The organism is Zobellella sp. An-6 (genome assembly GCF_052487945.1).
In genome coordinates, this window is sequence record NZ_CP199259.1 from 3,307,501 (window position 1) to 3,534,694 (window position 227,194).

A 227,194-nucleotide genomic window follows, 5' to 3' on the forward strand; every position below is an offset into this window, starting at 1 on the left:
CCCGTTTGATTCGTCAAGCCTTAAAACCGAAGTTTTTAGCGCTTGTTGACCGTGGCGCGTTGCGCCGTGTCAGTGGATGCGCATTATAGGCAGCCGCGGTTTTTGCGCAAGGGCTTTTTTGCCAAAAAACACCGTTCGCACAGTTTTCAACCAAAAGTGACAATTTATTCTACTTTTACCTATTGAGGCCCGCCCTGGCCGTCATCCCCATTTTGGCGGATGCAGCCTTACCGGCCTTGGGGTAAGATAGCGCCCCTTTTTTATCCCCCTTCAGCTTGGAGACTTGAATGCCTTTTTCCCTCGGCCAGCGCTGGATTAGCGATACCGAAACCGATCTGGGACTGGGAACCATAGTCGCGATCGATGTCCGTATGGTAACCATGCTATTTCCCGCCTGCGGCGAAAACCGCATGTACGCCAAGGACGATGCCCCCGTGACCCGGGTCATGTTCAACCCCGGAGATACCATCAGCAGCCACGAAGACTGGGAGCTGGAAGTCGCGGACGTGACCGAGCAGGATGGCCTGCTCACCTATCACGGCACTCGTCTGGATACCGGAGAGCCGGCCTGCCTGAAGGAAACCTTTCTCAACCACTTTATCAAGCTGAACAAACCCCAGGAGCGGCTCTTTGCCGGCCAGATCGACAAGATAGGCCGCTTCAACCTGCGCTACCAGGCCCTGACCCACCAGTTCAACCAGCGGCGTTCCCCCCTGCGCGGCCTGGCCAGTGGTCGAGTCAGCCTGATCCCTCATCAATTGCATATCGCCCGGGAAGTGGGCAGCCGATATGCTCCGCGGGTGTTGCTGGCCGATGAGGTGGGCTTGGGCAAAACCATCGAAGCCGGCATGATCATTCAGCAACAGTGGCTGTCGGGGCGGGCCTCTCGTATCCTGATCCTGGTGCCCGATGCCCTGATCCACCAGTGGCTGGTGGAAATGTTGCGTCGTTTCAACCTGCATTTCGCCCTGTTCGACGAGGAGCGTTGCGTCGAGGCCTTTGCCGATGCCGCCAATCCCTTCGACACCGAGCAGTTGATCCTGTGCAGCCTCGACTTCATCACCAAGAAGCGCAAGCGCTTCGAGCAGTTGATGGACACCAGTTGGGACCTGCTGGTGGTGGACGAGGCCCATCATCTGGTGTGGGACGCGGAGCAACCCAGCCGGGCCTACGAAGTGGTGGAAGCCCTGGCCGAGCAGATCCCGGGCGTGCTGTTACTCACCGCCACCCCGGACCAGCAGGGCCATGAGAGCCATTTCGCCCGGCTGCGTCTGCTCGATCCCGAGCGCTTCTACGACTATGACGCCTTCCTCGCCGAGGAAGCCGCCTACCAGCCCCTGGCCCAGGCGGCGGAAGCCCTGCTGGGGGATGCCCCCCTGGACAGTACGGCCCTGGCACGTTTGGCTCCCTTTATGGAAGAGCAGGAAGCAGCCGATCTCGCCGATCCCGAGCAACGGCACGCCCTGCTGGCCCGCCTGCTCGATCGCCACGGCACCGGCCGACTGTTGTTCCGCAACACCCGCCATGCCATCAAGGGCTTTCCCTCCCGGCAACTGCACCTGCACCCCCTGCCCCTGCCCAGCCAGTACAAGACCGCTATCCGTGTGGCCGGCATGATGGGCAACCACCAGGATACCGCCGCCCGGGCCTTGCAGGCGCTCTACCCGGAAGAGATCTATCGTCAGTTCGAGGGGGGCGACAGCGCCTGGACCCAGTTCGACAGCCGGGTCGAATGGCTGCTGGAGTTCACCAGAGCCAAACGCAATGACAAGATACTGATCATCACCGCCAAGGCCGGTGTCGCCCTGGCGCTGGAAGAGGTGCTGCGCACCCGCGAAGGGATCCGGGGCACCGTCTTCCACGAAGGCATGTCGTTGCTGGAGCGGGACAAGGCCGCCGCCTACTTCGCCCAACAGGAAGGCGGAGCCCAGGTCATGATCTGCTCGGAAATCGGCTCGGAAGGACGCAACTTCCAGTTTGCCCACCAGTTGGTGCTGTTCGATCTGCCGCTCAACCCGGATCTGCTGGAGCAGCGCATCGGTCGCCTCGATCGCATCGGCCAGCGGCACAACATCGATATCCATGTGCCCTACCTGGAAGGCACCGCCCAGCAGGCGCTGACCCTCTGGTACCACCAGGGCATGGACGCCTTCAGCAGACCCAATGCCGTCGGCCAGCCGGTCTACCAACAGGTGGCCGAACGCCTGCTCGAACTGCTGGCCAACCACGGTCAGGATACGGACGCCCTGGCGCAGCTCGTCGCCGACACCGCCAGCCTGACCCGGGAGCTCAACAGCCAAATGGAGCTTGGTCGGGATCGGCTGCTGGAATTGAACTCCAGCGGCGTCATCCACAATCGCAACCTGGCCGCCCAGTTGGCCGAAACCGACCAGGATCCTACCCTGGCCATCTTCGCCATCAAGCTGTTCGACGAGGTCGGCGTCCATCAGGACGACAGGGGCGAAAACGCCATAGTCCTGCGGCCGACCGAGCAGATGCTGGTACCCCAGTTCCCGGGATTGCCGGAGGACGGCGCCAGCATCACCTTCGACCGGGACACCGCCCTGAGCCGGGACGACCTGCATTTCCTGAGCTGGGATCACCCCATGATCCGCGGCGGCATCGACCTGGTACTGGGCTCCGAGATCGGCACTACCTCGGTGGCCATCCTCAAGAACAAGGCGCTGCCGGTCGGCACTCAGTTCGTGGAGCTGGTGTTCGTGGCCGAATCGGCTCACCACGCCCAGTTGTACCGCTTCCTGCCACCGGCTCCCATCCGTCTGCTGCTCGACAAGCACGGCAACAACCTGGCGGGCAAGGTCAGCTTCGAATCCTTCGATAAGCAGCTCAGCGCCGTCAACCGCCATCTGGCCAGCAAGCTGGTCAACGCCTCCCAGACGGTGATCCACCAGTTGCTGCAGGCCTCCCAGCCTCAGGCCGAGCAACAGATGCAAGTCCTGGTGGAAGCAGCCCGGGCGAATATGCACGCCTCCATCGGCGAGGAGCTTTCCCGCCTGCAGCAACTGGCCAGGGTCAATCCCAACGTGCGGGAGAGCGAACTGAGCCACCTGCAAGAACTGAAAGACGAACTGGACGTCCTGCTCAGCCATACCCGCTTAAAACTGGACGCGATTCGGTTTATCGTGGTCAGCCATCAGTAAAGGACGAGTCGCCCATCATGGTTCTGCTGCGTTACGATCCGCCGACGGATCCCCAGTTCGAGGTGTTGTACCAGGACAACAGCCTGATCGTGCTGAACAAGCCGAGCGGTCTGCTGAGCGTGCCCGGGCGGGAGCTCATCCACAGAGACAGCCTGTCCCACCGAGTGGCTCGGGTCTACCCCGAGGTGCAGGTGGTGCACCGGCTGGACATGGCCACCTCGGGGGTCATCGTCATGGCGCTGCACCCCAAGGCGCACCGGGAGCTCAGCCGCCAGTTCCGGGAACGGGAAACCGCCAAGCGCTACTATGCCTGGGTGCACGGCCGCCTGGAGCAGGACGCCGGCAGCATAGACCTGCCCCTGTGCTGCGACTGGCCCAACCGGCCCCGCCACATGGTCAGCCTGGAGCACGGCAAGCCGGCCCTTACCCACTGGCGCTGCCTGCACCGGGAGCCGGACCGCAGCCTGGTGGAGCTGACGCCCATCACCGGCCGCTCCCACCAGTTGCGGGTGCATATGCTGAGCCTGGGCCATCCCATACTGGGTGACAACCTCTATGCCAACGGCGAGGCCCTGACCATGGCACCGCACCTGCAGCTGCACGCGGCCCTGCTGGAGTTCCGGCATCCCCGCAGCAAGGAATGGCTCTCCTTCAGCGCCCCGGCTCCCTTCCCCACGGAGCTGACATGAGCCGGGCCCGCTGGCTGGCCCTGCTGGCACTGCTGGCCACGCCGGTGATGGCGGGCAGGTTCGATTGGGCGCAGTTCGAGCAATATCGGTCCGAGTCCCGGCTGCTGCATTTCGATGCGGGTGCCGGCCAGACCGCCGGCACCCTGCTGATCTGGCCCGAGCTGGACCAGCCTCACTGGTGGCTGGCGATGGCAGAATACTGGCAGCAACGGGGCTGGGATTTTCTGCTGTTGTTGCCCGATCCTGGCCAACAGGCCTTCGATCCGGTCAGCGAGCAGCCATCTCAGGCGCAACAGGACTGGCTGGAGCAGCAGGCGCTACGCCTGAACGAGGCGCTGGCGGGGACGGAGTCCGAACCGCCCCTGGTGGTCATGGTGCAGGGCAGTGCCGCCCTCTGGTTCCAGCAGTTGATCGATGCCGGACGATCGCGGGCACCGGATGCCCTGGCCCTGCTCGACGCCCATCCCCGGGTGGCGGAGCAACAACGGATGCTGGCCATCAGCCTGGCCCGCAGCTCCTACCCGGTGCTGGATATCCATGGCCGGGCCGATGACGCCGCCACCAGCGCCAACCGGCAGCGCCGCCGTCAACAGGCGGCCCGCCAGGAAAAAACCGACTACGAAACGCAGCGCCTCAGCGCCCATGCCCTGCTGGAGCGACAGCTTGCCGGCTGGCTGATGCGCCGGGGCTGGCTGCCGCTGCCACCCAGTGCTCCCGACTACCTGAAAGGACAGACCCATGAAGCTGGTATTTCTCGATCGCAAGACCCTGGCGCCGGACATTGAGCTGCGCGCGCCCGGCTTTCCCCACCAGTGGCAGAGCCATGAGGAAACGGCGCCCGGCCAGGTGCTGGAGCGACTGCGGGAAGCGGACATCGCCATCGTTAACAAGGTCAGGCTCGATGCCGGCACCCTGGCCCGCCTGCCCGGGCTGAAGCTGGTCGCCATCGCCGCCACCGGCAGCGACAACGTGGATCTCGCCGCCTGTCGCCAGGCGGGCATCGCGGTCTGCAATATCCGCGACTATTCCAGAAATTCGGTACCCGAACACGCCCTGGCCCTGATCATGGCCCTGAACCGCAACCTCCACGCCTACCGGGCCTCCATCGCCGCCGGCCGCTGGCAACAGGCCGGGCAGTTCTGCTATTTCGACTATCCGGTGCGGGATCTGGCCGGACAGACTCTGGGGCTGGTCGGCTACGGCACCATAGCCCGGGATCTGGAGCGGCTGGCGACGGCACTGGGGATGAAGGTCCTGGTCGCGGCCCGCAAGGGCCAGCCAGCCGTCGAAGGCCGCCTGGCCTTCGACGAGGTACTGGCCCGGGCCGACGTGCTCAGCCTGCACTGCCCGCTGACCCCGGAGACCCGTCACCTGCTCGGCCCTCGTGAACTGGCGCTGATGAAGCCCGACGCCCTGCTGATCAACGTCGGCCGGGGTGGCCTGGTGGACGAGAGCGCCCTACTGGCGGCCCTGGAAAACGGGACCATCGGCGGCGCCGGCTTCGATGTGGTCACCGAGGAACCACCGGCGCCGGACAACCCGCTGCTGCAGGCCCTGCGCTATCCCAATTTTATCCTGACTCCCCACGTGGCCTGGGCCAGCCATTCGGCCATGCAGCGGTTGGCGGACCAGTTGATTGACAATATCGAGGCCTTTGTGGCCGGACGGGAACAGAACAGGCTGGTGTAAATGAGGTAGGGAAGCGTGAGGGGTGAGGGCAAAGCAGGCCACCGTTTGACGCCTCACGCTTCCCCCCTACGCCTTACTTCCATTCAACGAATATTGCGCGCCGCCCGGATGGTTTCCCAGGCTTGCTGGATGTCCTGAGCCTTCTCCTTGGCCAAGTCCATCATTTCCTTGGGCAGGCCCTGGGCTACCAGCTTGTCGGGGTGATGCTTGGACATCTGCCGGCGGTAGGCCTTCTTGACGGTAGCGTCGTCGGCACCGGCCTCCACTTCCAGGATACGGTAGGCATCGCGCAGCCTGTCCTCGGCCGGCCGCTGCTGGTGCCGCCCGCCCGCCTGCCCGTTGCGGAACATATGCAACTGGGCTTCGGCAAAGGCCAGCAGTTGCTCCAGTTCCCGCTTCGAAAACCCGAGCTCACCGGCGATGAGGTGCAACAACTGGCGCTCGTTCGGATGCAGTTCACCGTCGGCAAAAGCCAGTTGCAGTTGCACCTCCATAAAGAAGCGCAACAGGTTACGGCTGTCCCTGACCTGGGCACGAAACCGCCGCAGGGTCTCGGCCAGTGGGAAGTCGCTCTCCTTGCCATCACGGAACGCCTGCTGTGCCTGGGCTTTCTGCTCGCCTTGCAGCCGCATCTGGACCATCAGCTGTTCCGCCAGCCGGATCTCTTCGCTCGAGACCTGGCCGCTGGACTTGGCGATATGGCCCATGGTGGCGAAGGTGGCGTAAAGGAACTCGGCCTGGCTGTCCTTGTTGAACCGCCAGGCATGGGCCAGCTTGCGATCGACCAGGTGCCCCAGCCACAGGCCCAGCAGGGCGCCGGGGATATTGCCGATCAACAGACCGAACAGAAAACCGATCAATTTGCCTTTGATATGGGCCAACATTCAGCGCGCCTCCCCATCCGTGCTCGGGTGCCGGCCCGACAGGCGGGCTGGGACGGTTTTCATCGCGAGGAAAGGCCAGAGGCGGAGTGAAAAGGTCATCAAACAGATTCCGATATCGAGAAACAGGCGGTACAGGCGGGGCCGTAGTGCTGACTGCAAGAATGCATTATCATAGCCCGCTACCATAAAGTAATGACACCAAAAGCTCAACCAGCCCGAGCGCGGGGCCCGGGACGGTGTCGCCACGACCAGGAACGCGAGCGTCAACCCATGAGAACACGGATTATCGGCTTTCCCCTGCTGTTTGTTTCCAGCCTGGCGCAGGCCCAGACCGATGCCCTGACCAACGACCAAGACAGCCCCTTTTCGTTCAGTCGCTGCTTCAGCCATGTGCCACTGCGGGTCGCCCCGGGCGCGACCGACCCCAACGCCCCCATCACCGTGTCCGCCGAGGCGCTCAACGCCGCCCGGGATGGCAAAATCCTCTATCGGGGCGATGTTCAGGTGGTGCAGGGCCACCGCCAGTTTGGCGCCGACTACGTCGAGCTGGAGCAGCAGAGCCGGGATGTCAGAGCCGAAGGCAACATCCGCTTTACCGACGGGACCATCACGGTAGAAAGCGATCGTACTCTCACCGGCAACCTCAACACCAAGGACACCGAACTGGACCAGGCCCGCTACCAGTTGCACGGGGATCCCGGCCGTGGCCAGGCCCGCCTGGTGAGAATGACCGAGGACACCAATAAGGTCGACCTGAGCGGTGCCAGCTACACTACCTGTCCTCCCAACGAAGAAGCCTGGCAACTCAGGGCCAGTTCGGTCCGGGTGGAGCAGGATGAGGTGTTCGGTGAAGCCTGGAATGCGGTGCTCTGGCTGGGCGAGATGCCGGTATTTTACTTTCCCTATATCAAGTTCCCGGTCAAGGACGAACGCCAGAGCGGATTGCTCTATCCGTCCTTCGATATCAGCAGCGAGCACGGCACCGATATCCGGCTTCCCTACTACTGGAATATCGCCCCCAACTACGACGCCACCCTGACCCCGCGCTACATGGAAAAACGCGGTACCGCGGCCCAGCTCGAATTCCGCTACCTGCCCATGGCGGGCCAGCGCGGCACTCTCTATGGAGAATACCTCGACAGCGACAACAAGCTCGGCGATACGGAGTGGCGTGACCGGGCCCGCTGGCTGTTCAACTGGCGGCACAACGCCCGTTTCGACGCCGAAGGCCACTGGCGTGGCCGGGTCGACTACACCAAGGTGGCCGGATGGGACTACGCCTATGTGGACGATTTTTCGCCACCGGTGGGCATTCTGGTTGAAGACCAGCTGATGCAGTCCTTCCAGGGGGGCTACTATGATCGCCGCTGGCAGCTGACCGCCGAGATGCGCGACTACCAGATCCTCAAGCCCGAACGGCTCAGCCCTTTCCAGCTGGCTCCCAGCCTGGCCCTGACCAGCTATCAACGCCTGGGTGATGTCGAACTGGCCTTCGACTCCGAGCTGACCCAGTTCACCAACGATGGACAAAATATCTACGAGGCCACCCGCTTTCATGCCGAGCCCAGGCTGCTCTATGCCCTGGTCGACCGCCCCGGGGGGCAGCTCACCGCCGATGCGGGAGCCTACTACACCCATTATGAGCAAGACGTGCCGAACCAGCTGGACGCCCGACTCGGTTTCAATCCGGCTCAGCTGGAGGGCAGCGCCGATCGGCTGCTGCCCCGCCTTAGGGTGAACGGTAATCTGGTGTTCGATCGGGAGACGTCTTGGTTCGGGCTGCCCTTTACCCAGACCCTTGAGCCCCAGTTCCAGTACCTGTACGTGCCCTTCAAGGAGCAGGACCACATCGGCCTCTACGATACCACCGATATGCGTCAGGACTACTACAGCCTGTTCAGCGATCGCCGTTTCGCCGGCCTGGACAGGATCAGCGACGCCAACCAGCTGACCGGTGGTTTCACCAGCCGTATCTACGACCGGGAGGGCATAGAGCGGCTACGCCTGGCTCTGGCCCAGTCCTACAACTTCGTGTCTCCCCGGGTCCGGTTGTTTCCAACCGACACCCCCAGCGATACCAGGCGCTCCTTCCTCACCTTCGAGGGGGATCTCAACCTCGACGGCAATTGGTTCGTTCATACCGAAGCCCAGCAGGATACCCGTAACAGCCGGCTGGCCGCCGGCAATGTCACCCTGGAATATAACCGCCAGGGCAGGCTGGCCCAGCTGGGCTTTCGCCATCTGAATCAGGACTACTATCCGGATGCGAGGCTCGCCGGCGATCTCAACCAGTTGGGCGGCACTTTTTCCTGGCCCCTGGATCCCCAATGGCGGTTGATCGGCGGTTATTACCGGGATATTGAACTCAATCGCAATATCGACAGTCTCATAGGACTGCGCTACGACTCCTGCTGCTGGGCCGTCAGCCTGGTATGGGAGCAATGGCAGAAAGAGGATAAGCTAATCAACCCGACCAATACCCTGCAGGAAACCACCATAGGGTTGCGCTTCGAGTTGAAAGGATTGAGCTCGCTCGGTACCGGCAGCAGCGAATTCGTGCCGGGCACCAAGCTGTTGCCCTACTATCGCCCCTTTAACCTCAATAACTGACTTTTAGTGTGCACAGGACCTTTCATGAAGAAAAGATGTAAACAACTGCTTATCGCTGCCGGCCTGGGTCTGGTATCAGCCGCCAGCCAAGCGGTTGAACTGCTCGATAAGGTGGCCGCTGTCGTCAACCAGGACGTGGTGCTGGAAAGCCAGCTCAATGGCCTGGTCAACCAGGTCCGACAAAGCGCCCGGGCCGCCGGCCAACCACTGCCGGAAGAGCAGCAACTGCGCAAGCAGGCCCTGGAGCGCCTGATCCTCGAAAGCCTGCAACTGCAACTGGCCGACCGGCTGGGGCTGCGCATCACCGATACCCAACTGGAACAGGCCATAGCAAACATCGCCCGCAGCGAGGGCAAAACGGTCGAACAACTGCGTGCCGGGGTAGCCGCCGAGGGCCTGACCTACACCCAGTTCAGGGAGCAGGTACGCAATGAGATCCTGCTGAGCGAGCTGGCCCGCAACCAGGTGCGCCGCCGCATCAACATCTCCGATCAGGAAGTGAAACAGGTGGTTCAGATGATCAAGGAGCAGGGCCAGGGCAATACCCGCTACCGGGTCGGCAACATACTGTTGCCGTTGCCGTCCAACCCCAGCAGCGAGCAACTGCACCAGGCCAGCAGCATGGCCGAACAATTGATGGCCCAACTCAAACAGGGCGCGGACTTCCGCCAGCTGGCCATCGCCCACAGCGCCGGTCCCAAGGCCCTGGAAGGGGGCGACTGGGGCATGCTCGGCATCAATGAAATGCCCTCCCTGTTCAGCGAGGCCGTGAGAAATCACGCCGAGGGTGATATCATCGGGCCCATTCGCTCCGGTGCCGGCCTGCATATCCTGACCATCTTCGCTATGGAGGGGGGAAGCACCCAGACGGTGCAAGCGGTGGAGGTCAAGGCCCGCCACATCCTGATCAAGCCGTCCATCATCATGAGCGAGGAGAAGGCCCAGTCCATGCTGGCCGGTTTTGTCCGCTCCATCCGGGCCGGCGAGACCAGCATGAGCGAGCTGGCGGAACAATTCTCAGAGGATCCTGGCTCCGCCATCAACGGTGGCGATCTTGGCTGGGCCGCGCCGGAGATGTACGTCAGCAGTTTCCGTGATACCGTCAACCAGCTCGATGTAGGTCAACTGAGCGAGCCTTTCCGCTCCGAGCACGGCTGGCACCTGGTGCGCCTGGAAGACCGACGGGTGATGGACGCCACCGAGCAGGCCACCGAGCAGCGGGCTTATCAGCTCATTTTTAATCGTCGCTTTACCGAAGAAGTGCAGACCTGGCTGGATGAGCTGAGGGATGAAGCCTATATCCGTATTGTCGACCCCAATTTAGCCAACGGTGAATTGTGACTTGTAAACGCATAGCCATAACCCCCGGCGAGCCCGCCGGCATCGGTCCCGAGCTGATGCAGGCGCTGGCCGAGCACGACTGGCCGGTCGAGCTGGTGGTGATCGCCGATCCCGATCTGATCCAGAGCCGGGCCCAGGCCCTGGGCAAGCAGTTGACCCTGCTGCCCTACCACCCCGAGCAACCGCCCCAGCCCCAGCGGGCCGGCACCCTGACCATAGAGCCGGTTCGGCTCGCCCGGCCGGCGGTGCCCGGCGTACTGGACGAGGCCAACGGCCTCTATGTGCTGGAAACCCTGAAACGGGCCTCCGACGGCAACATGAACGGCGAATTCGACGCCGTGGTCACGGGCCCGGTCAACAAGGGCATCATCAACAAAGCCGGGGTGTCCTTCAGCGGCCATACCGAGTTCTTCGCCCAGCAGGCCAATGTGCCGGATGTGGTGATGCTGCTGGCCACCCCCGGCCTGCGGGTGGCCCAGGTGACCACCCATATTCCCCTGGCCTACGTGGCCCGCGCCATCACCCCCGATCGGCTCAGCAAGATCACCCGTATCCTGCATGCGGAGCTCAAGGCCAAGTTCGGCATTCCCAAGCCGCGCATCTATGTCTGCGGGCTCAATCCCCACGCGGGGGAAGACGGTCACCTGGGACGGGAAGAGTTGGACATCATCATCCCCACCCTCAACCAGCTCCGGGCCGAAGGCATGGATCTGGTGGGACCGCTCTCCTCGGACACCGTGTTCCAGCCCAAATACATGCAGGACGCCGACGCCTTCCTGGCCATGTATCACGATCAGGGACTGCCGGTGCTCAAGTACATCGGTTTCAGCAAGGCGGTGAACATCACCCTGGGGCTGCCCTTCATCCGTACCTCGGTGGACCACGGCACCGCCCTGGAGCTGGCAGGAACCGATAAAATCGATGCGGGCAGCATGCTGTGCGCCGTTAATCAAGCCATAGAGATGATAGAAAAACGCGATGAATAGTAAGGTTCACCAGGGCCACAAGGCCCGCAAGCGATTTGGTCAGAATTTTTTGCACGATGACTACATCATTGACCAGATTGTCAATGCTATTCATCCCAGCGATGACTTCACCATGGTCGAAATCGGCCCCGGCCTGGGCGCCCTCACCGGCCCGGTGTGCGATCACGTCAGCCGCCTCAACGTGGTGGAGCTGGATCGGGATCTGGCGGCCCGCCTGGCCAGCCACCCCTTCCTCAAGGACAAGCTCAGCATCCACCAGGCCGACGCCATGAAGTTCGACTTCGCCAGCCTGCTGGAGCCGGGCAAGAAGCTGAAGATCTTCGGCAACCTGCCCTACAACATATCCACCCAGCTGATGTTCCATCTGTTCGAGTTTGCCGCCCTGGTGGCGGACATGCATTTCATGCTGCAGAAGGAAGTGGTCAACCGGCTGGCCGCCGGCCCGGGCAGCAAGGCCTACGGCCGGCTGAGCGTCATGGCCCAGTATTACTGCCAGGTGGTGCCGGTGCTGGAAGTCGGTCCCGACGCCTTCAGGCCGGCGCCCAAGGTGGAGTCCGCCGTGGTCAAGCTGCTGCCCTACGCCACTCCGCCCCATCCGGTCCGGGACATCCACTGCCTGTCCCGGGTGACCGCCGATGCCTTCGGCCAGCGACGCAAGACCATCCGCAACAGCCTGCAGCACCTGTTCAGCGCCGAGCAGCTGTCGGCCCTGGGGCTGGATCCTTCCGCCCGTCCCGAGCAGCTGAGCCTGGCCCAGTATGTGACCCTGGCCAACGCCCTGGCCCAACAGAAGGAAGCCTGATGACTCCCGGAGCCATTCATATCACCACCCGGCCCCAATACCTGGCCGATCGTTCGGCCCCGGACGAGCAGCATTATGTGTTCGCCTATACCATCACCATCCGCAATGATGGCGACGAGCGAGTTCAACTCATGAGTCGCCGCTGGCTGATCACCGATGCCAACGGCAAGAAAGTCGAGGTGGAAGGTAGCGGCGTGGTGGGCGAGCAACCCCGAATCGCTCCGGGCGAAGAATACACCTATACCAGCGGCGTCAGCCTGGAAACCCCGGTGGGGGTGATGGAAGGCAGCTATACCATGGTGCTGGACGATGGCCGCGAGCTCCAGGCCCCCATCGCCGCCTTTCGCCTGGCCGTGCCGAACCTGATCAACTGATGGCTACCTATCTCGTCGGCGATCTGCAGGGCTGCCTGCACGAGCTGGAGCAGTTGCTGGCCGAGGTGGGCTTTTCGCCCTCCCGCGATCGGCTCTGGCTGACCGGTGACCTGGTCGCTCGTGGTCCCGATTCCCTCGGCTGCCTGCGGCGCATCGCCGCCCTGGGCAATGCCGCCGCCACAGTGCTCGGCAACCACGATCTGCACCTGCTGGCGGTGGCCAACGGTATCGGCCGGCCCAAGGCCGCCGATCGCATCGATGAGATACTGCAGGCCGCCGACGGACGCGATCTCTTGTACTGGCTGCGCCATCAACCGCTGCTGGCGGAGCACGAACACCACGGTTTTGTCATGACCCACGCCGGCATCCCGCCCCAGTGGAGCCTGGAGCAGGCGCGCCGGGCGGCGCGCCGGGCCGAGGCCGAGCTACAATCGCTCCAGTACCGGCAACGGCTGGCACAGATGTACGGCGACGAGCCCGGACGCTGGCGAGAGGATCTCGGTGAACTGGAGCAACTGCGCTACACCATCAACGCCTTTACCCGAATGCGCCTGTGTCACCCGGACGGCCGGCTCGACTTCGGCCACAAGGCGACCCTGGCCGAGGCCCCGCCGGCGCTGCGCCCCTGGTACGAGCTGCGTGGCCAGTACCAGGATCCGCCCCTGGTATTCGGCCACTGGGCGGCGCTGGAAGGCCGATGCGACATCGCCGGCATTCATGCGCTGGACACCGGCTGTGTCTGGGGAGGCAGCCTGACCCTGCTGTGTTGGGAGAGCGGCGAACGGCTCTCGACCCCCTGCCCGGCCTATGCGTGAAGCGGCATTATCAATAACAACAGCCCGGCATTAAGCCGGGCTTGTTGGATAATTCAGCGCCGCTCCAGTACCTGAAAGCGGCAGTCGTAGGGATTGCGCTCGTCCGCCGGCCTGAACTCTTCCGAGACCAGCCGCCACTCCTCCCCCACTTCCGGAAAACGGGTATCCCCTTCCAGGCTGGCATCGATACGGGTCAGGTAGAGCCGGCTCGCCAGAGGCAGAAAAGCGGCATAGAGCTGGCCGCCGCCGATGATCATCACCTCTTCCGTCTCCGCCAGCAGTTCGAGCACCGCCGCCGGCGAGCCGACCAGTTCGGTACCCGCCGGCGCTTCGCTCAGCGAGCGGCTGAGGATCAGATTGCGCCGCCCGGGCAGGGGGCGGCCGATGGACTCGAAGGTGTTCCTTCCCATCACGACCGGCTTGCCCAGGGTGGTCCGCTTGAAGTAGGCCAGATCCGCCGGCAGGTGCCAGGGCATGCCGTTGTCCTTGCCGATGACCCCTTCCCGGGTCATGGCGACGATCAGTGACAGCCGCATGCCTTACTCCCGGGTATAGATGACGTGGCCGTCGTCTTCTTCGTCATCCCAGTCGTCATCGTCCTCTTCCTCGACCTCTGTCAGCGCCGCCTGGTGGTACTCGTCCCACTTGAAGCTGACCGGCTCACGGGCCGCCTCCAGCTCCTCCTGGGAGCGCGGATGCTCGTCGAGGAAGCCCATCAGCGCCTGGGTCAGCTCGCGAGTGCCTTCCTTGCTGATGGCACTGATGCGGAAGATGGGCCCCTGCCAATCCAGCAGCTCCACCACCCGCTCGATGATGGCCTCGGCTTCCTCTTCCAACACCAGATCCAGCTTGTTGAACACCAGCCAGCGCGGCTTGGCGGCCAGCTCTTCGCTGTATTGTGCCAGCTCGTTGACGATGATGTCGGCATTGTCGGCCGGATCCGAGCCATCCACCGGCAGCACATCGATCATGTGCAGCAGTACCCGGCAACGCTCCAGGTGCTTGAGGAAGCGGATCCCCAGGCCGGCTCCCTCGGCTGCCCCTTCGATGAGGCCGGGGATATCCGCCACCACGAAGCTCTTCTGGCCGTCGCAGCGCACCACCCCCAGGTTGGGCACCAGGGTGGTAAAGGGATAGTCGGCGACCTTGGGCTTGGCCGCAGACACCGAGCGGATAAAGGTGGACTTGCCGGCGTTGGGCAGGCCCAGCAGGCCGACATCGGCCAGCAGCAGCAATTCCAGCAACAGGCTGCGCTCCTCGCCCGGGGTACCGTTGGTTTTCTGCCGCGGTGCCCGGTTGACCGAACTCTTGAAGCGGGCATTGCCCAGGCCGTGGAAGCCGCCCTTGGCCACCAGCAGCTTCTGGCCGTGACGGGTCAGATCGCCGAGGATCTCGCCGGTCATCTCGTCCTTGGCCCGGGTGCCCACCGGCACCTTCAGTACCAGATCCTTGCCCCGCTTGCCGGTGCAGTTGCCGCCCCGGCCGTTTTCACCACGCTCGGCCCGGTGGAAACGCTCGAAATGGTAGTCGATCAGGGTATTGAGGTTCTCGTCGGCCAGCAGGTAGAGGTCACCGCCGTCACCGCCGTCACCGCCATCCGGCCCACCCATGGGTACATACTTCTCCCGGCGGAAGCTGACACAGCCGTTACCGCCGTCGCCCGCCTCAACCCGGATCTCCGCTTCGTCGACAAACTTCATTGCATTGCTCTCCCATTCGCTTGCTGAGCCCAGTATATCCGGCCCAAACGCCGAATGTGACTTTCATAAAGCAAAAAGCCCCGCCGGGTGGCGGGGCTTTTCAAGTCCGGCTTGTAACTTATTCGGTTACAATGCTGACAAATTTACGGTTCTGCGGACCCTTCACCTCGAATTTCACCTTGCCGTCGGCTTTGGCGAACAGGGTGTGATCCTTGCCCAGACCTACGTTGTCGCCGGCGTGGAACTTGGTGCCACGCTGACGGACGATGATGTTGCCCGCCAGGACAGACTCACCGCCAAAACGCTTAACGCCCAGACGTTTGCTTTCTGAATCGCGACCGTTACGAGTTGAGCCGCCTGCTTTTTTGTGTGCCATGGAACTTAACTCCTCTCTTAGGCGCTGATACCAGTGATCTTCACTTCAGTGAACCACTGACGGTGACCCTGCTGTTTGCGAGAGTGCTTACGACGACGGAACTTGACGATCTTGACCTTCTTGCCACGACCGTGGGCAACTACTTCTGCAATTACCTTGCTGCCGTCTACGTAGGGTACACCTACTTTAACGTCTTCACCTTGGGCAACCATCAGCACCTTGTCGAACTCGACAGAGGCGCCGGTTTCAACGTCCAGCTTCTCCAGACGAACGACCTGGCCTTCGGCTACACGGTGCTGTTTTCCGCCGCTTTGGATTACCGCGTACATGTCTATAACTCCGAATATGGCACTTTTACCCTCTTCGGGCCGTGCACTAAAACTGTTCTACAATGGCCGCGCATTGTACGTAAAATGATCCCCTTAGACAAGGGCCGAACAGCAAAAAAATCTCCCCTTCCCGGTTTCTGGCCTAACCCCAGCCGGGCGGGTTTATCCCTTTGACAAATCGTGTAAAATCCTACCACCAATGGCTTTAGACTGCACCGTCCGGCTCAAAATTTTATGGTAGATATCAACAGGGTAAAAACACTGACCGCGCAGGATATGCAGGCGGTCAACGACCTTATCATGTCGCGGCTGCAATCGGAGGTGGCGCTGATCAACCAGCTCGGCTTCTACATCGTCAGCGCCGGCGGCAAACGCATGCGGCCCATGCTGACCGTACTGGCCGCCCGGGCCCTGGGCTTCGAAGGCGAGGAACACATCAAGCTCGCCGCCATCATCGAGTTCATTCACACCGCCACCCTGCTGCACGACGACGTGGTGGACGAATCGGATCTGCGCCGGGGTCGCGACACCGCCAACGCCCTGTTCGGCAACGCCGCCAGCGTACTGGTGGGGGATTTCCTCTACACCCGCGCCTTCCAGATGATGACCGAACTCGGCAACATGAAGATCATGAACATACTGAGCGACGCCACCAACATCATCGCCGAAGGCGAGGTGCTGCAGCTGATGAACTGCAACGATCCGGACACCACCGAAGACAGCTACATGCAGGTGATCTACTGCAAGACCGCCAAGCTGTTCGAGGCCGCCACCCGTCTGGCCGCGGTGTTGACCCACCAGTCCCCGGCCGTGGAGCAGGCCATGCTCGACTACGGCAAGTACCTGGGCACCGCCTTCCAGCTGGTCGACGACATCATGGACTACAGCTCGGCGGCCTGCGACATGGGCAAGAACGTGGGCGACGACCTGGCCGAAGGCAAACCCACCCTGCCGCTGCTGCGCGCCATGGCAGTCGGTAACCCGGCCCAGCGCGAGCGGATCCGCGACGCCATCGCCAACCGAACCGGCATGGATCACCTGGAAGAGATCATGGCCATACTGGCCGAGACCCGCGCCCTGGAGTACAGCCGCGGACGGGCCCAGCAGGAAGCCGAGAAGGCCATCGCCAGCCTGGATCCATTGCCCGACGGCGAGCACAAGGCGGCGTTGATCGATCTGGCCCACCTGGCGGTGGAGCGCACCCGCTGATTCCGTGAGGGGTGAGATCCCCGCCACTTCACCACCCTGAACAAAAACGCCAGCCCTGGGGCTGGCGTTTTAGCGGTGCGACCCTGAAGCTCAGGCTTCGAAGGGGTGGCGCAGTATCATGGTCTCGGCACGATCCGGGCCCGTGGAGATGATGTCCACCGGCACGCCGGTGATCTCCTCGATCCGCCGGATATAATCGCGGGCTGCCTGAGGCAGGCCTTCCACGGTAGTGACACCAAAGGTCGTCTCATCCCAACCGGGCATGGACTCGTAAACGGGGGTCACCGTCTCGTAGCCTTCGGCCGCCATCGGCGGGACATCACGTACCGAGCCGTCGGGCATCCGGTAACCCACACAGATCTTCACTTCCTTCAGGCCGTCGAGCACGTCCAGCTTGGTCAGGCAGAAGCCGGAGATGGAATTGATCTGGATGGCACGCTTCATGGCCACCGCATCGAACCAGCCGGTACGGCGTTTGCGGCCGGTGGTGGCGCCGAATTCGTGGCCTTTCACGCCCAGGTACTCGCCCACCTCGTCAAACAGCTCGGTGGGGAAGGGACCAGAGCCAACGCGGGTGGTATAGGCCTTGACGATGCCCAGCACATAGTCCACGTAGCGCGGGCCGAAGCCGGAGCCGGTGGCCACCCCACCGGCGGTGGTGTTGGACGAGGTCACATAGGGATAGGTGCCGTGGTCGATATCCAGCAGGGTGCCCTGGGCGCCTTCAAACATGATCTTGTCGCCGTTCAGGCGGGCCTTGTCGAGCAGGTCGGTGACGTCCACCACCATGCTGGTCAGCAGCTCGGCATAACCCCGGGCCTGCTCAAGAACTGCCTCGTAAGAGACCTCTTCTGCCCCATAGAAGCCGGTCAGCTGGAAGTTGTAATAAGCCATGACTTCCTTGAGCTTGTCGGCGAAGGCGGTCATGTCGAACAGATCGCCCACCCGCAGGCCGCGGCGCGCCACCTTGTCCTCGTAGGCCGGGCCTATGCCGCGTCCCGTGGTACCGATGGCCTTGGCGCCGCGGGCCTTCTCCCGCGCCAGATCCATGGCGACATGGTAGGGCAGGATCAGCGGGCAGGCTTCGCTCAGCACCAGACGCTCGCGCACCGGAATGCCGCTCTCTTCCAGGCCGTGCATTTCCTTGAGCAGGGCTTCGGGAGACAGCACCACGCCGTTGCCGATCACACAGGTGCAGTTGTCACGCAGAATACCGGAGGGAATCAGATGGAGGACGGTTTTCTTACCGTCGATGACCAGGGTGTGGCCGGCATTGTGGCCGCCCTGATAACGCACAACATAACGGGCTTTGTCAGTCAGCAGGTCGACGACCTTACCCTTGCCTTCGTCACCCCATTGGGTGCCTAGTACAACAACGTTTTGTCCCATTTTCACTAACTGTTGAGTTGTTAAAAATGGAGTCTAACAAATTTTGACCAAGGTCGGAATAATAGGATCGAGACTTTTGACGGAAAAATCGCACAGAAAAAAGCCCGGTTGCCCGGGCTTGTGTCGGTTACTGAACGGTGCCTGAAGGATCCTTCAGGAAACGGAAGAAATCCCCGTCCGGCTTCAGGATCATCATGTCACCGCCCTGCTCGAAGCTCTTGCGATAAGCCTCGAGACTGCGGATAAAGCTGAAGAACTCCGGATCCGCCGCATAGGCCTCGGCGTAGATGCGCGCCGCCTGGGCGTCCCCTTCACCGCGCAGGGTGCGGGAGTTGCGCTGGGCTTCGGCGATCATCACCGTCACCCGGCGATCCGCCTCAGCCTTGATGATCTCGGCCTGCTCGCGCCCTTCGGATCTGTGCTCCCGGGCCACCGCGGTCCGTTCGGCACGCATCCGCTGGTAGATGGAGTTGGACACCTCGGTCGGCAGGTTGATCTGCTTGATCCGTACATCCAGCACTTCGATCCCCAGCTCGGAGGACGACTCCAGCAGGCCGCGCAGGGCACTTTCCATCACGTCGCCCCGCTCGCCGGACACGATGTCGCGAATGGTCCTGCTACCGATCTCGGAACGCAGGCTGTTGTTGATCCGCCGGCGCAGCAGGTTCTCGGCCTGCAGCCGGTTGCCGCCACCGGTGGCCAGGTAGTACTGGGCGAAGTTATCGATGCGCCACTTGACGTAGGAATCGATGATCAGGTCTTTCTTCTCCGAGGTCACGAAACGATCCACCTGATCGTCCAGCGTCTGGACACGGGCATCGAGTTTGCGCACCTGATCGATCAGCGGCACCTTGAAATGCAGGCCCGGCTGGTAGACGGTGGGCAGGTCGGAGCCCTGCTCCCGTTTCACCTTGCCGAATTGCAGCACTATGCCCCTTTCGCCTTCTCCGACCACGAATACCGAGGAATAGAGCACGACGGCGAACAGGCCAAGAACAACGAGTAATACTCTTTTCATCGCTTAGTTTCTCCCTGTCGGACGAATAGCGCTACGGTCCGAACCCGGTCGTAGCTGACCGCCGTCCTGGCTCGCGGGGGCATTACCGTTCAGGTAATCGGAAGTGATGACATTGGGGTCGACCCGGCTGGCCCGGCCCGCCTGCTGTTCCATCATCTTGTCCAGCGGCAGGTAGAGCAGGCTGTTGTTGCCTTCCGGGGTGTCCACAATCACCTTATTGACCTTGCTGTAGATCTCTTCCATGGTTTCCAGGTAGATACGCTGACGGGCCAGCTCCGGCTGCAACCGATACTGGGGCAGCAGCTCCCGGAAACGGGCCACCTCACCTTCGGCACGGAAGGACACCTGCTCCTTGTAGGCTTCGGCCTCCTGCAGCAGACGCTCGGCCTGACCACGGGCCTTGGGCTCTATCTCCCGGGCATAGGCTTCGGCTTCACGGATAAAACGCTGCTCGTCTTCCTGGGCGGCGATGGCATCGTCGAAGGCGTCTTTGACTTCTTCCGGCGGACGGGCCGGCAGGAAGTTCAGATCCAGCACCATCAGACCCAGCTGGTAGGGTTCGATGATCTCTTCCAGCAGGGCACGGGTTTCCTGGCGCACCCGCTCACGACCCACGGTGAGCACGTCGTCCATGGTGCTGTGGCCCACCACGTAGCGCAGGGCACTGTCGAGCGCCTGGTGCAGACTGTCGTCGGCATTGGTTACGTTGAACAGGTAGTCGCGGGGATCGAGCACCCGATACTGCACGTCCATCTCCACGCGCACCAGGTTTTCATCCCGGGTCAGCATGAAGCCGGAGGCCGGCTGGGAACGCACGGTTTCCACGTCCACCGGGTAGACCCGGTCGATGAAGGTCGCTTTCCAGCTCAGACCGGGTTCCACCGTCTGGTAGAATTTGCCGAAGCGCAGCACCACGCCACGCTGGGCTTCGCCGATGGTGTAGAAACCGCTGACCACCCACACCACCAGGGCGATGACCAGGCCCACGACGATACCAAAGGAGCCGATACCGCCACCTCCACCGGTGCCACGGTTGCCCAGCAGCCCACCCAGTTTGTTGCTCAGGTTGCGAATCACCTGATCCAGATCTGGCGGGCCCTGATGTTTGCCGTTGTTCCCCCAGGGGTCACGGTCCTTACCACCATTTCCAGGCTCATTCCAAGCCATTTGTATCTCCGTCTTTCTGGTTTATGAAAGTAACTTTACCAAGCAATCAATCGCTTATAAAGCGCTCTAGCTGTTCGCCTTCCTGTTTGAGCAGTCGATGCCAGTCGGCTTGCTGCAGCCGGATCTCGACCACATACTCCCCCTGCTCCCCGAAAGACTCGTTCACGACCCCGTTCAGGGCATAGAGCCGGCTGCGCAGCCTGGCCGCCGACGGCGGCAGGGTCAACTGGTGCTCGACCAGCACGCCGGCCAGCAGCCGGTTCAGCGCCTCTAAGAGACCGTCGATACCCAAGGCTTCTTGCGCCGATACCCAAACGGCACAGGGCCGGCCTTCTTCATCGACTTCGATGCGGGGGCTGGGCGACTCCAGCTTGTCTATCTTGTTGAACACCATCAGCACCGGCACCTCGTCCGCCTCGATCTGCTCGAGCACCGAGTTCACCTCGTGGATGTTCTCCCGCATCTGCTCGTCGGCGCAGTCCACCACGTGCAGCAGCAGATCCGCATCGCGGGTTTCCTGCAGGGTGGCCTTGAAGGCGGCGATGAGATCATGGGGCAGATGGCGAATAAAGCCGACGGTGTCGGCCAGGATGGCGGGCCCGGCGTCGGGCAGCTCTATCTTGCGCAGGGTGGGATCCAGGGTAGCGAACAGCTGATCCGCCGTATAGACGCCGGCCTGGGTCAGGCGGTTGAACAGGGTCGACTTGCCGGCGTTGGTGTAGCCCACCAGGGACAGGGTCGGGATTTCGTTGCGCTGCCGCGCCCGGCGCCCCTGCTCCCGCTGGCGGGAAACCTTCTCCAGCCGCTTCTGGATATACTTGATCCGCTCCCGCAGCAGCCGGCGGTCGGTTTCGAGCTGGGTTTCCCCGGGACCGCGCAGGCCGATACCGCCCTTCTGCCGCTCCAGGTGGGTCCACCCTCTTACCAGCCGGGTAGACAGGTGCCGCAGCTGGGCCAGTTCGACCTGCAGTTTGCCTTCGTGGGTCCGCGCCCGCTGGGCGAAGATATCCAGGATAAGGCCGGTACGATCCAGCACCCGGCATTTGACTTCCCGCTCCAGGTTACGCTCCTGAGCCGGGCTCAGGCTGTGGTTGAAGATGACCACATCGGCCTGGTGCATCTGCACCAGCACCGCCAGCTCTTCCACCTTGCCGGTGCCGATAAAAAACTTGGACTGGGGCGCGCCCCGGCTGGCGGTGACCACGGCGCAGGTGGTCACTCCGGCGGAGTCGGCCAGCAGCTCCAGTTCGTCCAGTGCTTCCCGTTCGTTGTCGTCGGCAAAATTAATGTGAACCAAAATGGCGGACTCGCCACCTTGATAACGCTCAAACAAGGTGCTTCCTCCGTCGTTCAGACACAGCGCACATCGCGGCGCTGCCACACCGCCCTACAGGCTTGCTCGTCAGTATCAATCTTGATCCTGCTCGGTATCGCCCTGCTCCGAGCCAGCCGATGACGGCGCCTGGTGGTGCACCGGTCGGGCCGGCACCACGGTCGAGATAGCGTGCTTGTACACCATTTGGCTGACGGTGTTTTTCAGCAGAATGACGAATTGATCGAAGGATTCAATCTGCCCTTGCAGCTTGATGCCATTCACCAAATAAATAGAGACGGGGATCCGTTCACGTCGCAGCGCATTCAGAAACGGATCCTGCAGAGATTGTCCCTTAGCCATCTTGTTGTCCTTATCTTTTGTAATTGTGGAAAATTGTTATTGTTGTCTGTCATCAAGTGCCAGCTTCACCCGTTCAATCAGGAGAGGTCCGGCTTCTTTATTATCGGTATCCAGCCACTGCAGATCAGGCCAGCTCCTGAGCCAGGTCAGCTGTCGCTTGGCCAGTTGCCGGGTGGCCGCAATCCCCCGTGCTACCATTTCATCATAGCCGACAACACCATCCAGGTAATCCCACATTTGGCGGTAACCGACGCAACGGATGGACGGCAGTTCCGGATGCAGATCACCCCGCTGGTAGAGGGCTCGTACTTCCTGCTCGAACCCCTGCTCCAGCATCAGCCGGAAACGTTCGGCGATACGCCGGTGCAGTTCGGCCCGCTGGGCGGGCGCAATCGCGAACTGTAACACTTTGTAAGGCAGGGGATCACCCTTGCGTTGCGTTAATTCTGTGAGCGTTTTACCGGAAACGCGAAAAACCTCCAGGGCCCGGGACAGGCGTTGGGGGTCGTTCGGGTGGATACGGGCGGCGGCCACCGGGTCGATCTCGGCCAGCTGGCGATGCAACCGGGCCCAGCCCAGGCGGGCCGCCTCGTCCTCGATCTCGGCCCTGACCGCCGCATCGGCACCGGGCAGGGGAGACAGGCCTTCGAGCAACGCCTTGAAATACAGCATGGTCCCCCCCACCAGCAGCGGGATGCGCCCGGCTTTGGTGATCTCCGCCATGGCAGCCAGGGCATCGCGGCGGAAGTCGGCGGCCGAATAAGTCTCGGATGGATCCCGAAGATCGATGAGTCGGTGGGGGGCCTGGGCCTGCTCTTGCGCCGTCGGCTTGGCGGTACCGATGTCCATGCCCCGGTAGACCAGGGCCGAGTCGACGCTGACAAGCTCGCAAGGCAGCTCCCGGCACAGGGCCATGGCCAGATTGGTCTTGCCCGAGGCCGTGGGGCCCATCAAAAATACCGCGAGGGGTTCAGTCCCCATCCATCCACCTGTCAAGTTGTTGCTCTATTGCCACCGGCCGCAAAAAGGGCAGCGCCTCCGGGTCGGCGGGTAAACCGGGTTGCAGCCGCTGCCACAGCGCCACGGCCTCGGCCAGGGTCCAGGCGGCTCTGGCCTGCCCCTGGCTGGCCAGCCAGCCACACAGGGACTGCGGTTGCGCCAGCGTCTCATCGTCCAGCCGGGCCAGCAGTGCCGGAAACAGCCGGGCCAGATCCGCATGGCGCAGGGGCTGTGGCACCCGGGTCAGGATAATGGAGCCTTTGCTGCCGGTTTTCAACTCCAGCCCCAGTTTCTGCAATACCGGACGATGCCGCTCCAGCGCCGCCAATTGTGCCTCACTCAATGGAATGCTGATGGGCAACAGCAGGGGCTGTGGCGTCAGCCCCTCTCGCCACACCGCCAGCAGCGCCAGGCCATTTTCATGAGCGCAGGCCCCCGCCAGCTCACACAGCCAGAGCCGCTCCTGGTACAGCAGCACCAGGAAGCGCTCCCGCACCAGCAGCAGCGGCTGGCCCTGCCCACAGTCCGGCAAGGAATCAGGCGCCGGCGTGGCCGGCTGGGGCCGGGACGGGGCCAAGGTGGTCAGCAGGCCGCTCATGCCCTGCCACTCCCGCCGGCTCACGCCACCCTGAGGCCTTTCCCGCCCGCCACCATAACCGTGGTTCGGAGCCTGAAAGGACACCGGTTCCCGAGCAGGTGACGGGGCCGGCTCGTATTCCGGCACGGGCTCTCCGGCCTCGAGGGCCGCCTGGCGCGGAGGCTGCTGTTCCAGCGCCTGGGCCAGCACCTGATAGATGAAGTCGTGTACCAGCCGGGCCTGGTGGAAGCGCACCTCGTGCTTGGCCGGATGCACATTCACATCCACCTCCCGTGCATCCAGCTCCAGATACAGTACGAAAGCCCCATGGCCGTCGGCGGGCAGGCGCTCGCCGTAGGCCTGGCGTACCGCATGATTGAGCAGTTTGTCGCGCATCATGCGGCCGTTGACATAGGTGTATTGCAGATCCGGCTGAACCCTGGCCGCTTCCGGCGGCGCCAGCCAGCCCCACAAACGCAACCCGTGGTGTTCGCTGTCGAAGCGCAGCGCCGAGGCGATGAAGGCCGGGCCGCACACCGCCGCCAGCCGCTTGTCCTGCTGGGACGGCAGGGTGCCGGCCCGATACTGGCGCACCGGCTTGCCGTTATGGCGCAGGGTCAGGTTGATGTCGAAGCGGCTGAGCGCGATGCGCCGGATCACTTCGTCGATATGGCCGAACTCGGTCTTCTCGGTGCGCAGGAACTTGCGCCGGGCCGGGGTATTGAAGAACAGATCGCTCACCTCCACGGTCGTGCCCGTAGGGTGGGAGGCGGGTTGTACCCGGACCTCCATCTCCCGCCCTTCCGTCATCGCCTGCCAGGCCTGTGCCTGCGCCTCCGGCCTGGAGGTGAGCACCAGGCGGGACACCGAGCTGATCGAGGCCAGCGCCTCGCCCCTGAACCCCAGGCTCAGGATCTGCTCCAGATCCTCCAGGGTACTGACCTTGGAGGTGGCGTGACGGGACAGGGCCAGGGTCAGCTCTTCACGGGCGATGCCGCTGCCGTTGTCGCGGATGCGGATAAGCTTGGTGCCGCCCTTTTCAATGTCGACCTCGATGCGGGTGGCTCCGGCATCCAGGCTGTTCTCCACCAGCTCCTTGACCACGGAGGCGGGCCGCTCCACCACCTCACCGGCGGCGATCTGGTTGGCCAGGCGGGCCGGCAGTATCTGGATAGGCATCTCAGCTTCCCGGTATATCCAGCACCTGGCCGATGCGGACCACGTCGGACTGCAGCTGGTTGTGCCCCTTCAGGCGGCCGACGCTGATGCCGTAGCGCTGGGCGATGAGCGACAGGCTCTCTCCGGAGCGGACCGTATGCCGGCGTGTCCCCCCCTGGGTCGGCTGACTGGCCATCATGGTGCCGTTGGGCGGATTCTGCCGGTAATAGGACTTCACCCCGTTGAGCACCGCCAGGGCCACTTTCTGTTGGTGATCGGCGGTGAGCAGCAACTGTTCCTCCTGCGGGTTGGAGATAAAGCCCGCCTCGATCAGGATGGAGGGAATATCCGGCGACTTGAGCACCGCCAGGCTGGCGTGCTCGGGCTTGCGCTTATGCAGCCGCACCACCTTGCTCATGGCGGAGAGGATGTGCTCGCTGATGGCGTAACTGTCGGCCCTGGACTTGTCCATCGACAGGTCGAGGAAGGTACGGGTCAGGTAAGGGTTACCGTCGGTTTGGGAGATCACCTCCCCCACCCCGCCGAGCAGCTCCGACTGACGCTCTTGCTTCTCCAGCCAACTGGCCATTTCCCGGTTGGCCCTGTTGGAGGACAGCACCCACACGGAGGCGCCACGCGGCCCCTGGTTGGCGACGCTGTCGGCATGGATGGACAGCAGCAGGTCGGCCCGGGCCTTGCGGGCGATTTCGGAGCGCTGGTTGAGGTTGACGAAATAGTCGCCGGTACGGGTCAGCACAGCCCGCATCCCCGGCTCTTTATTGATCAGATCGGCCAGACGCCGGGAGATGGACAGGGTGATGTGTTTTTCCCGGTTCTTGCGCGGCCCTATGGCCCCCGGATCCTCCCCGCCGTGACCGGGGTCGATGGCGACGATCAGTTCGCGCTGCCCCTGGGGCGGTGCCTGCCGGACCACCGGCTGGGGCGCCCGGCTCTGATCCTGGTAGGGCAGGTCGATCACCAGCCGGTGGCCATATTCCCCCGCCGGGGTCAGGGGAAAGACGCTGGGCTTGACGCCGGCCTTGAGTTCGAACACCAGCCGGTAGCTGCCGGGAGACGGCGGCTTGCTGTCGCGGACTCGGGTAACCAGTTCGCTGTTGTTGTCGATGCTGGCGAAATTGACCCTGTTCTGGGTCTGGCGCAGATCCACCACCAGCCGGTGAGGATCGTTGAGCATAAAGTAGTCGTAGGCAGGCGCCGACCCCATGTCCAGCACGATGCGGGTGTTGTCCGGGGAAGGCCAGACACGGATGCTCTCCAGCTGATTGGACCAGGCCGAGACACTGAACAGCAGACAGAAAACAACGACTATCGACTTCACGCTTTTACTTTCTCCAGCAACGCCACGCCCGCCGGGGAGCAGGCCTCCAGTAACGCCCTACGCTGCATGCCTTGGTAGCTGAGCGTGATCTCCAGATCCGGCGGCGGCAAGATGCCGAAACCACGCTCCGGCCACTCCACCAGACATAAGCTGTCATCAGTAAAATAATCGCGGATGCCCATATATTCCAATTCTTCCGGATCCGCCAGGCGATAAAGATCGAAATGATAAACCTGCCAGGGTGGCAGCTGATAGGGCTCGACCAGGGTATAGGTCGGGCTCTTTACCTTGCCCGCATGACCCAGCGCCCTGATAAAACCGCGGCTGAGGGTGGTCTTGCCCGCCCCCAGATCACCGTGCAGAAAGATCACCGCCGGACCGCCGCAGCCCTGCGCCAGTTTTTCCCCCAGGGCCAGGGTTTCGCCCTCATCGGCCAGCAACCGGGTCCACGTCTTGATTGTCATGTTCATCTTTTTGATTGATAAGGGTTCTTAGTGGAGATAACAAATCCGATGCCAGAAGACCGAGCATCCCCCCGGCTCCGGCCGCCTTGTCGCCCGCCAGGGCGTGCAGGGGCACCGCCAGGGTCGCCGCCCGGGCAGGGGCCAGCCCCTGGGCCATAAAGGCGCCGATTATACCAGATAGCAGGTCGCCCATCCCCCCCGACGCCATGCCGGGGTTGCCATAATGACACAAACTGACCTGCTGCTCATCCGCGATCAGACTGCCGGCCCCCTTGAGCACCGCCACGCCGCCGTATTGGCGCTGGATGGCGCGCACCGCCGCCGGCCGATCCGCTTCCACCTCCGCCACCGAACAGCCGAGCAGCATGGCCGCCTCGCCCGGGTGGGGCGTCAGCACCCAGGGCCGCTCGGCGGGCAGTACCGCCTGGCGACGGCACAGCCAGTAGAGGCCGTCGGCGTCGATCACCATGGGGCCCGGGAAGGACAACGCCGCCTCGAACAGCGCCTGGGCCCAGGGGTCCCGGCCCAACCCCGGCCCCAGCACCAGGGCCTGGGGCCACTGCCAGCCGTCGAATTCCGGAAAACTCGCCGTCATCAGCTCGGGCCGGCTCAGATTAAGCCAGGACGCATGGGACGGATGGCTGAGCAGCCGTACCAGGCCGGTGCCGAGGCGCAGCGCCGCTTCCCCGGCCAGCCTGACGGCGCCGCTCATGCCCTCATTGCCGCCGGCGATCAGCAAGCGGCCGGCCTCGCCCTTGTGGGCGCCCCGCCGCCGTCCGGGCAAGTCCCGCCGCTCCTGCTGCCAATGCAGCAGGCGGCCGGCCGGGGCCGCGCGCAGGCGGGGCTGGATGCCCAGATCCGCCAGCCAGACCCGGCCGCACACATCGGGCCCGCGCCCGGTGAGCAGGCCGGGCTTGAGCCCGACGAAGCTCAGGGTGAGAGAGGCCCGCACCGCCGTCCCCAGCAGCCGGCCGGTGTCGGCGCAGAGTCCGGAGGGCAGATCCACCGCCAGCACGGGGACGGCCGTGTCGTTGATGCGCCGGATATGCTGCCGGGCCGCTTCCCTCACCTCGCCCTTAAGGCCGGTGCCGAGCAGGGCGTCGACGATGAGATCCGGGCTGTCCTGCAGGGCTTCCAGGCTTTCGATGGCGCCGCCGTCGGCCCGGTAGTGATCCCGGGCCAGGGCGGCGTCGCCGGTCAGGGCGTCGGCATCCCCCAGCTGCACCAGTTGCACCCGAATGCCCGCCGCCCGGGCCAGCCGCGCCACCACATAGCCGTCGCCGCCGTTGTTGCCGCCGCCGCAGAACACCCACCAGTGCCGGGCATCGGGCCATTCCTTACGGGCCAGCTCGAACAGCGCCAGGCCGGCCCGGGACATCAGTTCGAACAGGTTGATGCCGGCCGAGGCCGCCGCCTGCCTTTCCCCCTCCCGGATCTGCTCCGAGTACCAGAACGACTGTGTTAGACTGTGGGGCTTTTCCAGACCGACGATGCTCATGACCACTCCCGACTTTGCCGCTTTGGCTCACGATATCAAGCTCTGGGCAGCAGAGCTAGGCTTCGACCAGGTGGGCATCACCGACACGGATCTGGCCGCCCACGAGCCCCTGCTCGCCGACTGGCTGGACCAGGGCTACCACGGCGAAATGGACTACATGGCCCGCCACGGCATGATGCGTGCCCGCCCCCAGGAGCTGCTGCCGGGCACCTTGCGGGTGATTTCGGTACGCATGAACTACCTGCCGGAGCAGGCCGCCATCGCCCGGGTGCTGAGCGACCCGGACAAGGGCTATATCAGCCGCTACGCCCTGGGCCGGGATTACCACAAGGTGTTACGCAACCGGCTGAAGAAGCTGGCCGACCGGATAGCGGAACGGGCCCAAGGGCTGGTCGCCCGCCCCTTCGTCGACTCGGCCCCCATACTGGAGCGGCCGCTGGCGGCCAAGGCCGGCATCGGCTGGGTGGGCAAGCACTCGCTGCTGCTCAACCGGGAGCAGGGCTCCTTCTTCTTTCTGGGCGAACTCTTGGTCAACCTGCCGCTGCCGGTGGACGGCCCGGTGGAAGAAGGCTGCGGCAAATGCGTGGCCTGCATCACCATCTGCCCCACCGGTGCCATCGTCGCCCCCTACGTGGTGGACGCCAGGCGCTGCATCTCCTACCTCACCATCGAACTCGACGGCCCCATCCCGGAGGAGTTCCGCCCGCTGATGGGCAACCGCATCTACGGCTGCGACGACTGCCAGCTGATCTGCCCCTGGAACCGCTTCGCCGGGGCCAGCCGGGAGCCGGATTTCGCCGCCCGGGACGACCTGCACGCCCCCGAGCTGCTGGCCCTGTTCGCCTGGAGCGAGGAGCACTTCCTGAAGATGACCGAAGGCAGCCCCATCCGCCGCATCGGCCATCGCCGCTGGCTGCGCAATATCGCCGTGGCCCTGGGCAACGCCCCCGCCTCCGAGCAGGTCATCCAGGCCCTGGAGCAGAAACGGGACGAGGTGGACGAACTGGTGCGGGAGCATATCGACTGGGCCCTGGCGCGGCAACGGGCCGGACTGGCCCGGCCGGAGCGCAAGACCGAACGGCTGATCCGCGCCGTGGACAAGGGCATGCCGGAGCATGCCCGGTGAGCCCGAGCTCCCCGTTTGGGGGATCCCCCGTTGTGTTTTTTCAATACGCTCAATGAATGTGCCAGTGAATAGTGGTGCGTCTATGCCATTGTCCGCAAATGGACCTGACGGCGTCATTCGGTGACATCGAGATGTGAACGTTTAGGAGTGCTTAATGAAAGGCCTTTTCGTACGTAAAGCCGCCATCCTGGGTGCCGGGGCCATGGGGCACGGATTGCGGCCCACCTGGCCAGTGCCAATGTGCCGGTCGTGCTTTTCGATCTTCCCGCACGGGAAGGCGATAAGAGCGGCATCGTGAAAAAGCCTTCGATGGCCCGAAAAAAGCTTCATACAACTCCATTGACCAGCAAGGACAGGCTGCTCACCGTCGAGCGCCGGTTGTTCGTGGAGATGCTGATGCCCCCGAAACCCAGGCCCGCATCAAGCACGTGCTGGAAGCCGGCAAAGCACTGCGCGACTGAGCCGGCCGAGGCCCCCTCTCCGGTCAGCCATGTGAGCCATCGCGTTTCAAAACGAGTTATCCGTCTTAATCAGCTCAACCAAATACAGCGGGAGTACGACAGGCGCCGCTTTCTCACCCGCACGAGGTGTTGGAGGACACCTTGGCCATGCCCAACTGCCGTTGAGCCAGCACCGGCACATAGTCGTCTCCTTGGCGGTTGCTTAAGCGCTCAATCATGGAATGTGCAGGCCCCTCTGCAAGGAACATGAAAATCTGGTATCGTTTGCCTTCGGTCAATGTTGCCAGCTCATGCGAGTACAGCTTTGATGTTGGCGATGTGAGGTACCCACTATCTGCAGTTGGCTCCCCCCATCGTTCAGCCCGAGTATGGCGCTTACTTTCTCGGGTTCTCCGAACCAGCCAGATCCGAACACATATTGCGAAACAGCCTACATATGACTAATGATGCCAACGCCAAGCCAGTCAACCACCGAACGCAGGTCGGCAGACAAAGGCGCGAACGTACCAGACAGAAGATACTGGAGGCGGCTCTGCGGGTATTCGCGCGAATGGGTACAGACGCCCCCTTGGTCGAAGATTTCGTCGCGGAAGCGGGGATCTCTCGTGGTACTTTTTACAATTACTTCAGCGCCACCGACGAATTACTCAAAGCCACGATAGAATGGTTGAGCTCCGACATCATTGAATCGATCGAGGGCGAGATTAGCAACCAGCCCGACCCTTTGCTGCGCTTGAGCACCGGTCTTCGCTTCTGGCTCGATAAAGCCGAACACGATTTGAGCTGGGCTTCTTTCGTGGCTCGCCCTGATTTCATCAAAGACTTGCCGTTTGAACCGCTCAGGCGTGATTTGCATGAGGGCCGCCAAGCGGGCCTGTTTCAGTTTCCAAATGAACGTGTGGCCTTTGACCTCGTTGCCGGTACGCTGATTCTGGCCATGCGCAGTTATGTACAGGGCAAGGTACCGGCGGATTACACCGCGGATATCGTCCGTATCGTGCTACAGGGGCTGGGGGTAGAGCCGGGGCGGATCGAAACGGCGCTCGCCCATCCCTTGCCCAGAATGCGTCGAACACCGTTGTCACTCCCCTCGGGCTGACAGTGTCCCGGCCCCTACAACAGGGGCACAATCAGTCTGTCCCGACTATGTCATAGTACAAACTGAAGCCCGCCATGGCCTCGCTTACCGCCTCGGCAATGCGTTCAAATGTCGGCAACGGCGCGCTCAGCTCGATTCTTACCTGCATACCGTGCACCGGGTGAGGGCCCACGCTGACCTGCCAGCCCGATGCCTCGGTCATGCAGGGTGCCAGCAAGGTACGCAAGGTACGCTCGGTCGCGTCATAGCGCAGTTGAGGCTTGAACAGCTTGCCGACCGCCGTCAGCGGCAGGCTGCCGACCACGTAGATCTCGCCCGGCACCGCCGCGCGTTCCGGAATGGCGCCACGCGCATAGTCGTTCAGTTCGTCCGGACCGACATCCTGGCCTTCGTGCAACATGACATAGGCCACGGGCAGCTCGCCGGCGTAGCGATCAGGCTTGCCGACGGCGGCAGCCAGTTGCACGGCCGGGTGACGCATCAGCGCCTCCTCGATCAGCGCCGGATCGATATTGTGACCACCGCGGATAATCAGCTCCTTCTGTCGCCCTGTCAGCCACAGGTAGCCGTCGGCGTCCCGCCGCGCCAGGTCGCCGGTATTGAGCCAGTCGCCATCGATCCACAGCTTGCGATTGGCCTCTTCCTGCTTGTAGCCGGTGAATACGTTCGGACCGCGGATCGCCAGCACGCCGATCTCGTCCACCGCGCAGTCGCGCAGGTAGCTGCCCTGTTCATCCAATATGACCGGCTTGATTTGCTGATACGGGATGCGCAGGCCGATCGAGCCGGGCCGCCGCTCGCCGTCGCGCGGGTTGAGCGCACTGATGCAGGTGCCCTCGGTCAGGCCATAGCCCTCGAGGATGCGGATGCCGGTGGCCTGCTCGAATTGCCGGATCAGCGCCGCCGGCATCGGCGCCGCGCCGCAGATGCCGAAACGCAGCGACGACAGATCGGCCTCACCGCGCGGCACTGTCATCAAGGCGGAATACACGGTCGGCACGGCCGAGAAGGCGGTAATCCGAAAACGTTCCACCAGCGACCAGAACTGCTCCAGCATGGCGCGGTTGCGATAGCCCATCGGGCCGGCCAGCACCACCTGGGCGCCGGCCATAAAGGCGGTCAGGCCGGTGACGATCACGCCGTTGACATGAAACAGCGGCAAGCCGCACAGCAAGGGGTCGCCTGGACCGAGATCGATGATGACGGTGCCGCACCAGGCGTTCACCAGCTGGTTGCCGTGGCGGTGCTGGGCGATCTTGGGCGTGCCGGTGGTGCCACCGGTATGGAAATAGGCACAGATGTCGTCACGCTGGATGCGCCGGCCACTGAGCAGCCGGTCCGCCGGTTGTTTGGCCAATTCGGCCTCGAACGACAGCGTGCCCTCTGCCGGTGTCGGCTCCTGCACCAGCAGCACGGCCTGCAGTGATGGTACCCGCTCACGCAACGCCGCCACTTTGCGCCACAGTTCCGGCCCCCCATTGGGCCCGAGCGTCACCAACACCTTGCAGGAGACTTCATTCAGCAACGCGGCGATCTGCTCGCTTTCCAGCAGCGGGTTGACGGCATTGACGACACCCGCCGCCTGCCCACCCCACAGGGTGTAATGGGTCTGCGGCAGGTTGGGCAACAGATAGGACACCACGTCGCACGGGCCGACCCCGAGCGAGTGGAACAGGTTGGCAGCACGCGTGATATTGGCGAACAGTTCGCTGTAGCTGACGTTCAACGCCGGGTCGTCGGCCAGGCCACGCGGCAGGAAACTGAGCGCCGTGGCATCCGGCCACTGTTCGGCCGCCCGTTGGAACACGTCGTAGCTGGAATCGAGGCCTTCCAGGCGCTGCGCGAACGGCACGCTTTCCAGCTGCTCGATATCGGCCAGGGTTCGAATCGCATGGTTAGGCATGATGCAGCTCCAAGGTAGACGAAGAGAAAACCTCCTGCGGTGCGCTCGGGTTCGAGTCCAGCCGGATCACACCCAGATAGAGGCTTTCCGACAGTTTGGTCTCGCGTGAAGCCCGGCCGAACACGGCATGCTCTATATCGAGCCGGTAACGACCGCTGTTGCGTGCCAGGTTGTCGAACTTGAAGTCCCCGAATCCGTCGGTCAGAACCTGTTGCAACCTCTCCCCGTCATGGCTCAGCGTCACCGTGGCACCAGATACACATTCGCTCGCCTCACCGATGCCGTAGGCCACGCTGCCGCCGATGAAGCACCGGCTGTGCCGGTACAGGTTGCGATAATAGACGCGCGGCCGGGTGTTCAGCGCGTCCTGCAACACCTCCAGTCCCTCGGTCTTGGCTCGTATCCGCATCTCTTCGTCGCTCATCTTCACCGCCTGCAGCGCGCCGGTCGGACAGACCTGACTGCAACGCGGCTCCTTCCAGCCCTGATCGAGCAGGTGCGCATCGAAGATCCAGATCTGCGGCACATCCAGTTCCTCGTTCCAATGCATGGCCCCGTACGGGCAAGTCGTAAGCAGGTCCTTGCGCCCCTTGGCCAGCAGCGGGTCGACGATAACGATGCCGTCGGCACGCTTCTTCACCGCGCCGCCGCCGGCGACGACGCAGGGCGCATTATCGCAATGGTTGCACAGGGTGGGCAGGTGGGCGGCATCCACCATGGGCGGCGTGCCGCGTGCCACTGTCTCGATGCGGATCCAGGCACCGCCCTGATGCGGCTGCGGAGCCGCATAACCGGGATAATTGTTATCGACGTGCTCATCCTGGTTGGCCAGCACGCAGTTGCCGCAGTTATGGCAACGCTCGACGTCGACAATCAGATTCCACTTTTTCATCGCGGCTCCCCCTAAGCTTGCACAATCCGATGGTGCTGTTCACCGAGATCGAGCAGGCCGTCATCGGTACGGATCGACGCCACCATCTCGTCGCCGGGTTGCAGATAGCGTGTATTTTTCGCTTGCGCCTTGAAGTAGAGTGCCCATTTACGCCGCTCCGACACCAGCGTCTTGAGCGCCCACAACAGGATCTTGCTCTTCGGTGCCACCGCCGCACAGCCGGCCGGAGTACCGGTGGCGAGCAGGTCGCCCGGCGCCAGGTCGTGCAGGCCGGACAGTTCGGTCAGGGTCTGCGCCGGCCGGTAGATCATGTCTCTGGCGTAGCCGTCCTGGCGCGTCTCACCGTTCACCGTCAGACGCAGGTGCAGTTCGCCAAGCTTGCGCCACTCCTCCGGTGTCGGCACCACCAGATAGGGACCGACCGGACCGAAGCCACGATAGCTCTTGCCCTTGTAGAACTGGGTTTGCGGCAACTGGATATCGCGCGCGCTGATGTCGTTGACCACGGTCAGCGCCGCCGCATACTCATGCAGGTTGCTGTCATCGATGCGTACCGGACCCTCGATGCGACGTCCCAACACCACGCCCAGCTCCAGCTCGTAGTCGAGCAAGCGCACATGACTCGGCCGCACGATATCGCCGCGCGCCGTGGTGATCGATGACGGTGCCTTGGTAAACAGGGTGTTAAACGATACATGATCCGGGTTTATGCCCGACTCGCGCAAATGGCAGCGGTAGTTGAGTCCCTGGCAGAGAAACTGCTGGTTGGCGGTGACCGGCGCCAGCAGCTTGAGTTCCGCGAGCGGCAGGGACGCATCCGCCGCTTGCTGCGCACGCGCCTCCTCCAGCCCATGCTCGATCAGATCGCCGGTGGTGGAATAGTCACCGCTCAGCGGTGCCACCTTGTCGCCGAACAGCCCCCCCCACTGTGGCGCGCCATCCCCACGGCTAAAACGTATTACAGTCAGTGCCATCGTTTTCTCCTTATTTCATCCAAGGCCGGGCCGGTGCGGACAGCGCGGCGACCATCAATTTAAGCCGGGCGAAATTCAGTTTGCCCTTAAATATCAGACGCAAAGCACGCCACAGGACACCCGGGCTGGGTTTGGGCAGCATGTGCGGCGGTACGTCGTCGCCCCACATCCATACGCCGGCGCTGTTCATCGGGCTGTAACGCGGGGCGTAATCGGCGGTAAACAGGTCGCCGTCGGCGTAATGCTCGTGCTCGGCGCCGTAGGGGTCGAACCAGTAGTCGAACAACTGGCTGCCGAGTGAATGACGGCCGATCCCCCAAGCGTGCTTCCAGCCTTTGGAACGCAAAAACTGGCTGCTCTGCCCCAGTGCATCCAGGTCCTGCACCTCGTAGGCGCTGTGCTCGTAACTGTCGGCCAGGCCGCCGGCAATCACCACGCTGTGGTGGTCGGCCGGCCGCTCACCGCGGTCGAAGCGGAAGAAGATCAGATTGGGCGAACCATCGGGCAGGAACAGCACGTCGGTCGGCAGCAGGCCGAAATGGCGCATATACCAGTGGGTCAGGCCGGCGAAGTCGGTGGTCTGGAACACCACGTGGCCGAGCTTGGCCACCCTGGCCGGCCCAAACGCGGGCCGAACGGTGGCATTGACCCGCGGCGAGGCGCCCGGCGTGTTGGCTGGCAGCCGCGCTTCCAGTTCGATTTCGGCCTCGCCGTGCTCGCGGCCGGCCAGCGCCCATACCTCATGCCCGAGGGGGTCTTTCAACAGCACCGCCTGGCCACCGCCCGGAATCTCCACTTTACTTATACGCCGGGCGCCGGCCTGCTGTTCCAGGCGGTCCAGGTCGGCGCCATCGCGCAGCTCGAAGCCAAGGCCGACAAAGCGCGCCTGGCTACCGCGGCGCACCACATAGCAGCAGGCCTGGCTGGCGCCGGCACGCAGGTACAGCGCATCGGCCTCGCGCCGGATCAGTTGCAGGCCGAAGTCGAGCAGGAAACGTTCGCTGCGTTCGAGATCGGGCCGCTCGAAGATCAGGAAGGCCAGGGCATCGGCTTTCACCATGGCCTCCGGCCGCCGTATCGGTTGTACAAAGTCGGGGCGCTCGCTCTCGGGCCACTCGGGCAGAACGGACGGGAAGCTCTCCTCCCCAGGTACGGACGTCACGTTTTTCAGGCTGGACATGCTGAGGTCTCCATCCATTTTTCTATCTCCACCAGACAGTTGCTGGACGCCATACCGGAACTGCCCTTGACGATGGGGCGCGGCGACGTCAGCAGGTTGACACAACCGCCACGGTCGATAACGCTGCCGTTGCGGTCGGGAATGGGGTCGTACACGGCGCTGGATTCGAACGACTTCAATACCCCGGGCGCGATCAGCGGTGTGATCTCGGCGGCACACAGCACCGCGCCGCGCTCGTTGAACACGCGTACCAGGTCGTGCTGGGCGATGCCGCGCGCAGCGGCGTCCTGCGGGCTGATCTGCAGCACCCAGTAGTAATACCCGTCTTTCAGGATGCGGTGCGCCTTGAGATCGTTGATGAAGCTGCTCTTACCGTCGCTGTAGGTGTGGAAGCTGTAGCGCGGATGGGAGGACAGCAATTGCAATGGGTAGCGTTCGAAACGCTCGGCGTCGGCCGGTCCTTCCGGTGACGGCATATAGCGGTTGAGCGCCGGACGCTCAGGGTTGTCCGGGCAGGCGCGCTGCAGCGTTTGCGACACGAACTCAATCTTGCCGGAGGGCGTCTGCAGCCCCTTGCCGAAGGATTCGGCATATTGCGACGGCAGCGGCAGCGGCTCCGGCACGTCCTTATGACGATCCTCGGCAAACCAGCGCATATAGGCCGGCTCGCGCTGCGCCTCGGACGGCGCCGGCACCACGAAATAGCCCTTCTCGAGGAACTCCTTCCAGCTGATGTATCGGGGCAGGTCCGATGAATCGAATACGCGCTTGCACCAGTCCAGCTCGCTGCAGCCTTCCGTAAACACCGCGCCGAGGCCGAGCCGCTCGAGAGTTTCCTGGAAGATCTGGTAGTCCGACTTCGACTCGCCCAGCGGCTCGATGCACTTGTGCTGCATCACGATCATGCGGTGGTTGAGCTGCTCCTGGATGTGGTGACCATAGGCGCCGGCGCCGGCCCATTCGCCGATATCCCAGCGCTCCAGCATGGTGCAGGCCGGCAGAATGATGTCGGCGAACCGGGCTTCACCTTCGTGCCAGATGGACTGATTGACCACGAATTCGAGCGACTCGTGCCGGTAGGCCTCGACCATGCGCTGCGAGTTGGCCATGGTGCCAAACGACGAACCGCCGTAGCGGTACAGCATGTGCACGCGGGAATGGCCCGGCAGCGGATATTCGAACGGTGCGAACTGCGCTTCCAGCGAGGTGCCGTCCCAGCTATAGCCGGTGCTGCGTCCCTCGATGATGGCATCGGCCAGCTTCTGGCGCGGGATCATCTGCTTGACCGGATTCATGCTCAGCACATGCGGCATGCGGTTGTAATTACTGATCGCCGATGCGGTCCAGAGCAGATCGCCGGAGATGCCGCCCTCGGCATAGCCGGGGAAGTAGAAGGTCATGTCGAGGGGGGTGGCCGCCTGCAGATTGCCGAAGTTGATGCCTGGCTTGCCCCAGCCCTGCATCGCCATCAGCAGGATCATCGAACGCGCCCACTGGGTGCCGGTTGAATTACGTCCTGCCCCGCCCAGGCCCTGGCCGCCGCCGCCGGCGGCGAGATAGGTCTTGCGCTTGGCCCACAGGCGCGCCAGCGCGCGCACGTCCTTGGCCGGTACGCCGGTTTCCGCTTCCTGCCACTCCGGCGTCTTGGCCACACCGTCGCTCTCACCGAGCAGATAGGCGCGCCATTCGTCGAAACCGGTGGTCCTGGTTTCCACATAGTCGCGGTCGTACAGGTCCTCGGTGACCCAGACATACATGATGGCCTGAGCCAGGGCCGCATCGCTGCCCGGCCGCAGTGGGACCCAGCGCCCGCCGAGCAGTTGCGCGGTGGGGTTGAAGTGCGGGTCGATATGGATGAAGTCGATACCCAGCTCCTTGGCCCAGAGCCGGCGCTCGGTGCCTTCGGAACCGGCATAGCAGCCGCTGGTGGTTTCCGGATCGCTGGACCAGAACACGATCTGCTCGCATTCCTGCAGGCAGTCCTCCACCAGGCCATAACCGCCCGGGTTGCCCAGCCGCATGCTGTTGCCGAAATGGTGCTGCGCGCCCCAGTACCAGCCCTCCCAGCTGTCCGGGTTCAGGTGCACCCGGGTGAAGCCGATCAGGTTGCCGAAGCGCTGCAGCGCGGAGAGGTAGTAGCCGACGTTGCCCCACTGGTGATGCGAGCTGTGGGCGATCGCCACCGCGCCCGGGCCGTGCTCGCGCTTCATGCGGTTGATCTCACCGGCCACTATGTCGAGCGCCTCGTCCCAACTGATCCGCTCGTAGCCGGAGATGCCGCGGTTCTGCGGATTGCGTTCGCCGTTGGGGTCGAAGTCGACCCGCTTCATCGGATACAGCAGCCGGTTCTCGGAATACACCGTGGAGCGCAGGGCCAGCGCATGGGGGCTGACCGTGGCACGTCGCCGCGGGGTGAAGCCGCGCCCGCGCGCATGAATGGTCCAGCTGGCGGCATCATTTTTGTCCAGGTCAATAGGCGTGGTTCGTACAATGCGCCCGTCCTTGACATAGACGAACAGGGGGCCGCCGTTGGTGGTGGTGGTGTAGCGCACCGTGCCGTCGCGCTGTGGCGAGCCCATCTTGAGCGTGGCGCTCTGCAACTGATTGAGCAACTGCATGAACCACACCACCAGTCGATCCTGGCCCGCCACCGTCACCTTGAAGTGCTTGGCTGCGTGCACGATCTTGGCCTGGTCGAGCGGTGGCTTCATGAACTCGAGCGCGGTGGCCACATCGTGGAAGGAGATGGTCACGTCCGGCGCCGGGTGCAGGCCGGCGACCGAACTTATCTTGCCGCCGCGCAGGCGGTAATAGCGCCCGATGCTGCCATCCTTGAGGCGGATTTGCGCGACCAGGTTGCGCTCTTTCAACTGTTTGCGGAAAGCCGGACTGCGGGCGGCGGTGACCCGCATGGCCGCCGTGAGCCCGAAAAAGATGCCCTTCAAAAGCACGCGCTTCATGTTAAACCTCGCTTTGACCCTGCCTTACGACCTTGCCATATGAATTTACATAAAATAAACACTAGCGTCATAATGACATACATGTTTAATTTGTAAGTGCGATTTTTAACTGACGTAAACAAATATCAATCAACGCAACGTAAGGATGGCCTTAATGAAAAAGGGAATTATCGCGCTGAACTTGATGCTGGCCGCCACCACAGCCGGACTGGCGCAGTCCGCCAGGGGGGCTGGGTATCAGTTCGATGTACAAAGCGTCAGGGCGCAAGGCAGTTCCAATGCTGGTTCGGCCGAAGCGGCCGACCCGTCCACGATTTTCTACAACCCGGCCGGACTGACACAACTCGACGGCACCCAGTCAATGTTTGGATTCACGGGGGTAGACCCTCACTCCAATTTCAGTTACAGCGAGGCCACCAACGGCAGAGGACAAGCCGTATCACCGGCCGGCAGCGGCGGCCACTATGCCAAGCAGGCGGTCATACCTCATGGCTATTTTTCGCGCAGGCTCAACGATAACCTGGTGGTAGGGCTGGGGGTGTTTGTCCCTTTCGGGTCCAAAATAGAATATGACGACGACTTTGCCGGCCGCTATTACGGGAGCAGCATCGACTTCAAGTCGATAACCATCAACCCGTCACTCGGCTACGCGCTGAACGAGCACCACAACATCGGCTTAGGCGTCAGCGCCCAGTATCTGGACGTAAAACTGGATACGAAGATACACACTGCCTCAGTGGCCTATGCCAGCTGCTTGGCCGGAGGGGGGGCTGAGGCTGACTGTACGACGGCCGCCGCCGGCTACGACGGGCAGCCGGACGCCATGGCACGCAATGCGGTGACGGATTGGGATTACGGGTTCAACCTGGGCTATCTGTTCACCCCAAGCGATGACACGCGTATTGGCTTGGCTTACCGTTCTTTCATCGAGCATGAGCTGACCGGCCCGACCACATTCACCATTCCGGATTCATTACCCGGTGGCTCATCGAATCCAATCAACATCGGCATCGCTACTGCACTGGCCAACAGCGACACCCTGGTCAATCTCACGACACCGGAAACCGTCTCGCTCAGCGCCTACCATCAGCTGGATCTACAGTGGGCGATCATGGGCGATATTACCTGGAGCCGGCACAGCCGGCTGCAAAAAATCGAAATCGAAATGCCCACCGAACAGTTGCCGGACCGCAAGGCCAGTCACAAGACGGTGTTTAACAACAGCTGGCGCGCCTCAGTCGGGGCCAGCTACCAGCTCGACAAGCGATGGACCTTGCGCGGTGGCTACATGTATGAGCAGACGCCAGTGTCCGACTCGAGCTATGCACTCACGGTACTGCCAGATGCCAGCCGCCAGATGTATTCACTGGGCCTCAGCTATCGCATTGACGCACGCAGCACCCTCGATTTCGCCTACAGCTATTTGCAACTCAAGGAAGCCGCTGTTAATCGAACCGATGATGACTACGACAGCAGCAACGGTAGCCCGGGCACACTGAGAGGTAGCTACCGCACCCAGGTAAACCTGTTCGGACTTGGTTATTCGTACAAGTTCTAGCTTCAGCAATGGGCGGCAGAACAAGCTCGCTGTCAACGCCGCCCGTTCCTCACCAGGTAACCGGGAGCCCCCTTGCCCCGATGACTGAACGAAGGGAGAACGGCGATGCAAACGCAGAGATCCATACCTCTACCCCCAATAGCTCCGTCCTCAATGTTCCGGCTCGACTCGTCCCTGGCGGTTGCCGGTGAAATCAGCTCCGTGGAACGAAAGGGATCTGCGCTCGTCCGCACCAAGACCCGAGTGCCCAGGAACTGCGGCGACGTCCTTCGCAGGGGCCGGCTGGAAGAACTCGGCCACAAAATCCGACAGCGGCTGCTCACGCTCGTGACCGCGCCCCCCGGTTGCGGCAAGACAACGCTCGCCTGCCAGTGGGCCGACCAGTTCGTCGGTGAAGGCGTCGGTGTCGCCTGGTTTTCGCTCGATACCGAAGACAACGATCCGCTGCGCTTTCTGCTGTACCTGCATCAAGCCTTAACGGATGCCGGGTTCGGTCCCTCGGCCACGAGGGGGACCAACGTCACCCGGGCGGCAGATTTCCCCACCGTCGACGACGCCCGCTCAGCCCTTATCAATCGAATCGACGAGGTTGGCGACGACCTGGTCATGGTGCTCGACAACTATTCCTGGATCACGAATGCAAGAATTCACGGCGAAATGTCCTATATTCTCGACAACGCCCCGTGCAATCTGCATCTCATCATCCTGTCGAGCGCCCCTCCGCCACTGCAAATAGGCCGCTTGAGGGCACAGAACCGGCTGCTGGAGCTGAACAGTGGCGCGATCCGCTTCAACAGGTCTGAAACGCTCACCCTCCTCCAACAAGCCGCGGGGCCGCTTGTTCCTTCGGCACAGCTGCACGAACTTTACAGAGTGACTCAAGGATGGGCCGCGGCCGTCCGGATCGCCGCCTTGACCATTCAGAACCGGGATCAGGCCCTCTTTCGAGAAACCCTGGACGGCAGAATCCTGGACGACGTCGACGAATATCTTGATGATCTCTTCCTGCCTGTTCCCGACGATGTAATGGCAATGATGATCGACACCGCCCTGGTCGACACTCTCTCGTTGCCATTGTGTCGAGCCCTCACCGAACGGGACGAGACGGAAATGTTGTTCTGCCAACTCAAGCAGCAGCAGCTACTGCTTTCGCTTGACCCGGACCGGGGCACTTTCGCATACCCTGAGCTCGTGCGCCGCTACCTTCACCACAAGCTGGTCGGCAAGAGCCAGCACCACCTGTCAAGGCTTCATCGGCGGGCTCAGAGCTGGTATGCACAACGCGGCCAATGGGAGCGGGCGGTCGACCATGCGCTGGCCGCAGGAGACAGGGAACTTGCCCTCCGCTGGATGGAGCCCCATGCCATGTCCATTCTCAAGGCCGGCAACAGTGCCACTGTTATCCGCTGGCACCACGAGACCGGCCCGCTGTCCGCTGCGATTTACCAACGGATCCAACTGGCCTTCGCCTGGGCCTATGCCTTGTCGCACAGCCAGGAAACGGCATTCGAGCTGCTGGCGATGATCGAAGCGCCCCCCGCTGCACTCGGCCCACTCTCCCCCGCCGTTCAGGCCGAATGCGCCGCGATCCGCGCGGCGAGCCATGCCCTGGCGGATCAGGTTGAACGAGCCTGCGAATATTCCACACGCTGTTCCGGCTACCGATTCTTGGACGGCTGGATCGGTAGCGTGGTTGCCAACGTCGAGCTTTACTGCCAATTCCGTACCGGCCGGTGGACGGCTTTCTTCTCCGAACCGACGGTGCTCAACACCCATGCCGAGGAAGAAATCAATAGCCACATCCTGCGCCTGAGCATTCTGGGACTGGCCGGACTCCTGCGCGGGCAACTCGAACTTGCAGAACAATACTGTGTAGATGCGATTCGGCTCTCGCCCCCCGAGAGAGACAAGGACATCCAGCGTTTCTCCGCCTGGCCCGCCGGTCTGCTTGCCAGCATCTACTATGAGGCCGGCCGCCTCGATGAGCTGGAAGCCCTCCTGAGTGATCGATTGAAAGAGATCGCCGCCAACGGCTACCTGGACTGCACCATGGAAGCTTTCCTGTGCGCGGCCAGAGCCGCCGCCTGGAGAGGAGAACCGGCGGAGGCATTCAGGCTTCTGGAGCAAGCTGAAGCCGTCGCCATCCAGCGCAAATGGGATCGGTTTGAGGCTGCCATCCTGCTCGAACGCATGCGCCTCTTGCTCGATGGCGATCGACTGGATGAGGCACGTGGATGCCTGCAACGCCTCACCCAGGTCCCTCTCGGCGAGGTGGCAGCCGAACACGCCTCTCCGGTATGCGGCCCCCGCCAGGCCATCGCGATCGCAAGGGCCTGCTTGGCCATCCACTCGGGTCACGCCGAGGCGGCGATCGGCCCCTTGCAGACACTGTCAACTCAGTTTTCGCGCAACGGCAACGAGCTCGCCGGCGTCCGCCTGGGCACCCTCCTGTCGATCGCGTACCGGCGATCGGGGCATGACGAGGCGGCGAAGCGCACCTTCAGGGAAACCATCGAAAAGGCGGCGAGAGGAGGTTTTGTCAGCGCCGTCATCGACCAGGGAGCCGAGGCCGGGCAACTATTGTCCGAATTGTGGACGCGCCTTCGGCAAGGTGAGGAAAACAAGGGCCTGCGCGAGCATTGTGAACGCCTGCTGTGCGACGCCAGGCTTTATGTCGGCCGGTCAACAGCGAGTTTCGAAAAGACCGACACCAGGGACGGTACCGGCTGCACTCTAACCCCGAAGGAGCACGAAGTCCTGACACTCATTGCGTGCGGCCAATCGAACAAGGAGATCGCACGTAACCTGGGCGTGACACCCGAGACAATCAAGACGCATCTTAAAAACATTTTTTGCAAGCTGTCCGTCGACCGCAGGATCAAGGCCGTGGCCAGGGGTAGGGAACTGGGACTGCTGGCTCGCGAATCCGTTTAGCCAGTTTAAGGGCGGCTGACGTTTTACATGGGTATTAATCCGGCGGCAAAATACATCGATTATGCCGCATAAGCGATGTGCTCCGATCGGAAGTAACTTTTCACCCGCTCCGACCTGCGCTGCAACTTCCGCATAGAGGAGCGGGTTCGCTTCTTGAGTTCTTCCACACTGCGAATCGCCGGCCCACTGTGCACCATGCCTTTCAGGTCACCATTGAGATACTCATCCGGATTCAGTTCCGGTGAGTAGGCGGGCAGGAAAAAGACCTCCAGAAAACGCTTTACCGTCCCTTTTTCCAGCCAGCGTTTGACCTTTTTGGCATGATGAACCCGCAGGTTATCCAGGATCAGAAATACTTTTCCCGGGGTGGAGGCAATCAGCCCGCGCATGAACTTGATCAACACGTCTGCCGTCATGGTGGATTCATACAGCATGAAGCGGACCGTACCTTGGTTGGTGATGGCCGACACCATGTTCAGGGAAACCCGCTTGGCCGGCAGGGCTTGTACCGGCGTCTTGCCAACCGGGGCATAGCTGCGCCCATGTTGGACCGTGTTCTTGATGCCGGTTTCGTCGCCCCAGAAGATCTGGGCCTTTTCAGCCTTGGCACGGGCCTTGATACGTGGATACTCCTCGTTCAGCCAGGCTTCGACACGAGCCGGGCTCTGCTCCCATGCCTTTTTCAAGGGCTTCTGGGGTGTAAATCCCCAGCGCTTGAGGTAGTCCCCCATGGTGCGAACCGGAATGTGGATGCCCCAAAATTGCTTGATCAGTTCAGCAATGGAGCGCCGGGTCCACAGGGCAAACCCCAGCTTGTACTGATCGGGCATATGGTCGCGGATAGCCTCGATCACCTTCTGCTGTTGCACGGCGTTCAGGCGGCCGGGCTTGTTTTTTGGACCCCGTTTCTGGACGGCGAGAGCCGCTTTGCCGCCGGCCTCGTAGCGCTTGAACCAACGGCCCACGGTATCCGGATGAACATTCAGTAATCGGCCGATCTCGCGGAAGGTCTTATTTTCCAGTCGAAGTCGGATGGCCTGCTGCCTCAGCAGCTCTTGTTGCTCGGTGGTGAGCTTGCGTGCATCTGTTTTCATTCGCACAGTATATCAGACCTAAACTGCCGCCGGGTTAATAACCAGAGGAGCCCGCTGGCCATGGCTACCATGCTTTCGTATCTTGGCTAAGCAGACAGCATCTTGGTGTGTCGCACCTTGGCGATGGCCTACCAGACCCGAGAGCGTCGCCAGGTATGCTGTTTCACTTGCCGCGCACCTGCAGTTCCCAACTCGGCGCATCCTTGTCATCCGGCTCGAGCGGCGTAACTCGCTGGATGCGTCCTTCCTTCACGTAGACGAACAGCGGCCTCACAGGCCGGGGAAGGACGGCCCCCACTGGAGCAGGGTGTCGCGGCCGAACGGGTAGCACAGCGTCGGTGAATCCTGGTTGACGAGATCCCCATCGGAGTAGTGCTCCACATGGAAGCCGGCGGGATCGGTCCAGTAGTCGAAGATCTGGCTGCCGTGGAAGTGGCGACCGATGCCCCAACGGTGCTGGTATTCCTTGTCCTTCATGATCATGTGCCCCATGCCGACATCGTCGAAATCACGGCATTCGAAGGAGGCATGGTCCAGACCCGGCGCCGCCGCCCCGACGATCGCCAGGCTGTGGTGGTCGGTCCATTCCGCCCCCTTGTCAAGGTGCATGAAGGCGGCCAGAACATTGGCCTCGTTGCCGTCGTGGATCAGCTCGGACGGTTTCATGCCGAGGTGCTCGCCGTACCACTCGATCATCTGCTGAGGCGCCGGGGAGAAAACCGCCAGGTGGCCGAGACGCTGGATGTGCGAAGGGGCATACTCGGGACGCTGGTAGCCGCCGAGCCGGTTCTTCGCGTGCGCATCGTTCCACGCGATCGGCGCGCCGCCGCAAGGCACGGGCTGCAGGCGCTGGGCGCCGAAAACGAACTCCAGCCGACGGCCGTCCGGATCGGTCGTATGGCAATACTTGCCGCCGCCGGGATGCGAGCAATCCTCGATGTCGGCGCCGAAACGGGCGGCGAGTTGCGCCAGGCCCTCCTCGCTGGCGATGCGAAAGCCCATGCCGACGAAGGCAGCCTCGCCCTGCGTGGTCACATAGGAAAACGGCGCATCGCCATAGGAGCGCAGATAGAGGGAATCCCCCTCCTGCCCGGCATCCAGCAGGCCGAAATCGATCATGAACTCGCGGATCGCGGAAAGATCCGGATGGCTGAAGATTACGTATTCGACATCGACGATAAGCATTTGTTTCTCCTATAAAATTAGTCTTCTCAAAACAGTGTGGCACCGTCGGGGCACTTTCGTTATTGGTAGTGGATCATCAAACCAGCTGAAACCTGTCGACCGCCTCTCGCAGCTCGGCGGCCAGGTCTTTCAGGCGCGACGCCGATTCCGCACATTTATGGATCCCGTCGCCGTTAGTCCGGCTCATGCTTGCAATCTGATCGACGGTTTCGGCGACTCGGGAATTGGCTTGCCGCTGTTCATTCAGTGTTGTAGAGATATCGTTGACCGTGGCGATCAGGCGAACCGTTTCCCGGTTGATCGACTCCACCTCAGCGCCGGCGTCTTGGGCCAGTTGCGCGCCCCGTGTCACCTTTTCAACCTGCGTTTCCATGTCCTTCACGACCACTTCGGTCGCGGCGACGATCCGGCGAATAGTGTCTGCGATCTGCTGCGTCGAGCTCGCGGTACGCTCCGCCAGAGCACGGACCTCGCCCGCGACGACGGCAAATCCCCTGCCGCTCTCGCCGGCCCGAGCCGCCTCGATGGCTGCATTCAATGCCAGCAGGTTGGTCTGGTCGGCAATACCACTGATGACCGTGACGATGGAGGCGATTTCCCGGGTATAAGCGCCCAGCTCCTTGACCTTGCTGGCACTGGTGATGACGGCGTCTGAGATGGCATTCATTTCATGCGTCAGCTCTTTAATGACCCGCTCTCCGTGCATGCTGGTTTTACCTGCATGCGCCGCCATTTTGCTCGCACTGTTGGCGTGATTGGCGATCTGTTCCATGCTGTCCGCCGTAATCTGGATCAAGCCGGCCATATCCGTCGTCGACGCTACCTGGTGGTGCGTTGCCACGGAGATCAGCTCTGTCGTGCTCGAAAACTGGACGCAGGTACTGCCTATGTCGTTGCTGTGCTCGCGGATCACGCCGACGATATTGCGCAGTTGGGTCTGCATCAAAGCCAGGGACTTGAGCATCGAGGCCATCTCGTCCCGACTGCGGATTTCGATAGAGATGCCGAGCTTGCCCTCGGCGATATTCGACGCCGCATCGATCGCCGTTTGAATCGGACGCGTGACGGCGCGCCTGATCACGAACCCAAAGATGAGCAAGGTGCCAAAGGCAACACCGGTGATCACCATCACGGCCATACTCGCCCGCTTGGAGTCCTGCAACGCGGCCTGAAATGCGGCCTCGGCATGTTCAGCACTCTTGTCGAGCACTGCCGTGAGGCTGTTTTTGGTCTTGAGGAACAGGGGCTTGGCCACGCTATAGGCCAGGTAGTACTCCTGAAACAGGCCTATCTGCTCGTCCGGATCCTGATTAACGGCCAGCCGCTGCACGATCTCGATCAGCTTGTGGTCGTTTTCCCGCCAGACCTGCCAATCCCCCATCGCCGTTTGCCAACGCGCCTTTTCCTCATCGTCGAGTGCCAGTTTCTGGTTACCCTCTGCCGCTATGTCGATCCGCTTCCAGACTTCACGATGCAGAGCCACAAATTGCGCGAATTTCCTTTGGGCCTCGGGATCGGCCTCGTACATGAACACCCCGACCTGGATAGCCTGGAGTTCCGTCATCGCCGCGTTCATCTCCTGGAGATACATGACCGAGGCCATGCGGACCTGGGTGATTTCGTTAAGCGCGGCCTGGCCACGCTGCATCCCCCAGTACCCGGACGACGCCGACAGGAGCAGCAAGCCCAGCGCCAGGCCGACGAACAAATTCAGCCGGGCACGGATGCTGAGGCCGCCGAACATTTGTCTGAGTCTCTTAGCGCCGGTCATAGAATCACTCCTCGACTTTCATCGCCAATACGCCGGCCGGACGAGCGATCAACCCCGTTGAGCAGGAAATGGGATAGCGCGGGAATGAGGACCAGTGCTCCGACCATATTCCAGAGGAACATGAAGGTGAGCAGGATCCCCATGTCCGCCTGAAACTTGATCGGCGACATCACCCAGGTCACGACACCGATACCCAGGGTAATACCGACCATGCCCACGACCTTGCCGACGAAATGGATTGAATGCCGGTAGGATGCCGCCAGCGAATAGCCTTCTCGCTGCCGCTGCAACTGGACGCTGAGGAGGTAAAGCGCATAGTCGACGCCGATGCCGACGCCGAGGGCGATCACCGGCAGCGTGGCAACCTTGACGCCGATGCCCAGTATCACCATCAGGGCTTCGCAGAGGATGGAGGTAATGATCAGCGGCACGACGGCGACAACGACCGCCCGCCAACTTCTGAACGTGACCAGGCACAGCACGATGACCGCCAGGTACACATAGATCAGCATGGTGTGGTTGGCATCGCGGACCACCTCGTTGGTCGCCGCCTCGATACCGGCGGTGCCGGCCGCCAGCAGAAACTGAACGTCGCTATCGCTGTGTTCCCGGGCGAATGCCGACGCCGCCTTGACGACCCGATCCAATGTATCGGCCTTATGGTCGGCCAGGAACGCCACCACCGGCATCACCGAGCAATTGGTATTGAACAAATCCCGGTTATTGACCGACGCCTGCTGCGCGCCGTAGTTGAGAATCTCCTGGCTGTGAATCAAGGAGGCCCATTTGGGATTTCCATCGAAGGTGCCGGCGGTGATCTGCCGAATCGCGTCCGGCAGGGCTATGGTGGCCTGCACTCCTTCGACCTGCTGCAGCGTCCATTCGAGCTGGTCCGCCAGCGTCAGCGCCTTGTAGGTCAGGCAGCCTTCGACCGGGGTCTTGACGATAACCGCGAACTGGTCGCTGGAAAGGGAATAGTGGCTGGTGATATAGGCGTTATCCTGATTGTAGCGCGATGTCTGACGCAACTCCGGCGCGCCGGGCTCGAGGTCGCCGATCTGAAGCCACTGGCTGATGGTGAGTGCGACGACCATCAGGCCGGCCGCAACCAGGAGTGCACCGGTCGCCCAGCGGCGTTCGGTAAAGCGATTCAGAAACTCCCAGATGAACCCCAGCCCTCTGCTCCGCGACACCTTGCCTTCTTCCTTCAGCGTGCGGCGAGCAGCCTTCTCGCTGACCCCTGTATAGGAGAGAAGGACCGGCAGCAGAACCAAATTGGTCCAACCCAACCCCCAGACGCCGACCGCGGCGCTGATTGCCAACTCCTTGATCACCGGGATGTCGATCACCATGAGTACGCCAAAGCCGACCGCATCGGCGATCAATGCGGTCAGGCCAGCCAGGAACAGGCGGCGGAAGGTATAGCGTGCCGCCACCAATTTATGGGTGCCGCGTCCGATATCCTGCATGATGCCGTTCATCTTCTGGGCGCCATGGCTGACCCCGATGGCAAACACGAGGAACGGCACCAGGACCGAGTAGGGATCAACCTGCATCCCCAGCGCGCTGACGATGCCCAGCTGCCAGACCACCGCGATCAGCGAACAGGAGATCACCAGCGCCGTGCTTCTGATGCATCGCGTCGCGTAGTAGATATTCGCGGCGGCGATCGCAACCGCAACGCCGAAGTACACCATGACCTGGAAAATACCTTCGATCAGGTCGCCGACCAGCTTGGCGAAACCGACGACATGGATCTTGATCTTGTCGGTCTCCTGGATCCTGACGCTGGTCTCGATGTTCTCGGACAGCTCATACTTGTCGCGAATGCTCTCCTCCAGGATCCGCGACAACGTCAGGTAGTCGATCTGCTCGCCTGCGTCCAGCCCCCCGTCGAGCAGGGGGACGAAGATCATACTCGACCGCAGGTCGTTGGCGACCAGGTTGCCGATGATCCCCGAGCGAGCCAGATTGTCTTTCAACGCCTCGATGGCGCGCGGCGAGCCGTCGTAATTGGGCGGCATGACCGCGCCGCCGGAAAACCCCTCCTCGGTGACTTCGGTCCAGCGCACGGCGGGCGACCACAGGGATTTGACCCAGGCGCGATCGACGCCCGGCATGAGGAAGAGTTCGTCGTTGACCTTGCGCAGGACGTCCAGATACTCCGGATCGAAGATATCCCCCTGGGTGTTCTCGACCACGACCCGCAGGGAGTTGCCGAGGCCCCGCAAATCACCCTTGTTGTCGAAGTAGTTCTGGATGAAGGGATGATGGTGCGGAATCATCCTCTCGAACGCGGCATTCATCTCCATGCGCAGGGCGAACACCGACAGTACCAGGGTAATGAACGCGAATAGTGCCAGGACGAACTTCCGGTGATTGAAATAGAAGCGCTCGAGCACGTTACCGCTGGATTGATTGAATGCCTTAAGATCCCGGACGACGGGCATAGCATCGCCGATGTTGCAAGCTTCGGTCATGGCTTCCTCACTATTATTGTTCTATCAAGGGGACAACCGCTGCCCCGTTATTGCCGACCAAAGCCAACGATTTCGTCGCCGGAACGAAGGCCACACCAGCAAACAGCATGCCGCGCGTGGCGGTCAGGTTCTCAAACCGGCCCGAGCTCAGCTTCCCTATCAGAATGTCGCCGGCAGTGCTGACCAGGGCCAGACGGTTTCGGTCCAACATCGCCGCTCCCGTCAGGCCGCCAAGGACACCGGTATCCAGCTTCTGCCAATTCGCGCCGTTCTCGTCGAAGCGGAAAGCATTGCCCCGCATGCCATGCACGACCGCACCGCTAGCGACCGGCAAGACGCCGAAGAAGCTCCCGGTATAGGGCACGGGGATCGCCTGGAAGTACTGGGTGTCCCTATCCAGGACGGCGACCAGCCCCAGTTCGCCGGCGATGTAAACCTGCTCTCCCTGCCCCCGGATCGAATAGAGATGCAGGCGCAGGGGGTTATCGATGCGGTCGAACCACGGCGTCCAACTCTTCCCGCCGTTGTCGGTCCGCAAGATCATATTGAAGGCCCCGACGACAAAACCCACCTCGTCGTTCGCGAACCACAGATCCAAAAAGGGCTTATCGGCACCGGATGAAAAATACAGCTCAATGTCGGGGAGCAGCGCAGCCGCCTGGGCGTCGCCCTGCCGTGCTTTCTTGCCGTAGTAGTCCTTGATCAGTGTGTCGGCCCGATGGCCGTCCAACTGCAACTGCCAGCTCTGCCCGGCATCATCGGAGTGCAGCACCACGCCATCATGCCCGACCGCCCAGCCTGAACGTTCCGAACTGAAAAAGACCGCGGTCAGGTCGGAACTGACCGGCACGGCGGCCTGCTCCCATGAATTGCCATGGTCATCGGAGTAAACGATGTGGCCCCGCAGCCCCACCGCAACCAGCCGTGCGCCCGCCGCCGCCACGGCGTTGAGCGGCCGCTGCGCCGCGAGATGCGTCTGCGTTGCGGGCGTATCGAGAACGCCCTTGAATTCGGCCTGCGCCGGGAAGGCAGCGAAAATTGCCAGGACAAGCGCTAGGCATGTAGATTTTCGTACAAAATGCATGTTGCTTCCGATTATCTGGTTACGTCGACCTGGGAACAGCGACTTGATGTGCGGTCTTCGCTGTTGCGGCACTTGTCGGTTCAGCGAATACCTGAGCCGGCCAGTGAGCCGGGTGCCCAATCCCTGTCCGCAAAAAGCGCGTCGGAATACTTCACTCCCCCGACCTCGGCCGGGTGCAGCGAAAGCGAGTACATGCCGGCGATGAAATCGTAGGAAACGAACGTATCGGCATATGGCGCGGACACGTCGTAGCTGGGTGTCATATACGCGAACTGCCCCCGGTACAGCTGGCCACGGGCGTCGTACGCATCCGACGCAAGGGCAACCCAGGAATCTTCATCGATATAGAAGACGCGCTTGGCGTAGACGTGACGCGCCCCCGGCTTCAAGGTCGCTTCCACCACCCAAACCCGGTGCAACTCCCAGCGTTCTACATCCGGGTTGATATGATCAGCCTGCAACACCGTGTCGGCCTTGTTTTGATAGACCAGCTGGTACACGTTGTAGGGGACAAACATCTCCTGCTTGCCGACCAGCTTGAAATCGAAACGGTCCATGGCGCCGTTGAAGAGGAAGGTGTCGTCGTAGGTCGTCGCGCCCGAGGTACCCGGGTTGGGCGCGTCATAAGCGATGTCCGGCGCAAGTTTTACGCGCCTCTGCCCCGGCAGATATTGCCAGGCGCGCCGCCCCTGCTCCAGCGGGTTGATGTTGTCATGCAGCATCAGCGACTCGCCCACCCGCCGGGCCGGGCCGGTATAGTCGGTACGCAGGCGGAAGAAGATGCCGCTGTCGGTGCGGCCCTCGCCACCGTAATAGGGATAATCCACGGTGAGCACGCCGGATGTGGCCAGCGTCGGACTACCGGTCGAGTCGACGTTGTAGGACTTGTATTTCAGGCGATACGCCACTCCCACATATCTGGCCAAGTGATTCCACATCACTTCGTAGCCGTCCTTGGGGATCGGGAATGGATAACCGCCGACGGCGCCGTCAAGCACACGGCCTTCGCTGGAGGTCTTCGCCTGGGTTGCGTTGCTGAAGGTATTGTCGGTGACCGCCTTGGGCAAAGCCACCGTGCGATGGGTCGGATAGACGTCGATACGATAGGAGGCGTTGCGAGTCAGGAGTTCCTTGGCCCCTGCGGTCAGCTTGTCCGCATACTGCGCCAGGTTGGCGGCAGTGATCGAGAGGCTGGGCTTTTCGCCGGCAAAGGGATCCGGACGGAGGCTGTCTCCCTGGGCAAACCCGGCCGGCAGGGTCGTCAGCCCGCCGTTGTAAGCTGGAATGGAGCCATCCTTGTTGCCGGCCATCTCTGCACCGACCGGCGTCAAGGTTGTACCGAGAGCCTTCGCCTCATCGGGCGTGACTGCGGCAAAACTCGTAGTGCAAGCCAATGCAGCGGCAAACATCACCAGCGATTGCTTGAAATTCATCATCTTCGTCTCCTGTCGTAATCAAAAGGTCGTCTTGAAGTTAAACACCAACATCCCACGGTCCCTGAGATAGGCCAGAGGATCATTCGCGACGACATCAGAGGGATTGGTAGCGTCCAGCTTGCCGAAGAAATCGACATACTTGAGATCGAAGCGATATTGGTTACGCACGTCGGCGGCGATGCCGACGCTATAGCTGCCGGCGTCCTCGCTTCCACCTGTCGCCACTGCCGAGGTTCCGGACAAGCCGGTGCTGTAAGTGATGGGTAGTATCAAGTCGACGCTGGGGAACACTTGGTACCACTTCGGCTCCGCAACCAACGTAAGACCCCAGGCATCCTTGGTGACGCGATCTAAGCCGGTGTAACCGCTACGCCCCTTGAAGAGCTCTTCGTTGCTGGTGACCTTACGCCAGGAGCTCCAGGTCAATTCGGCCTTCCAGTCGAGAGAGTCGAATAGCGGCGTGTTCGCGACCTGGCCGAGCATATTGAAGACTGCGTGCAGGGTATCGCCGCGGGCAGCCCCGGTATCGCCGCCATTCGGCAGTGAAGTCCGCGCATTCTCGAAGCCCGGCACGTTCTCTACCGTAAAGGGACTGGCCACGAGCACAGCATCACTGACCAGCGGCATGTTTTGGCGATAGGAGAGTTCGGCACCGACACTTACCCCGCCGATATTCTTAGCCAGACTGACACCAAAGAGATCGACGTCGTCGCCGTAGGACAGACGGTAGCCGACAGGGTCACCCGCCGTACCGCCGATCGCCTGAGCCCCGCGGGCGTCGACGACAACCTGGGGATTCCTGTCGGTGAAGTGACGGTAATACACCCCGAGGGTGCCATCCAGCCACTGCGGGCTCCAGCGCGCCGAAAGGCCGATGTCACCCTGATTATCCGGCTCGATGTCATCCAGCCGCGACAGCTGACCCAACGGCGAATAAAGGGATTCCCCACCTTCCATGATGACATCGGAAAAGCCGAGGTAACTCCCCGATTCCGGGTACCTGGAAGGCTTCCAGTCGAAGAAGTACTGTGCGGAGACCGAAAGCGTGTCGATCGCCTGGAGATTGACGGAAAGGTTGTTCAGCGGCCGGAACAGTTCTTTCGCCTCAGCGCCCGGGATGGAAAGTCCCTTGGCGATATCCAGCGGAGACTGTGCATAGGCGATGCCATTGGTCACGCCGCCGAGAAACAGACTCTCGCCCCAGTACATCGTATGCTGGCCGAGCTTCAGATAGAGCGGGGCGTCACCGATATCCAGCCGGGTGAAGGCAAACACATCCAGCCACTCTCCCGAAACACCGCGGTTGTAGCGTTGGGTCGTGCGACTGAGCCCGGCAGCAGGTTGCCCAGCATCCAGATGATTGGATCCGGTAGCCGAATCGTTGTCGATATGATTGTACGCATCGTCGCCCCACGCCGCGGCACTGATGCGAAAACCATGATCCCGGTTATAGATGAAGTCGAATTCACTCAGCAGATCGAGCCGATTGCTGACTATCGAATTCTTGTCGAAGTTACGATCGCCATCATTGTTGTTCAGCGAACCCGTAATAGTGTCATCCTGTCCATCGACTCTCTGAGCGAGGTTGTAGCGAACGGTGTTGTCCCAGCGGATCTGGATATCGTCGTTTCCGCTCGCGATTTCGACAGCCTGAACCTGACCTGCCGTGACAACTGCAGCACCACATGCTATTGCACCCAGCCTCAACGTCAGGCAAACAGCACGCCACCCTTTTTGCCTTCTCATCGATATCTCCTGTTATTGTTATTTCATCCTCGATCGATGTGGCGACCGAATGACCTCCATGTGAGTCTTGCTCCAATGATAGGCTGCAACGATAAGCACAGGTCATCCCCCGCTTGGGGGAATCCCGGCACCAGATGATGAATAACGTGTAACGCGGGACACAGGATGTTGCCCGGACCACCGCCGGTGCAGGGCCCGCGTCAAAGGGAGGAGGCACGGGCGTAGTCCCGCCCCTTCCGGGCCAGAGGCAGGCTGTCGGCCGGCTTTGCCCTGCCCATGGATCGTGCGATAATGTCCGGCCTGCCGGACAGACGACATCGGACGCCGAGACCTTGAATATGCCAGAAATACCGGCTCCATCGAGCCCGCTACACGTCCGCTTTGGCGAATTCGAGGTCGATGAGCCAAACGCCCTGCTGCTTCGCAATGGCAGTGCCATCGCACTGTCGCCGACACCGTTCGGGCTACTGTGCGCCCTGCTGCGCCAACCCGGTTCCCTGCTGACCAAGCATGTCCTGCTCGATCAGGTTTGGGGCCACAGCTTCGTCAGCGATTCCGTGCTGAAAGGGGCCATCAGCGATGTCCGCAGCGTGCTGGGCGACGACCCGCGCCAGCCCCGTTACATCGAGACGGTGCCGCGCCGCGGCTATCGGTTCATCGCAACCCCCGAGCCGTTGAGCGAGGCCGTTAAGCCAGTCGCTCAGGCGACCGATGCGCCGCAACCTGCCCCGCCGCAAACAGACTCACTAGAATCCAAAACAGAGTCAGCGCCCCTGTTCGTCGGTCGCGCGGCGGAGCTGGCTCGGCTTCGGCGTGTCTGGGATCGCGTGGTACGCGGCGGCAGGGCCATCACCTGGGTCGCCGGGGAGCCGGGCATCGGCAAGACGACCCTGATCGAGCACTTCGCTTCGGGACTCGGCGACATCGCCCGCGCTCACGGCCAGTGCGTGCAACACCACGGGCCGGGCGAGCCCTATCTGCCAGTGCTCGAGGCGCTTGCGGAGCTTTGTCGCCACGATCCTGAAGCGACAGTCCTCCTGCGTACCGTGGCGCCGACCTGGCTGCTGCAGATGCCCTGGCTCAGCACCGCGGAGCAGCGGGAAGCGCTGTTGCACGAACTGGTCGGCGCCAACCCCCAGCGGATGCTGCGCGAGATGGGCGAGTTCATGGACCGCTATACCGAACGCCAGCCGCTGCTGCTGATCACCGAGGACCTGCAGTGGGCCGATCGCTCGACCATCCAGCTCATCGACTACGTGGCCCGGCGACGCGGCAGCTGCCGCCTGATGTGGCTTTCGACCTTCAGGCTCACCGAGATCATTGCCCTCGATCATCCGCTCAACGCGCTGCGCCACGAGCTTCGCCCGCAGGGGCTGTGCGACGAGATCGTAGTCGACTCGTTTTCCGAGACGGAAGTGGCGACGTTCGTGGCGGGGCGGGCGCCGGAGATGGCCGACGACGAGCGCTTCGTGCGGGCCTTGCACGAACGCACCGGAGGCGTGCCGCTGTTCGTCGCCGCCATCGCCAGCGAGGTGATTGAGCAGGCCAGGTGCAGCGGGTCCGTCGAGGCGGCGCGCCTGGCGAGCACGACGGTGCCCGAGAGTCTGAGCGCGCTGGTCGATCACTACGTGGCCAGGCTCGCGGGGGAGCGGCGCGCGCTGCTCTCCGCCGCCGCCGTCTGCGGCATGGAGCTTCGCATCGATACGCTGTCGCGCGTCCTTGGATGCGACGCCGTGCAGATTGCGCAAACCTGTGATGAGCTGGCGCGCGAGCGCCTCTGGCTCGCGGCCACCCCGCCGACCGGGCACGGCGACGGGACCGAGGGGTCCTACGCGTTTCGCCACGCCCTGTTCCGCCAGCGTCTCTACGACGGCATGGCGTCACCCGCCCGTGCCGAGCTGCACCGCAAGGTCGGCGCCGCGCTCGAAGACGAGCGCGCTGCAGGTCTCGGCGTCACCGCCGCCGAGCTCGCGACGCACTTCGATCGCGGCCGCTTGCCGATGACGGCCTTGCACTATTACGCCGAGGCCACGCAGGCGGCGCTGTTACACCTGAGTCCTGCCGAGGGCCTGAGCCTGACCGAACGGGCGCTGGCCTTGGCGGACCAGGCGCCTGCGGATGCGGAACGCCGCTCGCTTGAAATCACCCTCGCAACGCTGCGGGGCGTCGCCGCTTTCCACACGCTCGGCGCCGGCGACGAAGCCAAAAACGCCTACCTGCGCGCGTCCGCGCTGCTCGCCGAGGTTTCGCAACATCCGATGGCGGGCTTGGCGCTGCATGGGCTCGGTTTCCTGCTCTACCTGAGGGCGGAGTATCCCGAGGCGCTGGCGACGGCCGAGCGTGCCCAGGCGCTCGCCGCCCAGAGCGACGATCCCCTGCTGACGCTCGCCGCCTTCACCGTTAAGGGACAGGTGCTCATGATACAGGGCGACCACCTGGCGGCCCGCGAAGCGCTCGAGCGGGCACTGCCGGCACTCGAGCGGGCGAGCGCGACGGCCGAGCAAAGCTTTATCGGCTTCATCGTCGATCCAAGGGTGACGGTGCTGACCATGCTGAGCCTGCCGCTCGCACAGCTGGGGCTCTTCAATCAGGCCCGCGAGCGCCTGCAGCAGGCCTATGCACGCGCCCGGCAGCTCGCGCAGCCGATGGCGCTGATGCTGACGATCTGGTGCGATGCGCTGTGCGGGATCCGACGCGGCGACACGGCTCGTGTGGGCGCGCTGGCCGCCGAACTGCAGTCCCTCGCCGATGAATTCGCCCTCGCCCAGGGCAAGACGGCCTGCCGCTGGTTCCGGGGGTGGGCGGACGCCCACGGCGGAAAGCCGCGGGAAGGATTTCGCCGGATTCGCGAGGCGTATGAGGAAAACCGCGCACTGGGGATGATCTCGGGTGGCAGCGAAACGCTCGGATATGCCGCCGAGGCGCTCGTCCTCCAGGACGATTGGGCAGGTGCGCAAGAGCAACTGGATCAGGCGCTCGACATCGTGAACACCTATGGGGAGCGGATCTTTCTTCCGCAACTGCTGCTCATTCAGGCGGCGATCGCGCGTTCGCGTGGCGAACCTGCGGCCGCCGAAGCATCGATCCGGCATGCAATCATGGAGGCTCGTACACAAGGCGCCTCCTGGCTGGAGTTGCTGGCGTTCACCGAGCTCTTCGAACGCGCGGAGCCGTCCTCCAAGGACCGACGGGCGCTCGCAGCCCTCGTCGTTCAGCTCGGCGAAGCGGACGATACGAGCCTGCTCGCACGAGCGCGCAATCTTATCCAGAACGAGCGGCAAGAGTAAAGCGATGCAGGCCGCTAGGGCGTTCCGGTCTCGATCCCGGCCGCAGAGGGCATCAGAGTCCGGGCGGACTTGAAATAGCAGACGAGCGTCTTGCGCAACGCGTCCTCGTTTGCCACCGCCCTGACAACCACTTCTCGCTTGGCCGCTTCGTGGCGCAGGCGCAGTCCCAACCGTAGTTTCCCCTCCTCGACTGGCCCGCGCCGAGTCGTCGTCAGCCCGCAGGCGGGTGTCGAGCTGAACGATTTTAGCCCTGCCTGGAGTTGGGCATTGTCCCTTTGACGCTCTTGCCGCGTGCAGCGCGACACCGGGCGGTATCAAGACGGACTCAGTACAGGTGTCTCTATTCCGACCAAACGGCGACGGTTCGCTGACCACTCGGCACCCGGTTGCGCCTATATTTCGGGCAATCATGGATACCAACGGATGCAATGCGATGATCTTCAGAGCCGACTCCAAATACCCCATCCACCGCGCCTACGTCGTGAAGCTGAGCAGCGACGCCACACCCGATGCACTGTGCGGACGTCTTGAGAACCTCGTCTCGGGCAAACAGGGCGACTTCGCATCGGCGCACGAGCTGTTCGAGTTGATGACGGCCGATCTCGGGTCCGGCGAACGCGCCTCGCCGGAGGAACCCTGATCCCCGGTCCGTACGCAGGCCGGGGATGAGCATCCCCGCCCCACCCTCGGGGGCCAGCCGGCGACGGTGTTCACGACTGGGACACTCACCTATTTCCGACGGAAACCCGACGCTTCCCTGACCATTTGCGGAGACAGCGCAGGTACGCTGACCGCCAAATCGACTCAACAGACGACGCGAGTATACGATGCCTCCAACAATCTCCATCACCCCGATATCGTGCCCGGCAGGAACACGCCTCCTTGCCGCAACGATCTCCCTATCCCTGGCGCTCGCCCTGACCGGCTGTGCGACACCGCGGCTGCAGTCCAGGGTCGAGGTGCCTGCCCAGTTCACCTCTGCCCAAGCGACGCTGACCGAGCCGGAGGTCGCCTGGTGGGAAAGCTATGGCGACCCGGTGCTGACCGAGCTGGTCAAGCGTGCCGCACGTGAGAACCGCGATATCCGGATCGCCGCTGAGCGCGTGCGCGCCGCGCGCGCCGGGGAAACCATCAGTCGTTCCGCACTGCTGCCCAACGTAGGAGCGGTCGCCAACGCCAGCAGCACCGATAACGGCTACGGCGCCAGTGCGCGGCAAGGCGCGCCCGAGACGAAAGGCGCGTCCGCCGGGCTAAGCGTTTCCTGGGAGCTCGATCTGACCGGCCGCCTGCGGGCCGGCGCCGCCGCCGCCGCTGCCGACGCACAGGCGAGCGCAGAGCAGGCGCGCGGCGTGCGCCTGCTGGTGTTGGCCGACGTCGCCAGCAACTACTTCACGCTGACCGGTGCGATGCGCCAGCTCGACACCGTGAAAGCGATCGCGACGGCCCAGGAGGAGACACTGCGCCTGGTGACCGCGCGTCAACACGTGGGGCTCGCCTCCCCGTTCGACGTGGAACGCGCGCGCACCGAGGCGTCTCGGGCGCAGGCGGCGATACCGCCGCTGGAAACGCTCATCGCCGTCTCGCGCCATCGCCTGGCCGTGCTGATCGGCTCGCAACCGGCGGATGCTGCGGCACTGGCCCCCTCCACCAGGGGCGTCGGGATTCCGGAGGTGCGGCCGGGGCAACCCGCCGCCTTGCTCGAACGCCGTCCGGACCTGCTCATGGCTCGCGCCCAACTCGACGCCGCGAACTGGCGCCGCCAACAAGCCAAGGCGGAATGGTTTCCGCGCCTCTTCGTCAGCGCACTGTTCGGTCGCGAGAATCTGGAGGTGAACGGCATGGATCTCGGCTCGGCGCGTTTCGGCAATGTCGCCGGTCTGCTGGCGATGCCGCTTCTCGACTGGGGCCGCACCCGTTCGATCAACGAGATAGCCGAGAGCGCCCAATCCGAAGCGCTGCTGCGCTACGAAGACGCCATCGTCCGCGCGCTCGAAGACGTCGAGAACGGGCTGGTGGCACTGCGCGACGAGCGCGACCGGTCGCAGGTCCTGAATAACGCCGCCGACTCGGCGGAAGCGGCACTCAACCATGCCCAGTCCCTCTATCAGCGGGGACAGATCGATCTGCTGCCGCTGCTCGATGCGCAGCGCGCCCGCCTGGCCATCCAGATCAGTGCCAATGACAGTCAAACCCAATTGCAGCTCAACAGCATACAGCTGTTCAAGGCGCTCGGCGGCGGCTGGCAGGCCTTCGAGCCGACCTCCACCGACGCCCCTCTCGGCTCAGCAACCCCGACCTTAATATCCACCAACGAGGAATAGCCATGAAAGGCTTCATCGCTACGGCTACTGCCGCCACCATCGCCACCCTGCTCTGCGCCTGTACACCATCCGATCCACCGGTCGTGACGCTGAGGCCCGTGAACACGGTCGAGCTGCACTACGACAACGTGCGTGACGCCAATCGCTATTTCGCCACCGTGGCCTCGCGCTACGCAGTCGATCAGGCCTTTCGCGTCGGTGGCAAGGTGCTCGAACGCCGGATCGACGTCGGCCAGAGCGTGAAGGCGGGCGATGTGCTCGCCCGGCTCGACGATGTCGACTACCGGCTCGCCGAGGAAGCCGCCCGCAAACGGTTGGACGCCGCACAGGCGCGGGCGCGGCAGGCCAAATCGGATTGGCAGCGCCTGCAGGCGCTGAAGCGGGACGGCTCCGTCAGCGCGTCCGCCGAGGAACAGGCGCACAGCAAGCTGCTGACCGCGAGGGCGGCAGCCGAAGCCGAGGCGCGCCAGCTCGAGCTGGCGCGCAACCAGGTGCACTACACCGTGCTGCGCGCGCCGATCAGCGGCGTGGTCACCAGCCTGCGCTTCGAGAGCGGCCAGGTCGTCGCCGCGGGGCAGCCGGTCATAGTGATCGCGAATGAGGGCGAGCCGGAAATCATCGTCGACGTGCCCGAAAATCACCTGGAAGCGTTCAAGAACGCACGCTACAAGGCGTCACTCGCCAGCGCGCCAGACGAGGTCTTTGACGTCGTCCTGCGCGAGCTGTCGGCGCAAGCCGCCGAGCAGACGCGGACCTACCGCGCCCGCCTGAAACCGGCCGTGCCGCGACCACTGCCGCTGGGCGCGACCGCGACCCTGGTTACCGAACGTACATCGGAGGATGTGACGGCCGCGGTCCTCCCGGCCGCAGCGATCACCCAGAGCGAGGGGCAGCCTGCCGTGTGGGTGGTGAAAGCCGACGCTAGTGAGTCGAGCGGAACCGTTGAGCTGAGCCAGGTCGTCGTCCATGGCTACCGGAGCAACGAGGTACTGGTGTCGGGCCCGCCCGCCGGCACCCTTGTGGTCACCGCCGGCGTACAGAAGATGGCCCCGGGCCTGCGCGTCGCACTGCCCGGCGCAGCCAAGTCCTTCAACGTCAGCGCGGAGGTAGCTCAATGAAATCCTTCAACCTCACGGAATGGGCGCTGAACCACCGCTCCGTGGTGCTGTTCCTGATCCTGGTCGTCTCGATGGCGGGCGTTCTCGGCTTCGGCAAGCTCGGCCAGCTCGAGGACCCGAACTTCTCAGTGCCGTCGATGACGGCGATGGTGGCCTGGCCCGGTGCGACGGCGCAACAGGTCCAGGACCAGGTACTCAACCGCATGGAGAAGAAGTTCGAGCAACTCGATCACTTCGAGAAGGTGGTGACCTTTGCACGCCAGGGCTTTGGTGGCATGACGATCACCGTCAAGGGCGGCACCACCGAGGCCGACCAGCAGGAAGCCTGGTACCAGGCACGCAAGAAGTTCAGCGATCTCGAGCTTGAGCTGCCGGAAGGTGTCATAGGCCCGATATTCAACGACGAATTCGGCGACGTGTACAGCCTGATGTACGCCGTCAAGGGCGACGGTGTCGGCCTGGACAAGCTGGCCGATCAGTCGGAGGACATCAAGCGCCGCCTGCTCAAGGTGCCGATGGTCAAGAAGGTGGATCTGATCGGCAAGCAGGCGGAGCGTATTTACATCGAGTTTTCCCATGCGCGGCTGGCCGCGTTGGGCATCCAGCCCCTGCAGATCGTCGAAAGCCTGAAGAGCCAGAATGCCGTGCTTCCCGCCGGTTCCATCGACACTCGCAGCGACCGCTTGTACGTGCGCGTCAGCGGACAGTTCGGCAGTGTCGACGATATCCGCAATCTGCCCATCGCCGCCGGCGGCCGCGTAATCAAGCTGGGCGATTTCGCGACCGTGTCCCGCGGCTTCGAGGATCCGCAGACCTACACGGTGCGCCACAACGGCCAGCAGGTTCTGATGCTGGGCGTGGTGATGACCAATGACGGCAACGTGGTGCGTCTGGGCGAAGCCATCGAGGCCGCGGTCGCCGACATTCAGGGCGAGCTGCCCTATGGCGTGGAACTGGAACTGGTTTCCGACCAGCCCACCACCGTCAAGGAGGCCGTCTGGGACTTCGAGCGCGCGCTGGTCGAGGCTCTGGTTATCGTCGTGCTGGTGAGCCTGGTCAGCCTCGGCTGGCGCACCGGCATTGTGGTCGCCCTGTCGGTGCCCCTGGTGCTGAGCATGGTTGCGATTCTCATGCTGGCCATGGGCTGGAACCTGGAGCGCATTTCATTGGGCTCGCTGATCATCGCGCTGGGCCTGCTGGTGGACGACGCCATCATCGCCCTGGAAATGATGGTGGTGAAAATGGAAGCCGGCTGGGACAAGGCCACGGCGGCCGCTTATTCCTATAAGGCCACCGCCATGCCGCGCCTCAGCGGCGCGCTGATCACGGTCGCCGCTTTCATGCCCGTGGGTTTTTCCCAGTCAACCACCGGCGAATACGCCGGCGGCATCTTCTGGATCGTAGGCGCGGCCGTGCTGTTTTCCTGGATCTGCTCGGGACTGTTCACGCCCTACCTCGCCGTCAAGATGCTGCCCAATAAGCTGAACCATAGCCACGGCGACACCAACCCCTACGACACGCCTTTCTTTCGCAGGTTGCGTCGTTGGATAGAGAAAACCATCGAACATCGCTGGCTGGTCATCGGCGCGACTGCCGCCCTGCTGGTGCTTTCCATAATGGGCATGAAGCTGGTGCCGCAGCAGTTTTTCCCGAACAGCACCAGGGCTGAGCTGGTCGTCGATCTGCGTGTCAAGGAAGGTGCCGCCTTCGGCGCGACCACCGAGCAGGTAAAGCGCATGGAAGCCATTCTGGCCGAGGACGAGGACGTGCGCTTCTTCACCGCCTACACCGGCGCCGGCGCACCGCGCTTCTATCTGTCGCTCAACCCCGAGCTGCCGAACCCCGGCTATGCCCAGTTCGTGGTGATGACGCAGGATCTGGAGGCGCGTGAGCGCGTACGCTCGCGGCTGATGGCCATGGCCGACGAGCAGTTCCCGCAGACCTGGATACGGGTCACCCGTCTGGAGCTGGGCCCGCCGGTCGGTTTTCCGGTGCAGTTCCGCATCGTCGGTCCCGACACCCAGGTGGTACGCTCAATAGCACGCGAGGTGGAACACGCCGTGGCCAGCCATCCGCAAACGCGCGACGTCCAGCTCGACTGGAACGATCCTGTGCGCACGCTGCGTGTGGAGCTCGACCAGGAAAAGGCGCGTGCACTGGGCCTGTCCCCTGCCGACGTGGCCTTTGCTACCCAGTCACTGATGAATGGCACCACGTTGTCGCAGCTGCGTGAGGACGAGGAGCTGGTCGACATCGTCGCCCGTGCCGTGCCCGAAGAGCGACTCGACGTCGAAACGTTCAAGGACATCAACCTGTACACGCGCCAGGGTACCGTGGTACCGCTGTCGCAGATTGCGCAGGTCCGCAATGAGCTGGAGGAGCCGGTGCTGTGGCGACGCAACCGCGACATGGCGATCACCGTCCGTGCCGACGTCCAGGATGGTGCACAGGGCGTATCGGTCACCCAGCAGATCCAGCCCTTGCTCAAGGATATCCAGGCCCGGCTGCCATCGGGCTACCGCATCGACGTGGGCGGCGCGGTAGAGGAAAGCGACAAGGCCAACAAGGCGCTGGTCGCCGTGGCGCCGGTGATGCTGGTGGCCATACTGCTGATCCTGATGCTGCAGCTGCAGAGCTTTTCGCTGATGACCATGGTCTTTTTGACCGCACCGCTGGGCTTGATCGGTGTCGTCGCGGCCCTGTTGCTGTTCCAGGCGCCGCTGGGCTTTGTCGCCATCCTGGGCATCGTCGCCCTGTCGGGAATGATCATGCGCAACGCGGTGATCCTGATCGACCAGGTACAGGCCGAGACCGCAAACGGGCTCGATCCCTGGAATGCCGTGGTTGAGGCCGCGGTCATGCGCGCCAGGCCGGTGGTACTGACGGCGGCGGCGACGGTGCTGGCGATGATCCCGCTGACCGGCAGCGTGTTCTGGGGGCCGATGGCCATCGCCATCATGGGCGGCCTCACCGTCGCGACCTTACTGACGATTTTCTTCGTGCCGGCGCTGTACGCAGCCTGGTTCCGGATAGCCCCGAACCCCGCTGCGCAAACGGATCGGACGGCAGCCCCCCCGGCGCTCAAATCTTGAAACGGGAAGAGCTGATCGTGAACAAGAAAGCCATAGGACTGATGCTGCTCGGATACTGGACGGTGCACGGCGTGACCGAAGCCAGCGAGGGTGCGCTGACACTCACCCTGGAAAACGACACCTTCACCCACTCCGACAACAACTACACCAACGGTGTCGGCATCGCCTGGGTGTCAGGCGCTGTCGACGCCGATGACGATGGCTTCCTCGGCCGGTGGACCCGGCTCTGGTCGTCCCTGCCCTTCGTTGCCGACGAAGGCTACATGACCTACGCCTCCTGGTCCCTGGCACAGGAAATGAACACGCCGGATGACATCCGGGAGCCGAACCCGAGCGCCGACGACCAGCCCTACTCCGGCATTCTGTACGTCGACAGTACCCTGTATGCGCGCAAAGGGGACTGGACGCACGCCTGGCAGCTCAAGCTGGGCGTCGTCGGGCCGGCCTCACAGGCCGACGAGGTGCAGCGGGAGTTTCACCAACTGATCGGCGCCGACCAGCCCCGGGGCTGGGACACGCAGCTCCCGAACGAGCCCGTTGTCAACCTCGGCTATACCGCGGCACACCTCGCCGCTGCGGGGTCCGTGGGCGGTTCGGCACAGTGGAGACTGGTGCCGGTCGCAACGGCCGGGCTCGGTAACTACTTCACCGGCGCCGGGCTCGGCGTCTATGGCGAAGTCGGCTGGAATTTGGTGGAGGCCCTGGGCATGACCGCACTGCGTTCAGGGCTCAATGCGGCATCGACGGTCGGGGTAGGACCGCGGAATCACTGGTCCGTCTCGTTCTTCACCGGCGCCGGCGCCTACGGTGTTATCCACTACCTGCCGCTCGACGGCACGCTGTTCCGCGACAGCCGGTCGGTCGATTCGGAGCCCGTCGTCGGCATGGGCTCCTACGGCTTCAGCCTGCGGCGGGATAAGTTTGCCCTCAGTTTCTCGCGGACGCTTTTCAGCGAGTCCTTCGAAACTCAACGGCAAGACACGGACTTCGGCACAGTGGGCATATCGTGGCTCTTCTAACGGCCAGGGCCGATCGCTCCAAGCTCCCGTCGTCCCTGCGCCGGCAATGACGGGCGCTCTGGATTCTGGGCTGTGCCGCCACACCGTCTCAGAATGTGACAGGGCGGCACCGTAAATACATGATCTTAAGGAGGTAGAGAAATGAAAGTTTGCATTCTTGGCGCGACCGGGAATACCGGACGGCGACTGGTGGCACGTGCACTGAATGAAGGACATGACGTGACGGCAGCGGTCCGTGACACGAGTCGTGCAACCGGCTTCCAGCACGAGAATCTAACCCTGAGCGAGGTCGACTTTGACGATGCCACGGCACTGTGCGACCTGATGACAGGCCAGGACGTCGTGATCAATACGGCCGGCTATCTCGCTGACAGCGAAAATTTTTCGCCTCTCGTTCAGCGTATCATCAGAGCGGCCGAAGCCGCTCTCGGCCCAGGAGGCCGATTCTGGATGTTCGCAGGCGCCGCTCTCCTCGACGTGCCCGGCACGACCATAACGACGCTGGATCTTCCGGCCATTCCAAAGGTGTTCGAGGCTCACCGCACTAACTATAAGGAGCTGCGTGGCACCCAGCTCGATTGGTCAATTCTTTGCCCTGGACCGATGATTGACTCTCCCGACGGCTTGGCGACGGAAGGACTCGTTGTTTCTGAGACCGTTTGGCCGGTGAAGCGGCCAGCCTACACAAGAGTGTTGCCCCGTTTTGGCTCGACCCTGGCATTCAAGCTGGCCCTGCCGCGGCTCACCATTTACTACGAAGATGCCGCCAAGGTGGTACTCGATAACCTGGCAGCCAATGGCCGCTTTTCTCGTCGCCGTGTCGGTGTCGCACTGCCCGAAGGTCAAGCGCGACACAAGACGGACGGAACTAAACCGCAGGTAACGGACGACCGTCATGGCCTGCACGGATCTCAAAAAGGCAGGCCATAGAGGCTTGTGCCCCGAGGTTGATTCTTCGGATTTGGAGCGGGAAACGAGACTCGAACTCGCGAGGCTGCGCGCCCCGGACTACGCGTCCCGCCGCAACCTCGGCAAGGTTGTGCCGTGTCACCCGACATGATTTCCGGGCAATAAAAAACCGACCCTGAGGTCGGTTTTTAGGGGTTTGGAGCGGGAAACGAGACTCGAACTCGCGAGGCTGCGCGCCCCGGACTACGCGTCCCGCCGCAACCTCGGCAAGGTTGTGCCGTGTCATCCGGCATGATTTCCGGGCAATAAAAAACCGACCCTGAGGTCGGTTTTTAGGGGTTTGGAGCGGGAAACGAGACTCGAACTCGCGACCCCAACCTTGGCAAGGTTGTGCTCTACCAACTGAGCTATTCCCGCAGATTTTCACTTTCTTCGAACACCGGCTTGGTGGCCCGAGCTCTTCAATTTGGAGCGGGAAACGAGACTCGAACTCGCGACCCCAACCTTGGCAAGGTTGTGCTCTACCAACTGAGCTATTCCCGCATAATACTTCTGGCTTGTGCATGGGGCCGCGGCACGACCCTCATCAACTTCAGCAAGGTCAAGCTCAATCAACTGAGCTATTCCCGCAGATTTTTACTTGCTTCGAACACCGGCTTGGTGACCCATGTTCTTTAATTTGGAGCGGGAAACGAGACTCGAACTCGCGACCCCAACCTTGGCAAGGTTGTGCTCTACCAACTGAGCTATTCCCGCAAAACACTTTTTACTTTCAATGCCGCCTTGGTGAGCCGCATCGTTGCAATTTGGAGCGGGAAACGAGACTCGAACTCGCGACCCCAACCTTGGCAAGGTTGTGCTCTACCAACTGAGCTATTCCCGCAAAACATTTCAACTTGTGCATGAGGCCGCGGCGCGACCCTCATCAACTTCAGCAAGGTCAAGCTCCATCGACTGAGCTATTCCCGCAATTTGTTACGTAGGCAGCGTCTTGCTTCGCAATTCCGTCTGGCTACGGGAGGCGAATTATACGAGCGGCTTAAGTGAATGCAAGCCTTTTTTCGCCCCCCGAGATCGTTTGCCGAATTTACCAGCAGCGGTGCCCGGACGGCTCAGATCTTGAACACATTCTCCCGGTAAAACTGCAGCTCGGCGATGGATTCGCGAATATCCTCCAGGGCCTGGTGGCTGCCCTTCTTGGTGAACTGCTCCAGCAGCGCCGGCTGCCAGCGGCGCACCAGCTCCTTAACGGTGCTGACGTCGATATTGCGGTAATGGAAGAAGGCTTCCAGCTCCGGCATGTGGCGGGCCAGAAAACGGCGGTCCTGGCCGATGGAGTTGCCGCACAGGGGTGAGGTCTTTTCCGGCACCCACTGGCGCAGAAACGCCAGCGTCTGCGCCACCGCCTCCGCCTCGGTCACGGCGCTTGCCTGCACCCGTGCCACCAGGCCCGAGCCGGTGTGGGTGCGCACATTCCACTCGTCCATCTTGGCCAGTTCCGCCTCCGGCTGATGGATGGCCAGCACCGGTCCCTCGGCCAGCACCTTCAGTTCCTTGTCGGTGACGATGCTGGCAATCTCGATAATCCTGTGTTCGTCCGGCTCCAGGCCGGTCATCTCCAGATCGATCCAGACCAGGTTTTCTGCATTTTGGCTCATGTTGGGTCTCTAGCTGAGTGGCAATGGGGACAAGTTCGAGCGGGAAAGTGTATCATAGCCGGCAGTGAAAACGGGTTCGAGGACGTCGTGACCAAGAAAAAACAGCTCAGCAAAGGCCAGAAGCGCCGGGTAAGCGATAACCACAGCCGGCGGCTCAAGCGCCAGCAGGTGGACATCATAGACGACAGCCTGCTGGGTCCACCCCAGGAAGGGCTGGTGATCAGCCGCTTCGGCCAGCATGCCGACATCGAAGACGACGCCGGCCGGATCCACCGCTGCAACCTGCGCCGGACCCTGAGCTCCCTGGTCACCGGCGATCGGGTGGTCTGGCGCCCGGGCGTGGAGACCATGCAGGGCATCAGCGGCGTGGTGGAGGCAGTGCATCCCCGCCAGACCGAGCTCACCCGTCCCGACTACTACGACGGCATCAAGCCGGTGGCCGCCAACATCGACCAGATAGTGGTGGTGTCGGCGGTGCTGCCCGAGCTCAGCTGCCACATCATCGACCGCTACCTGGTGGCGGCCGAAGACGTCGAGATGCCCCCCATGATAGTGCTGAACAAGGCCGATCTGCTCACCGACGGCCAGCGCCGGGAGGCGGAGCAGGCCCTGCAGCGCTATCGGGATATCGGCTACCAGGTGCTGCTGGTCAGCTGCGACACCGGCGAGGGGCTGGATCAGCTCCAGCTAGCATTAAAGGATCACACCAGCATCTTCGTGGGCCAGTCGGGGGTGGGCAAGTCGTCCCTGGTCAATGCGGTCATGCCCCATGTGGAGGCGACCACCGGTGCCGTGTCCGACAACTCCGGCCTGGGCCAGCACACCACCACCACCGCCCGGCTCTACCATTTCCCGTCCGGCGGCTCCCTGATCGACTCGCCGGGCATCCGCGAATTCTCCCTCTGGCACCTGCCCCCGGAGCGGGTGGCCTGGTGCTTCCGCGAGTTCCGCCACTACCTCGGCGGCTGCCGCTTCCGCGACTGCAAGCACGGCACCGATCCGGGCTGCCTGCTGCAGCAGGCGCGGACGGATGGCGACATCCATCCCGAGCGGCTCGAGAGCTACCACCGAATCATGGATGCCATGGCCGACAAACCCAGTCGCCATCATCCCAAGTCCTGATCCCTTTTCCCCGTCATTGTTCGGACTCCCTATGATCGACAACCTGAAAATTCTGCTGCAATACCTGCTTCCCAAACACCTGATTTCCCGCCTGGTCGGCCGCCTGGCCGCCATGGAGGCTGGCCGGCTCACCCAGTGGCTGATCCGCCGCTTTATCCAGCGCTACCGGGTGGACATGAGCGAGGCCCAGTATCCGGATCCGGGCCATTACCGGAGCTTCAACGACTTCTTTACCCGTCCGCTGCAAGACGGCGTCCGTCCGCTGGTGCAGGGAGAGGAACTCCTCGCCATGCCGGTGGACGGCGCCATCAGTCAGCTGGCCCCCATCCAGCAGGGCCGCATCATCCAGGCCAAGGGCCACGACTTCAGCGCCCGGGCCCTGCTCGGCGGCGACAAGGCCCTGGCCGAACCCTTCATGGGCGGCGACTTCGCCACCATCTACCTGGCACCCAGGGACTATCATCGCATCCACATGCCGCTGGACGGGGTGCTCAGGACCATGATCTACGTGCCCGGCGAGCTGTTCTCGGTCAATCCGCTCACCGCCGAGCGGGTGCCCGAGCTCTTTGCCCGCAACGAGCGGGTGGTATGCATTTTCGATACCGCCGCCGGGCCCATGGCCCTGGTGCTGGTGGGCGCCACCATAGTGGCCAGCATCGAAACCGTCTGGGCCGGCACCATCACCCCGCCCGTGGGCCGGCGCGTGCAGCGCTGGGACTACGATCCGGCCACGGCGCCGCGCCTGGCCAAGGGCGAGGAGATGGGCCGCTTCAAGCTGGGCAGCACAGTGGTGTGCCTCTTTGCCCCCGGCCGGGTCGCGTTGTCCGACAGCCTCCGGCCCGGCACCCCCACCCGCATGGGCACCGAATTCGGGCGCCTGAACCGGGGCTGAACCGCCGCCGGTTTTAATCCTTAACATCGGGAGTCAGCCGTGTTTGCCCCCATACTGCTGTTTTTTGCCCTGCTGTTGCTGCCGGCCCCGGTGCCGGCGGATCAGAGCGTCGCCGACATCGAGGCCTTGCTGGCCGAAATCCCCGAGGGCGACAGGCCCGAGCTGCAAAAATTGCGCGACAGCTACAACCAGGCGCTGCAGCAAGTGCGCGAAGGCGAGCGCTACCGCAAGCAGGCCCAGGCCCTGCGACGGTTCATGGATGACTACCCGGCCGAGCTCCGGCAACTGGAACGCGAACGGGCCGGGCTCAAGCCCACCGACACCGCCGGCGTCCCCCGGCTGGACGAAGAGGCGGTGCAACAGGCCCTGGTCGATGCCCAGGCCCGACGGCTGGAGCTCAGACGCCAGCGGGACGACCTCGCCAATACCCTCAACCTGCAGGAGCTGGGGGCGGGGGATCAGCACAGCCTGCTGGACGATCTGCGCCAGCAGTTGCGCCGCACCCAGCAAAGCCTGGACGAGCTGCAGTTCTCGGACAGCCAGAGCCGGCAGCAGACCGCCAACCGCGTGCTGGCCCTGGTGCGCGAGCAGAGCCTGCAGAGCCGCATCCAGGTGCTGGAGCTGGAGCAGCTGTCCGCCGGCAACAGGAACAACCTCGACCGGCTGAAGCTGGACATCCTCCAGGCCCGGCTGCAGGATCTGGACGCCTACATAGAGGCGCTGCAGAGCCGCCAGAACGAGCTGCGCCGGGCCACCACCGAGGCCACCATCGCCGAAAGCGAGCGCCTGCTGGATCAGGTCGAGGCCGACGCGCCCCTGCTGGCAGAGCAGCAGGCCGTCAACCAGCGGCTGTCCACCCAGTTAGGGGAAAAAAGCCGGGAGGTGGAGGCCTTGCAGCTGGAATACCAGGCGGCGGAGCGGGCCGCCTCCGAGCTGGCCACCATGAAGGACCATCTCAAGGAGCAGTTGGAGTGGTTGCAGGTCAGCCGGGGCTTCGGCGAGAACCTGCGCAACCGCCTGAACGACTTGCCGCCCCCCTATTCCCTGCCCCAGCTGGAAGCCCGCATCGTGCAGAGCCGGGTGGACAAGTACGGCTACCAGGAGTCCCTCGACAGCCTGCGCACCGGTAATTATCGAACCGAGCTGCTGCTGAGCGAGCAGGCCACCGTCCTGACCGACGCCCAGCTGGAGCAGTTGGACGAGCTGCTGGCCACCCAGCGCCGGCTGCTGGAGCAGTTGATCGGCGCCACCGACAACCAGATACACGAACAGACCCGGCTCAAGGTCGCCTACAGCCGGCAGAACAGCCAGTTGGAGGAAATCCGGACCCTCACCGACGAGCGGCTGTTCTGGCTGCCGGATCTGCGCCCCATCGGCGGCCAGTTCCCGCAGGCCCTGATGGAAACCCTGGGTTGGCTGCTCACCGCCAGCACCTGGACCGCCCTGCCCCAGTCCCTGCTGCTGCAGGGCGGCGCCAGCCTCACCCTGTACGGTGTCAGCTCGCTGATGGTGCTCTACCTCTGGCTACTGAGCCGACGCAGCCTGCGCGACTACCTGGAAAAAATCAGTGCGCGCATCGGCAACGTCACCCAGGACAAGTACGACTACACCTTCAATACCCTGCTGCTCAGCCTGCTCACCGCCCTGCCGCTGCCGGCACTGCTGTCGCTGCTGTCCAACGCCATCGACTCGCCCTGGGCGCCGCCGGTGGTGCTGGCCCTGTCCCATGCCCTGGGCGAGCTGATGCTGCCGGTATTCATCCTGATGTTGATCGGCAACCTGATGATGAACAGGGGCCTGCTGGTGGTGCACTTCAACCTGCCCCGGGAGCGGGTGCGCCGGGTCTGGCGCCAGTTCCAGACCCTGATGCTGACCATGTTGCCGGCCCTGCTGCTGTTCTACACCGCCCAGGAATACCGGGACTTCTCCCTCTACGACACCCTGGGCCGGCTCGGCTTCATGTTCATCTGCCTGCTGCTCAGCCTGTTCTCCTGGCGCCTGTACCGGGCGGATCTGCCGCTGCTGCTGTCCAGCCCCCGCCGGGAGCACCTGACCCTGGTCAACCACCTGCTGTGGGGCCTGCTGATCCTGGCGCCGCTGCTGGCCCTGGCCGCCACCGCCATGGGCTATCTGTTCACCGCCCATACCCTGCTGCGCCAGCTGGAGATCTCGGTACTGGTGGGGCTGGGATTCCTGATGGCCTACTTTCTGGTGCGGCGCTGGATGCTGATCCAGCGCCGGCGGCTGGCGTTCGAGCGGGCCAAGGCCCGACGGGCGGAAATCCTGGCCCAGCGCAAGGAAAAGGAGAAGGAAGAGGCGACCGAAGCCCCGCCCAGCCCGGAGGCGGAAGCCGCCGCCGTGGCCGAGGTGGATCTGGACACCATCAGCGCCCAGTCGTTGGGGCTGCTGCGCTCGGTGCTGATGCTGGGCTACATCCTCAGCCTGATGCTGCTGTGGTCGGAGATCAACACCGCCTTCAGCTTCCTCGACAGCATCCAGGTCTGGCAGGTTTCCACCAGCCTGGCCGGGGAAGACACCCTGGTACCCATCTCGCTCAAGGATCTGGTGATCGCCCTGTTCGTGGTGGTGCTCACCTGGATCACCGCCCGCAACCTGCCCGGCCTGATGGAGCTCAGCCTACTGCAGCACCTCAACCTGTCGCCCGGCACCGGCTTCGCCATCACCACCATCTCCAAGTACCTGGTGCTGATGGTCGGCGCCTTCACCACCTTCGCCATGCTCGGCATCGACTGGTCCAAGACCCAGTGGCTGGTGGCCGCCCTGTCGGTAGGCCTGGGCTTCGGTCTGCAGGAGATCTTCGCCAACTTCGTGTCCGGCCTGATCATCCTGTTCGAGAAGCCGATCCGTATCGGCGACACCGTCACCATCCGCGAGCTCACCGGCACCATCTCCAAGATCAAGACCCGGGCCACCACCATAGTGGACTGGGACCGCCGCGAGATCATCGTGCCCAACAAGGCCTTTATCACCGAGCAGTTCGTCAACTGGTCCCTGTCCGACGCCATCACCCGGGTCAAGCTGCTGGTGCGGGTGCGGCTGGATGCGGACATCGAGCTGGTGCAGCGGTTGACCCACGAGGCGATACAGGAGTGCGGCCTGATCCTGGACAACCCCATCCCCGAGGTGTTCCTGATAGAGTTGACCGACTCGGCCCTGGTGTACGAGGTGAGGGTCTATGTGGAGGACATGAGCCATCGCATGCCCATGACCCACGAGCTGCACAACCTGCTGCTGGCCCGGCTGCGCCGGCACCGGATCCAGATCCCGCACCAGCAGGTGGATATCCGCCTGATCAGCGAGCAGCCCATCAACGCGCCCGTGCGAGGTCATGATGCCAAACCGGCTTAAACTACCGATCGCCCTGCTGCTGCCCCTGCTGGTACTGAACCTGCCGGCCGAGCTGCTGCCGCTGCCGGATCCCAGCCTGGTCGAGCAACGGCTGCTGGCCATCTTCCTGCTCGCCGCCCTGCTGTGGGTGCTGGAACCGGTGCCGGTGTTCGCTACCTCCCTGCTGATCATCGGCCTGCTGCTGGTCACGGTATCGGATCAGGCCGCCGTCTGGTTTCTGCGGGAAGACGCCGGCCAGCCCCTGGGCGAGCTGCTGCCCTACCAGGCCATCATGGGCAGCTTCGCCTCCCCCATCATCATCCTCTTCCTGGGCGGCTTCGCCCTGGCCCTGGGGGCGGCCAAGTACCGGCTCGACACCAACCTGGCCAACTATCTGCTGCGCCCCTTCATGGCCAGCCACGACCGGCTGATGCTGGGCGTCATGCTGATCACGGCGCTGTTCTCCATGTTCATGTCCAACACCGCCACCACCCTGATGATGCTCACCATCATGGGGCCGGTGTTCGCCAGCCTGGGACTGCAGGCGCCGTCCACCCGCGGCCTGCTGCTGGCCATTCCCGTCGCCGCCAACCTGGGCGGCATCGGTACCCCCATCGGCACCCCGCCCAACGCCATCGCCCTGCAGTACATGGCCGATCCCATCGACTTCCTGACCTGGATGGCCTTCGCCGTGCCGCTGGTGCTGGTGATGCTGGTCGCCGCCTGGCGCCTGTTGCTCCGACTCTACCCCGCCACCGGACTGGGCCTGTGCCTGACCCTGAGCAGCCAGTTCGTGCGCAGTCCCCGGGCTTACCTGCTCTACGCCACCTTCGCCCTGACCATAGTGCTGTGGCTCAGCTCCTTCTGGCACGGCATGAACAGCTATGTGGTGGCCATGATCCCCCTGGTGGTGTTCAGCCTGACCGGCATCATCACCCCGGCGGATCTGCAGAAGATCAACTGGGACGTACTCTGGCTGGTGGCGGGGGGCATCGCCCTGGGGCTGGCGCTGGAACAGTCGGGGCTGGCCCGCAAGCTGGCCCTGTCGCTGCCGCTTGAGCAGCTGCCCGGCGCCGCCATACTGCTCAGCCTGCTGCTGGTGTGCTTTCTGTTGGCCAACGTCATGTCCAACACCGCCACCGCCAACCTGATACTGCCGATCACCGCCGCCGTGGCCACCGGCTACCAGGGCATGGCCGACTACGGCCTGGACAGCGCCCTGGTGCTGGTGGCCCTGTCCTGCTCGCTGGGCATGATACTGCCGGTGAGCACCCCGCCCAACGCCCTGGCCTACGCCACCGGCCTCATCACCACCAGGGACATGCTGCGCACCGGCCTGGCGGTGGGCGCCTTCGGCCTGGTGCTGCTGTTCGCCATCATGCTGGCATTGGGCGCCCTGGGATGAACTTTACCCTCAAGCAGCTGCGGCTGTTCGTGAGCGTGGCGGAAAACGGCAGCCTGAGCCGGGCCGCCGAGCAGCTGGCCATGACCCAGTCGGCGGCCACCATGTCGCTGCAGGAGCTGGAGCGCCAGCTCAACCACCCCCTGTTCGACCGGGTCGGCCGCCGGCTCAGCCTCAACGCCTGGGGCCAGTGGCTGCTGCCCCGGGCCCAGAAGATGCTGGCCGAGAGCTACCTTATCGAACAGGGCTTCAAGGGCCAGAGCCCCATCGCCGGCCGGCTGCGCCTGGGCGCCAGCCGCACCATAGCGGATCACTGGCTGCCGGAGCTGGTCGAGCGGCTCGCCCGCCGCTATCCCCAGCTCGACCTCGGCCTGGCGGTGGACAACACCCACAGCCTGCTGCAGCAGCTGTATCAGGGACGGCTGGAGATGGCGCTGATCGAAGCCCACGCCCAGGAAAAATGGCTCCGGCTCGAGCCCTGGTGCCGGGATGAGCTGGTGATCGTGTGCCAGCACGAGCATCCTCTGGCCCGGGAGCCCGAGGTGAGCCTGGAACAACTGGCCGAGTGCGACTGGATACTGCGTGAATCCGGCTCCGGTACCCGGGACACCTTCGAACAGGCCCTGGCCGGCCGGCTGGGCCCCTTGCGGATCCGCCAGGAATACCCGCACCTGCCCACCATCAAGCGGCTGCTGCAATCCCGCCCCTGGCTCAGCTGCGTGTCGCGCCTGAGCGTGGCCGACGAGCTGGCCGCGGGCAGCCTGGTGGCGTTGCCGGTGCCCGCGCTCTCCCTCAGCCGCTTCTTCTATTTCGCCTGGCACAAGGACAGGGGCGATCATCCCGCGCGCATGGCGCTGATCGAGCTGGCCAGGGACATCCTGCCGTGAGAAATACCCTCATGACGGCCATGGCTGCTTGCATTTTTCTCCTCCTGGCCGGGTCTAATTAATAATCCCCCGGCCGGAGATCGCCCATGCTACGCCTACTGCTTGTTGCCCTGCTGTTGAGCGGCTGCGCCGCGCCCTACGACTACGCCGAAGGCACCGATTTCAACCGTTTCACCACCGTCGCCCTGGCGCCCACGGCGGACAGCCAGTCGCTGGACGGCGCCCGCATCACCGCCTCGGCCCAGGCTTTGCTGCCGGGGCGCGGACTGCGCCTGGTGGAGCCCGAGCAGGCTTCGCTCTGGCTGAACTATCAGTTGTTGGAAGAAACCCGGCTGCTGACCACCATGCCCCACATGTTCAGCCGTCACGACGCCTTCTGGCACGACGAGGAGCGGGTCTACGGCGCCGTGCGCGAACTCAAGCTCAAGCTGTGGCTGGAGCAGCCCGGCGGAAAGATGCTGTGGAGCAGCAAGCATCCGCGCGCTTTTCCCGCCGAGCGCATAAAAGGCGCCGAACGCAGCCGGCGCATCGAGCAGCAGGTGGCAGAGCTGCTGGCCAACTATCCGCCCCGGGACTGACTCAGGCGCGGGTGACCGGAAAGGCGAGCACCTGCTCCAGCCGCGAAGCCCCCAGCGCCAGCATGATCAGCCGGTCCACCCCCAGGGCGACCCCGGCGCAGTCGGGCAGGCCGGCCTGCAGGGCGGCGAGCAGGTATTCGTCCACCGGCCGCTCGGGCAGCCCGCGGCCGCGGCGCAGCCGGTTGTCCTGCTCGAAACGGCGCCGCTGTTCGGCGGCATCGCTCAGCTCATGAAAACCGTTGGCCAGTTCGATGCCCTTGAAATAGACCTCGAATCGCTCCGCCACCCGCGGATCTTGCGGGCTGATGCGCGCCAGGGCCGCCTGGCTGGCGGGGAAGTGGTAGACGAAACAGGGCACCACTTGGCCGATGCGCGGCTCCACTCCGAGGGCGAACAGCAACTGCAGCAGGGTGTCCCTGTCCTCCTCCCGGGCGATGAGATCGTCGGCGCCGAGATCCTGGCCGGCCCGGCGCAGCTCGTCGAGGGAAGCGCTCAGCGGGCAGACCCCCAGGGTGGCCAAAAAGGCCTGCCGGTAGCTCAGTCGTTCGGGAACGCCGCAATCCAGCACCAGCTGCAGCAGGGCCGCCATTTCGTCCATCAACCCATGGTGATCGAAACCGGGCCGGTACCATTCCAGCATGGTGAACTCGGGATTGTGCAGACGACCGGATTCCTCGTTGCGGTAGGCCTTGCAGATCTGGTAGATGGGGCCGCTGCCCGCCGCCAGCAACCGCTTCATATGGAATTCCGGCGAGGTCTGCAGGTAGAGATCCAGTCCCCGGGCCATGCCGGGGCCGACGAAGCGGGTGACGAAGTTGTCCAGGTGCACATCGGTCACGCCGGCGCTGGCCAGGGTGGGCGTATCCACCTCCAGCACCTCCCGCTCGGCAAAGAAGCGGCGGATGGCGGCCAGCAATCGGGCCCGTTGTTGCAGAAAAGCGAGGGAAGCCGTGGGCGGCCAGGGGATGCTAGTCATGGGTTCGGTGCCAAAAATGGGCATTTTACCGCTAACGGCGGCGCTTGCCAGCCTAGACGGGCCCTTTCAGCTCGACCTGGTTGCCCTCGGGATCGAACACATAGACCGAAGGCCCCTCGCCCTCGGCCCCGTAGCGCAGTTGCGGCTCTTCGCAGATCACCCCGTTGCACTCCAGGTAGAGCCGCAGGGCATCGGGCTCGAAGGGACTGATCCGCAGGCAGAAGTGATCCATGTTGGCCTTGCACTGATCCGCCGCTTCCCCGTCGCCCCCCAGGGGACCCCGGATGTCCACCAAATCGATCAGTTGGGCACCGGCGCGCAACTGGTAGAGGCCGATGTCGATTTTTTCCCGCTCCAGGGTACAGCCCAGGACCCGGCAGTAGAAATCCAGCATCCGCTCCGGCTGCCGCACCCGCAGCACCAGATGATCCAGCCCCAGTATCTCGAACATGAGCAGCGCCTCCCCGTCAGGATGCTAACAGCATGGCGTAATTTTGAGCAAAATAAAAGGACGCCGCAGCGCCCTCGAGTCGTTATTCCCGCTCAGTCTTCGCCCATCACGGGGTCGTCCCGCTTCACTGCGCCGAAAAAAGCGTACCAGGCGAACAACAGCGCCATCACCAGGTAGCCCAGTACGTAGTCCGGCGCCGCATAGAAGCCGAGTTTGGGCGCGTGCATCAGCCCGACGAAGGAGAAGCCGGCGCTGCACAGGGCGAAGGCCATGGCCCGCTTGAAGGCGCCATCGATCACGCAGACGGTGATGGCACCCAGCATCATGGCGGTGAACATGGCGCCCTGGCCCAGGGGCACTATGCCGTCGGAAATACGGCTGACCACCTCGCCGGCGGCGTTGTTGAAACGGGTCATCACGTAGTTGGCGAAGTAGGGCAGCATGGCCAGGGCCACCGCCGGATAGTATTTCCTGGCGTTGGTCTGGAAGGCGGTGGACACCATGGACATGCCCACGAACACCAGTATGGGGGCCACCACCGCCACGGGGATCAGCGCCGAGATCACCGCGATCAGGCCGAACATGGCCGCCAGCAGGTAGACGACCCCGTTGAGGATGCTGTAGCCACGGCCGGCCTTCATCCACTTGGCGCCGACGGTGGCGATATAGACGGTGGTCGGGAACAGGCCGCCGAACAGGGCGCCGATCATGGTCCCCACGCCGTCCACCGCCTGGCACTCGCGCACATCGTACTTGTCGCCGGCCGCTTCCATCGCCTCCACGTTGTTCATGGTCTCGATGGCGTTGTAGAGGGTGATGGGCAGCACCACGGTGAGGATGCCGATCATGGAGCCCAAGAGGTAGCCGATGCCGTCGAAGGCCGCCATGCTGGGCAGCACGGGATAGAAGCCGAAGTGTGACAGCCCCTCGGCAATCTTGGCGCTGTCGCTTTCCCCCAGCAGATAGGCCAGCAGGGTACCGAACAGGATGGCGAACAGGGAGGCGGGCATGCGGAAGGGCAGCACCACCCGGCCGACGATGCCGATGATGATCACCGCCAGCACGAACAGGCCGACCACCGGCATCTCCAGGGTCTTGAACATCATCTCGCCGGCGATAAAGGTCAGGGCCACCCCGGCCACCGCCCCCAGCATGGCCGCCCGGGGCAGGTTGCGCTGCACCCAGCGGCCCACCAGGCTGACCAGCACCTCCAGCAGGCCGCTGAGGAAGCAGGCGCCCACCGCGATCTTCCAGGCCAGAACAGGATCCCCGGTCATGGTCTTGGCCGGCAGCAGCACCCCGAACAGGAACACGAACATCACCGGCGTACTGATGCCATAGGACAGGGCGGTCACATCGGTGCGCCGCTCGCGGTGGGCCAGGCGGTTGGCGGTGTAGGCATAATAGAAATTGCCCACCAGTACGGCGATGGCGGCGCCCGGTATCACCTGCCCGAACACCAGCTCCCGGGGGAAGCCCATGCCCAGCATGGTGATGGTGATGATCACGAAGTTGGCGACATTGTTCTGGAACAGGGCGAAAAAGGCGTCGGTGTCTTCTTTCTTGTACCAGGGATAATGGAAGCGGGGCTCGGCCACTGCTGGTTTCTCCTTTAATGATGAACGTCGGGTGACGCCGGGCAAACGATTGCGTGTGTGGATGCCGTCTTCTGGAGGACGGCTGGAAGTGGCTGATTATAGGAAAAAAACGGTGTCGGCAAAGCCATTTTGTACCAAAAAGTCAGTTTTTCGGGTCAAGAACGGGAGTGGAACATTAATCTTCAAATGAAATTAATTGTTGAATTCTGGGTCAGGATAGTTGCAAAAAAAATAACCCGGACTAGAATGCTGAAAACCGGGGGCCTAAAAAACCCCCGGTTTTTTTGTGCCTGTCACTTATCGAGGTTACACCATGCGTATCGAAGAAGACTTGAAACTGGGCTTTAGGGATGTGCTGTTTCGCCCCAAGCGCTCCACCCTCAACAGCCGTTCCCAGGTCGAACTGAACCGGGAATTCACCTTTAAGCATTCGGGTCGGCGCTGGTCCGGGGTGCCGGTCATCGCCGCCAACATGGATACCGTCGGCACCTTCGCCATGGCCCGGGCCCTGGCCCGCCACGATATGCTGACGGCGGTCCACAAGCATTACTCGGTCGACGAGTGGCGGGCCTTCGTGGCGGAGACCGGCGCCGATCTGCTCAGGCACGTCATCGTCTCCACCGGCACCTCCGACAAGGACTTCGAGAAGCTGCAGCAGATCCTGGCCCTGTCCGGCGAGCTCGGCTTTATCTGCATCGACGTGGCCAACGGTTACAGCGAGCACTTCACCTCCTTCGTCAGCCGGGTGCGCAGCCAGTGCCCGGGCCACACCATCATCGCCGGCAACGTGGTCACCGGTGAAATGGTGGAGGAGCTGATCCTCTCCGGCGCCGACATCGTCAAGGTGGGCATAGGGCCGGGTTCGGTGTGCACCACCCGGGTCAAGACCGGGGTCGGTTATCCCCAGCTGTCGGCCATCATCGAGTGCGCCGACGCCGCCCACGGCCTGGGTGGCCAGATCATCGGCGACGGCGGCTGCACCTGCCCGGGCGACGTGGCCAAGGCCTTCGGCGGCGGCGCCGACTTCGTGATGCTGGGCGGCATGCTGGCGGCCCACGAGGAGTGCGGCGGCGAGATCATCGAGCGGGACGGCCGGGCCTTCATGACGTTCTACGGCATGAGTTCTTCCAGCGCCATGGAAAAGCACGCCGGCGGCGTGGCCAAGTACCGGGCGGCGGAAGGCAAAACGGTGGAACTGCCCTACCGCGGGCCGGTGGAGGAGACGGTGCAGGACATCCTCGGCGGCGTGCGCTCCACCTGCACCTATGTGGGCGCCCAGCGGCTGAAGGAGCTGACCAAGCGCACCACCTTTATCCGGGTGCGGGAGCAGGAAAACAACGTCTACGGCAAGGAATAAACAAAAACGGCGCCCCCGGGGCGCCGTTTTTACATCGGGAACAAAGCTTACTTCACCCGGGACACGTACTCGCCGGAGCGGGTGTCGACCTTCAGCACTTCGCCGATCTGGATGAACAGGGGCACCCGCACCACGGCGCCGGTGCTCAGGGTGGCGGGCTTGCCGCCGGTGCCGGCGGTGTCGCCCTTCAGGCCCGGATCGGTTTCCACCACTTCCAGCTCCACGAAGTTGGGCGGGGTCACGGAGATGGGGGAGCCGTTCCACAGGGTCAGGATGCAGACGTCCTGCTCCTTCAGCCACAGCTTGGCATCACCCACCGCCTTGTCGTCGGCGGCCAGCTGCTCGAAGGTGTCGTTGTTCATGAAGTGGTAGAACTCGCCGTCGTTGTACAGATAGGCCAGCTCCATGTCCATGACGTCGGCCGCTTCCACGCTGTCGCCGGACTTGAAGGTCTTTTCCAGCACCTTGCCGTTCAGCAGGCGGCGGATTTTAACGCGGTTGAAGGCCTGGCCCTTGCCGGGCTTGACGAATTCGTTCTCGATAATGGCGCAAGGCTCGCCGTCCAGCATAATCTTTAGGCCGGAGCGGAATTCGTTGGTACTATAAGAGGCCATTTTACCCTCGTGAATTTGACAGAGTTGCAGAAAATGCCGGCAATGATACCCCTAAACGGGGGCGATTTACATATTAACTGGCAAAAAGAACTTGCCCGGGCCTTTACCTCGCCCGAACAGCTGCTCGATTACCTGGGGATAGACCCGGAGCCCTGGCAAGCCGGCTTTCCGGCCCGCCGGCTGTTCCCGATGCGCGTCCCCCGCCCCTTCGCCGACAAGATGCGCCCGGGCGATCCCCGGGATCCCCTGCTGCGCCAGGTGTTGCCCCTGGGCGAGGAGTTCGCCGAGGTGCCCGGCTTCGTCGCCGATCCGCTCGACGAGCACGATAGCGCCCTGCCCGGCCTGCTGCACAAGTATCGCTCCCGGGTGCTGCTGGTGCTGCGTGGCGGCTGCGCGATCAATTGCCGCTACTGCTTTCGCCGCCATTTTCCCTATGCCGATAACAGCCCGGGGCGGGAAGGCTGGCGCGAGGCGCTGGACTATGTCGCCGCCGATCCCGGCATCAACGAGGTGATCCTCTCCGGCGGCGATCCGCTGATGGCCAAGGACGAGCAGCTCGCCACCCTGCTCGACGCCCTGGAGGCCATCCCCCACTTGCGGCGGCTGCGCATTCACAGCCGGCTGCCGGTGGTGATCCCGGCCCGCCTGACCGAATCCCTTAAAGCCCGTCTCGCCCGCAGCCGGCTGCAGGCGGTGCTGGTACTGCACGTCAACCACGCCAACGAGGTGGACGACATCCTGGCCGACGCCCTGCAGGACTGGCGCCGGGCCGGCATTACCCTGCTCAACCAGAGCGTGCTGCTGGCCGGGGTCAACGACGATGCCGACCGCCTCGAGGCGCTTTCGGAACGGCTGTTCGAGGCCGGCGTCCTGCCCTATTACCTGCACCAGCTCGACAGGGTACAGGGCGCGGCCCACTTCGCGGTCGGCGACGAGCGGGCCAGGGCACTCATGGCCCAGCTGCTGGCCCGGCTGCCCGGCTTCCTGGTGCCCCGGCTGGTGCGGGAAGTCGGCGGCGAAACCAGCAAAACCCCGTTAGATCTCGGTCTTGAACCCTGTTAAGGAACCCCGATGCACGACTCCGTCACCGCCAAGCTGCACGACACCCTCAAAGAGCTCTACCACCAGGCCATCGACGCCGACAAGAAACTGGCCGAGCTGCGCACCCGCGGCCAGGCCAAGTTCAGCGCCGTACTGCGCGAAGACAGCCAGTTCACCACCCATGCGGACCACTTCATGCCCTATGTGGCGGAGCTGGCGGAAGAGCTGGAGCTGCTGGAGATGAGTGCGGACGAAGAATACCAGGCGCTGCTGGGACGCATGGTGCACAAGATCCATGTGCTGGCCGATACCCTGGGACAGTTCCTCCGTCTGTCCTGAGAAGAGGCGTCGCCGGCCCTCAGGGCTGGCGACGCTTGAGCCAGCCCGGAACCTCGACCGCCGCCAGCGGCGCCCCGACCCAGTCGCCCTGCACCAGCAATTCCCCTTCCATGCCGCGGAGCACCCTGAGCTCCGCCTCCTGATCCACGCCGCAGCAAATCAAGGGGCGTTGCAACAACCGTCCCAGACCAAACAGGATTTCCAGCTGCTGGCGGGCCTCGCCCGGCCGCTCTATGCCGCTGCAGAAGGTCGGATCCAGCTTGAGCCAGCTGACCGGCATCCGCGACAGGGAGCCCCAGGACGAGCAGCCGCTGCCGAAGTCGGCCAGGGTCATGCGAATACCGGCCGCATGTAGCGCCTCCATGACAGAAAGGGCCTCAAAAGGATCCTTCATTACCATGTTTTCATCGAGATCCAGCACCAGGCTGTCGGCCTCCAGACCATGCTGCTCCAGCACCGGCAGGATACGCCGTTCCAGACCGGCCCCAAACAGGGAGGGAGGGACACTCAGGCTGACGAAGAGGTGCGGCTCGTCCAGTTCCTGCCAGCGCCGCAGATGGCCGCAGGCATTTTTCAGCGCCCACAGGAACACCCGCTCCGACAGCTGGAATTGTTCGGTGACCCGCAGCAATTCGGCGGACGATATCATGCCGAAGCCCGGGTGGTGCCAATGCAGCAGGGTTTGCAGGCCGAGGCAGTCTCCGCTGCGGAGCTCGGCCAGCGGCTGGAAGCTGGGCCCCAGGCTGTTGCTCTCCAGGGCCGCCGGCAGATCCCGTGCCAGCCGTTGCCGGCGCGACATTTCCTTCAGCAGGGAAGGATCGAAGATCACATAGGGCAACCGGTCCCGCTTGCACAACTCCAGCGCCAGTTCGCCGCGTGCCAGCAGCTCTACCAGGTTATCCCCATCCGCCGGATAGAGCACCACGCCGATCACCGGCACCATGTAGAAGTCATGAGCATCAATTGACTCTCTATCCATCAATACCTGACGGAAACGGGACAGCTGGGCCCTGACCTCTTCCAGCTCCACCACGCCCCGGGCCAGCACCACCACCCCTTCCCGCCCGAACTGGGCGATAAACTCATGAGGCTGCAAACTCTGCTGCAGGCGCTGGCTGAACGCCTGCAGCAGACGATCGGCCACTTCGAAGCCGAATCGGTGGTGGTGCTGGGTAAAGTCTTCCAGCTCCAGCACGGTCACGCTGAAGGGGGTGCCCTGCTCGATCATGGGTGCCATTCGCCGCTGCAGGGCGAAACGGTTGGGCAAACCGGTCAGCGGGTCCCGCAATTGCTGGGCCCGGTACCGCCACAGCTCCCGCAGCAGCAGTAACAACAACAGGGTGGCGGTGATAAAGAGGCCGACGATCTGGATATAGAGTCGCTTCCCCATCAGCCGGTAGGCCTGGTCATATTCGGCGTAGAAACGCACATTGCCGTGCATGGTGGCAGTGACGGTGCGGGACAGGGGCTCCAGGTAGGGGCTCAGCTCTGCCAGGATCGACTGGTAGTCGGGCGCGCCGGGAGCCAGGGCCTGCACCTGCTGCTCCAATCCTCGCACCCGGGACTCTATCTGCTGGATCAGCAGCCACAGATCGGGCCGCTCGCTGAGGGTGTCTTTGAACTGGCTGCTGAGCAGCACCGGCGTACGGCTCCAGAGCAGGTCGTAACGCAGCATCAGTTCGTCACGGCGGATGGCGCCGGCATGCAGCAGGCGCACGGCGTCCAGAAAACGGCCCATTTCCAGCTGCAGCTGCATCAGCGACCAGGGTACCTCGTAGGTGCGTTGCTCCAGCAGGGTATTGTGCTGGCGAATGCCGATCAGGGTGTGGGTGGCGCCGCCGGCGAAGCTGAGCATGGCGACCAGCAGCAGCAGGGCGGCGGCCACCTTGAAGGGGTGAACCCGGCCGTATTCGGTCTCAGCGCCGACGTAGGGCAGCAAGGGATGACTCACCTGGGCTCTGTGTGTACGCGGATCTGCCGCAATTGCCAGGCCATGAAGTGCAGAAAGTCCGCCTGCTGCAGCTCGGGCACCTGGTCGAAGGGCAGCATCAGCCACAGGGGGCCCTTGTCCCGCCGGCTCATCGCCTTGTCGTTCTCTTGCCAGGCCAGGATGGGATAAAAGGGCGCCACTTTCTGCCAGTCGACGGCGACGCTGAACCCGTTGAGCGCTTCCAGGTAGAGGGTACTGACCCTGACATGTGCGAACAGCCTCTCCAGCAGCAGTACCAGATCCGGTCCCCGGTAGGTACGCGGCTCCTGCACCCAGGGATGGACGGTGGTGATATCGGCCTGAGGCAGGGCCTGCAGCTCGCTCAGGGTATAATCCAGCCGTTCATGCTGCTGTCCGTCGAGCTGGATATTACCGACGATGGTCAGCACCACCGGCTCCGCCGCCTTCCCTTGCCAGGACATCAACAGCATCAGTACCAAGCCTATGAGTTTCATTACCGCTCCTCCCTAAGCCCAGGGGACTGGCCACTGCGGCGCTACCGCAGGGCGGGTCCGTACCAGAGCCATAAAGACTCAAAAGGACCCAAAAAAGACAAGGAAACATAATACCCAAATCTACTTGTCAATCTGAAGTGTAATTTGGCTCTGGAGACAAGAAACCGATATTTCCCGGTACCGGAAATAAAAACCGGGCCACAGGGGCCCGGTCGCTTTCGATGACAGAGGGTCAGGCGTGTCGGGTAGCAGCAGCGCATTACTGCACCGCCGCCCCCTAAGAACCGTACGTGCGAGTTTCCCCGCATACGGCTCAAGCCTTTATAAGCCCCTGTTCAGACAGGAGCCAGCGACTTGTCACCTTTGCCATGATGCAGTTGCATATGACAGTTGATATGCAACATCACCAGGTTCCCGATGTTGTCCCCGCCACCGTCTGTTTTCCGGATAACATGATGGATATCCCAGTCATCCTTATCCTTGAACAGCTGCTTGCAGACGAGACATCGGTAGCTTTGGCGCTCCCAAATCCTGCGAACCTTGTCGAGCGTAAACTTGTTCTCCTTCCAGCGCTTGACCAGCCGCTGTTCGAAGTACAGCTCGAAGTCGCGATCATAGGGATTGGCCTCCGCCTTGATCTTGATGTGCCGCTTGATCGGAATGTCTTTGCTTTTGAACAGCCGTACCGGCCTGCCCTCGGCATCAACACTCTGGAACACCCAGCGCTGCCCGCCCACCGTGTGAAGGTACCTGCCTATCACCCAGCGTTTGTAGCGGTTTTTGTGCCTGCGACGGCACCAGCGCCAGAGCAGTTTCCAGACTCGGTAGTCCACATAGCCGAAGGTTTCCTTGGCGACCACATGGCGGTGATAGTTGGCCCAGCCCCGGAGTACCGGGTTGAGCTGACGTATCAGGTTGCCCTGTTCAGCCGTCAGGTTGCCTCTGACGATGTGTCTGAACTTCTGTAGGTGAGCGCGCAAGTTCTTCTTGCTCGGCTTGATTAACAGCTTGCCGTGATACTTGCGCAGATTCTGCCCCAGAAAATCGAACCCGTCCGTGATATGCGTGATCACCGTTTTTTCCGGTGACAGCGTTAACCCCCGCTCCGCCATAAAGGCTTCGACCAGAGGCTTGACCTCGCTTTCCAGCAGCTCTTGCGAGATACCGGTGATCACGAAGTCGTCCGCATAGCGCACGTAGTTGACCTTGGTCTTGTAACTGGCCTTGGTGTTCTTCTTCCCGAACCGGGATTCGAGCACCGCCTCCAGTCCATCCAGCGCCATGTTGGCCAACACCGGCGAGATGATCCCCCCTTGCGGGGTTCCTGCCTCGGTCGGATACAGACGGTTGGACTCCATAAAGCCCGCTTTCAGCCATTTCCCGAGTACCTGTTTGTCCAACGGTATGTTGGCAAGCAACCAGTCATGACTGATGTTGTCAAAGCAGCCCTTGATGTCTCCTTCCAGCACCCACTGCGCGGAATTGCCACGACTGAGATTGACGAACAATTGCTCAATCGCGTCCGCCGTTGAACGCATCGGTCGGAAGCCATAGCTGTTGCGGTCGGCCGTCGTTTCCGACACCGGTTCCAGAGCCAGCAGATATAGCGCCTGCATGGCCCGGTCCAGCATGGTCGGTATTCCCAGCGGCCGGCGTTTGCCATTCGCTTTGGGAATATAGATTCGACGCAGCGGTTTCGGACGATACCCAGTCCTGACCAACCGGCCGATGGCCTTCCACTTTGCCTCGGGCGTACTCCACAACTCGCCATCAACACCGGGCGTTTTCTTGCCCCGGTTTTCGGTGACTCGCCTGACGGCCAATGCCTTGGCCGCAAACGAGCGAGTCAGCATCCGTTGCAGGACTTTCACCCTGCGCCAGCGCTGCTCTTTTGTCGCCTTCGCGATTCGTACCTGTAGCCCCCTCACCTGTCTGTGCACGGCATACCAGTCAATGGTGTGCCAGCTTTCAGCCGGGTGGGAAAATGCAGGTACATGAACTTCAGTACTCATCTTGCTATTCTCCTCAGTGCTTTGTTTATGAAAGCCCCGAGCGAGAAACAGATGGATCAATCCCTTGCGGGAGTGAAATCTGCTCCCGCAAGGGTTCAGGCGAAGTCGGTTCTAGGCCGCTTCGCCACCTTTCATGTCACTGTGGGCGCTTTACACGCCTTCACACGATTAAAGACCTGTCGGACGTGGGCTCCCGTTTCCGGTGGAGGAACCTTTAACCCCCTATCCGCTCCATTACAGAACGGCCTTCGCTTTTTCCGACCTCCCAAACCCGCACCTCCAACAGCGTCGATTGCTCTTCGCCTGCCCCTCGTCGTTAAACCGGGGCGAAAATACGGGGTTTCCGAGTTCCGTGCCGATGACACGAGTCACTTAGGTCCTGCCAATACACCGAAGGCTTGATGGCAACGTATCCCCAGATGTAAGAGGGATAGCCAGCCTTGTACCTTTTGGTCAGAGCGCGTCAGTAGCTTGCGCTCATTGCGGCTGACGGTGCTTGTTAGCAGTTCACGTATGTTGACCATATGACCCAGCCTAGCCTCTCATCCGCCTGCTACTGGCGAAATCTCCGGCACACCTCGCGATGTAAACCGAACCCTTGCGGGGAGTACATTGTCAGGAAGCTTCGCACCCCACCGTTACCAGTGACGCACTATCCCTAGGCTACTGTTGGTTGCACAACAGGTTCCGCTCACCCACCGGCCAAGTTACTTTTGACCGAGTATCGCGTGGAACAATCATCGAACACAGCTTCACACCGGCAGGTGCTTAGCTTTTGATAGACACGGATATTCCCGTTACCTCACAACCTCAAACTTCGAGACTGCTTCAACGTGTATCATTCGCGTAATGCGGGGATACAGGCTCATCACCCATACCTGAATTCGGAACTCCTTACGGAGTACCGATATTCGGGCCTGGAAACAAGCCCGAATATCGGGTTTTCTCAAATGCTATTTTCTGCTGGAAAGGGTGGTGACCACCACTTAAAAGTTAGTGGTCACTACGGGTGTAACCCAGCCAGGCTAGCTACCTGCGCGACTCTCGTCGCATTACATCATGCCGCCCATGCCACCCATGCCGCCCATGTCCGGCATGGCCGGAGCGGCGTCTTTCGGCAGCTCGGTCACCATGGCTTCGGTGGTGATCATCAGGCCGGCCACGGAGGCGGCGAACTGCAGGGCGGAGCGGGTCACCTTGGTCGGATCCAGGATACCCATCTCCAGCATGTCGCCGTAGGTGTCGTTGCCGGCGTTGTAACCGAAGTTGCCTTCGCTGGCCTTGATCTTGGACACCACCACGGACGCTTCTTCGCCGGCGTTGCTGACGATCTGGCGCAGCGGGGCTTCCATGGCGCGCAGGGCGACCTTGATACCCACGTTCTGGTCTTCGTTGTCACCGGTCAGGCCACCCAGTTTGGCGGCGGCACGCACCAGGGCCACACCGCCACCGGGCACCACGCCTTCTTCCACCGCGGCACGGGTCGCGTGCAGGGCGTCGTCGACGCGGGCCTTCTTCTCTTTCATTTCCACTTCGGTGGCGGCACCCACCTTGATCACGGCCACGCCGCCGGCCAGCTTGGCCACCCGCTCCTGCAGCTTCTCTTTGTCGTAGTCGGAGCTGGACTCTTCGATCTGCTGACGGATCTGCGCCACACGGGCGTTGATGGCCTCGACTTCGCCCACGCCATCGATGATGGTGGTGTTGTCCTTGGTGATCACCACGCGCTTGGCGCGGCCCAGGTCTTCCAGGGTGGCTTTTTCCAGCTCCAGGCCCACCTCTTCGGAGATCACGGTACCGCCGGTGAGGATGGCGATGTCCTGCAGCATGGCCTTGCGGCGGTCGCCGAAGCCCGGGGCCTTGACGCCGGCCACTTTCACGATGCCGCGCATGTTGTTCACCACCAGGGTGGCCAGGGCTTCGCCTTCCACGTCCTCGGCCACGATCAGCAGGGGCTTGGATTGCTTGGCCACGCCTTCCAGCACCGGCAGCAATTCACGGATGTTGGAGATCTTCTTGTCGACCAGCAGGATGAAGGGGTCGTCCAGCTCGACGGTGCCGGTTTCCTGCTTGTTGATGAAGTAGGGAGACAGGTAGCCGCGGTCGAACTGCATGCCTTCCACCACGTCCAGCTCGTCTTCCAGGCCCTGGCCTTCTTCCACGGTGATGACACCGTCGGTGCCCACTTTTTCCATGGCTTCGGCGATCAGCTGGCCGACCTTCTCATCGGAGTTGGCGGAGATGGTACCCACCTGGGCGATGGCCTTGGTGTCCTTGCAGGGCACGGACAGGGCCTTCAGCTCTTCCACCGCCTTGATCACGGCCTTGTCGATGCCGCGCTTCAGATCCATGGGGTTCATGCCGGCGGCCACGGCCTTCAGGCCTTCGTTGACGATGGACTGGGCCAGCACGGTGGCGGTGGTGGTGCCGTCACCGGCCTCGTCGTTGGCCTTGGAGGCCACTTCCTTCACCATCTGGGCGCCCATGTTCTCGAACTTGTCTTCCAGCTCGATTTCCTTGGCCACGGACACGCCGTCCTTGGTGATGTTGGGGGCGCCGAAGGACTTGTCCAGCACCACGTTGCGGCCTTTCGGGCCCAGGGTCACCTTGACGGCATCGGCCAGGATGTTCACGCCTTTCAGCATTTTTACGCGGGCGTCGTTACCAAATTTTACGTCTTTAGCTGCCATTGTTTATCTTCCTTAAAAAGTTGATGAACCGGATTATTCTTCGACGATAGCCAGAATGTCGTTTTCGGACAGGATCAGGACTTCCTGGCCATCCAGCTTCTCGGTTTTCACACCAAAACCTTCGTTGAAGATCACCTTGTCACCGACCTTGACGGACATGGCCTTCACTTCACCGTTGTCCAGTACGCGGCCATTACCAACGGCCAGCACTTCGCCACGAGTGGATTTCTCGGCGGCAGAGCCGGTCAGAACAATACCGCCGGCAGATTTTGACTCGGCTTCAATACGTTTGATAATGACGCGATCGTGCAATGGACGAATGTTCATCGATAACTCTCCCAATGAGTGTTGTTACCTTAGTTAGATAAACGGCCGAGGCCGCAAACTGTTCCGTTGACCTTCTATATGGGAGCGGTTTTTCGGCCTTCAAGGGCAAAACACAAAAATTTTTTAAAGAAAGCGCCCGGGCGTTATCATGGCCACCGCTGCCGGCGACGCCGGCTCCCCAGATCAAGAGATGCTCAGTGGCAAGACACAACTCCCTGCTCACCGCCCCCATAGGCCCGCAACTGGTCAGGATGACGGGCCCGATGGCACTCGGCATCGTCGCCATCCAGGCCTTCAACCTGGTGGACACCTTCTTCATCGGCCTGCTGGGCACCGACGCCCTGGCGGCGGTGAGCTTCACCTTTCCGGTGACCTTCATGGTGATCTCCCTGGCCATGGGGCTGGGTGCCGGCCTGTCGGCCAGCCTGGGCCAGGCCCTGGGCGCCGGCAACCAGGGCCTGGCCGCCCAGTTCACCAGCCACGGCCTGCTGCTGGCCCTGCTGCTGGTCAGCCTGCTGGCGATCCTGGGCGCCGCCACCATCACCCCCCTGTTCCGCTGGCTCGGTGCCGGCGACGAGCTGTTGCCGCTGATCCGCGACTACATGCTGATCTGGTACCTGACGGTGCCCCTGCTGGTGCTGCCCATGGTCGGCAACGCCGCCATCCGCGCCACCGGCGATACCCACACCCCCAGCCTGGTGATGACGGTGGCCGGCCTGGTCAACGGCCTGCTCGATCCCCTGCTGATCTTCGGCCTGGGCCCCTTCCCGGCGCTGGGCATCCGGGGGGCCGCCATCGCCTCGGCCTGCTCCTGGCTGATGGCCATGGTAGTGGGGCTTTACCTGCTGCGCCGGCGCGAGCGGCTGCTGGTGTGGCCCCTGACCGCCCTGCGCCAGTTGCCGGGACATTGGCGCCAGTTGCTGCATGTGGCCATTCCCGCCTCCTTTACCAATATGCTCAATCCCGTCGCCACCGCCCTGCTGCTCACCATACTGGCGGGGCTGGGGACCCAAGTGGTGGCCGCCTATGGCGCCGCCTCCCGCATCGAAGCCCTGGTGATGATAGTGATGATGGCGCTGAGCTCGGTGCTGGCGCCCTTTATCTCCCAGAACACCGGCGCCGGCCTGCATGAGCGCAGCCGCCAGGCCCTGCTGCTGGCGATGCGCTTCGCGGTGGGGTTTCAATTGCTGGTGTTCGGGGTTCTGTGGCTGCTGGCGCCGCTGGCGGCCCGGCTGTTCACCGACAGCCCCGAGGTCGCCCGGCACCTGGAGTTCTACCTGCGGCTGGTGCCTTTGGGCTACGGGTTGCAGGGCTGCTTCATGCTGCTGGCCTCGGCCCTGAACGGCCTGCGGGTCTCCGCCATTTCCCTGCTGCTGAACGGCATCCGCCTGTTCGGGCTGCTGCTGCCCCTGGCCTGGCTGGGCGCGGGCTGGGCCGGGGAAGCGGGACTGTTTGCCGGCATGCTGCTGGCCAACATCCTGGCCGGACTGCTGGCCTGCCTGTTCGCCTGGCAGCGCTTCCCCTGGCGGATCAACCATCCGCTGGCGGAGAAGAGCCCCAAGCTGGGCTGACGGAGACGGCCAGGCGGGCGCCGGCGGGAGGACTACTTGTTGTCGTCCTTGCGCTCGTATTCGCCGTCGAAGGTGCTGCCGGGGCTGTGGTCCCGCAGCCGCTCCTCGGGCCGGCGGACCTCGCTGTGATAATGATACTCGGCACTGAAGGTATGACCCTTGTGGCCGCGCACATGGGCCCGGCTCAGGAAGCGCTCCGCCAGGGCCACCCTGACCGGGGGCAGCAGCAGCAGCAGGCCGGCCAGATCCGACACGAAGCCCGGCAGCAGCAGCAGCACGCCGCTCAGCGCCAGCATCATGCCCGACACCATCTCCCGCGCCGGCGGCTCGCCCCGGTTGATCTTGTGCTGGGCCTCCATCAGGGTCTGGATGCCCTGAATGCGGACCAGGCCGATGCCGACCACGGCGGTGAGCACGATCAGCGCCAGGGTGCTCCAGGCGCCGATGGCCGAGCCCACCTCGATAAACACGAAAATCTCCAGCAAGATGGCGCCGACCAATAGCAAGAATACTTTACCCACTGTTACCTCTGCTCGCGCCGTTTGGGCGTTGTTACGGGTCAAACCTAGCATATGGGGACGACGATGCCCGTTTTCAAACGTCCCGCAGCGGTGACCTTACCCCAGCAGGACGTTATAGTGAAAGCCTCGGACCCGGCCCCGACCGCCGATTCATGACCCAGGTCAAGCGACCGGGGGCGGTTCCGGCTATGATGGCCCCGACGGGCCGGCTCCGGCCCCTTCAACAAGGAACACCATGTTGCTGCGTATCCCTGCACTGCTGCTGGCCTTTACCCTGCCCCTGGCGCCGGCCCAGGCCGGCCTGCTCGAACGGCTGGGCCTGACCAAAGCCGCCCCCGCCGCTCCCTCCTTTCTGCCGGTGGAGCAGGCCTTTGTCGTCAGTCACCGGCAGGCGGACGGGCGGCTGACGCTGACGGTAGACATCGCCCCCGGCTACTACCTCTACCGCCACCGCCTGGCGCTGTCGGCGGAGCAGGCCGAGCTCGGCGACTGGACCCTGCCCGAGGGCAGGCCGCACCAGGACGAGTACTTCGGCCAGAGCCAGGTCTACCACCAGGAGTTGCGGCTGCAGGTGCCGCTGCGTTCGACGGGCGACGTCGGCCGGGTCGAGTTCCGTTACCAGGGCTGCACCACCGGCCTCTGCTACCCCCCGCAGGTGCTGACCATCGCCCTGGACGCGACGACAGCCGACTGAATCACTCCAGCAGGTATTCGACACTGGTCACCACCCGCACCTGCTTGATCTCCGGGGTGTAGGGATCCAGGTCCGCCACCGAGAAGTAACCCTGCTGGGCCGAACGGATGGCGCCGACCCGGGCATTCGCATCCTTGGCAAACTGCAGGGCGGCCTCCCGGGCATTGGCGGTGGCGTCGGCGATCATCTGCGGCTTGATGTCGTTCAGGCCGGTAAACACATAGCGGGTCTTGTGTTCGTAATGCTGGGTCAGCAGCACCCCCTGGCTGACCAGGGTGGCGGTGGCCGGCTGGGCCTGCTTGACCAGCTCCACCTGCCGGCTGCGCACCAGCAGCACCGCATCGGCCCGGTAGCGCTGGGGCGGACGCTGGTCACCGTACTGATGGGCCCAGAGATCCTGCACCACCGGGGCGGCAAAGTTCAGCTCTCCCTCCCCGAACCCCGCCTGCCGCAGGAAGGCGGTGATCTTGGTGCTGTCCGCATCGATGGCGCCGTACAATTCGGCCAGGCTGTCGGCCGACACCGAGAAGCTCAGTGGCCACAGCGCCAGATCGGCCGGCACTTCCCGCTCCGCCAGCCCCTTGACCGCCACCACCCGGTCCGCCTGTTTCCAGATGTATACCGCGTCCTTCAGATAACTGCCGCCCCATACCAGCCCGAGGGCAATCAGGCCGCCGAGCAGCAAGGCCGCGCCGCTGTCGTTCCTATTCATGGGTAACCCCGCTATGATCCCGTTTTGTTGTCATTGACCGGCTAATTGTAATGGATGAAATCGAGACCGCCCCGGGATCCGGCGCCGACACCTGGTTTGTTTACCTGCTGCGCTGCCGGGATCACAGCCTCTATGCCGGCATCACCCTGGATCCCGAGCGCCGGTGCCGGGAGCATAACCGGCAGCGGAGTCAGGCCTCCCGCTATGTCTGGGCCCGCCGGCCGGCCATGCTGGCCTGGCAGCTGGCGGTGGCCGACAAGAACACCGCCCTGAAGCTGGAATACCGACTCAAGCGACTGACCAGAAAACAAAAAGAGCAACTGCTGCAAGACCCGGAGGGCTGGCGGCAGTTGCTCTGTTGAACCGAGCGCCCGGGGGCGCCGGGAGATTATTCCTGGGTCTCGGCCTCGGGCTTTTCGTCCCGCTCGATATCCAGCAGCTCGACTTCGAAGATCAGCACGGCATTGCCGGGAATGGTGCCGGCACCGGACTCGCCGTAGGCCAGCTCGGACGGGATGAACAGCTTGTACTTGGCGCCCACCGGCATCAGTTGCACGCCCTCGGTCCAGCCCGGGATCACCTGGTTGAGCGGGAAGCTCGCCGGCTCGCCCCGATCGATGGAACTGTCGAACTGGGTGCCGTCCACCAGGGTACCCACATAGTGCACGGTGACCACGTCTTCCGCCACCGGCTTGTCGCCGTCTCCTTCGTTCAGCACCTCATACTGCAGGCCGGACTCGGTCACCTGCACGCCTTCGCGCTTGGCGTTTTCTTCCAGGAAGCTCTTGCCTTCTTCCAGGGTGGCCGCCGCCTGTTCCTTGGACTGGGTTTCGATGAGTTCGTTGATATGCTCGTCGTAGGCCATCAGCGCGCTCTGGACTTCCTCGTCGGTCATGCTTCCCTGGTCGGTAAAGCCGTCCTTCACCCCTTGCAGTATGATGTCGTTGTTCAGGTTGACGCCCAGCTCCTGCTGCTTTTCCAGGGTGGAGCCGATGTAGCGGCCCATCGACAAGCCGATGGCATAAGCGGATTTATCCTCGAAGCTGGTCAGGGCCGGCGCCGACTCGGCCGCCGGGGCGGGTGCCGTCGCCTGCTCTTCCTTACAACCACTCAGACCCACCATGACGGCGGAGGCCAGCAAGCTGACTTGCAACAGTTTTTTCATTATTGACTCCAGAACAGGGGAAAAACCCCATGGAAAATGAGATGCTTATAACTCAAGACCTATACTAACGTTTCAACTTGCCGATGCGAAAGCCCAAGCCGACAAAAATGCCGATAAGCCTGCTGACCGCCATGCTGTGCGTCACGCTTCTGCTGCTGAGCGGTTGCGAGGGCGGGGATACCCCCCTGCACCAGAGCCGTTATGCCGAAGGCACAGTGCTGGCGGCGGAAACCAGCACCGACGGCCGCTTTACCCTGATCTCCACCGGTCCCAGTCCGGTACAGGTATGGCAACAAGGCGATGCGGAGCCGCTCTACCACTGGTATCAGGGCGCTTCGCCCCAGGATATAGTGCTGCTTGCCATCTCATCCGACGGTCGAGCCGCGGCCACCGCCACCGAAGACACAGTGGCCCTGTGGTCACTGCAAAACGGCCGCAACCTGGGCTTTTACCAACTCAACCACACCCTGCGCAGCCTGGCCCTGGCGGACGCGGGCCGTAGTCTGCTGCTCGGCTACCAGAGCGGCGAGGTGGAATACGTCGACCTGCACAGCGGCCGTCGGCTGCTGTTTATGGGCCATGAGGACAGGATCAATGCGGTGGATCTGTCCGCCAACGGCCGTTACGCCCTGAGCGCCAGCCACGACGGCCAGGTGCTGCTCTGGCAAACCGAGGATGCCGCCATCCTCAGCCGCTGGCAGCATCCCCACAGCGTCAGCCTGGCGCGCCTGGACCGGGAAGGCCGCCACGCCTTCAGCGCCGATACCCAGGGCGGCGGCATCGTGCGCCGGCTGCCCTCCGGCGAGCCCCTGGCCAGCCTGCAGGTGCCTCACCGGGGGCAGACCTTCGTCAGTGCCCACCTGGATCCGGAGCACAACCGCCTGCTCACCGGCGGCACCGCCCGCCGCCTGGATCTGTGGCAGCTGGACGACGGCCGTCTACTGCAGAGCTGGCGGGTGGGACTGCACACCCGGCTCAGGCCGGCCAGTGCCCTGGTGTACGGCGTGGCCTTCGCCGACCAGGAGCGTGTCTACAGCATCAGCTCCGCCGGCCTGGGAGAAACCTGGGCCCTCAGTACAGAGAGAACCAGACAATGAATGAAGAATACTGCCACCGCCTGGAACAGCTGGAAACCCGGCTGGCTTTCCAGGACGACACCATCGACCAGCTCAACCAGGAGATCACCGCCCAGGGCGCCGAAATCGCCCGGCTCAAGACCCAGCTCAGCCTGCTGGTGAAGAAGTTCAAGGAGCTGCAGCCCAGCCAGATCGCCAGTCAGGCGGAAGAGACGCCGCCGCCCCATTACTGAGGTGAGGGATGAGGGCAGCAAAAAAGGCGCCGCAGCGCCTTTTTGATGCCGAACCCGGCTCAGTGATGGTGGCCGCAGCAGCCGCCGTCATGCTCGTGGTGATCGTGGTGATGGTCGTGCTCGCCATGCACATGGCCGTGGGCCAGCTCTTCCTCGGTGGCGGCGCGCACTTCGCGCACCACGCCCTTGAAACTCAGGGTCATGCCGGCCAGCGGATGGTTGCCGTCCACCTTCACATACTCTTCCGCCACCTCGACGATGGTCACCGGACGATGGCCGTCATCGGTCTCGGCCACGAAGGTATCGCCTTCGGACACTTCCATGCCGTCGAACAGCTCGCCGGGCACGGACTGCACCAGGGCCTCGTCGTAATCGCCGTAAGCCTGATCCGGCGTCAGGGTCACCTCGAAATCTTCGCCAACCACCTTGTCGGTCAGCACCGCTTCCAGCCCGGCCACCAGGTAGCCGGTGCCGTGCAGGTACTGCAGCGGCTGCTTGCCTTCGGTAGAGTCGAGAATGTCACCGTTGGCATTGGTAACGGTAAAATCCAGCGTCACCACAGTGTCTTGGGATACTTTCATGGGAATGGCCCTGTTCGTGAATGTCGCCATAGCATACATGATGGCGGATACGCTGGAAATGCGGCGCGGGCAGAATGAAGATGGCCCCGGAGGGGCCATGGCTGGCAGAATTCAAGATAGCACAGGGAATAAAACACTTGTTCCGCCGATGCCAGTCTAGCCCAGAGGAGGTAAAGCTGGGAAGAGCTGTTTCGTACGACTGCGTAAAGTACGCGCAACTGGCGTGGTTTTATCGCCTTACTCCGGCTTGAACACTCCGATCAGCTCGCCGCTGCCTGCCGCCTTCACCTCTTCGCCGGCCTGGCTCTGGTGATGGCCACAACGGACACACTCGACTTTCTCGACACCGTGCTCCATATACAGCATCATGGTGTCCATCGACTGACACTGGGGGCAGACGGCACCGGCGATAAAACGCTTTTTGCGACGGGTTTCCACGACCGAACTCCTCGTTACCACTCTGTCCCGGATTCTCCGCCAAAATCGAACCGACTACAATGCTCACCGCCACCTATTACAGTATCCATCACCAGTTGCACCCTCATTCCCATCTGCTGCCGGGCAAGCGCCAGCGCCACCTCAAGGGCCAGTTGCTGCTGGTGCACCAGGGCTGTGGCCTGATCCAACTGGGCCGCCACTATTATCCGCTGGCGACCGGCGAGGCCGCCTTTCTCGCCGCCGACACCCTCTTCGCCTGGCATGGCTTCGCCGCCAGCCGGCTGAGCCGGGTGGCGCTGTCCCCCCGCCTGGCACAGCCCGGGGGCAGCGGCCGGCTCACCCCTTCCCCCCTGCTGCTGGCCATCGCCGACAAGCTGGCCGGCTGGCAGGGCGAGCGGGACTGGCAGGGCGCCCAGGGCCGGCTGTGCCGGTCGCTGTACGACGAGTTGCTGCCCCACGACCTGCTGCCCTTCGACGCCCAGCCGCCCCTGCACCAGAAGATGGCCGCGGACCCGACCGGTTTCCTGCTGACCGACGAGGAAGAAACCGCCTTTCGCCGGCGTTTCGGCTGCGATGCCGACAGCTGGCGCCGCCAGGCCGCCCTGTTGTTCATCCTGCGGGATCTGCCCAAGAGCGCGGACTGGGAAGGCCTGCTGGCCCGGTACGGCTTCGCCTCCCTGCCGCAGTTCGAGCAGGATTGCCGCCATTGGCTGGGCGCCCCCTGTCATCCGGGTGGCAAAACCGGCTAAAATACGCTTTTTGTTGGATGCCGGGCCACCATGATCACCCTCTGCCAGATTGAATTGCTCCGGGGCGGCCGCCCCCTGTTGAAAGATGCCAGCGCCACCATCCACGGCGGCCAGAAGGTCGGCCTGGTGGGCAAGAACGGCTGCGGCAAGTCCAGCCTGTTCGCCCTGTTCAAGGGCGAGCTCGGCATCGACAGCGGCCAGTTTGCCCTGCCCGCCGACTGGCAGCTGGCCAGCGTGGCCCAGGAAACCCCGGCCCTGGGCTGCTCGGCGCTCGACTACGTGATCGACGGCGACCTGGAATACCGCCGGCTGTGCCGGGAGCTGGAACAGGCCGAGGCCCGCCACGACGGCATTGCCATCGCCGAGCTGCACGGCCGGCTCGAGACCCACGGCGGCTACCATATCCACGCCCGCGCCGCCGGCCTGCTGCACGGCCTGGGCTTTGACAACGCCGCCCAGTCCCGCCCGGTGAGCGCCTTTTCCGGCGGCTGGCGCATGCGCCTAAACCTGGCCCAGGCGCTGATCTGCCGCTCCGACCTGCTGCTGCTGGACGAACCCACCAACCACCTGGACCTGGACGCGGTGATCTGGCTGGAGCGCTGGCTGAAAAGCTACCCCGGCACCCTGATCCTGATCTCCCACGACCGGGACTTTCTCGACGCCGTGGTCGGCCGCATCATCCATATCGAGAACAACCGGCTCAACGAATACACCGGCAACTACTCGGACTTCGAGCGCATGCGCGCCGAGCAGCTGGCACTGCAGCAGTCCATGTTTGAAAAACAGCAGCGCGCACTCAGCCACATGCAGAGCTACGTGGATCGCTTCCGCTACAAGGCGAGCAAGGCCAAACAGGCCCAGAGCCGGCTCAAGGCCATGGAGCGGATGGAGCGCATCCTGCCCGCCCACGTGGACTCGCCGTTCAGCTTCCACTTCCGTCCGCCGGCCAGCCTGCCGGTGCCGCTGATCGCCATGGAAAAGCTGGCCGCCGGCTACGGCGGCCAGGCGGTGCTGTCGGCGATCAAGCTCAACCTGGTACCCGGCTCGCGCATCGGCCTGCTGGGGCGCAACGGCGCCGGCAAGTCCACCTTTATCAAGCTGCTGGCGGGCGAGCTGACCCCGCTCTCGGGCAAGCTGGAAGCGAGCAGGGGCGTGGCGCTGGGCTACTTTGCCCAGCACCAGCTGGAGAGCCTGCACCCGGAGGAATCGCCGCTCACCCACCTGGCCCGGCTCGATCCCAAGGCCAGCGAGCAGAGCCTGCGCGACTACCTGGGCGGCTTCGACTTTCGCGGCGACAAGGTGAAGGAGCCGGTCGGCCCCTTCTCCGGCGGCGAAAAGGCCCGGCTGGTGCTGGCGCTGATCGTCTACCAGAAGCCCAACCTGCTGCTGCTGGACGAGCCCACCAACCACCTGGATCTGGACATGCGCGAGGCGCTCACCCTGGCGCTGCAGGAATTCGAAGGCGCCATGGTGATCGTGTCCCACGACCGCCACCTGCTGCGCGCCACCACCGACGAGTTCTACCTGGTGGACGGCGGCCGGGTACAACCCTTCGACGGCGACCTGGACGACTACCACCAGTGGCTGGTGGAGCAGGACAAGGCCGAGCAGCCGGAGCAACAGGCCCCGGCCGGCGACAACTCCGCCCAGGGGCGCAAGGCGGAAAAGCGCCGCCAGGCCGAGCTGCGCCAGCAGACCCAGCCCCTGCGCAAGGCCATCACCAGGCTGGAAAGCCAAATGGAACGCTGCCAGCAGCAACTGGCCGACATCGAGCGGCAACTGGCCGAGCCGGACATCTACCAGGCCGAGCACAAGGCCCGGCTGCAGCAACTGCTGAAGGAGCAAAGCCCCCTTCAGCAACAGCTGGCGGACGCCGAGGCCGAATGGCTGGCGTTGCAGGAGCAACTGGAGGAGCTGGAGCAGTCATGATCGGCGCCGACGAGCTGTGGCAATTCAGCGAACAACACTACGGCCGTCCCGGCGTGGCCCAGGCCTGCCTGCAGTTGCAGGAGGAGCACGGTGCCAACGTCAATCTGCTGTTGCTGCTGTTGCTGCTGGAAGAACTGGGGCTGGCCACGGATCCGGCCCTGTTCCTGCCACTGCTCGAGGCCCGTCGGGGCCTGTTCGGCCAGTGGCGGCAACTGCGCCGATGGCTGAAGGAACGGCTCGACGAAGACGACTACGGTCAGCTGTTGCAGCACGAGCTGGAGCTGGAGCGCTGGCAGCAGCAGGAGCTGCTGCAGGTGCTGGAGCGGCACCCGCCCGCGCCCGGCAGCGGTGCCCTGCTCGATTACCTCACCCGGTTGCAGGTGGCCGATGCGCCCCTGTGGCAACTGAAACTCGCAGGCTAGGACCCATTTCATGCTGAGCTATCGCCATGCCTTTCACGCCGGCAACCATGCCGACGTGCTGAAACACGCCGTCCAGTCCCTGATCCTCGAGGCCCTCTGTGCCAAGGACAAGGGCTTTTGCTATATCGACACCCACGCCGGCGCCGGCGGCTACGCCCTGGCTCACGAATGGACCCAGAAAAAGGCGGAATATCTGGGCGGCATTGCCCCCCTGTGGCAGCAGCGGGAGCAATGGCCGGCGCTGGCCGGCTACTTCGCCGCCATCCAGGCCATGAACGACGGCGACAGGCTCGACTATTACCCGGGCTCGCCCAAGGTGGCGGAACATTTTCAGCGTCCGCAGGACCGGCTGGTGCTGATGGAACTGCACAACAACGAGGTGGACAACCTGCGCCAGAACCTGCGCCGGGACGGGGTCGCCATCCACCACCGCGACGGCTTCGAGGGCCTGGTCGGGCTGCTGCCGCCCACCCCCCGACGCGGCCTGGTGCTGATCGACCCGCCCTACGAGCTGAAGGAAGACTACCACCGGGTGGCCGACACCCTGGCCAAGGCGCACAAGCGCTGGCCCATCGGCATCTATGCGGTCTGGTATCCGCTGCTGGCGAAGCAGGTGGATCGCAGCACCGGCCTCAAGCAGGCCCTGGCCCGCTGCGGCTTCGAGCAGGTGCTGTGCGCCGAACTCGGTGTCGGCCGGCAGGCCGACGACTTCGGCATGCACGGCTCCGGCATGGTGGTGCTCAATCCGCCCTGGAAGCTGGAGCAGCAACTGAGTCAGTTACTGCCGCGACTGACGGCGGCGCTGGCCCTGGATCCCCAGGCGAGCTGGAAACTGGAATGGCTTAACGGGTAACCCGAGCGCCCAGGGTGGCGGCCGTGAAACGCGGCATGGCGAGCCGCGCCCCTGTCGTCCTTACAGCTGCTCGCCCAACCAGCCGGCGAAGCCGGGCAAGGCGCCCAGATGGGGCAACAGGGTGATGGTGACGGACGGATACTGTTTGCGCTTTTGCTCCAGCACCGAAGGCAGGTCTTTGACCACGTGCTTGCCCTGGGCCAGGAAATAGGGAAACAGCCGGATGTCGCGGGCGCCGGCCGCCACCTGGCTGTCGATGGCCTGCTCCAGGCTAGGCTCGGCCAGCTCCCAGAAGCCATGGCCGACAAGCGCAAACTTGTCGCTCATAACTTCGGCGAGGGCATGGGAGAAAGCGGCAATTTCGTCGTTGGCGGCCGCCCGCCGACTGCCGTGGGCAACCAGGATAAACCCCTTCATATCACTCCTGTTTACGCTGTACCAGGGGCGCCTGGGCCGCCAGTACATCCACACAAAAATCCCAACTGGAAATACGGTAATGCTGGATATCCTCGTCCAGGTGAGTGCCGTGGGTCTGCTGGTGAAACCAGGTTAAGAATCGGGACGGGGTGATAAGCTGCACCTGGGCATCGATATCCTGCTCATCATCATCGATAAAGTCCAGTACATCGCTCCCCTCCAGTACCCGGTAGCCGAACAGATGCTCGAATACCAGCCGGTAGACAACCCGAGGCGGCGTGTCGATGTCGGTGGGCATGCCCATCGACAGCATCAGGCTGCCATTCCATACATCCTGATGCAGCTCGGTCAGCATCAGCCCCGTGGCCAGCCCCCGGGCACCGGCCCACGGGGTTGCCACCTGTCGAATCGCATTAACTTCCATAACAGCCTCCCTGAAACGGGAACAGACTTGGTTCAGTTATAACAACCGGACAATCAAAGGAGCAAGTGAAGGCGAAAAAAAACCCGGCTCCGCCGGGTTTGGGAACCGTTATTTGACGGCGTCTTTCAGGGCTTTACCGGCCACGAAACTGGGCACGTTGGCCGCCGCAATCTCGATTTCCTTACCGGTTTGCGGGTTGCGACCGGTACGGGCGGCGCGATGATTTACCTTGAAAGTGCCGAAGCCGACCAGCTGTACCGGATCACCTTCCTTCAGGCTTTGGGTGATACCGCTGAGTACTTCTTCCAGTGCTGCCTTGGCCTGAGCCTTGCTCAAGTCCGCCTTGGCGGCGATTGCATCGACAAGCTGAGTCTTATTCATAGGGGATCCTTTCTCACTTGGCATTAAGCGGTTGCCCACTCTATTCAAATTTCGGGCTCAAGCAAAGCCTTTGTCTTGAAGCCAAATATCAAGTGCCGTTGTTTTGTTCGGAAACTGCGGAAAACATCACATAACCGCATGGGAAAATGCCCGTGGCGACTGGCCTGGGGACGAACTCAGCATAGCCGACCCGCCCCACGACTGCCAAGTCCCGGCGCCCCGCCACAGGCAAAATCTGCCGCGTTACCGGGCCTCCCCTGGCAGGGGACGGCCCGGCTCAGGTTGTCAGGACTCCAGATCCTTGATCACCACGGTGGAGTCGCAGCGGCCGAAGCCCTCGGCCAGCAGCTTCTCGTAGACCTGGTACACATGCTCGGTGAGCGGCAGCTTGAGTCCCTGGTGCTTGGCTTCCTCCAGGCAGATCCCCAAATCCTTGTGCATCCACTGGGCGGCGAAGCCGAAATCGAACTTGCCCTCCGCCATGGTCTGGGCCCGGTTCTGCAACTGCCAGCTCTGGGCCGCGCCGCCGGCCAGCACCTCGATCAGGGTGGGGATATCGAGCCCGGCCTTCTTGGCGATCATCAGCCCCTCGGCAATGCCCTGCACCGCCCCGATCACACAGATCTGGTTGACCATCTTGCAACGCTGACCGGCACCCACCGGGCCCAGCCGGGTCACCTTCTTGCCGTAGGCGGCCAGCACCGGCGCCGCCTCGGCCACGTCCGCCTCGTCACCGCCGATCATCACGGTGAGAGTGCCGTTTTCCGCCCCCAGCTGGCCGCCGGAGACGGGGGCGTCGATAAAGCGCGCGCCGACCGCGGCGGCCTGGCGGGCCAGCTCTTCCGCCAGCTCCGCCGAGGTGGTGGTGTGATCGATGAGCAGGGCGCCGGCCTGGATACCGGCCAGCACCCCCTCCTCGCCGCAGACCACGGCGCGCACGTCGTCATCGTTGCCCACGCAGACCATCACCATGTCGGCGCCCCGGGCCGCCTCCGCGGGCGTGGCCGCACTGGTGCCGCCATGGCGCGCCACCCAGTCGCCCGCCTTCTGCGGGTTGCGATTGTAGACACAGACCTCATGGCCCGCCTGTTGCAAATGCCCGGCCATGGGAAAGCCCATGACCCCCAGTCCGATAAATGCCAGTTTCATCTCTCGTGCTCCCTCGTTGATATGCGGATAACCGTTGTGACTTTAACGGGCCATGGGCTTTTTTTGCAACATGCGTTGTAAGGTACGCCTGTGCATCCCCAGGGCCCGGGACGCCGCCGAAATATTGCCGCCGTGCTGCTGCAGCACAAACTGCACATATTCCCAGGACTGCTTGCGCACCGAAGGCTGAAAGGCGACCAGCTCCTCTGCGGCCGCCGCCGGTTGCCCGGGCTCGTTGAAGGCCGCGAGGATGGTCTCCACATCCGCCGGCTTCGGCAGATACTGGGTGGCGCCCAGCTTGACGGCGGCAACGGCGGTACTGATGCTGGCGTAACCGGTCAACACCACGATGGGGATCCGGGGAAATTGCCGGCGCAGGGCAGGCAACAGCTGCAGGCCGCTTTCTCCTTCCAGGTTCAGGTCGAGGATAATGCCGTCGGACCCAGGCGCGCGGGCCAGGGCGGCCGTGCCGTCTGCGGCCCAGGACAAGGTCAGGCCACGGCGACCGAAGCTTTTTTTGAGCAAGGCGGCGAAGGTCGGGTTGTCATCCACCAGCAGAAAATGCCGCATGCGCGCCTCCCGCGTTGATGGCCGAACACTCGCCGGCGCCGTCCTCTCCGGCCAGCCGTAACGGCATGCGGATACGGGCATAGACGCCGCCCTCGGCATGATTGCGCAAGGTCAGGCTGCCATTCAGCCGGGAAAAGGTGGCATGGGCCAGCCACACGCCCATGCCCAGCCCCGTTGGCTTGGCCGAGTCCTGCTGGTTCAGCCCGGCACGCCGCAGCTGCTCGTCGCTCAGATGGCCCTGACGATTATGAATGCCGATGTCCAGCAGGCCACCGTCGATCACGGTGGTGTAGAGTTCAACCCAGTTTTCGCCCGCGTCCGCGGCATTGTCCAGGATATTGAACAAGGCCGCCCAGAAGGGCTCCTCCAGCCACACCAGATAATCCCCTGCCAGTGCTTCATCGTACCATCGGCAACGCACATCGGGCCTCAGGTTGGCCCAGCGCGCCAGGTAACCGCGCAGGCTGTCGAACAGCCACACCGGCCCGGACAACGGCTCGGCCCTGTGCCTGAGCTGCCAGAGCACATCCCGGCAGAGCAGCAGTTGCCGGTTGAGGGTATCCAGTTGCTTCCGGCCCTCCTCCGACAACGCCGACTCCTGCTCCAGCTCCTCGGCCAGGAGAAACAGGTTGCTGAGCGGGGTCGACAGCTGATGGGCCACCGAAGCGGATTCCATGCCCAGCAGCAGGAAGCGCTCCTGTTGTTGCTGGTTCTGGTAGGCCTGCTGCAACTGGCTTTCCTTGTCGGCCAGGCGGCGGATCAGCCAGGACACCGCCGCCGTGATCAAGACCGCCGACAGGCCGAAGGTCAACCACATGCCGAGCAGGTGCAGATTGAACAGGGGCTCCGCCGGCAGGCCGTGATGCTCATGGCCGGCGATGGCCAGCGGCCGGTACCAGTGGAACAGCGACAGGTAGCAGGCGGTGGCGATGGCCACCAGCAACCAGGCGAAGGCAGCGGCACAGGTCAGGGCCGCGATCAGCAACGGAAACAGGTAAAGGGAAGCCACCGGGTTCATCACTCCGCCGCTGAAGGCCACCACCAGGGTCAGCACCAGGATATCGAGCAACAGGCCCGCCTCCCTGAGCCCCGCCCATCCGGGAGCGCGCCGGCACAGCAGGCTGCCGGCGCCGTTGGTCAGGCCGAGTGCCAGCAGCACCAGCCACAACTCGGGGCCGAGCACCGGCAGCAGGAGGTGGTCGGTCAGCCACAGGGAGGCGGTCAGCGCCAGCCAGAACAGCCAGCGCATGGTCTGCACGAAGGGCAACTGGCTGAACAGGGGGCCGCCCTGCCCGCTGGCCTTGTCGGGTTCCATCACATTCCCTCGAAATGGGGCATTGTGCCACCGTCGCCCCGCACGGCCATTGACGGACATCAAGCCCGCGCCTGCGACAATATGCCGCATTGTCGCCCTTCCGCCCTGGCCGTAGAGTCTGGGCCATGGCCGCGCCCTTGCTTGCTCAGTTGCGGCCATGGCTGCAGCCAGTGCTTGCCTGGCTGCAGTCCTCCTTTTTAACGCCGCAACCAGGCCATCCACCAAGAAGCTAACGGCAATCTCCATGAAACATCACTATCTCTTTCCCCTCGCCCTGCCCCTGCTCACGTTGAACAGTGCCCAGGGGCAGGATGTCGCCGAAGACCAGCCATCGCTCAGCACCGCCACCAGCATCATCGTTACCGCCTCGCCGCTGGTCAGCCCCAACCTGTTGAGCCTGGATCCCCAGTCGCCGGTGCAGCCGATCCCGGCCGCCGACGGCGCCGGCCTGCTGAAAACGGTGCCCAACATGAGCATCACCCGCAAGGGCGGCATGGCGGGCGATCCGCTGTTTCGCGGCCTGGGCGGCTCCCGGCTCGCCATTACCAGCGACAACAGCTATGTACTCGGCGGCTGCGGCGGGCGCATGGATCCGCCCACCGCCTATCTGTTCCCCCGAGCCTATGACGAGGTGGTGATCACCAAGGGGCCGCAGACGGTCACCCAGGGCCCCGGCCTGGTGGCCGGCTCGGTGCAGTTTCTGCGCCATCCCCGCTATTACGGCGAAGGGGAGCTCAACCTGGACGCCGGCCTGACCACCGGCAGCGCCGACCGTCTGGATGCCTTCGCGGATCTCGATGCGGGTAATGAGCTCGGCTACCTGCGCCTCAACGCCAACCACAACCAGGCCGACGACTACCGGGACGGCGACGGCGACCGGGTGCATTCGGCCTACGACAAGCGCAGCCAGAGCCTGCAGCTGGGGCTGACCCCGGACGAACTGAGCCTGCTGGAAGTGTCCTACGACCGCAGCCGGGGCGAGGCCGCCTACGCCGACCGGGCGATGGACGGCAGCCAGTTCGACCGGGACGCCTGGGGCATCCGGCTCGAACGCCAGGCCCTCACTCCCTGGCTCGGCAAGCTGCAGCTGCAATACGGCCACAGCCTGATCGACCACGTGATGGACAACTACAGCCTGCGCCCGGTCAGCGGCATGTACAAGGCGATGAACCCCGAGCGAACCACCGACACCGCCCGGCTGCTGGCCGAGTTCAACCTGGGCCACCACCAGACCCAGCTGGGGGTGGACTGGATGCAGGACGACCACCGCTCGCGCATGGGAATGGGCATGACGGCGGCGGCCGCCGACGACTATCAGTCCAAGCCTTACCTGGATACCCAGTCATTCGAAAACCACGGCGTTTTCGTGGAAAACAACTGGCAACTGAACGAAAGGCAGCAACTGATCGGCGGCCTGCGCCTCGATCATACCCGGGCCCGCTTCGAGCAGCTCACCATCGATAACCCCCTCAAGCAGCAGGATTACCGGTTGCACGCGGGCTTTGTGCGCCTCGAGCACCGGCAGCAGGCCTGGACCTGGTACGCCGGCTACGGCCAGGCCGAGCGGGCACCGGACTTCTGGGAGCGCAACCGCAACGGCGCCCTGGCCACCGAGACCAACCACCAGCTGGATGCCGGCCTGCTGTACCGGAATGGCCGGCTGAGCGGCTCGTTGTCGCTGTTTGCCGGCCATGTGGATGATTTCATCCTGGTCGACAACCTGGATCCCGCCAAGGCCCGCAATATCGATGCCCGCCGCCTGGGCGGCGAGGCGGAAATCCGCTGGCAATTCAGCTCCGATTGGTCGCTCGGCTCCAGCCTGGCCTACACCCATGGCCAGAACACCAGCGACGATCGCCCCCTCGGCCAGACCCCGCCGCTCGAGCTCAACACCGCCCTCGGCTTCGATAACGGAGAGCACGAGCTGGCCCTGCTGATGCGCAACGTCGCCGGCCAGCATCGCTTTGCCGAAGGCCAGGGCAACATCATCGGCCAGGATCTGGGGCCTTCTTCCGGCTTTACCGTGTTTTCGGTGAACGCTGGCTGGCGGCTCAACTCCCGGGTGAAACTGGCAACGGGCATCGACAACCTGTTCGACAAGGGCTACAGCGAGTTCATCAACAAGCAGGAAAACGACTTCGTCGGGATCAATCCGCAGACCGACCGGATCTCGGAGCCGGGACGCCAGTGGTGGGCCGAAGTACAGCTCAGTTTCTGATAAAAAAAGCAGGGATGGCGCCGTGGCGCCATCCCTGTGAAGGTATCGGCAATCAGTTACCGAAAGGGCACTTCTTGTTGTGGGCAAGCGGCGGGGAGTCCGGCTCCCCGCTGTTATCCATTGACGTTGGTACTTTCGAAGATCTTGTCCGCCGAGGCGGCGACGAAGCCGGTGTAGAGCTTGCCGTCGGGCTGGGCATAGCGCAGGGCGAACTCGTAGAAGCAGCTCGGCAGCTCGGCCTTGCCGTCGCTGAACTCGACGATGGCGGTGTCGGCCATGGTGGAGGACTGCTCCAGCAGCACCTCGGGCGAGCCCTTGATCTCGCCGCCCGCGGTGTTGAGCCGGAAGCCCGCGTTCTTGAGCGCGCTGTTCACCGCCTCCAGGCTGTCGAAGCCGTCCAGCTCGTTGACGCTGACGGTGAAGTGGTTGGCCCTAAAGCCGTAGGCCGCCAGCCAGGCCGCGTATTCGCTCTCTTCCAGCAGGGTCTTGTAGTCTTCATAAGAGACCTTCCAGGGCGCGCCGGAATAGAGAAAACCGGTCTGGGCGGGCAGGCCCTCGTCCACCTGGTCGATCAGGCCGGCGACGATGCGCTGCAGCCCGGGGGAGCACTGCTCCAGCAGCAGTTCGCTGATAAACACCTTGGGCGCGGTGGCATCGAGGGGATGCTCGTAGTGGCGGGCGTAGAGCTTCTTGGCCTCGAAATGGTACTCGCCCTTCTGCTCGTAGCCCAGCGCCAGGAAGTGGGCGGCCAGCTTCTCCAGCCCCAGCTTGGGATGGCGGAAGGTGCGAAACGCCACGTGGTCGTTGATGATGGCCTTGCCGCCGCCCAGCAGCTCGTGGATCTCCAGGGCGCTGGGGGTCATCTTCAGATAGTCCTGCCACAGGGCGTTGAACAGTTCATTCACCGAAGTGTGCATGCTCTTTTTTCCTTGTTGTGGGGTCATCCCTATTTCACGCAATCCGAGCGGCCGGGCATCTTGTCCGGCCGGTCAGTACCTTGTTGCCACCCGGCTGAGAACGCAAGGCGGCCTTGTCTCCTCCCCCACCCCGGCCAAGGCCGGGGCCCGAGTGCCGGCAGCGAACGGCGCTGGTGGCCCGTCCGCCATCGGCCCGCAACCCGTATTTTCTTGCCGCCGCCCCCGCTATCTTGTCGTCTCCCCCGCCAAGGCGGGGGTCCATGGCGTTGAGGCAACGCCGGTCAGCACTGTGCCCATGGCCCTGGATGCCCGCCTGCGCGGGCATGACGACGACAGCGGCCGTCGACCGTTAAAACTGCAGCCCGGGCGACAGGCTGGCCGGCATGGTCACCCTGTCGTCTTCCACCGAGGCCACCGGGTAGGCGCAGTAGTCCGCCGCATAGTAGGCGCTGGCCCTGTGGTTGCCGCTCTCGCCGATGCCGCCGAAGGGGGCGGCGCTGGAGGCGCCGGTGATCGGCTTGTTCCAGTTGACGATGCCGGCGCGGATGCGGCGGAAGAAATAGTCCCAGTCTTCCTGATGGTCCGACAGCAGGCCGGCCGACAGCCCGTAGCGGGTGTGGTTGGCGATGGCCAGGGCCTCGGGCAGCTCGCCGTAGCGGATCACCTGCAGCAGCGGGCCGAAGTATTCCTCGTCGGGCAGATCATGGATGGCGGTAACGTCGATGATGCCCGGCGACACCAGGCCGGTGCCGGCCTGCAGGTGCTTGAGCATCAGCAGCGACTCGCCGCCCAGGGCCAGCAGATGGGCCTGGGCCGCCACCATGGCCTTGGCCGCCTTTTCGGAGATCATCGAGCCCATGAAGGGCTGGGGATCCGCGTCGTACCGGCCGACCCGGATGGCCTTGGTCACCGCCACCAGCCGCGCCAGGATGCGGTCACCGGCCTCGCCTTGCGGCAGCAGCAGGCGGCGCGAGCAGGTGCAGCGCTGGCCGGAGGTAATGAAGGCGGACTGGATAATGGTGTGCACGGCGGCGTCCACGTCTTCCACCCGGGTCACCACCAGGGGGTTGTTGCCGCCCATCTCCAGCGCCAGGATCTTGCCCGGCTGGCCGGAGAACTGGCTGTGCAGCAGGTTGCCGGTGCGGGAGGAGCCGGTGAAAAACAGGCCGTCGATGCCCGGATGGGCCGCCAGCGCCTTGCCGGTGGCCACCTCGCCCTGCACCAGGTTGAGCACCCCGGCGGGCAGGCCGGCCTGCGCCCACAGCCTGACCATCTCCTGGGCCACCATGGGGGTCAGCTCGGAAGGCTTGAACACCACGGTATTGCCGGCGATCAGCGCCGGCACTATGTGGCCGTTGGGCAGGTGGCCGGGGAAGTTGTAGGGGCCGAACACCGCCACCACGCCGTGGGGCTTGTGGCGCACGAAGGCGCGGGCGCCGGGCATGGGGTTTTCCACCGTGCCGGTGCGCTCGAAGTAGGCCTTTTCGGAGATGCCGACCTTGCCGACCATGGCCGCCACCTCGGTGAGGGTTTCCCACTGGGGCTTGCCGGTTTCCCGGGCGATCACCCGGGCCAGCTCTTCCTTGTGCTCGTTGAGCAGCTCGGCATAGCGCTTGGCGATGGCCAGCCGCTCCTCGACCGGACGCTCGGCCCAGGCCAGGGACGCCTCGCGGGCGGCGGCGATGGCGGCGGCCACCTGCTCGGGGCCGGCGGCCGCGCCGTGCCAGATCACTTCATTCTTGGCCGGATCCAGGGAGGCGAAGGGTTCGCCCTCCCCCGCCAGCCATTGACCATTGATATATTGCACTGCTTCAGTCATTGCCTTACATCTCCACTACCCGGACGCTGTCGCCGTCTTCCACCTTGAGCAAGCGGGCCATCTCGGGGGACAGCACCGCCTGGGCTTTTTCTTCATTGACTGCCATATCGCCGATCAGGGCCCGGAAACCATCGAAGCGGGTGTTGCTGATCAGGAACTTGCCGGCGTGTACCGGCTGGCCGGTTTGCACCGTCAGCCGCCGGCTGTTGCGCACGGTGCGGATGTGCTTGAGATCGCATTCCACACTGGGGCCGGCGTCGAAGATGTCCACATAGCCGCGCCAGGCGAAGCCTTCTTCCTCCAGCAGGCGCAGGGCCGGCCGGGTCTTGTCGTGGGTCTTGCCGATCACCGCCCGCGCCTGCTGGGACAGCAGGTTGACGTAGATCGGGTACTTGGGCATCAGGTCGGCGATAAAGCCCTTCTGGCCGATGCCGGTGAGGTAATCCACGGTGGGGAAGTCCATGGAGAAAAAGTGCTCCTGCAGCCAGCTCCAGAACGGGCTGTTGCCCCGCTCGTCGGACACGCCGCGCATTTCGGCCAGGATGCGATGGTCGAACAGCTCGGAAAACTCGGCCAGGAACAGAAAACGGCACTTGGACAACAGCCGGCTGTTCAGCCCTTCCCGCGCCTTTTCGCGCAGGAACAGGGTGCACAGCTCGCTGACCCCGGTGTAGTCGTTGGTCAGAGTCAGGGTCTCGACCACGTTGTAGATGCCGAGCTTGCGCGAGCTGTGTACCTGCTTGCCCAGCAGGTAGGTATAGAAGGGGGAAGACAGGCCCACGGCCGCGTCCAGGGCGGTGGTGCCCAGCACCTCGCCGGTGTCGCTGTCTTCCGCCACAAAGAAATAGAGGCACTCGCCCTTGCCCGCCGGCCGGCTGGCGAAGGAGGCCATGGAATGATCGATCTTGTTTTGCAACAGCTCATCGTTGACCGGCAGCGAGGTAAAACCGTGGCCGGATTCAATGGCGATCTGCTTGAGGGTGGGGAAATCTCTCTGCTCGATGGGGCGAATCACCAACATGCAGAACTCCTTATTACAAAGTTGGCGACCAGGACGAGGCAACCCTGCCCCGCCCTGATGGCTGTCGCCGGGATGACTTAGCCGTTCACAACCTTGGCCACGGCGCGCTCGAAGCGGGCCAGGCCTTCGGCCACTTCTTCCTTGGTGATCACCAGGGAAGGGGCGAAACGCACCACGTTGGCACCGGCGATCAGCACCATCAGCTGCTCTTCCATGGCCGCCAGCAGGAAGTCGCGGGCCCGGCCCTGGAACTGCTCGTTCATCACGCAGCCGAGCAGCAGGCCCTTGCCGCGCACTTCCTTGAAGCAGCCGTACTTGGTGTTGATGGCGTCCAGCCCTTCACGGTACCAGGCCTCGCGCTCCTTCACGCCCTTCAGCACCGATTCGGTGTTGACGGTGTCGAAGGCCGCCTCGGCCACCGCACAGGCCAGGGGGTTGCCGCCGTAGGTAGAGCCGTGGGTGCCCACCTTGAAGGCCGCGGCGATCTTGCTGGTGGTGAGCATGGCGCCGATGGGGAAACCGCCGCCCAGGGCCTTGGCGCTGGTGAGGATATCGGGGGTCACGCCCAGATCCATATAGGCATAGAGGGCGCCGGTGCGGCCCACGCCGGTTTGGACTTCATCGAACACCAGCAGGGCGTTGTGCTGGTCGCACAGCTCGCGCACCGCCTGCACGAAGGCCGGCTCCGGGCTGATGATGCCGCCCTCGCCCTGCAGCGGCTCCATCACCACGGCACAGGTGCGATCGGAGATCAGCGCCTTGAGCGCGGCCAGATCGTTGTAGGGCACGTGGTCGATGTCGGCCGGCTTGGGACCGAAACCGTCGGAATAGACGGCCTGGCCACCCACCGACACGGTGAAGAAGGTGCGGCCGTGGAAACCCTGGGTAAAGGCGATGATCTGGGTCTTTTCCGGGCCGAAGTTGTCGATGGCGTAACGGCGGGCCAGCTTGAGGGCCGCCTCGTTGGCCTCGGCGCCGGAGTTGCAGAAGTACACCTTCTCGGCGAAGGTGGCGTCCACCAGTTTCTTGGCCAGGCGCAGCGCCGGCTCGTTGGTCAACACGTTGCTCAGGTGCCAGAGCTTCTCGCCCTGCTCCTTGAGCGCGGACACCAGCGCCGGGTGGCAGTGGCCGAGACAGTTGACCGCAATACCGCCGGCGAAGTCGATGTATTCCCGACCCTGCTGGTCCCACAGCCGGGCACCCTGGCCGCGCACCGGGATCACCTGGGCGGGGGCGTAGTTGGGTACCATAACCTGGTCGAACAATTCGCGGGTGACTGCCATATCAGACATGCTTATCTCCTCCAGATACCGCAGCTTGCTCTGCGATAAAAGTTAAATCCATGTAAACACGCGAGCATTATTGCAAAACAATGGTGACTTGTCTCTACAACCACCGAAAATATTAGTCACTTATTCTGATAAAAGGAAAAATATAGTCATTTATATTGCATAAGCTCGCATCAAAACCGCCGATCCGGGCCCCGGCCCAGCGGCCGGGCTGCATAAAAGGGCAGCCGAAAAAATTTTTGACGCGGCCGGCCCGACAGGCGGAAACCGCATTATTCCCGCTCCGGGCGTGGCTGACGAACGAAAAACACTGATAGCCCCGATAAGTAAAACTAATAGTCGGGGCCGGCAACAGGATTTCTAATGGCCCGCGGACGGCGCCAGGGAAGGACTCAGATAAGTTCGAGGAAGTTCTGCAGCAGGCGGTGGCCGCCCTGGGTGAGGATGCTCTCGGGGTGGAACTGCACGCTGTACAGCGGCAGGCGGCGATGCTGCATGGCCATGATCTCGTCCACCCGCCCCTCGCCGGTTTCGGTCCAGGCGGTGAGTTCGAAGCCATCGGGCAGGCTCTCGGGCTCCACCACCAGGGAATGGTAACGGGTGACGGTGAGCGGATCCGGCAGACCCTTGAACAGGCCCCGGCCGGTATGGCGGATGGGGGAAGTTTTGCCGTGCATCACCCGGCGGGCGCGCACCACCCGCCCGCCGAAGGCCTGGGCGATGGCCTGGTGCCCCAGGCAGACGCCGAGGATGGGGATGACGCCGGCAAACCGGCTGATGGCCGCCAGCGACACCCCCGCCTCGTTGGGCGTGCAGGGCCCGGGCGAGATCACCAGCCCCCGCGGCGCCAGCGCGGCGATCTCGTCCAGGGCGATCTCGTCGTTGCGGCGCACCACCACCTCCTGCCCCAGCTCACCGAAGTACTGCACCAGGTTCCAGGTAAAGGAGTCGTAGTTGTCGATCATCAACAGCATATTTAGCTTATCTATTTGATTTAAATGAATAAAAACAGTCAATTATCGCTTTGCCGGCCGTAATTTCATTTACCCCCAAACCCGGGACCGCAACGGCACGCACGAAGAAACCGTATTCTCGCATCTATCCACCCGGTGTCCAACCTCACCCGGCTCCTGCTTTAAATAACTGTTCCGGATGGTAGCTCACGACCGGCAGCGACAGGGGTCCGCTAAGCAGACCCTCCGCGCCAAGGATGGCGCGGCGGAGCCCCCAGGGATGGGTTCACGGCGAGTCTGCGTGCGGGATCCGGTCGATGTAGCACTATTAGGATCAGCTATTTAACCAAATGCTCCTGGAGCACCCTATGGTTTGCAACCGGGATGGCGCCTGCCGGCAGCGTTTCGTTCAAAAATACACCACTCGGGCGTTTTGCACGGCCTTTATGCCTTTTTGCAATTGCCCCATTCCCGTCCAGTGTACAGAATGGTTTCTGTATGGAAACCGTGGTGGCAGGGAATGATGGCCTGGAACATCAGGGCGGTAGCGTGGCCGTACCGCCGCAATCCGAGCTTTTGCCGGATCGGCTCAATAAAACCGAGCGGCTCCATACGACCACAAACACTGTATTTACACACAGTTATAATGGGCAGCCACCACTGACCCGGCACGCTTTCACTCGTCGGACGTCTTGATTGGCAGCAGAAAAAGAAAATATTATTTTTATTATTCAACAGGTTACGATTAACTCTCGAAAGCACTCATGCCCAGAATAAGCGGTTATCGAGAAGGCTTGTTTTATCCTTTCAAGAAAACGCGATTTCCGGTAAATGTTCAGTAAAATCATAGCGTTATTGGCAATTTCTTGAATTGGGTAAATGAGGGTTATCGAGCTAGGTCAATATACAATTGTCAGCTTATCGGTGTAAGGTGATCCATTATGGAAGTACTAATAGTTCTTATTTTAATGGTTGTGGCGCTATCACTTCTTACAACCTACGAAGTGATTGCCTTAAAAAAATTTGATTTCGATATTATTGCACATTTAAAAGGCTCCTGGGATTCTGGCAATAAAGCGAAGTTCGCTTTTGAAGCTTTTGGTGTTGTCGCTTTCATCCTCATACAGCCAGTAATTTTAACCGCAACTGTAGTTTGGGCATTTGGTGAAGTATCTGAAGTCATGCGATTAGCTACAGAATTAAAAAGCGCTATATTGGGAATTCAATAATTAAAGCTAACAAAGCCAAGCAGCACCGCGTGGACCTCGCTACGCTCGGCCGCTGTTGGCAGCGTTAACTCCTCCAAAATCAGTAATCAGTTACTTAGGTGAAGAATGTCTAGCTGGAAAAAACTCGAAGAAGAAGTAAAACAATACGCTCAGTATATTTGGAGTAGGAAAGCAGAACCTGATCGATTGGCAGGAGTAAATTTTGACTGTGTTCTCACCCTAAGCGAAATTGAAAAGGTAGTAGTAGAGGTCACAGAGAATAACTCCTTAGATAAAATAAGGGGCGATATTGCAAGAATACAAGTAATAAGAACAAAGATGATGGCTAACAATATAATGGTGAGACCTTATATTGTTTGTGATTTCCAGCCTACTCAAGGAATGAAGGACGCTGGAAAAGAAAACTACATCGAAGTTCTCTCTTTTTCCGACTTCAGAAAAAAATTCTTCGATTTCGATACATATAAACATGTTAGATCCAACAAAACTTTTGGTAGTGCTGTAGATCCTATTACAGGCGAAAATGACGAAGCTGTATATACGCCAGTGGGCTATGAAATTATAAACTCCGCTGAAGCAAATGCCGAGGAAATTGCTCAACGAATTATAGATGGTAAAAAAGTAATTCTTTTGGGGGATTATGGTACTGGAAAAAGCCGCTGTTTCCGCGAGGTTTTCAATATTTTGGCACGAAGGGTTGATGAAACATTGCTATACCCTATTGCTATTGATCTTAAAGAAACTTGGGGCCTTGAGAATTCAGTGGAAATAATTAGACGGCACTTTAATCACTTGGGTATTGGCGAAAGTGAAACTGATAGTGTCGTAAAGGCTTTTAATGGAAAAAGGATCTGCTTTCTTCTAGATGGGTTTGATGAGCTAGGATCCCGGCCTTGGAGTGAAGACAAGAAAAAGCTTGAAAGCATCAGAAGGCACGCGCTTCAGGGCGTAAAAGACTTACTATCCAACTCAGGCGCTGGCTTTTTGGTGTCGGGAAGAGAACATTACTTTAATAGTAACAAAGAAATGATGACTGCGTTGGGGGTAAGAGAGGATCAGTCCGTAATCGCAAGATGTAAAACTGAATTCAGTTATGAGGAGTTTCATAAGTATCTAGAGTTAAATGATATAAATGTCAACCTTCCAAGCTGGCTTCCAAGAAAGCCTCTAATCCTAAAAACAATTGCCTCTCTAGATAATGATAAAATATCTGATTTATTTAATTCTTCAAATGGCGATGAAATAGAGTTTTGGTATAATTTTATAGACGCAATGTGTGAAAGGGATTCCAGAATTCACCCGATTTTAGATCCTGATACCGTGAAGAACGTCCTATTGAGACTGGCCAGTCTTGCGCGAGAAAGAGCACAGAATGTTGGCCCTATAACCGAATCAGAGGTCGTTGATATATTTTTCGACGTTACTGGAAGTTATCCGAATGAGCAATCAATAGTGATGCTGCAACGGCTTCCTGGGCTTGGGAGAGTTAGTTCTGAGACCGGGGATAGGAATTTCGTCGACGACTTTGTTCTTGATGGTTTGCGAGCATTAGATCTGGTTAATAGAATTAGTTCTTCAGATCGAAGTCTTTCTAACCTAAAATGGTTAAATCCACTCCGAAAACTCGGTGTATCTATTCTGTCTCGTGAGATAGAAAAGAAAAATCTAACAAGCTTGTTTATAACATATGCACAGCAGTCAATGCAGAGAAACAAGCCTAACAAAGTGTCTATTTCTGATGTTTTGTCAGCATTAAATCAAATAGAAATTGATGAGATTGATTTTGAAGGATTCGAATTCGTGGAACCCCATTTCGGGGACCTAAATTTTGAGCGTGCCAATCTTAGGAATATCAAGTTTTTGGACGGAATTTTCGAATCAATAACCCTCGGAAAAATAGATCCAGAGAGTGTTTTGATAAAGAACTCTTGCATTGATAGGCTGTTAGGTGTTTCTTCAAACGGCGGTGTTCCAGCTTGGATTGAAAATTGCGAAGTATTAAACTATGAATCAATAGATACGCTCACAGCTATAAAAAAATCTGGGTTGACTGATGAACAAACTATGCTGGTTTCCATATTGATTAAAGTTTACAGGCAAGCTGGTAATGGTCGTTTGGAACACACACTGACAAAAGGCTTGGCTGGCGTAAACAAAAAAAGCCTCAGGAAAATCATTCAACACATGATTGCAAATGATTTTCTAGTGACCAGTAAAGACAATGGAGAGATTATATACAAGCCAGTGAGGAAGCACCAAGGACGTATTGAGAAAATATTGAATGAGTTAGACCGCTCTAAAGATGAAATTTGGCAGTACGTGACAATGCTGTCGGCAAAGAGTTAATCGGGTAGCCGAGGGTTTCTACCCCTCAGCCCCCACAACACCCTGCATGCGGGTCCGCACAGGGCGTTTCACTTGGAATGGTGAAGCTTGATCCATCCATCACGCAACGCATACAAACCCTGGCTTTCAGGTAGGCGTTGTTCAGCGCTTCCTGTATTCCCGGTGTCTTTGAACTGCGCCATGGGCCTTTGCTGGTGATGCCACACGCCACCGCCGACTGTACGCGTACGCCGAGTTTCACCAGTTGCCGTACCTTGGTACGTGGCTTGCGCCACTGACGCCAGTACGCCATCCGTACCCGACGCCGGATCCAGTTATCCAGATCGACGCAGAGCTGATAGCAGTTGGCGATGCCAAAATAGTTTATCCAGCCCCGCAGGTACTGGCTGACGTTGAACAACCGATAACGCATCGATACGCCCCAGTTGCGGTTCGTTAACCGTCGAACCTGCTGCTTGAACTTCAGCAGGGTTTTTGGGTGCCACTGAATGCGTCCGGCCCGGAAGGTAAACCCCAGGAACTGGCTTTCAGTGATGTTAACGACACGGCTTTTGGTTGGGTTGACCACCAGTTTCAGACGGTGTTGCAGGAAGTGACCGATACTGCGCAGCACCCGCTCGCCGGCACGCCGGCTCTTCACCAGAATGGTAACGTCGTCGGCATAGCGGGCGAACCGGTGGCCGCGTTTCTCCAGCTCTTTGTCCAGCGGATCGAGCATGATGTTGGCCAGCAGGGGAGACAGTGGTCCACCCTGTGGCACCCCTTCTCGACTCTCGTGATGGCGCTGGTTGTCGGCAACTCCGGCTCGCAGGTAGCGGCCAATCAGATCCAGTACACGTTTATCCTGGATCTTGCGGCCAAGACAGGACATCAGTAGGTCGTGATTGACCCGGTCGAAGAACGTCGACAGGTCAACATCCACGGCGAAGCGCCGTCCTTCCTTGATGATGCCCTGCACCTGCTTCACCGCCTGCTGCCCATTGCGACCCGGGCGGAATCCAAAGCTGTGCTCCGAGAAGCCGGGATCGAAAATGGGCGTGAGAACCTGGGCGATGGCCTGCTGGATCACGCGGTCGATAACGGTGGGGATCCCCAGTTGGCGTTTGCCGCCATCCGGTTTGTCGATCTCCACCCGTCGAACCGGAGACGGTCGATACCGACCGGTTTCCAGTTCGGTGACCCCGCTTTTCCAGTGACCGGATTTGGCCTGTCAACAACACCCCAGTTTGACCGCTTTTCATCAACATAGATTGTCCGGTTTTCATCAGTGTTCAGTGTCCGGTTGTTGAGCTTCGGTATCGTCAGTATCCTCCTGTCGTGGGAGTGTTCCGGGAACGAGACCGGCCTTACGTTTGTCTTTAAGCCGGTAGCTTTCCCCCTTGATGTTCAGCGTCGTTGAGTGGTGCAGGAGTCGGTCGAGGATCGCCGTGGCGATGACCTGATCTCCGAACACCTCGCCCCAGTCCATAAAGCTCTTGTTCGACGTCAGGATGGTGCTGGCCCGCTCATAGCGCCGATTGATCAACCGGAAGAACAGGCTGGCTTCCTCCCGGGTCATCGGCAGGTAGCCTATCTCGTCGAGCACCAGTACCTTCGGGTAAGTCAGTTGCTGGAGTTGCCGGTCCAGTCGGTTTTCCTGCCGGGCTTTGACCAGGGTGCTCACCAAGCGATCCAATGTCATGAACAGCACGCGGTGGCCTGCTTCGGCGGCCTTGACGCCAAGGGCGACCGCCAAGTGGGTTTTACCCACCCCCGGTGGTCCCAGCAGGATCACGTTCTCATTGCGTTCCACGAACCCCAGGCCGGAGAGTTCCCGCACCAGTTTGCGGTCAATGCTCGGCTGGAAGCTGAAGTCGAACTGCTCCAGGGTTTTGATCCAAGGGAGGCGGGCCTGCTTGAGGCGCGTATCCAGGCCTTTTTGGTGACGGCCACCCCATTCCTGGGCCAAGGCCTGCTCCAGGAATTCCCGGTAGTTCAGCTCCTTCTTGCTGGCGTGTTCACACAGGGAGTCCAGGGAGGCTTGCAGGTGCTCCATCTTGAGCCGGTCGAGCAGTTGGGCCAGGTTCATCTCAGCACCTCCTCATACACGGCCAGGCTCCGCTGTTGCACGGGCATCACCTCCTGCCACAGCGGTTCGTGATGCTCGGCCACCGTTTGCCAACCCTGTTTCCGATCGCTCATCCGGTGGCGGGCGACCTCTTGTCCCCGGATATCGTAGATGGTGAGTTCACCGTCCAGGCTGATGCGGATGGTCACCCGTTGGCCGCAACACTCGGCCGGCACGCTGTAGCGATTGCCACGCACGTCGATGTAGGCATCCCAGCCGACATGGCGGATGTCGTAATAACGGGTATCGAAGTCCGTTGCCGGTCGAGGCTTGAGTGAGTGGCGTTCCTCTGCGAAACGCTGGGCCGGAGACTGCTGGAACTGGCGCAGTATCCGCTGGCTGGCATAGCTGTTCAGCCACTGCTCCAGCAGTTGATTCAGATGAGCGTAGCTGTCGAAACGGCGATAGCGTTGGAAGAAGTGGTGCTTCACATAGCCCACCATCCGTTCGGTCTTGCCCTTGGTTCGAGGCCGCTGTGGCCGGCATGCCCTGGCGGTAAAGCCATAATGGTTCGCCAGCGCCAGGAAGCCTGGATTGAAGGTCACCCGGCCGCCACTGTCATGTCGAAGCACGGCGGCCTTCTGGTTGTCGACCAGCACACGGTTGGGCACTCCCCCGAAGTACCGGAAGGCCTGAACCAGGGACTCGTAGGTGTGCTCCGCGTCCTGGCTGGGTCCGGCCCAGACGTGGAAGTGGCGGGAATAGCCAAGGACATTGACCGCGAAGTTGACCGTGCAGAGTCGGCCCGCCATTTCGGTGCGGAGCTGCCCCCAGTCATGCTGGAGCTGCTCTCCCGGAATGGTTTCATAGCGCACCGTTTGCTTGCAGGCCCGAAGGCTGCGCCTGGGTTGGATGTAACGGCGGATCAGGGTGATACAGCCATCATATCCCCGTTCCAGCAGCAACTGACGGATGACCTCTGCATTCCAGATGTCCTGGCCCAGCAGCGCATCGATGTACGGCTTGAAGGGATCGAGCTTGCTGCCCCGAGGGGTCCGCGGTTTAGCGGTGGGTGGTGCCGGCAAGGCCAGGTAACGGCGCACGGTCCGCTCGGAACAGCCAATCCGGTGAGCGATGTCCACAATGTGTGCCCCCTGAGCACGAAGTTGCTTTATCATGTGAAAGTCCTCTCGGCTTTGCATGATGCTTTTCCTTTCAGGTTTCGTCACCTTCAAGAAAAGGTCATGCGGGTCGGGGGGACAATCTACGTTGCTGATTTAGAGACTTTTAGCAGTACTGTCGACACGCCCAGGCGGGGAACGCCTCGATGGTCATGCCATCGATACCCGGCGCCCCCTTGTTGGCTCGAACGCGGGCCCATGCAGTTTGCAGGTTTGCCCGCTGCAAGACGCGCTCGAACAGATCGTGGCTAAAGGCTGGCTTCGGGTCATGACGCTGAGTCACGTCATTGCCGGGCGGCATTCGTGTATTCAAGTCTGACAAGGCTCCTCCTTGCCAATGCGCTTGGCGATGGCACTGATCTGCTCAGGGCTCCATTGCCGGCTCAGCAGCAGTTCAACGAGCTGCTGAGTATCGCTATCAACCTGATACTTCCTGGCCTTGGCCCGTCGTATCAATGTCTGCTGATGTGCCTGCGCCGGCACATAGTCACCCCGATGGCGGTTTCTCCTGAGCTCTCGGGAGATGGTCGAGCGATGTACGCCAACCCGCTGAGCAATCCTGGAGTGTGAAAGTCCTTCTACAAGGAGCACGGAAATCTGGTATCGTTGGCCTTCAGTCAACTGTTGGTAGCTCATGGTAGTACTGCTTTGATTTTGGCGATGAGAAGCATACCACTACCAGCAGTTGGCTACCTCCCGCCGTTCACCCATGAGTGTTGCACTTATTATCTGAATTCCCGAAGTACTCGGGCAGTAAGGAGATTTAGTGAAAAAGATGTTTTTAGCTTCATCTTTCGTGGATGTAGCAGATTTATTCGTGAAGTTCGCCGAGGAAAAATGTGCAGGAAAAACTGTTACATTCATACCAACGGCGAGCCTTGTCGAAGAGGTGAAGTTTTATGTAGATGCTGGAAAAAAGGCCCTTGAGAAACGCGGGCTAATTGTTGACGAGCTTGAAATTTCAACGGCAACAAAAGAAGAAATAGAAAGCACGATTCAAAAAAATGATTACATCTATGTTACTGGCGGCAACACTTTCTTTTTGCTTCAAGAGCTGAAAAGAACAGGTGCAGATAAAATAATATCAGAACACATAAACTCAGGAAAAATATATATTGGAGAGTCTGCCGGCTCCATTGTGCTTTCATGCAATATTGAGTATGTAAAAGACATGGATGATTTCACTGCCGCGCCGAACATTGGTACGTTTTCATCATTAGACATGATTGATTTTTATCCGGTTCCTCATCATACAAACTTTCCATTCAAAGAGTCAGTTGAGAGCATCATCTCTAGTTATGAAGGGGAAATAGATCTTTGTCCAATTAGCAACACTCAAGCAATTGTCGTACGTGACAATAAATTTGAAGTATGGGATGCCGAAACTTCGCAAGTTACTGCACCGGAAAAATAATTTGCTGGCGCTTGCTATTTCCCGGTGAGTAGAGTGTTAGGCGGCTGCAAGGAGGATAACTTGAAAATACTAGCCATCTCGGGTAGTACACGCGAAGCGTCCACAAATACTGCTTTGCTAAGAGTGATGAAAAACCTTACTCCTACAGGCACTGAATTGTTGATTTTCCACAGACTAAATGCGTTGCCAGTTTTCTCGCCTGACTCTGAAGGAGAAGCGACGCCAACAGAGGTGCAAGAATTCATAGAGATGGTCTCTACCTGCGACGGTATACTTATCTCAAGCCCTGAATATGTCAGATCCATTCCTGGTGGCCTAAAAAATGCTATCGACTGGATGGTTTCTCGTTTCGAAATTATCGGAAAACCCATCGCTTTGGCACATGCATCCCCTCGGGGAGATGATATGCTGGTTTCGCTCAGGCTGGTTCTTTCGACAGTAAGCAACAATTTTCTTGAACATCTGTTTTTGCGTATACCCCTCATCGGCAAGTCTCCGAAAGAAATTGAAGCGCTGCTACGTTTGCCTGAGCATGAGTCACAAATTAAGTCATTTCTGCTTAATTTCGCAAAGGAAATTCGTCAAAGCAATGAGTGTGAGCCTAATAAAGTATTGTACCGGACAAACCGGTGAATGCGGCTTTATACGCAAAAATGGAGGACTGAATGTCGAAAGAGTTATTTTTCCCAATTATTGAAACCGAGCGATTATCACTTAAGCCTTTATCAATTAATGACTCGGATAGCCTGTTCGAAATTTTCTCTGATCCTGAGGTCATGCGGTATTGGAATACTGCACCTTGGGCAACAATTCAGGACTCTCTTGACTTCATTAATGAGGCTAACGGTGCGATGCAGCGTCAAGAGTCGCTTGTACTCGGCGTGTATCTGAAGTCTACAGGCGAGCTGGCTGGAAAGTGTATGTTGTTTAGCTACGACAAAGAATCAAAACGTGCCGAGATCGGCTTTGGTTTGGGTCGTTCTTGTTGGGGAAGGGGTTACATTCGCGAGGCGGGAGAGGCGTTGATTCAGTACGGATTCAATTCATTAGGACTTCGGCGAATTGAAGCAGAGATCGACCCAGACAACCAATCTTCAGCGAAAGCGCTAGAGAAACTAGGGTTTTCCCGAGAGGGTCTGCTAAGGCAGCGCTGGGAAGTCAACGGCATCGTCTCTGACTCGGCACTGTATGGGCGACTGGTAAGTGACCGTCCAGTACAGCATAACCAAGCAACAAGCGCGTGATTGCGGCGTGGATCTCACCCGCTTTCACGGACACACCTAAATAAGTGATCCTAATAGTGCTACACCGACCGGGTCCCGCACGCAGACACGCCGTAAACCCATCCCTGGGGGCTCCGCCGCGCCATCCCTGGCGCAGAGGGTCTGCTTAGCGGAACCCCGTCGCTGCCGGCAGTGATCTACCATTCGGAACAGTTATTTAGATATTAACCCGGCGGCAATTTCGATCAGTCCTCAGCCCAGTAACCATGCGGCTTTCGGGGCTGTCCTGGCAGATGTAAACTGCCACCAGGTTAATAACCTAGAGAGGTGAGAACATGACGGTTCAACTGCCCATTGTCGACTTTTCCCAAGAACAACGCGAACTGTGGGAACACGTGACTGACCTCTGGGTATTAGCGCAGAGAAGAGATGAGGGCCGAATCCGCTCCACACTCCATCCTGAATATGTAGGCTGGGATATGACCGCCTTGCTTCCGCATGACCGAGATGCAGCAGTTCTCTCGATATCCGGTGATTCTCCTGAATTGCGTGAGTACGAACTCCATCCTCTGAGTGTTCAAGTTTATGAGGGGAAAGTCGGCATCGTTCACTATTCCTACTCCGCTATGGTCGTTCCTCAAGGCGCGGAGCCTATCAACGTCACTGGCAGATGGAGTGAGGTCTATCTCAAGCAGGATGGCACATGGACAATGATCTCCGTCAGTGGCAGACCCGATGTATCGGAAGGAGGCGATCGTGCGGAATCGGCCTAACCACAGTGTCAATTCGGACGCCCAACTGCGCTGCGCTCAGTTGGGCGCCGGTTACGCTGATCGTTATATTTTGTAGGTAAGTTATGCGTATAACGAACAGGAAGATACAACAGGCTGTGGTCTAGCATGTCTCTCTGCAATGCTAGAGCTTGATTATCAAGCAGTTAAAAGAAAAGCATCAGATCTTCTTTGTTGGTCGGCTAGGAAACGTGTCTTTAGGACACAACCAGAGCAATTAGTTAAACTGCTAAGCCATTATGGAATTGAATCATTTGTGACCACTTTTGACGATCTAGACTTGTCATCTACTGCATCATTATTAGGTGTTAATTTGGAATCTAATGGTAATTTTCATTGGGTTGTTTATATTCCTTGCAGCAGTGGATGCTTCATTTTTGATCCTGAAACCGCAGCGGTTTATCAGAGTAAACTCTGGCTAAATAAAGATGACGGTTACCAAATAGATAAACATTCCAGTAGAGTTGCCAGCACGAGCATTAAAGTTCGCGAAATAAGAATACAATAATGCATTTAAGAGTAACTTGCCGTTGCTTTGAGCATCAAGTTAATAAAACCAATACTAAACACCATCTATTTCTCAACGAAATATACCACCATCAGGAGTGAAACCATGAAAGCAAGAATGCTTTTTTCCCTGGCTGCGGCAACGGCCGTACATTTCAATGTTCTTGCTAAGGATAGCTATTCTGGCGGCGTTCCCGAAGCATTGATTGAGCAGCAACGTTCAAACCTCGCGAAAAACACCGAAGGAAAAGGTTTTGGTCCTCAATCACCACGCGATATTGATTCAGCCACTGGCAGCAACACTGTTGCATTCGGGACCGCGCCGGCTTACACCCAGATGAATCTTTGCAATATTCACTTTCATAAAAATGCGGAACACCGGGGCGGGGAATTCACGAAATACGCGGGCGATGGTGATGGCCACGGTTATCTCACTGGATTCACTTATTCTGGAAAACTGAGTAGTTCTGAGTTGGCACCGATTGATCAGGAGGTTTGCCCGAGTGAACATGGCAGCCTGCATCCTGGCGACACCATTGAGATTCACTACGTTCACTCATCTGCCCAAATTCTACCGGGTCCAACCTTAGGTGCATGCCTTAGCGAAGAAATCAAAAACCCTCAACTGCGCGTGGAAGCACAAGTATATGTTCTTGTGAATGACTCTGACGCACTGGATTTTGGTGAACTAACAGCATACGGCGAGAAAGATGGCTTTCAGCAGGCACTAAACATTCCTGGCAACACAGGCAAACCTATTCAGTACCGTGGCTCTACAACTGGCCCAGGTTACAACGAACAGGGCTCTCCATTTCAGGTAACGTGGAGCGTTCGCCCTAAGGTCGCCAAGGTCAACATCGCAACGGTAGGCGAATGGTGCAAAGGCAATGTATTCAATGAAGATCATGCGCATGGTGTAAGAAATCTCATCAAAAACCCCAAGCTCCTATCGCAAATAAAGTGAAAGGAACACGCAACGAGAAAGATCGCTAAAACAGGGCTACAGTGGCCTGTGGACCTCACCCACTTTCACGGACACACCTCGATAAATGCAACTACTTAGAGAAGCCGCTGCTCGTCAAGCAACTCTAATCAACAGAGAATTGAGATGGACGAACCAAAACCACTAGACAGCCTGTTCAAGGAAAAGCTGTTTCGTATCCCCGACTACCAGCGCGGGTACGCCTGGGGCCGCGAGCAATTGGACGCCTTCTGGGAAGATCTGATCAACCTGCCCGTTGGGCGCTCCCACTACACCGGCGTACTGACTCTGAAGGAGATTCCGTCCACCGACATTCAGGAGAAAGACAAGGAGTTTTGGCTGGTCGACGATCATTCGTACAAGCTGTACCACATCGTCGATGGTCAACAGCGGCTGACAACCTTTACGCTGTTTCTGCAAGTCTTCATCGAGTTGCTCCGGGGCTTGCCAGAGAACAAAGGGCTGGCGGACGACGCGATCTACCTGACCGACACACTCAGCATCGCCGCTGTCGAAAGAAAATTCCTTTTCGAGGTGAAACCGGCTAGCAACGCGTTTCGCACCTACAAGTTCGGCTACACGGTCGACAATCCCAGTTACGAGTATATGCGCTACCGCATTCTAGGCGAAGACGGCAGCGGCACGGTGCTTGAGACGTTCTACACGCTGAACCTCAGCAATGGAAAACGGTACTTCAAAGAGCAGCTCCGGGCATATCACGAGGAGGAAGGGATCAATGGCCTTCAGAACTTGTACCGCACGCTGACCAAGCGATTCCTGTTCAACGAGTACATTATCAAGGACGAGTTCGACGTGTTTGTCGCCTTCGAGACGATGAACAACCGCGGCAAGACGCTGTCGGACTTGGAACTGCTCAAGAACCGATTGATCTACCTCACAACCCTATATACAGATGCGGAACTGGACCCCGCAGAACGCCGAGATCTCAGAGACCTAATCAACGATGCCTGGAAAGAGGTCTACTTCCAGTTGGGGCGCAATAAGTCAAAGCCGCTCAATGATGACGACTTTCTAAGGGCTCACTGGATGATGTACTTCAAGTTCTCGCGGCAAACAGGGCGAGACTACATCAAGTTCCTGCTAGAGGAGCAGTTCACACCGCAGCGCATTCACCGGAAGATCGTCCAGCTGGTGGAACTGGAGGATGCCGAGGAACAAACATCAGAGGCGGATCTGGAAGCGGACGACGAGAATGGGCTGGACGAGGTCGATACAGTCGAGTCGATGATAGTGGCCGAGTTGAGCCCGAGTGAGATTCGCGACTACGTCAAGAGCCTTAAGGCATCTTCGGTTCACTGGTTCCGCACATTCTACCCAGACATGTCTAGCGGCCTGACACGGGAAGAGATCGAGTGGATTCAGCGCCTAAATCGGCTGGGCATGGCATATTTCCGCCCGTTACTGATGGCAATTCTGAAGAAATGTGATGATCCCAACCAGCGTATCGGCATCTTCAAGGAGATCGAGCGGTTTTTATTCGTCGTGTTCCGGCTGACCCAAACCCGTTCAAATTATCGCAGCTCAGAATTCAGTAATGCTGTCCGCGCAATCGACCGTGGCGACATGGATCTGACGGAGCTGCAGGAACGCCTGCGGAATCGGATGAGCTTTACGTTCACGGACATGGGCCATTTTGCGACAGACGATTTTTATCTGTTGTTAAAGAAGAGATTCGAGAACGGCTTAGGCTACTATGGCTGGCCCGGATTGCGGTATTTTCTCTACGAGTACGAATTGGGACTGCTATCCAACAGCCGGCAGAAGAAGGTCGACTGGACGGATTTGCTCAAGACGCCGAAAGACAAAATCTCCATAGAGCATATTTATCCGCAATCCGAGACGGAGTTATGGAATCCGGCCTTCAAAAGCATTCGTAAGCGAGATCGAGATGCGTATCGGAATAGCCTCGGGAACTTATTGCTTCTCTCCTCTGCAATCAACTCTTCGCTGCAGAACGACGCCTTCGCTGAAAAGAAGAAGCCCAAGTACAACAACGATGGCACCAAGCTCCGCAACGGCTATGCGGACGGCTCGCACTCAGAAATCGAGGTATCCCATTGTGAGGACTGGGGTCCCGATGAGATACGCGAGCGAGGGATTCGGTTGCTGAAATTCATGGAGAAGCGCTGGGATATTCGTTTCTCGGATGACCAAACCCGGGAGGAACTGCTGTTTGTCGGAACCATCGGTGACGAAGATCCGGATGAAGGAGAGATGGAGTGAGCTCCCAAAACAAGACGACGAAGTACATCGCACGTGCTGCCCCCACAACACCGGCATGCAGGTCCCACGGGGCGTTTCACTTGGCATGGTGAAGCCTGCTCCCTCCATCACGCAATGCATATAAGCCCCGGGCTTTCAGGCAGGCGTTGTTCAACGCTTCCTGTGTTTTCCCGGTGTCGTTGAGCCGCGCCATGAGCCTTGGCCGGCGATGCCAGCCGCCACTGCCGGCGGCCCAACCGGCCTCAGCCCCCGAACCGGGCCAGCTGCATTTCCCGCAGCCGGCTCAGGGTGCGGCGGAAGGGAAAGGCCAGGGCGCCGTCCCGGTAAAGTTCCTCCGGCGGCACTTCGGCCTCCAGCCAGAGTGGTATGCCCCTGTCGTAGCATTCGTCCACCAGGGCGATAAAGCGGCGCGCGCCGTCGTCCTGGCGGGACAGGGGCGGCAGTTGGCGCTCGCCGGCGGCGACCTGGGTCGCGCCGTCCTCGGTGCCGCGGGCAATGGCGCCTTGCCGCCGGCCGCCGCTCAGGCGGGGCACCCCGCCCAGCAGGATATGGCGGAAGCGGTCGCACAGCTCGATAAAGTCCGGCGCCGCCAGCGGCTGTTCGCACAGGTCCGCATAGCGGCACCAGAGCACGGCCTCGCTCCGCCCCTGCACCGCTATCTGCCGGTGGCCCAGCGGCAAGGAGTCGCGGCCGCCGCCCGCCGGCGCCAGCTCGGCGAACAGGGTCGCCAGGGCCTGGGGGTCGTTCACCCAGTAGCGTTGCCTGGGCGCCCCCGGGTGCAGCCGGTGATCCTCGCCGCCGTCCACCGCCACCACCCGCATCCGCTCTGCCATGGCCGCCACCGCCGGCAGGAAGCGATCCCGGTTGAAGCCCTCGGCGTAGAGCCCTTCGGGCGGCTGGTTGGAGGTGGTCACCAGCACCAGCCCTTCGGCGAACAGCTGTTGCAGCAGGCGGCCGAGCAGCATGGCGTCGCCGATGTCGCTCACGAACAGCTCGTCCAGGCACAGCACCCTCACCTCGGCGGCCAGCTCCGCCGCCAGTTGCGCCAGCGGATCCTCGGTGCCGGTCAGCTGGAACAGCCGCCGGTGCACCCAGCGCATAAAGTGATGAAAGTGCAGGCGCCGGGCCGGCACCGACAGGCCGCGATGGAACAGGTCCATCAGCCAGGTCTTGCCCCGCCCCACCGGCCCCCACAGGTAAACGCCGCCGATATCCCGCTCGCCGGCATGCAGCCGGCGCTGGCACTGCTCCAGCCATTCGGCGGCCCGGCGCTGGGCGGCATCGTCCTTAAAGCCCGCGTCCAGGGCGGCGAGGTAGGCGGCGTAGGGGGAAAGGGTCATAACGGGGCCGGGATCTGCGAAACGGAAGGGCATTAAGCCACAGCGCCCGCCGCCGGACAAGGCCGGCCCCTAGCGCCGGGCCGCGTGGCGCATGATCTCCGCCGGTATCCGCTCGAGCGACACCACCCGCTCCACCGCCCCCAGGGCGATGGCCTCCCTGGGCATGCCGAACACCACGCAGGAGGCCTCGTCCTGGGCCAGGGTCTCGGCCCCGGCCTGGGCCATCTCCTTCAGTCCCCGGGCGCCATCGTCGCCCATGCCGGTCATGATGATGCCGGTGGCGTTTTTACCGGCAAACTTGGCCACCGAGCGGAACAGCACGTCCACCGAGGGCTTGTGCCGGTTCACCGGCGGTCCGTCCAGCACCTCCACCTGGTAGTAGGCGCCGCTGCGCCTGAGCTGCATGTGCCGGCCGCCGGGGGCGATCAGCGCCAGCCCCGGCAGCACCCGGTCCTGGTGGCGGGCTTCCCGCACCTCCAGCCGGCACAGCTGGTTCAGGCGGGCGGCGAACGAGGCGGTGAACTTCTCCGGCATGTGCTGCACTATCACCAGCCCCGGGCACACCCGGGGCAGCGCCGTCAGCACCCGCTCCAGAGCCTGGGTGCCGCCGGTGGAGGTGCCGATGGCCACGATGCGCTCCGTGGTCTGCACCATGGCCTGGCTGCCCGGCGGCTCCGCCATGGCATCCGCCCCCAGCCTGGGCGGCACCGGCAAGGGGGCGCGCGCCGTCAGCCGGCCGACCCTGGCCTGGGCCGCGGCGCGCACCGCCCCGACCAGGGCGGCGGACGAGTCCTGCAGAAACTGCTTCAGCCCCACCCTGGGCTTGGTGATGATCTCCACGGCGCCGGCGGCCAGGGCCTGCAACGTGGTTTCGGCCCCCTGCTCGGTCAGGGACGAGCAGATCACCACCGGGGTGGGCCGCTCGGCCATGATCTTCTTCAGGAAGGTGATGCCGTCCATGCGCGGCATCTCCACATCCAGCACTATCACGTCGGGCCAGTCCCGCGCCATCTTGTCCAGGGCGAAGAGCGGATCCGAGGCCGTGCCCAGCACCTGCATGTCCGGCTCCCGCTCCAGCAGCGCCACCAGCACCTGGCGCATCACCGCCGAGTCGTCTACCAGCAATACCTTGATTTTTTTCATCTTATCCTTGTTCCTCCGCTCCCTTCAGGGGACTGTGGCTCACCCAGACCACCCCGCTCCACACCTCGAACACCACCTTGCGGTGGCCGCTGCGGCCCAGGCTCTGGGCCACCAGCCGCAGGCGGTGCTCGCGCACCAGCCGGAGGGCCGCCGCCACGTTCTGCCGGGCCACGTCGAGGCGGGCGGGCGCCGGCGCGCCGAACATGTTGCCACCGCCGAACAGCTTGCACTGATACTCCTCCAGCCCGGTGCCGTACTGCCGGGCCGCCGCCCGGAACAGGGCCATGGCGTCCTCGCCGTAACGGCCGTCGGGCCGGCTTCCCTCCCGGCCCCCCGCCGGCAGCAGGTAGTGGCACATGCCCCCGATCCGCCGGCGGGGGTGCCACAACACCATGGCGACGCAGGAGCCGAGCAGGGTGCGGATGCGGGTGGCCGGGCCGCCGAAATGGAACTGGCCGGGCTGCAGTAGCACCTCCTCGACCTCGCCCGCTGTCATGGCTTGCGGTAGATGGACGGCTGCACCAGCCGGAGCGCCTCGGACACCCCGTTCAGGCTCTCCGCATGGCTGACGATAAAGTAGCCGCCCGGCCTCAGCCGGGGCAGGAGCCGCTCCACCACCTGGCGTTTGGTGTCGAGATCGAAGTAGATCATCACGTTGCGCAGGAAGATAACATCGAAATCGCCGATCTCGGGCAGGCGCTGGTTGAGGTTGATCTGCATAAAGCGGATCCGCTGCCGCAGCCGCCGCTCGACCAGGAAACTGCCCTCCTGCTCCCCCACCCCTTTCAGGCAGTATTTGTGCAGCAGGCGGGTATCGATGTGTTGCGCCCGGCTCAGGGGATACTGGCCGCGTCCGGCCTGCGCCAGCACCCGGCTGCTGATGTCGGAGGCGACGAGCTCCCAGGGCCCGGCCCCCAGCGCCTCGGCCAGGGTCATGGCCAGGCTGTAGGGCTCTTCCCCGGACGAGCAGGCCGCGCTCCACAGCCTAACCGCGCGGCCCCTGCCGAGCGCGGGCAGCACCTGCTGGCGCAGAAAGTCGAAGTGCCGGGGCTCCCGGAAGAAATAGGTTTCGTTGGTGGTCAGCAGGTCCAGCGCCGTCTGCAGCTCGCCCCCGCTCCGCTCCGCCATGATCAGCCGGAAGTAGTCGCCGTAGCTGCCCAGGCCGTGGTGGCGCAGCCGCTTGCCCAGCCGCCCCGCCACCAGCGCCTTCTTGCCGGGGGACAGGTTGATCCCGGCGCTGCGGTACAGCCAGCGCCGGAACAGCTGGAACTCCTCATCCTGCAACGACGGTATCTGCATGGGTCAAGCTCCCTCGGCCCGGAATCAAACGAAACCGGGCTCGGCCTTGTCATCGAAGGCGCCCGCTCTTCGCCCGGCCGCGACCGGCGTACCGGTGGCGGCGGCCAGGGTGAAGAAGCCCATCGCCTGCTGCAGCTGCTCCGCCTGGCTGCTCATCTCCTCCGCCGTCGCCGCCAGCTCCTCGCTGCTGGCCGCGTTCTGCTGGGTCACCTGGCTCAGCTGGCTCATGGCGGTGTTGATCTGCGCCGCCCCCGTGGCCTGTTCGCTCGAGGCCGCGCTGATCTCCTGCACCAGATCCGAGGTCTTGCCGATGGCCGGCACCATCTCCTCCAGCAGCCGCCCCGCCTTCTCCGCCAGGGCCACGCTGCCGTCGGACAGCTCCCCGATCTCCCGGGCCGCCACCTGGCTGCGTTCCGCCAGCTTGCGCACCTCGGTCGCCACCACCGCGAAGCCCTTGCCGTGCTCCCCGGCCCGCGCCGCCTCGATGGCCGCGTTCAGCGCCAGCAGGTTGGTCTGGTAGGCGATGTCGTCGATGATGCCGATGCGCTGGGCTATCTGCTGCATCGCCGCCACCGTCTGCTGCACCGCCTCGCCGCCCTCGGCCGCCTCCCGCGCCGCCTTGCTGGCCATGCCGTCGGTGATCCGGGCGTTGTCGGTGTTCTGGTTGATGCTGGCACTCATCTGCTCGATGGAGGCGCCGGTCTCTTCCACCCCCGCCGCCTGCTCGCTGGCCGCCTGGCTCATGGACTGGGCGGTGGCGCTCACCTCCTCGGCGGCGCTGGCCAGGTTGTCGGCGGCGCCGCGCACCTCGCCGATGATCCGGGTCAGCCGGTCCTGCATCCGGCCCATGGCCGCCAGCAGCAGGCCCACCTCGTCCCGGGAGCGGATCCGGATGGGCCGGCTCAGATCCCCCTCCGCCAGCCGCTCGGCCGCCTGCACCGCCACGGCCAGGGAGCCGGCCAGGCGGCGGTACACGAACCAGAGCACCAGCCCCAGTACCAGCAAGGTACCGGCCATGCTGCTCAGCACCCAGGAAAAGGCCCTGTCCTTGTCGGCCAGGGCCGTCGCCACCAGGCTGGCGGTGCGGTTTTCCATCAGCACGAAGAAGTCGTCGATGGAGCGCTGGATATTGGCCTTTTCCCGGTGGTAGGCCGCATCGTGCAGCATCCGCCGGGCCTGCTCGGGGCTCACCGCCCCGAGGGCGCCGCCGGCATGATCCTTCACCGCCTGCATGGCCACCGCCTCCGTCTCCACCAGGGCGGCGGACTTGGCGTTGGCGTCGGCCAGCAGGTCGAATTCCTGCTCGGTGAAGCCGGCCCGGCGCATCAGCTCGGCGAGCGGCACCGCCGGGGTGTCCGGCCGGGGCCTGGCGTCTCCCGCCGCCACAAAGTCCCAGTAAATCCGGTGGTAGGCCTCCGGCCTGGGTTGTTCGCCGTTGCGGATGGCCACCACCTGCCAGTACTGCTGCTCGAAGCGGCTGTCGCCGGTGACCACATAGGTCCGGGCCAAACGGGTCAGATCGTCCGAACTTTGCCGCAGCTCATCGGCCAGCAGGTAGGACTGGTACTGCCGATCCTTGGCCTCGGCCACCCGCTCCACCGCCGCCTGATAGCGGTTGACCGCCGCCAGGGTCAGCAGCAGCATGCCGAGCGAGGCGAGGGTCAGGCCCATGAACAGGGTTTTTATCCGTAATTGAAACATAGGGTTTCCTTGTGCCGCCGGGGCTCTCCGCCGGAACGACGGCGCCGCTTCCCGGGCACGGCGTCGGGCCGTGCCGGGCGGCGCCCTCCGGGAGCGTGCCCGCCGTTATTGTTATTGGTTTGGGTGTTGGCAGTGCCGAGCCATGTGGGGTGATGATTACTGGACGAATTCTCCCTCCCTGACCGGGGCCCGGCCGTCGCCGGCCTGGGACAGCTGCGCCATCTCCTCCACCGACAGCACCCGCTCGACGCTGAGCACTATCACGAAACGGCCGTCCACCTTGGCCATGCCGCCGATGAAATCCGCCCGGATGCCGCCCCCGAAGCTCGGGGCCGGCTCGATGTCGGCCGCCGCTATGCTGAGCACCGCCGACACCGCGTCCACCAGCACGCCGATGTCCTGCACGCCCTCCTCGCCATGGACTTCTAGGATGACGATGCAGCTGCGCTTGTTGACCGGGGTGGACGGCCGGCCGAAGCGCACCGCCAGATCCACCACCGGCACCACGGCCCCCCTCAGGTTGATGACGCCGCGCACGAAGGCGGGCATCATGGGTACCGTGGTAAGGTTGCCATACTCGATGATCTCCTTGATGCCGAGGATGTCCATGGCGAACATCTCGCCTCCCAACACGAAGGTCAGGTACTGGGCCTCGCCGTCGACCTTGGGCTCTGTCGCCACTAATGCATTCATTGGTTTTCCTCCTGCACCAGGGCCCTCTTCGGGGCCCTGCCACTGTGTTCCCCGATGCCGGGCGCCGGGGCGCCCGGCCCGTGCCTAGAAGCGGGTGAAGCCGGGCTCCAGTTCGCCCTCGTCCAGATCCGGCTCCGGCTGGGGCGGCCTGGCCGCTTTCCCCTTGACGGCCGCCACCCGGCTCTCCCGTTTGACGGCGGCCCCGGCGACCAGGGTGAAGAAGCTCATCGCCTGCTGCAGCTGCTCCGCCTGGCTGCTCATCTCCTCCGCCGTCGCCGCCAGCTCTTCGCTGCTGGAGGCGCTCTGCTGGGTCACCTGGCTCAGCTGGCTCATGGCGGTGTTGATCTGCGCCGCCCCCGTGGCCTGCTCGCTCGAGGCCGCGCTGATCTCCTGCACCAGATCCGAGGTCTTGTCGATGGCCGGCACCATCTCCTCCAGCAGCCGCCCCGCCTTCTCCGCCAGGGCCACGCTGCTGTCGGACAGCTCGCCGATCTCCTGGGCCGCCACCTGGCTGCGTTCCGCCAGCTTGCGCACCTCGGTCGCCACCACCGCGAAGCCCTTGCCGTGCTCCCCGGCCCGCGCCGCCTCGATGGCCGCGTTCAGCGCCAGCAGGTTGGTCTGGTAGGCGATGTCGTCGATGATGCCGATGCGCTGGGCTATCTGCTTCATCGCCGCCACCGTCTGCTGCACCGCCTCGCCGCCCTCGGCCGCTTCCCGCGCCGCCTTGCTGGCCATGCCGTCGGTGACCCGGGCGTTGTCGGTGTTCTGGTTGATGCTGGCGCTCATCTGCTCGACGGAGGCGCTGGTCTGCTCCACTCCCGCCGCCTGCTCGCTGGCCCCCTGGCTCATGGACTGGGCGGTGGCGCTCACCTCCTCGGAGGCGCTGGCCAGGTTGTCGGCGGCGGTGCGCACCTCGCCGATGATCTGGGACAGTCTATCCACCATGTCCTTCATCACGGCCAGCAGGCTGGTGCTGTCGCCCCGGCGCAGGGCGATGTCCACCGACAGATCCCCCTGGGCGATCCGGCCGGCGACGGCGGCGGCATAATCCGGCTCGCCGCCCAGCTGGCGCAGCAGGTTGCGGGTGATCAGCCAGCCGGCCAGCAGCGCGGCCAGCAAGGCGGCGCCCGCGGACAGCAGCATCAGCAGCCGGGCCTGCTCGTAGGTCCGGTGGGCCTCGCGACCGGAGGCCTCGAGCAGATCGCCCTGGTACTCGATCAGGGCGACCACGCTGTCCTGGTAACCGCGGAGCACGGGGCGCAGTTCGTTCTGCAGGTAGCGCTGGGCCGCGCCCGGGTTGTCCCCCTCGATCAGCTCAAGCAACCGCTCCTGGCCGGCGATATAGCGCTGCCGCTGCTCACCCAGCACCCGCAGCAGTTCGATGCCCTGCTCGGAATGGATACTTTGCTGCAAGCTATCGAGATCGGCGGCGATCTGCCGGCGAAACTCCAGGATCTGCTCGTGCTGCTGCTGCCGTTCCCGCAGATCCAGGGTCAGCATCATGTTGCGCAGGGCGATGGCGATGGCGTTGGCCTTGTCGATCACATCGTTGGCCCGCTTGGTCTTGGGCCAGAGATCCTCGACGATCAGTTGCTGGGCCTGGTTGAGCTGCTGCATCCGGCTGATGCCGACCAGGGACACCAGCAGCAGCATGGCGATCACCAGGCCGAAGCCCAGGGCCAGCTTGGTGGCGACTCTCATTCCTTTAAACATGGCGCACTCCTTAAGTATGGATACTGACGGATGAATTCCGCCCCGGCGTCTAGGCGGACAGGGCCCGCCCCTCCCGGGAAATCATTGCTTGCACAAAGGTTGATACGTCGAGGATCAGGGCCACGGAGCCGTCGCCCAGTATGGTCGAGCCGCCGATGCCCCGCAGGGCGCCGAACAGCTTGCCCAGGGGCTTGATCACCGTCTGGTGTTCCCCCAGCAGTTCGTCCACCACCAGCCCCGCCTTCTGCCCGGCGCACTGCACCACCACCACGTTTTCGCGCCGTCCCTTCGCCGCCGCCAGGCCGAAGTGCTCGCCGAGCTTGATCAGCGGCAGCACCTCGCCGCGCAGGTTGAGGTAGCTGTGTTCCCGGGCCAGCCGGCGATCCGCCTCGCTCAGTTCGATGCACTCCTGCACCGTGTCCAGCGGCACCACGTAGCGCTCGCCGCCCACGCCCACCAGGAAGCCGTCGATGATCGCCAGGGTCAGCGGCAGGCGGATGCGGACCCGGGTGCCCTGGCCCGGCCGGCTGTCCAGATCGATGCGCCCCCGCAACGCCAGTATGTTGCGGCGGACCACGTCCATGCCCACGCCCCGGCCCGACAGGTTGGTCACCGTGTCGGCGGTGGAAAAGCCGGGCTCGAAGATGAGCTGGTAGATGTCCTGCTCGCTCAGGCTGGTCCCCGGCGGGACCAGTTCCCGCTCCATGGCTTTTTGCAGGATACGATCCCGGTCGAGGCCGGCCCCGTCGTCGGCGATCTCGATGACGATGCTGCCGGCGTCGTGGAAGGCATTGAGCCGGAGGTTGCCGGTGGCCGGCTTGCCCGCCGCCAGCCGTGCCGCCGGCGTCTCTATGCCGTGGTCCATGGCGTTGCGCAGCAGGTGCATCAGGGGATCGCCTATCTTCTCGATCACCGTCTTGTCCAGCTCGGTGTCGGCGCCGCTGATGTGCAGGGCGATGTCCTTGCCCAGCTCCTGGCTGACGTCGTGCACCACCCGCTGGAAACGGTTGAAGGTATCGCCGATCGGCACCATGCGCAGGCGCAGGGCCCCGTCGCGGATCTCCTCCATCAGCTCGGACACCAGCGAGGCCGCCTCCTGCAGGGCGGTGTTCTGGGCGCGCTGGGCCAGCAGCTTGACCCCGGCGCCGGCGATCACCAGCTCGCCCACCAGGTTGATCAGTTCGTCCAGCTTGTCGGCCTGGACCCGGATGTAGCGGCTTTCCTTTTTCTTCTGCTCCCGGCCCTGGCTCTGCTTCTCCAGGGCGGCCTGCACCAGCACCGGCGCCACCGCCTGCTGCCCCACCAGCACTTCCCCCAGCCGGGGGGCCGGCGCCGCCTCGGCGGCGGCCTGCTCCGCCAGTCCCTGCTCCAGCTCCTGCCGGGTCAGGGCCCCGCTCGCCACCAGTATCTCCCCCAGCAGGGCGTCGTCCTCCGGCAGCGACTGGATCAGCGCGATATACTCGGACACCTTGCCGTGGTGCGGCAGTATCTGCAGCTCGCAGTCGTCGCGGACGAAGTCGAACACCTCGGCGATGGCCGCCTTGTCCGCCTCCGACTGGAAGTCGAGCTCGAACCCCAGATAGCAGGATTCGGGATCCATCTCCGCCGCCGCCGGCATGGCGTCGCTCAGGGTGGTCAGCGAGAGGATGCGCCCCATGGTGCCCAGGTAGCGCAGGAAAGACAGGGGATCCATGCCGTTGCGCAGCACCTCGGGGCCGAAGCGCAGGGACAGGTGCCAGAGGTTCGCCGCCGCCTCGCTCCCTTCCTCGCAAGGCTGGCGGGACACCGGGCCGTCCGTCGCCACCGGCGCCGGAACGCCGCCGCGGAAGGCCTGCAACCGTGCCAGCAGGGCCCGACCCCGCTCCAGGGTATCGTCGGCCGGCGGTTCGCCCCGCGCCACCCCGTCCACCAGCTGCTCGATATGATCCCGCCCGGCCAGCAACAACGTCACCAGCCCGGCGTCGGCGGCCAGCCTGCCCTCCCGCAGCCGGTCCAGCACGTCCTCCACCACGTGGGTGAAGTCGACGATGGGGTCGAGGCCGAACAGCCCGGCCGAGCCCTTGATGGTGTGGGCGGCGCGGAAGATGGCGTCCAGCACCTCGGCGCCGGCCTCCTGCTCCAGCCCCAGCAGGCCGCTCTCCATCTCTTGCAGCAGCTCCCTGGCCTCGTCGATAAAGGTGTGCAGTACCTGATCAAGGTTGATGCTCATCTGTAATTCCTTCTCCTTGCCATAAGGGGCTCAGGCGCTCGGATCACCCGGCAGCCACTGGGGATCGCCGAAGTGGGCGTTCAGCCGGCACAGCTCCAGCGCCTCCAGCACCGCCTGGCTGTGCCAGAGCAGGGACAGGGCCCCGCCCTGGCGGTCGAGCTCCCGCTTGGCCAGCAGCAGCAGTTGCAAACCGGCGCTGTCCAGCTCGCTGACCCCCGCCAGATCCAGGCCCAGCTGTTGTGGCCCGGCCAGATAGGGCGCCAGCTGCGACTTGACGGCGGCGGCGGTGTAAATGGTCAGCTCCCCCTCCAGTCGCAACAGCACTCCCTGCTCCCGGGTTTCGGCCATTAACTGCATCTGTCTTCCTCCCTAGGGCATGACCAGCTTGGCGACCGCCGCCAGCATCTGCTGGGGCTGGAACGGCTTGACCACCCAGGCCTTGGCCCCCGCCGCCTGGCCCTCGGCCTTCTTCTCCGCCTGGGACTCGGTGGTGAGCATGATCACCGGGGTGAACTTGTAGCCGGGGTGGCGCTTGACTTCCTTCAGAAAGCTGATGCCGTCCATGTTGGGCATGTTGACGTCGCTGATGATGAGGTGCACCTTGCCGCCATTGAGCTTGGCCAGGGCGTCCCGGCCGTCGCAGGCTTCGATGGTGTCGTAACCGGCCCCCTTGAGGGCGATGCTGACCACCTGCCGCAAGGAGGCGGAGTCGTCGACGATCATGATGGTCTTGGCCATGAGTGTACTCCCCTAGAAGAAGGTAATGTCCGACTGGCCCTGGCGCTCGGCGGCCTGGCCCTGGTGATTGAGGTGCTGCTCCAGCATGGCGTAGCTGCGGGTCATGCGCGCCAGCCAGGCATCCACGTCGATGGGCTCCCCCACCTGCATCAGGGTCCGCCCGAATTCCTCCAGGTTGTCGCACACCTGGCGCAGTATCTGGCTGGTCCTGTCCTGGAACTGCAGCGACACCAGCATCTGCTCTATCTCGCCCCGCACCTCTTCGCCTTCGGTACGGGTGCTGTCCACCGCCCGGGTCAGGCCCTCGGCGGTGCCGCCAAACAGGCTCAAGACGGCACGCAGGGCGGCTTCCGTCTGGGCCAGCTCCCTGTCGTCCTCGGCGCTGGCCTGCTCGCTGTCGCTGAAGGTATCGAGGATGGCCTGGTTGATGACGTTGACCTTGTCGGCCATGCTCTTGCTGGTGGCGCTGGAGCGGATGGACAGGCTGCGCACCTCGTCGGCCACCACCGCGAAGCCCCGGCCGGCGTCCCCCGCCCGGGCCGCCTCTATGGCGGCATTGAGCGCCAGCAGGTTGGTCTGGCCGGCGATGGCGTCCACCTCCGCCGCCATCTTCTGCAGCTCTTCGGTATAGCCGGTCAGCACCCGAACCTCGTCGAGCATGGCCCTGTGCCGCTGCTGGGCGGCGCGCAGGGAAGATACTATCTCCGCCAGGGCCTGCTCGCTGGACCGGGTCACCGCCTTCATGTCGTCCTCGCCCCGGGCGATGGAGTCGCCGGAGGTTCCCACCAGCAGGGTGAGCCGCTGGACCAGGGAGGAAAACTGGCCGGTCAGCTCGGCGATGGCCTCTTCGGTCTGGCCGCGGGCGGTCTCGATATGCCGCCCCAGTATCGGCAGCACCGCCTGGGCCAGGGCCGGGCCATCGGCCGGCTCCGGGGGAGGCGGCGCCACCGCCTCGGCCCGGCCGTCGGCCCGCCTGGCCAGGCTGAGTTTGCAGTAATGCCCCAGCCCGGCCGATGCCAGACACAACAGCACGGACACCAGCAGGGCGGGAGTGGAGAAGTCGGTGAGCCACAGCAGCGGCAAGCCGGCGGCCACCGCCACCAAGACGGGCGCCAGGGCGACAAGATACAGCACCGTCGTCGCCTCGCGCGCGCCCGGCACTATTTCAGCTTCAGCATTTTTCATCTCTGCCTCCCGGACATGCTTTCCCCCGACCGCCTAAAAAAGCGTGCAGGAGCCCACCGGCAAAAAAGCCGGAAAAAACAAAAACTGTGGCCTGTTAATTAAACCCGGGCACCCGAAATGCGAGAAAATAATTCCCTGCCAGGCCCATGGAATTGGCGATGGCATAGAGTGCCGAGTCAATATAAAAGGAATAAGTGTGGGTGTTAGGTGCCCCCTGAAAAATCATCCTTGCAATATTTTTCTTATCGTTAAGATCGGCCTCCAGTAAAAGGTAACGCCGATCCACAGTGCGTATTAACAATTAGCATAAAAAAAAGATAAGTGTCAGCTTACACATGAAAAATCACTATTTTTTTTGCATGGCATCACACTCGATGCCGGGCAGCCTGGAATGCCTCTTTCATTCCGTAGCAGAACCGTAATTTTTTGCCCATATTGATAGTCGGGATGGAAAGTGCCAAAAACAATTCCTGTCATTTTTCCGCCGACGAATGGATAAAAACCGACAAGGCGACCAGGATTACCCAATAAGGGATAACCCTGATAAAAACATGGTCGTATTGTTTGGACATGATTTAAATAACTGATCCTAATAGTGCTACATCGACCGGGCCCCGCACGCAGACACGCCGTGAACCCATCCCTGGGGGCTCCGCCGCGCCATCCCTGGCGCGGAGGGTCTGCTTAGCGGAACCCGGTCGTTGCCGACAGTGATCTACTATTCGGAACAGCTATTTAAATAACCGATCCTAATAGTGCTACATCGACCGGGGGCCGCGGGTGGGGGCACTCGCCAGGAGGCTCACCGCGTCGTACCGCCACGCCGAGCCCGTGTGCTTTAAGTGCAAAATGTTTTTATTTCACCTTGCAGGGGTTGCCAAAGCGTTAAAAAGGGATTTTGGGTACAGTCGCCGGCCTCGATTGCATGGTCGCAATCCCCAACCGGAGACGATGTCCGTGAAGAAACTCAATACCGCAACCGCATCCTGGCAGGGCGGGCCGCAACTGGGCGGCATGCAGCTGATGCCCTTCGCCCAGATCTCGGCCCGCCGCTACCTGGAATACCTGGAGTCGGAAGAGCGGCTGCAGATCCGCCTGCACTACGGCAGCCGGGGCCGGCCCGAGCGGATCTACCACAAGAGCGGCCAGGGGTGACCGGCCGGAAAAAGAAAAGGGCCCAAATAGGGCCCTTCAGCTTGATGACAAAGTCCAGCTCCTGTTTTTCGCCAGATATTTCCCTTTCTCGCAGCCGTTTTAACCCTGGTCATCTCCGCGAAGGCGGAGATCCATGGCATAGTGCACTGGACTCCCGCCTTCGCGGGAGTGACCACAGAGTAATACGAAGGTTTGTCAGCAGCCTGCTTCTTGTTCAAGGAAGAAAATAAGGGTCCTCAGGCCAGGGCCTTGACCAGCTCCAGCACGTCGAGCTCGACGCCGTCCAGCTCCTCGTCCCAGTTGGGTCCGATGCGCACGCCGTCTTCGGACAGGTCTTCCACCCAGATCTCCAGGAATTCGGCCAGGCTGATTTCGAAGGGCTCGTAGTCGGCCCATTCCTCCAGGCACTGGGCCCTGGCCTCGTCCTCGGTGGACCAGACCGGCATCACCTCGGTGTCTTCGAACTCGGTGGAGTCGCAGACCACCCACTCGTCCCCGAAGCGCAGCCCCCACATCACCCGGTTGGCTTTCACTTCATCGATAAAACGCTGGTAGTTTTGCTGGTGGCTGTCGCTCATCTTGTTCACCTTTGGCTGATAATGGGGGGAGAGCCCCCGGATGGGGCGATACTGAACCAAATCACCTTTAGACTCAATCAAAACAATATTAACAGAGTGCTACACCGGCCCCCTCGGGCCCATACTTAACCATAGGAGGTGGAGCATGAAATTACCCGCCAAACACCGCGTCGCCAGCCTGGACGTCGACGCCCAGTACACCTTTACCCCGGCCTGCCCGGACGAGCTGCCGGTGCCCGAGGGCGACCAGATCGCCGACGAGCTCAACCGCCAGGCCGCCTTCGCAGGCTACCGCCTCGGCTCCAAGGACGCCCACTCGCCCCGGGCCCGGTGGCTCGCTACCGAGCAGGCACCGCCCTTCACTCCGATAGAAGGCGCCAGGAACATGGATATCCGCTGGCCCCGCCACGCGGTGCCCGGCACCCGCGGCTTCGAACTGCTGGCCGGCCTGCCTCACCCCGCCGACTACGATTTCTTCGTGTGGAAGGGGGTGGAGCCGGACATGCATCCCTACGGCGCCTGCTACCATGACCTGGCCGAGCGTCAGAGCACCGGCCTGGTCGAGTTTCTGCGCTGCAACGAGGTGAGCACCGTGCTGGTGGGGGGCCTGGCCACCGACTACTGCGTGCGCAAGACGGTGCTACAGCTGCTGGCCGCCGGCTTCACCGTGGTGGTCAACCGCTCCGCCATCCGCGGCGTGGCCGACGAGAGCAGCCGCCACGCCATCGCCGAGATGATCCAGCTGGGCGCCCATTTCGTGCACGATGCCGGCCAGTTGGAGCAGGCCGATGACTGAGCCCGTGATCCGCTCCCTGCTCGACACCGACCTGTACAAATACACCATGATGCAGGCGGTGCTGCATCAGCATCCGGCGGCGCCGGTGGAATACCGCTTCCGCTGCCGCACCCCGGGCATCGACTTCAGCGGCTGCCTCGATGCGATAGACGCCGAGATCGATCACCTGTGCCGGCTCCGGCTCGACGAGGAAGAACTCGGCTACCTGGCCGGGCTCGACTACATCAAGCCCGACTTCATCCACTTCCTCCGCCTGTTCCGGCTGGATCGGCGCTTTATCGAGCTGGGCTGCGAGCGGGGCAGGCTCGAGCTGCATATCAAGGGCCCCTGGCTGCACACCATACTGTTCGAAGTGCCGCTCTTGGCCATCATCTGCGAAGTCTATTGCCGCCGGCACTATCCCGCCCCCGACTGGCACCAGGCCCGGGAACGGCTGCAGCAGAAGATAGCCCTGGCGGCCGCGGCCCCCGCCAGCTTCCGTTTCTCCGATTTCGGCACCCGGCGCCGCTTCTCCCGCCGCTGGCAGGAGGAAGTGGTGAGCCGGCTCGGCCAACAGCTGCCGGTGCAGTTCGCCGGCACCAGCAACCTGGATCTGGCCCGCCGCCTGGGCCTCCGGCCGGTGGGCACCATGGCCCACGAGTTCCTGCAGGCCTTTCAGGCCCTGGGGCCACGGCTTATCGACAGCCAGAAGGCGGCGCTGGAAGCCTGGGTGCACGAATACCGCGGCCGCCTGGGTTACGCCCTGACCGACGTGGTGGGCATGGACGCCTTCCTGCGCGACTTCGATCTCTACTTCGCCAAGCTGTTCGACGGCCTGCGCCAGGACTCGGGCGATCCCATGCTCTGGACCGAGAAGGCCTTGGCCCACTACCGCCGCATGAAGATAGATCCGCGCGGCAAGACCCTGGTCTACAGCGACAGCCTGACCATGGCCCGGGCGCTGGAGATCCATCACCGCTTCCGGGACGACTGCGCCATGGCCTTCGGCATCGGCACCCACCTGACCAACGACGTGACGGATCCGGTGCCGCTCAATATCGTGATCAAGATGACCGCCTGTAACGGCCAGCCGGTGGCCAAGCTGTCCGACAGCCCGGGCAAGGCCATGTGCGAGGACGCCGGCTACCTGGCCTACCTGGCCCAGGTGTTCCAGGTCCGGCTGGCCGGGGTGGATGTGACCGGTTGATGTAAACTTATTGTTACAGGAGTACTGAACCCAAGGCAGAACCGCCGCTTCTAAATAATGAGCGGGCTCTCTAGATTAGAAAGCCGACACCGCTTGAGGAGGGAGCAAGATGAAAGCGACCCAATATGTGGCCCGGGAGCCGGGGCCGGACGGCATCATCCATTACAGTACCGAAGAAAATGCCATCTGGCAGACCCTGATCGAACGCCAGCTGGCCTGCGTGGCCGGCCGCGCCTGCGACGAATACATGGACGGCCTGGCCCGGCTGGAACTGCCCCGGGACCGCATCCCCCAGCTCGACGACATCAACCGGATACTGGAGCCCGCCACCGGCTGGCAGGTGAGCCGGGTGCCGGCGCTGATCTCCTTCGACCGCTTCTTCGCGCTGCTGGCCAGCAAACAGTTTCCGGTGGCCACCTTTATCCGCAGCCGGCAGGAGCTGGACTACCTGCAGGAGCCGGACATCTTCCACGAGATCTTCGGCCACTGCGCCCTGCTCACCAACCCGGCCTTCGCCCGCTTTACCCATACCTACGGCCAGCTGGGGCGGGAAGCCAGCCCCCAGGACAGGGGTTTCCTGGCCCGGCTGTACTGGTTTACCGTGGAGTTCGGCCTGCTCAACACCCCGGCAGGACGGCGCATCTACGGCGGCGGCATCCTCTCCTCCCCCGGCGAGACCCGCTATGCCTTCGAGTCCCCGGTGCCGGAGTTCCGCCCCTTCGATATCCTGGATGTGCTGCGCACCCCCTATCGCATCGACATAATGCAGCCCATCTACTACGTGATCGACTCCATCGACGAGCTGTTCCATATCGCCGAGATGGACATCATGGCCAGGGTGAACGAGGCCAAGGCCCTGGGGCTGTTCGCCCCCACCTTTCCGCCCAAACAACAACAAGCCAGTTAAGGAGTGAACATGACCGCACTTGCCCAACAACACTGCGAAGCCTGCCGCGCCGATGCCCCCAGGGTCAGCGACGAAGAGCTGGCGGCCCTGATGAAGGACATTCCCGACTGGACGCCGGTGGCGCGGGAAGGGGTGCTGCAGCTGGAGCGGGAATACAAATTCAAGAACTTCAAGCTGGCCTGGGCCTTCGCCGACAAGGTGGCGGAGCTGGCCGAGAGCGAATTCCACCACCCCACCATCACCCTGGAATGGGGCAAGGTCACCGTCACCTGGTGGACCCACGCCATCAACGGCCTGCACCGCAACGACTTTATCATGGCCGCCAGGACCGATACCCTGCTGGAAGGCTGAAAGCCGGGAGCTGGAAGCTGGAAGCTGGATGCTGGATGCTGGATGCTGGAAGAGATAAAGGAGTAGGAGTCGGGGTCAATTTTTAAAATTGACCCCGACTCCTTTTGATATTTACCGGGCGGTCAGGGTGCGGCCGTCCTCGGCATGGATCACCAGCTCGCCAGCCGGATTGAACTCGATGCGCCGGCCGTTGCCGAGGATATCCAGCATGGCCTGCTCCCGCTCCATCTGTGCCGGTGTGCACATCATCATGGTGCTGGCCATGCCGGTGGTCTCGAGTTGGTCGCCCTTGAGCCGGTAGCCGCCATGGAAACCGTTGCAGAAGGCACGGCCATAAAGCCGGCCGTCGTCGCCGAAGTTGAGGGTGCCGACGGCCTGGCCGATGCTGCCGGGCAGCTCGCCGCTTACGTCCATGCCGTTCAGATCCCGCACCTGCCACTCGGTGCCGGTCAGGGTCTGTTGCGGGTTGTCCGGCCCGGCGCAGCCGCTCAGGGCAACCAGGGACAGGGATGACAGCAGGGTAAGGGAAGTCAGTCGATTCATCTATAGCCTCACAGGATAAGAAAAAGCCGTCCCGGCTCAGGGCAGGCGCATCCCGGTTGCGACCATGAGTTGAGTAATAACTCTAACACTATACCCGATGATGGCGGAAAGACCCACTCCCTGACCCAAAACCGGCACCGTGGGTGGGATGGCCCTCTGAAGTGGACCCTACAACAGGCCCGGCGTAGCCGGCGGCAAGGGTCGAATTTATTCGACCAAAACCGGCACCGGTTCGGCATGGTCCATTGAATGGACAGAAGCAGCACGCCAGGTGGACCTCCGCCTGTGCGGAGGTGACCACCATTAAACAAAGGAGGGAGCCCCTTTCTTCCCGCTTCAGGCTTCCGGCTCCGGTCACACCCCCAGCTTGTCGCGCAGGCTGTAGTAGACGGCGCCCATGGCGGTAAAGGGCACCTGGAAGCGGCGGCCGCCGAAGAAGGGCAGGTGCGGCAGGCGGGCGAAGGCGTCGAAGCGCTCGGCCTGGCCCTTGAGCACCTCGGACAGCAGCCGTCCCGCCAGGTGGGTGCAGGTCACGCCGTGGCCGCTGTAGCCCTGCATATAGTAGACGTTCGACTCCAGCCGCCCGAACTGAGGCAGGCGCGACAGGGTCAGCAGGAAGTTGCCGCTCCAGCGGTAGTCTACCTTCACCCCCTTGAGCTGGGGGAAGGTCTTCAGCAGTTTGGGCATGACCAGTCGCTCGATATCGTCCGGATCCCGGGCGCCGTAGACCACGCCGCCGCCGTACAGCAGCCGGTTGTCACCGGTGAGGCGGTAATAATCCAGCAGGTAGTTGCAGTCCTCCACGCAGTAGTGGCGGGGGATCAGGCTCGCCGCCTGCTCCTCGCTCAGGGGCTCTGTGGTCACTATCTGGGTGCCGCAGGGCATGGCCTTGGCCGCCAGCTTGGGCTCCAGATTGCCGAGATAGGCGTTGCCGGCCAGCACCAGGAAATTGGCGGTCACGCTGCCGCCCGCCGTTTTGGCCACCGCCGGATCGCCATACTGGATCTGGGTCACCGCCGACTGCTCGAAGATGCGCCCGCCCAGTTTGCGGATGGCTTCGGCCTCGCCCAGGGCCAGGTTGAGCGGGTGGATATGGCCGCCCCTATGGTCGAGCAGGGCGCCCACGTAGGCCTCGGTGCCGATCTCCTCCCGTACCCGCCGTTCGTCCAGCAGCTCGAGCTGCCGGTGGCCGTAGCGCTCCCAGTTGGCCTTCTGGCTTTCCAGCTCGTGCAACTGGCGCGGGTTGAGGGCGGCGAAGATGCCGCCGGGGCGGAAGTCGCAGTCGATGCCGTACTGCTCGATGCGGCTGCGGATGATGTCGCCCCCCTCGAACATCATGCTGCCCAGCATGCGGGCGGTGTCCTGGCCGTAGCGGGCCTCGATCACGTCGATGTCCCGGCTGTAGGAGTTGACTATCTGGCCGCCGTTGCGGCCGCTGGCGCCGAAGCCGATGCGGCTGGCTTCCAGCAGCACCACGTCGAAGCCCGCCTCGACGAGGAAGAGGGCGGTAGAGAGGCCGGTGTAGCCGCCGCCCACCACGCAGACGTCGCAGCGGATGTCTTCGGTCAGTTGCGGCCAGGGCTCGTGCCGGTTGGCCGAGGCGGCGTAGTAGCTGTTTACATGTTCCATTTAAAACCTCTCCCTTAATCCAGCGCCAGCCAGGTGGTCTTGAGTTCGGTGAATTTTTCCAGGGCGTGCAGGGACTTGTCCCGGCCGTTGCCGCTCTGCTTGACGCCGCCGAAGGGCACCGTCATGTCGCCGTCGTTGTAGTTGTTGATAAACACCGAGCCGGCCCTGAGTTTGCGCGCCAGCCGGTGGGCCCGGCCCAGATCCGAGGTCCAGACCCCGGCCCCCAGGCCGTACTTGCTGTCGTTGGCCAGCCGCACCGCTTCTTCCTCGCTGTCGAAGCTGGTTACCGCCAGCACCGGGCCGAAGATTTCCTCCCTGGCCACCGTCATGTGCGGGCTCACCTGCTCCAGCACCGTCGGCCCCATGAAGTTGCCCGCCTGCTCCCGGCCGTCCAGGCCGAGTACGGCGCCTTCCTCCAACCCTTCGGCGATGTAGCGACACACGCTGCCGTGGTGATCGCTGTCGATAAGTGTCCCCATGGTGGACTCGGGATCCAGCGGATCCATCGGCTTGAACGCTTCGGCGGCTTTCTTCAGCTCGGCCAGGAAGGCGTCCTTGATGCTCGCCTCCACCAGCAGCCGGGTACCGGCGATGCACACCTGGCCCTGGTTGTAGAAAATGCCGGCGGCGGAGGCCCGGGCCGCCTTGGCCAGATCCGGGCAGTCGGCAAACACCAGGTTGGCGCTCTTGCCGCCCGCCTCCAGCCACACCCGCTTCATGTTGGAGCGGCCGGCGTATTCCATCAGCAGCCGGCCCACCCCGGTGGAGCCGGTGAAGGTGAGGCAGTCCACGTCCTGGTGCAGAGCCAGGGCCTTGCCCGCCTCGTGGCCGAAGCCGGGCAATACGTTGAGCACCCCGTCGGGCAGGCCCGCCTCCCTGGCCAGGGCTCCGAGGCGGATGGCGCTGAGCGGCGACTTCTCCGACGGCTTGAGGATCACGGAGTTGCCCGCCGCCAGCGCCGGCCCCAGCTTCCAGCAGGCCAGCAGCAGCGGGAAGTTCCAGGGCACTATGGCCGCCACCACCCCGATGGGCTCGCGGCTGATCAGCGCCAGCGCCTCGGGCCCGGTGGGGGCGATTTCGCCGTACACCTTGTCCACCGCCTCGGCATACCACCGGATGGCGCGGATGGCGCCGGGGATGTCATCCCGCAGGCTGTGGCGGATCGGCTTGCCGGTATCCAGGGTCTCGAGCAACGCCAGCTCTTCCCGGTGGACCTCCATCAAGTCGGCCAGGCGCAGCAGCACCCGCTTGCGCTCGGCCGGCGCCGCCTCGGCCCAGACGCCGGATTCGAAGCTGGTGCGGGCCACCGCCACCGCCGTGTTGACGTCCCGCTCCTGGGCCCGGCTGGCCTCGACCAGGACCCGGTCGGTGGCCGGGTTGATCACCTCGAAGCGCTCGCCCCCTTCCGCTTCCCGGTATTCGCCGGCGATAAAGAGCCGGGATTCGATGCGCAGTTGTGCCGCCTTGGCCTGCCAATGGGCCTTGTCTTTGTAGTCCATGATGTTCTCCGCGTTCCTTACAGGTTGGGTGGGGTGTGTGCGCTGATGATGCGGCACTCCCGATCCGAAACATTGGTAAAAGTATGGGGCAGGCCGGTGTCGATCACGTAGCTCTGTCCGGCCCGGAGCCGGTGGCATTCGCCGTCCACCGTCAGCTCTATCTCCCCTTCGAGCACGGTGCCGACCTCTTCCCCCTGGTGCTTGAGGTGGCCGCCGGTGCTGGCGCCGGGGGCGTAGGTTTCGATCAGAAAGCCCAGGGCCCGCTTGCGGTTGCCGTTGTGCACCAATTTGAAGGACACGCCCCGGCTGCCGATCTCGATCAGCTCCTCGGGCTCGATCACCACCTTGTTGCGCTTGGCGGGCACCGGCTCGGCGAAAAACTCCGACAGCGACATGCCGTACACCTTGAGCAGCTTCTGCAGGCTGCTCACCGCCGGGCTGACCTTGTCCTGCTCTATGGTGCAGATGGCGCCGTGGGTCAGGCCGGACAGCTCCGCCACCTTGCGCTGGCTCAGGCCCAGCCGCTGGCGGATGGCCGCCAGCCGGCTGCCCGGGGCCAGGTCGGTATTGCGCGCCTCGCTCATCCCGCCTCCCTCGCCGCCCGGTAGTGGCGGCAGGCCTCGGCAAAGCCGTCGAACAGGGCGCGGGACAGGGCGTTGTCCCGGCTCAGCCACTCCGGATGCCACTGCACCCCCAGGGCGAAAGGCTGATCAGTCAGGCTGATGGCCTCTATGAGTCCGTCCGGCGCCCGCGCCTCGACCCGCGCCGCCGCGCCCAGCGCCTTCACCCCCTGCATGTGCAGGGAGTTCACCGGCTGGCGGCCGGGGCCGGCCAGCCGGGCCAGCAGGCCACCCGCTTCGGGAAGGATGTCGTGGGCCGGGGCGTACTGCCGCGCCAGGGGCTGCTGCTTGTCTTCCCGGTGTTCGTCGAACAGGCCGGTGTCGTGCAGGCGCCGGTGCAGGGTGCCGCCGCTGGCCACCACCATCTCCTGGAAGCCGCGGCAGATGCCGAACAGGGGCAGTCGGCGCTCACCCGCGGCGGCGATGAGCCGCAGGCTCAGGCGATCCCGCCCCGGATCGTTGAGCGGCTCTTCCCCGCTTTCGCCGTAGTGATGGGGCTCCATGTTGCTGTAGCTGCCGGTCAGCAGCAGGCCGTCGAGCATGGCCAGGGCCTGCTCCAGGCCCTGTTCGTCGTCGCCCAGCCCCTGGGCCAGGGGAAAGGGCAGCAGGCCCGCGGCCTGCACGGCGTTGAGGTATTTCTCCTGCAGCGTCATCGCCGGATGCGGCCCCAGCTGTTGCCGGCACATGATGATGCCGACCACAGGCTTGTTAAATATATGCACCATCCGTGTTTCCTCACTCATGCTCTAAATCCTGAACAAAAAACCATTGGTGGGCTACTTTTGTCAAATATATAGTTAAAACCTAGCACACGGAGATTTACCACTCAATAATATTTAACACTTGAAAAACAAAATAAACGAATTTATGTTTCTCATGGTAAGTATTTTTAACGGTCACATGGCGGTGCAATCATGCAAGCAGAGATGGAAATGTTAAACCCCCTGGCCCAGGTCGAACCCCTGGCGCCGAGCGACTTCGAGCGGGAGGTGGCCGACTACCTGGCCCGCTATCCCGATACCCAGTATGTGGACGTGCTGCTCACCGACCTCAACGGCATCTTCCGCGGAAAGCGGCTGCCGGTGAGCGCCCTGGACAAGCTGGAAGCGGGCTGCTTCTTCCCGGGCTCGGTGTTCGCCATGGACTTTCGCGGCAACGTGGTGGAGGAAACCGGCATCGGCCAGGACATCGGCGAGCCGGATCTGCCCTGCTTCCCCATCGCCGATACCCTGGTGCCCTCGGCCTGCGATCCGGATACCGTGGCCCAGCTACTGCTGACCATGGTCACCGAGGACGAGCAGCCCTTCCCGCTCGAGCCGCGCAACGTGCTGGCCCGGGTGTGGGAAAAGGTCAAGGCCCGGGGCCTGCGGCCGGTGGTGGCGCTGGAGCTGGAGTTCTACCTGGTGGACCGGGAACGGGACGAGAGCGGCCGGCTGCAGCCGCCCTGCTCGCCGCTCACCCAGAAGCGGGACACCTACAGCCAGGTGTACTCGGTGGACAACCTCAACAACTTCGCCGAGATCCTGGCCGACATCGACAACCTGGCCATCCGGCAGGGGCTGCCCGCCGACGGCGCCGTGGCCGAGGCGGCGCCGGGCCAGTTCGAGATCAACCTCAATCATACCGACGACGTGCTCGCTGCCTGCGACCAGGCCCTGGCGCTGAAGCGGCTGATCAAGCTGGTGGCGGAGCAGCACGAGATGGACGCCACCTTTATGGCCAAACCCTACGAGGAGCATGCGGGCAGCGGCCTGCACGTGCACATCAGCGTGGTCGACGACCAGGGCGACAACCTGTTCGTGGACGAAGAGGGCGAAGACTCGGCCCTGCTGCATCTGGCCCTGTCCGGCATGTTGGATCTGATGCCCGACAGCATGGCGTTGCTGGCCCCCAACATGAACTCCTTCCGCCGCTTCCAGCCCGGCATGTACGTGCCCACCCAGGCCTCCTGGGGCCACAACAACAGGACGGTGGCCCTGCGCATCCCCTGCGGCGACGACGACGCCCGCCGCATCGAGTACCGGGTGGCCGGGTCCGACGCCAACCCCTACCTGGTGGTGGCGGTCATCCTCGCCGGCCTGCTGCACGGCCTGGACAACACCCTGCCGCTGCCGGCGCCGGTGGTGGGCAACGGCCTGGAGCAGGAAGGGCTGCCCTTCCCCACCCGCCAGAGCGAGGCGCTGCAGGTGCTGGCCGAAAGCCAGCCGCTCAAGCGCTACCTGGGGGAGGAGTTCATCGAGGTCTACCGCATCTGCAAGAACGACGAGCTGCTGGAGTTCGAGCGGCGCATCTCCGATATCGAACTGGAGTGGATGCTTAAAAACGCCTGAGTCGGCATCACCGCGATTTTCCGGCGGCATGACGCCCGGCTTCGACCGGGTGGCGATGGCGCCGGATTTTGGGAAGGCGGCCGCGGCCGCCGTAGGAAAACCATAGGGACATGACCGGCGCCATCGCCGGCCCCTCGACCAAGGACAATACCGATGCAACGAGACGATACCCTGGTACTCGAACCCTCCGAAAAATGGCCGCCGCTGTGGCGTGGACTGGCGGTGGCCCTGGCGGCGGCGCTGGGCTTTGCCTGGCTCGGCTTCACCCACGAGGCCGGCAGCGACTACGGCGTGCTCAGCCTGCTGCCGGCCGCCCTGGTGATCACCATGGCGGTGCTCACCCGCAAGACGGTGGAATCCCTGCTGGCGGGCGCCCTGCTCGGGCTGCTGCTGATCGATCCCACCGACCTGGTGACGCCGCTGGCGGACGTCACCCTGGCGGTGATGATGGACGAGACCATCGCCTGGCTGATCCTGGTGTGCGGCATGATGGGCGGGCTCATCAACCTGCTGGCCCGGGGCGGCGGCGTGCACAGCTTCGGCAACTTCATGACCCGGCTGATCAAGTCTCCCCGCGGCGCCATGTTCGGCACCGTCGGCCTGGGGCTGGTGGTGTTTATCGACGACTACCTCAACTCCCTCGCCGTCTCCTCCTCCATGAAGAAGATCACCGACAGCTACCAGATCTCCCGGGAGAAGCTGGCCTATATAGTGGACTCCACCGCCGCGCCCATCTGTATCCTGGTGCCGGTCTCGACCTGGGCGGTGTTCTTCGCCTCCCTGCTGGAGGACTCCGGCGCCGCCGAAGGTGGCCGGGGCATGTCGCTCTATATCGACAGCATTCCCTACATGCTCTACGGCTGGGCCGCGCTGCTGGTGGTGGTGCTGGTGGCCGGCAACCGGCTGCCGGATCTGGGCGCCATGAAGCAGGCGGAAGCCCGCGCCCGCGCCGGCCAGCCGGTGCCGACCGGCTGGGAAGACCAGGAAGAAAGCCAGCCGCCCCGCAGCACTCCCGCCTGGCTCGGCCTGCTCAACTTCCTGCTGCCCATGGGGGTGCTGGTGTTCGCCAGCGTCTGGTACGAAATCGACCTGCTGAAAGGGGTGCTGGTGGCGCTGGGCTGCACCATGCTGCTCTACTCGGTGCAGCGGCTGCTGTCGTTCCAGCAGCAGGTGGAGGCCACCCTCGACGGCTTCAAGGTAATGCTGTACCCGCTCGCCACCGTCTGCGCCGGCTTTATCCTGAAGGAAGTGAACGATCAGCTGGGCATGACCCAGTACATCATCGACACCGTCACCCCCCTGCTCACCCCGGCGCTGCTGCCCGCGGTGGTGTTCCTGGTGATGGCGCTGGTGGTGTTCAGTACCGCCTCCAGCTGGGGGGTGTTCGTGATCTCGCTGCCGATAGTGGTACCCCTGGCCCAGGCCATGAACGTGCCCATGCCGCTGGTGGTGGGGGCCCTGCTTTCGGCCTCGGCCTTCGGCAGCCACGCCTGCTTCTTCAGCGACTCCACCGTGCTGTCCGCCCAGGGCGCCGGCTGTGACACCATGGATCACGCACTGACCCAGCTGCCCTATGCGCTGTTCGGTGGCGCCCTCACCCTGGCGGCGCTGCTCGCCGCCGGCTTCTGGCTGGCATAAGCCCCCCCGGACCGGCGCCGGGGCCATTGCCCGGCTCCGGTCCGGGCTCGCTCAGTCCGCACCGCCGGCATGGTGCTGGCGATAGTAGGCGATAAAGGCTTCGGGTTTCAGCGGCGGCGAATACCAGTAGCCCTGTACCATCATGCACCCCATCTCCCGCAGCAACTCGATATGCTCGGGCCGCTCCACCCCTTCCGCCACCGTGGCGCACCCCAGGTTGCGGGCCAGGTGGATCACGGTCTCCGCCAGGCGCCGGTCCTGGCTGTCGGTGTCCATCTGGTTGACGAAGGCCTGATCTATCTTCAACACCGACACCGGCATCGACTTGAGGTAGGCCAGGGAGGAATAACCGGTGCCGAAGTCGTCGATGGCGATGCTGATGCCCTGGGCGGCCAACTGGCGCAACTGGGTCAGGGCCAGCTCCACGTTCCGCATCAGTCCCGACTCGGTCACCTCCACCTCGAGCGCCCCGCGCGGCAGGCGGCTCTGCCGTAACCGGGTGATCAGCCGATCGGCAAAGCCCGGCTGCATCAGCTGCAGGGTGGCCACGTTCACCGCCAAGCGGAAGTCCGGCGCCACCAGCTCCTGCGCCAGCCATCGTTCGAGCTGGCGGATGGCGGCGTCGATCACCCAGTCGCCCAGGCGCAGTATCTCGCCGCTGGCCTCGGCGATGGGAATGAAATCCGCCGGCGAGATAAAGCCGAGTTCGGGATTGATCCAGCGCAGCAGGGCTTCGGCTCCCACGATCCGGCCGCCGCGCAGCTCCACCTTGGGCTGGTACACCAGGAACAGCTCCCGGTGGTCGGCGGCGGCCCGCAGGGCCTGGCGGTAACGGTTCAGGGTCAGCAGTTGCTGCTCCAGTTCCGGCCGGTAGCACTGCCAGCCGTTGTTTTCCGCCGGCAGCGCCATCGAGGCCAGCCGGACCAGGCGCTCCGCCGAGCCGTACTCGAAACCGGTATGGCTCACCCCTACCCGTCCGCCCAGGTGCAGCAGCAGTTGCTCCACCTCGAAGCCCCGGGTGATCAGCTCCACCAGGGCGGCGGCCCGGCCGGCAAAGCCGCCGGGGACACCGAACTCCAGCACCAGCCACTCGTTGCTGCTCCAGACCCCGAACACGGCGCCGCTCCGGCCGAGATACTGCTGCAGCCGCTCTCCCACCGCCCGGCTCAGGGCTTCGGCCACGCCGTAGCCGTGCAGCCGGGCGATATCGTCCATCCCTTCCAGGGCGATAAAGTACAGAGTGCCCTGCCCGGCCTGTGCCACCTGCTGCTGCAGCCGCTCCAGCAGCGCCCGGCGGTTGGGCCGCTCGGTGACCGGATCGGTCAGGGACAGCCGATGCAGCTGGGCGGTGCGCTGGTCCACCAGCTCTTCCAGCAGCGCGGCCCGGCTGCTGCGCTGGCGCAGCAGAAAGTGAACCTCCAGCACGTTGTGGATGCGCTGCAGCACCTCGAACTGGTCGAAGGGCTTGGTAAGAAAGTCCCGGGCCCCGAGGTGCAACGCCCGCAGCCGGGTATCGGCATCGCTCTGGGCACTCAGCACTATCACCGGTGGCGCCTGGGCCGGCCAGCGCGCCTTCAGCAGCTCCAGCACCCGGTAGCCGTCCAGGTGGGGCATGCGGATATCGAGCAGCAGCAGATCGGGCAGGCGGGCATGGAGCAATGTCTCCAGCCGGCGCGAGTCGGTTTCACCACGCACCCGATGATAACCATGGTCCTCGAGCAGGCTGACCAGCAGCTCCACATTGACCGGGTTGTCATCCAGCACCAGGATGTCGGCGTCGTGATAGGTCGGGCTCGTCTCCGGCATCAGCGTTGCGACTCCATCAGCCGCGCCAGCAGCACCGGCCACTGCCGGGCCTCGAGGGGCGGGACCAGACAGTCGCTGAACCCCGCCCTCACGGCCTGCTCGGCCTCTTCCTGCGAGGTCCCGTCCGACAGGGCCACCAGCGGAATGGCGCTGGTGAGCGGATGCCGGCCGAACAGGCGGGCCGCCGCCAGGCTGCCCATGCCGGGCAGCCCGAGATCCATCAGGATCAGATCCGGAGGCGAGGAGCAGGCCAGCTCGAAGGCCAGTTCGGCCGAGGGCAGGCACAGCAGCTGCGTGCCGTCCAGCTCCCCCAGCTGCTCCTGCATCCGCTGCTGCCCCGCCGGAGACGCCGCCACATAGAGCAGGGTGCGCATCCGCCCGGCGGTGGCCGGGCCCGTCGGCGGCGTCGCCCAGGGCAGGCGGAACCAGAACTCACAACCGTCGCCCGGGCTGTTGTCGAGGCCGATGTTTCCTCCCATCTGTTCCACTATGCTCTTGGTCAGCGCCAGGCCCACACCGGTACCCTCGATGGCCCCCTGCTCGGCACCCAGCCGGTTAAAAGGCTGGAACAGCTGATCCAGATGGTGCGGCGCTATGCCGAAGCCGGAGTCGCGCACCAGGATGCACAGGGCATCCGGCTCGGGGCGGCATCCGACCCACACCCGCCCGCGCGGCCGGTTGTACTTGATGGCGTTGGAGACCAGGTTGATCAGCACCTGCTTGAGCCGGGTGTAATCGGCCCGCACCGGCCCGGCCGAGTCCAGCTCCGGCGCCACGTCGAGGCTGCTGATGCCCTGCTGCTGGGCCAGCGGCGCCAGTATGGCGCAGGCCTCGTGCACCGCCTCGCCGGGATGGACGGCCTCGAGCGACATCCGCAGCCGCCCCGTCTCTATGCTGGCCAGATCCAGTACTTCGTCGATCAGCGTGAGCAGATGGCCGCCGCTCTTGTAGATCTGCTCTACCTGCCGCCGCTGCCGCTCGCCGAGCGGCATGCGCGTATTGCTCTGCAGCAGCTGGGCAAAGCCCATGATGGCGTTGAGCGGGGTGCGCAGTTCATGGCTCATGGAAGAAAGAAACTCGGTCTTGGCCCGGCTGGCCCGTTCGGCCTGGGCCCGGGCCTGGCGCTCGCGCTGCTCCGCCTGATGGATCTCGGTCAGATCGGTAAGAATGCCGATAAACTCCCGCCGCCCCGCCCCTCCGGTGTCCGCCACTTCGCTCACCGCCAGGTGCACCGGCACCTGGTGCCCGGCCTTGTGCCGGGCCGCCACCTTGCGCCCCGTGCCGATCACCCTGGCATCGCCGCCGCGGAGATAGTCGCGGATATAACCGTCGTGGTGGCGGGCCCAGCGGGCCGGCATCATGCAGCTGACATTGCGGCCCAGCAATTCGTCCCGCCGGTAACCGAGCAGGGCCAGGGCATAGTCGTTGATCTCCTGGATGAGGCCGCGGCCATCGATGCGCACTATGCCGGCGGCGGCTCCCTGGGTGATGGCCTGGTAGCGGGCCAGCCGATCATCGCTGAGCCGGCGCTGCTCGGCCAGCAGCAGCAGTTGCTCCGCCTGCTGGCCGAGCAACTGGAGCCGGCGACGACCGGCCTCATCCAGCCTTCTGGACGCCGAGTCGAACACGCAGAGGCTGCCGAGGAACCGCCCCGGCTCAAGGCTCAGGGGCACGGCGGCCACGAAGCGGATCCCCGGCTCGCCGCAAACCAGGGGGTGGCCGGCCAGGCAAGCCTCCTCGCGGGCATCCGCCAGCGCCAGCCACCGCCCTTCGGCCGCGAGCAACGCACAGAGTGACAGGGCCTCGGCGCACGGCGGGGCGCCGCTCCATCCCCAGGGAGGCTCCCCCACCGGCGGACAGATCACCACCTGCGACACGTCCAGCAGCTGGGCCGCCAGCTCGGCGAGGGAGGTGAAACCCGCCGAGGCCCGAAGGCAGGAATCATGCTGGGGGAAGAGGGCGGAAACATCGGGAAGGGGCTGCTCGATCATGGTTGTCCGTTGGCTGTGGGGGCTCGTTATCGTCCTCGGCCGCCGGCGGATGGGCGGGCCTCGACAAGGGGTTGTCGGCAGCCCGGCCCGGGACTTTAACGCCGGTACGGAAACCGCCGACGCCGATAAAAAAGAACAAGGCTTCCGCAGAAGCCTTGTCATTCAGATCCCCAGCGCCAGCTTGATCACCAGGCCGAGCAGGGTCAGGGTGAGCACCCCGCCCAGGTAAAGGCCGGCGAACCACAGCCAGCCGCTCTTGCCGCCCATCAGTAACCCTCCTCGAAATCCTCGACCTTGCCGGAGAAGATGCGGTAGCCCCAGAGGGTGTAGGCGCAGATCAGCGGCAGGAAGATAAAGATGCCCGGCAGCAGGAACAGCAGGCTGGAATCCGGCGCCCGGGCGTCCCACAGGGTCAGCTGGTGCGGGATAAGATAGGGGAAGAGCCCCACCACCAGGCCGATAAAGCCCAGGAGGAACAGCCCCACCGCCAGCCAGAAGGGCCGGGTCTCGTGGGGCTGGCCGTCCAGATCCCGGTACAGCAGCCAGCCGAACAGGGCGCTCAGCAACGGCAGGGGCAGCAGCAACAGGAAGTTGAGGCCGTCGAACCAGCGTGTGCGCACCTCGGTATTGGCCAGCACCGTCCACAGGCTCACCACCACCAGTATCGCCATGATCGCCAGCACCAGTTGGCGGCCGAGGTGGGCGGCGCGGGCCATGATGTCATCCCGGCTCTTCATCACCAGGTAGCAGCAGGCCAGCAGGGCATAGGCCACCATCAGCGCGAAGCCGGTGAAGATGCTGAACGGCGACAGCCACTCCAGCGCGCCCAGTTCGCCGGGGCCGGCCTCCACCCCCTGCACCACGGCGCCGAGGATGGCGCCCTGGCAGAAGGTGGCGACGGTGGAGCCGAGGAAGAAGGACAGATCCCACCAGGGCTTGGAGCGGTGCGACTTGAACCGGTACTCGAAGGCCACGCCGCGGAAGATGAGCCCGATCAGCATGATGATGATGGGCGTGTACAGGGTCGCCAGTATGCCCGCGTAGGCGGCGGGAAAGGCGGCGAACAGCACCACGCCGCCGAACACCAGCCAGGTTTCGTTGCCGTCCCACACGTGGGAGATGGAGCGCATCATGTGATCCCGCTCCGCCACGCTCCGAAACCAGGGATAGAGGATGCCGAGGCCGAGATCGAAGCCGTCGAGCACCACGTACATCAGTACCGCAAAGCCCAGCAGCAGGTAGTAGAACAATGCCAGATCCATCTTATGCCTCCGCCTTGTCGTGTTTCAGTTGCTTCACCCAGGCCAGGGCGTAGCCGGGGGCGTCGATGCCGATCAGGTGCTGCTCCAGGTGCGCCATGTCCGGCGGCCCCTTGCGCACCAGCTTGGCCATGAAATACAGATAAACGCAGAACAGCAGGCCGTAGGTCGCCACGAACAGGGTGAGCGAGAACAGCACCCGCTCCGCCGGCAGCGGCGACACCACCTCCATGGTGCGTACCAGCCCCTGCACCAGCCAGGGCTGGCGGCCGATCTCCACCACGTACCAGCCGGCCAGGGTGGCCAGCACCCCCGAGGGGATCATCAGGTTCATCAGGGCGAGGAAGGGCCGGTGTTGATAGAGCCGTCCGCCCCGGCGCAGCCAGAGGCCCCACAGGGCTATACCTATCATCAGCACGCCCAGGCCCACCATCAGCCGGAACGAATAGAACACCAGTGGCACGTTGGGTCGTTCATCGGCGGGCACCGACTTGAGCCCCTGCAGCTCGCCGTCCCACTCGTGGGTGAGGATCAGTGACGCCAGCTTGGGAATGGCGATTTCGAAGCGGTTGGTCTCGTTTTCCATGTCCGGTACCGCGAACAGCAGCAGCGGTGCGCCGGCCTCCCGCTCGGGCCAGATGCCCTCCATCGCCGCCAGCTTGACGGGCTGGTGCTCCTTGACATTGAGGCCGTGGAAATCGCCCACCAGCGCCTGCACCGGCGCCAGGATCAGTGCCGCCCACAACGCCATCGACAGGCCCTTGCGGGCGAAGGCCGGCTCCCGGTTGTTGCGCAGGTACCAGGCGCTGACGCCGCCGATCACGAAGGTGGCGCTGAGCATGGCCGCCAGCAGCATGTGCACCAGCCGGTAGGGCATGGAGGGGTTGAACACCACCTCCAGCCAGCTGGCCACCTCGAAGCGGCCGTCCACTATCTCGTAGCCGCTTGGGGTCTGCATCCAGGAGTTGGCCACGATGATCCAGAAGGCGGAAATCCAGGTGCCCACCGCCACCACGCAGGTGGCGAAAAAGTGCAGCTTCTCGCTCACCCGCTGCCAGCCGAACAGCATGACCCCGAGAAAACCCGCCTCCAGGAAGAAGGCGGTCAGTACCTCGTAGGCCATCAGCGGACCCAGCACCGGGCCGGTGAGCTCCGAGAAGCGGGAGAAGTTGGTGCCGAACTCGTAGGACAGCACTATGCCGCTGACCACCCCCATGCCGAAGGTGATGGCGAAGGGCTTGATCCAGAACTTGGCCAGCTGGAAATACAACGGGTTGCGGGTCTTCAGCCAGAGTCCTTCCCAGATGGCGATGGCGGTGGCCAGGCCGATGGTGATGGCCGGGAAGATGATGTGGAAACTGACGGTAAACGCGAACTGAATCCGCGACAGCAGGGCGGCATCGAGCTCCATGAGTCCTCCTTAACGGCGATAGCGGTTGATGGCGGCCGGCAGGGTCGCTAACAGCAGGACAATAAAAATAGCGGAGAATTCAATCAGTAAGGCGGTCATGTTCATTATTGTTGCTCACTCGCTGGGTTGATATTCCCATAAAGCAGAAACCGTGCCAGCACGCCCAACACCTTGAGCTGCCTTGTGCTGGATCAAAAAACCGGCAAAAACTTGCCCAAACCGACAACAAGGTTTACAGTCTTTCGCCGGTAAACTGTAAACCTTTTTTACACCCGGGAGCCCGCCGATGTCGCCGGATGTCGCCTTCGAAGTGATGATGATCCTCACCAGCGGCTGTGCCCTGCTGGTGTCCGCCTGGCTGTACTGGCGCGCCCGCCGCCGGCGCAGCATGAAGGCGCTGGCGGGCTTCGGCGTGATGATGGCGCTCTGGTGCGCCGGCCACGTGGCGGTGTTCCACGGCTGGGAGCGGCTCGGCATCGCCCTGATCCTGGCCAACCCGCTGATGCCCACCTTCTTCCTCGACTTCGCCGTCGGCTTCGTCAACCAGGGCGCGGGCCGCCGCCCCTGGCTCGATCGCCTGGCCCGCGGCCGGAGCCTGCTCTACCTGGCCGCCCTGGCGGTGATGCTGGCCAGCCTCTGGCTGGAAGGCGGCGGCGTCATCGCCTTCGGCCCCTTCGCCCACTACTTCGTGTTCCTGGACATCGGCTGGTTCAACATCGCCTACACCATCGTCATCGGGGTGCTGGCCCATGCCCTGTTGCTGTGGGGACTGCGCATCCACAGCGGCAACCGCCGCCGCTCCATCGCCGCCATGTTCGCCGCCGGCGCCTGGGGCCTACTGCTGGCCACCAGCTTTATCTTTCCCTCCCTCGGCCTCTACTGGTATCCCTGGCCCATGCTGCTGCTGCCCAGCTACGTGGTGCTGCTGGTCTACGGCGTGGTGCGCTACCAGATGCTGGAAGTCAATGCCTGGGCCAACCGGGCCCTGCTGTGGACCCTGATGACGGCGCTGGTGATGGGGCTGATCGCCCTGCTCAGCGCCATGGCCGGCCAGTTCGGCATGCAGGCCCTGGCCAACGTGCCCAAGTGGCAACTGTGGCTCTATTCCATGCTGCTGCTGATGCTGGCCCTGGCCCTGTACCAGCCGGTGAGCAAACTGGTGGAGCGGCTGATCTACCCGGGCAGCCGGCTCGACGAGCAGTTGCTCGCCACCTGGCAACGTCGCCTGGGCGAAGCCAGCAGCTGGCACGGACTCACCACGGCGGCGGCGGGGCTGATTTCGCGCCAGATGGGCCAGCCGGTGGTCATTCATCTTGCGCCGGAAGGCGAGCAGGCCGACGCCTTGCCCGCCGATCCCTGTATCCACTGCCGGCACCAGCCCCAGGGCTGGCAGGCGCGGCTGCAGGGCTTCGAGGACGTGACCCCGGGCCTGCGCCTGGCGGCGGAGGTGTTCGCCTCCCTGCTGGCCACCCGCTGCGGCCTGCTGGAGCGCTCCCTGCAGCTGGCGGAAGCCGAGCGCCGGCGGCTGTCGGAGCAACACCTGGTGGAGCTGGGCGGCCTGTCGGCGGCCATGGCCCATGAGCTGCGCAACCCGCTCAACATCATTTCCATGGCCACCGCCGGCCTGGACGCCAGCCGCAAGGAGATGATCCAGGCCCAGCTGAAACGCGCCGATCGGCTGATCTCGGACATGCTGGCCTATTCCGGCCGAATCCAGGTGCAGTGCCAGGCCATTCCCCTCGCCGCCCTGCTCGACAGCCTCAGGCCCCAGTTCGACTGGCAGGGCACCACCTTCGAGCACCGGCTTCCCGCCGACTACCGGCTGTGGGCCGACCCTTACCGCTTGCAGCAGGTGGTGGTCAACCTGGTGGACAACGCCCTGGCCTTCGTGCGTAACCGGCCCGGCGGGCACATCCTCGTCGAGGCGGGGGACGGGCCCGGCCTGGTACGGGTGCACAATAACGGTCCCCTGATCGATCCCGAGCTCGGCGAGCGGCTGTTCCGCCCCTTCGTCGGCAAGCGCAGCGGCGGCAGCGGCCTGGGGCTGGCCATCGTCCAGCGCATCATGGACGCCCACGGCGGCCAGATCCGCCACCGCCAGGATCTGGGCTGGCCGGTGACCTTCGAACTGTATTTTCCCGAGGAGAAGCGCTCATGACCCCGCGCATCCTGCTGGTCGACGACGAACCCGCCTTCCGCACCCTCTGCGCCCAGTGGCTGGAGGCCGAGGGTTACCAGTTGGAAACCGGCGCCGATCTCAACGAACTACGCGGTAAACTGCAGCAGTTCGACGCCGATCTCATCCTGCTCGATCTGTCGCTGCCGCCCCGTTTCGATCCCCGCCATACCCTGGCGGCCCTGCCCCAGTTTATCGACCGGCCGGTGATCATCCTCACCGGCCACGGCGAACGGGAGCTGGCACTGGAAGCCCTGAGTCAGGGCGCCTGGGACTTTCTGGCCAAGCCCATCGATCCGGACATGCTGGCGGTGGTGGTGCGCCGGGCCCTCACCAAGCATCAACTGGTGCGCGAGCTGAACAGCCTGAGGCAGAGCCGCAAACCGCCGCTCGCCAGCCTGATCGGCGCCTCCCCTTCCATGGAGAATATCCGCGCCCTGGTGCAACGCATCGCTCCCACCGATGTGCGGGTGCTGGTGACCGGCCCCTCGGGCACCGGCAAGGAGGTGATCTCCCGCGCCATCCACGATCTCAGCCAGCGCGCCCAGGGGCCCTTCATTTCGGTGCACTGCGGCGCCATTCCCGCCGAGCTGCTCGAAAGCGAGCTGTTCGGCCACACCAGGGGCGCCTTCACCGGCGCCGACAAGGCCCGGGACGGCCTGCTCAAGCTGGCCGACGGCGGCACCCTCTTCCTCGACGAAATCGGCGAAATGCCGCTGGCGATGCAGGTCAAGCTGCTGCGGGTGCTGCAGGAAGGCAGTTTCTACCCGGTGGGCGGGCGCAGCCTGGAAACCATCGACGTGCGGGTGGTCTCCGCCACCAATGCGAGCCTGCCGGACAAGGTGAGCCGGGGCGAGTTCCGCGAGGATCTCTACTACCGCATCAAGGGGGTGACCATAGAGACCCGGCCCCTGGACGAGCGCCCGGAGGACATCCCGCTGCTGGTCGGCCACTTCCTCGAACTGCAGGCCCGGGGCCAGCCGCCGCTGCGGCCGGACACCGAGGCCTTCAACTGGTTTATCCACCGCAGTTGGCCGGGCAATGTGCGCGAGCTGAAAAGCGCGCTGGACAGCGTGGCCGCCATCGCCCGGGGCGGCGTCATCCGCCTGGAGGACATCGCCCTGCTCTACCCGGACGCCAAACCCGGCCCGGCCCCGGCCGCCGCCGGCGACAGCCTGGAGGCCCAGGTGCGGGCCCTGGAGATAGCGCTGATCACCGAGGCCCTGGCCCGCCACGACAACAACCGCACCCATGCCGCCCAGGCCCTGGGGCTGTCGCGCCAGGGCCTGCTGAAAAAGATCGAGCGGTACGGGTTGTAAGCTGGAAGCTGGAAGCGGGAAGCGGGAAGCGGGAAGCTTGTTGACAAAGTATACCCTCTGTTTTTCGCCGGATGTTCCTCTTTATCGATGCAGTTTAACTATCGTCATCTCCGCGAAGGCGGAGATCCATGACATATTGCACTGGACTCCCGCCTTCGCGGGAGTGACAACAGAGAAAGAAAAAGCTTGCTCAGCAGCCTGAATGACTACTCCCCCATCAGCTCCTTCAGGGTCAGCTCCAGGGCGCTGGCGGCGATGCCGGTGGTGCGGCTGCGGTGGTTGTGCACCCGCTGCAGGGCATGGCGGATGCGCTCGGACACGTCCCGGAAGATGGCCTCGTCGGAGATCTCCTGCTCGGTCTCCATCAGGAAGGCGAAGGCCCGGGCCATGCCGCAGTTGCCGATGAAATCCGGGATCACACTGAGCCGCTCGTCCGCCTGCTGGTAGACGGGGCCGTAGAAGATCTCCTGATCCCTGAAGGGCACGTTGGCGCCGCAGGCGATGAGCTCCACGCCGTTGTCCGCCAGGGCCGCCAGGTGCTCGGCACTGACCAGGCGGGAGGCGGCGCAGGGCAGGAACACCTCGGCCCCGAGCTGCCAGAAGGCGGCCTGGGCCTGCTCGAAACCGACCACCCCGGGGCCCGCCAGCCGGTTGTCCTGGCGGCCCAGGTAAAGCGCCGTCACCTGCTCGAAGGACAGCCCCTCGGGCGCCACCACGCCACCGCCGGCATCCATGATGCCGACGATGCGGGCCCCTTCCTGGGCCAGGTAGTAGGCCGCCGCCGCCCCCACGTTGCCGAAGCCCTGTACCATGACCCGCTTGCCGGCGAGTTGCCCGCCGTAGAGGCCGTAGTAGTGGCGCACCGACTCGGCCAGGCCCCAGCCGGTGATGAGGTCCGCCACCTTGTACTTGCGCTGCGGCTCCGGGCTGTAGCGGCCGTCCTCCACCACCTTGGCCACGCCCAGGCGCAGCTGGCCCAGCTTCTGGATTTGCTCGCTCACCGAGGGGGTGAAATGGCCGTTGACCACCCCCTCCTGGGGATGCCAGATGCCGTGGCGCTCGGTCAGGGGCACCACGTCCTTCACCTCGCACACGTTGAGATCGCCGCCGGTGCCGTAATAGCTTTTCAACAACGGCGCCACCGCCCGGAACCAGCGCGCCAGCACCCCGTCCCGGCGCGGGTCGGCCGGATCGAAGTCGATGCCCGACTTGGCGCCGCCGATGGCCGGGCCCGACACCGCGAACTTCACCTCCATGGTCTTGGCCAGGGATTCCACCTCGTGGCGATCCAGTCCCTTGCGCATGCGGGTGCCGCCGCCGGCCGCCCCGCCGCGCAGGGAGTTGATCACCACCCAGCCCTTGGCCTCGGTCTCGCTGTCGTGCCACTCGAACACGATTTCCGGGTTTTTCCGCTCGAATTGGGTAAGCAGTGCTTTCATCCGTTGATTACTCCGTTTTACAGGCAATAGGGATCCCTGACCGGCAAAGGCCATCAATCAGCATCAGGGAGAAGTCAAGTAATGTGCATACCGGCCGGGCACCGTACGCAGCCTCGCCGTAAGGAAAGAGGCTCTGCTTAACGGTACCCGCCCGCTATCTCATGGCTTCGGTCGAAGCCCGCAAGGTCAGAACAGGTTGAAGTAGAAGATCACCAGCACGCCGATGGGGGTGACGTAGCGCACCACCCCATGCCAGAGGGCATGCCACTGGCCGCCCAGCTCGTCCCGGGAATGTTCCGGTTTCATCACCCAGCCCACGAAGATGGCGGTCAGCAGGGCGCCGAGCGGCATCATGATGTTGGCGGTGAGGTAGTCGTAGAGATCGAACAGGGTCTTGCCCTCGAAGCGTTCGAACATGGCCAGGGGGGCGAAGTCGGCCCACAGGTTCAGCGACAGCACGGTGGTGATGCCCACCAGCCAGGCCGCCAGGCCGCCGCCCACCGCCGCCTTGACCCGCCCTATGCCCTTCTCTTCCAGGAAGCGCACCAGGGATTCCAGCATGGAGATGGAGGAGGTCCAGGCCGCGAACAGCAGCAGCACGAAGAACAGGGTGGCGAAGAAGCCGCCGCCCGGCATCTGGCCGAAGGCCACCGGCAGGGTCACGAAGATAAGCCCCGGGCCCTCGCCCGGCTGCAGGCCGTGGGCGAACACCACCGGGAAGATGGCCAGTCCCGCCAGCAACGCCACCCCCGTATCCAGAATGGCCACGGTGAAGCTGGTGCGGGCGATGGACACCTCCTTGTTGAGGTAGGCGCCGTAGGCCATCATGGCACCGCTGGCCAGGCTCAGGGTGAAGAAGGCATGGCCCAGGGCCACCAGAATGGATTCGGCGGTCAGGCTGGAGAAGTCGGGCTTGAACAGGAAGGATACCGCCGCGCCGAAGTGACCGGTGGTCATGGCGTAGCCCACCAGGATCAGCAGCAGCACGAACAGCGCCGGCATCAGCTTGGTGACCGCCCGCTCCAGGCCATGACGCACGCCGCCGGCGGACACCAGCACCGTCAGCCCCATGAATACCGTGTGCCACAGCAGCAACTGGCCCGGCGAGGCCAGCAGGCCGCCGAACAGGGCGCCGGAGTCCTCCGCCGCTATGCCGGCAAAGCCGCCCTTGGCCGCCTCCACGATATAGGGCATGGTCCAACCGGCGATGACGCTGTAGAAGGAGAGGATCAAAAAGGCCGCCAGGGTGGCCATGATGCCGATACCGGCCCAGCTCCGGCTACGCCCTTCGGCCGCCGCCACCGCGCCCATGGTGCCGATGGGGCTCTTGCCGCCGCGCCGGCCCAGCATGACTTCCGCCATCATGATGGGGATGCCGATGATGGCGATGCAGAGCAGATACACCAGCACGAAGGCACCGCCACCGTTTTCACCGGTGATATAGGGGAATTTCCAGATATTGCCCAGCCCCACCGCCGAGCCCACCGCCGCCATGATAAAGGCAAAACGGCTGGACCACAGCGCCGGGGTCACCCCGGCGCGCTCTTTACCCTGAACATTGGTTGCCACCACAGACACAGCTTCTCCTCCTTTAGCTGTTAGGACAACGCCAGCCACCCCAGCTAAAGGTGTAAAGTTTGGCTGACAGTATGTCCTGCTATTTTGCCACCATCTTCCCGATTGAAAAAATGGCTGTGGTAAAAAAATGTAGATTATTCGGCCTTCAGCACACCGCGACGGATCTGATCCTCCTCAATGGATTCAAACAATGCCTGGAAATTGCCCTCGCCGAAGCCTTCATTGCCCTTGCGCTGGATAATTTCGAAGAAGATCGGGCCGATCACGGTGTCGGTGAAGATCTGCAGCAGGAGTCCCTGGCCCTGGGTGGGGGCGCCGTCCATCAGGATATGGTCCCTGCGCAGCCGGGCCACGTCCTCGCCATGACCGGGCAGGCGGGCGTCCAGCTTCTCGTAGTAGGTGTCGGGGGTGGTCATGAAGCTCATGCCACCGTCACGCAGGGTTTCCACCGTGCGGTAGATGTCGTCGGTGCCCAGGGCGATATGCTGGATGCCCTCGCCCTTGTACTGGTGCAGGAATTCCTCGATCTGGCTCTTCTCGTCGGACGACTCGTTGATCGGGATGCGGATCTTGCCGCAGGGGCTGGTCATGGCCCGGGACTTGAGCCCGGTGAGCTTGCCCTCGATGTCGAAGTAGCGGATCTCGCGGAAGTTGAAGTGCTTCTCGTAGAAACCGGCCCAGAGGTTCATGTTGCCCATGGCCACGTTGTGGGTGAGGTGGTCGATGTAGGTCAGGCCCACCCCCTTGGGGTGCTGATCCACACCCGGGATGGGGCGGAAGTCCACGTCGTAGATGCTCTGCTCGCCGTAGCGGTCCACCAGGTAGATGAGGGAGCCACCGATGCCCTCGATGGCCGGGATCTGCAGCTCCATGGGACCGGCGCCGGAGGCCACCACCCTGGCGCCGTTGGCGGCCAGCTGCTTGATGGCCCGGGCCGCGTCCTTCACCCGGAACGCCATGGCGTTGGCGCAGGGACCGTGGACGCGGGCGAACTGCTCCGCCTGGCTGTTGGGCTCGGCGTTGAGGATGAAGTTGATGTCCCCCTGACGGTAGAGGGTCACGTTCTTGCTGCGGTGACGGGCGACGGCGACAAAGCCCAGCCGCTCGAACAGTTGCGCCAGCTGTTCCGGCTCGCTGGAGGCGTACTCCACGAACTCGAAGCCGTCGGTGCCCAGGGGGTTGTCCCACAAAGAGGATTTTCCCGGTGAAATCGCTTCAGACATCATGATTATTCTCCTTAATCGCCTTGTTCCATTGATTCATGCTTAAATGCAATGGAAACAGCATAAGGCAATGCCCACACATTTTGTTTGCAACTTGTTACATTAAAGTTTAGTTTTTTGCGTGAATGTTGCATCAAAGAAGGGATCACCGTGAGAAAGGCGCACGAAATCGAACTGGACCGCCAGGACGCCCGCCTGCTGCAGGCGCTGCAGGAGAATGGCCGGCTGAGCAACGTGGAGCTGTCGGAACTCATCCACCTCTCCCCGTCCCAGTGCCAGCGCCGGCGGCAGAAGCTGGAAGAGCTGGGGGTGGTGCAGAAATACGTGGCCCAGGTGGACCCGGAGAAGATAGGGCTGCACGTGACCGCGCTGATCAGCGTGACCCTGGGCAAGCACGGCGAGCGCATCGCCGACGAATTCCACCAGGCCATCCAGCACTTTCCCCAGGTGCTGGAATGCTGGAGCGTCACCGGCGACGCCGACTACATGCTGAAGGTGGTGGCCACCGATCTCAAGAGCCTGTCCGACTTTATGATGCACCAGCTGCTCAACCTGAAGACGGTGTCCAACATCCGCTCCAATATCCTGCTCGACAAACTCAAGCACACCACGGTGTTGCCGCTGGGCTGACAGGCTCGAAATAAAGCCGGCCCGGCGGCCACAAGCCGCAGGGCCGATTTCAATCGACCGCTTCACCAGCCGGGGTTCCGGCTCAGCCCAGGCTGAGGGGATGGTGGCAGGCCACCTGCTGGGTGGCGCTGAACTCCCGCGCCGCCGGGGCGGCCTGCCTGCACTGCTCGGTGGCGAAGCGGCAGCGCGGGTGGAAGGCGCAACCCGAAGGAGGCGAAATCGGGTTGGGCACCTCGCCGGTGACCGGGGTCCGCTCCTTGTGGATCACCTCCATGCTGGGAATGGCGTCCATCAGCATGCGGGTATAGGGATGGCGGGGCCGGTTGAACACCTCCTCCACCGTGCCCACCTCCACCAGCCGGCCCAGGTACATGATGCCGACCCGGTCGGAGAAGTGGGACACCACCGACATGTCGTGGCTGATAAAGAGGTAGGTCAGGCCCAGCTCCTGCTGCAGATCCTTCATCAGGTTGAGCACCTGGGCCTGCACCGACACGTCCAGGGCCGAGGTGGGCTCGTCGCAGATCAGAAACTCGGGCTCACCGGCCAGGGCCCGGGCGATGGAGATGCGCTGGCGCTGGCCGCCGGAGAACTCGTGGGGGAACTTGTCCATGTCCGAGGCCGCCAGCCCCACCTGCTCCAGCAGTTGCCCCACCCGGTGCCGGCCTTGCTCCCGGCCGTTGATCATGCCGAACAGCACCAGCGGCTCGGCCACGATGCGCTCCACCTTCCAGCGCGGATTGAGGCTGGCGAAGGGATCCTGGAAGATCATCTGGCAGCGGCGGCGGATATACTGGCGCTGCTCGCGGCTGGCCGTCGCCAGCCGGGTGCCCTGGTAGCTGATGTCGCCCTCGGTCGGCCGGTACAGGCCCGACAGCAGCCGGGCCACCGTCGACTTGCCACAGCCGGACTCCCCCACCAGGCTGAAGGTTTCGCCCCTGCGGATCTGGAAGTCGATGCCGCGCACCGCGTGCACATAGGTTTTTTCCGCCCGGTTCAGCAGGCGATGGATAAAGGGCCTGGAAATATCGAACTTGATATGCAGGTTGCGTACCTCTACCAGCTCGGTCCCGGTGATCATCTCGCTCATCATGCCAGCTCCTCTTGCTTGACTTTCAAACAGGCGACCCGGGAGTCCCCCACTTTTTCCAGCACCGGCGCCTGCTGCCGGCATTCGGCCCCGCTGTGCGGGCAGCGCGGATTGAAGGCGCAGCCCGGGGGGATGGCGTTGAGCCGGGGCATGGCGCCGGGGATCTGGGACAGCCTGGGCTCGCGCACCCCGATGCGGGGGATGGAGGCCATCAGCCCGGCGGTATAGGGGTGGTACGGCGCCTTGAGCACCGCCTCGACCGGGCCGATTTCCACCAACCGGCCGGCGTACATCACCGCCACCCGATCGCAGATCTCGGCGATCACCCCCATGTCGTGGGTCACCAGCATCACCGAGGCCCGGTGCTGCTTGCACAGCCGCCTAAGCAGCTGCAGCACCTGGGCCTGCACCGACACGTCCAGGGCCGTGGTCGGCTCGTCGGCGATGATCACCCTGGGCTCGACGCACAGCGCCAGGGCGATCACGATGCGCTGGCGCATGCCGCCGGAAAACTGGTGCGGATACTGATCGATGCGCTGCTCCGCCGCCGGTATGCCCACTTCCTGCATCAGCTTCAGCGCCTTGTCCCGCGCCGCCTGGTAGGACAAAGGCAGGTGGGTCTGGATGGTCTCGATCAGCTGCTTGCCCACCGTCATCACCGGGTTCAGGCTGGTCAGGGGATCCTGGAAGATGGCCCCGATCTCCTTGCCGCGCAGCAGCCGGCGCCGCTCCTCGTCCAGATCGTCGATGCGCTGGCCGTAGAGACGGATCTGCCCCGAGGCGATCCGTCCCGGCGGCTCGAGCAGGCCGGTGATGGCCGAGCCGGTGAGGGACTTGCCGGCCCCCGACTCGCCCACCACCCCGAGGATTTCGCCCGCCCGCATCTCGAAGGACACCTGCTGGATCGCCTTGAGGTTGCCCTTGCGATGGCTGAATTCGATGCACAGATCCTCGACCTGCAGCACCACCTCGCCACTGTTGTTGCTTCCATTCGCCATGTTGTGCTCCTTAACGCAGCTTGGGGTTGAGGGCGTCGCGCAGCCAGTCGCCCACCAGGTTGACCGACAGCGCCAGCACCACCAGCACCAGGGAGGGGAACACCACCACCCACCACTGGCCGGAGAACAGGTACTTGTTGCCCTCGTTGATCAGGGTGCCGAGGGACGGCTGGTTGGGCGGCATGCCCACCCCGAGGAAGGACAGGGTGGCCTCGGTGAGCACCGCCAGCGCCAGGTGCAGGGTGGCCAGCACCAGCACCGGGCTCAGCACGTTCGGCAGTATGTGCAGGAACATGATGCGCAGGTTGCCGCTGCCCATGACCTTGGCGGCCTGCACGTATTCCTTGTGGCCTTCCAGCAGGGTGCAGCCGCGCACGGTGCGGGCGTACTGCATCCAGCCGGTGAGGGTGATGGAGATGACGATGATGTACACCGCCATCTGCTCGTGCATCTCCTGGGGCAGCAGGCCCCGGGCCGCGCCGCTCACCAACAGGGCGAACATGATGGTGGGAAAGCTCAGCATGGCGTCCGCCAGGCGCATGATCAGGGCGTCGACGGTGCCGCCGAAATAGCCGCTGACCACCCCCAGGGTCACGCCCAGGGCCATAGCGCAGAGCACGCTGATAAAGCCGACGATCAGGGACACCCGCAGGCCGTAGAGGATCAGCGAGTAGACGTCCCGCCCCTGGATGTCGGTGCCCAGCCAGAAGCGGGCCTCGCCGCTTTCCACCCAGGCCGGGGGCAGCTCCGAGTCCATCAGATCGAAGGCGGCCATGTCGAAGGGGTTGTAGTGGGACAGCAAAGGCGCGCAGATGCCGGCGAACAGCAGCAGCGCCAGCACCGCCGTGGCCACCACCGTCAGCCGGGAAGTGCGGAAGTTGTAGCACAGATCGCTGTCCACGAAGGCCAGCCAGCACTGCCACAGGCGCGTCACATAGCCGGGCCGGGACGCCTTGCCCTCGGCGGCCGGTGCCGGTTTGGAGACGGTATCGATATCCATGGGTTACCTCGTCCTTAATGGTTGCTGGATTTCATGCGCGGATCTATCACCCGGTAGAGGATGTCGACCAGGGTGTTGATGCAGATGAAGATCAGGGAGATGAACACCAGATAGGCGGAAATCACCGGTATATCCACGTAGTTCACCGCCTGGATAAACAACAGCCCCATGCCCGGCCACTGGAACACCGTCTCGGTGACCACGGCGAAGGCGATCAGCCCCCCGATCTGCAGGCCGACGATGGTGATCACCGGCAGCAGGGAGTTGCGCAGGGCATGGCCGTAGTTGATGCTGCGCCGGCGGATGCCGCGGGCCTTGGCGAACTTGATGTAGTCGGTGCGCAGCACTTCCTTCATCTCGCTGCGCACCAGGCGCATGATCATGGTGATCATGAACAGCGCCAGGGACAGGGCCGGCAGTATGATGGAGGCCCAGCCCGACTTGCTGAACAATCCGGTGCTCCACCAGCCGAGATCCATCACCTCGCCCCGGCCGTGGGACGGCAGCCAGCCCAGCCAGACGGAGAAGATGATGATAAGGGCGATGCCGGCGATAAAGCTGGGCAGCGACACCCCGACCAGGGAAATGGTCTGCACCAGGCTGGTGAGCCACTTGTTGCGCGACAGCGAGACCCAGACCCCCGCCGGCAATCCCACCGCCAGGGAGATGATCACGGCGACGAACACCAGCTCCAGGGTGGCGGGCAGCCGCTCGGTGATCAGGTTGAGCACTTCCATCTTGTTGTAGTAGGAAATGCCGAAATCGCCCTGGGCGATGTTGCCCACGAAGCGGGCGTACTGGGTAATGACGGAATCGTTAAGCCCCAGCTTTTCCCGCAGCTCTTCCCGCTCCAGTTGGGTGGCGCTCTCGGGCAGCATGTTGTCGACCGGATCGCCGACGAACTGGAACATCACGAAGGCGATCAGGGCCACCGACAGCATCAGCCCGCAGGCCTGGATCAGGCGCTGGATAATAAAAGCCAACATAGTTCACTCCTTTGATGGGAAACGAGGGCCCGCGGGCCCCCTTGTCCTAGTTCAGGCTGGCGTACCAGAGCCGTACCACGTTGTCCGGGTTCTGGGTGATCGACAGCTTGTCGGAGGTCGCCCAGGCCACCGGCTCGAAATGCAGGGGCAGGAAAGGCAGTTCCTGCTGGGCCAGCGCCAGCACCTCACCCATCAGATCGGTCCGGACCTGCTGATCCAGCTCGGTGTTGGACTGCTCGATCAGCCGGTCTATGGTGTCGTTCTTGAAGCGGGGGATATTGAAGGCGCCGTAGATGCCGCCGTCGCGGGAGTGGAGCAGTTGCTGGTTGATGCTGTAGGCATCGTACAGGGGCAGGTTGGCCCACCCCAGTACCGCCACGTCGGTACGGCCGTTGTCGCGGATCTGGGAATAGACGCTGCGCGGATGCACATTGAGGCTGCTGTCGATGCCGATCCGCGCCCAGTAGCGCTGCACCGCCTGGCACCATTGCTCCGCATTGAGGTAGTAGCCCTGCTCACAGTCGAAGGCCAGCTTGAAGCCCTTCGGGTAGCCGGCCTCGGCCAGCAGCGCCTTGGCCCGCTCGGGATCGTAGCCGAGTCCGACCCCGCGTTCGGCGTCGAAGCCGGCGATGGCCGGGGCCACGAAGGTGTTGGCCACGTCGGTCATGCCGCGCATGATCTTCTTGACGATCGCCTCCCGGTCGATCGCCATGTGCATGGCCTCCCGCACCCGCCGGTCCTGGAGCGGGTTCTTGCCGTCCACATTGCCCGCGTTCAGCTCATCGGCCATGTTCAGGGACAGGAAGATCACCCGCAGCGAGGGCCGGACCATGACCTCCACGCGCTTTTCCTTCTCCAGCCGGGGCAGGTCCTGCAGGGGGACGTCGCTCACCAGATCGAACTCCCCGGCCAGGATGCCGGCCAGGCGGGTAGCGTCGGATGACACCGGCTTGTAGATGATGCGATCGATATTGTGCTGCGCCTGGTCGCCGTTCCACCAGTCCGCATGCTTCACCAGCACCATCTCGGCGTCACGCCGGCGGCTTTCCAGCCGGAAGGGGCCGGTGCCGTTGGTGTTGTTGGTGGCGTAGCCTTCGGTGCCCTTGCTCATGCTGGTGGGCTCCAGCGCCCGGTGCTCTTCCATCCATTCCTTGTCCATCATCAGGATGCCGCTCAGCTCGTTGAGGGCGATGGGAGATTTGGAGCTCAGCCGGATATCGACGGTGTACTCGTCCACCTTCACCGCCTCCTTGATGGAAGAGGCGTTGCCGCGGATGCCGGAGTCCGGGTGGGTGACCCGGGCGATGGAGGCGACCACGTCGTCGGCATTGAAGTCGTTACCGTTGTGGAAGCGGACCCCTTCACGCAGGTAGAAGCGCAGGGTGGTGTCGTCCCGTTGCTCCCAACGGGTGGCCAGGGCCCCTTCCATCTCCAGTTGCTCGTTCCATTGCACCAGGCCTTCATAGATATGGTTCTGGAACGCCAGGGCCGGGGTCGAGGCGAAGGCGTAAGGGTCCAGGGTGGGGATATCCGACTGCTGGGCCCAGCGCACCACCTTTTCCGCCATCGCCGGTTGTGCCATCAGGCTGCACGAAGCCGCCATCAGGCAGGCTGCTACCGTCTTGAGTTTCATCATCTACTACCTTCCCTGTGAGTGAAAAACACCGGCTTGGCCGGCCTGGCAGTCCGGGGGCCGCACTGGCCACACCGGACTTTGTCTGTACGTTAGCTTTGCACCTATTAACAAATCAATATAAAATTGCTAACAATTTACACACCATGTGATATCAATCAAAAAACACAAAGTTACCACTCGGTAAGATGAGTCCAGTCCCGGGCAGCGGATCGCTGCCCTCACTCAAACACAAGGGGTCCGCCTTCGATAGGACCAACAGGGAGCAACCATGACGACCACCCTCATCCGGCAGGTACGCCTCAACGGCCAACAGCAAAGCCGGGACTTGCTGATCGAGCAGGGCCGCATCGGCCGTATCGAACCCCATATCACGCCGCCGCCCGGTGCCCAAGTGGTCGAAGGCGGCCACCGCCTGGCCCTGCCCGGCTTTATCGACGGCCACGCCCATATCGACAAATCCCTGTGGGGCATGGACTGGTATGTCAACGAAGTGCCCCGGGAGTTGCCCGCCATCATCGATAACGAGCGTCGCTTCCGGCGTGAACAGGCGTTCGACAGCCGGCGCCAGTCCGAGCGCATCGCCCGCCAGGCGATTCGCCTGGGCACCACCCATATCCGCACCCATATCGACGTGGACACGGAAATCGGCCTGCGCCATATGGAAGGGGTGCTGGCCACCCGGGACGCCCTGGCCGAGCAGATTTACATAGAGACGGTCTGCTTTCCCCAGAGCGGCCTGCTGGGCCGGCCCGGTACCCGGGCATTGATGGAAGAGGCGATCAAACTGGGCGCCGATTATGTGGGCGGCATCGATCCGTCCAGCTTCGAGCGCAATCCGGTGGCCCATCTCGACGCCGTGTTCGATCTCGCCGCCAAATACGGCAAGGGGGTGGATCTGCACCTGCACGAGCCGGGGGAGCTGGGCGCCTTCTCGGTGGAGCTGATGACAGAGCGCACCCGCGCCCTGGGCATGCAGGGCAAGGTCACCATCAGCCACGCCTTCTGCCTGGGCGAGGTGGATCCCGGCTACCAGGATCGGCTGATCGCCGGGCTGGCCGAGGCGGACATCGCCATCGCCACCACGGCCCCCGCCAATCGCCAGGTGCCACCCTATGAAAAACTGCGCGCCTCCGGGGTCAGGGTCACCGCCGGCAACGACGGCATCCGCGACACCTGGAGCCCCTATGGCAACGGCGACATGCTGCAGCGGGCCATGCTGATGGGGCTGAAATACCGCTGGCGCCAGGACCGGGAGCTGGCTCAGGCGTTGCACGCCATCACCCGGGGCGGTGCCGAGGTGATGGGGCTGACGGACTACGGCCTGGAAGTGGGCTGCCGGGCGGATCTGGTGCTGCTGGCAGGACAGGCGGTGGCCGAGGTGATCGCCGAGCCGCCGCGGGAGCGCACCGTGTTCAAGGCCGGCCGGCTGGTGGCCGACCGGGGCGAATGCCTGTTCTGACCACTTAAATAACTGATCCAAATAGCGCTACATCGACCGGGCACCGCACGCAGACACGCCGTAAGTCGTGATACTCGCAGCTTCGGCCTGCTGCGAGCATTCACTGGATGCTCGGTCAGGCCGAAACTGCTCATCACGGCGAGCAAGCTCGCCCCCTGGGGGCTCCGTCGCGCCATCCCTGGCACGAAGGGTCTGCTTAGCAGCCCCCGGTCGCTGTCGGCAGTGATCTACTATTCGGAACAGCTAGTTAACACTATATACCGACGGAGTTTAACCCCATGAAAACCATCAAAATGACCGCCCGCTACGTGATCGGCTTCAAGGACGGTGGCCACCATATCTACGAGCAGGGCGAGCTGGTCTACCGCGGCGACAGCGTGCTGTTCGTCGGCCATGGCTACCAGGGCCAGGTCGACGAGACCCAGGACATGGGCAATGCCCTGCTCGGCCCCGGCTTTATCGACCTGGACGCGGTGGCCGACCTGGACTCCACCGTACTGGCCTTCGATCACCAGCCGGGCTGGCAGAAGGGCCGGCTGCCCGCCGGCGACTGGCAGCGACGCGAGACCTACAGCGACGCCGAACTCGACTTCAACAAGCGCTACGCCTTCAGCCAGTTGCTGCTGAACGGCATCACCACCATCGCTCCCATCACTTCCATCCTGTACCGGGAGTGGGCCGAAACCGCCGACGAGTTCCGCCGCGCCGCCGACATCGCCGAGAGCCTGGGCGTGCGCGCCTACCTGGGGCCGGCCTATATGTCGGGCTACGGCGTGGTCAACCCGGACGGCAGCCTCGACATGCGTTTCGACGAACAACGGGGGTTGCAGGGACTGGAGCAGGCGGTGCGCTACGTGGAAGAACTGCAGGGCCGCCACGGCGACACCATCAGGGGCATGCTGGCGCCGGACCGGATAGAGGGCTGCACCCCGGAGCTGCTGCGCCAGACCGCCAGCGCCATGCGTGCACTGGACTGCCCGGTACGGTTGCACAGCTGTCAGGGGCAATTTGAGCTGGACATGGTGCATGAGCTGCACAATGGCATGTCGTCGGTGGAATTGATGGCCGAAAACGGCCTGCTGGATCACCGCCTGCTGCTGCCCCATCTGCAATACCTGGGCGGCAAGCACAGCACACCGGAAAAGGTGGAGCGGGAGCTGGCACTGCTGGGGCAGGCCGGAGCCAATGCGGTGATCTGCCCCATAGTGGCCGGTCGCCACAGCAAGTATTTCCATGGCGTGCGCCAGTTCCGGCAGGCCGGCATCAACCTCAGTCTGGGCACGGATACCTTTCCGCCGGACATGATCCAGAACATGCATATCGGCGCCATCCTGAGCCGGGTGGAAAGCAACGACATCACCGCCGCCTCCTCCGCCGATTACTACAACATGGCCACCCTGGGCGGCGCCCGGGCCCTGGGGCGGGAGGACATCGGCCGGCTCTGCCCGGGCTCCAGGGCCGATATCATGGTGTTCGACTTCGACCGCATCCACACCGGTCAGGTGTTCGATCCCATCACCACCATGGTGATCAACGGTAACGGCCGGGATATCAAGGGAGTAATCGTCAACGGCGACAAGGTGGTATGGGACGGCCAACTGGTCAAGGCCGGGCTGGATGTGCAGGAACTGCACCACCAGGCCCAGCGCCAGTTCGAGCGGTTCATGACCAGCTACCCGGAGCGCTGCCACCGCCATCCGCCGCTGGCGGAGATCTTCCCGCCCAGCTTTCCGCTGAGCCGGCCATAGGCAACACGCCGGCCAGGCTGGCCGGCGTATCCAGTGAAGCCGGATCCTGAAGCACCATTCAGTTTAAAAAAACAGCCGGCTCGATGCCCCTTGTGTCGCCGCACCTTTAGGTATTCAAACCCGTACCGATGGGCATAAGGTTACCGAATGGAGCGCGGGCAGCCCGCCCGCACTCCACCAGCAAGGAACTCAACTGCAAGCATCAGCATTTGCCTGCCGACTAAAGCGGATCATGTCTAACATGACTGATTTTTAAAATATTATTGTGTCAAAGGACAGGCCAGAAGTAATGGCAAGTTGGAAATGGGGGTATTAAGGAGGAAATGGACCAAGCCCCCCGCACCGGCTCAGCGCGGGCCGGCTTCCGCCTCGGTTTGCAGTTCGGCGAACAGCGCCGCCAGATCCAGGCCTTGCTCTTCTTCCTCGGTCAGCTCCAGGCTGGCCTCCAGGTGTTCCAGGTGGCGGCGCATGGACAGGGCGGCCGTGTCGGCCTCCCCCGCCGCCACCAGATCCAGCAGCCTGCCGTGCTCTTCACAATGGCAGTGGTGGGCGTTTCTGTCCTTCTGATACATGCTGACGATAAGCGAGGTCTTGGCGATCATCCGTTCCAGCACCTCCACCAGCAGGCGGTTGCCGCCGAGCCTGGCCAGCTCCACGTGAAAGCGGGCGGCGCAGTCCACCGCCGCCGGCCGCCGGCCCTCCTCGACCGCCCGCCGCTCTTCTTCTATCAGCGCCCTGAGCGGGGCCAGCTCACCCCGCCGCTCGCCCCGGGCGGCCAGGGCCACCGCTTCTTCTTCCAGGATGCGGCGCATGGCGAACACCTCGGCCGCCTCCTGCTGGCTGGGACAGGCCACGGTGGCCCCCCGGTTGGCGGCGATGGCCACCAGCCCCTGATGGCTGAGCTCCAGCAGGGCGGCGCGCACATGGTTGCGGTTGGCGCCCAGCGCCTCGGACAGCCGGGTTTCCACCAGCCGGGTGCCCGGCGCCAGCCGCTGCTCCAGGATGGCGCGGGAAATGATACCGACGATACGCTGGATTTCCCTTCGTTTGATACTGGGCACTTTCCCTCCCGGAATGCATAAATTTTCATGTAAAAAAGATTAACAAAACCGCCGGACCGGCTCCAGCCTCTTGTTGCCCTAGCCCCAGCGGCTGACGCCGGGGTAGCCGCCGTCGAGCAGCTCCTTGACGAACACCGAGGGGATCTGCCGGTCGGCCAGCAGGAACACCTGATCCCGGGCCCGGGTCAGCCCCACATAGAACAACCGGCGCTCCTCGGCATGGGGGAAGGCTTCCTCCTCCGGCAGCAGCAGCTCCAGCAGGCTGGGGCCGCTCTTGTCGGGGGGAAAGCCGTAACGTCCCCGCACCAGGCCCAGCAGGATCACGCAGTCCGCCTCCTTGCCCTTGGCGCCGTGCAGGGTCTGGGCCTCCAGCCGGAGATCCGGGAAACGCCGGCGCCAGCCCGCCAGCTGGGACTCGTCCGGCAGGCTGAAACGGAAGCGGGCCAGCAGGTAGACGGAGGCGTCCGGCCGCTGGGCCGCGATCTGCCCCAGCAGCCGGGTCACCGCGTCCATCTGGCTGTCGTGCGCCACCGGCAGCACGTGCACGCAGGGTCCCTCGCTGCGTTTGTGGGTACCCAGGGTTTTGGGCAACTGGCCGGGGTTGCGGGTCACGAAGCGGCTGGCCACCTGCTCGATACGGTTGTTGAAGCGGAAGGTCTGGTCCAGGACGGTGATCCGGCTGGCGCCGAAGTGGTCCGCAAAGCGGGTGGTCAGCGACACATCGGCGCCGCTGAAGCGGTAGATGGCCTGCCAGTCGTCCCCCACGCAGAACAGGGAAAGTCCGGGTGCCGCGTCGCGCAGGGCCTTGAGCAGTTCGGCCCGGGGCACGGAAATGTCCTGGAACTCGTCCACCAGCACATGGCGCCAGGGCACCTCGAACCGGCCCTGGCGCACATAATCGCTGGCCTTTTCGATCATGTCGTCGAAGTCGATGTCGCCCCGCTCGCGCAGCTGCGCCTGGTAACGGTGCAGCAGCGGCCGCACCAGGGCCAGTTGTTCGTCCTGCTCCGGGGTCAGTTCGAAGGGATCCGGCTCGCCATAGAGCTTAAGCGCCGCCACCAGCGGTGCCCACTCCCGCGCCAGCCGCATGAAATCCGGCCGGGGCACCACCTGGAAGCGGTGGCGGCGCAGCCAGTCGAGCAGCCGCTCGCCGTAGGCCGGATCCTCCTGCCCGAACTGCTCCAGCCAGGCGGCGAAGGCGCCCTGGCGGGCCCGCTCGTCCTGGGCCAGCGGGCTCAGGGGCGGGGTGCGCCCCTCCACCCGGGACAGTATCATCAGCCCCAGGGCATGAAAGGTGCTGACCTTGACCGGAATGGTCTCGGGCCGGCGCGCCAGCCGCTCGGCCATTTCCGCCGCCGCCTCGTTGCCGAAGGCCAGCAGCAGCAGTTCGTCGGCCCGGGCCTGGCACGACGCCAGCAGAAAGGCGGCCCGCGCCGCCATCACGCTGGTCTTGCCGCAGCCGGCCCCGGCCAGCACCAGGTTGTGGTCTTCGTCCACCACGCAGGCCAGGCGCTGGGCCGGGGTCAGCGGATGGGCTTCCAGGCCGTCGAACAGGGCGCCGTGCTCGGCCAGGGCCTGCCGGCAATAATCCTGGCAGCACTGCTCCCACCAGGCCTCGTCCGCCGCCTGCAGCGTGGCCACCAGCTCGAACGCCGCCCGGCCCCGGTCGTCCAGCGACGCGGGCGGCGGACAGGCGGACCAGTCCACCGCCTCCCCGGCCACCAGCGCCTTCAGCCGCCGCCAGCGGGAATGGCGCAGGTAGCCGGCTTCCAGCAGTCCCAGGCATTGCTCCGCCAGGGGCAGTACCCGGTTCGCATGATATCGGTACCAGCCCAGGGTGACCGCCTCGGCCAGGGGCTCGGCCACCGCCCGGGGCAGCCAGCCCAGCTCGATGTCGCCCTGGGTGCAGAACAGCCGCAGCCGGTACAGGCGGCGGGCCTCCTCCAGCCGGGGCGGCGCGCTCAGCTCGTGCCAGCCGAGCCCGTGGCGCTCGCGCTTCAGGTGCAGCACCAGGCCGTCCGCGGTCAGCTCGGTGGCCAGGAAGGGATGGTTGAACCAGGGCGCCAGCCAGTGGGCCTTGTATATCTGCATGCTCACCCCAGGTTGTTGATAAGCTCGGACAAGATCATGTGGGTTTTCACCGTTTTGATATTGGGCATGTTCTCGATCTGGCCGCGCACCTCGTCCAGCCGGGCCATGGAGGCCGCCTCCACATACACCAGCATGTCGGTCTCGCCGCTGATGGTGTAGCACAGCTTCACCTCGGGAATGGCGCGCAGCAGGGCGGCGTACTGCTCGCAGCGGTGTACCTGGTAATGCAGCTCGAAATAGGCGCGCACGGCACCGCCGCCCCCGCCGATGCGGGCGTGATAGCCGCGGATGATGCCCCGCTCCTCCAGCTGGCGGATGCGCTCGGACACCGCCGAGCGGGACAAGCTCACCTCGCGGGCGATGCTCGCCACCGCCATGCGGGCATTGGCCGCCAGCAGGGCCACTATCTGTCGATCGAATTTGTCCACCCGAGGCCTTTCTCCCACCGCCGGCGAAACGGCGGCACAAAGCGACGAACTGCCGCCGGCAAACGGCGTTTTGCAGCGTCGGAATCTGATGCGTGGGCGCTAATATATCAGAATTCTCAGGCACGGAATCGAAACTAAAATGGCACGTTTGAACAAGGAACTGGGGCTGGCCCATGGCACCGGCATGATGGCCACCTCATTGCTCGGCACCGGCATCTTCGTGGTGCCGGCGGTGGCCGCCAGCATCGCCGGCCCGGGCTCGCTGTGGGCCTGGCTGGGGCTGATACTGCTAGTGCTGCCGGTGGCATTCAGCTTCGCCCGCCTGGGCCAGTGCTTTCCCCACGCCGGCGGCGCGCCGCACCTGATCGGCCGGGGCCTGGGCGCGCCCATGGAAAAACTGGCCGCCTTCCTGTTCCTGGCGGTGTTGCCGGTCGGCCTTCCCGCCGCCCTCACCCTCACCGCCGGCTTCTGGCACGCCCTGTTCGACCTTTCCGCCGGCGGCGATCTGCTGGTGCAGCTCGGCACCCTGGGGCTCATCCTGCTGCTCGGCAGCCGCAAGGCCCGGGCCTCGGGCCTGGTACAGGTGCTGATCGCCCTGAGCATAGTGTTGCTGTTGCTGGCCATCTGGTGGGCCGGCGGCCTGCTGGCGGCCCCGCCCGTCCTGCCGCCCCTCGCCCAGGTGCAATGGGGCCTGCTGCCCGCCGCCCTGGGAGTGATGTTCTGGTGCTTCGTGGGGCTGGAAGCCTTTACTCATATGGGGGAAGAATTCAAAAATCCCCGGCGGGACTTTCCCCTGGCGCTGCTGTTCGGGGTGCTGCTGGCCGGGCTGGTGTACCTGGGCTGTGCCCTGGCGGTGCTCCGCTTCGGGGTATTCGGTGATGAGCTGGCCAACACCACCTCCATCCCCACCCTGATGGCCCGGCTGTTCGGCGAGGGCGGGCGCTGGGCGGCGGCGCTGGTGGGCTACCTGGCCTGCTTCGCCAGCATCAATATCTATATCCAGGGCTTCGCCCGGCTGCTGTGGAGCCTGGCGGACGAGGGCAAGCTGCCCGCGAGCCTCGCCCGCCTCAACCGCAACGGCGCACCGCTGCGCGCCCTGGCCTGGGTGATCGGCGTCTGCGCCCTCTGCGTGCTGGCCGCCTGGCTGTTCCGGCTGCCGCTGGATACCCTGATCCGCTACGCCAACGGCAACTTCATCCTGGTCTACCTGCTCGCCATGGTGGCGGGAGTCAGGCTGCTCACCGGCCCCTGGCGCGCCCTGGCGGCCCTGGCCAGCCTGCTCTGCCTGGGGGTGCTGCTCTCGCTCGGGCCGGAGGCGGGCTACGCCCTGGCCCTGGGCACCGGCTTTGTGGCCTGGCGCGCCCGGCACCGGAAAAAGCCGCGCCAGCCACTGCCCCCGGAAACCATGGCCTGAGGCCTGTCGATTGACGTGACTGCGTGGCCGAGCCCCTGATAAACCCGATACAAGTCATGGCAATATCACCCGGAGCGGGGTAATATCGGCGCCCTCGCTCAGGGCTCAGCCCTGCCATGGACACAGGCAGCGCCACTCATGTTCGATCCCGCTCGCTCGCGCCTTCCCCGCGCCCTTCCCCCCCTGGCCGTACCGGTGTTGGCAGCCGTACTGGTCGCCGCCCTCTGGTTTGCCCTGCTGCTCGAGCAGGACCGCAATCGTGTCGCGGTGAAACGCGACGCCCGCAACGAGGCGGCCAACCTGGCCCGCACCTTCGAGGAGCATGTGGTGCGCACCTTTCATGATGTCGATGCCGTCCTGTTGCTGCTGCGACAGGCCTGGCGCCAGGGGCGGCCCCACTTCGACGCCATGGTCCCCATCATTCAGTCCATCTACGATAAAGCCCTGCTGGTGCAGATCGCGGTGATCGGGGCCGACGGCCTGCTCGCCTATTCCAGCCTGGACCCCGGTGCCCCGAGGATGGATCTCGGCGATCGCGAGCATTTCCAGGTCCATCGCGACGGCCGGGAGGACAGCCTGTTTATCAGCAAACCGATACTGGGCCGGGTGTCGGGCCACTACAGCATCCAGATGACCCGCCCGCTCCTGGCCGGCGCCGACGGTTTCGAAGGCGTGCTGGTCATTTCCCTGAGCACGGATTACTTTTCCCGTTTTTTCAGCTCGGTCGATCTGGGCCGAAACGGCTCCATCTCCCTGGTCGGTACCGATGGGGTCTTCCGGGCCCGGGGCAGCGACTTCAAACTGGATACCGGCACCATCGGCACCCGGGTGCCGCCCGACCGGCCCTTCCTTCAGCCCGGCGCCCCGGCCGCCGGCCTCTACCAGGCCGACAGCGCCGTGGACGGCATCACCAGATTCGTCAGCTACCGCCGGTTGCCCGGCTATCCCATGGTGGTGGCGGTGACCAAGGCTGTCGAGGAGGTGTTCGCCGACCATGAGCGGCGCTGGCTCCGCTATCGCCTGGGGGCCGGGCTGGTCTCGCTGCTGCTGCTGGCGGGGGCGGGCTGGCTGGCCCGCTCGCTGCAACTGCAGCGCCAGTTCAAACACCGGCTGCTGGAGCAGCAGCGGCGGCTGCGGTATGTCAACGACAGCCTGCGGATCCTGAACGACATCGCCACCCGGCAGGACGAAACGCTTTCCACCCGGCTGCATCGGGCGTTGGAGCTCGGCTGCCGTCACCTGGGGGTGGAGTTCGGCATCGTCAGCCAGGTGTCCGGTGACCGCTACAGGGTCGAGTGCTGCTGCGTGCCGCCGGCGGCGACACTGAAGGACGGGGATGAATTCGTGCTGGCCCAGACCTATTGTTCGATCACGCTCGGGACCAGGGATCTGGTGACCATAGAGCACATGAGCGACTCCGAATATGCCGGCCATCCCTGCTTCGACAGTTTCCGGCTGGAAGCCTATTTCGGCATCCCTATCAGGGTCAACGGCGCCGTCTACGGCACCCTGAATTTCTCCTCGGCACGGCCCCACTCCCGTCCCTTCGACCGCAGCGACAAGGAGTTCCTGCGCCTGCTGGCCCGCTGGGTGGGAACTGTGATTGCCGAAGAGCGCACGCGCAACGAGCTGAAAACCCTGGCGACGACGGACTCCCTGACCGGGGCCATGAACCGGGGCTGCTTCGTGACCGAGGCCCAGCAGGAGCTCGGCCGGGCCCGGCGCTACCAGCAGCCACTGTCGGTGCTGCTGCTCGATCTCGATAACTTCAAGCGTGTCAACGACAATTACGGCCACGGTGCGGGCGATGAGGTGCTTAAAGCCGTGGCCGAGATCAGCCGGGAGACCTTGCGCACCAGCGATCTGTTCGCCCGGCTCGGCGGCGAGGAGTTCGCCGCCCTGCTTCCCAATACCCCCGCGGCCGAGGCGATGGAAGTGGGCGAACGATTACGACTGCGGATTGCGGCCACCCCAGTCCCGACAGCAGGACAGCGGGTCTCGGTCACCATCAGCGCCGGCGTCACCGAACTGGTCGACGGGGATGACTTCAATACCCTCTACAACAGGGCCGATGCCGCCCTCTACCGGGCCAAGCACCGGGGCAGGAACCGTATTGCGGGCAGCCTCGCATCATCCCCCGGCCTGATTCCGCCAGCCGCCGAAAAAGCAACGACCGGTTAACACCCCAAGCGCCATCATGCCGACGGTCCCGCCCACAAAAATAAGCCGCACAGGCTGACCCATGGTGATAAAGTGGGCCCAGTTCCATTTACATCCTACCATGGATGATAACCCAGCCCGATCACGGGCAAGGCGGGCCAGGGATAGGGCCATCCGGTTGCGCGAGGCGATCCCTCGCATGTCGCGGGGAAGACGCGGCCGCCGGATCCAGTCATGAGGTATGTTGATGAGCAATTTTCGGACCCTGGGCAAGGCCGATACACTGCTGGACAAACTCGGTGCCAGGCAATGGCTGGACACCGGGAACATGGTGCACAGCCTGCTGCTCGGCGGTAGCTGGCTGGTGTTGTGGCGCCTCGCCGTCCTGATGGAGTATGCCCCCCATGCCAGCATCTGGTTTCCTCCCGCCGGCCTGAGCTTCGCCGCCTTCCTGGTCATGGGCCTGCACGCCCTGCCCGTCATAGCGCTGTGCGGCTTCGTCGCCACCTTCTGGGTGGATGCCATGTACGGCACTCAGCAACCCTGGCTGCAGCTGGCCTACTCGGGGCTGCTGTTCGCCCTGGCCCACAGCCTCTCCTACTGGGGCGGCGCCGCCCTGCTCAGACGGATGTTCAAGAACACCACCGCCGATGCCCTCCCCAGGTTCATCCTGGGTTTTCTGCTCCTCGGTTCGCTGTCGGCGTTGCTCGCCGCCCTGCTCGGCACCCAGGTGCTTGCCATCACCGGCCTGATCACGGCCGACGAAGCCTCGGGCATCTGGTTGCCTTGGTGGATAGGCGACATGGCCGGGGTCATAGTGTTAACCCCGCTGTTCATCGGCCTGCTCTGCTGGCGCTACCCCTCCCTGGAAACCCGGCTGGGCGGCCTGGATTTCCGTCGCTCGGGCCGGGGCCGTTACGCCTACCTGCTCAAACTGCTGCTCAGCGCCTCGCTGCTCAGCCTGACGCTGCTGCTGGCCGACAGGTTCCGCGAGCCCGAGGTCGCCTTCGCGATCTTTTTCCTGATCATTCCGCAGATGTGGATCGTCTATACCGAAAGCGCCTTTCGCACCGCCCTGAGTCTGGCCATCTTCAGTGCCCTGACGGCCATCGGGGTCGCGCTACTGGGGCTGATGGAGCCGGCCCTGGTGTACCAGTTTGCCATTTGCGTGATCGCCGCCAGCGCCTATTTCGGCCTGGCGGTGCCCGTGCTAGCCGCCCACAACAGGCAACTGAAGGCATGGGCCCACCAGGACGGCTTGACCGGCATCAGCAGCAGGCTGTACTTCTTCGAATGCGGAGAGCAAAAACGGGAACAGGCCCGGCGTTACCACCAGCCCGTTTCGCTCCTGGTGTTTGACATCGATCATTTCAAACAGATCAACGATCGATATGGCCATACGATGGGGGATACCACCCTGGCAACGATTGCCGACAGTATCCGGCCGGTACTGAGGCAGTCCGATTTGTTCGGCCGTTTCGGCGGCGACGAGTTCATGCTGCTGTTGCCGGGTATCGCGCTCGACCAGGCGCTCGACACCTCGGAACGGTTGCGCCGGTTGCTGCAGGAGCAGTACCTGGCCAACATCGAACAGCGGTTGTCCGCCAGCTTCGGGGTGGTGGAGATACAGCCGGAGGAAAGCCTGATGGACGCCTTTGAACGGGCCGATGAAAACCTGTTCAAGGCCAAACGAGGCGGCCGCAACAGGGTATGCGCGGAGCCACCCGCCAGGCAGCCCCGGGCAGGTAGCCCCGGGAACCACGACGCCCACCGGCCAGGAGCAACGGAGTGAGCCGCCCTGTTCCGGCTCTTTATGCACCGGGGACAGGGATAACTAGCGGCCGGCCAGATGGCGGGCGTGGAAGCGCAGGTGCTCCTCGATAAAACTGGCGATGAAGTAGTAGCTGTGATCGTAGCCCGGTTGCAGTCGCAGGCTGAGATCGGCGCCGGCCGTATCGGCGGCGGCCTGCAGGGCCTCGGGTTTGAGCTGCTCGGCGAGGAAGTTGTCCGCCTCGCCCTGATCCACCAGCATCGGCAGCGGGCAGCCTTTTTCCCTGAGCAGCAGGCTGGCGTCGTACTGTGCCCAGGCGCTTTCATCCCCGCCCAGGTAGGCGGTGAAGGCTTTCCGTCCCCAGGGACAGTCCACCGGGTTGCTGATGGGCGCGAAGGCCGACACCGAGACGAAGCGCGCCGGATGGCGCAGGGCCAGCACCAGGGCACCGTGGCCGCCCATGGAGTGGCCGCTGATGGCGCGCCGGCCGTCGACCGGCAACTCGGCCTCCACCAGCGCCGGCAGCTCGTTCAGCACATAGTCGTACATGCGGTAGTGCCGGCTCCAGGGCGCCTGGGTGGCATTCACATAGAAGCCGGCGCCCAGGCCCAGATCGTAGGCGCCGTCGCCGTCGTCCGGCACCCCTTCGCCGCGCGGGCTGGTGTCGGGGATGATCAGCGCCAGCCCGAGCTCGGCGGCCACCCGCTGGGCACCGGCCTTGGTGGCAAAGTTCTCGTCGGTGCAGGTGAGGCCCGACAGCCAGTACAATGCCGGCACCGGCCCCTGCTCCGCCTGGGGCGGCAGGAACACGGAAAACTGCATGCTGCAGTTGAGGCTTTGGGCGTCATGCCGGTAGCGGATTTGGCGACCGCCGAAGCATTTTTGTTCTTGTACGAGTTGCATGGTCAATCCTTGGTTGTTCGTCTGATTGCTCCCGTGCGGAGCCTGACAACGAGAAAGCCCGGGGCTGCCAGCCCTGGATTCCCGCCTTCGCGGGAATGGCGGGGCAGATCGGGCTGCAAGGGCCACTTCATTGGACCAGTCAGCCGCGGAGCCCTATCCGGTCGAATCAATTCGACCCTACAAGTCGGTCCGGTTTTTCCCGCCGCCCCCGCGAAGGCGGGGCCCATGCCACTGCACGGCGCCGATGACATGGATTCCCGCCGGAACGGATGAGCAGGGCCCGTTTCAACGGCCGCCAACACCGAGGTTGAAGGCGGTCGAATAAATTCAGCCCTACAGGCCCGCCATCCCCTTATTTGTTGTACAGGATCACCGAGCGGATGGACTTGCCTTCGTGCATCAGATCGAAGGCGTGGTTGATGTCGTCCAGGCCCATAGTGTGGGTGATGAAGGTGTCCAGCTCGAACTCGCCGTTCAGGTACTGCTCGACGATGCCGGGCAGCTGGGAGCGTCCCTTCACGCCGCCGAAGGCGCTGCCGCGCCAGACCCGGCCGGTCACCAGCTGGAAGGGACGGGTGGAAATCTCGGCGCCCGCCGGAGCCACGCCGATGATCACCGACTCGCCCCAGCCCTTGTGGCAGCACTCCAGGGCCGAGCGCATCACCTTGACGTTGCCGATGCATTCGAAGGAGAAGTCCACGCCGCCATCGGTCATGTCGACGATCACGTCCTGGATCGGCTTGTCGAACTTGCTGGGGTTGACGCAGTCGGTGGCACCCAGCTTTTTGGCGATCTCGAACTTGTCTTCGTTGATGTCGACGGCGATGATGCGCCCGGCCTTGGCCTGCACGGCGCCGATGATCACCGCCAGGCCGATGCCGCCCAGGCCGAACACGGCGACGGTGTCACCCGGCTGCACCTTGGCGGTGTTCTTCACCGCACCCATGCCGGTGGTCACGCCGCAGCCCAGCAGGCACACCTTTTCCAGCGGGGCTTCCGGGCTGATCTTGGCCAGGGAGATCTCCGGCACCACGGTATATTCGGAGAAGGTGGAGCAGCCCATGTAGTGGTAGATGGGCTGGCCGTCCTTGGAGAAACGGGTGGTTCCGTCGGGCATCAGGCCCTTGCCCTGGGTGGCGCGCACCGCCTGGCACAGGTTGGTCTTGCCGGATTTGCAGAACTTGCACTCGCCGCATTCGGCGGTGTACAGCGGGATCACGTGGTCGCCCACGGCCAGGCTGGTCACGCCCTCGCCCACCGCTTCCACTATGCCCGCACCCTCGTGGCCGAGGATGGCCGGGAACACCCCTTCGGCGTCGTCGCCGGACAGGGTGTAGGCGTCGGTGTGGCAGACGCCGGTGGCGACGATGCGCACCAGCACCTCGCCCTTCTGGGGTGGCATCAGATCCACTTCTTCGATGCTGAGCGGCTTGCCCGGCTCCCAGGCCACGGCGGCGCGGGTCTTGATCATGTCCATGCTTGGCTCCTTTTGGATAAAACGGGCGCTGCCCCTCGGGCCCATGTCAATGGGCCATCAGCCGGTCGACTGAAGTCGACCCTACAACTCTGCCGGTGTTTCCCGCTCCCTGGCGGGGGCGAGAACGCGCCAACACTTTCCTGATTGTATTACACCGCCGAGTCGTGATAATGACCTTCAGAGCAAATGATTTTTACAGCTGAGTAATAATGACCACCTGGGACGGTATCAACGAATTCATCTGCGTGGTGGAAACCGACAGTTTCACCGCCGCCGCCCGGCGGCTGGAGGTGTCGGTGGCCCATGTCAGCCGGCGCATCAGCCAGCTGGAAGACCGGCTGGGCGCCAAGCTGCTGTATCGCACCACTCGCAAGCTGCGGCTCACCGAGGTGGGCCAGCTCTACTACCGCCATACCCGCAAGGTGCTGGACGAACTGGCCGAGGCCGAGCGCATGGTGACGGCGATGGAAGGCCGGCCGGTGGGCCGGCTGCGCATCACGGCCCCGGTCTATTACGGTGAGCGCTTCCTAGCTCCCCTGGTCAACGACTTCCTGCTGCTGCACCCGGCGCTGGAACTGGACCTGGTGCTCACCAACCAGACGGTGGATCTGGTGCAGGAAGGTTTCGACCTGGCCATCCGCCTGGGCCGGCTCGATTCCTCGACCCTGATGTGCCGCAAACTGGCCCGGCGCACCCAGTATCTGTGCGCCTCCCCCGCCTATCTCGCCAGCCAGGGCACTCCCGTCACCCTGGCCGACCTGAGCCGGCACAGATGCCTGGCCGGCACCGTGGATCACTGGCGTTTCGTCGAGCAGGGCCAGCCCAGGGCCTTCCGCCTGGGCAGCGGTTGGCACTGCAACTCGGGACTGGCGCTGAAGGACGCCGCCCTCAAGGGCCTCGGCATAGCACAGCTGCCCGATTACTATGTGCAGGAAGAACTGGCCCGGGGCGAGCTGGTCAGCCTGCTGGACCAGTACCGGCTGCCGGACGACGGCATCTGGGTGCTCTATCCCCACAACCGCCATCTTTCTCCCAAGGTACGCTTGCTGGTGGACTTTCTGGTGGAAAGGTTGGGATAGCGCTGGGCACGTGCCGCAGCCGCCATGCCCCCGGTACCATGGAGCCCGGGCGGCTTCGGGTGTACAATTGGTGCCGTTATCAACGCCGACCGCCCTCCAACCGCGAAGGAAAGTCCCATGCCTGCTTTTAAACCTTTTGAAATCATGGCATTACCCACGGAAATGGCCCAGCACCAGCATCACTACAACCAGATAGTGATAGGCCTGAACGGCCGGACCGAGTTCGAGCTCGGCGGCAACGGCAGCCTGATGGGGCCGGGCCAGGGCTGCCTGGTGTCTTCCGAGCTGGATCATGCCTTCGGCGGCCTGGGCTCCAACAGGATACTGGTGATCAACCTGTCGCTCAGCCCCACGCCGGCCCTGCCGGCGCAGCAGGAGCGGATGCACGGCCTGTTCGAACGTCCCCGTTACTTTCAGCTGCATCCCCAGGCCCAGCAACTGGTGTCGGTGCTGAGCGAGGAGATGCGCGCCAACCCGGACGATCACCTGCTCGGCCAGGCCTGCGCCCACACCCTGATGTGCGCCCTGCACCGGCACATGGCGTTTCCACGGGTGCAGCCCCGCGCCAAGCGCCTCAACCTGGAAGTGATCGACGCCTATATCGCCCAGCACCTGGGCCGCAAGATCACCGTGGCCCAGCTGGCCGGCTGCGCCTTCCTCGGGGAAAGCCAGTTCCACCTGTTGTTCAAGGAGCAGACCGGGCTGTCCCCCTACCAGTATGTGCTGGAAAAGCGGCTGAGCGAGGCCAAGAAGATGCTGGCCTTCAGCCAGCACAGCCTGGCCTATATCGCCCAGCACTGCGGCTTTTCCAGCCAGAGCCTGTTCACCCAGGTGTTCTCGAGCCGTTTCGACCTTTCTCCTTCCCGCTACCGCAAGCTGCACCGCTGATCACCCTTTCGGCAGCGGCGGAGTTTTCCTAAAAAATAACGCAGAAAAGCAAAAGACCCGGGCTGTCGTTCCCCCTACTATCCTTGTTAAGTAACAAAAGCTTAACCATGGCGGCCCAGCCCCATGGCCAATCCCACACTGCAATGTAACAGAAAGAACAGGAATCCATCCTGGAGGAACAGGGAATGATTGAATCCAACTTTGCCATCACCGGCACCTTTATCGTGTACCTTATCGGCATGATGGCCATCGGCTATTACGCCTACAAGCGCACGGCCAATTCGGCCGACTACTTCCTCGGTGGCCGTTCCCTGGGGCCCTGGCCTTCCGCCATTTCCGCCGGCGCCTCCGACATGAGCGGCTGGCTGCTGCTGGGCCTGCCCGGCTACGCCTACGCCGCCGGCATCGAGTCCCTGTGGCTGGCCGGCGGCCTGCTGCTGGGCACCTGGGCCAACTGGCTGTTCTGTGCCAAGCGGCTGCGTACCTACACCATAGAAACCGACAACGCCCTCACCATTCCCGAGTACCTGTCCCGCCGCTTCGAGGACAACTCCAAGCTGCTGCAGAGCATCTCGGCGTTCTTCATCCTGCTGTTCTTCCTGTTCTATACCAGCTCCGGCCTGGTGGCCGGCGGCAAGCTGTTCGAGACCGTGTTCGGCCTGGACTACAGCATCGCGGTGGTCGTCGGCACCCTGTGCATCGTCTCCTATACCCTGTTCGGCGGCTTCCTGGCCGTGTCCTGGACCGATCTGGTGCAAGGCCTGCTGATGGCCGCCGCCCTGCTGTTCGTGCCCATCGCCGCCATGGAAGGGGGCTTCGGCCAGCTGGGCAGCGACCTGCACAACCTCAACCCCGAGCTGCTGACCCTGTGGAACGACGTGAAGGGCGAGCCGCTGTCGGCCATCGCCATCATCTCGCTGGCCGCCTGGGGCCTGGGCTACTTCGGCCAGCCCCATATCCTGGCGCGCTTCAAGGCCACCCGCAGCAACAAGGACATCACCACCGCCCGCCGCATCGCCGTGACCTGGAGCTTCCTGTCCATGGCCGGTGCCGTGATGGTGGGCCTGGTCGGCCTGCTGTTTGTGCAAAACGCCCAGGGCGGCGAGCTGGCCGATCCGGAAACCATCTTCATGGTGCTGGTCAACACCATCTTCCACCCGGTGATCGCCGGTATCCTGCTGGCCGCCATCCTCGCCGCCATCATGAGCACCGCCGACTCCCAGCTGCTGGTGTCCTCCTCCGCCCTGGCGGAAGACTTCTACAAGCGGGTGTTCAACCCCAACGCCAGCTCCGAGAGCATCGTCAACGTGGGCCGCTTCGCGGTGATCGCCCTGTCCATCGTCGCCCTGGTGCTGGCCTTCAACCCGGACAGCACAGTGCTGGGCCTGGTGTCCTACGCCTGGGCCGGCTTCGGCGCCGCCTTCGGCCCCGCCCTGCTGTTCAGCCTGTACTGGCGCGACATGAACCGCAACGGCGCCCTGGCCGGGGTGCTGGTGGGCGGCATCACAGTGGTGGTGTGGAAGCAGATCTCCGGCGGCATCTTCGATCTCTACGAAATCGTCCCCGGTTTCATCTTCGCCTCCATCGCCATCGTACTGGTGAGCAAGCTGACCGGCGGCCCCGCCGCCTCGGTGACCAAGACCTTCGACAGCTACCAGAAGAGCCTCGAGACCCTGGACTGAAACACCGCTCCGTTCTCTTTCCCAAGCCCGGCTGCCGCCGGGCTTTTTTGAGCCCATCGGCTAAGCTTGTGGCAATCATCATCGCCATCAGGGCCAGCACCATGACCAGTTCTCAACTCCCGCTCGGCGGCACCCGGGAAGGGCAAGCCATCTCCCTGCACCTCCCCATGGCCAACCGCCACGGGCTGATCACCGGTGCCACCGGCACCGGCAAGACGGTTACCCTGCAGACCCTGGCGGAGGGGTTTTCCCGCGCCGGCACCCCGGTGTTCATGGCCGACGTCAAGGGCGATTTGTCCGGCCTGGCCGCCTCCGCCGACCCCGGCGGCAAGATTGCCGAGCGGCTGGCGCAGTTGGGGGTGGCGGACTACCAGCCCCGCCCCTGCCCCACCCTGTTCTGGGATCTGTTCGGCGCGGCCGGGCACCCGCTGCGCGCCACCATCTCGGAGCTGGGGCCGCTGTTGCTGGCCAATATCATGGAACTCAACGACACCCAGACCGGGGTGCTCTACGGCTGCTTCCGTATTGCCGACGACGAGGGCCTGCTGCTGCTCGATCTCAAGGATCTGCGCGCCCTGCTCGGTTGGGTGGCGGCAAACGGCAAGCGCCTGAGCCGGGACTACGGCAACCTCTCCAGCGCCAGCCTGGGTGCCATCCAGCGCCGTTTGCTGGTACTGGAGCAGGAAGGTGCCGAACATTTCTTCGGCGAGCCGTCGCTCAACCTGCGGGACCTGATGCAGAGGGACTTTTCCGGCCAGGGGGTGGTCAGCATTCTCGACGCCACCCGGCTGATGCAGACCCCCCGGCTCTACGCCACCTTCCTGCTCTGGCTGCTGAGCGAGTTGTTTGAAAACCTGCCGGAGGTCGGCGACCCGGCGCAGCCGGTGCTGGTGTTCTTCTTCGACGAGGCCCATCTGCTGTTCAACTCGGCCCCCAGGCCACTGCTGGAAAAAATCGAACAGCTGGTGCGGCTGATCCGCTCCAAGGGGGTGGGTGTGTACTTTATCAGCCAGAGTCCGCTCGATATTCCCGACACCGTACTGGGCCAGCTCGGCAACCGCGTCCAGCACGCCCTGCGCGCCTTCACCCCGCGGGATGAAAAGGCGGTCAAGGCCGCGGCCCGTACCTTCAGGGCCAACCCGGCCTTCGATACCCAGGCCGCCATCACCACCCTGGGCGTGGGCGAGGCGCTGGTGTCGGTGCTGGACGAAAAGGGCGCGCCCACGGCGGTGGAGATCACCCTGATCTGTCCGCCCGAGTCGCGTATCGGTCCGCTGAACGCGGAGGAGAGAGCCGCCAGACGTAGCGCCTCACCGCTGGCCGGGCGCTACGAGCAGCAGCTGGACAGGGAGTCGGCGTTCGAGCTGCTCGCGGCCAGGGTGGCGCAACAACAACGGGAGCAGGAGGAGCAGGCCCGGCCGGCCCCCCACCGGTCCGGCAACCGGGATTCCTTGCTGGAAAGCATCGCCAAGAGCACCCTGCGCAGCCTCGGCAGCCAGCTGGGCCGGCGCATCGCCCGGGGCCTGCTGGGATCCTTGCTGGGCGGGAAATGAGGACGACCGCCCCTCGCCCCGCCTCGTAGGATTGAATGTATTCGACCAGGCCTCGACACCGGTGTCGGGACCGTTAAGACGGGCCCGACGCAAAAAAGCCGGATCGACTTGCGTCGATCCGGCCCGGAGGGGTCCCTTGCCTGTACCCGCTAACGCCGGGCTCAGCCCATCTGGGACTGGAGGTAGTTGGGCAGGCCGATCTTGTCGATTAACCCCAGTTGCTGCTCCAGCCAGTGGGTGTGGTCGTGCTCAGTGTCTTCCAGCAGTTGCAGCAGCATATCTCGGGTCTGGTAGTCCCGCTCCTGCTCGCACAGGGCCATGATCCTGCGCAGATCCTCTATCACCTTGTATTCCAGGTTCAGATCGCTCTGGAGCATGGCAGGCACGTCCTTGCCGATATTGAGCGGCACCCGGGTCACCATGTCGGGGGTGCCTTCCAGGAACAGGATGCGCTCGATCAGCTTGGCGGCGTGGCCTTTCTCGTCCTCGAACTCGTGGTCGATGCGCTCGAACAGCTTCTTCAGACCCCAGTCGTCGTACATGCGGGAGTGGATAAAATACTGATCCATGGCGCTCAGCTCGCCGGCCAGCAGCTCGTTCAGTGCTGCAATAATCTTGCTGTTACCTTTCATCCGGGGCTCCCCTTACATTTGCGACTGTTGGTAGTTTTCGATGCCGACCTTGGCGACAAGATCAAGTTGGGTATCGATCCAGTCCAGGTAGCCTTCCTCGTATTCCTCGATCCCGGTGAGCAACTCGCGGGACACGTAGTCCTGCACCGACTCGCAATAGGCGATGGCGTCCTTCAGCACCACCAGTTGCTCCTCCAGCTGTTGCCGATCGCAGCGCAGCATCTCCTCGGTGGTCTCGCCGATGTACAACCGGTTGAGGTGCTGCAGGTTGGGCAGGCCTTCGAGGAACAGGATGCGTTCGATCAGCTTGTCGGCCTGCTTCATGTCCTTGATGGACTTCTTGTACTCGCGCTCGTCCAGTTCATGCAGGCCCCAGTTCTTGAACATGCGGGCGTGCAGGAAATACTGGTTGATGGAGGTGAGCTCGATGCTCAGTACCTGGTTCAGGTACTCGATGACTTTTTTGTCGCCTTTCATAACCTTCTCCCCATGGATTCCGTTGGCAATGATAGACGTGCCGGCTCCCCTTTTCAAATTTAAATAAAAGCTAAGTTACTGATTTTATTTAAATAACGTAGTGTTAATAAGAACAGGTGTTATTTTTAACGCGGTTCATCCGGCGCCAGTCCCGGCCCCGAACGCCCCAGGTCGGAACACCGGCCACCCCGGCTCCCCCTCACAGCTCCAGCAGGCGGCGCAACTGGGGGCAGTCGAAATCGGTCAGGGAGGCCAGCTTGAGATCGGCAATGCCGAAGCGCCGATCCCGGTACAGGGCTGGCTCGGGCACGCACAGCGCCGTCATCTGGGCGGCCTTGGCGGCGATGACGCCGTTGACCGAATCCTCGATGGCCAGGCAGTGCTGGGGCAGCACGCCCAGGGCGGCGGCCGCTTCCAGGTAGACCTGGGGATGGGGCTTGCCGAGCGGCAGGTGTTCGGCGGATACCCGCACCTGGAAGTGGCCGGCCAGCCCGAAGTGTTCGAGCACGGTGTCGATCAGCCGCAGCGGCGAGGAAGAGGCCAGCCCCACCTTGAGCGGGGAGCGAGCCAGCCACCCCAGGGTGTCGCGCACCCCGGCCATGGGTTCGTCCAGCCGCCGCACCTGTGCGATCACCTGCTCGATCATGGCCTCGGTCAGGGCATCGGCACAGGCCGGTTCCAACCCCTTGGTGCGCACCCAGCGCTGGCTGATCTCGTCGATGCGCAGGCCCACGGTCTGGGCGCCGTCCTCCTCGGTGACGGTAAAGCCGAAACGGGCTCCCGCCTCCCGCTTGGCCTGCAGCCACAGGGGTTCGGAGTCGACGATGACCCCGTCCATATCGAAAATAACCGCTTCAATCATGCTGTGCTCCTCGTGGTTGGTTTAATCGCCGGTGTTCGGCGCCGTCACCGACGCCCGCAGGATCAGCCGCCCCCGGAAGCGCGCCGGGACCGAAGCCGGGCGGCCCTCGGCCAGTGCCAGCGCCAATTGCATGGCGTGCCGGGTCATGGCCTGGACGGCAGCTCCACCGTGGTGAGCGGCGGCCGGCTGTAGGCCGACATGGGCTCGTTGTCGAAACCGGCCAGCGATACCTGTTCCGGCACCCGGATGCCGGCCTCGTGCAGCGCCCTGAGCGTCCCCACCGCCATGTCGTCGTTGAAGGCGAACAGGGCACGGAACTTGGCTCCCCGCTCGAGCAGCCGCCGGCAGGCCAGGTAACCGCCTTCGAGATGGCTGTCGCCGTGCTCGATCAGTTGCGGATCAAGAGCAATGTTGTGTGCCCCGAGCGCGGCCCGGTAGCCCTCGAGCCTGGCCTGGCCGGTGGGGGCCCGGATGGGGATGGTGATGCAGGCGATGCGCCGGTGGCCCAGGCCGATCAGGTGGTTCACCATCAGTCGGGCGGCGCCGGCCTGTTCGAAGCAGACGCTGGGCCCCAGTTCTGCCGGCAGCTCCCGGTTGATCACCACCAGCGGAATGGCGAGCCCGGCCTTGAGCCCGGCGAGCTGCGATTCGGACATAAAGCGGCTGTACAGCACGATGGCATCGCAGCGCCGGTCGGCCAGGCTGTTGGGCCGGTAGCCGAGCTGGTCGATGGCGTCGAACACCGCCCGGCGGGTGGACTCCTTCACCTGGGTGGTTCCGTTCAGCACCCTTGAGGCCGTGGCCTTGGAAACCCCGGCCAGTTTGCATACATCGGTCATGGTGGCCATTGCTGTTATCGGAAAAGAGTAAGGGAAAAACGGCGCCAGGGTGTCAGGTCTTAATGGGGCAGCCGTCCCCTCCGCGAAGGCGGGGGTCCATGGGACAGCGACGGGAGCTGAAACCTGTTCCACGCCCTATGCCGCCTCCTGGATGCCCGCCTTCGCGGGCATGACAAAACAGCTCCGGCTCGAACCCTTGCCTTGTAGCTCAACCCTGTTGCAGGCCGGCGCCGCGGGATCTTATCACCTCCTGGTACCAGAAGAAGCTCTTCTTGCGCTGCCGGGCCAGGTGGTTGTCCCGGTCGATGTAGACGAAACCGTACTGCTTCTGGTAGCCGTTGAGCCAGCTGAGTTCGCGAAAGCACTGTACCGCCCGGGCATGGGCCAGGAACACATGGTGGCAGGCCTGCAGCGCCCGGTCCGGGTCGCGCACCCCGGGCGGGTGGGCGCCGTGCCCCTGCGGAAACAGCCGGGTCCAGGCGATGGAAAAGCGATAGCTGGTCAGCCCCTGTCCGCCATCGGCGCCACGTCCTCCCGGAAGCGATGGTAGTGAGCCGCCGCCAGATCGCCATTGGTGCCTCCATGGGTGGTGCCGGGCAGGTGGGCGTAGACATCCCAGATGGACGGTCCCTTGCCGTCGGCGTCGTGGCCGCCCTCCACCTGGTAGGCGGCGCTGGCCGCGCCCCACAGGAAATGCTGTCATGCTGGGATCCTCGCCTGGAATGATCCGGGCCGGCCGGATCCGTTGTCGCAACCGGCCGACCTTGGGCCCACCCTAACAGCAAAATGAAACCGGTTTCATTTTGCTTGAAATTGGTGCGCGGAATAAGAAACCGGTCCGGTGTCGTGTTGCTGATGCCGCCTTAGCGCTAGGGCGCCAGCCGGATCTGGCCCAGGGTGTTGGCGTCGGTGGCGAACCAAAGGCTGTCGCTGGGCGCGTGGTAATGCAGGTGGCGCACGGCGCCACTGGGGCTGGGCAGCGCCAGCTCGTGCAGGAAACGCTCGCCTTGGGTGTCGAAGCTCAGCAGGCGCATGGTCCGGCCGCCCTGATCCGCCAGCCACAGCCGGCCCCCGCCGTCCAGCGCCGCGCCGTAGGGCCGGGCCCGTCCTTCGCCGGGGACAGGCCATTCATCGAAGCTTCCCGACGACGGCCGATAACGGCCGACGAGGCCACCGGCGAAATCCAGGTACCAGACGTCACCGTTGCCGGCCACTGCCAGCCGCCGCACCCGTGCCCTGGGCCTTGGCAGGGTCACTTCGGTCAGCGCCAGGGTCTCGGGATCTATCCAGGCCAGCTTGTTGGTGCCGAACAGCGACACCCAGGGCCTTCCCTGGCCGTCCAGCTTGATGTCGTAGGGCCGGGCGTTGACGGTGGGCACCCGTATCAGCTCCAGCGCTCCATTGCCCGTATCCAGCCGGCCTACCCGGTTGCTTTCGGGCGCGGTAAACCAGAGCTTGCCTCCTCCGTCCAGCGCCAGGGTGTAGGGATCGCGCACCGCGGGGTTGCGGATAGTAAAGGTGGCGATCTCCCCGCTCGCCGGATCCAGCCGGCCGAGGCGGGCATTGCGGTTGCCCGCGTACCAGACCCTGCCGGCGCCGTCCACCGCCACGCCATTGGGATAGGTGCCCGATTCCAGCTCGATCCGCGCAAAGGTGTCGGTATCGGGATCGAACACCGCCAGGTAGTTGCCCAACTGGCCGCTGAACCAGACCCGTCCATCCGGCGCCACGAAAGGATCCCGGGGACGGGTTCCGGGCCAGGGCACCTGCCATTCCTGGATGTGGGGGGATGACACGGGGGCTTCCTGCGCCACGGCGGTCAGCAACAGCCACAATCCCAGCAATGGATACAGGATCTTCATGGTTACCTCTCTCCCACGGAAAACGCCTTCTTAGTGTAGCCGGATCGCAACAGGCTCCAATAGGAGCCTGCCGGAGAACATGCGGGTCGGGATAACGAGGCTGCTTTCCTGCTGCTGGTTTGCCAAGCAGACAAAAAGCCGGGTCTGGGAGAGGCCCGCTGTATCGATTGTCTTCTCTGGCGCTAGGGCGCCAGCCGGGCCTGGCCCAGGGTATTGGCATCGGTGCCGAACCAGAGGCTGTCGCTCCCGGCGTGGTAGTACATATGGCGCACCGCTCCGCCCTCGCTGGGAATCGACACCGCCGGCAGGAAGCGCTCTTCGGCGGTGTCGAAACCCAGCAGCCGCACCGGGCGGGAACCCACGTCCACCAGCCACAGTCGCCCGCGTTGGTCCATGCCGGAGCCGTAGGGTTGGGCCCGTCCCGTGCCGGGAATGGGCCACTCGTCGAACCCGCCCTCTGCCGGCCGGTAACGGCCGATCAGGCCGCCGGCGAAGTCCAGGTACCAGACGTCGCCGTTGGCGGCGATCTCCAGCCGGCGCACCCGGGCCTGCTCCCGGGGCAGAGTCACTTCGGTCGGCGCCAGCGTCCGCGGGTCGATCCAGGCCAGCTTGTTGGTGCCGAACAGAGCCACCCAGGGCCGGCCCTGGCCATCCAGCTTGATGCCATAGGGGCGAGCGTTGGGGGTCGGCACCCTCACCAGGGCGATGTTGCCGCTGGCCATGTCCAGCCGGCCCACCCTGTTGCTGCCCTGGGCGGTAAACCAGATCCCGCCCCGTCCATCCAGCGCCAGGGTGTGGGGATCGCGCACCTGCGGATCGGGCATGGGGAAGGTGACTATCTCCCCGCTCGCCGGATCCAGCCGGCCAATGCGGGCATTGCGGTTGCCGGCGTACCAGACCAGCCCGGCCTCGTCCACCACCAGGTTGTGGGGATGGGTGCCCGGCTCCAGCTCGATGCGCCGGAACTGCCCGGTGCCAGGCTCGAACACCCCCAGGTAGTTGCCCGCCTGGCCGCAGAACCAGACCCGCCCGTCCGGCGCCACGAAGGGATCCCGCGGCCGGGTGCCGGCCCAGGGCACCGGCCACTCGCGGATGGCGGCGGGCCCGGACGCCGCCTCCTGCGCCCCGGGCCCGAAGGCCAGCAGCACGCCCAATAGCAGGAAAAGGTGTTTCATTAGGCCGTCTCCGGCTGGGTTACACCCCCTTAGTGTAGCCGTACCGGGTGGCGATCCACCGGGTGGCGATCCACCGGGTGTCGATCCGCTGGATAACGGCCCAGCGCCGCCTGGGCCTGTTCGAGCCGGCACAGTTCGCGCCACAGCCGGCCACACTCGCGCAACAGCGCCGCATCCACCGCCATCGGCAACGGCTGCCGCTGCTGCCACGCCGACAACTGGCGCAGGGTGCGCCGCAGCAGGCCGAGGCAGCGCCGCCGGCGCCCCTGCCGGGCATAGGTCTCGGCCAGGCTCCGCACGCTGATCGACAGGCAGACGATCAGCGACTCGGAGTCTAGCTCACCGGCCACAGGCTCTTCCCGCCCGTCCGGGGGCCAGTGCGCGGCCAGCAGCGTCAGCGCCTGCTGGTAACAGCCGCAGGCCAGTTCGAACCGATCGTGGGCGAAGGCCCGGTTGGCCTGGGTGATCCAGCTTTTCCATTGTTCCAGCAGCTCCATCTTCCTTCCCATCGTCGATGTTGAGGCGGTCGGTGTTGAGGCGGATAAATATGACTTGCCTTTTCATCAAATGCAAATAAAAATAATTCCCATTTGAATGGGATAAAATTCATGACGTTTCCGCTTCCCGCCCTGCCCTACCCCTACGACGCCCTGGAGCCCCACCTGGACGCCCTGACCATGGAGATCCACCACGGCCGCCACCACCAGGCCTATGTCAACGGCCTGAACGCCGCCGTCGAGGGCACGCCCTATGCCGACTGGCCGCTGGAGCGGCTGCTGAGGGAGATAACCGCCCTGCCCTCCAGCCTGCAGACGGCGGTGCGCAACCACGGCGGCGGCCACGCCAACCACTCCCTGTTCTGGCGGGTGATGTCCCCCGAGGGCGGCGGCGAACCGGCCGGCCGGCTGGCCGAGGCCATCGCCCATGACTTCGGCGGTGTCGAGGCGTTCCGGCAGCAGTTCGTGCAGGCGGCGGTGAGCCGCTTCGGCAGCGGCTGGGCCTGGCTGGTGGCGGACGCGGACGGCCGGCTGTCGGTGACCAGCAGCGCCAATCAGGACAGCCCGCTGATGGACGGACTGACGCCCATACTGGGACTGGATGTGTGGGAGCACGCCTATTACCTGAAGTACCAGAACAAGCGGCCCGACTATATCGCCGCCTTCTTCCGGGTGGTGAACTGGGCCGAGGTGGCCCGCCGCTACGAGGCCCTGCCATGAGCGCCCCCTCCGTCAGGCCTCAGGACACGCCGCTAAGCGGGGGATGGCGGCCACGCACCTGGCTGGGTCTCGCCCTGGTGCTGGCCGGCGCCGGGCTGGTGGTACTGCACTGGGTGGAGGTGATGCGCCAGGAACTCCTGGTGCGCCAGGCCTTTTTCGCCGGTCTGCTCGCCGCCGGTGCCACCGCGGCGGGCACCCTGCCCGCCCTGTTTTCCCGCCGCCTGGCCGGCCGCCTGCTCGACGGCGTGCTCGGCTTCGGCGCCGGCGTCATGCTGGCCGCCAGCATCTTCTCGCTGATCGTCCCGGCGCTGGACGTACTGGCAGAGCAGGGCGCAGGCAACTGGCACGCCGCCGGCACCGTGGCCCTGGCGGTGCTGCTGGGCGGCGCCGTCATGCTGGTGCTGGAGCGTTGTGTGCCCCACGAGCACTTTATCAAGGGCTCAGACGGGGTCGGTTCGGAACGGCTCAAGCGCGGCTGGTTGTTCGTGCTGGCGATAGCGCTGCACAACATCCCCGAGGGCATGGCCATCGGCGCCGCCTTCACCGGAGGCGACGGGGTGGCGGCCAGCGCCCTGGCCACCGGCATCGCCATTCAGGATATCCCCGAAGGCTTCGTGGTGGCCATGGCCTTGCTGGCCCTCGGCTACCGCCGCCGTTTCGCCCTGACGGTGGGCATGCTGTCCGGGCTGGTGGAGCCGGTGATGGCCATGCTGGGTGCCTCGGTGCTGGTCGGCTCGCCCCTGCTGCTGCCCTGGGGGCTGGCGCTGTCGGCGGGTGCCATGCTGTTCGTGATCAGCCACGAGCTGATCCCCGAATCCCACCGCCAGGGCCACGAGCTGTGGGCCACCAACGGCCTGATGCTCGGCTTTGTGCTGATGATGCTGCTGGACACCGCCCTGGGGTAAGGCGCGGGCAGGCCGCCCGCGCTCCAGCCACCGGCGGGCTGGCTCGGCTCAGGCAAACACCGTTTCCTGCTCTTCCGTCACCTCGCCGGTCTGCACCCGCCACTGGGCGGCGTAGAGGCCGTCCCTGGCCAGCAGCTCGGCATGGCGGCCCTGCTCGGCGATGCGGCCCTGGTCGACCACCACTATGTTGTCGGCGTGGACTATGGTGGACAGCCGGTGGGCGATCATGATCACGGTGCGGCCGTGGGCAATCTTGCGCAACGAGCGCTGGATGGCGGCCTCGGTCTCGTTGTCCACCGCGCTGGTGGCCTCGTCCAGGATCAGCACCGGCGGATCCTTGAGCAGGGCCCGGGCCAGGGACAGCCGTTGGCGCTGGCCGCCGGACAGCCGCACACCCCGCTCGCCCACCGGGGTATCCAGTCCCTGGGGCAGCCGCTCGATAAATTCCCAGGCCTCCGCCACCCGGGCGGCGGCGATCACCTCTTCTTCGCTCGCCTCGGGGCGACCGTAGGCGATGTTGTCGCGGATGCTGCCCTCGAACAGGAACACCTCCTGGCTGACCAGGCCGATATTACGGCGCAGAGCCTGCATGTCCAGCCGCGCCAGCGGCTTGCCATCCAGATAGATATCACCTTGATCCGGCTGGTAGAAGCGCAGCAGCAGCTTGATCAGGGTGGACTTGCCGGAGCCGGTGGCCCCCACCAGGGCGAGGGTGGAGCCCGCCGCCACGGTCAGGTCGATGTCGTTCACCCCCACCCGGCTGGAGGGATAATGGAAGCTCAGGCCCTTGAAGCGTACCTCGCCTTTCACCGGTGTCGTCAGCCCTTCGCCGCCGTCCTGCACCTGCACCGGGGTGGTCAGCAGATCCAGGATACGCCGGGTGCTGGCCATGGCCCGCTCGAACAGATCGATCACCTGGGCCAGGCCGGTGAGCGGCCACAGCAGCCGCTGGGTGAGGAACACCAGCACCCCGTAGGCGCCCACGTTGAGCGAGCCGTCCAGGGTCTTGAGGCCGCCGAGGATAAAAGTGGCCAGAAAGCCCACCAGTATCGCCATACGGATGATGGGGATAAAGGCCGAGCTGATGCGGATGGCCGCGCGGTTGGCCTCCACATAGGCCTCGCTGCTCTGACGCAGCCGCTCGGCTTCGCGGGCCTCGGCGGTGAAGCTCTTGATGGTGGCGATGCCGCCCAGGTTGTTGGACAGCCGCCCGGCCAGATCGCCCACCTTCTCGCGCACCTCGGCGTACACCGGACCGGCCTTGCGCTGGAAGTAGAAGGCGCCCCAGATGATGAGCGGGATGGGGGTGAAGGCCAGCAGGGCGATCTGCGGCGACAGCACCATGAACACGGCGCCCACCGCCACCACGGTGACGAACACCTGGATCAGGCTGTTGGCGCCGCCGTCGAGGAAGCGCTCCAGCTGGTTGACGTCATCGTTCATGATGGACACCAGCTGGCCCGAGCTTTTGGACTCGAAAAAGCCCATATCCAGCCGCTGCACGTGCTCGTAGGCGTCCTGGCGCAGATCCGATTGCAACCGCTGGGCCAGGTTGCGCCACAGGATCTGGTAGAGGTATTCGAACAGCGACTCGCCGGCCCAGATAAAGAAGGTGAGTACGCCCAGCACCAGGATCTGCTCCTTGGGGGTGACGAAGCCAAGCCGGGCCACGAAGCTCTGCTCCTGGTTGACCACCACGTCGATGGCGATACCGATCAGGATCTCGGGGGCGATATCGAACAGTTTGTTGAGGATGGAGCAGCAGGTGGCGGCGATGATGCGGCTGCGATAGCCCCGGGCATAGCGCAACAGGCGCCCCAGCGCCTGAAAGCTGGACGAGCTAGACATGAAACAGACTCCGCGCAGGAAAGGAAAGTCGCTAGCCTACCGGATCAGGACACGCCATTAAAGCGAATCATTATCATTGTATTGACTCTCGCCGGCCCGCACCCGGATCAAGCGGTCCGCCTCCAGCCCGGCGGGGAACTCCCCGGCGGCCAGGTACTTGTAGCCGGTGTTGACCCCATATTCGGAAATCCCCAGGGCCTTTACCAATTCGAAGTGCCGCTCGTAGGCGAACAGATAACCGGCGTCTCCCGAGGGACGACGCAGTATGCGTTCCACCTCGTCCACCTGGGGGCTGGCGAAGGCCTCGGCCAGCCGCCCGGCGTTGCCGCCCTGGGGACCGACAGGCTCCGCATCCGGATCCGGCTCGAACAGCTCGGGCGCCGAGTTGTACTGGTCCACCACCCAGCCCCGCTCACACAGGGCCAGCAGCAGGATATCGTCGTCATGATTGAGCGCCGCCAGCACGGGAACATCCAGCTCCGCCGACAGTTGGCAGCCGAGCGTCAGCACCACCTCCGGCTCCTGGCCCTCGGCCTCTTCGTCCAGCACCACCACGCATCCCCTGTGGGCCGGCGTCACAAAGGCATTGCGCCCCCGCAGGGCGGCCACCACCGCCTCGACATCGGTGCAGCCCAGGGTATGGCTGACATAAAAGCTTTCCATCTTGACGGCTCCCGGCCCGGTGGCCCCTGATTGCTCTCCGTCCTTTCAACATAGTCCGAAAACGCCCCTGCCGTTGCCGGCCGAATAGAAAAGGGGCCCGCGGGCCCCTTCACAACGGCAATAGCCGCTTACTCGATCCAGATGGGATTGGAATAGGCGCGGTTGCCCTGCTTGTCTTCCGCCACCCACTGCATCCAGGTACGGTTGGGGGGCACCGGCACGCCGGTGCGGAACCACTTGGCGCCGTTAATATTCCAGCCGGCCACCTGCTTGCCATCCAGCCAGACTTCGGCCTTGGCCAGGCCCACCTCGGAGCGGAACTCCACCTGGGTTTCGCTGTAGGGGGCGGCCACACCGCCGAAGTTGGTGGTCACCGGGTAGATCTCGGGGCCGAAGCTGATAAAGCTGTGGCCCTTGGCCGCGGCGGCGGCGAAGTCGGCGCTGAGCCGTCCCTTGGGAGTATAGGCATAGAGCTTGGCGCTCTGTTGGCGTCCGTCTTTCAGCAACGGACTGGCGCTCAGGTAGACCCGTTCTCCCCTGTCCCAGCGCTGGCGCATCGCCGACAGGTAGGCGTCCAGGCTGCCGGCCGCGGGGTTCAGCTCGAACAGCCCCAGGCTGGCCTGGTCGCTGGCGACGGTGTACATCTCCTTGTCGGACAGCAGGCCGCCGAGGGAGCCGGCGCTCAGCCAGGCGCTGAACTCGCCGGCCTTGCCCGACCGGCGCAGATCGTCGGTTTCGTACAACTCGCCCAGCGGGTTCTGGGGCTGGGCCGCGGTCCAGTGATTCTGCACCATGCGCGACATCTCGTTATAACTGGGCCCCGGCTGGGCCGGCTCGTTGCGCTGCAGTCGGTAGCCGGCGAACAGGGCCTCCTTGGGCGGGGCCTGCAGTTGGGTGCTGAGCTTGATACCCGGATGGTCGCGGCTGACCTCGTAGCGGCTCAGCAGGGTATGGCCGTTCCATTGACGCTTCAGCTCGATCACCAGCCGCTCGGCGGTATGTTCGGTGATGGTGACCTCGCCCAGGCTGAGCTCCCCTTCCCCCGGTACGAAGTCGAGGGATTCGATACGATCCTTGCCGAAGACGCCGTTTTCCACCAGCGCCAGGTCCACCAGGGCGCCCTGGCTGGCCGGAGAGATGGCGAAGGTAAAGTGGGGCGTGCGCACCGTGATGTCCTCGGATCCACGGGCGTTGCCGCCGGCGATCTGGGTGGGGCCGCGAACCAGTTCGATACCGGCGGGCGGAGTTCCCTGCTGGGCGGTGTTGGAAGAGCAGGCGGTAAGCACCATGGCCGCCAGCAGCGACAGACCGGATTTGTAAAAGCGCATCTTTGAGGAACCCTGAATTGAGGAACGACGACGGACAGGAATTCTGACAGCTCTTTATCAGAACTCAAGTGCTTCCGGTGGTGGCCACGGAGCCCGGCTCCCAGGCGACACACTCCAGCGGCGTCGGCCGGAGCCGGGCTGATCCCGACCGCGACGAAATAAGTCGTTCAGGGCTCGTCCTGATCCAGCCAGGTCCTCGCCTCTTCCAGGCTCTCGAAGTACTGTACCTGGCTGCTCAGCATGAACCAGTCCGCCAGGGTCGCCAGCAGCTTCTCCCGCAGATCCACCCCCACTATCGCCAGCTTGCCGAACTCGTCGCCGTGCTTGCGGGTGAACTGGATATCCTCCCAGAACGCCTTGGCTTCCCAATGGTTGAAGTCGATCATATCCACCAGCGCCCTGATCCTCGGGCTGTCCATGGTGGCCAGGGTCTGCTCGAGTTGCTGCTCCATTTCCCTGAAGTCGTCGTAGGCGATGTCGCCGTAGATCTTGATGGTGAGATACAGGGTGTGCTCGTCCTGCTTGCGCATCTCGACGGCCATGCCGTGTGCTTCCAACATGATGCTGCCTCCTTGGTGATTGCGATCAGCTCTAAGTATGGACCCGGTCTCCGGTTATGCTGCACCGGGAAGCGGAGCCGGCCTGGCATCTCCTCAGCTTTCGTCTTGCCAGCGGCGACGATTGCAGGCAGCCTTGGCACCTCGCTTTTATCGGAGTCTTCCCATGCGTATCCTGAAGCTTGTTCTCGTCATGGCCGCCGTGCTGGCCCTCGGCTACGGCGTGGCCGCCCCCTGGCTCACCGTCTACCAGATCCGCGAGGCCGCCGACCACCGCGACAGCCGGGCCCTGGCCGAACACGTGGAGTTCGACAGCGTGCGCCAGAGCCTGAAGGATCAGCTGAACGCGCGCATGCTGCGCGAGCTGGGCGACGACATCCGGCAGAATCCCCTGGCCGCCCTGGGTGCCGCCCTCGCCAATACCGTGGTGGACGGCCTGGTGGATACCTATGTGACCCCGGCCGGCATAGAGCAGTTGATGCGGGGCGAGACCCCGGCCCCCGGTATTCCCCGCCGCGAGCCGCCGCCCGCCGGCAACGGCAACGGCAACGGGGGCGACGCCGGCGGGCCCAAAACCGAACGCCGCAAGCCCTTTTCCGACGCCCGCATGGGCTATCGTTCACTCAATCATTTCGTGGTCACCATGACCGACGACAGCGGCAAGCAGGCCGAGTTCATCCTGAGCCGCCGGGGCCTGGGCTGGAAGTTGACCGCCATAGTGCTGCCCCTGGACTGAGCCTTAGTCCCGCCGCCAGTGCTGCTTGAGGCGCTGGCTCATCTCCCGGGGCTCGTCGGCGAACAGCGCCTGCCCCCCTTGCAGGGCCTGCCGACGCAGCTGGTCGCGCCGCTCGCCGATGACGGCCATCACCCGTCCTCCCGTCAGCTCTGGGACATGGCGCAATTGCAGGGCGGCCAGTACCCCCAAGTCGTGTTCATCGCCCAGCCATTCCCCCAGCTCCTTGAGCCGTTGCGCCCTGGGCTGCAGCCAGTCCGGGGCCAGGGGTTGCAGCAACCGCAGCTGGTAGCCGTGGTATTTCACCCACTTGCGCCACTGGTGCCAGGGCTCGGCCGGCTCCTTTCCGAGCAGTTGCCAGGCCGGCTCCCGGGCCTGCTGGTAGACGGTGCGGAAGCCGGCTCCCAGGGTACGGAAACGCGACTCGAACGGCGGCCACCGGGCTACCCGTTGCCGGCCATCCAGCAGGGCCGTCGCCGCCTGGCGGAGCAACCTGCCCGGCTTTTTTACCCCGGCTCCCGCCGGCAGCAGCGGCAACAGCCGGCCGGTCAGCTCGGCCAGCTCCGGCTGTTGCCGTCCCAGTTGCTCCAGCAGCTGGCGTTGCACCACCGCATCGCGCAGGGGCGAGAGGCTACGGGCGATGTCCCGGAAATAGCGGTCGCAGGGGCGGAACCTGCGTCCCAGGGGCAACTCGATCAGGCGCAGCAGGGCGCGCAGTTTCTTGATGCTCTTGCGCGCCTCGTGCACCGCCTCGTCCTGTGCGCACTCTCCCTGCAAGCCGGCGGCGGCCTGCTCCAGCAGGTCGCAGGCATTGGCGCGCAGGCTCTGGTCCAGGGACTGCCGCAGATCCAGTTCAAACCCCATGGCAATGGCTCCGAGTGCGGGCTTGGCCCGTTCGCAGGCAAGTGTAGCTCAGCCCAGCCGTTTCGGGGTCTGGTACCACAGCAGCTCGCCGCAGTCCGCCTGCAGTTCGCTCCATCCGTCAATCATCAGGCACATATGCAGCACGGCGCAGGTGGGAAACTTGTCGTCCGGCCCGCCGCACAGCATCCGGCTCAGTTCGCCCAGGCCGGGCATATGGCCCACCAGCAGCAGATGACCGACCGCCCCCGACTGGCGTTGCAGCAGCCTCAGCAGGGCGGCACCAGGCGCTTCGTAGAGGCCGGGCTCGAAGGCTATTCGTTCGGCGGGGTAGTCGAGGGCGGCGGCGAACGCCAGGGCGGTGTCCCGGGTCCGGCGGGCCGGGCTGCACAGCAGCAGCTCCACCGGCGGCAACCGGGCCGCGGCGTAAGGCGCCATCACCGGCAGATCCTTGCGCCCCCGTTCGCCCAGGGGCCGGTCGAGGTCGGCCAGGGACGGATCGTCCCAGCTCGACTTGGCATGACGCACCAGGGTCAGCAGCTTCATCTTCCCTCCGTCTTGATCAACCGTTTTTCCAGCGCCAGCATCAGGAAGGCCGCCAGGCCGATCCCTATGGTCAACAGTACATGACCCGCCGTCAGGGGGCGAGTGCCGAACCAGAGCTGCATGATGGGGGTATAGGTAAAGAACAGTTGCAAAAACAGCACCACGCTCACCGCCAGCAGGGCCGGCCTCAGGCTGCGCCATCCGTTCCAGGCCGGACCCTTGCTGTACAAGCGACGCACGCTGAACAGGTACCAGACCTCCATGGCCACCAGGGTGTTCACCGCCAGGGTACGGGCGTAGCCAACCTCGTGGCCGGCGGCCAGGGACCACTGGAAAACCCCGAAGATACCGATGGTGAACAGGGAGGACACCAGCAGTATGCGCCATATCAGGAAGCGGGACAGGATGGGGGCGCAAGGATCCCGGGGCGGACGGCGCATGACCCCGGGCTCGCTGGACTCGAAGGCCAGGGCCATCGCCAGGCCGATGGAGCTGACCATGTTCACCCAGAGGATCTGCAGCGGCTCTATGGGCAGGGTCAGCGCCAGCAACAGGGCCAGTATGATCGACAAGGACTCGCCGCCGTTGACCGGCAGCAGGAAGATGATGGCCTTCTTCAGGTTGTCGTACACGGTGCGGCCCTCGTGCACCGCCCGGGTGATGGTGGCGAAATTGTCGTCGGTCAGTACCATCTCGCTGGCTTCCTTGGCCGCCTCGGTGCCGCCCTGGCCCATGGCTACCCCCACGTCGGCCCGCTTGAGCGCCGGGGCGTCGTTGACGCCGTCGCCGGTCATGGCCACCACGGCACCCCGCTCCTGCAGCGCCTGCACCAGGCGCAGCTTGTGCTCCGGCGTGGTGCGGGCGAACACGTTCACCGACTGCACCCGTTCGCACAGTTCGGCATCGGTCAGTTGCTCCAGCTCCCGTCCGGTCAGCACCTCGTCGTGGTTGTGCAGCCCCAGCCGGGCGGCGATGGCCGCGGCGGTGATGCCGTGATCGCCGGTGATCATCTTGACCTGGATACCCGCACGGTGGCATTCGGCCACCGCCGCTATCGCCTCTTCCCGGGGCGGATCCATCAGCCCCACCAGGCCGAGCAGCCGCAGCCCCAGCTCCAGTTGCCGGTGTTGCAGCTCGCCCTCGGCGTCGTCGGGCGCCAGCGACTTGATGGCCACCCCCAGCACCCGCTGGCCGCCGGCGGCGATCTCCTCCATGACCCGCAGCCAGCGGCCCTGCTCCAGGGGCTGGCCGCCGTGCTCTTCCCGGCATAGCGTCAGCAGCACGTCCGGCGCCCCCTTGACCACCAGGAAGTGGCTGCCGTCGGGCCCCCGATGGCGGCTGGCCATGTATTTGTAGCGGGAGTCGAAGGGGATCTCTCCGCTGCGGGGATAGCGCTGCTGCAGCTCGGCCGGATCCAGCCCGCCCTTGAGCGCCAGGGTCAGCAGGGCGCCCTCCATGGGATCCCCCTCCACCCGCCAGCCCTGCTCGGCCCGTACCAACCGGCTGTCGTTGCACAGCACGCAGGCCTGCAGCAGGGGCGCCAGGGCGCCGGAGGGATGACCGACGCCGTCCAACCGGCACAGGGCCCCCTCAGGGGCATAGCCGCTGCCCTCCACCCGGTAGCGGGCATCGGCCAGCACCAGGCTGGCCACCATCATCTCGTTGCGGGTCAGGGTGCCGGTCTTGTCTGAGCAGATCACCGACACCGCCCCCAGGGTTTCCACCGCCGGCAGCCGGCGGATGATGGCCCGGCAACGGGCCATGCGGGTGACGCCGATGGCCAGGGCCACGGTGAGGATGGCGGGCAGGCCTTCGGGGATGGCGGCCACCGCCAGGCTGACCACCGCCATAAACAGCATCTGGGGCTCCTGTCCCCGCAGCAGGCCGAGCACGAACACCAGCATCGCCAGGCTCAGGATGACCAGGGTCAGGGTCTTGGCGAAGCCGCTCATCTGCCGGATCAAGGGCGTGGTCAGCTCCTCCACCGTCGCCAGCAGCCGGTTGATCTTGCCGAGTTCGGTGCACACACCGGTGGCCACCACCACCCCCATGCCCTGGCCCTGGGTGATCAGGGTGCCGGAATAGAGCATGCTGCGCCTGTCCCCCAGGTCGGCATCCTCCGCCACCGGCTCCCCGTCCTTGGCGACCGGCACCGACTCGCCGGTCAGGGCCGCCTCCTGGGCCTGCAACCGGCTGGCCTTCAACAGGCGGATATCCGCCGGCACCTTGTCGCCGGCGGTCAGCCAGACCCGGTCGCCCGGCACCAGCTCTACCGCGTCGATCCGCAGCCGCTCGCCGTCGCGGCTCACCGTGGCCTTGGCCGACAACATGGCGCGGATGGCCTGCAGCGCCTGCTCGGCCCGCCCTTCCTGGATATAGCCGATGATGGCGTTGACCAACACCACCGCCAGGATCACGCCGGTGTCGACCCAGTGCTGCATCAGGGCCGCCAGCACGGCGGCACCCAGCAGGATGTAGATCAGCAGGTTGTGGAACTGGCGCAGCAGCCGGCGCCACCAGGGAGTGGGGGCCACCCCCGGCAACTGGTTGGGCCCGAAACGATGCAGCCGGGCACGGGCCTCGTCCCGGCTCAGACCCGCTTCGGGGCTGTCCAGCCCGGCCGCCACCGCCTCGCCCGGCTGGCCATGCCAGTGGGGAGAAGAAGGGGGAATGCTTTCCGTGATCCTTCGGCTCATCGCCTACCTCCTGCTGCAGCGCACAATTCCTTGTCGCCAGGCTAGCAGTATAGTAATGACAAGCCCTTGATATATCACAAGGGGGTAGCTGCCGGGCCGGACAGGGCCCGGCAGCTCGGGGTCAGGCGACCCGTTCCAGCCTGACCGGCACCGGCCGGCAGACGGTGTTGCACACCGGCGAATGCTGACGGGCATAGCCCATCAGATCCTCCAGCTCCTGATCGCTGCAGTCGGCGTCCACCTTCATGCGGATGGTGATCTGCTCGTAGCCGGCGGGGACACCGTCGTCCAGGCCGAGCAGGCCATGCAGATCGATATCCCCTTCCAGTTCGGTGGACAGGGCGCGAATACGGATGCCGCGGGCGGCCGCATGCAGCACCAGGGTGGTGGTCACACAGCCGGCCAGGGCATGCAGCAGGTATTCCACCGGGTTGGCGCCCTCGTTGTCCCCCAGCAACACCGGCGGCTCGCCGTTGGTGAAGTGGAAGGGCTGGGTGCGGGAGTCGTCCTCCTGGCCGGCACCGTAAAAGTCCTGGATGGTGGAGCGGTTCTCACCGCCGCTGACCCAGCGGTTGCGGGCCCGGAACTGGAAGCGGGCCAGGCCCGGCTGCTGCTGGATGGCGGCGATGGTGGTCATCATCTGGTCCTTGTCGAGACCGTTGATCATCTGGCTGTGGGTGTTCATGGCATTTCTCCTCGGTTGCACAGGTTGGGCGATGGCGCTCGCCTCGCTTTCACTGTCGCAATCCCCGTGCCAGCCGTTGATGGAGAAGAATTCACTTTATAATCAACTGGTTGATATTTAATCCTGGCACAGCGGAACTCCCGAGACCTCGTGTTTCACGATAATTCGGGTCTGCCGGCACGAGATCGGGGGAGACATCAGCGCAGGCCAAGGGCCTTGAGGCGGGAACTCAGGGTGTTCGGGTGCAGGCCGAGCAGGGCGGCGGCGCCGTCGGGGCCGGCAATCCTGCCCTGGCAGTGGGCCAGGGCCCGCTCCAGGTTGGCCTTTTCCAGCGCCGCCAGCTCCGCCGCGGTGAGGATGACGGCTTCGTCCGGTTCCATGGGCAAAGGTGGTGGCGACGCCTCGGGCAGGGCCCGCTCCAGGGCCAGCCGGCGACCGTCCGGGCTGATGATCAGCGCCCGCTCCAGCACGTTTTCCAGCTCGCGCACATTGCCCGGCCAGGGGTAGCCGCGCAGGCGACGCTCGTCCTGTTCGGTCAGGGTCGGCAGGGGCAGGCCATGGCGGCGGGCGAAACGCGCGAGCAGGGCCCGGGCCAGCAGCAGGATGTCGTCGCCCCGCTGCCGCAGGGGCGGCACCCGCAGCGGGAAGACATTGAGCCGGTACCAGAGATCCTCGCGAAAGCTGCCTTCCGCCACCATGGCCGCCAGATCCCGGTGGGTGGCGGCGATCAGGCGCACGTCCACCTTTTCGGTGCGGCCACCGCCCACCCGCTCGAACTCCCCCTCCTGCAGCACCCGCAGCAGCTTGGCTTGCAGATCCGGCGGCATCTCCCCCACCTCGTCGAGGAACAGGGTGCCGCCGTCGGCCTGTTTGAAACGGCCGTCCCGGCGCTGCAGGGCGCCGGTGAAGGCCCCCTTCTCGTGGCCGAAGAATTCACTCTCCTGCAATCCGGGGGCGATGGCGGCACAGTTGACCCGGACAAAGGGCATGGCGGCCCGCCCGCTCTGGCGATGGAGGGCACTGGCCACCAGTTCCTTGCCGGTGCCGGTTTCGCCGCAGATAAGCACAGTGGTATCGAGCCCCGCCACCCGCCGCAGCTCCTCCCGCATCCGGCGCATGGGCGGGCTTTCGCCCAGGATCTCCGCCTCGCCCTGCAGCCGAGCTATGTCCTCCCGCAGCTGGCGGGCCTCTTCGGCTAGAGCGCGCAGCCGGGTTTCCCGCTCGGCCAGGGCCTGATCCCGCCACAGCCGTGCCAGCTCGGCCGAGGCCCGGGCGGTGAACAGCCGGAACACCGAGAGCAGGGCCGCACTGGCCGCCAGGGGCTTGTCGTCCAGCACCGCCAGGTGGCCGAGCACCACCCCGTTGGCGTCCTGCAGGGGCTGGCCCAGGTAACTGACCGCGCCCAGGGCCGGCAGATCCGGATCCCGGGGATAGAGCTCGATCACCCGCTCCGCCACCAGGGTCGGCTCGCAGCGGTTGATCACCGGCTCGCAGGGGGTGCCGCCGATATCGTATTCGTAATCCTCGATATAGTGGTCGTCGAACCAGAACGCCAGCGCCCGCAGCCGGCGGCGGGCCGGCCGCCACTCGGTGACCCAGGCGCCCTTGACCCCGAGCATCAGCGCCAGTTGCCGCACCAGCTGCTCGAAGAAAGCCTGGCCCGAGCTGCCGGCCAGGCCATGCACCAGGGCGTCGAGCAGCCGCTGGTCGAGGACGGGACGATCGGTGACGGGCATGGGGAATCTCCGGTGACGGCACTCCCCCAAGTATAAGGCAGGCGGGGTTACAACTCGTCCAGCCGCCTGAGCAGCCGATCCAGGCCGTTGACCAGATCCCGGTATTCGGACGCCGACAGGCAGTCGATCAGGTTCGCTTCCCATTCCAGCACCCGGGGCACCATGCGCTGGTACAGCTCCTGCCCTTCCGGCGTCAGCCTGACCAGGGCGGCACGCTGATCCTCCGGCATGGGGGTGCGCTGTATCAGCCCCTTGTCCTCCAGCCCCTGCAGGCCACGGGATACCTTGACCTTGTCCATACTGCTGATGGCCGACAGATCCCGGGCGATCACCTGCTCCCGGTAGCCGATGGCGGCCAGCAACCGCCACTCGGGCCGGCTGACGCCGAACTCCCTGGAATACAGCTCGGCCAGCTGGCTGCCGACCCGTTCGGCGGTCAGCACCAGCTTGTAGGGGACAAAATCGTCCAGTACGAAATGGGTTTTCTTCTGTACCACGCCACATCCTTCGGTCTAGGGCCGGAAATGGACAACAGTGTAACTATTTTCTGCCGGAAACACGTAGCGAAAAGCGAACCGCTCCGAAAAAACCCCGGTTAATTTACTATATTTTAACAATGATACTTGAAATATCCATCACAGCCATGGATATTAGTAACAAATGCAACCAAATATCCTCAGGGAGAGCAGGCAGATGCGTCACTGGTTCCAATTCCCCATCCGCGAGGGCGACAGCTCGCGCCAGGCCCACTGCGACATGCCGGCGGGCACCTTCGAGCGGGAAATCGGCAAGGAGGGCTTCTTCGGCCCGGCCACCCATATGTACCATGAGCACGCCCCCACCGGCTGGACCGCCTGGGAAGGCCCCCTGCGCCCCCGCGCCTTCGACACCAACCGGCTGGCGCCGCCGGGCCAGAGCCCCTGGGACGCCGCCCCCCTGCTGCACAACGCCAACGTCAAGGTGCGGCTCTGGAAGAGCGAGCGCTCCATGGATCACCTGGTGCGCAACGGCGACGGCGATGAATGCCTGTTCGTGCACCAGGGCAGGGGCTGGCTCTACTGCGACTACGGCCGGCTGGCCTTTCACGATGGCGACTACCTGATCCTGCCCCGCTCCACCACCTGGCGGCTGGAGATCGAGGAGCCGGTGACCCTGCTGATGATAGAGGCCAGCAACGGCTCCTACCTGAACGCCGAGCGCGGCCTGGTGGGCGCCCACGCCATCTTCGACCCGGCGGTGCTGGAATACCCGCGCATCGACGACGCCTTCAGGGCCCAAAGCGCCCAGGCCGGCGAATGGCAGGTGCGGCTCAAGGCCCGGGAGCAGATGAACCGCATCACCTTTCCCTTCAACCCGCTGGACGCCCGGGGCTGGAAGGGCGATCTCACCGTGTTCCGCCTCAACTGGCGCGACATCCGCCCGCTGATGAGCCACCGCTACCACCTGCCGCCCTCGGCCCACACCACCTTCGTCGCCAACGGCTTCGTGATCTGCACCTTCGTGCCCCGGCCCATAGAGTCGGATCCGGGCGCGCTCAAGGTGCCCTTCTACCATAACAACGACGACTACGACGAGGTCATCTTCTACCACAAGGGCAACTTCTTCAGCCGGGACAACATAGAGGCGGGCATGATCACCCTGCACCCCTGCGGCTTCACCCATGGCCCCCATCCCAAGGCCTTTGCCGCCGGCGCCAGGCATGCTCGCACCGAGACCGACGAGGTGGCGGTGATGATCGACACCCGGCTGCCGCTGGAGGTGGCCGAGCTGCCCGAGGGGGTGGAAAACCCGGATTATGTGAATTCCTGGCAGGTGAAGGGCTGATAGCTGGAAGCTGGAAGCTGGAAGCTGGAAGCTGGAAGCTGGAAGCTGGAAGCTGGAAGACAGAATAGCGCGCTCCCGCCCGGGCGGAAGCCCGTATCGGATAAAGGCGTGCCCACCTGGATTCCCGCCTGCGCAGGAATGACCAGGCAGCGGTCACGCCGGTAAAAACACGACAGGCCCAGGGCCGAACAAAAAATATCAAGGAGATTATTGTGAAACTAGCCTCTCTCAAACAGGGCCGCGACGGCCAGCTGATCGTGGTGTCCCGGGATCTGAGCCGGGCGGTGAAGGCCGGGGCCATCGCCCCCAGCCTGCAGGCGGCGCTGGACAACTGGGCCGAGGCCGAACCCAGACTGCAGGCCCTGTACCGGCAGTTGAACGAGGGCGCCTGCGCCGACAGCTTCCCCTTCGACCAGGCCGCCTGCGCCTCGCCCCTGCCCCGGGCCTACCAGTGGGCCGACGGCAGCGCCTACGTCAACCACGTGGAGCTGGTGCGCAAGGCCCGCGGCGCCGAGATGCCGGCCAGCTTCTGGACGGATCCGCTGATGTACCAGGGCATGTCCGACGGTTTTATCGGCCCGCGCGAGGACATCCGCCTGGCGGACGAGGCCTGGGGCATCGACTTCGAGGGCGAGGTGGCGGTGATCACCGGCGACGTGCCCATGGGCACCCCGGCGGAGCGGGCCGGCGAGCATATCAAGCTGCTGATGCTGGTCAACGACGTCTCCCTGCGCAACCTGATCCCCCACGAGCTGGCCAAGGGCTTCGGCTTCTTCCAGTCCAAGCCCGCCTCCTCCTTCTCGCCGGTGGCGGTGACCCCGGACGAGCTGGGCGACCACTGGCGGGAGCACAAGGTCCACCGCCGGCTGCGGGTGCACCTCAACGACGAACTGTTCGGCGAGCCCGACGCCGGTACCGACATGACCTTCGACTTCGCCCAACTGGTGGCCCACGTCAGCTTCAACCGGGCACTCTGCGCCGGCTCCATCATCGGCTCGGGCACCGTCTCCAACCTGGATCGCAGCACCGGCTCCTGCTGCCTGGCGGAGCGGCGCATGCTGGAGATCCTCGACCAGGGCCAGGCCAAAACCCCCTTTATGAAGTTCGGCGACCGGGTGCGCATCGAGATGCTGGACGAGGCCGGCCACTCCATCTTCGGCGCCATCGATCAGCGGGTGGTAAAACATGAAGCTCTATGACTATCCCCGCTCCTCCGCCGCCTACCGGGTGCGGATCGCGCTCAACCTGAAGGGGCAAACCTTCGAGGCCGTCCCCGTCAACCTGCTGGAGGGAGCCCAGCGCGGCGAGGACTACCGCACCCTCAACCCCACCGGCCTGGTACCCAGCCTGGACACCGGCGAGGGCCTGCTCGGCCAGTCCCTGGCCATCATCGAATACCTGGACGAACGCTTCCCCGCCCCGCCGCTGCTGCCCGCCGGAGCCTTCGCCCGCGCCCGGGCCCGCGCCCTGGCCCTGCAGGTGGCCTGCGACATCCACCCGCTCAACAACCTGCGGGTGCTGCAATACCTGGTGGGCGAATTCGGCATCGATGAGCGGCAGAAGCTGGCCTGGTACCACCACTGGCTGCAGCAGGGCCTGGCCGCCCTGGAGCGGCAGTTGACGGAGACAGACTCGATCTTCTGCTGCGGCGACACCCCGGGACTGGCGGATATCTGCCTGGTGCCCCAGCTCTACAACGCCCGCCGCTTCGGCCTGGATCTCGCGCCCTACCCGCGGCTGATGGCCATCGACGAAGCCTGCCAGCGGCTGGAGGCCTTCGCCGCCGCCCATCCCGACCATCATCAGGAGGTCTAGATGAATACCGATCATGGGCCCCTCTGGCGCCCCGACCGCGCCCGCATCGAGCAGAGCCGGCTCTGGCGCTTTATCGACGAACTGAACCGGGAGCAGGATCTGGCCATCGACGACTTCGCCGCCCTGCACGCCTGGTCGGTGCGCAACAGCGATAACTTCTGGAGCCGGCTGTGGGACTTCGCCGGCGTGATCGGCCATAAGGGCGAAGTATTGCTGCAACGGGGCCAGAGCCCCGAGCAGGATCTCTGGTTTCCCGAGGCCAGGCTCAATTTCGCCGAAAACCTGCTGGCCCAGGCTCACGCCTTCGCCCGGGAGGACGCCCTGCTGTTCCAGGCCGAGGGCCAGGGACACCTGCGGCTGAGCTGGGTCGAGCTGGAAGCCCAGGTCGCGGCCCTGCGCGCCTGGCTCGAGGCCGAAGGCATCGGCCCCGGCGACGTGGTGGCCGGCTACCTGCCCAACCTGCCGGAGACGGTGATCGCCATGCTGGCCACCGCCGCCCTGGGCGCTATCTGGACTTCCACCTCGCCGGACTTCGGGGTCGACAGCGTGATCGACCGCTTCGGCCAGACCCGGCCCAAGGTGCTGTTCAGCGCCGACGGCTACCGCTACAACGGCAAGCTGCACGACACCAGCGCCAAGGCCAGGGACATAGTGGCGGCGCTGGACAGCGTGCGTCACTGGGTGCAGATCCCCTATATCGGCCGGCACCAGTTGAGCCCGGACGACGGCGCCTTGCACTGGCCCGAGCTGCTCGAACGCCACCGGGGCCAGCCACCGCGCTATACCCCCATGCCCTTCAACGCGCCGCTCTACGTGCTCTACTCTTCCGGCACCACCGGCAAGCCCAAGTGCATCGTCCACAGTGCCGGCGGCATGCTGCTCAACCACCTCAAGGAGCACCAGCTGCACTCGGACGTCCGCGCCGGCGATAGGGTGCTCTACTTCACCACCTGCGGCTGGATGATGTGGAACTGGCTGGTGTCCGCCCTGGCCAGCGGCGCCACCCTGCTGCTGTACGAAGGCTCCCCCTTCGCCCCGGACGGCCGGGTGCTGTGGGACTGGAGCGAGCGGGAGGGGGTCACCCTGTTCGGCACCTCCGCCAAGTACCTGGAGGCGCTGGAGAAGCAGCATATCCACCCGGCCGACAGCCACGATCTCGGCGCCCTGCGCACCCTCTGCTCCACCGGCTCCACCTTGGCGCCGGAGCAATTCGACTACGTCTATCGCCATATCAAGGGGGATCTGCAGCTGGCCTCCATCTCCGGCGGCACCGATATCTGCGGTTGCTTCGTGCTCGGCAACCCCATCAGCCCGGTGTACCGGGGCGAGTGCCAGGGCCCCGGCCTGGGGTTGGACGTGCGGGTATTCGACGACCAGGGCCGCCCCCTGGTCGGCCGGCGGGGCGAACTGGTGTGCTGCAACAGTTTCCCCAACCGGCCATTGGGGTTCTGGGGCGACGAGGACGGCAGCCGCTACCACGCCGCCTACTGGGCCACCTGGCCCGGGGTCTGGCACCACGGGGATTTCGTCGAGCAGACAGAACATGGCGGCATGCTGTTCTACGGCCGCTCCGACACCGTGCTCAACCCGGGCGGGGTACGCATCGGTACCGCCGAGATCTACCGCCAGGTCAACCAGTTCGAGCAAATCCAGGATTCGGTGGTGATCGGCCAGCACTGGCAGAACGACGTGCGGGTAGTGCTGTTCGTGAAGATGGCCCCGGGTGAAATGCTGACCGAGGAGCTGGAAAGCGCCATCCGCGAGCGGATCCGCCGCCAGTGCACGCCCCGCCATGTGCCGGCCAGGATCCTGGTGGTGAACGACATTCCCAGAACCAAGTCAGGAAAAATCGTCGAGCTGGCGGTACGTAACGTGGTGCATGGGGAGCCGGTGAAAAACATCGGCGCCCTGGCCAATCCCGAGGCGCTGGAGCAGTTCAGGGACAGGCCGGAGCTGGCCGATTAACACACCGCCGTTACCAGCGATGTCCGGGCGGTGCCGACACCACCTGATAGCCCCGGTGATGGGGACGGAAGTAGTTGCCGCCGTGGAAATAGTAGGGACCGTCCCCCAGGTTCAGGCTGATATAGCCCCCCGGCAGGCCGGAAACGATGGCCCCCAGCGGCAATACCACCGAGATGCTGGTGCCCGGAGCATAATAATGTCGGCGGGGGCTGGGATAGTAATGGCGCTCCACCACCCGCTCACGCGAGCGGAAGTAATGGCGCCGTTCGCCGCGAAAATGCCGGTGGTCGCCGCGAAAATGCCGATCGTGCTGATGCTGCCGGAAATGCTTGTGGTGTTTGCCGTGTCGCTCGTAACGGCGATCATCCCCGCGAGCCTGGGCCTCGGGCACCGTCGCCCCCAGTGCAAAGATTCCCAGCAGGGGCAGCAACAGGGCACCACCTTTGAACAGGGTTTTCATTTTCGTCCCTCCTCTCTCGATGCCCATGGTCCGGGCCCAGAAAGATACCCTAATCATGGGTCGGAATGGACGAAAGCGACAACCGGAGAGAACAGCGCTGCGTCAGCTCATGACAAGGACATCAGAAGGAGTGATCACTCACCTCCGAGCGACACTTATTGCTGCAGGAAACGTCCCTGGGCCATTTCCCGCTCACGCTGGCATTCGGCGAGGTAGATGGCGGCCACCACGGCGGCGTGCTGATGATGATCGTCCACCGCCTTGGACACCATCAGTTCCAGGGTCTTCTCGTTCTTGGCCATGCGGAACTTGCGCAGCCAGTACAGCTTGTCGGTAAGCTCCCGATCAAGGGGTTGTTGTTCGGTCATAGGAGGGAGTGAATCCAATCAGGCAAAATCGAAAAAGGAGCCAATGCGGCTCCTTGTCAGTCAACGGCTTTTCGGAACGAAGCCGATCACATCATATACCTTTTCCAGGGTCTGTACAGCCTTCACCCGGGCCTTGTCGGCCCCCAGGGTCAGCACCTTGCGCAGCTCGGCCTCGTCTTCCCGCAGTTCATGGAAACGGCGCTGGATGGGCTCCAGCATGGCCAGCACCGCCTCGGCGGTTTCGGTCTTGAGGTGGCCGTACATCTTGCCTTCGAAGTGTCGCTCCAGCTCGGGGATGCTGCGACCGGAAGCGCCGGCCATCAGGGTCAGCAGGTTGGACACGCCGGGTTTCTGCTCCACATCGAAGCGTACCACGGGCGGATCCTCGGAGTCGGTGACCGCCCGCTTGAGCTTCTTGGCGATGCTCTTGGGATCTTCCAGCAGACCGATGAAGTTGTTGGCGTTGTCGTCCGACTTGGACATCTTCTTGGTCGGCTCCTGCAGGCTCATGATGCGCGCGCCCTCTTCCGGAATAAAGGGCTCGGGCACGGTGAACACCTCGCCGTAGAGCTGGTTGAAGCGGTAGGCGATATCCCGGGTCAGCTCCAGGTGCTGCTTCTGATCATGCCCCACCGGCACCTGGTTGGCCTGATACAGCAGGATGTCGGCCGCCATCAGCACCGGATAGGTGAACAGGCCGGCGTTGATGTTTTCGGCGTAACGGCTGGACTTGTCCTTGAACTGGGTCATGCGCGACAGCTCGCCGAACTGGGTGTAGCAGTTGAGCACCCAGCCCAGCTCGGCATGCTCCGGCACGTGGGACTGGATGAAGATGGTGCTCTGCTCCGGATCCAGGCCGATGGCCAGGTAGAGGGCGGCCGCATCCAGGCAGGCGGAGCGCAGGGCCTTGGGGTCCTGGCGGACGGTGATGGCGTGCATGTCGACGATGCAGTACAGGCAATCGTACTCCTGCTGCATCTTCACCCACTGGCGCAGGGCGCCCATGTAGTTGCCTATGGTCAGCTGGCCCGAGGGCTGGGCGCCGCTGAGTACTATCGGTTTAGCCATGGTTGTCTGTTCTCTGTCAATCGGTTAGCAGTATGTCGGCGAGGGCGGCAAAGTCACTCAGCACCCAGTCGGGGCCGCTGTCCGCGATATCCCGACCGTAGTTGTAACCATAGGTCAGGCCCACCACCGCCATGCCGGCCGCCTTGGCCGCCAGCACATCGTTCTCGGAATCTCCCACCATCAGGGTGCGGGCCGGATCCACGTCCAGGCTGCGGCAGACGTGCAGCAGGGGCACCGGGCTCGGCTTCTTCTCGGGCAGGCTGTCGCCGCCCAGCACCAGCTCGAACTGCTCGCTCAGTCCGGCCGCCGCCAGGATGGCGGGCACGAAACGGTAGGGCTTGTTGGTGACGATGGCCAGCCGTTTACCCGCGCCGCGCAAGGCCGCCAGGGTAGTGAGCACCCCGGGGTAGAACACCAGCTCCTGGTCGGCCACCTGGTCGTAGGCCGCATCAAAGGCGGCGCGTGCCGCCTGCCGCATCTCGGCCCCGGGCTCGGCACCAAGAGCGTCGCTCAGCGCCCGGCGCACCAGCATGTCGGCGCCGTTGCCCACCCAGTGACGCACCGCCCGCTCCGCCGCCGGTTCATGCCCCAGCGTCGTCAGCATGCGGTTCACCGCCAGCGCCAGTTGAGGCACGCTGTCGATCAGGGTGCCATCCAGATCGAACTGGACGAGATCGAATTCAGCCATGGGCCTGGGCCAGTTCGCTGCGCATCTGCTCGATCACCGCCTTGTAGTCGGCCTGGCCGAAGATGGCGGAGCCGGCCACGAACATGTCGGCACCGGCCTCGGCGATATCGCGGATATTGTCGACCTTGACGCCACCGTCGATCTCCAGGCGGATAGAGCGGCCGCTCTCGTCGATGCGGCGACGGGCCTGGCGCAACTTGTCGAGGGTGGAAGCGATGAAGGACTGGCCACCGAAACCGGGGTTGACCGACATCAGCAGGATCACGTCCACCTTGTCCATCACGTAGTCCAGGTGGCTGAGCGGGGTGGAGGGATTGAACACCAGGCCGGCCTGGCAGCCCTGCTCCCGGATCAGGCCCAGGGTGCGGTCGATGTGCTCGGAGGCTTCCGGGTGGAAGGTGATGATGGAAGCCCCGGCCTTGGCGAACTCGGGTACCAGGCTGTCCACCGGCTTGACCATCAGATGCACGTCGATGGGAGCCTGAATGCCATAGTCGCGCAGGGCCTTGCAGACCATGGGGCCTATGGTCAGGTTGGGCACGTAGTGATTGTCCATCACGTCGAAGTGCACCACGTCGGCTCCCGCCTCCAGTACCCGAGTCACATCCTCGCCCAGGCGGGCGAAATCGGCGGACAGTATGGAGGGGGCAATCAGGTAGTCTTTCATCGGGGTTCCCTTAAGCGCAAAAAACGCACCAATTCTACCCCAGCGCCCGGTGATTCTCTAGCGAGGCGTCTATGCTTGGCAAAAGTTGGCGGAAAAGGTGACCTATGAGCTGGAAACACTGGCTGCAGGCGGTGGCGGCCGCCCTGTTCGGGGTTCAGTCGGAGCAGAACCGGCAGCAGCAATTCAGGGGCAGCCCCTGGCCCTATATCGGCCTGGGGGCGGTAGCCATACTGCTGTTCGTGTTGCTGCTGGTGCTGGTGGTACGACTGGTGCTGCGTTAACCGCGGGCCACCGGGGTAAAGAGCGCCAGCAGCTCGTCCACCTTCTTGCGGTTGTGGCCGTGGCGGCTGATGGTGCGCTTGACCGCCACCACGTCCAGCTCCGCCTCCCGGTACAGCTCCCGAGTGAGGGGGATGTCGTGGTTGCTGATCAATACCGGTACCCCCCGGGCCGCGGTCTCCCGCGCCAGCCGGGCCAGTATGGCCTGATCGTCCAGGGTGAAACCGTTGGCGGCATAGGTGGTGAAGCTGGCGGTGCTGGACAAAGGCGCATAGGGCGGATCGCAGTAGAATACCTGATCCTCGCGGGCGGCGGCGAACACCTCCACGTAGCTCTGGCACACGAAGGTGGCCCGCTGCGCCTTCTCGGCGAAGCGCCACAGCTCCCGTTCGGGAAAATAGGGCTTCTTGTAGGCACCGAAGGGCACGTTGAAGCCGCCCTTCTGGTTGTAGCGGCACAAGCCATTGTAACCGTGCCGGTTCAGGTAGAGGAACAGCAGGGCACGGCGATATCCATCCAGCTCCCTGTTGAAGTCGCCACGAAAACCGTAGTAGACACTGCGTTCGTTGTTGGCGGCGGTGAACAGTTGGGCGGCATCGCGGATGAAGGCATCGGGCCGGTTCTTGAGCAACTGATAGAGGTTGATCAGGTCCGCATTGATGTCGGCCAGCAGGTAGGCGTCGTAATCGGAATTCAGAAACACCGAGCCGGCGCCGACAAAGGGCTCTACCAGCACCCGGCCTTCCGGCAGGCGGCGGTTGATGCTCTCCACCAGGCCATACTTGCCGCCGGCCCATTTCAGGAATGCCCGAGTTTTTGTCATAGTCGTCATCGTTGCCGCACCGCTCAGAGGGCGCGCATTGTAACCGCAAGCCGAGGTCATGACTATGGTTTGACTTCTTTTTGCACCTGCCCGAAGGGCTTGGGCCAGGGTTTGGCCGCCCGCAGCTCGGCCGGCAGGCTGCCGATGGCCTGGCGTGCCTGCTCGGGGGTGGCGAAATCGCCGAACACCAGCACGAACCAGGACTGATCGTTGATGGTACGAGGGTAAATCCAGGCCGGAGTCAGGGTATGGCGGGTCGCCAGCCGCGCCAAGGCCGCACGGTCACGTCCCGCCATCAGCTGCAGGGTATAGCGCGAGGCGGATTTTTGCGTCAGCGCCGACAAGGGGCTAAGACCGGAGCCGGGCGCCGGAGACGGCGTCACCGCCGCGGCCGAAGTTTGTCGGGTGGCGGGGGCGGCTTGGGGCTCCTGCCCCCGCTGCATCAGCCGGCTGACCACTTCGTCTTCGATCACCACCCGTTCCTTGTCGCTGTCGTCCGGAGTTTCGGCAACCTTGGTACTGATCTCGGGCGTGGCGGGCAACGGCTCGGCCGGCCAGTCACGCACCGGCGTGTTGCCATCCGTGGGGAGCGGTTCCGCCCCGGCCGGTACTTCCTCACCCAGGGTCAGGGAGGCGGCCGGGGCGGCGGGCAGGGACTCCCGCTGCGATGGCGGCACCGGCTCGGGCGCCGCGGCTTGCCGATCGCCACCCAGCAGGCTGACGATAATGATCAGCAGCACCACCAGGATCAGGGCGGTCAGCAATATCTTGGTTGTCTTTTGTTCAAGCAGCTGTTGATAACCGGGTATTTTCATCTGCGGCTCCATCATGCCCATTACATCGCCAGGATAAAGGATATCGTCCACGGCTTCGTGCGTTTCTTGATATCCCAGCGCCTGCCATAGCGCCTGTCTGTCTTCCACGGTCAGCGGTGGTACTTCCACTTCCAGCACCTTGCCGCCGGCTTCCCCCTCGAGCAGCCGGCGGGTCTCCCCCGCCCACTGCTCGGCGCCCAGCAATACCATAAAGGGACGCGCTCCCGCGGGCAACTCCCGATGGAGCCGGGCCAGCTCCAACAGCAGGTCCTCCGGCAACCACTCGGCGTTATCCACCGCCAGCAAGCGCTTGCCCGGGCTGCCCGCCAACAACCGTACCATCGAGGCCGGCAGCGGATCCTCCGCAGCGAAGATACCACCGGGAAACCAGGTCGTCAGCAGCGCGTCCCGGAAGCGGGCATTGGCGTCGAGGGCTTCGGCATCGAGCAGCGCCGGCAGCAACAGCTCCGTGCTATCGACCAGCCTGGCCGCCAGGTGGGACTTACCGGCGCCTTCGGGTCCGGTCAGCAGGATAAAATCGGTGTCGAGGCGGGAAAGATGCAGCAGCCGCGCCAGCAGCTGCTGCTGAGAGGAGAAAGGGAGGTCGACGGCCTCGGTCACTGTTGCCGTTCCGGTACCACCACCTGGGCCAGCTGTTGCGCGGTGACATCGTCCACCACCCGGGCTCGGCCGATGCCAAGCGGCAGCACCAGCCGCAACTTGCCGGCCAGAACCTTCTTATCCCGCAGCATATGGGGCAGATAGTGTTCCAGCTCCATTTCGGCAGGCCCCTGGATCGGCAGGTGAGCCTTGATCAGCAGGGCCTCGACCCGGGCCACCTCGTCGTCGCTCATGTCGCCGCGCAGACGGGCGGTGTGGCAGGCCTGCATGGTGCCTGCCGCCACCGCCTCGCCATGCAGCCAGTTGCCGTAGCCCATTTCCGCCTCGATGGCATGGCCGAAAGTATGGCCCAGGTTGAGCAGGGCACGAACTCCGTGCTCCCGTTCATCGGCGGCCACCATCTCTGCCTTGATCTCGCAGCAGCGGCGGATGGCATAGGCCAGGGCGTCCGCCTCCAGCCGCTGCAGGCGCTGGACGTTCTGCTCCAGCCAGGCGAAGAAGGCCGCATCCCAGATGATGCCGTACTTGATCACTTCCGCCAGGCCGGCAGCAAATTCGCGCTCGGGCAGGGTCTGCAGGCAGAGAGTATCTATCAACACCAGCTCCGGCTGGTAGAAGGCGCCGATCATGTTCTTGCCGAGCGGATGGTTGACCGCGGTCTTGCCGCCCACCGAGGAATCGACCTGGGCCAGCAGGGTGGTCGGCACCTGGATAAAGGGCACGCCACGCTGGTAACAGGCAGCGGCAAAACCGGTGAGATCGCCGATGACCCCGCCGCCCAGGGCGATCAGGGTGGTGTCCCGGCCATGGTTGCCCTCAAGCAGCTTGCCCATGACCAGGTTAAAGGTCTCCAGGGTCTTGAACTGCTCGCCGTCGGGCAGCACCAGGGTGTCAACCTCGAGCGGCACCAGAACCCTTTTCAGGGGGTCCAGGTAGAGGGGCGCTATCACCTCGTTGGTGATCACCAGCACTTTCTTGCCCTTGACCGCATCACGCAGCAGCAAGGTCTCGGCCAGGCAGCCTTCGGCGATAATAATGGGGTAGCTGCGTTCCCCCAGATTGACGGTTAACCTTTCCATGGATCTCCTGCCCGTTACAGGCCGATCAGTTCAACTATTTGATTGGCAACCAGTTTGGCACTCTGTTCGTCGGTGCGCACCACATAATCGGCAATTTCAAGGTAGAGTTCATTACGCTCGGCGGCGAGACGCTCCAGCACATCCTGGGGCGGCTCCGCGGTCTGCAGCAGCGGGCGACGCTTGTCTTTCTGCACCCGGGCCAGTTGCTTCTCCACCGGTGTTTCCAGGTAGACCACTATCCCCCGGGCCGACAGTCGGTTGCGGCTTTCCTTGCTCTTGACCGAGCCACCACCGGTGGCCAGGACGATACCCTGCAATTCGCTCAGGTCGTTGATCACCTTTTCTTCGCGCTGGCGGAAGCCTTCTTCACCCTCTACATCAAACACCCAGCTGATATCGGCACCGGTTCGACGCTCAATCTCCTGATCGGAGTCGTAGAAGTCCATATGCAGTTGTTGCGCCAGGTATTTACCGATGGTGCTCTTGCCCGCACCCATAGGCCCTACTAGGAAGATATTGCGTTTCTCAGCCATGTTACACGAAATTCTCACAAACAAATGCGCCCCACGAACACCGCAGGGTCGACGATGAACCTAACCTTAACTTTCTGAAATTGGACGCCGGATTATCGCAACTGCGCCGGACGCTGGCAAGGGCAAGACCACAACCGGAGCCAAAGAAGGCCTCCCTTCCTTCCATGCTTTGCCGTCATCCCCCTCAGCCTGAGCGCTCAGCAGCGACATGGCCGGCTCTCCAGCACGACCGAAAATTGCCCAGAGGACGCTCTTGCGTGCGGTCAGTGGCAAGTCGCAGCGCGGCGACAACGGCGGTTGCCTCCCTCCCCCCAGGGAGCGAGCCTGTCTCGCCGGGACACGCGGTTTCAGCCGGATCGAGCATTCAGCGAATGTGCGCAGCAGGTTGAAACAGTGAGTGGCCTGCCCTCACGGCGGGCCTGCCGGCGGTGCCCGGTTGATGTAGCCCCAGTCGGCCCCGTTGTTTAAGGCGATATACGTGGCGTAACGAAAATAATCAGCTCGCGCTTTTCTACTTTATCTTCCCTGTTCTTGAACAGGTTTCCGACCACGGGAATATCCCCCAGTACGGGTATTTTGGTTGAGCTGCGCTGGGTAATCTGCTGGAAAATACCACCGAGCACGACGGTTTCTCCGTTGTTGACCAGCAACTTGGTCTTGACCGACTGGGTATTGATGGAGGGTGCCTGGCCTCCTCCTGCAACGGGCACCAGGGCGCCGACGGTGTTTTGTGTCACCGCCAAGTCGAGCACCAGGCGGCGATCGGGAGTAATCAGGGGAGTCACCGTCAGGCTGAGTTCGGCGGGAGCAAATTCCGTTTGGGGCGTGCCATCCCGATCAAGAGTGGTGTAGGGAATCTGGACCCCTTGCCGGATCTCGGCCTGTTGCTGGCTGGAGGTGGCCACCCGGGGACTGGCGATAATCTCGGCATGGTTTTCCTTTTCAAGCGCCTGCAGTTCAAGATCCAGGAGGCGGCCATCCGACAGCCGGGCCACCTGAAGCGCCAGGGTGCCCGCCGGATCGGAGATGGGCAGATTGACGTTGAACCCCAGGTTTCGGCTGCTGTCCGCGCCGGCATTGGCATCGAAGTAAGACCATCTGATGCCCAAGGCCTCATCCAGTCCTTCATTCATACTGACCAGACGAGCCTCTATCACGACCTGTTTGACCGGAATATCGAGCCGTTTCAGCAGCCGACGGACATTGTCAATGCTCTCCCGGGTATCCTTGACCATCAGTATGTTGGTCCTTTCATCGAGCGCAACGCTGCCGCGTTCCGTCAGCATGCCGCCCCGGCTTCCCGTCATCGAGACGATGTGGCCCGCCTCGGACTCGGGGCTCGTTGTACTTGGCCACTCTCCCGCCAGTAGCCGCTGAATATCGGCGGCCTTGGCGTAATTCACCTGCAAAAACTCCGTGACCAGGGGCCCCGACACCCCCTGGGCCTGCCGGTTTTCCAGATGCTGTTGCTCCTGCTGAGCCAGCTCGGTGGCCGGCGCCACCAGCAGTATGGTGCCGTCCAGCCGCTTATCGAGGCCACGCACCCGCAATATGGTGTCCAGCGCCTGCTCCCAAGGCACCCCATCGAGGCGCAAGGTGATGTTGCCCTGAACCGAGTCGGTGGTCACCAGGTTGAAATTGTTGAAGTCGGCGATCAACTGCAGCACAGTTCTCACCGGAATATCCTGAAAATTCATGGAAATGGGCTTACCACCATAGGAACGCCGGCGCTCTTCGGCGGCCGCCGGCGCGGCCCGGAACAGCTCCAGCACGAAGAGCCGTTCTGACTGCTCATAGTGGTAATCGAACCCTGCGCTGGTATCCACCGTCAGCAGGACACTGCCGCCGTCCCGGGCAATGCCGATCCGGTTGACCAGGGTGGCAAAATCGTTGACATCCAAGACCCGAAGCAGTTCGTCGGTAATATGGGTCTGGTGGAATTTGGCGAGCAGCCGGCTGTCGCGAACCTGCATATCCACGGCCGCAGCGGATCTGGCCAGACTCACCAGCACCAGGCCCTGACCGTCACGACCGCGACGAAAATCGATACCGGTAATGGCGT

198 protein-coding genes, 4 tRNA genes and 3 pseudogenes (1 of these 205 cut by a window edge) are annotated in these 227,194 nt (G+C 63.6%); 77 read left to right on the forward strand and 128 right to left on the reverse strand.

What is annotated here, in order from left to right; translation table 11 throughout:
- Positions 1–287: 287 nt before the first annotated feature.
- Genes rapA through ACT7DK_RS15480 form a run of 4 tightly spaced genes read left to right on the forward strand, consistent with a single transcriptional unit; the run spans position 288 to position 5,539 of the window.
- A complete protein-coding gene (gene rapA / locus ACT7DK_RS15465; protein WP_445400691.1) occupies positions 288–3,161 on the forward strand; it encodes an RNA polymerase-associated protein RapA in 2,874 nt (957 codons plus the stop codon).
- Positions 3,162–3,184: 23 nt separating this feature from the next.
- The gene (locus tag ACT7DK_RS15470) at positions 3,185–3,850 is read left to right on the forward strand and encodes an RluA family pseudouridine synthase (protein WP_445402376.1); all 666 of its coding nucleotides are present in this window, start codon (positions 3,185–3,187) and stop codon (positions 3,848–3,850) included.
- A complete protein-coding gene (locus ACT7DK_RS15475; RefSeq protein ID WP_445400693.1) occupies positions 3,847–4,635 on the forward strand; it encodes a DUF3530 family protein in 789 nt (262 codons plus the stop codon). The genes ACT7DK_RS15470 and ACT7DK_RS15475 overlap by 4 nt, the downstream gene beginning before the upstream one ends.
- Positions 4,589–5,539, forward strand: a complete 951-nt coding sequence (locus ACT7DK_RS15480) for a D-2-hydroxyacid dehydrogenase (protein WP_445400695.1) — start codon at positions 4,589–4,591, stop codon at positions 5,537–5,539. Before ACT7DK_RS15475 ends, ACT7DK_RS15480 begins: the two co-directional genes overlap by 47 nt.
- 83 nt (positions 5,540–5,622) lie before the next feature.
- On the opposite strand, the gene djlA is transcribed toward ACT7DK_RS15480, so the two are convergent.
- Positions 5,623–6,423, reverse strand: coding sequence for a co-chaperone DjlA (gene djlA, locus ACT7DK_RS15485; RefSeq protein ID WP_445400697.1), 801 nt, complete (start codon positions 6,421–6,423; stop codon positions 5,623–5,625).
- 270 nt (positions 6,424–6,693) lie between these two features.
- Here djlA and lptD point away from each other — a divergent pair, with 270 nt between their 5' ends.
- Genes lptD through ACT7DK_RS15515 form a run of 6 tightly spaced genes read left to right on the forward strand, consistent with a single transcriptional unit; the run spans position 6,694 to position 13,351 of the window.
- Positions 6,694–9,033: an LPS assembly protein LptD gene (gene lptD / locus ACT7DK_RS15490; protein WP_445400699.1), complete on the forward strand. Its 2,340-nt coding sequence runs from the start codon at positions 6,694–6,696 to the stop codon at positions 9,031–9,033.
- Positions 9,034–9,057: 24 nt separating this feature from the next.
- A complete protein-coding gene (surA, locus tag ACT7DK_RS15495; protein ID WP_445400701.1) occupies positions 9,058–10,374 on the forward strand; it encodes a peptidylprolyl isomerase SurA in 1,317 nt (438 codons plus the stop codon).
- Entirely contained in the window at positions 10,371–11,360 is a 990-nt protein-coding gene (gene pdxA / locus ACT7DK_RS15500) for a 4-hydroxythreonine-4-phosphate dehydrogenase PdxA (RefSeq protein ID WP_445400703.1), read from the forward strand. The genes surA and pdxA overlap by 4 nt, the downstream gene beginning before the upstream one ends.
- Positions 11,353–12,162 (forward strand): 16S rRNA (adenine(1518)-N(6)/adenine(1519)-N(6))-dimethyltransferase RsmA, encoded by an 810-nt coding sequence (gene rsmA / locus ACT7DK_RS15505; protein ID WP_445400705.1) that lies wholly within the window; start codon positions 11,353–11,355, stop codon positions 12,160–12,162. Before pdxA ends, rsmA begins: the two co-directional genes overlap by 8 nt.
- On the forward strand, positions 12,162–12,536 hold the full coding sequence (gene apaG / locus ACT7DK_RS15510; RefSeq protein WP_445400707.1) for a Co2+/Mg2+ efflux protein ApaG: 375 nt from the start codon (positions 12,162–12,164) through the stop codon (positions 12,534–12,536). The genes rsmA and apaG overlap by 1 nt, the downstream gene beginning before the upstream one ends.
- The gene (locus tag ACT7DK_RS15515; protein WP_445400709.1) at positions 12,536–13,351 is read left to right on the forward strand and encodes a symmetrical bis(5'-nucleosyl)-tetraphosphatase; all 816 of its coding nucleotides are present in this window, start codon (positions 12,536–12,538) and stop codon (positions 13,349–13,351) included. Before apaG ends, ACT7DK_RS15515 begins: the two co-directional genes overlap by 1 nt.
- 53 nt (positions 13,352–13,404) lie before the next feature.
- On the opposite strand, the gene folA is transcribed toward ACT7DK_RS15515, so the two are convergent.
- From folA to rplU, 4 genes are all read right to left on the reverse strand, one after another.
- Complete coding sequence (folA, locus tag ACT7DK_RS15520) at positions 13,405–13,887, reverse strand: type 3 dihydrofolate reductase (RefSeq protein WP_445400711.1); 483 nt, start codon at positions 13,885–13,887, stop codon at positions 13,405–13,407.
- A gap of 3 nt (positions 13,888–13,890) precedes the next feature.
- Complete coding sequence (cgtA, locus tag ACT7DK_RS15525) at positions 13,891–15,051, reverse strand: Obg family GTPase CgtA (protein WP_445400713.1); 1,161 nt, start codon at positions 15,049–15,051, stop codon at positions 13,891–13,893.
- Between the two features lie 118 nt (positions 15,052–15,169).
- Positions 15,170–15,427, reverse strand: a complete 258-nt coding sequence (gene rpmA / locus ACT7DK_RS15530; protein ID WP_094040224.1) for a 50S ribosomal protein L27 — start codon at positions 15,425–15,427, stop codon at positions 15,170–15,172.
- Between the two features lie 17 nt (positions 15,428–15,444).
- Entirely contained in the window at positions 15,445–15,756 is a 312-nt protein-coding gene (gene rplU, locus ACT7DK_RS15535) for a 50S ribosomal protein L21 (protein ID WP_094040223.1), read from the reverse strand.
- Between the two features lie 234 nt (positions 15,757–15,990).
- On the opposite strand from rplU, the gene ispB reads away from it, so the two are divergent.
- Positions 15,991–16,965, forward strand: coding sequence for an octaprenyl diphosphate synthase (gene ispB / locus ACT7DK_RS15540; protein WP_445400716.1), 975 nt, complete (start codon positions 15,991–15,993; stop codon positions 16,963–16,965).
- Between the two features lie 90 nt (positions 16,966–17,055).
- Here ispB and ACT7DK_RS15545 read toward each other — a convergent pair whose 3' ends face one another.
- The 10 genes from ACT7DK_RS15545 to ACT7DK_RS15590 form a co-directional block, all read right to left on the reverse strand.
- Positions 17,056–18,354 (reverse strand): adenylosuccinate synthase, encoded by a 1,299-nt coding sequence (locus ACT7DK_RS15545; RefSeq protein WP_445400718.1) that lies wholly within the window; start codon positions 18,352–18,354, stop codon positions 17,056–17,058.
- A 127-nt stretch (positions 18,355–18,481) separates the two neighbouring features.
- Positions 18,482–19,372 carry a protease modulator HflC gene (gene hflC, locus ACT7DK_RS15550; protein ID WP_445400720.1) on the reverse strand — a complete coding sequence of 297 codons (891 nt, stop codon included), beginning with the start codon at positions 19,370–19,372 and terminating at the stop codon, positions 18,482–18,484.
- Between the two features lie 3 nt (positions 19,373–19,375).
- Complete coding sequence (gene hflK / locus ACT7DK_RS15555) at positions 19,376–20,539, reverse strand: FtsH protease activity modulator HflK (RefSeq protein WP_445400722.1); 1,164 nt, start codon at positions 20,537–20,539, stop codon at positions 19,376–19,378.
- A gap of 46 nt (positions 20,540–20,585) precedes the next feature.
- Positions 20,586–21,872 (reverse strand): ribosome rescue GTPase HflX, encoded by a 1,287-nt coding sequence (hflX, locus tag ACT7DK_RS15560; RefSeq protein WP_445400724.1) that lies wholly within the window; start codon positions 21,870–21,872, stop codon positions 20,586–20,588.
- A 75-nt stretch (positions 21,873–21,947) separates the two neighbouring features.
- Entirely contained in the window at positions 21,948–22,214 is a 267-nt protein-coding gene (gene hfq, locus ACT7DK_RS15565) for an RNA chaperone Hfq (RefSeq protein WP_445400726.1), read from the reverse strand.
- 36 nt (positions 22,215–22,250) lie between these two features.
- Complete coding sequence (miaA, locus tag ACT7DK_RS15570; protein WP_445400728.1) at positions 22,251–23,195, reverse strand: tRNA (adenosine(37)-N6)-dimethylallyltransferase MiaA; 945 nt, start codon at positions 23,193–23,195, stop codon at positions 22,251–22,253.
- Positions 23,185–24,969: a DNA mismatch repair endonuclease MutL gene (mutL, locus tag ACT7DK_RS15575; RefSeq protein ID WP_445400730.1), complete on the reverse strand. Its 1,785-nt coding sequence runs from the start codon at positions 24,967–24,969 to the stop codon at positions 23,185–23,187. Before mutL ends, miaA begins: the two co-directional genes overlap by 11 nt.
- 1 nt (position 24,970) lies before the next feature.
- The gene (locus ACT7DK_RS15580) at positions 24,971–26,287 is read right to left on the reverse strand and encodes an N-acetylmuramoyl-L-alanine amidase (protein ID WP_445400732.1); all 1,317 of its coding nucleotides are present in this window, start codon (positions 26,285–26,287) and stop codon (positions 24,971–24,973) included.
- On the reverse strand, positions 26,284–26,751 hold the full coding sequence (tsaE, locus tag ACT7DK_RS15585; protein WP_445400734.1) for a tRNA (adenosine(37)-N6)-threonylcarbamoyltransferase complex ATPase subunit type 1 TsaE: 468 nt from the start codon (positions 26,749–26,751) through the stop codon (positions 26,284–26,286). Before tsaE ends, ACT7DK_RS15580 begins: the two co-directional genes overlap by 4 nt.
- Complete coding sequence (locus tag ACT7DK_RS15590; RefSeq protein WP_445400736.1) at positions 26,714–28,249, reverse strand: NAD(P)H-hydrate dehydratase; 1,536 nt, start codon at positions 28,247–28,249, stop codon at positions 26,714–26,716. Before ACT7DK_RS15590 ends, tsaE begins: the two co-directional genes overlap by 38 nt.
- Here ACT7DK_RS15590 and queG point away from each other — a divergent pair.
- Positions 28,248–29,375, forward strand: a complete 1,128-nt coding sequence (gene queG, locus ACT7DK_RS15595) for a tRNA epoxyqueuosine(34) reductase QueG (RefSeq protein ID WP_445400738.1) — start codon at positions 28,248–28,250, stop codon at positions 29,373–29,375. The genes ACT7DK_RS15590 and queG overlap by 2 nt on opposite strands.
- 897 nt (positions 29,376–30,272) lie before the next feature.
- Entirely contained in the window at positions 30,273–30,935 is a 663-nt protein-coding gene (locus ACT7DK_RS15600) for a TetR/AcrR family transcriptional regulator (protein ID WP_445400740.1), read from the forward strand.
- Between the two features lie 31 nt (positions 30,936–30,966).
- Here ACT7DK_RS15600 and ACT7DK_RS15605 read toward each other — a convergent pair whose 3' ends face one another.
- The 5 genes from ACT7DK_RS15605 to ACT7DK_RS15625 are packed head-to-tail and all read right to left on the reverse strand — an operon-like array spanning position 30,967 to position 38,844.
- Positions 30,967–32,838 carry an acyl-CoA synthetase gene (locus tag ACT7DK_RS15605; RefSeq protein WP_445400742.1) on the reverse strand — a complete coding sequence of 624 codons (1,872 nt, stop codon included), beginning with the start codon at positions 32,836–32,838 and terminating at the stop codon, positions 30,967–30,969.
- The gene (locus tag ACT7DK_RS15610; protein ID WP_445400744.1) at positions 32,831–33,730 is read right to left on the reverse strand and encodes a 4Fe-4S dicluster domain-containing protein; all 900 of its coding nucleotides are present in this window, start codon (positions 33,728–33,730) and stop codon (positions 32,831–32,833) included. The genes ACT7DK_RS15605 and ACT7DK_RS15610 overlap by 8 nt, the downstream gene beginning before the upstream one ends.
- A gap of 11 nt (positions 33,731–33,741) precedes the next feature.
- Entirely contained in the window at positions 33,742–34,704 is a 963-nt protein-coding gene (locus ACT7DK_RS15615; RefSeq protein WP_445400746.1) for a fumarylacetoacetate hydrolase family protein, read from the reverse strand.
- A gap of 10 nt (positions 34,705–34,714) precedes the next feature.
- Positions 34,715–35,884 (reverse strand): hypothetical protein, encoded by a 1,170-nt coding sequence (locus ACT7DK_RS15620; RefSeq protein WP_445400748.1) that lies wholly within the window; start codon positions 35,882–35,884, stop codon positions 34,715–34,717.
- A complete protein-coding gene (locus ACT7DK_RS15625; RefSeq protein WP_445400750.1) occupies positions 35,872–38,844 on the reverse strand; it encodes a molybdopterin-dependent oxidoreductase in 2,973 nt (990 codons plus the stop codon). The genes ACT7DK_RS15620 and ACT7DK_RS15625 overlap by 13 nt, the downstream gene beginning before the upstream one ends.
- A 154-nt stretch (positions 38,845–38,998) precedes the next feature.
- Between ACT7DK_RS15625 and ACT7DK_RS15630 the strand changes: the two genes are divergently transcribed.
- Both ACT7DK_RS15630 and ACT7DK_RS15635 read left to right on the forward strand, forming a co-directional pair.
- On the forward strand, positions 38,999–40,402 hold the full coding sequence (locus ACT7DK_RS15630; protein ID WP_445400752.1) for an OmpP1/FadL family transporter: 1,404 nt from the start codon (positions 38,999–39,001) through the stop codon (positions 40,400–40,402).
- Between the two features lie 153 nt (positions 40,403–40,555).
- Entirely contained in the window at positions 40,556–43,336 is a 2,781-nt protein-coding gene (locus ACT7DK_RS15635) for a LuxR C-terminal-related transcriptional regulator (RefSeq protein ID WP_445400754.1), read from the forward strand.
- A gap of 59 nt (positions 43,337–43,395) precedes the next feature.
- Here the strand turns inward: ACT7DK_RS15635 and ACT7DK_RS15640 are convergent, their stop codons facing one another.
- From ACT7DK_RS15640 to ACT7DK_RS15675, 8 genes are all read right to left on the reverse strand, one after another.
- Positions 43,396–44,430, reverse strand: coding sequence for an IS630 family transposase (locus tag ACT7DK_RS15640; protein ID WP_445398029.1), 1,035 nt, complete (start codon positions 44,428–44,430; stop codon positions 43,396–43,398).
- Positions 44,431–44,593: 163 nt separating this feature from the next.
- A complete protein-coding gene (locus ACT7DK_RS15645; protein WP_445400756.1) occupies positions 44,594–44,761 on the reverse strand; it encodes a hypothetical protein in 168 nt (55 codons plus the stop codon).
- Entirely contained in the window at positions 44,701–45,615 is a 915-nt protein-coding gene (locus ACT7DK_RS15650; RefSeq protein WP_445400758.1) for a VOC family protein, read from the reverse strand. The genes ACT7DK_RS15645 and ACT7DK_RS15650 overlap by 61 nt, the downstream gene beginning before the upstream one ends.
- Positions 45,616–45,691: 76 nt before the next feature.
- Entirely contained in the window at positions 45,692–47,386 is a 1,695-nt protein-coding gene (locus ACT7DK_RS15655) for a methyl-accepting chemotaxis protein (RefSeq protein ID WP_445400760.1), read from the reverse strand.
- Positions 47,383–49,866, reverse strand: a complete 2,484-nt coding sequence (locus ACT7DK_RS15660) for an efflux RND transporter permease subunit (RefSeq protein ID WP_445400762.1) — start codon at positions 49,864–49,866, stop codon at positions 47,383–47,385. Before ACT7DK_RS15660 ends, ACT7DK_RS15655 begins: the two co-directional genes overlap by 4 nt.
- A 13-nt stretch (positions 49,867–49,879) precedes the next feature.
- Complete coding sequence (locus tag ACT7DK_RS15665; RefSeq protein WP_445400764.1) at positions 49,880–50,950, reverse strand: WD40/YVTN/BNR-like repeat-containing protein; 1,071 nt, start codon at positions 50,948–50,950, stop codon at positions 49,880–49,882.
- Between the two features lie 80 nt (positions 50,951–51,030).
- Complete coding sequence (locus tag ACT7DK_RS15670) at positions 51,031–52,386, reverse strand: DUF1329 domain-containing protein (protein ID WP_445400766.1); 1,356 nt, start codon at positions 52,384–52,386, stop codon at positions 51,031–51,033.
- A gap of 18 nt (positions 52,387–52,404) precedes the next feature.
- Positions 52,405–54,132, reverse strand: coding sequence for a DUF1302 domain-containing protein (locus tag ACT7DK_RS15675; RefSeq protein WP_445400768.1), 1,728 nt, complete (start codon positions 54,130–54,132; stop codon positions 52,405–52,407).
- A gap of 338 nt (positions 54,133–54,470) precedes the next feature.
- Between ACT7DK_RS15675 and ACT7DK_RS15680 the strand changes: the two genes are divergently transcribed.
- From ACT7DK_RS15680 to ACT7DK_RS15710, 7 genes are all read left to right on the forward strand, one after another.
- A complete protein-coding gene (locus ACT7DK_RS15680; protein ID WP_445400770.1) occupies positions 54,471–57,419 on the forward strand; it encodes an ATP-binding protein in 2,949 nt (982 codons plus the stop codon).
- A 433-nt stretch (positions 57,420–57,852) separates the two neighbouring features.
- Positions 57,853–58,059, forward strand: coding sequence for a hypothetical protein (locus tag ACT7DK_RS15685; RefSeq protein ID WP_445400772.1), 207 nt, complete (start codon positions 57,853–57,855; stop codon positions 58,057–58,059).
- 187 nt (positions 58,060–58,246) lie between these two features.
- Positions 58,247–59,740, forward strand: a complete 1,494-nt coding sequence (locus tag ACT7DK_RS15690; RefSeq protein WP_445400774.1) for an efflux transporter outer membrane subunit — start codon at positions 58,247–58,249, stop codon at positions 59,738–59,740.
- Between the two features lie 2 nt (positions 59,741–59,742).
- On the forward strand, positions 59,743–60,858 hold the full coding sequence (locus ACT7DK_RS15695; RefSeq protein ID WP_445400776.1) for an efflux RND transporter periplasmic adaptor subunit: 1,116 nt from the start codon (positions 59,743–59,745) through the stop codon (positions 60,856–60,858).
- The gene (locus ACT7DK_RS15700) at positions 60,855–63,950 is read left to right on the forward strand and encodes an efflux RND transporter permease subunit (protein WP_445400778.1); all 3,096 of its coding nucleotides are present in this window, start codon (positions 60,855–60,857) and stop codon (positions 63,948–63,950) included. The genes ACT7DK_RS15695 and ACT7DK_RS15700 overlap by 4 nt, the downstream gene beginning before the upstream one ends.
- A 17-nt stretch (positions 63,951–63,967) precedes the next feature.
- Entirely contained in the window at positions 63,968–64,969 is a 1,002-nt protein-coding gene (locus ACT7DK_RS15705; RefSeq protein WP_445400780.1) for a lipid A deacylase LpxR family protein, read from the forward strand.
- Positions 64,970–65,110: 141 nt separating this feature from the next.
- Positions 65,111–65,899: an NAD(P)-dependent oxidoreductase gene (locus tag ACT7DK_RS15710; RefSeq protein ID WP_445400782.1), complete on the forward strand. Its 789-nt coding sequence runs from the start codon at positions 65,111–65,113 to the stop codon at positions 65,897–65,899.
- 320 nt (positions 65,900–66,219) lie between these two features.
- On the opposite strand, the gene ACT7DK_RS15715 is transcribed toward ACT7DK_RS15710, so the two are convergent.
- From ACT7DK_RS15715 to orn, 5 genes are all read right to left on the reverse strand, one after another.
- Positions 66,220–66,295 (reverse strand) — tRNA-Gly (locus tag ACT7DK_RS15715).
- 50 nt (positions 66,296–66,345) lie between these two features.
- Positions 66,346–66,421, reverse strand: a tRNA-Gly gene (locus ACT7DK_RS15720).
- Between the two features lie 137 nt (positions 66,422–66,558).
- Positions 66,559–66,634: transfer RNA gene (locus tag ACT7DK_RS15725), tRNA-Gly, on the reverse strand.
- Positions 66,635–66,685: 51 nt separating this feature from the next.
- Positions 66,686–66,761, reverse strand: a tRNA-Gly gene (locus tag ACT7DK_RS15730).
- 229 nt (positions 66,762–66,990) lie between these two features.
- Entirely contained in the window at positions 66,991–67,536 is a 546-nt protein-coding gene (gene orn, locus ACT7DK_RS15735; RefSeq protein ID WP_445400784.1) for an oligoribonuclease, read from the reverse strand.
- Between the two features lie 87 nt (positions 67,537–67,623).
- Here orn and rsgA point away from each other — a divergent pair, with 87 nt between their 5' ends.
- The 6 genes from rsgA to ACT7DK_RS15765 all read left to right on the forward strand — a co-directional run bounded on the left by rsgA (position 67,624) and on the right by ACT7DK_RS15765 (position 75,765).
- Complete coding sequence (rsgA, locus tag ACT7DK_RS15740; protein ID WP_445400786.1) at positions 67,624–68,658, forward strand: small ribosomal subunit biogenesis GTPase RsgA; 1,035 nt, start codon at positions 67,624–67,626, stop codon at positions 68,656–68,658.
- Positions 68,659–68,689: 31 nt separating this feature from the next.
- The gene (asd, locus tag ACT7DK_RS15745; protein WP_445400788.1) at positions 68,690–69,550 is read left to right on the forward strand and encodes an archaetidylserine decarboxylase; all 861 of its coding nucleotides are present in this window, start codon (positions 68,690–68,692) and stop codon (positions 69,548–69,550) included.
- 39 nt (positions 69,551–69,589) lie between these two features.
- Positions 69,590–72,919, forward strand: a complete 3,330-nt coding sequence (gene mscM / locus ACT7DK_RS15750; RefSeq protein WP_445400790.1) for a miniconductance mechanosensitive channel MscM — start codon at positions 69,590–69,592, stop codon at positions 72,917–72,919.
- Positions 72,900–74,303 (forward strand): SLC13 family permease, encoded by a 1,404-nt coding sequence (locus ACT7DK_RS15755; RefSeq protein WP_445400792.1) that lies wholly within the window; start codon positions 72,900–72,902, stop codon positions 74,301–74,303. Before mscM ends, ACT7DK_RS15755 begins: the two co-directional genes overlap by 20 nt.
- Positions 74,300–75,187 carry a LysR substrate-binding domain-containing protein gene (locus ACT7DK_RS15760; protein WP_445400794.1) on the forward strand — a complete coding sequence of 296 codons (888 nt, stop codon included), beginning with the start codon at positions 74,300–74,302 and terminating at the stop codon, positions 75,185–75,187. The genes ACT7DK_RS15755 and ACT7DK_RS15760 overlap by 4 nt, the downstream gene beginning before the upstream one ends.
- A gap of 86 nt (positions 75,188–75,273) precedes the next feature.
- A complete protein-coding gene (locus tag ACT7DK_RS15765) occupies positions 75,274–75,765 on the forward strand; it encodes a DUF4136 domain-containing protein (RefSeq protein ID WP_445400796.1) in 492 nt (163 codons plus the stop codon).
- Position 75,766: 1 nt separating this feature from the next.
- Here ACT7DK_RS15765 and epmA read toward each other — a convergent pair whose 3' ends face one another.
- The 3 genes from epmA to ACT7DK_RS15780 form a co-directional block, all read right to left on the reverse strand.
- The gene (epmA, locus tag ACT7DK_RS15770; RefSeq protein WP_445400798.1) at positions 75,767–76,741 is read right to left on the reverse strand and encodes an elongation factor P--(R)-beta-lysine ligase; all 975 of its coding nucleotides are present in this window, start codon (positions 76,739–76,741) and stop codon (positions 75,767–75,769) included.
- 52 nt (positions 76,742–76,793) lie between these two features.
- Positions 76,794–77,192, reverse strand: coding sequence for a VOC family protein (locus tag ACT7DK_RS15775; RefSeq protein ID WP_445400800.1), 399 nt, complete (start codon positions 77,190–77,192; stop codon positions 76,794–76,796).
- 92 nt (positions 77,193–77,284) lie between these two features.
- Positions 77,285–78,790: a hypothetical protein gene (locus tag ACT7DK_RS15780; RefSeq protein ID WP_445400802.1), complete on the reverse strand. Its 1,506-nt coding sequence runs from the start codon at positions 78,788–78,790 to the stop codon at positions 77,285–77,287.
- 313 nt (positions 78,791–79,103) lie between these two features.
- Here ACT7DK_RS15780 and ACT7DK_RS15785 point away from each other — a divergent pair, with 313 nt between their 5' ends.
- Positions 79,104–80,147, forward strand: coding sequence for a GMP reductase (locus ACT7DK_RS15785; RefSeq protein WP_445400804.1), 1,044 nt, complete (start codon positions 79,104–79,106; stop codon positions 80,145–80,147).
- A 47-nt stretch (positions 80,148–80,194) separates the two neighbouring features.
- Here the strand turns inward: ACT7DK_RS15785 and efp are convergent, their stop codons facing one another.
- Complete coding sequence (efp, locus tag ACT7DK_RS15790; RefSeq protein ID WP_094040262.1) at positions 80,195–80,761, reverse strand: elongation factor P; 567 nt, start codon at positions 80,759–80,761, stop codon at positions 80,195–80,197.
- A 42-nt stretch (positions 80,762–80,803) separates the two neighbouring features.
- Between efp and epmB the strand changes: the two genes are divergently transcribed.
- Positions 80,804–81,823 carry an EF-P beta-lysylation protein EpmB gene (epmB, locus tag ACT7DK_RS15795; RefSeq protein ID WP_445400806.1) on the forward strand — a complete coding sequence of 340 codons (1,020 nt, stop codon included), beginning with the start codon at positions 80,804–80,806 and terminating at the stop codon, positions 81,821–81,823.
- Positions 81,824–81,832: 9 nt separating this feature from the next.
- Positions 81,833–82,141, forward strand: a complete 309-nt coding sequence (locus tag ACT7DK_RS15800; RefSeq protein WP_445400808.1) for a hypothetical protein — start codon at positions 81,833–81,835, stop codon at positions 82,139–82,141.
- Between the two features lie 19 nt (positions 82,142–82,160).
- On the opposite strand, the gene ACT7DK_RS15805 is transcribed toward ACT7DK_RS15800, so the two are convergent.
- From ACT7DK_RS15805 to ACT7DK_RS15825, 5 genes are all read right to left on the reverse strand, one after another.
- Entirely contained in the window at positions 82,161–84,092 is a 1,932-nt protein-coding gene (locus ACT7DK_RS15805) for an EAL domain-containing protein (protein ID WP_445400810.1), read from the reverse strand.
- Positions 84,089–84,586 carry a molybdopterin-binding protein gene (locus ACT7DK_RS15810; protein WP_445400812.1) on the reverse strand — a complete coding sequence of 166 codons (498 nt, stop codon included), beginning with the start codon at positions 84,584–84,586 and terminating at the stop codon, positions 84,089–84,091. Before ACT7DK_RS15810 ends, ACT7DK_RS15805 begins: the two co-directional genes overlap by 4 nt.
- A 335-nt stretch (positions 84,587–84,921) precedes the next feature.
- Positions 84,922–86,598 (reverse strand): group II intron reverse transcriptase/maturase, encoded by a 1,677-nt coding sequence (ltrA, locus tag ACT7DK_RS15815; protein ID WP_445400814.1) that lies wholly within the window; start codon positions 86,596–86,598, stop codon positions 84,922–84,924.
- A 1,052-nt stretch (positions 86,599–87,650) separates the two neighbouring features.
- A complete protein-coding gene (gene groL / locus ACT7DK_RS15820) occupies positions 87,651–89,288 on the reverse strand; it encodes a chaperonin GroEL (RefSeq protein ID WP_445400816.1) in 1,638 nt (545 codons plus the stop codon).
- A gap of 33 nt (positions 89,289–89,321) precedes the next feature.
- On the reverse strand, positions 89,322–89,615 hold the full coding sequence (locus ACT7DK_RS15825; protein ID WP_094040257.1) for a co-chaperone GroES: 294 nt from the start codon (positions 89,613–89,615) through the stop codon (positions 89,322–89,324).
- A gap of 251 nt (positions 89,616–89,866) precedes the next feature.
- Between ACT7DK_RS15825 and ACT7DK_RS15830 the strand changes: the two genes are divergently transcribed.
- Positions 89,867–91,186, forward strand: coding sequence for an MATE family efflux transporter (locus ACT7DK_RS15830; protein WP_445402378.1), 1,320 nt, complete (start codon positions 89,867–89,869; stop codon positions 91,184–91,186).
- Positions 91,187–91,218: 32 nt separating this feature from the next.
- On the opposite strand, the gene ACT7DK_RS15835 is transcribed toward ACT7DK_RS15830, so the two are convergent.
- The gene (locus ACT7DK_RS15835; protein ID WP_445400818.1) at positions 91,219–91,707 is read right to left on the reverse strand and encodes an FxsA family protein; all 489 of its coding nucleotides are present in this window, start codon (positions 91,705–91,707) and stop codon (positions 91,219–91,221) included.
- 235 nt (positions 91,708–91,942) lie between these two features.
- Between ACT7DK_RS15835 and ACT7DK_RS15840 the strand changes: the two genes are divergently transcribed.
- On the forward strand, positions 91,943–92,401 hold the full coding sequence (locus ACT7DK_RS15840; protein WP_445400820.1) for a protein-disulfide reductase DsbD domain-containing protein: 459 nt from the start codon (positions 91,943–91,945) through the stop codon (positions 92,399–92,401).
- A 1-nt stretch (position 92,402) separates the two neighbouring features.
- Here ACT7DK_RS15840 and ACT7DK_RS15845 read toward each other — a convergent pair whose 3' ends face one another.
- The gene (locus tag ACT7DK_RS15845) at positions 92,403–93,113 is read right to left on the reverse strand and encodes an SIMPL domain-containing protein (protein WP_445400822.1); all 711 of its coding nucleotides are present in this window, start codon (positions 93,111–93,113) and stop codon (positions 92,403–92,405) included.
- Between the two features lie 50 nt (positions 93,114–93,163).
- Between ACT7DK_RS15845 and ACT7DK_RS15850 the strand changes: the two genes are divergently transcribed.
- Positions 93,164–93,475 (forward strand): GIY-YIG nuclease family protein, encoded by a 312-nt coding sequence (locus tag ACT7DK_RS15850; protein WP_445400824.1) that lies wholly within the window; start codon positions 93,164–93,166, stop codon positions 93,473–93,475.
- A gap of 26 nt (positions 93,476–93,501) precedes the next feature.
- Here the strand turns inward: ACT7DK_RS15850 and fkpA are convergent, their stop codons facing one another.
- Positions 93,502–94,278, reverse strand: coding sequence for an FKBP-type peptidyl-prolyl cis-trans isomerase (gene fkpA, locus ACT7DK_RS15855; RefSeq protein ID WP_445400826.1), 777 nt, complete (start codon positions 94,276–94,278; stop codon positions 93,502–93,504).
- Between the two features lie 107 nt (positions 94,279–94,385).
- Here fkpA and ACT7DK_RS15860 point away from each other — a divergent pair, with 107 nt between their 5' ends.
- Both ACT7DK_RS15860 and ACT7DK_RS15865 read left to right on the forward strand, forming a co-directional pair.
- A complete protein-coding gene (locus tag ACT7DK_RS15860) occupies positions 94,386–95,375 on the forward strand; it encodes a WD40 repeat domain-containing protein (protein WP_445400828.1) in 990 nt (329 codons plus the stop codon).
- Positions 95,372–95,587: a SlyX family protein gene (locus ACT7DK_RS15865; protein WP_445400830.1), complete on the forward strand. Its 216-nt coding sequence runs from the start codon at positions 95,372–95,374 to the stop codon at positions 95,585–95,587. Before ACT7DK_RS15860 ends, ACT7DK_RS15865 begins: the two co-directional genes overlap by 4 nt.
- A gap of 59 nt (positions 95,588–95,646) precedes the next feature.
- Here the strand turns inward: ACT7DK_RS15865 and slyD are convergent, their stop codons facing one another.
- On the reverse strand, positions 95,647–96,168 hold the full coding sequence (slyD, locus tag ACT7DK_RS15870) for a peptidylprolyl isomerase (protein ID WP_445400832.1): 522 nt from the start codon (positions 96,166–96,168) through the stop codon (positions 95,647–95,649).
- A 237-nt stretch (positions 96,169–96,405) separates the two neighbouring features.
- Positions 96,406–96,606, reverse strand: coding sequence for a YheV family putative zinc ribbon protein (locus ACT7DK_RS15875; protein WP_445400834.1), 201 nt, complete (start codon positions 96,604–96,606; stop codon positions 96,406–96,408).
- A 59-nt stretch (positions 96,607–96,665) separates the two neighbouring features.
- Between ACT7DK_RS15875 and ACT7DK_RS15880 the strand changes: the two genes are divergently transcribed.
- Genes ACT7DK_RS15880 through ACT7DK_RS15895 form a run of 4 tightly spaced genes read left to right on the forward strand, consistent with a single transcriptional unit; the run spans position 96,666 to position 100,559 of the window.
- Positions 96,666–97,355, forward strand: a complete 690-nt coding sequence (locus tag ACT7DK_RS15880) for a hypothetical protein (RefSeq protein ID WP_445400836.1) — start codon at positions 96,666–96,668, stop codon at positions 97,353–97,355.
- Between the two features lie 30 nt (positions 97,356–97,385).
- Positions 97,386–99,284: an ABC transporter ATP-binding protein gene (locus ACT7DK_RS15885; RefSeq protein ID WP_445400838.1), complete on the forward strand. Its 1,899-nt coding sequence runs from the start codon at positions 97,386–97,388 to the stop codon at positions 99,282–99,284.
- Positions 99,281–99,706 carry a TIGR02444 family protein gene (locus tag ACT7DK_RS15890; protein ID WP_445400840.1) on the forward strand — a complete coding sequence of 142 codons (426 nt, stop codon included), beginning with the start codon at positions 99,281–99,283 and terminating at the stop codon, positions 99,704–99,706. The genes ACT7DK_RS15885 and ACT7DK_RS15890 overlap by 4 nt, the downstream gene beginning before the upstream one ends.
- A 10-nt stretch (positions 99,707–99,716) precedes the next feature.
- Positions 99,717–100,559: a 23S rRNA (adenine(2030)-N(6))-methyltransferase RlmJ gene (locus tag ACT7DK_RS15895; RefSeq protein ID WP_445400842.1), complete on the forward strand. Its 843-nt coding sequence runs from the start codon at positions 99,717–99,719 to the stop codon at positions 100,557–100,559.
- A 60-nt stretch (positions 100,560–100,619) separates the two neighbouring features.
- On the opposite strand, the gene ACT7DK_RS15900 is transcribed toward ACT7DK_RS15895, so the two are convergent.
- From ACT7DK_RS15900 to ACT7DK_RS15925, 6 genes are all read right to left on the reverse strand, one after another.
- The gene (locus ACT7DK_RS15900; RefSeq protein ID WP_445400844.1) at positions 100,620–100,976 is read right to left on the reverse strand and encodes a sirohydrochlorin chelatase; all 357 of its coding nucleotides are present in this window, start codon (positions 100,974–100,976) and stop codon (positions 100,620–100,622) included.
- Between the two features lies 1 nt (position 100,977).
- Complete coding sequence (locus tag ACT7DK_RS15905; protein ID WP_445400846.1) at positions 100,978–101,400, reverse strand: hypothetical protein; 423 nt, start codon at positions 101,398–101,400, stop codon at positions 100,978–100,980.
- A 108-nt stretch (positions 101,401–101,508) separates the two neighbouring features.
- On the reverse strand, positions 101,509–101,781 hold the full coding sequence (hupA, locus tag ACT7DK_RS15910) for a nucleoid-associated protein HU-alpha (protein ID WP_445400848.1): 273 nt from the start codon (positions 101,779–101,781) through the stop codon (positions 101,509–101,511).
- Between the two features lie 285 nt (positions 101,782–102,066).
- A complete protein-coding gene (locus ACT7DK_RS15915) occupies positions 102,067–102,930 on the reverse strand; it encodes an NAD(P)-dependent oxidoreductase (protein ID WP_445400850.1) in 864 nt (287 codons plus the stop codon).
- A gap of 42 nt (positions 102,931–102,972) precedes the next feature.
- Positions 102,973–103,500 (reverse strand): response regulator transcription factor, encoded by a 528-nt coding sequence (locus tag ACT7DK_RS15920; protein ID WP_445400852.1) that lies wholly within the window; start codon positions 103,498–103,500, stop codon positions 102,973–102,975.
- Complete coding sequence (locus ACT7DK_RS15925; RefSeq protein ID WP_445400854.1) at positions 103,475–104,815, reverse strand: sensor histidine kinase; 1,341 nt, start codon at positions 104,813–104,815, stop codon at positions 103,475–103,477. Before ACT7DK_RS15925 ends, ACT7DK_RS15920 begins: the two co-directional genes overlap by 26 nt.
- Positions 104,816–105,059: 244 nt before the next feature.
- Here ACT7DK_RS15925 and ACT7DK_RS15930 point away from each other — a divergent pair, with 244 nt between their 5' ends.
- Positions 105,060–107,033 carry a TonB-dependent copper receptor gene (locus ACT7DK_RS15930; protein ID WP_445400856.1) on the forward strand — a complete coding sequence of 658 codons (1,974 nt, stop codon included), beginning with the start codon at positions 105,060–105,062 and terminating at the stop codon, positions 107,031–107,033.
- Between the two features lie 113 nt (positions 107,034–107,146).
- Here the strand turns inward: ACT7DK_RS15930 and ACT7DK_RS15935 are convergent, their stop codons facing one another.
- From ACT7DK_RS15935 to ACT7DK_RS15955, 5 genes are all read right to left on the reverse strand, one after another.
- A complete protein-coding gene (locus tag ACT7DK_RS15935) occupies positions 107,147–107,950 on the reverse strand; it encodes a DUF1338 domain-containing protein (protein WP_445400858.1) in 804 nt (267 codons plus the stop codon).
- A 349-nt stretch (positions 107,951–108,299) separates the two neighbouring features.
- Complete coding sequence (gene astD, locus ACT7DK_RS15940) at positions 108,300–109,769, reverse strand: succinylglutamate-semialdehyde dehydrogenase (protein WP_445400860.1); 1,470 nt, start codon at positions 109,767–109,769, stop codon at positions 108,300–108,302.
- A gap of 4 nt (positions 109,770–109,773) precedes the next feature.
- Positions 109,774–110,790: an arginine N-succinyltransferase gene (gene astA, locus ACT7DK_RS15945; protein WP_445400862.1), complete on the reverse strand. Its 1,017-nt coding sequence runs from the start codon at positions 110,788–110,790 to the stop codon at positions 109,774–109,776.
- 77 nt (positions 110,791–110,867) lie between these two features.
- A complete protein-coding gene (locus ACT7DK_RS15950) occupies positions 110,868–112,082 on the reverse strand; it encodes an aspartate aminotransferase family protein (RefSeq protein ID WP_445400864.1) in 1,215 nt (404 codons plus the stop codon).
- 389 nt (positions 112,083–112,471) lie between these two features.
- Positions 112,472–113,053 carry an anthranilate synthase component II gene (locus tag ACT7DK_RS15955; RefSeq protein WP_445400866.1) on the reverse strand — a complete coding sequence of 194 codons (582 nt, stop codon included), beginning with the start codon at positions 113,051–113,053 and terminating at the stop codon, positions 112,472–112,474.
- 920 nt (positions 113,054–113,973) lie between these two features.
- On the opposite strand from ACT7DK_RS15955, the gene ACT7DK_RS15960 reads away from it, so the two are divergent.
- Complete coding sequence (locus ACT7DK_RS15960; protein ID WP_445400868.1) at positions 113,974–114,261, forward strand: hypothetical protein; 288 nt, start codon at positions 113,974–113,976, stop codon at positions 114,259–114,261.
- Between the two features lie 105 nt (positions 114,262–114,366).
- Positions 114,367–116,607, forward strand: coding sequence for a hypothetical protein (locus tag ACT7DK_RS15965; protein ID WP_445400870.1), 2,241 nt, complete (start codon positions 114,367–114,369; stop codon positions 116,605–116,607).
- A gap of 25 nt (positions 116,608–116,632) precedes the next feature.
- On the opposite strand, the pseudogene ltrA (ACT7DK_RS15970) reads toward ACT7DK_RS15965, so the two are convergent.
- From ltrA (ACT7DK_RS15970) to ACT7DK_RS15990, 5 genes and pseudogenes are all read right to left on the reverse strand, one after another.
- A pseudogene (gene ltrA, locus ACT7DK_RS15970) lies at positions 116,633–117,793 on the reverse strand (group II intron reverse transcriptase/maturase); the annotation flags it as partial.
- Between the two features lie 78 nt (positions 117,794–117,871).
- Entirely contained in the window at positions 117,872–118,675 is an 804-nt protein-coding gene (istB, locus tag ACT7DK_RS15975; RefSeq protein WP_096778974.1) for an IS21-like element helper ATPase IstB, read from the reverse strand.
- The gene (istA, locus tag ACT7DK_RS15980; protein ID WP_445400872.1) at positions 118,672–119,856 is read right to left on the reverse strand and encodes an IS21 family transposase; all 1,185 of its coding nucleotides are present in this window, start codon (positions 119,854–119,856) and stop codon (positions 118,672–118,674) included. Before istA ends, istB begins: the two co-directional genes overlap by 4 nt.
- 85 nt (positions 119,857–119,941) lie before the next feature.
- Entirely contained in the window at positions 119,942–120,157 is a 216-nt protein-coding gene (locus tag ACT7DK_RS15985; RefSeq protein ID WP_445400874.1) for a hypothetical protein, read from the reverse strand.
- On the reverse strand, positions 120,145–120,471 hold the full coding sequence (locus ACT7DK_RS15990; RefSeq protein WP_445400876.1) for a transposase: 327 nt from the start codon (positions 120,469–120,471) through the stop codon (positions 120,145–120,147). Before ACT7DK_RS15990 ends, ACT7DK_RS15985 begins: the two co-directional genes overlap by 13 nt.
- A 139-nt stretch (positions 120,472–120,610) precedes the next feature.
- Between ACT7DK_RS15990 and ACT7DK_RS15995 the strand changes: the two genes are divergently transcribed.
- From ACT7DK_RS15995 to ACT7DK_RS16025, 7 genes are all read left to right on the forward strand, one after another.
- Positions 120,611–121,249 carry a peptidase E gene (locus tag ACT7DK_RS15995; protein WP_445402380.1) on the forward strand — a complete coding sequence of 213 codons (639 nt, stop codon included), beginning with the start codon at positions 120,611–120,613 and terminating at the stop codon, positions 121,247–121,249.
- Between the two features lie 60 nt (positions 121,250–121,309).
- A complete protein-coding gene (locus ACT7DK_RS16000) occupies positions 121,310–121,882 on the forward strand; it encodes an NADPH-dependent FMN reductase (RefSeq protein ID WP_445400878.1) in 573 nt (190 codons plus the stop codon).
- A 32-nt stretch (positions 121,883–121,914) separates the two neighbouring features.
- On the forward strand, positions 121,915–122,493 hold the full coding sequence (locus ACT7DK_RS16005) for a GNAT family N-acetyltransferase (RefSeq protein ID WP_445400880.1): 579 nt from the start codon (positions 121,915–121,917) through the stop codon (positions 122,491–122,493).
- A gap of 314 nt (positions 122,494–122,807) precedes the next feature.
- Positions 122,808–123,245, forward strand: coding sequence for a nuclear transport factor 2 family protein (locus ACT7DK_RS16010; RefSeq protein WP_445400882.1), 438 nt, complete (start codon positions 122,808–122,810; stop codon positions 123,243–123,245).
- Positions 123,246–123,384: 139 nt separating this feature from the next.
- Complete coding sequence (locus ACT7DK_RS16015) at positions 123,385–123,771, forward strand: hypothetical protein (protein ID WP_445400884.1); 387 nt, start codon at positions 123,385–123,387, stop codon at positions 123,769–123,771.
- A gap of 105 nt (positions 123,772–123,876) precedes the next feature.
- Entirely contained in the window at positions 123,877–124,734 is an 858-nt protein-coding gene (locus ACT7DK_RS16020) for a delta-class carbonic anhydrase (protein ID WP_445400886.1), read from the forward strand.
- A gap of 144 nt (positions 124,735–124,878) precedes the next feature.
- Entirely contained in the window at positions 124,879–126,996 is a 2,118-nt protein-coding gene (locus ACT7DK_RS16025) for a GmrSD restriction endonuclease domain-containing protein (RefSeq protein ID WP_445400888.1), read from the forward strand.
- Positions 126,997–127,238: 242 nt separating this feature from the next.
- Here the strand turns inward: ACT7DK_RS16025 and zapE are convergent, their stop codons facing one another.
- From zapE to ACT7DK_RS16085, 12 genes and pseudogenes are all read right to left on the reverse strand, one after another.
- Positions 127,239–128,336: a cell division protein ZapE gene (gene zapE / locus ACT7DK_RS16030; protein WP_445400890.1), complete on the reverse strand. Its 1,098-nt coding sequence runs from the start codon at positions 128,334–128,336 to the stop codon at positions 127,239–127,241.
- Positions 128,337–128,405: 69 nt separating this feature from the next.
- Positions 128,406–129,479, reverse strand: coding sequence for a protein-glutamate methylesterase/protein-glutamine glutaminase (locus ACT7DK_RS16035; protein WP_445400892.1), 1,074 nt, complete (start codon positions 129,477–129,479; stop codon positions 128,406–128,408).
- A gap of 1 nt (position 129,480) precedes the next feature.
- Positions 129,481–129,975 carry a chemotaxis protein CheD gene (locus ACT7DK_RS16040; RefSeq protein WP_445400894.1) on the reverse strand — a complete coding sequence of 165 codons (495 nt, stop codon included), beginning with the start codon at positions 129,973–129,975 and terminating at the stop codon, positions 129,481–129,483.
- The gene (locus tag ACT7DK_RS16045) at positions 129,972–130,778 is read right to left on the reverse strand and encodes a CheR family methyltransferase (protein ID WP_445400896.1); all 807 of its coding nucleotides are present in this window, start codon (positions 130,776–130,778) and stop codon (positions 129,972–129,974) included. The genes ACT7DK_RS16040 and ACT7DK_RS16045 overlap by 4 nt, the downstream gene beginning before the upstream one ends.
- A gap of 24 nt (positions 130,779–130,802) precedes the next feature.
- Positions 130,803–132,479 carry a methyl-accepting chemotaxis protein gene (locus ACT7DK_RS16050; protein ID WP_445400898.1) on the reverse strand — a complete coding sequence of 559 codons (1,677 nt, stop codon included), beginning with the start codon at positions 132,477–132,479 and terminating at the stop codon, positions 130,803–130,805.
- A gap of 156 nt (positions 132,480–132,635) precedes the next feature.
- Entirely contained in the window at positions 132,636–133,172 is a 537-nt protein-coding gene (locus ACT7DK_RS16055) for a chemotaxis protein CheW (protein WP_445400900.1), read from the reverse strand.
- 84 nt (positions 133,173–133,256) lie between these two features.
- Positions 133,257–134,096, reverse strand: a pseudogene (locus ACT7DK_RS16060) (methyl-accepting chemotaxis protein); the annotation flags it as partial.
- A 261-nt stretch (positions 134,097–134,357) separates the two neighbouring features.
- Positions 134,358–134,885: pseudogene (locus ACT7DK_RS16065) on the reverse strand (MCP four helix bundle domain-containing protein); the annotation flags it as partial.
- A gap of 49 nt (positions 134,886–134,934) precedes the next feature.
- Positions 134,935–137,094: a chemotaxis protein CheA gene (locus ACT7DK_RS16070; protein WP_445400902.1), complete on the reverse strand. Its 2,160-nt coding sequence runs from the start codon at positions 137,092–137,094 to the stop codon at positions 134,935–134,937.
- Positions 137,095–137,124: 30 nt separating this feature from the next.
- A complete protein-coding gene (locus tag ACT7DK_RS16075) occupies positions 137,125–137,451 on the reverse strand; it encodes an STAS domain-containing protein (protein WP_106729096.1) in 327 nt (108 codons plus the stop codon).
- 12 nt (positions 137,452–137,463) lie between these two features.
- Entirely contained in the window at positions 137,464–137,832 is a 369-nt protein-coding gene (locus ACT7DK_RS16080) for a response regulator (RefSeq protein ID WP_445400905.1), read from the reverse strand.
- Between the two features lie 12 nt (positions 137,833–137,844).
- The gene (locus ACT7DK_RS16085; RefSeq protein ID WP_445400907.1) at positions 137,845–139,017 is read right to left on the reverse strand and encodes a methyl-accepting chemotaxis protein; all 1,173 of its coding nucleotides are present in this window, start codon (positions 139,015–139,017) and stop codon (positions 137,845–137,847) included.
- A 957-nt stretch (positions 139,018–139,974) separates the two neighbouring features.
- Here ACT7DK_RS16085 and ACT7DK_RS16090 point away from each other — a divergent pair.
- On the forward strand, positions 139,975–140,172 hold the full coding sequence (locus tag ACT7DK_RS16090; RefSeq protein ID WP_445402419.1) for a hypothetical protein: 198 nt from the start codon (positions 139,975–139,977) through the stop codon (positions 140,170–140,172).
- Between the two features lie 236 nt (positions 140,173–140,408).
- Here ACT7DK_RS16090 and ACT7DK_RS16095 read toward each other — a convergent pair whose 3' ends face one another.
- Positions 140,409–140,750, reverse strand: a complete 342-nt coding sequence (locus ACT7DK_RS16095) for a DUF2750 domain-containing protein (RefSeq protein WP_445400909.1) — start codon at positions 140,748–140,750, stop codon at positions 140,409–140,411.
- Between the two features lie 145 nt (positions 140,751–140,895).
- On the opposite strand from ACT7DK_RS16095, the gene ACT7DK_RS16100 reads away from it, so the two are divergent.
- The 4 genes from ACT7DK_RS16100 to ACT7DK_RS16115 all read left to right on the forward strand — a co-directional run bounded on the left by ACT7DK_RS16100 (position 140,896) and on the right by ACT7DK_RS16115 (position 143,990).
- The gene (locus ACT7DK_RS16100; RefSeq protein ID WP_445400911.1) at positions 140,896–141,546 is read left to right on the forward strand and encodes an isochorismatase family protein; all 651 of its coding nucleotides are present in this window, start codon (positions 140,896–140,898) and stop codon (positions 141,544–141,546) included.
- Positions 141,539–142,732, forward strand: coding sequence for a nicotinate phosphoribosyltransferase (gene pncB / locus ACT7DK_RS16105; RefSeq protein WP_445400913.1), 1,194 nt, complete (start codon positions 141,539–141,541; stop codon positions 142,730–142,732). Before ACT7DK_RS16100 ends, pncB begins: the two co-directional genes overlap by 8 nt.
- 109 nt (positions 142,733–142,841) lie before the next feature.
- Positions 142,842–143,639 (forward strand): phenylalanine 4-monooxygenase, encoded by a 798-nt coding sequence (gene phhA, locus ACT7DK_RS16110; protein ID WP_445400915.1) that lies wholly within the window; start codon positions 142,842–142,844, stop codon positions 143,637–143,639.
- Between the two features lie 9 nt (positions 143,640–143,648).
- Complete coding sequence (locus tag ACT7DK_RS16115) at positions 143,649–143,990, forward strand: 4a-hydroxytetrahydrobiopterin dehydratase (protein WP_445400917.1); 342 nt, start codon at positions 143,649–143,651, stop codon at positions 143,988–143,990.
- A 111-nt stretch (positions 143,991–144,101) separates the two neighbouring features.
- On the opposite strand, the gene ACT7DK_RS16120 is transcribed toward ACT7DK_RS16115, so the two are convergent.
- The 5 genes from ACT7DK_RS16120 to puuD all read right to left on the reverse strand — a co-directional run bounded on the left by ACT7DK_RS16120 (position 144,102) and on the right by puuD (position 149,024).
- Positions 144,102–144,533 carry an META domain-containing protein gene (locus ACT7DK_RS16120; protein ID WP_445400919.1) on the reverse strand — a complete coding sequence of 144 codons (432 nt, stop codon included), beginning with the start codon at positions 144,531–144,533 and terminating at the stop codon, positions 144,102–144,104.
- A 354-nt stretch (positions 144,534–144,887) separates the two neighbouring features.
- Positions 144,888–146,162 carry an NAD(P)/FAD-dependent oxidoreductase gene (locus tag ACT7DK_RS16125; protein WP_445400921.1) on the reverse strand — a complete coding sequence of 425 codons (1,275 nt, stop codon included), beginning with the start codon at positions 146,160–146,162 and terminating at the stop codon, positions 144,888–144,890.
- A gap of 14 nt (positions 146,163–146,176) precedes the next feature.
- Positions 146,177–147,661, reverse strand: coding sequence for an aldehyde dehydrogenase PuuC (gene puuC / locus ACT7DK_RS16130; RefSeq protein ID WP_445400923.1), 1,485 nt, complete (start codon positions 147,659–147,661; stop codon positions 146,177–146,179).
- A 17-nt stretch (positions 147,662–147,678) separates the two neighbouring features.
- Positions 147,679–148,245, reverse strand: coding sequence for an HTH-type transcriptional regulator PuuR (gene puuR, locus ACT7DK_RS16135; protein WP_445400925.1), 567 nt, complete (start codon positions 148,243–148,245; stop codon positions 147,679–147,681).
- Positions 148,242–149,024 (reverse strand): gamma-glutamyl-gamma-aminobutyrate hydrolase, encoded by a 783-nt coding sequence (gene puuD / locus ACT7DK_RS16140; RefSeq protein ID WP_445400927.1) that lies wholly within the window; start codon positions 149,022–149,024, stop codon positions 148,242–148,244. The genes puuR and puuD overlap by 4 nt, the downstream gene beginning before the upstream one ends.
- Positions 149,025–149,207: 183 nt before the next feature.
- Between puuD and ACT7DK_RS16145 the strand changes: the two genes are divergently transcribed.
- A complete protein-coding gene (locus ACT7DK_RS16145) occupies positions 149,208–150,611 on the forward strand; it encodes a glutamine synthetase family protein (RefSeq protein ID WP_445400929.1) in 1,404 nt (467 codons plus the stop codon).
- Between the two features lie 153 nt (positions 150,612–150,764).
- Complete coding sequence (locus ACT7DK_RS16150; RefSeq protein WP_445400931.1) at positions 150,765–152,249, forward strand: Na+/H+ antiporter NhaC family protein; 1,485 nt, start codon at positions 150,765–150,767, stop codon at positions 152,247–152,249.
- 51 nt (positions 152,250–152,300) lie between these two features.
- Here ACT7DK_RS16150 and ACT7DK_RS16155 read toward each other — a convergent pair whose 3' ends face one another.
- The 4 genes from ACT7DK_RS16155 to ACT7DK_RS16170 form a co-directional block, all read right to left on the reverse strand.
- Positions 152,301–154,055 (reverse strand): putative bifunctional diguanylate cyclase/phosphodiesterase, encoded by a 1,755-nt coding sequence (locus ACT7DK_RS16155; RefSeq protein ID WP_445400933.1) that lies wholly within the window; start codon positions 154,053–154,055, stop codon positions 152,301–152,303.
- Complete coding sequence (locus ACT7DK_RS16160) at positions 154,055–156,046, reverse strand: ATP-binding protein (protein WP_445400935.1); 1,992 nt, start codon at positions 156,044–156,046, stop codon at positions 154,055–154,057. The genes ACT7DK_RS16155 and ACT7DK_RS16160 overlap by 1 nt, the downstream gene beginning before the upstream one ends.
- Before the next feature lie 266 nt (positions 156,047–156,312).
- Complete coding sequence (gene cydB / locus ACT7DK_RS16165) at positions 156,313–157,308, reverse strand: cytochrome d ubiquinol oxidase subunit II (RefSeq protein WP_445400937.1); 996 nt, start codon at positions 157,306–157,308, stop codon at positions 156,313–156,315.
- Position 157,309: 1 nt separating this feature from the next.
- A complete protein-coding gene (locus tag ACT7DK_RS16170; RefSeq protein ID WP_445400939.1) occupies positions 157,310–158,716 on the reverse strand; it encodes a cytochrome ubiquinol oxidase subunit I in 1,407 nt (468 codons plus the stop codon).
- Positions 158,717–159,002: 286 nt separating this feature from the next.
- On the opposite strand from ACT7DK_RS16170, the gene ACT7DK_RS16175 reads away from it, so the two are divergent.
- Positions 159,003–160,874 (forward strand): ATP-binding protein, encoded by a 1,872-nt coding sequence (locus tag ACT7DK_RS16175; RefSeq protein ID WP_445400941.1) that lies wholly within the window; start codon positions 159,003–159,005, stop codon positions 160,872–160,874.
- Complete coding sequence (locus ACT7DK_RS16180) at positions 160,871–162,211, forward strand: sigma-54-dependent transcriptional regulator (protein WP_445400943.1); 1,341 nt, start codon at positions 160,871–160,873, stop codon at positions 162,209–162,211. Before ACT7DK_RS16175 ends, ACT7DK_RS16180 begins: the two co-directional genes overlap by 4 nt.
- A 206-nt stretch (positions 162,212–162,417) precedes the next feature.
- Here the strand turns inward: ACT7DK_RS16180 and ACT7DK_RS16185 are convergent, their stop codons facing one another.
- From ACT7DK_RS16185 to hppD, 3 genes are all read right to left on the reverse strand, one after another.
- A complete protein-coding gene (locus ACT7DK_RS16185; RefSeq protein WP_445400945.1) occupies positions 162,418–163,650 on the reverse strand; it encodes a Glu/Leu/Phe/Val dehydrogenase dimerization domain-containing protein in 1,233 nt (410 codons plus the stop codon).
- Positions 163,651–163,836: 186 nt separating this feature from the next.
- Positions 163,837–165,144, reverse strand: coding sequence for a sodium-dependent transporter (locus ACT7DK_RS16190; protein WP_445402382.1), 1,308 nt, complete (start codon positions 165,142–165,144; stop codon positions 163,837–163,839).
- Between the two features lie 218 nt (positions 165,145–165,362).
- Positions 165,363–166,454: a 4-hydroxyphenylpyruvate dioxygenase gene (gene hppD, locus ACT7DK_RS16195; RefSeq protein WP_445400947.1), complete on the reverse strand. Its 1,092-nt coding sequence runs from the start codon at positions 166,452–166,454 to the stop codon at positions 165,363–165,365.
- Positions 166,455–166,601: 147 nt separating this feature from the next.
- On the opposite strand from hppD, the gene ACT7DK_RS16200 reads away from it, so the two are divergent.
- Positions 166,602–167,081, forward strand: coding sequence for an Lrp/AsnC family transcriptional regulator (locus ACT7DK_RS16200; protein WP_445400949.1), 480 nt, complete (start codon positions 166,602–166,604; stop codon positions 167,079–167,081).
- A gap of 82 nt (positions 167,082–167,163) precedes the next feature.
- Here the strand turns inward: ACT7DK_RS16200 and ACT7DK_RS16205 are convergent, their stop codons facing one another.
- From ACT7DK_RS16205 to ACT7DK_RS16225, 5 genes are read right to left on the reverse strand one after another with little or no spacing between them, the layout of a single operon-like run.
- Positions 167,164–168,174 (reverse strand): ABC transporter ATP-binding protein, encoded by a 1,011-nt coding sequence (locus ACT7DK_RS16205; protein ID WP_445400951.1) that lies wholly within the window; start codon positions 168,172–168,174, stop codon positions 167,164–167,166.
- Positions 168,171–169,169, reverse strand: a complete 999-nt coding sequence (locus tag ACT7DK_RS16210; protein WP_445400953.1) for an ABC transporter ATP-binding protein — start codon at positions 169,167–169,169, stop codon at positions 168,171–168,173. The genes ACT7DK_RS16205 and ACT7DK_RS16210 overlap by 4 nt, the downstream gene beginning before the upstream one ends.
- A 10-nt stretch (positions 169,170–169,179) precedes the next feature.
- Entirely contained in the window at positions 169,180–170,169 is a 990-nt protein-coding gene (locus ACT7DK_RS16215) for an ABC transporter permease (RefSeq protein WP_445400955.1), read from the reverse strand.
- A 14-nt stretch (positions 170,170–170,183) separates the two neighbouring features.
- The gene (locus tag ACT7DK_RS16220) at positions 170,184–171,155 is read right to left on the reverse strand and encodes an ABC transporter permease (RefSeq protein ID WP_445400957.1); all 972 of its coding nucleotides are present in this window, start codon (positions 171,153–171,155) and stop codon (positions 170,184–170,186) included.
- Positions 171,156–171,201: 46 nt separating this feature from the next.
- A complete protein-coding gene (locus tag ACT7DK_RS16225; RefSeq protein ID WP_445400959.1) occupies positions 171,202–172,791 on the reverse strand; it encodes an ABC transporter substrate-binding protein in 1,590 nt (529 codons plus the stop codon).
- 268 nt (positions 172,792–173,059) lie between these two features.
- Here ACT7DK_RS16225 and ACT7DK_RS16230 point away from each other — a divergent pair, with 268 nt between their 5' ends.
- Positions 173,060–174,250 (forward strand): amidohydrolase family protein, encoded by a 1,191-nt coding sequence (locus ACT7DK_RS16230; RefSeq protein ID WP_445400961.1) that lies wholly within the window; start codon positions 173,060–173,062, stop codon positions 174,248–174,250.
- Positions 174,251–174,528: 278 nt separating this feature from the next.
- The gene (locus ACT7DK_RS16235) at positions 174,529–175,998 is read left to right on the forward strand and encodes an amidohydrolase family protein (protein WP_445400963.1); all 1,470 of its coding nucleotides are present in this window, start codon (positions 174,529–174,531) and stop codon (positions 175,996–175,998) included.
- Between the two features lie 347 nt (positions 175,999–176,345).
- Here the strand turns inward: ACT7DK_RS16235 and ACT7DK_RS16240 are convergent, their stop codons facing one another.
- The 3 genes from ACT7DK_RS16240 to ACT7DK_RS16250 all read right to left on the reverse strand — a co-directional run bounded on the left by ACT7DK_RS16240 (position 176,346) and on the right by ACT7DK_RS16250 (position 179,578).
- The gene (locus ACT7DK_RS16240) at positions 176,346–177,059 is read right to left on the reverse strand and encodes a GntR family transcriptional regulator (RefSeq protein WP_445400965.1); all 714 of its coding nucleotides are present in this window, start codon (positions 177,057–177,059) and stop codon (positions 176,346–176,348) included.
- 78 nt (positions 177,060–177,137) lie between these two features.
- Complete coding sequence (locus ACT7DK_RS16245; protein WP_445400967.1) at positions 177,138–179,150, reverse strand: UvrD-helicase domain-containing protein; 2,013 nt, start codon at positions 179,148–179,150, stop codon at positions 177,138–177,140.
- A gap of 2 nt (positions 179,151–179,152) precedes the next feature.
- Positions 179,153–179,578 carry an Lrp/AsnC family transcriptional regulator gene (locus ACT7DK_RS16250; protein ID WP_445400969.1) on the reverse strand — a complete coding sequence of 142 codons (426 nt, stop codon included), beginning with the start codon at positions 179,576–179,578 and terminating at the stop codon, positions 179,153–179,155.
- A 139-nt stretch (positions 179,579–179,717) separates the two neighbouring features.
- On the opposite strand from ACT7DK_RS16250, the gene yjeH reads away from it, so the two are divergent.
- The 3 genes from yjeH (at position 179,718) to ACT7DK_RS16265 (ending at position 184,944) form a co-directional block, all read left to right on the forward strand.
- A complete protein-coding gene (yjeH, locus tag ACT7DK_RS16255) occupies positions 179,718–180,992 on the forward strand; it encodes an L-methionine/branched-chain amino acid transporter (protein WP_445400971.1) in 1,275 nt (424 codons plus the stop codon).
- A 138-nt stretch (positions 180,993–181,130) separates the two neighbouring features.
- On the forward strand, positions 181,131–183,173 hold the full coding sequence (locus ACT7DK_RS16260) for a sensor domain-containing diguanylate cyclase (protein WP_445400973.1): 2,043 nt from the start codon (positions 181,131–181,133) through the stop codon (positions 183,171–183,173).
- Between the two features lie 226 nt (positions 183,174–183,399).
- Positions 183,400–184,944 (forward strand): diguanylate cyclase, encoded by a 1,545-nt coding sequence (locus ACT7DK_RS16265; protein WP_445400975.1) that lies wholly within the window; start codon positions 183,400–183,402, stop codon positions 184,942–184,944.
- A gap of 42 nt (positions 184,945–184,986) precedes the next feature.
- On the opposite strand, the gene fghA is transcribed toward ACT7DK_RS16265, so the two are convergent.
- Together fghA and ACT7DK_RS16275 are read right to left on the reverse strand one after the other, a co-directional pair.
- Positions 184,987–185,832 carry an S-formylglutathione hydrolase gene (gene fghA, locus ACT7DK_RS16270; RefSeq protein ID WP_445400977.1) on the reverse strand — a complete coding sequence of 282 codons (846 nt, stop codon included), beginning with the start codon at positions 185,830–185,832 and terminating at the stop codon, positions 184,987–184,989.
- A gap of 346 nt (positions 185,833–186,178) precedes the next feature.
- Complete coding sequence (locus ACT7DK_RS16275; protein WP_445400979.1) at positions 186,179–187,303, reverse strand: S-(hydroxymethyl)glutathione dehydrogenase/class III alcohol dehydrogenase; 1,125 nt, start codon at positions 187,301–187,303, stop codon at positions 186,179–186,181.
- 209 nt (positions 187,304–187,512) lie between these two features.
- Between ACT7DK_RS16275 and ACT7DK_RS16280 the strand changes: the two genes are divergently transcribed.
- The 4 genes from ACT7DK_RS16280 to ACT7DK_RS16295 all read left to right on the forward strand — a co-directional run bounded on the left by ACT7DK_RS16280 (position 187,513) and on the right by ACT7DK_RS16295 (position 192,505).
- The gene (locus ACT7DK_RS16280; RefSeq protein ID WP_445400981.1) at positions 187,513–188,382 is read left to right on the forward strand and encodes a LysR family transcriptional regulator; all 870 of its coding nucleotides are present in this window, start codon (positions 187,513–187,515) and stop codon (positions 188,380–188,382) included.
- A 117-nt stretch (positions 188,383–188,499) separates the two neighbouring features.
- A complete protein-coding gene (locus tag ACT7DK_RS16285) occupies positions 188,500–189,270 on the forward strand; it encodes a helix-turn-helix domain-containing protein (RefSeq protein ID WP_445400983.1) in 771 nt (256 codons plus the stop codon).
- Positions 189,271–189,455: 185 nt separating this feature from the next.
- Positions 189,456–190,952 carry a sodium/proline symporter PutP gene (putP, locus tag ACT7DK_RS16290; protein WP_445400985.1) on the forward strand — a complete coding sequence of 499 codons (1,497 nt, stop codon included), beginning with the start codon at positions 189,456–189,458 and terminating at the stop codon, positions 190,950–190,952.
- 101 nt (positions 190,953–191,053) lie between these two features.
- Positions 191,054–192,505, forward strand: coding sequence for a helicase HerA-like domain-containing protein (locus tag ACT7DK_RS16295; protein ID WP_445400987.1), 1,452 nt, complete (start codon positions 191,054–191,056; stop codon positions 192,503–192,505).
- Between the two features lie 161 nt (positions 192,506–192,666).
- Here ACT7DK_RS16295 and bfr (ACT7DK_RS16300) read toward each other — a convergent pair whose 3' ends face one another.
- The 10 genes from bfr (ACT7DK_RS16300) to ACT7DK_RS16345 form a co-directional block, all read right to left on the reverse strand.
- Positions 192,667–193,137 (reverse strand): bacterioferritin, encoded by a 471-nt coding sequence (gene bfr / locus ACT7DK_RS16300; protein WP_445400989.1) that lies wholly within the window; start codon positions 193,135–193,137, stop codon positions 192,667–192,669.
- A gap of 12 nt (positions 193,138–193,149) precedes the next feature.
- Positions 193,150–193,614: a bacterioferritin gene (gene bfr / locus ACT7DK_RS16305; RefSeq protein WP_445400991.1), complete on the reverse strand. Its 465-nt coding sequence runs from the start codon at positions 193,612–193,614 to the stop codon at positions 193,150–193,152.
- Between the two features lie 199 nt (positions 193,615–193,813).
- Positions 193,814–194,476, reverse strand: a complete 663-nt coding sequence (gene hxpB / locus ACT7DK_RS16310; protein ID WP_445400993.1) for a hexitol phosphatase HxpB — start codon at positions 194,474–194,476, stop codon at positions 193,814–193,816.
- Positions 194,477–194,497: 21 nt separating this feature from the next.
- Positions 194,498–194,623, reverse strand: a complete 126-nt coding sequence (locus tag ACT7DK_RS16315) for a hypothetical protein (RefSeq protein ID WP_445400995.1) — start codon at positions 194,621–194,623, stop codon at positions 194,498–194,500.
- A complete protein-coding gene (locus ACT7DK_RS16320) occupies positions 194,620–195,315 on the reverse strand; it encodes a substrate-binding domain-containing protein (protein ID WP_445400997.1) in 696 nt (231 codons plus the stop codon). Before ACT7DK_RS16320 ends, ACT7DK_RS16315 begins: the two co-directional genes overlap by 4 nt.
- 208 nt (positions 195,316–195,523) lie before the next feature.
- A complete protein-coding gene (locus tag ACT7DK_RS16325) occupies positions 195,524–195,748 on the reverse strand; it encodes a family 1 glycosylhydrolase (protein WP_445400999.1) in 225 nt (74 codons plus the stop codon).
- Positions 195,749–195,816: 68 nt separating this feature from the next.
- Entirely contained in the window at positions 195,817–195,975 is a 159-nt protein-coding gene (locus ACT7DK_RS16330; RefSeq protein WP_445401001.1) for a family 1 glycosylhydrolase, read from the reverse strand.
- Positions 195,976–196,184: 209 nt separating this feature from the next.
- The gene (locus ACT7DK_RS16335) at positions 196,185–197,177 is read right to left on the reverse strand and encodes a Vgb family protein (protein ID WP_445401003.1); all 993 of its coding nucleotides are present in this window, start codon (positions 197,175–197,177) and stop codon (positions 196,185–196,187) included.
- A gap of 182 nt (positions 197,178–197,359) precedes the next feature.
- Positions 197,360–198,352: a Vgb family protein gene (locus tag ACT7DK_RS16340; protein WP_445401005.1), complete on the reverse strand. Its 993-nt coding sequence runs from the start codon at positions 198,350–198,352 to the stop codon at positions 197,360–197,362.
- Positions 198,353–198,381: 29 nt separating this feature from the next.
- A complete protein-coding gene (locus tag ACT7DK_RS16345) occupies positions 198,382–198,849 on the reverse strand; it encodes a hypothetical protein (RefSeq protein ID WP_445401007.1) in 468 nt (155 codons plus the stop codon).
- A gap of 111 nt (positions 198,850–198,960) precedes the next feature.
- Here ACT7DK_RS16345 and ACT7DK_RS16350 point away from each other — a divergent pair, with 111 nt between their 5' ends.
- Together ACT7DK_RS16350 and ACT7DK_RS16355 are read left to right on the forward strand one after the other, a co-directional pair.
- On the forward strand, positions 198,961–199,569 hold the full coding sequence (locus ACT7DK_RS16350) for a superoxide dismutase (protein WP_445401009.1): 609 nt from the start codon (positions 198,961–198,963) through the stop codon (positions 199,567–199,569).
- Positions 199,566–200,474, forward strand: a complete 909-nt coding sequence (locus ACT7DK_RS16355) for a ZIP family metal transporter (RefSeq protein WP_445401011.1) — start codon at positions 199,566–199,568, stop codon at positions 200,472–200,474. The genes ACT7DK_RS16350 and ACT7DK_RS16355 overlap by 4 nt, the downstream gene beginning before the upstream one ends.
- 48 nt (positions 200,475–200,522) lie before the next feature.
- Here ACT7DK_RS16355 and ACT7DK_RS16360 read toward each other — a convergent pair whose 3' ends face one another.
- The 4 genes from ACT7DK_RS16360 to ACT7DK_RS16375 all read right to left on the reverse strand — a co-directional run bounded on the left by ACT7DK_RS16360 (position 200,523) and on the right by ACT7DK_RS16375 (position 204,873).
- Entirely contained in the window at positions 200,523–202,322 is a 1,800-nt protein-coding gene (locus ACT7DK_RS16360) for an ABC transporter ATP-binding protein (protein ID WP_445401013.1), read from the reverse strand.
- 57 nt (positions 202,323–202,379) lie between these two features.
- Complete coding sequence (locus ACT7DK_RS16365) at positions 202,380–202,985, reverse strand: hypothetical protein (RefSeq protein WP_445401015.1); 606 nt, start codon at positions 202,983–202,985, stop codon at positions 202,380–202,382.
- A gap of 128 nt (positions 202,986–203,113) precedes the next feature.
- Entirely contained in the window at positions 203,114–204,313 is a 1,200-nt protein-coding gene (locus ACT7DK_RS16370) for a hypothetical protein (RefSeq protein ID WP_445401017.1), read from the reverse strand.
- A gap of 167 nt (positions 204,314–204,480) precedes the next feature.
- Entirely contained in the window at positions 204,481–204,873 is a 393-nt protein-coding gene (locus tag ACT7DK_RS16375; RefSeq protein ID WP_445401019.1) for a SpoIIAA family protein, read from the reverse strand.
- Positions 204,874–205,036: 163 nt separating this feature from the next.
- Between ACT7DK_RS16375 and ACT7DK_RS16380 the strand changes: the two genes are divergently transcribed.
- Positions 205,037–205,606: a DUF2939 domain-containing protein gene (locus ACT7DK_RS16380; protein WP_445401021.1), complete on the forward strand. Its 570-nt coding sequence runs from the start codon at positions 205,037–205,039 to the stop codon at positions 205,604–205,606.
- Between the two features lie 3 nt (positions 205,607–205,609).
- Here ACT7DK_RS16380 and ACT7DK_RS16385 read toward each other — a convergent pair whose 3' ends face one another.
- The 6 genes from ACT7DK_RS16385 to ACT7DK_RS16410 form a co-directional block, all read right to left on the reverse strand.
- A complete protein-coding gene (locus ACT7DK_RS16385) occupies positions 205,610–206,467 on the reverse strand; it encodes a CHAD domain-containing protein (RefSeq protein ID WP_445401023.1) in 858 nt (285 codons plus the stop codon).
- A gap of 48 nt (positions 206,468–206,515) precedes the next feature.
- Positions 206,516–207,010 carry a SixA phosphatase family protein gene (locus tag ACT7DK_RS16390; RefSeq protein WP_445401025.1) on the reverse strand — a complete coding sequence of 165 codons (495 nt, stop codon included), beginning with the start codon at positions 207,008–207,010 and terminating at the stop codon, positions 206,516–206,518.
- The gene (locus tag ACT7DK_RS16395) at positions 207,007–209,706 is read right to left on the reverse strand and encodes a cation-translocating P-type ATPase (RefSeq protein WP_445401027.1); all 2,700 of its coding nucleotides are present in this window, start codon (positions 209,704–209,706) and stop codon (positions 207,007–207,009) included. The genes ACT7DK_RS16390 and ACT7DK_RS16395 overlap by 4 nt, the downstream gene beginning before the upstream one ends.
- 121 nt (positions 209,707–209,827) lie before the next feature.
- On the reverse strand, positions 209,828–210,391 hold the full coding sequence (locus tag ACT7DK_RS16400) for an OsmC family protein (RefSeq protein WP_445401029.1): 564 nt from the start codon (positions 210,389–210,391) through the stop codon (positions 209,828–209,830).
- 197 nt (positions 210,392–210,588) lie between these two features.
- Complete coding sequence (locus ACT7DK_RS16405; protein ID WP_445401031.1) at positions 210,589–212,127, reverse strand: sigma-54 interaction domain-containing protein; 1,539 nt, start codon at positions 212,125–212,127, stop codon at positions 210,589–210,591.
- 47 nt (positions 212,128–212,174) lie between these two features.
- Complete coding sequence (locus ACT7DK_RS16410; protein WP_445401033.1) at positions 212,175–212,624, reverse strand: MarR family winged helix-turn-helix transcriptional regulator; 450 nt, start codon at positions 212,622–212,624, stop codon at positions 212,175–212,177.
- 196 nt (positions 212,625–212,820) lie between these two features.
- Between ACT7DK_RS16410 and ACT7DK_RS16415 the strand changes: the two genes are divergently transcribed.
- The 4 genes from ACT7DK_RS16415 (at position 212,821) to ACT7DK_RS16430 (ending at position 217,731) form a co-directional block, all read left to right on the forward strand.
- Positions 212,821–213,951, forward strand: coding sequence for a homogentisate 1,2-dioxygenase (locus tag ACT7DK_RS16415; protein WP_445401035.1), 1,131 nt, complete (start codon positions 212,821–212,823; stop codon positions 213,949–213,951).
- A gap of 212 nt (positions 213,952–214,163) precedes the next feature.
- The gene (locus ACT7DK_RS16420) at positions 214,164–215,150 is read left to right on the forward strand and encodes a fumarylacetoacetate hydrolase family protein (protein ID WP_445401037.1); all 987 of its coding nucleotides are present in this window, start codon (positions 214,164–214,166) and stop codon (positions 215,148–215,150) included.
- Positions 215,137–215,766, forward strand: a complete 630-nt coding sequence (gene maiA / locus ACT7DK_RS16425) for a maleylacetoacetate isomerase (RefSeq protein WP_445401039.1) — start codon at positions 215,137–215,139, stop codon at positions 215,764–215,766. The genes ACT7DK_RS16420 and maiA overlap by 14 nt, the downstream gene beginning before the upstream one ends.
- Entirely contained in the window at positions 215,767–217,731 is a 1,965-nt protein-coding gene (locus tag ACT7DK_RS16430; RefSeq protein WP_445401041.1) for an acetoacetate--CoA ligase, read from the forward strand. It abuts the gene before it with no gap.
- 10 nt (positions 217,732–217,741) lie between these two features.
- On the opposite strand, the gene ACT7DK_RS16435 is transcribed toward ACT7DK_RS16430, so the two are convergent.
- From ACT7DK_RS16435 to rpe, 5 genes are all read right to left on the reverse strand, one after another.
- Positions 217,742–218,191: a DUF6515 family protein gene (locus tag ACT7DK_RS16435; protein ID WP_445401043.1), complete on the reverse strand. Its 450-nt coding sequence runs from the start codon at positions 218,189–218,191 to the stop codon at positions 217,742–217,744.
- Positions 218,192–218,346: 155 nt separating this feature from the next.
- Positions 218,347–218,559 (reverse strand): hypothetical protein, encoded by a 213-nt coding sequence (locus ACT7DK_RS16440; RefSeq protein WP_094041389.1) that lies wholly within the window; start codon positions 218,557–218,559, stop codon positions 218,347–218,349.
- 60 nt (positions 218,560–218,619) lie between these two features.
- Positions 218,620–219,627, reverse strand: coding sequence for a tryptophan--tRNA ligase (trpS, locus tag ACT7DK_RS16445; protein ID WP_445401045.1), 1,008 nt, complete (start codon positions 219,625–219,627; stop codon positions 218,620–218,622).
- Positions 219,628–219,643: 16 nt separating this feature from the next.
- The gene (locus tag ACT7DK_RS16450; protein WP_445401047.1) at positions 219,644–220,315 is read right to left on the reverse strand and encodes a phosphoglycolate phosphatase; all 672 of its coding nucleotides are present in this window, start codon (positions 220,313–220,315) and stop codon (positions 219,644–219,646) included.
- Positions 220,308–220,982: a ribulose-phosphate 3-epimerase gene (rpe, locus tag ACT7DK_RS16455; protein ID WP_445401049.1), complete on the reverse strand. Its 675-nt coding sequence runs from the start codon at positions 220,980–220,982 to the stop codon at positions 220,308–220,310. Before rpe ends, ACT7DK_RS16450 begins: the two co-directional genes overlap by 8 nt.
- Positions 220,983–221,086: 104 nt before the next feature.
- Here rpe and ACT7DK_RS16460 point away from each other — a divergent pair, with 104 nt between their 5' ends.
- The gene (locus tag ACT7DK_RS16460) at positions 221,087–221,263 is read left to right on the forward strand and encodes a DUF2970 domain-containing protein (protein WP_445401051.1); all 177 of its coding nucleotides are present in this window, start codon (positions 221,087–221,089) and stop codon (positions 221,261–221,263) included.
- On the opposite strand, the gene ACT7DK_RS16465 is transcribed toward ACT7DK_RS16460, so the two are convergent.
- From ACT7DK_RS16465 to ACT7DK_RS16485, 5 genes are all read right to left on the reverse strand, one after another.
- Positions 221,260–222,084: a Dam family site-specific DNA-(adenine-N6)-methyltransferase gene (locus ACT7DK_RS16465; RefSeq protein ID WP_445401053.1), complete on the reverse strand. Its 825-nt coding sequence runs from the start codon at positions 222,082–222,084 to the stop codon at positions 221,260–221,262. The two genes, ACT7DK_RS16460 and ACT7DK_RS16465, sit on opposite strands and share 4 nt — an antisense overlap.
- Positions 222,085–222,146: 62 nt before the next feature.
- Positions 222,147–223,520 (reverse strand): SPOR domain-containing protein, encoded by a 1,374-nt coding sequence (locus tag ACT7DK_RS16470; protein ID WP_445401055.1) that lies wholly within the window; start codon positions 223,518–223,520, stop codon positions 222,147–222,149.
- The gene (aroB, locus tag ACT7DK_RS16475; RefSeq protein ID WP_445401057.1) at positions 223,517–224,599 is read right to left on the reverse strand and encodes a 3-dehydroquinate synthase; all 1,083 of its coding nucleotides are present in this window, start codon (positions 224,597–224,599) and stop codon (positions 223,517–223,519) included. The genes ACT7DK_RS16470 and aroB overlap by 4 nt, the downstream gene beginning before the upstream one ends.
- A gap of 14 nt (positions 224,600–224,613) precedes the next feature.
- The gene (gene aroK / locus ACT7DK_RS16480) at positions 224,614–225,132 is read right to left on the reverse strand and encodes a shikimate kinase AroK (RefSeq protein ID WP_445401059.1); all 519 of its coding nucleotides are present in this window, start codon (positions 225,130–225,132) and stop codon (positions 224,614–224,616) included.
- 464 nt (positions 225,133–225,596) lie between these two features.
- Positions 225,597–227,194, reverse strand: partial view of a type IV pilus secretin PilQ gene (locus tag ACT7DK_RS16485; protein ID WP_445401061.1) — the 3' portion only. 421 nt of this gene lie beyond the right edge of the window; only the last 1,598 of its 2,019 coding nucleotides appear in the window; the start codon falls outside the window, past its right edge; its stop codon occupies positions 225,597–225,599.

What these genes read in the sequence shown, in the direction of transcription:
- ACT7DK_RS15915 (WP_445400850.1), bottom strand. Translation starts at nt 102,930, where the DNA reads ATGAAACTGGCATTTATCGGACTGGGGGTCATGGGCTTTCCCATGGCC.
- ACT7DK_RS16205 (WP_445400951.1), bottom strand. Translation starts at nt 168,174, where the DNA reads ATGATGAGCGAGATGATCACCGGGACCGAGCTGGTAGAGGTACGCAAC.
- ACT7DK_RS16230 (WP_445400961.1), top strand. Translation starts at nt 173,060, where the DNA reads ATGACGACCACCCTCATCCGGCAGGTACGCCTCAACGGCCAACAGCAA.
- astD (WP_445400860.1), bottom strand. Translation starts at nt 109,769, where the DNA reads ATGACTGAAGCAGTGCAATATATCAATGGTCAATGGCTGGCGGGGGAG.
- ACT7DK_RS15950 (WP_445400864.1), bottom strand. Translation starts at nt 112,082, where the DNA reads ATGTCTGATATGGCAGTCACCCGCGAATTGTTCGACCAGGTTATGGTA.
- ACT7DK_RS16045 (WP_445400896.1), bottom strand. Translation starts at nt 130,778, where the DNA reads ATGCAGATACCGTCGTTGCAGGATGAGGAGTTCCAGCTGTTCCGGCGC.
- ACT7DK_RS15755 (WP_445400792.1), top strand. Translation starts at nt 72,900, where the DNA reads ATGATGCCAAACCGGCTTAAACTACCGATCGCCCTGCTGCTGCCCCTG.
- ACT7DK_RS16055 (WP_445400900.1), bottom strand. Translation starts at nt 133,172, where the DNA reads ATGAATGCATTAGTGGCGACAGAGCCCAAGGTCGACGGCGAGGCCCAG.
- ACT7DK_RS15635 (WP_445400754.1), top strand. Translation starts at nt 40,556, where the DNA reads ATGTTCCGGCTCGACTCGTCCCTGGCGGTTGCCGGTGAAATCAGCTCC.
- ACT7DK_RS15865 (WP_445400830.1), top strand. Translation starts at nt 95,372, where the DNA reads ATGAATGAAGAATACTGCCACCGCCTGGAACAGCTGGAAACCCGGCTG.
- fkpA (WP_445400826.1), bottom strand. Translation starts at nt 94,278, where the DNA reads ATGAAAAAACTGTTGCAAGTCAGCTTGCTGGCCTCCGCCGTCATGGTG.
- apaG (WP_445400707.1), top strand. Translation starts at nt 12,162, where the DNA reads ATGACTCCCGGAGCCATTCATATCACCACCCGGCCCCAATACCTGGCC.
- hflK (WP_445400722.1), bottom strand. Translation starts at nt 20,539, where the DNA reads ATGGCTTGGAATGAGCCTGGAAATGGTGGTAAGGACCGTGACCCCTGG.
- ACT7DK_RS16115 (WP_445400917.1), top strand. Translation starts at nt 143,649, where the DNA reads ATGACCGCACTTGCCCAACAACACTGCGAAGCCTGCCGCGCCGATGCC.
- ACT7DK_RS16350 (WP_445401009.1), top strand. Translation starts at nt 198,961, where the DNA reads ATGACGTTTCCGCTTCCCGCCCTGCCCTACCCCTACGACGCCCTGGAG.
- hupA (WP_445400848.1), bottom strand. Translation starts at nt 101,781, where the DNA reads ATGAATAAGACTCAGCTTGTCGATGCAATCGCCGCCAAGGCGGACTTG.
- bfr (WP_445400989.1), bottom strand. Translation starts at nt 193,137, where the DNA reads ATGAAAGGTAACAGCAAGATTATTGCAGCACTGAACGAGCTGCTGGCC.
- istA (WP_445400872.1), bottom strand. Translation starts at nt 119,856, where the DNA reads ATGCAAAGCCGAGAGGACTTTCACATGATAAAGCAACTTCGTGCTCAG.
- ACT7DK_RS15885 (WP_445400838.1), top strand. Translation starts at nt 97,386, where the DNA reads ATGATCACCCTCTGCCAGATTGAATTGCTCCGGGGCGGCCGCCCCCTG.
- ACT7DK_RS16210 (WP_445400953.1), bottom strand. Translation starts at nt 169,169, where the DNA reads ATGGCGAATGGAAGCAACAACAGTGGCGAGGTGGTGCTGCAGGTCGAG.
- ACT7DK_RS15935 (WP_445400858.1), bottom strand. Translation starts at nt 107,950, where the DNA reads ATGCACACTTCGGTGAATGAACTGTTCAACGCCCTGTGGCAGGACTAT.
- ACT7DK_RS16265 (WP_445400975.1), top strand. Translation starts at nt 183,400, where the DNA reads ATGAGCAATTTTCGGACCCTGGGCAAGGCCGATACACTGCTGGACAAA.
- ACT7DK_RS15660 (WP_445400762.1), bottom strand. Translation starts at nt 49,866, where the DNA reads ATGACCGAAGCTTGCAACATCGGCGATGCTATGCCCGTCGTCCGGGAT.
- ACT7DK_RS15900 (WP_445400844.1), bottom strand. Translation starts at nt 100,976, where the DNA reads ATGAAGGGGTTTATCCTGGTTGCCCACGGCAGTCGGCGGGCGGCCGCC.
- ACT7DK_RS15690 (WP_445400774.1), top strand. Translation starts at nt 58,247, where the DNA reads ATGCCTCCAACAATCTCCATCACCCCGATATCGTGCCCGGCAGGAACA.
- ACT7DK_RS16020 (WP_445400886.1), top strand. Translation starts at nt 123,877, where the DNA reads ATGAAAGCAAGAATGCTTTTTTCCCTGGCTGCGGCAACGGCCGTACAT.
- groL (WP_445400816.1), bottom strand. Translation starts at nt 89,288, where the DNA reads ATGGCAGCTAAAGACGTAAAATTTGGTAACGACGCCCGCGTAAAAATG.
- maiA (WP_445401039.1), top strand. Translation starts at nt 215,137, where the DNA reads ATGAAGCTCTATGACTATCCCCGCTCCTCCGCCGCCTACCGGGTGCGG.
- ACT7DK_RS15905 (WP_445400846.1), bottom strand. Translation starts at nt 101,400, where the DNA reads ATGGAAGTTAATGCGATTCGACAGGTGGCAACCCCGTGGGCCGGTGCC.
- ACT7DK_RS16180 (WP_445400943.1), top strand. Translation starts at nt 160,871, where the DNA reads ATGACCCCGCGCATCCTGCTGGTCGACGACGAACCCGCCTTCCGCACC.
- ACT7DK_RS15965 (WP_445400870.1), top strand. Translation starts at nt 114,367, where the DNA reads ATGTCTAGCTGGAAAAAACTCGAAGAAGAAGTAAAACAATACGCTCAG.
- ACT7DK_RS15630 (WP_445400752.1), top strand. Translation starts at nt 38,999, where the DNA reads ATGAAAAAGGGAATTATCGCGCTGAACTTGATGCTGGCCGCCACCACA.
- rpmA (WP_094040224.1), bottom strand. Translation starts at nt 15,427, where the DNA reads ATGGCACACAAAAAAGCAGGCGGCTCAACTCGTAACGGTCGCGATTCA.
- ACT7DK_RS16320 (WP_445400997.1), bottom strand. Translation starts at nt 195,315, where the DNA reads ATGACCGATGTATGCAAACTGGCCGGGGTTTCCAAGGCCACGGCCTCA.
- efp (WP_094040262.1), bottom strand. Translation starts at nt 80,761, where the DNA reads ATGGCCTCTTATAGTACCAACGAATTCCGCTCCGGCCTAAAGATTATG.
- slyD (WP_445400832.1), bottom strand. Translation starts at nt 96,168, where the DNA reads ATGAAAGTATCCCAAGACACTGTGGTGACGCTGGATTTTACCGTTACC.
- ACT7DK_RS16260 (WP_445400973.1), top strand. Translation starts at nt 181,131, where the DNA reads ATGTTCGATCCCGCTCGCTCGCGCCTTCCCCGCGCCCTTCCCCCCCTG.
- ACT7DK_RS16070 (WP_445400902.1), bottom strand. Translation starts at nt 137,094, where the DNA reads ATGAGCATCAACCTTGATCAGGTACTGCACACCTTTATCGACGAGGCC.
- puuC (WP_445400923.1), bottom strand. Translation starts at nt 147,661, where the DNA reads ATGGACTACAAAGACAAGGCCCATTGGCAGGCCAAGGCGGCACAACTG.
- mutL (WP_445400730.1), bottom strand. Translation starts at nt 24,969, where the DNA reads ATGCCTATCCAGATACTGCCGGCCCGCCTGGCCAACCAGATCGCCGCC.
- putP (WP_445400985.1), top strand. Translation starts at nt 189,456, where the DNA reads ATGATTGAATCCAACTTTGCCATCACCGGCACCTTTATCGTGTACCTT.
- ACT7DK_RS16175 (WP_445400941.1), top strand. Translation starts at nt 159,003, where the DNA reads ATGTCGCCGGATGTCGCCTTCGAAGTGATGATGATCCTCACCAGCGGC.
- ACT7DK_RS15990 (WP_445400876.1), bottom strand. Translation starts at nt 120,471, where the DNA reads ATGAGCTACCAACAGTTGACTGAAGGCCAACGATACCAGATTTCCGTG.
- trpS (WP_445401045.1), bottom strand. Translation starts at nt 219,627, where the DNA reads ATGGCTAAACCGATAGTACTCAGCGGCGCCCAGCCCTCGGGCCAGCTG.
- ACT7DK_RS16190 (WP_445402382.1), bottom strand. Translation starts at nt 165,144, where the DNA reads ATGGCGGCGGTGGGCTCGGCGGTGGGGCTGGGCAATATCTGGAAATTC.
- ACT7DK_RS15650 (WP_445400758.1), bottom strand. Translation starts at nt 45,615, where the DNA reads ATGCTTATCGTCGATGTCGAATACGTAATCTTCAGCCATCCGGATCTT.
- ACT7DK_RS15710 (WP_445400782.1), top strand. Translation starts at nt 65,111, where the DNA reads ATGAAAGTTTGCATTCTTGGCGCGACCGGGAATACCGGACGGCGACTG.
- ACT7DK_RS16285 (WP_445400983.1), top strand. Translation starts at nt 188,500, where the DNA reads ATGCCTGCTTTTAAACCTTTTGAAATCATGGCATTACCCACGGAAATG.
- ACT7DK_RS16005 (WP_445400880.1), top strand. Translation starts at nt 121,915, where the DNA reads ATGTCGAAAGAGTTATTTTTCCCAATTATTGAAACCGAGCGATTATCA.
- rapA (WP_445400691.1), top strand. Translation starts at nt 288, where the DNA reads ATGCCTTTTTCCCTCGGCCAGCGCTGGATTAGCGATACCGAAACCGAT.
- ACT7DK_RS16085 (WP_445400907.1), bottom strand. Translation starts at nt 139,017, where the DNA reads ATGAAAAATGCTGAAGCTGAAATAGTGCCGGGCGCGCGCGAGGCGACG.
- ACT7DK_RS16435 (WP_445401043.1), bottom strand. Translation starts at nt 218,191, where the DNA reads ATGAAAACCCTGTTCAAAGGTGGTGCCCTGTTGCTGCCCCTGCTGGGA.
- ACT7DK_RS16100 (WP_445400911.1), top strand. Translation starts at nt 140,896, where the DNA reads ATGAAATTACCCGCCAAACACCGCGTCGCCAGCCTGGACGTCGACGCC.
- ACT7DK_RS15955 (WP_445400866.1), bottom strand. Translation starts at nt 113,053, where the DNA reads ATGCTGTTGATGATCGACAACTACGACTCCTTTACCTGGAACCTGGTG.
- rpe (WP_445401049.1), bottom strand. Translation starts at nt 220,982, where the DNA reads ATGAAAGACTACCTGATTGCCCCCTCCATACTGTCCGCCGATTTCGCC.
- hppD (WP_445400947.1), bottom strand. Translation starts at nt 166,454, where the DNA reads ATGATGTCTGAAGCGATTTCACCGGGAAAATCCTCTTTGTGGGACAAC.
- puuR (WP_445400925.1), bottom strand. Translation starts at nt 148,245, where the DNA reads ATGAGCGAGGCGCGCAATACCGACCTGGCCCCGGGCAGCCGGCTGGCG.
- ACT7DK_RS15680 (WP_445400770.1), top strand. Translation starts at nt 54,471, where the DNA reads ATGCCAGAAATACCGGCTCCATCGAGCCCGCTACACGTCCGCTTTGGC.
- aroB (WP_445401057.1), bottom strand. Translation starts at nt 224,599, where the DNA reads ATGGAAAGGTTAACCGTCAATCTGGGGGAACGCAGCTACCCCATTATT.
- ACT7DK_RS15880 (WP_445400836.1), top strand. Translation starts at nt 96,666, where the DNA reads ATGCTCACCGCCACCTATTACAGTATCCATCACCAGTTGCACCCTCAT.
- ACT7DK_RS15895 (WP_445400842.1), top strand. Translation starts at nt 99,717, where the DNA reads ATGCTGAGCTATCGCCATGCCTTTCACGCCGGCAACCATGCCGACGTG.
- ACT7DK_RS16150 (WP_445400931.1), top strand. Translation starts at nt 150,765, where the DNA reads ATGCAACGAGACGATACCCTGGTACTCGAACCCTCCGAAAAATGGCCG.
- ACT7DK_RS16010 (WP_445400882.1), top strand. Translation starts at nt 122,808, where the DNA reads ATGACGGTTCAACTGCCCATTGTCGACTTTTCCCAAGAACAACGCGAA.
- ACT7DK_RS16380 (WP_445401021.1), top strand. Translation starts at nt 205,037, where the DNA reads ATGCGTATCCTGAAGCTTGTTCTCGTCATGGCCGCCGTGCTGGCCCTC.
- ACT7DK_RS16215 (WP_445400955.1), bottom strand. Translation starts at nt 170,169, where the DNA reads ATGGATATCGATACCGTCTCCAAACCGGCACCGGCCGCCGAGGGCAAG.
- ACT7DK_RS15655 (WP_445400760.1), bottom strand. Translation starts at nt 47,386, where the DNA reads ATGACCGGCGCTAAGAGACTCAGACAAATGTTCGGCGGCCTCAGCATC.
- puuD (WP_445400927.1), bottom strand. Translation starts at nt 149,024, where the DNA reads ATGAGTGAGGAAACACGGATGGTGCATATATTTAACAAGCCTGTGGTC.
- ACT7DK_RS16460 (WP_445401051.1), top strand. Translation starts at nt 221,087, where the DNA reads ATGAGCTGGAAACACTGGCTGCAGGCGGTGGCGGCCGCCCTGTTCGGG.
- ACT7DK_RS16365 (WP_445401015.1), bottom strand. Translation starts at nt 202,985, where the DNA reads ATGGAAAGCTTTTATGTCAGCCATACCCTGGGCTGCACCGATGTCGAG.
- ACT7DK_RS15600 (WP_445400740.1), top strand. Translation starts at nt 30,273, where the DNA reads ATGACTAATGATGCCAACGCCAAGCCAGTCAACCACCGAACGCAGGTC.
- surA (WP_445400701.1), top strand. Translation starts at nt 9,058, where the DNA reads ATGAAGAAAAGATGTAAACAACTGCTTATCGCTGCCGGCCTGGGTCTG.
- tsaE (WP_445400734.1), bottom strand. Translation starts at nt 26,751, where the DNA reads ATGACAATCAAGACGTGGACCCGGTTGCTGGCCGATGAGGGCGAAACC.
- ACT7DK_RS16360 (WP_445401013.1), bottom strand. Translation starts at nt 202,322, where the DNA reads ATGTCTAGCTCGTCCAGCTTTCAGGCGCTGGGGCGCCTGTTGCGCTAT.
- ACT7DK_RS16415 (WP_445401035.1), top strand. Translation starts at nt 212,821, where the DNA reads ATGCGTCACTGGTTCCAATTCCCCATCCGCGAGGGCGACAGCTCGCGC.
- ACT7DK_RS16220 (WP_445400957.1), bottom strand. Translation starts at nt 171,155, where the DNA reads ATGTTGGCTTTTATTATCCAGCGCCTGATCCAGGCCTGCGGGCTGATG.
- ACT7DK_RS15825 (WP_094040257.1), bottom strand. Translation starts at nt 89,615, where the DNA reads ATGAACATTCGTCCATTGCACGATCGCGTCATTATCAAACGTATTGAA.
- orn (WP_445400784.1), bottom strand. Translation starts at nt 67,536, where the DNA reads ATGAGCCAAAATGCAGAAAACCTGGTCTGGATCGATCTGGAGATGACC.
- ACT7DK_RS15800 (WP_445400808.1), top strand. Translation starts at nt 81,833, where the DNA reads ATGCACGACTCCGTCACCGCCAAGCTGCACGACACCCTCAAAGAGCTC.
- ACT7DK_RS15930 (WP_445400856.1), top strand. Translation starts at nt 105,060, where the DNA reads ATGAAACATCACTATCTCTTTCCCCTCGCCCTGCCCCTGCTCACGTTG.
- ACT7DK_RS15860 (WP_445400828.1), top strand. Translation starts at nt 94,386, where the DNA reads ATGCCGATAAGCCTGCTGACCGCCATGCTGTGCGTCACGCTTCTGCTG.
- ACT7DK_RS15515 (WP_445400709.1), top strand. Translation starts at nt 12,536, where the DNA reads ATGGCTACCTATCTCGTCGGCGATCTGCAGGGCTGCCTGCACGAGCTG.
- folA (WP_445400711.1), bottom strand. Translation starts at nt 13,887, where the DNA reads ATGCGGCTGTCACTGATCGTCGCCATGACCCGGGAAGGGGTCATCGGC.
- ACT7DK_RS16355 (WP_445401011.1), top strand. Translation starts at nt 199,566, where the DNA reads ATGAGCGCCCCCTCCGTCAGGCCTCAGGACACGCCGCTAAGCGGGGGA.
- ACT7DK_RS15785 (WP_445400804.1), top strand. Translation starts at nt 79,104, where the DNA reads ATGCGTATCGAAGAAGACTTGAAACTGGGCTTTAGGGATGTGCTGTTT.
- ACT7DK_RS16160 (WP_445400935.1), bottom strand. Translation starts at nt 156,046, where the DNA reads ATGATCGAGCAGCCCCTTCCCGATGTTTCCGCCCTCTTCCCCCAGCAT.
- ACT7DK_RS15775 (WP_445400800.1), bottom strand. Translation starts at nt 77,192, where the DNA reads ATGTTCGAGATACTGGGGCTGGATCATCTGGTGCTGCGGGTGCGGCAG.
- asd (WP_445400788.1), top strand. Translation starts at nt 68,690, where the DNA reads ATGATCGACAACCTGAAAATTCTGCTGCAATACCTGCTTCCCAAACAC.
- ACT7DK_RS16295 (WP_445400987.1), top strand. Translation starts at nt 191,054, where the DNA reads ATGACCAGTTCTCAACTCCCGCTCGGCGGCACCCGGGAAGGGCAAGCC.
- ACT7DK_RS16395 (WP_445401027.1), bottom strand. Translation starts at nt 209,706, where the DNA reads ATGAGCCGAAGGATCACGGAAAGCATTCCCCCTTCTTCTCCCCACTGG.
- ACT7DK_RS15695 (WP_445400776.1), top strand. Translation starts at nt 59,743, where the DNA reads ATGAAAGGCTTCATCGCTACGGCTACTGCCGCCACCATCGCCACCCTG.
- ACT7DK_RS16315 (WP_445400995.1), bottom strand. Translation starts at nt 194,623, where the DNA reads ATGACCCGGCACGCCATGCAATTGGCGCTGGCACTGGCCGAGGGCCGC.
- ACT7DK_RS16275 (WP_445400979.1), bottom strand. Translation starts at nt 187,303, where the DNA reads ATGGACATGATCAAGACCCGCGCCGCCGTGGCCTGGGAGCCGGGCAAG.
- ACT7DK_RS16080 (WP_445400905.1), bottom strand. Translation starts at nt 137,832, where the DNA reads ATGGCCAAGACCATCATGATCGTCGACGACTCCGCCTCCTTGCGGCAG.
- cgtA (WP_445400713.1), bottom strand. Translation starts at nt 15,051, where the DNA reads ATGAAGTTTGTCGACGAAGCGGAGATCCGGGTTGAGGCGGGCGACGGC.
- ACT7DK_RS15890 (WP_445400840.1), top strand. Translation starts at nt 99,281, where the DNA reads ATGATCGGCGCCGACGAGCTGTGGCAATTCAGCGAACAACACTACGGC.
- hfq (WP_445400726.1), bottom strand. Translation starts at nt 22,214, where the DNA reads ATGGCTAAGGGACAATCTCTGCAGGATCCGTTTCTGAATGCGCTGCGA.
- ACT7DK_RS15625 (WP_445400750.1), bottom strand. Translation starts at nt 38,844, where the DNA reads ATGAAGCGCGTGCTTTTGAAGGGCATCTTTTTCGGGCTCACGGCGGCC.
- ACT7DK_RS16125 (WP_445400921.1), bottom strand. Translation starts at nt 146,162, where the DNA reads ATGGAACATGTAAACAGCTACTACGCCGCCTCGGCCAACCGGCACGAG.
- epmB (WP_445400806.1), top strand. Translation starts at nt 80,804, where the DNA reads ATGATACCCCTAAACGGGGGCGATTTACATATTAACTGGCAAAAAGAA.
- ACT7DK_RS16050 (WP_445400898.1), bottom strand. Translation starts at nt 132,479, where the DNA reads ATGTTTCAATTACGGATAAAAACCCTGTTCATGGGCCTGACCCTCGCC.
- rplU (WP_094040223.1), bottom strand. Translation starts at nt 15,756, where the DNA reads ATGTACGCGGTAATCCAAAGCGGCGGAAAACAGCACCGTGTAGCCGAA.
- djlA (WP_445400697.1), bottom strand. Translation starts at nt 6,423, where the DNA reads ATGTTGGCCCATATCAAAGGCAAATTGATCGGTTTTCTGTTCGGTCTG.
- miaA (WP_445400728.1), bottom strand. Translation starts at nt 23,195, where the DNA reads ATGGGGACTGAACCCCTCGCGGTATTTTTGATGGGCCCCACGGCCTCG.
- ACT7DK_RS15615 (WP_445400746.1), bottom strand. Translation starts at nt 34,704, where the DNA reads ATGGCACTGACTGTAATACGTTTTAGCCGTGGGGATGGCGCGCCACAG.
- ACT7DK_RS15620 (WP_445400748.1), bottom strand. Translation starts at nt 35,884, where the DNA reads ATGTCCAGCCTGAAAAACGTGACGTCCGTACCTGGGGAGGAGAGCTTC.
- queG (WP_445400738.1), top strand. Translation starts at nt 28,248, where the DNA reads ATGACCACTCCCGACTTTGCCGCTTTGGCTCACGATATCAAGCTCTGG.
- ACT7DK_RS16400 (WP_445401029.1), bottom strand. Translation starts at nt 210,391, where the DNA reads ATGAACACCCACAGCCAGATGATCAACGGTCTCGACAAGGACCAGATG.
- ACT7DK_RS16025 (WP_445400888.1), top strand. Translation starts at nt 124,879, where the DNA reads ATGGACGAACCAAAACCACTAGACAGCCTGTTCAAGGAAAAGCTGTTT.
- ACT7DK_RS16430 (WP_445401041.1), top strand. Translation starts at nt 215,767, where the DNA reads ATGAATACCGATCATGGGCCCCTCTGGCGCCCCGACCGCGCCCGCATC.
- cydB (WP_445400937.1), bottom strand. Translation starts at nt 157,308, where the DNA reads ATGGATCTGGCATTGTTCTACTACCTGCTGCTGGGCTTTGCGGTACTG.
- ACT7DK_RS16340 (WP_445401005.1), bottom strand. Translation starts at nt 198,352, where the DNA reads ATGAAACACCTTTTCCTGCTATTGGGCGTGCTGCTGGCCTTCGGGCCC.
- ACT7DK_RS15960 (WP_445400868.1), top strand. Translation starts at nt 113,974, where the DNA reads ATGGAAGTACTAATAGTTCTTATTTTAATGGTTGTGGCGCTATCACTT.
- ACT7DK_RS15700 (WP_445400778.1), top strand. Translation starts at nt 60,855, where the DNA reads ATGAAATCCTTCAACCTCACGGAATGGGCGCTGAACCACCGCTCCGTG.
- phhA (WP_445400915.1), top strand. Translation starts at nt 142,842, where the DNA reads ATGAAAGCGACCCAATATGTGGCCCGGGAGCCGGGGCCGGACGGCATC.
- ACT7DK_RS16155 (WP_445400933.1), bottom strand. Translation starts at nt 154,055, where the DNA reads ATGCCGGAGACGAGCCCGACCTATCACGACGCCGACATCCTGGTGCTG.
- ACT7DK_RS16385 (WP_445401023.1), bottom strand. Translation starts at nt 206,467, where the DNA reads ATGGGGTTTGAACTGGATCTGCGGCAGTCCCTGGACCAGAGCCTGCGC.
- ACT7DK_RS15590 (WP_445400736.1), bottom strand. Translation starts at nt 28,249, where the DNA reads ATGAGCATCGTCGGTCTGGAAAAGCCCCACAGTCTAACACAGTCGTTC.
- ispB (WP_445400716.1), top strand. Translation starts at nt 15,991, where the DNA reads ATGGTAGATATCAACAGGGTAAAAACACTGACCGCGCAGGATATGCAG.
- epmA (WP_445400798.1), bottom strand. Translation starts at nt 76,741, where the DNA reads ATGACTAGCATCCCCTGGCCGCCCACGGCTTCCCTCGCTTTTCTGCAA.
- ACT7DK_RS16170 (WP_445400939.1), bottom strand. Translation starts at nt 158,716, where the DNA reads ATGGAGCTCGATGCCGCCCTGCTGTCGCGGATTCAGTTCGCGTTTACC.
- ACT7DK_RS15765 (WP_445400796.1), top strand. Translation starts at nt 75,274, where the DNA reads ATGCTACGCCTACTGCTTGTTGCCCTGCTGTTGAGCGGCTGCGCCGCG.
- aroK (WP_445401059.1), bottom strand. Translation starts at nt 225,132, where the DNA reads ATGGCTGAGAAACGCAATATCTTCCTAGTAGGGCCTATGGGTGCGGGC.
- ACT7DK_RS15685 (WP_445400772.1), top strand. Translation starts at nt 57,853, where the DNA reads ATGATCTTCAGAGCCGACTCCAAATACCCCATCCACCGCGCCTACGTC.
- ACT7DK_RS15610 (WP_445400744.1), bottom strand. Translation starts at nt 33,730, where the DNA reads ATGAAAAAGTGGAATCTGATTGTCGACGTCGAGCGTTGCCATAACTGC.
- bfr (WP_445400991.1), bottom strand. Translation starts at nt 193,614, where the DNA reads ATGAAAGGCGACAAAAAAGTCATCGAGTACCTGAACCAGGTACTGAGC.
- ACT7DK_RS15840 (WP_445400820.1), top strand. Translation starts at nt 91,943, where the DNA reads ATGTTGCTGCGTATCCCTGCACTGCTGCTGGCCTTTACCCTGCCCCTG.
- ACT7DK_RS15670 (WP_445400766.1), bottom strand. Translation starts at nt 52,386, where the DNA reads ATGATGAATTTCAAGCAATCGCTGGTGATGTTTGCCGCTGCATTGGCT.
- ACT7DK_RS15545 (WP_445400718.1), bottom strand. Translation starts at nt 18,354, where the DNA reads ATGGGACAAAACGTTGTTGTACTAGGCACCCAATGGGGTGACGAAGGC.
- rsmA (WP_445400705.1), top strand. Translation starts at nt 11,353, where the DNA reads ATGAATAGTAAGGTTCACCAGGGCCACAAGGCCCGCAAGCGATTTGGT.
- ACT7DK_RS16040 (WP_445400894.1), bottom strand. Translation starts at nt 129,975, where the DNA reads ATGACAGCGGGCGAGGTCGAGGAGGTGCTACTGCAGCCCGGCCAGTTC.
- istB (WP_096778974.1), bottom strand. Translation starts at nt 118,675, where the DNA reads ATGAACCTGGCCCAACTGCTCGACCGGCTCAAGATGGAGCACCTGCAA.
- ACT7DK_RS15925 (WP_445400854.1), bottom strand. Translation starts at nt 104,815, where the DNA reads ATGGAACCCGACAAGGCCAGCGGGCAGGGCGGCCCCCTGTTCAGCCAG.
- ACT7DK_RS16390 (WP_445401025.1), bottom strand. Translation starts at nt 207,010, where the DNA reads ATGAAGCTGCTGACCCTGGTGCGTCATGCCAAGTCGAGCTGGGACGAT.
- ACT7DK_RS15675 (WP_445400768.1), bottom strand. Translation starts at nt 54,132, where the DNA reads ATGAGAAGGCAAAAAGGGTGGCGTGCTGTTTGCCTGACGTTGAGGCTG.
- pncB (WP_445400913.1), top strand. Translation starts at nt 141,539, where the DNA reads ATGACTGAGCCCGTGATCCGCTCCCTGCTCGACACCGACCTGTACAAA.
- ACT7DK_RS16235 (WP_445400963.1), top strand. Translation starts at nt 174,529, where the DNA reads ATGAAAACCATCAAAATGACCGCCCGCTACGTGATCGGCTTCAAGGAC.
- ACT7DK_RS16450 (WP_445401047.1), bottom strand. Translation starts at nt 220,315, where the DNA reads ATGGCTGAATTCGATCTCGTCCAGTTCGATCTGGATGGCACCCTGATC.
- ACT7DK_RS15920 (WP_445400852.1), bottom strand. Translation starts at nt 103,500, where the DNA reads ATGCGGCATTTTCTGCTGGTGGATGACAACCCGACCTTCGCCGCCTTG.
- ACT7DK_RS15995 (WP_445402380.1), top strand. Translation starts at nt 120,611, where the DNA reads ATGTTTTTAGCTTCATCTTTCGTGGATGTAGCAGATTTATTCGTGAAG.
- ACT7DK_RS15845 (WP_445400822.1), bottom strand. Translation starts at nt 93,113, where the DNA reads ATGAATAGGAACGACAGCGGCGCGGCCTTGCTGCTCGGCGGCCTGATT.
- ltrA (WP_445400814.1), bottom strand. Translation starts at nt 86,598, where the DNA reads ATGAGTACTGAAGTTCATGTACCTGCATTTTCCCACCCGGCTGAAAGC.
- ACT7DK_RS16145 (WP_445400929.1), top strand. Translation starts at nt 149,208, where the DNA reads ATGGAAATGTTAAACCCCCTGGCCCAGGTCGAACCCCTGGCGCCGAGC.
- lptD (WP_445400699.1), top strand. Translation starts at nt 6,694, where the DNA reads ATGAGAACACGGATTATCGGCTTTCCCCTGCTGTTTGTTTCCAGCCTG.
- ACT7DK_RS16405 (WP_445401031.1), bottom strand. Translation starts at nt 212,127, where the DNA reads ATGCCCGTCACCGATCGTCCCGTCCTCGACCAGCGGCTGCTCGACGCC.
- ACT7DK_RS16280 (WP_445400981.1), top strand. Translation starts at nt 187,513, where the DNA reads ATGACCACCTGGGACGGTATCAACGAATTCATCTGCGTGGTGGAAACC.
- ACT7DK_RS16335 (WP_445401003.1), bottom strand. Translation starts at nt 197,177, where the DNA reads ATGAAGATCCTGTATCCATTGCTGGGATTGTGGCTGTTGCTGACCGCC.
- ACT7DK_RS16245 (WP_445400967.1), bottom strand. Translation starts at nt 179,150, where the DNA reads ATGCAGATATACAAGGCCCACTGGCTGGCGCCCTGGTTCAACCATCCC.
- ACT7DK_RS15850 (WP_445400824.1), top strand. Translation starts at nt 93,164, where the DNA reads ATGGATGAAATCGAGACCGCCCCGGGATCCGGCGCCGACACCTGGTTT.
- zapE (WP_445400890.1), bottom strand. Translation starts at nt 128,336, where the DNA reads ATGACCCTTTCCCCCTACGCCGCCTACCTCGCCGCCCTGGACGCGGGC.
- ACT7DK_RS16370 (WP_445401017.1), bottom strand. Translation starts at nt 204,313, where the DNA reads ATGCGCTTTTACAAATCCGGTCTGTCGCTGCTGGCGGCCATGGTGCTT.
- ACT7DK_RS15475 (WP_445400693.1), top strand. Translation starts at nt 3,847, where the DNA reads ATGAGCCGGGCCCGCTGGCTGGCCCTGCTGGCACTGCTGGCCACGCCG.
- ACT7DK_RS15605 (WP_445400742.1), bottom strand. Translation starts at nt 32,838, where the DNA reads ATGCCTAACCATGCGATTCGAACCCTGGCCGATATCGAGCAGCTGGAA.
- ACT7DK_RS15640 (WP_445398029.1), bottom strand. Translation starts at nt 44,430, where the DNA reads ATGAAAACAGATGCACGCAAGCTCACCACCGAGCAACAAGAGCTGCTG.
- astA (WP_445400862.1), bottom strand. Translation starts at nt 110,790, where the DNA reads ATGTTGGTGATTCGCCCCATCGAGCAGAGAGATTTCCCCACCCTCAAG.
- ACT7DK_RS16345 (WP_445401007.1), bottom strand. Translation starts at nt 198,849, where the DNA reads ATGGAGCTGCTGGAACAATGGAAAAGCTGGATCACCCAGGCCAACCGG.
- ACT7DK_RS15480 (WP_445400695.1), top strand. Translation starts at nt 4,589, where the DNA reads ATGAAGCTGGTATTTCTCGATCGCAAGACCCTGGCGCCGGACATTGAG.
- hflC (WP_445400720.1), bottom strand. Translation starts at nt 19,372, where the DNA reads ATGAAAAGAGTATTACTCGTTGTTCTTGGCCTGTTCGCCGTCGTGCTC.
- ACT7DK_RS16075 (WP_106729096.1), bottom strand. Translation starts at nt 137,451, where the DNA reads ATGCAGTTAATGGCCGAAACCCGGGAGCAGGGAGTGCTGTTGCGACTG.
- ACT7DK_RS15665 (WP_445400764.1), bottom strand. Translation starts at nt 50,950, where the DNA reads ATGCATTTTGTACGAAAATCTACATGCCTAGCGCTTGTCCTGGCAATT.
- yjeH (WP_445400971.1), top strand. Translation starts at nt 179,718, where the DNA reads ATGGCACGTTTGAACAAGGAACTGGGGCTGGCCCATGGCACCGGCATG.
- ACT7DK_RS16095 (WP_445400909.1), bottom strand. Translation starts at nt 140,750, where the DNA reads ATGAGCGACAGCCACCAGCAAAACTACCAGCGTTTTATCGATGAAGTG.
- ACT7DK_RS16185 (WP_445400945.1), bottom strand. Translation starts at nt 163,650, where the DNA reads ATGAAAGCACTGCTTACCCAATTCGAGCGGAAAAACCCGGAAATCGTG.
- ACT7DK_RS16465 (WP_445401053.1), bottom strand. Translation starts at nt 222,084, where the DNA reads ATGACAAAAACTCGGGCATTCCTGAAATGGGCCGGCGGCAAGTATGGC.
- ACT7DK_RS16375 (WP_445401019.1), bottom strand. Translation starts at nt 204,873, where the DNA reads ATGTTGGAAGCACACGGCATGGCCGTCGAGATGCGCAAGCAGGACGAG.
- ACT7DK_RS16120 (WP_445400919.1), bottom strand. Translation starts at nt 144,533, where the DNA reads ATGAATCGACTGACTTCCCTTACCCTGCTGTCATCCCTGTCCCTGGTT.
- ACT7DK_RS15810 (WP_445400812.1), bottom strand. Translation starts at nt 84,586, where the DNA reads ATGAAACTCATAGGCTTGGTACTGATGCTGTTGATGTCCTGGCAAGGG.
- ACT7DK_RS16440 (WP_094041389.1), bottom strand. Translation starts at nt 218,559, where the DNA reads ATGACCGAACAACAACCCCTTGATCGGGAGCTTACCGACAAGCTGTAC.
- ACT7DK_RS15760 (WP_445400794.1), top strand. Translation starts at nt 74,300, where the DNA reads ATGAACTTTACCCTCAAGCAGCTGCGGCTGTTCGTGAGCGTGGCGGAA.
- ACT7DK_RS16015 (WP_445400884.1), top strand. Translation starts at nt 123,385, where the DNA reads ATGCTAGAGCTTGATTATCAAGCAGTTAAAAGAAAAGCATCAGATCTT.
- ACT7DK_RS16225 (WP_445400959.1), bottom strand. Translation starts at nt 172,791, where the DNA reads ATGATGAAACTCAAGACGGTAGCAGCCTGCCTGATGGCGGCTTCGTGC.
- ACT7DK_RS16035 (WP_445400892.1), bottom strand. Translation starts at nt 129,479, where the DNA reads ATGAAAAAAATCAAGGTATTGCTGGTAGACGACTCGGCGGTGATGCGC.
- ACT7DK_RS15830 (WP_445402378.1), top strand. Translation starts at nt 89,867, where the DNA reads ATGACGGGCCCGATGGCACTCGGCATCGTCGCCATCCAGGCCTTCAAC.
- hxpB (WP_445400993.1), bottom strand. Translation starts at nt 194,476, where the DNA reads ATGATTGAAGCGGTTATTTTCGATATGGACGGGGTCATCGTCGACTCC.